General features: G+C 52.7%; 190 protein-coding genes, 1 tRNA gene, 1 rRNA gene and 1 riboswitch (1 of these 193 cut by a window edge). Of the genes, 82 read left to right on the top strand and 110 right to left on the bottom strand.

Going from position 1 to position 230,686, the window contains the following annotated elements:
• From ACYVC2_RS27820 to ACYVC2_RS27835, 4 genes are all read right to left on the bottom strand, one after another.
• Window positions 1–99, bottom strand: a 16S ribosomal RNA gene (locus ACYVC2_RS27820); the annotation flags it as partial.
• A gap of 424 nt (window positions 100–523) precedes the next feature.
• Window positions 524–1,828: a tyrosine--tRNA ligase gene (tyrS, locus tag ACYVC2_RS27825; protein ID WP_461108134.1), complete on the bottom strand. Its 1,305-nt coding sequence runs from the start codon at window positions 1,826–1,828 to the stop codon at window positions 524–526.
• Between the two features lie 84 nt (window positions 1,829–1,912).
• Complete coding sequence (gene queA / locus ACYVC2_RS27830; protein ID WP_461108136.1) at window positions 1,913–3,127, bottom strand: tRNA preQ1(34) S-adenosylmethionine ribosyltransferase-isomerase QueA; 1,215 nt, start codon at window positions 3,125–3,127, stop codon at window positions 1,913–1,915.
• Window positions 3,120–3,629: a hypothetical protein gene (locus ACYVC2_RS27835; RefSeq protein ID WP_461108138.1), complete on the bottom strand. Its 510-nt coding sequence runs from the start codon at window positions 3,627–3,629 to the stop codon at window positions 3,120–3,122. The genes queA and ACYVC2_RS27835 overlap by 8 nt, the downstream gene beginning before the upstream one ends.
• A gap of 161 nt (window positions 3,630–3,790) precedes the next feature.
• Between ACYVC2_RS27835 and ACYVC2_RS27840 the strand changes: the two genes are divergently transcribed.
• On the top strand, window positions 3,791–4,342 hold the full coding sequence (locus ACYVC2_RS27840; protein WP_461108140.1) for a cob(I)yrinic acid a,c-diamide adenosyltransferase: 552 nt from the start codon (window positions 3,791–3,793) through the stop codon (window positions 4,340–4,342).
• 104 nt (window positions 4,343–4,446) lie between these two features.
• Complete coding sequence (locus ACYVC2_RS27845) at window positions 4,447–5,517, top strand: branched-chain amino acid aminotransferase (protein WP_461108142.1); 1,071 nt, start codon at window positions 4,447–4,449, stop codon at window positions 5,515–5,517.
• Window positions 5,518–5,650: 133 nt separating this feature from the next.
• On the opposite strand, the gene ACYVC2_RS27850 is transcribed toward ACYVC2_RS27845, so the two are convergent.
• Window positions 5,651–6,235: a hypothetical protein gene (locus tag ACYVC2_RS27850; protein ID WP_461108144.1), complete on the bottom strand. Its 585-nt coding sequence runs from the start codon at window positions 6,233–6,235 to the stop codon at window positions 5,651–5,653.
• Between the two features lie 207 nt (window positions 6,236–6,442).
• On the opposite strand from ACYVC2_RS27850, the gene ACYVC2_RS27855 reads away from it, so the two are divergent.
• Window positions 6,443–7,375: a sterol desaturase family protein gene (locus tag ACYVC2_RS27855; protein WP_461108146.1), complete on the top strand. Its 933-nt coding sequence runs from the start codon at window positions 6,443–6,445 to the stop codon at window positions 7,373–7,375.
• 69 nt (window positions 7,376–7,444) lie between these two features.
• Here the strand turns inward: ACYVC2_RS27855 and ACYVC2_RS27860 are convergent, their stop codons facing one another.
• From ACYVC2_RS27860 to ACYVC2_RS27870, 3 genes are all read right to left on the bottom strand, one after another.
• Window positions 7,445–9,208 (bottom strand): ABC transporter ATP-binding protein, encoded by a 1,764-nt coding sequence (locus ACYVC2_RS27860; RefSeq protein ID WP_461108148.1) that lies wholly within the window; start codon window positions 9,206–9,208, stop codon window positions 7,445–7,447.
• Entirely contained in the window at window positions 9,192–10,946 is a 1,755-nt protein-coding gene (locus tag ACYVC2_RS27865; RefSeq protein ID WP_461108149.1) for an ABC transporter ATP-binding protein, read from the bottom strand. Before ACYVC2_RS27865 ends, ACYVC2_RS27860 begins: the two co-directional genes overlap by 17 nt.
• 105 nt (window positions 10,947–11,051) lie before the next feature.
• Window positions 11,052–13,013, bottom strand: coding sequence for an SPFH domain-containing protein (locus tag ACYVC2_RS27870; protein ID WP_461108151.1), 1,962 nt, complete (start codon window positions 13,011–13,013; stop codon window positions 11,052–11,054).
• Between the two features lie 537 nt (window positions 13,014–13,550).
• Between ACYVC2_RS27870 and ACYVC2_RS27875 the strand changes: the two genes are divergently transcribed.
• The gene (locus ACYVC2_RS27875) at window positions 13,551–13,697 is read left to right on the top strand and encodes a hypothetical protein (RefSeq protein ID WP_461108153.1); all 147 of its coding nucleotides are present in this window, start codon (window positions 13,551–13,553) and stop codon (window positions 13,695–13,697) included.
• Between the two features lie 2 nt (window positions 13,698–13,699).
• Here the strand turns inward: ACYVC2_RS27875 and ACYVC2_RS27880 are convergent, their stop codons facing one another.
• Window positions 13,700–15,136 carry a BamA/TamA family outer membrane protein gene (locus ACYVC2_RS27880; RefSeq protein ID WP_461108155.1) on the bottom strand — a complete coding sequence of 479 codons (1,437 nt, stop codon included), beginning with the start codon at window positions 15,134–15,136 and terminating at the stop codon, window positions 13,700–13,702.
• Window positions 15,137–15,258: 122 nt separating this feature from the next.
• Here ACYVC2_RS27880 and ACYVC2_RS27885 point away from each other — a divergent pair, with 122 nt between their 5' ends.
• Both ACYVC2_RS27885 and ACYVC2_RS27890 read left to right on the top strand, forming a co-directional pair.
• Entirely contained in the window at window positions 15,259–16,638 is a 1,380-nt protein-coding gene (locus ACYVC2_RS27885) for an MFS transporter (protein ID WP_461108157.1), read from the top strand.
• A 97-nt stretch (window positions 16,639–16,735) separates the two neighbouring features.
• Complete coding sequence (locus tag ACYVC2_RS27890) at window positions 16,736–17,683, top strand: carbohydrate kinase family protein (protein ID WP_461108159.1); 948 nt, start codon at window positions 16,736–16,738, stop codon at window positions 17,681–17,683.
• A 27-nt stretch (window positions 17,684–17,710) separates the two neighbouring features.
• Here ACYVC2_RS27890 and ACYVC2_RS27895 read toward each other — a convergent pair whose 3' ends face one another.
• From ACYVC2_RS27895 to lgt, 4 genes are all read right to left on the bottom strand, one after another.
• Window positions 17,711–18,337: a transposase gene (locus tag ACYVC2_RS27895; protein ID WP_461108161.1), complete on the bottom strand. Its 627-nt coding sequence runs from the start codon at window positions 18,335–18,337 to the stop codon at window positions 17,711–17,713.
• An 88-nt stretch (window positions 18,338–18,425) separates the two neighbouring features.
• Window positions 18,426–20,060, bottom strand: a complete 1,635-nt coding sequence (locus ACYVC2_RS27900) for a M1 family metallopeptidase (protein WP_461108163.1) — start codon at window positions 20,058–20,060, stop codon at window positions 18,426–18,428.
• Between the two features lie 11 nt (window positions 20,061–20,071).
• Entirely contained in the window at window positions 20,072–22,195 is a 2,124-nt protein-coding gene (locus ACYVC2_RS27905; RefSeq protein WP_461109712.1) for a S9 family peptidase, read from the bottom strand.
• Between the two features lie 251 nt (window positions 22,196–22,446).
• A complete protein-coding gene (gene lgt, locus ACYVC2_RS27910; RefSeq protein ID WP_461108165.1) occupies window positions 22,447–23,292 on the bottom strand; it encodes a prolipoprotein diacylglyceryl transferase in 846 nt (281 codons plus the stop codon).
• A gap of 99 nt (window positions 23,293–23,391) precedes the next feature.
• Here lgt and yidD point away from each other — a divergent pair, with 99 nt between their 5' ends.
• The 3 genes from yidD to ACYVC2_RS27925 all read left to right on the top strand — a co-directional run bounded on the left by yidD (window position 23,392) and on the right by ACYVC2_RS27925 (window position 24,629).
• Window positions 23,392–23,601, top strand: coding sequence for a membrane protein insertion efficiency factor YidD (gene yidD / locus ACYVC2_RS27915; protein WP_461109714.1), 210 nt, complete (start codon window positions 23,392–23,394; stop codon window positions 23,599–23,601).
• A gap of 144 nt (window positions 23,602–23,745) precedes the next feature.
• The gene (locus tag ACYVC2_RS27920; protein WP_461108167.1) at window positions 23,746–24,123 is read left to right on the top strand and encodes a co-chaperone GroES; all 378 of its coding nucleotides are present in this window, start codon (window positions 23,746–23,748) and stop codon (window positions 24,121–24,123) included.
• A gap of 68 nt (window positions 24,124–24,191) precedes the next feature.
• Window positions 24,192–24,629 carry a DUF4174 domain-containing protein gene (locus ACYVC2_RS27925; RefSeq protein WP_461108169.1) on the top strand — a complete coding sequence of 146 codons (438 nt, stop codon included), beginning with the start codon at window positions 24,192–24,194 and terminating at the stop codon, window positions 24,627–24,629.
• A gap of 108 nt (window positions 24,630–24,737) precedes the next feature.
• Here the strand turns inward: ACYVC2_RS27925 and ACYVC2_RS27930 are convergent, their stop codons facing one another.
• The 4 genes from ACYVC2_RS27930 to ACYVC2_RS27945 form a co-directional block, all read right to left on the bottom strand.
• Window positions 24,738–25,445 carry a hypothetical protein gene (locus tag ACYVC2_RS27930; protein WP_461108171.1) on the bottom strand — a complete coding sequence of 236 codons (708 nt, stop codon included), beginning with the start codon at window positions 25,443–25,445 and terminating at the stop codon, window positions 24,738–24,740.
• A 58-nt stretch (window positions 25,446–25,503) separates the two neighbouring features.
• A complete protein-coding gene (locus ACYVC2_RS27935) occupies window positions 25,504–27,456 on the bottom strand; it encodes a sialate O-acetylesterase (protein ID WP_461108173.1) in 1,953 nt (650 codons plus the stop codon).
• Between the two features lie 119 nt (window positions 27,457–27,575).
• Window positions 27,576–28,451 carry a hypothetical protein gene (locus ACYVC2_RS27940; RefSeq protein WP_461108175.1) on the bottom strand — a complete coding sequence of 292 codons (876 nt, stop codon included), beginning with the start codon at window positions 28,449–28,451 and terminating at the stop codon, window positions 27,576–27,578.
• A 281-nt stretch (window positions 28,452–28,732) separates the two neighbouring features.
• Window positions 28,733–29,263 (bottom strand): DUF2911 domain-containing protein, encoded by a 531-nt coding sequence (locus ACYVC2_RS27945; protein ID WP_461108177.1) that lies wholly within the window; start codon window positions 29,261–29,263, stop codon window positions 28,733–28,735.
• 151 nt (window positions 29,264–29,414) lie between these two features.
• Between ACYVC2_RS27945 and ACYVC2_RS27950 the strand changes: the two genes are divergently transcribed.
• Entirely contained in the window at window positions 29,415–31,232 is a 1,818-nt protein-coding gene (locus ACYVC2_RS27950) for an acyl-CoA dehydrogenase (RefSeq protein WP_461108179.1), read from the top strand.
• Window positions 31,233–31,291: 59 nt separating this feature from the next.
• On the opposite strand, the gene ACYVC2_RS27955 is transcribed toward ACYVC2_RS27950, so the two are convergent.
• Complete coding sequence (locus tag ACYVC2_RS27955) at window positions 31,292–31,504, bottom strand: hypothetical protein (protein ID WP_461108181.1); 213 nt, start codon at window positions 31,502–31,504, stop codon at window positions 31,292–31,294.
• Window positions 31,501–31,980 (bottom strand): DUF6932 family protein, encoded by a 480-nt coding sequence (locus tag ACYVC2_RS27960; RefSeq protein ID WP_461108183.1) that lies wholly within the window; start codon window positions 31,978–31,980, stop codon window positions 31,501–31,503. Before ACYVC2_RS27960 ends, ACYVC2_RS27955 begins: the two co-directional genes overlap by 4 nt.
• Before the next feature lie 99 nt (window positions 31,981–32,079).
• Here ACYVC2_RS27960 and ACYVC2_RS27965 point away from each other — a divergent pair, with 99 nt between their 5' ends.
• From ACYVC2_RS27965 to ACYVC2_RS27990, 6 genes are all read left to right on the top strand, one after another.
• Entirely contained in the window at window positions 32,080–33,087 is a 1,008-nt protein-coding gene (locus tag ACYVC2_RS27965) for a YheT family hydrolase (RefSeq protein ID WP_461109716.1), read from the top strand.
• A gap of 5 nt (window positions 33,088–33,092) precedes the next feature.
• Window positions 33,093–33,380: a nucleotidyltransferase family protein gene (locus ACYVC2_RS27970; RefSeq protein ID WP_461108185.1), complete on the top strand. Its 288-nt coding sequence runs from the start codon at window positions 33,093–33,095 to the stop codon at window positions 33,378–33,380.
• A gap of 141 nt (window positions 33,381–33,521) precedes the next feature.
• Window positions 33,522–35,426 (top strand): phosphoglycerate dehydrogenase, encoded by a 1,905-nt coding sequence (serA, locus tag ACYVC2_RS27975; RefSeq protein WP_461108187.1) that lies wholly within the window; start codon window positions 33,522–33,524, stop codon window positions 35,424–35,426.
• A gap of 86 nt (window positions 35,427–35,512) precedes the next feature.
• Window positions 35,513–37,447, top strand: coding sequence for a hypothetical protein (locus ACYVC2_RS27980; RefSeq protein ID WP_461108189.1), 1,935 nt, complete (start codon window positions 35,513–35,515; stop codon window positions 37,445–37,447).
• 12 nt (window positions 37,448–37,459) lie between these two features.
• The gene (locus ACYVC2_RS27985) at window positions 37,460–38,536 is read left to right on the top strand and encodes an aminotransferase class V-fold PLP-dependent enzyme (protein ID WP_461108191.1); all 1,077 of its coding nucleotides are present in this window, start codon (window positions 37,460–37,462) and stop codon (window positions 38,534–38,536) included.
• Between the two features lie 142 nt (window positions 38,537–38,678).
• Entirely contained in the window at window positions 38,679–39,371 is a 693-nt protein-coding gene (locus tag ACYVC2_RS27990; RefSeq protein WP_461108192.1) for a hypothetical protein, read from the top strand.
• 18 nt (window positions 39,372–39,389) lie between these two features.
• Here the strand turns inward: ACYVC2_RS27990 and ACYVC2_RS27995 are convergent, their stop codons facing one another.
• From ACYVC2_RS27995 to ACYVC2_RS28005, 3 genes are read right to left on the bottom strand one after another with little or no spacing between them, the layout of a single operon-like run.
• Window positions 39,390–39,947, bottom strand: a complete 558-nt coding sequence (locus ACYVC2_RS27995) for a DinB family protein (protein WP_461108194.1) — start codon at window positions 39,945–39,947, stop codon at window positions 39,390–39,392.
• 1 nt (window position 39,948) lies between these two features.
• Window positions 39,949–40,374, bottom strand: coding sequence for a lasso peptide biosynthesis B2 protein (locus tag ACYVC2_RS28000; RefSeq protein ID WP_461108196.1), 426 nt, complete (start codon window positions 40,372–40,374; stop codon window positions 39,949–39,951).
• Window positions 40,375–40,417: 43 nt separating this feature from the next.
• Entirely contained in the window at window positions 40,418–42,460 is a 2,043-nt protein-coding gene (locus ACYVC2_RS28005) for a M13 family metallopeptidase (RefSeq protein ID WP_461108198.1), read from the bottom strand.
• A gap of 112 nt (window positions 42,461–42,572) precedes the next feature.
• On the opposite strand from ACYVC2_RS28005, the gene ACYVC2_RS28010 reads away from it, so the two are divergent.
• The 3 genes from ACYVC2_RS28010 (at window position 42,573) to ACYVC2_RS28020 (ending at window position 44,878) form a co-directional block, all read left to right on the top strand.
• Entirely contained in the window at window positions 42,573–43,028 is a 456-nt protein-coding gene (locus ACYVC2_RS28010; RefSeq protein WP_461108200.1) for a DUF4920 domain-containing protein, read from the top strand.
• Between the two features lie 59 nt (window positions 43,029–43,087).
• Window positions 43,088–43,519, top strand: a complete 432-nt coding sequence (locus ACYVC2_RS28015) for a hypothetical protein (protein ID WP_461108202.1) — start codon at window positions 43,088–43,090, stop codon at window positions 43,517–43,519.
• 81 nt (window positions 43,520–43,600) lie between these two features.
• Window positions 43,601–44,878, top strand: coding sequence for a metal-dependent hydrolase family protein (locus ACYVC2_RS28020; RefSeq protein WP_461108204.1), 1,278 nt, complete (start codon window positions 43,601–43,603; stop codon window positions 44,876–44,878).
• Window positions 44,879–44,957: 79 nt separating this feature from the next.
• Here ACYVC2_RS28020 and ACYVC2_RS28025 read toward each other — a convergent pair whose 3' ends face one another.
• The 4 genes from ACYVC2_RS28025 to uxuA all read right to left on the bottom strand — a co-directional run bounded on the left by ACYVC2_RS28025 (window position 44,958) and on the right by uxuA (window position 49,258).
• Window positions 44,958–45,803, bottom strand: a complete 846-nt coding sequence (locus ACYVC2_RS28025) for an alpha/beta fold hydrolase (RefSeq protein ID WP_461108206.1) — start codon at window positions 45,801–45,803, stop codon at window positions 44,958–44,960.
• Window positions 45,804–45,812: 9 nt separating this feature from the next.
• Entirely contained in the window at window positions 45,813–47,240 is a 1,428-nt protein-coding gene (gene uxaC / locus ACYVC2_RS28030) for a glucuronate isomerase (protein WP_461108208.1), read from the bottom strand.
• Window positions 47,241–47,283: 43 nt separating this feature from the next.
• On the bottom strand, window positions 47,284–47,991 hold the full coding sequence (locus ACYVC2_RS28035; protein WP_461108210.1) for a hypothetical protein: 708 nt from the start codon (window positions 47,989–47,991) through the stop codon (window positions 47,284–47,286).
• Between the two features lie 67 nt (window positions 47,992–48,058).
• The gene (uxuA, locus tag ACYVC2_RS28040; protein WP_461108212.1) at window positions 48,059–49,258 is read right to left on the bottom strand and encodes a mannonate dehydratase; all 1,200 of its coding nucleotides are present in this window, start codon (window positions 49,256–49,258) and stop codon (window positions 48,059–48,061) included.
• A 145-nt stretch (window positions 49,259–49,403) separates the two neighbouring features.
• On the opposite strand from uxuA, the gene ACYVC2_RS28045 reads away from it, so the two are divergent.
• The 3 genes from ACYVC2_RS28045 (at window position 49,404) to ACYVC2_RS28055 (ending at window position 53,586) form a co-directional block, all read left to right on the top strand.
• Window positions 49,404–50,765, top strand: a complete 1,362-nt coding sequence (locus tag ACYVC2_RS28045; protein WP_461108214.1) for an MFS transporter — start codon at window positions 49,404–49,406, stop codon at window positions 50,763–50,765.
• A 78-nt stretch (window positions 50,766–50,843) separates the two neighbouring features.
• A complete protein-coding gene (locus ACYVC2_RS28050; RefSeq protein ID WP_461108216.1) occupies window positions 50,844–51,836 on the top strand; it encodes a PfkB family carbohydrate kinase in 993 nt (330 codons plus the stop codon).
• Window positions 51,837–52,077: 241 nt separating this feature from the next.
• Window positions 52,078–53,586: a tagaturonate reductase gene (locus ACYVC2_RS28055; RefSeq protein WP_461108218.1), complete on the top strand. Its 1,509-nt coding sequence runs from the start codon at window positions 52,078–52,080 to the stop codon at window positions 53,584–53,586.
• Between the two features lie 98 nt (window positions 53,587–53,684).
• Here ACYVC2_RS28055 and ACYVC2_RS28060 read toward each other — a convergent pair whose 3' ends face one another.
• Window positions 53,685–54,074, bottom strand: coding sequence for an HIT family protein (locus ACYVC2_RS28060; RefSeq protein WP_461108220.1), 390 nt, complete (start codon window positions 54,072–54,074; stop codon window positions 53,685–53,687).
• 101 nt (window positions 54,075–54,175) lie between these two features.
• Window positions 54,176–54,649, bottom strand: coding sequence for a transcription elongation factor GreA (gene greA / locus ACYVC2_RS28065; protein WP_461108222.1), 474 nt, complete (start codon window positions 54,647–54,649; stop codon window positions 54,176–54,178).
• Window positions 54,650–54,949: 300 nt separating this feature from the next.
• On the opposite strand from greA, the gene fmt reads away from it, so the two are divergent.
• The 3 genes from fmt to ACYVC2_RS28080 are packed head-to-tail and all read left to right on the top strand — an operon-like array spanning window position 54,950 to window position 57,403.
• Window positions 54,950–55,873 carry a methionyl-tRNA formyltransferase gene (gene fmt, locus ACYVC2_RS28070; protein WP_461108224.1) on the top strand — a complete coding sequence of 308 codons (924 nt, stop codon included), beginning with the start codon at window positions 54,950–54,952 and terminating at the stop codon, window positions 55,871–55,873.
• Window positions 55,874–55,904: 31 nt separating this feature from the next.
• Window positions 55,905–56,897 carry a polysaccharide deacetylase family protein gene (locus ACYVC2_RS28075; protein WP_461108226.1) on the top strand — a complete coding sequence of 331 codons (993 nt, stop codon included), beginning with the start codon at window positions 55,905–55,907 and terminating at the stop codon, window positions 56,895–56,897.
• Complete coding sequence (locus ACYVC2_RS28080; RefSeq protein ID WP_461108228.1) at window positions 56,894–57,403, top strand: dihydrofolate reductase; 510 nt, start codon at window positions 56,894–56,896, stop codon at window positions 57,401–57,403. The genes ACYVC2_RS28075 and ACYVC2_RS28080 overlap by 4 nt, the downstream gene beginning before the upstream one ends.
• A gap of 3 nt (window positions 57,404–57,406) precedes the next feature.
• On the opposite strand, the gene ACYVC2_RS28085 is transcribed toward ACYVC2_RS28080, so the two are convergent.
• The 3 genes from ACYVC2_RS28085 to ACYVC2_RS28095 all read right to left on the bottom strand — a co-directional run bounded on the left by ACYVC2_RS28085 (window position 57,407) and on the right by ACYVC2_RS28095 (window position 66,462).
• Window positions 57,407–61,672 (bottom strand): caspase family protein, encoded by a 4,266-nt coding sequence (locus ACYVC2_RS28085; protein WP_461108230.1) that lies wholly within the window; start codon window positions 61,670–61,672, stop codon window positions 57,407–57,409.
• A gap of 42 nt (window positions 61,673–61,714) precedes the next feature.
• Entirely contained in the window at window positions 61,715–65,050 is a 3,336-nt protein-coding gene (locus ACYVC2_RS28090) for a caspase family protein (protein WP_461108232.1), read from the bottom strand.
• A 347-nt stretch (window positions 65,051–65,397) separates the two neighbouring features.
• Entirely contained in the window at window positions 65,398–66,462 is a 1,065-nt protein-coding gene (locus ACYVC2_RS28095) for a DNA/RNA non-specific endonuclease (RefSeq protein WP_461108234.1), read from the bottom strand.
• A gap of 164 nt (window positions 66,463–66,626) precedes the next feature.
• Between ACYVC2_RS28095 and ACYVC2_RS28100 the strand changes: the two genes are divergently transcribed.
• Window positions 66,627–67,850 (top strand): BaiN/RdsA family NAD(P)/FAD-dependent oxidoreductase, encoded by a 1,224-nt coding sequence (locus tag ACYVC2_RS28100; protein WP_461108236.1) that lies wholly within the window; start codon window positions 66,627–66,629, stop codon window positions 67,848–67,850.
• Between the two features lie 71 nt (window positions 67,851–67,921).
• Here ACYVC2_RS28100 and ACYVC2_RS28105 read toward each other — a convergent pair whose 3' ends face one another.
• From ACYVC2_RS28105 to truA, 6 genes are all read right to left on the bottom strand, one after another.
• Window positions 67,922–68,851 carry a bifunctional riboflavin kinase/FAD synthetase gene (locus ACYVC2_RS28105; RefSeq protein WP_461108238.1) on the bottom strand — a complete coding sequence of 310 codons (930 nt, stop codon included), beginning with the start codon at window positions 68,849–68,851 and terminating at the stop codon, window positions 67,922–67,924.
• A 62-nt stretch (window positions 68,852–68,913) separates the two neighbouring features.
• Window positions 68,914–69,627, bottom strand: a complete 714-nt coding sequence (gene truB, locus ACYVC2_RS28110; protein ID WP_461108240.1) for a tRNA pseudouridine(55) synthase TruB — start codon at window positions 69,625–69,627, stop codon at window positions 68,914–68,916.
• 102 nt (window positions 69,628–69,729) lie between these two features.
• Window positions 69,730–70,575: an undecaprenyl-diphosphate phosphatase gene (locus ACYVC2_RS28115; protein ID WP_461108242.1), complete on the bottom strand. Its 846-nt coding sequence runs from the start codon at window positions 70,573–70,575 to the stop codon at window positions 69,730–69,732.
• A gap of 111 nt (window positions 70,576–70,686) precedes the next feature.
• Window positions 70,687–71,004, bottom strand: coding sequence for a DUF3098 domain-containing protein (locus tag ACYVC2_RS28120; RefSeq protein WP_461108244.1), 318 nt, complete (start codon window positions 71,002–71,004; stop codon window positions 70,687–70,689).
• Window positions 71,005–71,116: 112 nt separating this feature from the next.
• A complete protein-coding gene (locus ACYVC2_RS28125) occupies window positions 71,117–71,998 on the bottom strand; it encodes a cell division protein FtsX (RefSeq protein WP_461108246.1) in 882 nt (293 codons plus the stop codon).
• 171 nt (window positions 71,999–72,169) lie between these two features.
• Window positions 72,170–72,931, bottom strand: coding sequence for a tRNA pseudouridine(38-40) synthase TruA (truA, locus tag ACYVC2_RS28130; RefSeq protein ID WP_461108248.1), 762 nt, complete (start codon window positions 72,929–72,931; stop codon window positions 72,170–72,172).
• Window positions 72,932–73,067: 136 nt separating this feature from the next.
• On the opposite strand from truA, the gene ACYVC2_RS28135 reads away from it, so the two are divergent.
• Entirely contained in the window at window positions 73,068–73,958 is an 891-nt protein-coding gene (locus ACYVC2_RS28135) for a helix-turn-helix domain-containing protein (protein ID WP_461108250.1), read from the top strand.
• Window positions 73,959–74,039: 81 nt separating this feature from the next.
• A complete protein-coding gene (locus ACYVC2_RS28140) occupies window positions 74,040–74,879 on the top strand; it encodes an oxidoreductase (RefSeq protein WP_461108252.1) in 840 nt (279 codons plus the stop codon).
• A 104-nt stretch (window positions 74,880–74,983) separates the two neighbouring features.
• Here ACYVC2_RS28140 and ACYVC2_RS28145 read toward each other — a convergent pair whose 3' ends face one another.
• From ACYVC2_RS28145 to ACYVC2_RS28165, 5 genes are all read right to left on the bottom strand, one after another.
• Window positions 74,984–76,315: a DUF6600 domain-containing protein gene (locus ACYVC2_RS28145; protein WP_461108254.1), complete on the bottom strand. Its 1,332-nt coding sequence runs from the start codon at window positions 76,313–76,315 to the stop codon at window positions 74,984–74,986.
• A 236-nt stretch (window positions 76,316–76,551) separates the two neighbouring features.
• Window positions 76,552–77,376: a mechanosensitive ion channel family protein gene (locus ACYVC2_RS28150; protein WP_461108256.1), complete on the bottom strand. Its 825-nt coding sequence runs from the start codon at window positions 77,374–77,376 to the stop codon at window positions 76,552–76,554.
• Window positions 77,377–77,487: 111 nt separating this feature from the next.
• Window positions 77,488–78,438 (bottom strand): magnesium/cobalt transporter CorA, encoded by a 951-nt coding sequence (gene corA, locus ACYVC2_RS28155; RefSeq protein WP_461108258.1) that lies wholly within the window; start codon window positions 78,436–78,438, stop codon window positions 77,488–77,490.
• Between the two features lie 78 nt (window positions 78,439–78,516).
• The gene (locus ACYVC2_RS28160) at window positions 78,517–78,969 is read right to left on the bottom strand and encodes a hypothetical protein (RefSeq protein ID WP_461108260.1); all 453 of its coding nucleotides are present in this window, start codon (window positions 78,967–78,969) and stop codon (window positions 78,517–78,519) included.
• 55 nt (window positions 78,970–79,024) lie between these two features.
• Entirely contained in the window at window positions 79,025–80,287 is a 1,263-nt protein-coding gene (locus ACYVC2_RS28165; protein WP_461108261.1) for an asparagine synthetase B, read from the bottom strand.
• 139 nt (window positions 80,288–80,426) lie between these two features.
• Between ACYVC2_RS28165 and ACYVC2_RS28170 the strand changes: the two genes are divergently transcribed.
• The 4 genes from ACYVC2_RS28170 to ACYVC2_RS28185 all read left to right on the top strand — a co-directional run bounded on the left by ACYVC2_RS28170 (window position 80,427) and on the right by ACYVC2_RS28185 (window position 83,145).
• Complete coding sequence (locus ACYVC2_RS28170; RefSeq protein ID WP_461109718.1) at window positions 80,427–81,665, top strand: ABC transporter permease; 1,239 nt, start codon at window positions 80,427–80,429, stop codon at window positions 81,663–81,665.
• 150 nt (window positions 81,666–81,815) lie between these two features.
• Window positions 81,816–81,899: transfer RNA gene (locus ACYVC2_RS28175), tRNA-Leu, on the top strand.
• Window positions 81,900–82,131: 232 nt separating this feature from the next.
• Window positions 82,132–82,521, top strand: a complete 390-nt coding sequence (locus ACYVC2_RS28180) for a VOC family protein (protein ID WP_461108263.1) — start codon at window positions 82,132–82,134, stop codon at window positions 82,519–82,521.
• Between the two features lie 9 nt (window positions 82,522–82,530).
• The gene (locus ACYVC2_RS28185; protein WP_461108265.1) at window positions 82,531–83,145 is read left to right on the top strand and encodes an HAD family hydrolase; all 615 of its coding nucleotides are present in this window, start codon (window positions 82,531–82,533) and stop codon (window positions 83,143–83,145) included.
• A gap of 216 nt (window positions 83,146–83,361) precedes the next feature.
• Here the strand turns inward: ACYVC2_RS28185 and ACYVC2_RS28190 are convergent, their stop codons facing one another.
• The 3 genes from ACYVC2_RS28190 to ACYVC2_RS28200 form a co-directional block, all read right to left on the bottom strand.
• Window positions 83,362–83,490: a hypothetical protein gene (locus ACYVC2_RS28190; protein ID WP_461108267.1), complete on the bottom strand. Its 129-nt coding sequence runs from the start codon at window positions 83,488–83,490 to the stop codon at window positions 83,362–83,364.
• A 292-nt stretch (window positions 83,491–83,782) separates the two neighbouring features.
• Window positions 83,783–84,217 (bottom strand): DUF1810 domain-containing protein, encoded by a 435-nt coding sequence (locus tag ACYVC2_RS28195; protein ID WP_461108269.1) that lies wholly within the window; start codon window positions 84,215–84,217, stop codon window positions 83,783–83,785.
• A 57-nt stretch (window positions 84,218–84,274) separates the two neighbouring features.
• A complete protein-coding gene (locus ACYVC2_RS28200) occupies window positions 84,275–86,293 on the bottom strand; it encodes a M13 family metallopeptidase (protein ID WP_461108271.1) in 2,019 nt (672 codons plus the stop codon).
• A 378-nt stretch (window positions 86,294–86,671) separates the two neighbouring features.
• Between ACYVC2_RS28200 and ACYVC2_RS28205 the strand changes: the two genes are divergently transcribed.
• On the top strand, window positions 86,672–87,967 hold the full coding sequence (locus ACYVC2_RS28205; protein ID WP_461108273.1) for an alpha/beta hydrolase family protein: 1,296 nt from the start codon (window positions 86,672–86,674) through the stop codon (window positions 87,965–87,967).
• A 135-nt stretch (window positions 87,968–88,102) separates the two neighbouring features.
• On the opposite strand, the gene ACYVC2_RS28210 is transcribed toward ACYVC2_RS28205, so the two are convergent.
• A complete protein-coding gene (locus ACYVC2_RS28210) occupies window positions 88,103–89,362 on the bottom strand; it encodes a hypothetical protein (protein ID WP_461108275.1) in 1,260 nt (419 codons plus the stop codon).
• Window positions 89,363–89,825: 463 nt separating this feature from the next.
• On the opposite strand from ACYVC2_RS28210, the gene ACYVC2_RS28215 reads away from it, so the two are divergent.
• From ACYVC2_RS28215 to ACYVC2_RS28235, 5 genes are all read left to right on the top strand, one after another.
• Window positions 89,826–90,407 (top strand): RNA polymerase sigma-70 factor, encoded by a 582-nt coding sequence (locus ACYVC2_RS28215; RefSeq protein WP_461108277.1) that lies wholly within the window; start codon window positions 89,826–89,828, stop codon window positions 90,405–90,407.
• Between the two features lie 53 nt (window positions 90,408–90,460).
• Window positions 90,461–91,474 (top strand): FecR family protein, encoded by a 1,014-nt coding sequence (locus tag ACYVC2_RS28220; protein ID WP_461108279.1) that lies wholly within the window; start codon window positions 90,461–90,463, stop codon window positions 91,472–91,474.
• A gap of 24 nt (window positions 91,475–91,498) precedes the next feature.
• Window positions 91,499–94,954, top strand: a complete 3,456-nt coding sequence (locus tag ACYVC2_RS28225) for a SusC/RagA family TonB-linked outer membrane protein (protein WP_461108281.1) — start codon at window positions 91,499–91,501, stop codon at window positions 94,952–94,954.
• Between the two features lie 21 nt (window positions 94,955–94,975).
• Window positions 94,976–96,502, top strand: coding sequence for a RagB/SusD family nutrient uptake outer membrane protein (locus ACYVC2_RS28230; RefSeq protein WP_461108283.1), 1,527 nt, complete (start codon window positions 94,976–94,978; stop codon window positions 96,500–96,502).
• A gap of 70 nt (window positions 96,503–96,572) precedes the next feature.
• Window positions 96,573–97,769: a glucuronyl esterase domain-containing protein gene (locus ACYVC2_RS28235; protein ID WP_461108285.1), complete on the top strand. Its 1,197-nt coding sequence runs from the start codon at window positions 96,573–96,575 to the stop codon at window positions 97,767–97,769.
• A 202-nt stretch (window positions 97,770–97,971) separates the two neighbouring features.
• Here ACYVC2_RS28235 and ACYVC2_RS28240 read toward each other — a convergent pair whose 3' ends face one another.
• Entirely contained in the window at window positions 97,972–99,597 is a 1,626-nt protein-coding gene (locus tag ACYVC2_RS28240; RefSeq protein ID WP_461108287.1) for a RagB/SusD family nutrient uptake outer membrane protein, read from the bottom strand.
• A gap of 32 nt (window positions 99,598–99,629) precedes the next feature.
• A complete protein-coding gene (locus tag ACYVC2_RS28245) occupies window positions 99,630–102,800 on the bottom strand; it encodes a SusC/RagA family TonB-linked outer membrane protein (protein WP_461108289.1) in 3,171 nt (1,056 codons plus the stop codon).
• Between the two features lie 307 nt (window positions 102,801–103,107).
• Between ACYVC2_RS28245 and ACYVC2_RS28250 the strand changes: the two genes are divergently transcribed.
• A complete protein-coding gene (locus tag ACYVC2_RS28250) occupies window positions 103,108–104,994 on the top strand; it encodes a heparinase II/III domain-containing protein (RefSeq protein WP_461108291.1) in 1,887 nt (628 codons plus the stop codon).
• Window positions 104,995–105,213: 219 nt separating this feature from the next.
• On the opposite strand, the gene ACYVC2_RS28255 is transcribed toward ACYVC2_RS28250, so the two are convergent.
• The 4 genes from ACYVC2_RS28255 to ACYVC2_RS28270 form a co-directional block, all read right to left on the bottom strand.
• Complete coding sequence (locus ACYVC2_RS28255) at window positions 105,214–106,266, bottom strand: sugar phosphate isomerase/epimerase family protein (RefSeq protein ID WP_461108293.1); 1,053 nt, start codon at window positions 106,264–106,266, stop codon at window positions 105,214–105,216.
• Between the two features lie 108 nt (window positions 106,267–106,374).
• Entirely contained in the window at window positions 106,375–106,587 is a 213-nt protein-coding gene (locus tag ACYVC2_RS28260) for a four helix bundle protein (RefSeq protein WP_461108295.1), read from the bottom strand.
• 188 nt (window positions 106,588–106,775) lie between these two features.
• Window positions 106,776–107,921, bottom strand: a complete 1,146-nt coding sequence (locus tag ACYVC2_RS28265) for a Gfo/Idh/MocA family protein (protein ID WP_461108297.1) — start codon at window positions 107,919–107,921, stop codon at window positions 106,776–106,778.
• 99 nt (window positions 107,922–108,020) lie between these two features.
• The gene (locus ACYVC2_RS28270; RefSeq protein WP_461109720.1) at window positions 108,021–109,154 is read right to left on the bottom strand and encodes a Gfo/Idh/MocA family protein; all 1,134 of its coding nucleotides are present in this window, start codon (window positions 109,152–109,154) and stop codon (window positions 108,021–108,023) included.
• A gap of 325 nt (window positions 109,155–109,479) precedes the next feature.
• Between ACYVC2_RS28270 and ACYVC2_RS28275 the strand changes: the two genes are divergently transcribed.
• From ACYVC2_RS28275 to ACYVC2_RS28290, 4 genes are all read left to right on the top strand, one after another.
• Window positions 109,480–110,754 carry an MFS transporter gene (locus ACYVC2_RS28275; protein ID WP_461108299.1) on the top strand — a complete coding sequence of 425 codons (1,275 nt, stop codon included), beginning with the start codon at window positions 109,480–109,482 and terminating at the stop codon, window positions 110,752–110,754.
• Window positions 110,755–110,953: 199 nt separating this feature from the next.
• Complete coding sequence (locus ACYVC2_RS28280) at window positions 110,954–112,504, top strand: DUF1800 domain-containing protein (RefSeq protein WP_461108301.1); 1,551 nt, start codon at window positions 110,954–110,956, stop codon at window positions 112,502–112,504.
• A gap of 99 nt (window positions 112,505–112,603) precedes the next feature.
• Window positions 112,604–114,172: a DUF1501 domain-containing protein gene (locus ACYVC2_RS28285; RefSeq protein WP_461108303.1), complete on the top strand. Its 1,569-nt coding sequence runs from the start codon at window positions 112,604–112,606 to the stop codon at window positions 114,170–114,172.
• A gap of 87 nt (window positions 114,173–114,259) precedes the next feature.
• Entirely contained in the window at window positions 114,260–114,739 is a 480-nt protein-coding gene (locus ACYVC2_RS28290; RefSeq protein ID WP_461108305.1) for an ankyrin repeat domain-containing protein, read from the top strand.
• A 161-nt stretch (window positions 114,740–114,900) separates the two neighbouring features.
• Here the strand turns inward: ACYVC2_RS28290 and ACYVC2_RS28295 are convergent, their stop codons facing one another.
• Complete coding sequence (locus ACYVC2_RS28295; RefSeq protein WP_461108307.1) at window positions 114,901–115,815, bottom strand: LEA/WHy family protein; 915 nt, start codon at window positions 115,813–115,815, stop codon at window positions 114,901–114,903.
• 140 nt (window positions 115,816–115,955) lie between these two features.
• Here ACYVC2_RS28295 and ACYVC2_RS28300 point away from each other — a divergent pair, with 140 nt between their 5' ends.
• The 4 genes from ACYVC2_RS28300 (at window position 115,956) to ACYVC2_RS28315 (ending at window position 123,709) form a co-directional block, all read left to right on the top strand.
• A complete protein-coding gene (locus ACYVC2_RS28300; protein WP_461108309.1) occupies window positions 115,956–116,750 on the top strand; it encodes an META domain-containing protein in 795 nt (264 codons plus the stop codon).
• Window positions 116,751–116,910: 160 nt separating this feature from the next.
• The gene (locus ACYVC2_RS28305; RefSeq protein WP_461108311.1) at window positions 116,911–120,339 is read left to right on the top strand and encodes a ThuA domain-containing protein; all 3,429 of its coding nucleotides are present in this window, start codon (window positions 116,911–116,913) and stop codon (window positions 120,337–120,339) included.
• 337 nt (window positions 120,340–120,676) lie between these two features.
• Window positions 120,677–123,055 (top strand): TonB-dependent receptor, encoded by a 2,379-nt coding sequence (locus ACYVC2_RS28310; RefSeq protein ID WP_461108313.1) that lies wholly within the window; start codon window positions 120,677–120,679, stop codon window positions 123,053–123,055.
• Window positions 123,056–123,151: 96 nt separating this feature from the next.
• The gene (locus ACYVC2_RS28315; RefSeq protein WP_461108315.1) at window positions 123,152–123,709 is read left to right on the top strand and encodes a hypothetical protein; all 558 of its coding nucleotides are present in this window, start codon (window positions 123,152–123,154) and stop codon (window positions 123,707–123,709) included.
• A gap of 49 nt (window positions 123,710–123,758) precedes the next feature.
• Here the strand turns inward: ACYVC2_RS28315 and ACYVC2_RS28320 are convergent, their stop codons facing one another.
• Window positions 123,759–125,093 (bottom strand): sensor histidine kinase, encoded by a 1,335-nt coding sequence (locus ACYVC2_RS28320; RefSeq protein WP_461108317.1) that lies wholly within the window; start codon window positions 125,091–125,093, stop codon window positions 123,759–123,761.
• A 231-nt stretch (window positions 125,094–125,324) separates the two neighbouring features.
• Between ACYVC2_RS28320 and ACYVC2_RS28325 the strand changes: the two genes are divergently transcribed.
• The 3 genes from ACYVC2_RS28325 (at window position 125,325) to ACYVC2_RS28335 (ending at window position 128,483) form a co-directional block, all read left to right on the top strand.
• A complete protein-coding gene (locus tag ACYVC2_RS28325) occupies window positions 125,325–126,251 on the top strand; it encodes a sugar phosphate isomerase/epimerase family protein (RefSeq protein WP_461108319.1) in 927 nt (308 codons plus the stop codon).
• A gap of 80 nt (window positions 126,252–126,331) precedes the next feature.
• The gene (locus tag ACYVC2_RS28330; protein WP_461108321.1) at window positions 126,332–127,075 is read left to right on the top strand and encodes a 3-keto-disaccharide hydrolase; all 744 of its coding nucleotides are present in this window, start codon (window positions 126,332–126,334) and stop codon (window positions 127,073–127,075) included.
• A gap of 82 nt (window positions 127,076–127,157) precedes the next feature.
• Window positions 127,158–128,483 (top strand): Gfo/Idh/MocA family protein, encoded by a 1,326-nt coding sequence (locus ACYVC2_RS28335; protein ID WP_461108323.1) that lies wholly within the window; start codon window positions 127,158–127,160, stop codon window positions 128,481–128,483.
• A gap of 101 nt (window positions 128,484–128,584) precedes the next feature.
• On the opposite strand, the gene ACYVC2_RS28340 is transcribed toward ACYVC2_RS28335, so the two are convergent.
• Together ACYVC2_RS28340 and pyrF are read right to left on the bottom strand one after the other, a co-directional pair.
• On the bottom strand, window positions 128,585–129,874 hold the full coding sequence (locus ACYVC2_RS28340; protein ID WP_461108325.1) for a DUF2851 family protein: 1,290 nt from the start codon (window positions 129,872–129,874) through the stop codon (window positions 128,585–128,587).
• Between the two features lie 152 nt (window positions 129,875–130,026).
• Window positions 130,027–130,866, bottom strand: a complete 840-nt coding sequence (gene pyrF, locus ACYVC2_RS28345; RefSeq protein WP_461108327.1) for an orotidine-5'-phosphate decarboxylase — start codon at window positions 130,864–130,866, stop codon at window positions 130,027–130,029.
• A 110-nt stretch (window positions 130,867–130,976) separates the two neighbouring features.
• Here pyrF and rfbC point away from each other — a divergent pair, with 110 nt between their 5' ends.
• Window positions 130,977–131,522, top strand: a complete 546-nt coding sequence (rfbC, locus tag ACYVC2_RS28350; RefSeq protein ID WP_461108329.1) for a dTDP-4-dehydrorhamnose 3,5-epimerase — start codon at window positions 130,977–130,979, stop codon at window positions 131,520–131,522.
• A gap of 51 nt (window positions 131,523–131,573) precedes the next feature.
• Here rfbC and ACYVC2_RS28355 read toward each other — a convergent pair whose 3' ends face one another.
• The gene (locus ACYVC2_RS28355; RefSeq protein ID WP_461108331.1) at window positions 131,574–132,266 is read right to left on the bottom strand and encodes a type 1 glutamine amidotransferase domain-containing protein; all 693 of its coding nucleotides are present in this window, start codon (window positions 132,264–132,266) and stop codon (window positions 131,574–131,576) included.
• Between the two features lie 336 nt (window positions 132,267–132,602).
• Here ACYVC2_RS28355 and ACYVC2_RS28360 point away from each other — a divergent pair, with 336 nt between their 5' ends.
• A complete protein-coding gene (locus ACYVC2_RS28360) occupies window positions 132,603–133,004 on the top strand; it encodes a hypothetical protein (RefSeq protein WP_461108333.1) in 402 nt (133 codons plus the stop codon).
• A gap of 31 nt (window positions 133,005–133,035) precedes the next feature.
• On the opposite strand, the gene ACYVC2_RS28365 is transcribed toward ACYVC2_RS28360, so the two are convergent.
• From ACYVC2_RS28365 to ACYVC2_RS28390, 6 genes are all read right to left on the bottom strand, one after another.
• Window positions 133,036–134,064 (bottom strand): DUF6807 domain-containing protein, encoded by a 1,029-nt coding sequence (locus ACYVC2_RS28365; RefSeq protein ID WP_461108335.1) that lies wholly within the window; start codon window positions 134,062–134,064, stop codon window positions 133,036–133,038.
• A 128-nt stretch (window positions 134,065–134,192) separates the two neighbouring features.
• On the bottom strand, window positions 134,193–134,807 hold the full coding sequence (locus ACYVC2_RS28370) for a hypothetical protein (protein WP_461108337.1): 615 nt from the start codon (window positions 134,805–134,807) through the stop codon (window positions 134,193–134,195).
• A 53-nt stretch (window positions 134,808–134,860) separates the two neighbouring features.
• Entirely contained in the window at window positions 134,861–136,771 is a 1,911-nt protein-coding gene (locus ACYVC2_RS28375) for a DUF3857 domain-containing protein (RefSeq protein ID WP_461108339.1), read from the bottom strand.
• 12 nt (window positions 136,772–136,783) lie between these two features.
• Entirely contained in the window at window positions 136,784–138,772 is a 1,989-nt protein-coding gene (locus tag ACYVC2_RS28380; protein ID WP_461108341.1) for a DUF3857 domain-containing protein, read from the bottom strand.
• 58 nt (window positions 138,773–138,830) lie between these two features.
• A complete protein-coding gene (locus ACYVC2_RS28385) occupies window positions 138,831–140,855 on the bottom strand; it encodes a transglutaminase domain-containing protein (protein ID WP_461108343.1) in 2,025 nt (674 codons plus the stop codon).
• Between the two features lie 385 nt (window positions 140,856–141,240).
• Complete coding sequence (locus ACYVC2_RS28390; RefSeq protein WP_461108345.1) at window positions 141,241–141,771, bottom strand: hypothetical protein; 531 nt, start codon at window positions 141,769–141,771, stop codon at window positions 141,241–141,243.
• 221 nt (window positions 141,772–141,992) lie between these two features.
• Here ACYVC2_RS28390 and aat point away from each other — a divergent pair, with 221 nt between their 5' ends.
• The 5 genes from aat to ACYVC2_RS28415 all read left to right on the top strand — a co-directional run bounded on the left by aat (window position 141,993) and on the right by ACYVC2_RS28415 (window position 145,659).
• Entirely contained in the window at window positions 141,993–142,613 is a 621-nt protein-coding gene (aat, locus tag ACYVC2_RS28395) for a leucyl/phenylalanyl-tRNA--protein transferase (protein ID WP_461108347.1), read from the top strand.
• A 68-nt stretch (window positions 142,614–142,681) separates the two neighbouring features.
• Window positions 142,682–143,716, top strand: coding sequence for a glutamate 5-kinase (gene proB, locus ACYVC2_RS28400; RefSeq protein WP_461108349.1), 1,035 nt, complete (start codon window positions 142,682–142,684; stop codon window positions 143,714–143,716).
• A 128-nt stretch (window positions 143,717–143,844) separates the two neighbouring features.
• Window positions 143,845–144,027, top strand: a complete 183-nt coding sequence (locus ACYVC2_RS28405; RefSeq protein ID WP_461108351.1) for a hypothetical protein — start codon at window positions 143,845–143,847, stop codon at window positions 144,025–144,027.
• A gap of 92 nt (window positions 144,028–144,119) precedes the next feature.
• The gene (locus ACYVC2_RS28410; RefSeq protein WP_461108353.1) at window positions 144,120–144,404 is read left to right on the top strand and encodes a toxin-antitoxin system TumE family protein; all 285 of its coding nucleotides are present in this window, start codon (window positions 144,120–144,122) and stop codon (window positions 144,402–144,404) included.
• Between the two features lie 4 nt (window positions 144,405–144,408).
• Window positions 144,409–145,659, top strand: a complete 1,251-nt coding sequence (locus ACYVC2_RS28415) for a glutamate-5-semialdehyde dehydrogenase (protein ID WP_461108355.1) — start codon at window positions 144,409–144,411, stop codon at window positions 145,657–145,659.
• A 2-nt stretch (window positions 145,660–145,661) separates the two neighbouring features.
• On the opposite strand, the gene hemN is transcribed toward ACYVC2_RS28415, so the two are convergent.
• Window positions 145,662–147,029, bottom strand: a complete 1,368-nt coding sequence (hemN, locus tag ACYVC2_RS28420; RefSeq protein WP_461108357.1) for an oxygen-independent coproporphyrinogen III oxidase — start codon at window positions 147,027–147,029, stop codon at window positions 145,662–145,664.
• Between the two features lie 224 nt (window positions 147,030–147,253).
• Here hemN and ACYVC2_RS28425 point away from each other — a divergent pair, with 224 nt between their 5' ends.
• Complete coding sequence (locus ACYVC2_RS28425; RefSeq protein WP_461108359.1) at window positions 147,254–149,758, top strand: heavy metal translocating P-type ATPase; 2,505 nt, start codon at window positions 147,254–147,256, stop codon at window positions 149,756–149,758.
• Between the two features lie 74 nt (window positions 149,759–149,832).
• On the opposite strand, the gene ACYVC2_RS28430 is transcribed toward ACYVC2_RS28425, so the two are convergent.
• From ACYVC2_RS28430 to ACYVC2_RS28445, 4 genes are all read right to left on the bottom strand, one after another.
• Window positions 149,833–150,651, bottom strand: coding sequence for a universal stress protein (locus ACYVC2_RS28430; RefSeq protein WP_461108361.1), 819 nt, complete (start codon window positions 150,649–150,651; stop codon window positions 149,833–149,835).
• 51 nt (window positions 150,652–150,702) lie between these two features.
• Window positions 150,703–151,167, bottom strand: a complete 465-nt coding sequence (locus ACYVC2_RS28435; RefSeq protein ID WP_461108363.1) for a hypothetical protein — start codon at window positions 151,165–151,167, stop codon at window positions 150,703–150,705.
• Between the two features lie 95 nt (window positions 151,168–151,262).
• On the bottom strand, window positions 151,263–152,336 hold the full coding sequence (locus ACYVC2_RS28440) for a response regulator (protein WP_461108365.1): 1,074 nt from the start codon (window positions 152,334–152,336) through the stop codon (window positions 151,263–151,265).
• Entirely contained in the window at window positions 152,314–153,531 is a 1,218-nt protein-coding gene (locus ACYVC2_RS28445) for an ATP-binding protein (protein ID WP_461108367.1), read from the bottom strand. Before ACYVC2_RS28445 ends, ACYVC2_RS28440 begins: the two co-directional genes overlap by 23 nt.
• Window positions 153,532–153,669: 138 nt before the next feature.
• On the opposite strand from ACYVC2_RS28445, the gene ACYVC2_RS28450 reads away from it, so the two are divergent.
• Together ACYVC2_RS28450 and ACYVC2_RS28455 are read left to right on the top strand one after the other, a co-directional pair.
• Window positions 153,670–153,996, top strand: a complete 327-nt coding sequence (locus ACYVC2_RS28450; RefSeq protein ID WP_461108369.1) for a thioredoxin domain-containing protein — start codon at window positions 153,670–153,672, stop codon at window positions 153,994–153,996.
• Window positions 153,997–154,008: 12 nt separating this feature from the next.
• A complete protein-coding gene (locus ACYVC2_RS28455) occupies window positions 154,009–154,428 on the top strand; it encodes a hypothetical protein (RefSeq protein ID WP_461108371.1) in 420 nt (139 codons plus the stop codon).
• On the opposite strand, the gene ACYVC2_RS28460 is transcribed toward ACYVC2_RS28455, so the two are convergent.
• From ACYVC2_RS28460 to ccoS, 7 genes are all read right to left on the bottom strand, one after another.
• Window positions 154,429–155,124 (bottom strand): sulfite exporter TauE/SafE family protein, encoded by a 696-nt coding sequence (locus tag ACYVC2_RS28460; protein WP_461108373.1) that lies wholly within the window; start codon window positions 155,122–155,124, stop codon window positions 154,429–154,431.
• A gap of 3 nt (window positions 155,125–155,127) precedes the next feature.
• Window positions 155,128–155,553 carry a FixH family protein gene (locus ACYVC2_RS28465; RefSeq protein WP_461108375.1) on the bottom strand — a complete coding sequence of 142 codons (426 nt, stop codon included), beginning with the start codon at window positions 155,551–155,553 and terminating at the stop codon, window positions 155,128–155,130.
• Between the two features lie 76 nt (window positions 155,554–155,629).
• Entirely contained in the window at window positions 155,630–157,075 is a 1,446-nt protein-coding gene (gene ccoG / locus ACYVC2_RS28470; RefSeq protein ID WP_461108377.1) for a cytochrome c oxidase accessory protein CcoG, read from the bottom strand.
• Window positions 157,076–157,100: 25 nt separating this feature from the next.
• Entirely contained in the window at window positions 157,101–157,934 is an 834-nt protein-coding gene (locus tag ACYVC2_RS28475) for a cbb3-type cytochrome c oxidase N-terminal domain-containing protein (protein WP_461108379.1), read from the bottom strand.
• A 12-nt stretch (window positions 157,935–157,946) separates the two neighbouring features.
• The gene (locus ACYVC2_RS28480) at window positions 157,947–158,117 is read right to left on the bottom strand and encodes a hypothetical protein (protein WP_461108381.1); all 171 of its coding nucleotides are present in this window, start codon (window positions 158,115–158,117) and stop codon (window positions 157,947–157,949) included.
• A 122-nt stretch (window positions 158,118–158,239) separates the two neighbouring features.
• Window positions 158,240–160,441 carry a cytochrome-c oxidase, cbb3-type subunit I gene (gene ccoN / locus ACYVC2_RS28485; RefSeq protein WP_461108383.1) on the bottom strand — a complete coding sequence of 734 codons (2,202 nt, stop codon included), beginning with the start codon at window positions 160,439–160,441 and terminating at the stop codon, window positions 158,240–158,242.
• A gap of 17 nt (window positions 160,442–160,458) precedes the next feature.
• On the bottom strand, window positions 160,459–160,635 hold the full coding sequence (gene ccoS, locus ACYVC2_RS28490; RefSeq protein WP_461108385.1) for a cbb3-type cytochrome oxidase assembly protein CcoS: 177 nt from the start codon (window positions 160,633–160,635) through the stop codon (window positions 160,459–160,461).
• Window positions 160,636–160,852: 217 nt separating this feature from the next.
• On the opposite strand from ccoS, the gene ACYVC2_RS28495 reads away from it, so the two are divergent.
• Window positions 160,853–161,602 carry an acyl-CoA desaturase gene (locus ACYVC2_RS28495; RefSeq protein ID WP_461108387.1) on the top strand — a complete coding sequence of 250 codons (750 nt, stop codon included), beginning with the start codon at window positions 160,853–160,855 and terminating at the stop codon, window positions 161,600–161,602.
• A 17-nt stretch (window positions 161,603–161,619) separates the two neighbouring features.
• Here the strand turns inward: ACYVC2_RS28495 and ACYVC2_RS28500 are convergent, their stop codons facing one another.
• The 4 genes from ACYVC2_RS28500 to ACYVC2_RS28515 all read right to left on the bottom strand — a co-directional run bounded on the left by ACYVC2_RS28500 (window position 161,620) and on the right by ACYVC2_RS28515 (window position 166,751).
• Entirely contained in the window at window positions 161,620–162,891 is a 1,272-nt protein-coding gene (locus ACYVC2_RS28500) for a replication-associated recombination protein A (RefSeq protein WP_461108389.1), read from the bottom strand.
• A 96-nt stretch (window positions 162,892–162,987) separates the two neighbouring features.
• Entirely contained in the window at window positions 162,988–163,587 is a 600-nt protein-coding gene (locus tag ACYVC2_RS28505) for an RNA polymerase sigma factor (RefSeq protein ID WP_461108391.1), read from the bottom strand.
• Window positions 163,588–163,689: 102 nt separating this feature from the next.
• Window positions 163,690–165,420, bottom strand: coding sequence for an adenine deaminase (ade, locus tag ACYVC2_RS28510; RefSeq protein WP_461109722.1), 1,731 nt, complete (start codon window positions 165,418–165,420; stop codon window positions 163,690–163,692).
• Window positions 165,421–165,545: 125 nt separating this feature from the next.
• Window positions 165,546–166,751, bottom strand: a complete 1,206-nt coding sequence (locus ACYVC2_RS28515; RefSeq protein ID WP_461108394.1) for an acyltransferase family protein — start codon at window positions 166,749–166,751, stop codon at window positions 165,546–165,548.
• Window positions 166,752–166,884: 133 nt separating this feature from the next.
• Between ACYVC2_RS28515 and ACYVC2_RS28520 the strand changes: the two genes are divergently transcribed.
• Both ACYVC2_RS28520 and ACYVC2_RS28525 read left to right on the top strand, forming a co-directional pair.
• Window positions 166,885–168,561, top strand: coding sequence for a UxaA family hydrolase (locus tag ACYVC2_RS28520; protein ID WP_461108396.1), 1,677 nt, complete (start codon window positions 166,885–166,887; stop codon window positions 168,559–168,561).
• A gap of 39 nt (window positions 168,562–168,600) precedes the next feature.
• Window positions 168,601–169,374: an SDR family NAD(P)-dependent oxidoreductase gene (locus tag ACYVC2_RS28525; RefSeq protein ID WP_461108398.1), complete on the top strand. Its 774-nt coding sequence runs from the start codon at window positions 168,601–168,603 to the stop codon at window positions 169,372–169,374.
• Window positions 169,375–169,606: 232 nt separating this feature from the next.
• Here the strand turns inward: ACYVC2_RS28525 and ACYVC2_RS28530 are convergent, their stop codons facing one another.
• Window positions 169,607–170,317 (bottom strand): YciE/YciF ferroxidase family protein, encoded by a 711-nt coding sequence (locus ACYVC2_RS28530; RefSeq protein ID WP_461108400.1) that lies wholly within the window; start codon window positions 170,315–170,317, stop codon window positions 169,607–169,609.
• 427 nt (window positions 170,318–170,744) lie between these two features.
• Between ACYVC2_RS28530 and ACYVC2_RS28535 the strand changes: the two genes are divergently transcribed.
• The 5 genes from ACYVC2_RS28535 (at window position 170,745) to ACYVC2_RS28555 (ending at window position 176,523) form a co-directional block, all read left to right on the top strand.
• On the top strand, window positions 170,745–171,602 hold the full coding sequence (locus ACYVC2_RS28535; protein ID WP_461108402.1) for a fumarylacetoacetate hydrolase family protein: 858 nt from the start codon (window positions 170,745–170,747) through the stop codon (window positions 171,600–171,602).
• A gap of 93 nt (window positions 171,603–171,695) precedes the next feature.
• Window positions 171,696–172,523: an amidohydrolase family protein gene (locus ACYVC2_RS28540; RefSeq protein WP_461108404.1), complete on the top strand. Its 828-nt coding sequence runs from the start codon at window positions 171,696–171,698 to the stop codon at window positions 172,521–172,523.
• A 12-nt stretch (window positions 172,524–172,535) separates the two neighbouring features.
• Entirely contained in the window at window positions 172,536–173,249 is a 714-nt protein-coding gene (locus ACYVC2_RS28545; protein ID WP_461108406.1) for a class I SAM-dependent methyltransferase, read from the top strand.
• A 23-nt stretch (window positions 173,250–173,272) separates the two neighbouring features.
• Window positions 173,273–174,736 carry a gluconokinase gene (locus tag ACYVC2_RS28550; protein ID WP_461108408.1) on the top strand — a complete coding sequence of 488 codons (1,464 nt, stop codon included), beginning with the start codon at window positions 173,273–173,275 and terminating at the stop codon, window positions 174,734–174,736.
• A gap of 296 nt (window positions 174,737–175,032) precedes the next feature.
• Window positions 175,033–176,523 (top strand): FG-GAP-like repeat-containing protein, encoded by a 1,491-nt coding sequence (locus tag ACYVC2_RS28555; protein ID WP_461108410.1) that lies wholly within the window; start codon window positions 175,033–175,035, stop codon window positions 176,521–176,523.
• A gap of 99 nt (window positions 176,524–176,622) precedes the next feature.
• On the opposite strand, the gene ACYVC2_RS28560 is transcribed toward ACYVC2_RS28555, so the two are convergent.
• The 7 genes from ACYVC2_RS28560 to ACYVC2_RS28590 form a co-directional block, all read right to left on the bottom strand.
• Window positions 176,623–177,660, bottom strand: coding sequence for a YrzE family protein (locus ACYVC2_RS28560; protein ID WP_461108412.1), 1,038 nt, complete (start codon window positions 177,658–177,660; stop codon window positions 176,623–176,625).
• A gap of 145 nt (window positions 177,661–177,805) precedes the next feature.
• Window positions 177,806–178,156, bottom strand: a complete 351-nt coding sequence (locus ACYVC2_RS28565; RefSeq protein ID WP_461108414.1) for a YtxH domain-containing protein — start codon at window positions 178,154–178,156, stop codon at window positions 177,806–177,808.
• Between the two features lie 585 nt (window positions 178,157–178,741).
• Window positions 178,742–179,254 (bottom strand): GNAT family N-acetyltransferase, encoded by a 513-nt coding sequence (locus ACYVC2_RS28570; protein ID WP_461108416.1) that lies wholly within the window; start codon window positions 179,252–179,254, stop codon window positions 178,742–178,744.
• A 26-nt stretch (window positions 179,255–179,280) separates the two neighbouring features.
• Window positions 179,281–180,291 carry an N-acetyl-gamma-glutamyl-phosphate reductase gene (argC, locus tag ACYVC2_RS28575; protein ID WP_461108418.1) on the bottom strand — a complete coding sequence of 337 codons (1,011 nt, stop codon included), beginning with the start codon at window positions 180,289–180,291 and terminating at the stop codon, window positions 179,281–179,283.
• Window positions 180,292–181,548 carry a glycosyltransferase family 4 protein gene (locus tag ACYVC2_RS28580; RefSeq protein ID WP_461108420.1) on the bottom strand — a complete coding sequence of 419 codons (1,257 nt, stop codon included), beginning with the start codon at window positions 181,546–181,548 and terminating at the stop codon, window positions 180,292–180,294. It abuts the gene before it with no gap.
• Window positions 181,532–182,728, bottom strand: coding sequence for an argininosuccinate synthase (locus ACYVC2_RS28585; protein WP_461108422.1), 1,197 nt, complete (start codon window positions 182,726–182,728; stop codon window positions 181,532–181,534). Before ACYVC2_RS28585 ends, ACYVC2_RS28580 begins: the two co-directional genes overlap by 17 nt.
• A gap of 177 nt (window positions 182,729–182,905) precedes the next feature.
• Window positions 182,906–184,552, bottom strand: coding sequence for an amino acid permease (locus ACYVC2_RS28590; RefSeq protein WP_461108424.1), 1,647 nt, complete (start codon window positions 184,550–184,552; stop codon window positions 182,906–182,908).
• 267 nt (window positions 184,553–184,819) lie between these two features.
• On the opposite strand from ACYVC2_RS28590, the gene gldA reads away from it, so the two are divergent.
• Window positions 184,820–185,737 (top strand): gliding motility-associated ABC transporter ATP-binding subunit GldA, encoded by a 918-nt coding sequence (gene gldA / locus ACYVC2_RS28595; RefSeq protein WP_461108426.1) that lies wholly within the window; start codon window positions 184,820–184,822, stop codon window positions 185,735–185,737.
• 79 nt (window positions 185,738–185,816) lie between these two features.
• Here the strand turns inward: gldA and ACYVC2_RS28600 are convergent, their stop codons facing one another.
• Window positions 185,817–186,350: a DUF4136 domain-containing protein gene (locus ACYVC2_RS28600; protein ID WP_461108428.1), complete on the bottom strand. Its 534-nt coding sequence runs from the start codon at window positions 186,348–186,350 to the stop codon at window positions 185,817–185,819.
• Between the two features lie 124 nt (window positions 186,351–186,474).
• On the bottom strand, window positions 186,475–187,515 hold the full coding sequence (aroB, locus tag ACYVC2_RS28605; RefSeq protein ID WP_461108430.1) for a 3-dehydroquinate synthase: 1,041 nt from the start codon (window positions 187,513–187,515) through the stop codon (window positions 186,475–186,477).
• A gap of 85 nt (window positions 187,516–187,600) precedes the next feature.
• Between aroB and ACYVC2_RS28610 the strand changes: the two genes are divergently transcribed.
• A complete protein-coding gene (locus tag ACYVC2_RS28610; RefSeq protein WP_461108432.1) occupies window positions 187,601–188,842 on the top strand; it encodes an MFS transporter in 1,242 nt (413 codons plus the stop codon).
• A 38-nt stretch (window positions 188,843–188,880) separates the two neighbouring features.
• Here ACYVC2_RS28610 and ACYVC2_RS28615 read toward each other — a convergent pair whose 3' ends face one another.
• On the bottom strand, window positions 188,881–190,020 hold the full coding sequence (locus ACYVC2_RS28615) for a pyridoxal phosphate-dependent aminotransferase (protein ID WP_461108434.1): 1,140 nt from the start codon (window positions 190,018–190,020) through the stop codon (window positions 188,881–188,883).
• 413 nt (window positions 190,021–190,433) lie between these two features.
• On the opposite strand from ACYVC2_RS28615, the gene ACYVC2_RS28620 reads away from it, so the two are divergent.
• A complete protein-coding gene (locus ACYVC2_RS28620; RefSeq protein ID WP_461108436.1) occupies window positions 190,434–191,246 on the top strand; it encodes an MbnP family protein in 813 nt (270 codons plus the stop codon).
• The gene (locus tag ACYVC2_RS28625) at window positions 191,246–192,349 is read left to right on the top strand and encodes a cytochrome-c peroxidase (protein WP_461108438.1); all 1,104 of its coding nucleotides are present in this window, start codon (window positions 191,246–191,248) and stop codon (window positions 192,347–192,349) included. The genes ACYVC2_RS28620 and ACYVC2_RS28625 overlap by 1 nt, the downstream gene beginning before the upstream one ends.
• Window positions 192,350–192,370: 21 nt before the next feature.
• On the opposite strand, the gene ACYVC2_RS28630 is transcribed toward ACYVC2_RS28625, so the two are convergent.
• The 3 genes from ACYVC2_RS28630 to ACYVC2_RS28640 all read right to left on the bottom strand — a co-directional run bounded on the left by ACYVC2_RS28630 (window position 192,371) and on the right by ACYVC2_RS28640 (window position 194,601).
• On the bottom strand, window positions 192,371–192,751 hold the full coding sequence (locus ACYVC2_RS28630) for a MerC domain-containing protein (RefSeq protein WP_461108440.1): 381 nt from the start codon (window positions 192,749–192,751) through the stop codon (window positions 192,371–192,373).
• 111 nt (window positions 192,752–192,862) lie between these two features.
• Complete coding sequence (locus ACYVC2_RS28635) at window positions 192,863–193,564, bottom strand: TapB family protein (RefSeq protein ID WP_461108442.1); 702 nt, start codon at window positions 193,562–193,564, stop codon at window positions 192,863–192,865.
• Window positions 193,565–193,722: 158 nt separating this feature from the next.
• Entirely contained in the window at window positions 193,723–194,601 is an 879-nt protein-coding gene (locus ACYVC2_RS28640) for a geranylgeranylglycerol-phosphate geranylgeranyltransferase (protein ID WP_461109724.1), read from the bottom strand.
• A gap of 275 nt (window positions 194,602–194,876) precedes the next feature.
• Between ACYVC2_RS28640 and bshA the strand changes: the two genes are divergently transcribed.
• From bshA to ACYVC2_RS28655, 3 genes are all read left to right on the top strand, one after another.
• Window positions 194,877–196,013: an N-acetyl-alpha-D-glucosaminyl L-malate synthase BshA gene (gene bshA / locus ACYVC2_RS28645; protein ID WP_461108444.1), complete on the top strand. Its 1,137-nt coding sequence runs from the start codon at window positions 194,877–194,879 to the stop codon at window positions 196,011–196,013.
• 93 nt (window positions 196,014–196,106) lie between these two features.
• Window positions 196,107–197,444, top strand: coding sequence for an NAD(P)/FAD-dependent oxidoreductase (locus ACYVC2_RS28650; RefSeq protein WP_461108445.1), 1,338 nt, complete (start codon window positions 196,107–196,109; stop codon window positions 197,442–197,444).
• A gap of 182 nt (window positions 197,445–197,626) precedes the next feature.
• On the top strand, window positions 197,627–198,274 hold the full coding sequence (locus ACYVC2_RS28655; protein WP_461108447.1) for a sterol desaturase family protein: 648 nt from the start codon (window positions 197,627–197,629) through the stop codon (window positions 198,272–198,274).
• A gap of 98 nt (window positions 198,275–198,372) precedes the next feature.
• Here ACYVC2_RS28655 and ACYVC2_RS28660 read toward each other — a convergent pair whose 3' ends face one another.
• The 11 genes from ACYVC2_RS28660 to ACYVC2_RS28710 all read right to left on the bottom strand — a co-directional run bounded on the left by ACYVC2_RS28660 (window position 198,373) and on the right by ACYVC2_RS28710 (window position 212,566).
• Complete coding sequence (locus ACYVC2_RS28660; protein ID WP_461108449.1) at window positions 198,373–199,422, bottom strand: glycoside hydrolase family 43 protein; 1,050 nt, start codon at window positions 199,420–199,422, stop codon at window positions 198,373–198,375.
• Window positions 199,423–199,518: 96 nt separating this feature from the next.
• The gene (locus ACYVC2_RS28665) at window positions 199,519–201,042 is read right to left on the bottom strand and encodes a RagB/SusD family nutrient uptake outer membrane protein (protein ID WP_461108452.1); all 1,524 of its coding nucleotides are present in this window, start codon (window positions 201,040–201,042) and stop codon (window positions 199,519–199,521) included.
• Window positions 201,043–201,162: 120 nt separating this feature from the next.
• A complete protein-coding gene (locus ACYVC2_RS28670) occupies window positions 201,163–204,624 on the bottom strand; it encodes a SusC/RagA family TonB-linked outer membrane protein (protein WP_461108454.1) in 3,462 nt (1,153 codons plus the stop codon).
• Window positions 204,625–204,667: 43 nt separating this feature from the next.
• On the bottom strand, window positions 204,668–205,726 hold the full coding sequence (locus ACYVC2_RS28675; protein WP_461108456.1) for a FecR family protein: 1,059 nt from the start codon (window positions 205,724–205,726) through the stop codon (window positions 204,668–204,670).
• Between the two features lie 378 nt (window positions 205,727–206,104).
• Window positions 206,105–206,389 carry a hypothetical protein gene (locus ACYVC2_RS28680; protein WP_461108458.1) on the bottom strand — a complete coding sequence of 95 codons (285 nt, stop codon included), beginning with the start codon at window positions 206,387–206,389 and terminating at the stop codon, window positions 206,105–206,107.
• A 5-nt stretch (window positions 206,390–206,394) separates the two neighbouring features.
• Window positions 206,395–207,336, bottom strand: coding sequence for an ATP-grasp domain-containing protein (locus ACYVC2_RS28685; protein ID WP_461108460.1), 942 nt, complete (start codon window positions 207,334–207,336; stop codon window positions 206,395–206,397).
• Window positions 207,308–208,138, bottom strand: a complete 831-nt coding sequence (locus tag ACYVC2_RS28690) for a hypothetical protein (protein ID WP_461108462.1) — start codon at window positions 208,136–208,138, stop codon at window positions 207,308–207,310. Before ACYVC2_RS28690 ends, ACYVC2_RS28685 begins: the two co-directional genes overlap by 29 nt.
• Before the next feature lie 111 nt (window positions 208,139–208,249).
• Window positions 208,250–210,022, bottom strand: coding sequence for a M6 family metalloprotease domain-containing protein (locus ACYVC2_RS28695; RefSeq protein WP_461108464.1), 1,773 nt, complete (start codon window positions 210,020–210,022; stop codon window positions 208,250–208,252).
• 188 nt (window positions 210,023–210,210) lie between these two features.
• Window positions 210,211–210,813: an RNA polymerase sigma factor gene (locus tag ACYVC2_RS28700; protein ID WP_461108466.1), complete on the bottom strand. Its 603-nt coding sequence runs from the start codon at window positions 210,811–210,813 to the stop codon at window positions 210,211–210,213.
• Between the two features lie 125 nt (window positions 210,814–210,938).
• On the bottom strand, window positions 210,939–211,265 hold the full coding sequence (locus ACYVC2_RS28705) for a nucleotide pyrophosphohydrolase (RefSeq protein WP_461108468.1): 327 nt from the start codon (window positions 211,263–211,265) through the stop codon (window positions 210,939–210,941).
• Window positions 211,266–211,327: 62 nt separating this feature from the next.
• Window positions 211,328–212,566, bottom strand: coding sequence for a M16 family metallopeptidase (locus ACYVC2_RS28710; RefSeq protein ID WP_461108470.1), 1,239 nt, complete (start codon window positions 212,564–212,566; stop codon window positions 211,328–211,330).
• Between the two features lie 29 nt (window positions 212,567–212,595).
• Here ACYVC2_RS28710 and ACYVC2_RS28715 point away from each other — a divergent pair, with 29 nt between their 5' ends.
• Entirely contained in the window at window positions 212,596–213,618 is a 1,023-nt protein-coding gene (locus ACYVC2_RS28715; RefSeq protein WP_461108472.1) for a glycosyltransferase family 9 protein, read from the top strand.
• 86 nt (window positions 213,619–213,704) lie between these two features.
• Here ACYVC2_RS28715 and ACYVC2_RS28720 read toward each other — a convergent pair whose 3' ends face one another.
• Window positions 213,705–214,550: a sugar phosphate isomerase/epimerase family protein gene (locus ACYVC2_RS28720; protein ID WP_461108474.1), complete on the bottom strand. Its 846-nt coding sequence runs from the start codon at window positions 214,548–214,550 to the stop codon at window positions 213,705–213,707.
• 295 nt (window positions 214,551–214,845) lie between these two features.
• On the opposite strand from ACYVC2_RS28720, the gene ACYVC2_RS28725 reads away from it, so the two are divergent.
• A complete protein-coding gene (locus tag ACYVC2_RS28725) occupies window positions 214,846–215,871 on the top strand; it encodes a ScyD/ScyE family protein (RefSeq protein ID WP_461108476.1) in 1,026 nt (341 codons plus the stop codon).
• Window positions 215,872–215,937: 66 nt separating this feature from the next.
• On the opposite strand, the gene ACYVC2_RS28730 is transcribed toward ACYVC2_RS28725, so the two are convergent.
• Entirely contained in the window at window positions 215,938–217,068 is a 1,131-nt protein-coding gene (locus ACYVC2_RS28730) for a hypothetical protein (RefSeq protein WP_461108478.1), read from the bottom strand.
• 230 nt (window positions 217,069–217,298) lie between these two features.
• A riboswitch (TPP riboswitch) is annotated at window positions 217,299–217,400 on the top strand.
• A gap of 48 nt (window positions 217,401–217,448) precedes the next feature.
• On the opposite strand from ACYVC2_RS28730, the gene thiM reads away from it, so the two are divergent.
• Genes thiM through tenA form a run of 4 tightly spaced genes read left to right on the top strand, consistent with a single transcriptional unit; the run spans window position 217,449 to window position 220,353 of the window.
• Window positions 217,449–218,255, top strand: a complete 807-nt coding sequence (gene thiM, locus ACYVC2_RS28735) for a hydroxyethylthiazole kinase (protein ID WP_461108480.1) — start codon at window positions 217,449–217,451, stop codon at window positions 218,253–218,255.
• Window positions 218,252–218,875 carry a thiamine phosphate synthase gene (thiE, locus tag ACYVC2_RS28740; RefSeq protein WP_461108482.1) on the top strand — a complete coding sequence of 208 codons (624 nt, stop codon included), beginning with the start codon at window positions 218,252–218,254 and terminating at the stop codon, window positions 218,873–218,875. The genes thiM and thiE overlap by 4 nt, the downstream gene beginning before the upstream one ends.
• Window positions 218,876–218,890: 15 nt before the next feature.
• A complete protein-coding gene (thiD, locus tag ACYVC2_RS28745; protein ID WP_461108484.1) occupies window positions 218,891–219,697 on the top strand; it encodes a bifunctional hydroxymethylpyrimidine kinase/phosphomethylpyrimidine kinase in 807 nt (268 codons plus the stop codon).
• A complete protein-coding gene (tenA, locus tag ACYVC2_RS28750) occupies window positions 219,688–220,353 on the top strand; it encodes a thiaminase II (protein WP_461108486.1) in 666 nt (221 codons plus the stop codon). Before thiD ends, tenA begins: the two co-directional genes overlap by 10 nt.
• Window positions 220,354–220,441: 88 nt before the next feature.
• Here the strand turns inward: tenA and ACYVC2_RS28755 are convergent, their stop codons facing one another.
• A complete protein-coding gene (locus ACYVC2_RS28755) occupies window positions 220,442–221,545 on the bottom strand; it encodes a serine hydrolase domain-containing protein (RefSeq protein WP_461108488.1) in 1,104 nt (367 codons plus the stop codon).
• A gap of 220 nt (window positions 221,546–221,765) precedes the next feature.
• Between ACYVC2_RS28755 and ACYVC2_RS28760 the strand changes: the two genes are divergently transcribed.
• Entirely contained in the window at window positions 221,766–222,359 is a 594-nt protein-coding gene (locus ACYVC2_RS28760; RefSeq protein ID WP_461108490.1) for a hypothetical protein, read from the top strand.
• A gap of 113 nt (window positions 222,360–222,472) precedes the next feature.
• Here the strand turns inward: ACYVC2_RS28760 and ACYVC2_RS28765 are convergent, their stop codons facing one another.
• The 3 genes from ACYVC2_RS28765 to ACYVC2_RS28775 all read right to left on the bottom strand — a co-directional run.
• Window positions 222,473–225,877: a VCBS repeat-containing protein gene (locus tag ACYVC2_RS28765; RefSeq protein WP_461108492.1), complete on the bottom strand. Its 3,405-nt coding sequence runs from the start codon at window positions 225,875–225,877 to the stop codon at window positions 222,473–222,475.
• A 256-nt stretch (window positions 225,878–226,133) separates the two neighbouring features.
• Complete coding sequence (locus ACYVC2_RS28770) at window positions 226,134–227,687, bottom strand: SusD/RagB family nutrient-binding outer membrane lipoprotein (RefSeq protein WP_461108494.1); 1,554 nt, start codon at window positions 227,685–227,687, stop codon at window positions 226,134–226,136.
• 19 nt (window positions 227,688–227,706) lie between these two features.
• Window positions 227,707–230,686, bottom strand: partial view of a SusC/RagA family TonB-linked outer membrane protein gene (locus ACYVC2_RS28775; protein WP_461108496.1) — the 3' portion only. The gene runs 224 nt beyond the window's last position; the window shows 2,980 of its 3,204 coding nt (coding positions 225–3,204); its start codon lies beyond the right edge, outside the window — the gene reads right to left on this strand; it ends in the stop codon at window positions 227,707–227,709.

The raw sequence follows: 230,686 nt of genomic DNA on the forward strand, positions 1-230,686 counted from the left end.
CGCACCCGTTTGCCACTATCCCCGAAAGGACCGTTCGACTTGCATGTATTAGGCCTGCCGCTAGCGTTCATCCTGAGCCAGGATCAAACTCTCCATCGTAAATATTATGTGTAGTCCGAAGACTACGATGTTGTTCAACCGATACCCGAAGGTATCAGGTCGAGTGTTTTTTGTGCTGCCCGTTTGTCAAAGAACTTTCCGCGTCAGGCCCGTTGGCCGTCGGCGTGGTGAGAAGACTAAAACCTGCTTCCCGATGTTTGGGAGTGCAAAGGTAGTTGCTTTCCCAGCGTTTGTCAAGTAAAAAGTGAAATTATTTTTTCTACCTGACTGTCAACCTCTTATGCGTAATAGCCTGACGATCAGGCGGTTATTTTCAGAAGTTGCCCCATTTCGTTCGATTTGGGACTGCAAAGGTAGGCCCTTAAATCACCTTTGTCAAGACCTGGTTTGAAAATAATTAGGTGGTTATCGGCGCCCGCTCGATAACCACCCCTGGATCAGCCACTTAGCCTGAAAACTTTTTTTAAACTTTTTTCAGCAGGTGATTTTTCTTTCCTTTTGACACTAGAATGTACCGGTCCTGGAGCCATTCCAGCTCGGCTGGAGCTGCCGGATCAGCTACTTTTACTTTATTTATACTAACGGCATTCTGCGTAATAGCCCGCCGTGCTTCGCCTTTGGATGCATACACCTCGCCCCGACTGGCAACTGATAACAGATCGGTTATGTCTTTGCTACTGGCTAGTTCTTCTGCTGAAATCTCCGTTTGTGGGACCCCTTCGAAAATAACATCGAACTCGTCGACTTGAATCGAGCGCAGGGTTTCGAGCGTGGCTTTGCCAAATAACACTTCCGACGCTTTTACGGCCAAATCATATCCCGCCTGCGAGTGAACCCGAATGGTCACATCTTTGGCAATCGCTTTCTGTAGAATACGAAGATGCGGAGCCTCGGCATGCTGCTGTTCCAATCCTTCAATCTCCTCACGCGATAAGAGCGTGAACACCCGAATCAGTCGCGGACAGTCGGCGTCGGCGGTATTGAGCCAAAATTGATAGAACTGATACGGCGACGTCATACCCGGATCGAGCCAAACGTTACCGCTCTCCGATTTACCAAACTTAGCCCCGTCCGCTTTGGTCACCAGTGGGGTCGTTAGGGCAAATGCCAGATGACTGCCTTCGTGCCCTTCTGTTTCCTCTGCTTCTTTCCGGCGAATCAGTTCCGTGCCGGTCGTGATATTACCCCACTGATCGGCGCCACCCATTTGCAGGCGGACATTTCGGTTTTTGTAAAGCCAGTAAAAATCGTAGCCCTGCAATAACTGGTACGAAAATTCGGTGAACGAAATCCCGGTTTCGAGCCGCTTCTTAACCGAATCCTTCGCCATCATATAATTGACGGTAATGTGCTTACCCGCTTCACGCAGGAAACCCAGAAAGGAGATTTCCCTAAACCAGTCGTAGTTATTGACCATTTCGGCCGAGTTGTCACTGCTATCAAAATTCAGGAATTTAGCCAGTTGCTGCCGAATACCCTCCTGGTTTCTTCGCAGGGTTTCTTCGGACAGGAACTCGCGTTCAGCCGCCTTCCCCGACGGATCGCCGATCATTCCGGTAGCTCCCCCGACCAGCGCGAACGGCTTATGACCGGCCCGTTGCAAATGTACCAGCAACATGATTGTAGCCAGATTTCCTATATGCAGCGACGCGGCTGTCGGGTCGAAACCGATATAACCGGCGGTTAGTTCTTTCTGGAGTTGTTCTTCGGTGCCGGGGGTCATGTCGTTCAACATACCCCGCCAGCGGAGTTCTTCAATGAAATTCATAGGATCAAAAGAGCGAACGAGTAACGGGTGGACGCAGATCGACTTGGCGCTTCACTCGCTGGATTCGTCCGCAAAAATAGTGGTTTATGGTAAAAGCAGGGAAGAATCGCCGTAACTCAGGAAGCGATACTCATGCTGGAGCGCTTCGGTATAGACCCGTTTCCAGTCATTACCAATCAAAGCAGCAATCAGCAGAATCAGGGTCGAACCGGGCTGGTGGAAATTCGTAACGATTCCGTTGCAGAGCCGGAGCGAATACCCAGGGGTAATGTATATACCGGTATACGCTACTAAAGACTCCTGCTTTTGTTCGGTAAGATGCGTCAGCACGGCAGTCAACGCGGCTTCAGCCGACGGCTGTTCGTTTTTAGGAAGTTGATAAGCGTAGTGCTGATCGAGCTGAAACGGATCGGCCTCCTGCCGAAGCAGCTTCGTCCCTATCCAGTACAGACTTTCCAGCGCACGCATCGATGTGGTGCCGACCGCAATCACCTGGTTCAGATGCGCCAGCAGGTTCCGTAAATTTTCCTGCGTATACACAACCTGTTCCGTATGCATGTGATGCTGCCGAACATCATCCGTTTTGATGGGCTGAAAGGTTCCGGCTCCCACGTGTAGAGTTAGGTAATCATGACCGATGCCTCGTTGAGCCAAAGCCTCGAAGACGGCGGGTGTGAAATGAAGGCCGGCGGTCGGAGCGGCTACGGCTCCTTCCTGCTTCGAGTAAATAGTCTGATACGTTTCCCGATCGGCATTGGTTGTTTCCCGCTTCAGGTAGGGGGGCAGCGGTATTTCGCCGGCGTGCTGAACAAGCTGGGCAAATGTCAGCTCGGCAGGCTGCCAGCTCAGGCGTACAGCCGATTGGTCGTAAGCATACCAGGAAGCCTGGAGTATAATGTCACCCGAGGCTGTAGGCAACGTTGCTTCCAGGGTTTCGGTTGGCTTCCAGCGCTTGCGGTTGCCGATCATGCCCTGCCAGATGGCCGCCCCTGTCGCTTCCATCGCCTGGCTGATGGGTAGATGATTAGGAAATGGATTCAGCAAAAACAGTTCGATGACAGCGCCGGTTGGTTTCGTAAAATGCAACCGGGCGGGAATGACTTTCGTGTCGTTAAAAACCAGAAAGCTGTTGGGTGGCAGTTGATCAGGCAAACTGGCAAACCGCTCATGGCTGATCTGACCGCTCCGATAAACGAGCAGTTTCGACGCATCGCGTTGTGCCAGCGGAAACCGGGCGATGCGTTCGTCAGGCAGATCGTACTGAAACTGAGTCAGCAGCAGCTCGTTGGCCTCAGGCATCGGCATCGGGTTTCATCAGCAAACGGATCGGCAGACCGATCAGGACTGAAATCAGAATGAGCGTACTTACTGGCAGCAGCCAGGCATAATCGAAAGGCTGCATGCTGCGGTCGGAGCGGTTCAGTAGCGATAGCACAAACAAACCCAGCGCCACGACGGTATTAATAGAGGCTGTGAGGGCGTAGAACCAGTTTTTGAAAATCTCGTTCAGTTGAGAACGGTGCGCAACCCATATATTCTGATTCGGAATGGGAACCTGAGCGGTTGGCACACGCAGAAAAAGCTTGGCGACGACGTTGATCAGCGTATTGTTGATAATAAAAATAGCCACCGCGAGGTAAAAAATTGTTTCGCGGTTGATGGTTTGAATAGGCCGTCTGAGTTCATCGAACCGAACCGCAACCTCTTCCGGATACGAAACATAACTGCTGAACAACGCAACCAAAAAGCCGAGGATGGACAAAATACGCCAGGTTCGGATGAAAAAAGTACCTGCTTTCATGAAGAGTCAATAATCGATAGGTAACTGGCAAAAGAGCATTGTCGACGTTCGGCAATGACGACCAGCAACTATCCACTTTATTTTAGGGTGCAAAGGTACGGCCCGAACGGGGAAATCCGTCAGGTCGATTAATTGTTGCAGATTTTGGTTTTAAAAAGCATATGAAAATTTACACAAAAACGGGCGATAAAGGCCAGACCGCTTTGCTGGGCGGGCGTCGGGTAAGCAAAGCTGATTTACGCATCGATGCCTACGGTACTGTTGATGAATTGAACTCCTGGATCGGTTTGATGCGCGATCAGTTAGTCAATGTCAGTCGGAAAGAAATGCTGAACGAAATCCAGGACCGGCTCTTTACCATAGGAACCGAACTGGCCTCCGACCCCGACAAAGCGACGACCCGCACCATACCGACGATCATTCCGGATGACGTCAGCCGGCTCGAACAGGCAATAGACACCTTAGACGCCGACCTGCCTCCGCTACGGGCGTTTATCTTGCCTGGCGGTCATGATTCGGTTTCGTTTGGGCATCTGGCCCGAACCGTTTGCCGCCGGGCCGAACGGCTGGTGACTGCCCTGCACGACGAGTCGCCGGTCGACGAGCTGGTGCTGCAGTATCTCAATCGGTTATCGGATTATTTATTCGTACTGACCCGAAAAATGGCGCAGGATTTAAGCGTCGAGGAAGTCGTCTGGAAACCCCGGGTTTAACCGGTAAAAAAAAGTTGTCAAGACAACTAAATTTCCTCAATCTAATTTTTTAGCTTTGCCACAGCTTGTTATTTCACAGGCTAACTCATTAACGATAAGCTGTTATGACGACGGACGCATTGCAAATTGAACTGCGGAAAGCGGAACGCTCCCGCCTTCAAGAGGTAGATTTTAATCATCTGCCTTTCGGAAAACATTTCTCGGATCACATGTTCGTGGCCGACTTCGTCGATGGTCAGTGGCAAAATCAAGCGATTGTGCCATTCGACAACTTTACCCTAAGCCCTGCTCTGTCGTCGCTACATTATGGTCAGTCTATTTTTGAAGGCCTGAAGGCTTACAAGAATGAGGCCGGCGAGGTGCTGCTATTTCGTCCTTACGCCAATTTTGAGCGCATGAACGAATCGGCCCGGCGAATGTGCATGGCAACGCTACCCGAAGAGGTATTCATGGGCGGGTTGGAAGCGCTGCTGCGGGTCGATGCCGACTGGGTTCCCGATACTCCGGATAGCTCGCTGTATATCCGGCCGTTTATGTTTGCCACAGATACTTACCTGGGCGTCGCTCCTTCGAAAACGTATCGTTTCTGCATCTTTACGGGCCCTGTGGGCGCTTATTACTCCAATCCGCCAAAGCTGAAAGTAGAAACCGAATTTATTCGTTCAGCTCCCGGTGGCGTGGGCTACGCCAAATGTGCAGGCAACTACGCAGGCTCGATGTACCCGACGCTCCTGGCGCAACAGCAGGGCTATGATCAGCTCATCTGGACCGATGCCCGCGAACACAAATACATCGAAGAGTCTGGTACGATGAACATCATGTTCATCATCGATGGAAAACTGGTAACGCCAGCCACGTCCGATTCGATCCTGAAAGGGGTTACGCGTGATTCGATTTTGCAGATTGCCCGTAGCTGGGGCATTACCGTTGAAGAGCGGCTGGTGTCCATTGAAGAGGTTATTTCGGGTATCGAAACCGGTCGTTTGACGGAAGCGTTTGGTGCTGGAACGGCCGTCGGCTCTTCGCCTTACTCGCTGATCGGCTACAATGGGAAAGATTACATGTTACCCGAATTTGCCCCTGAGGATTCGTTCGCAGCGCGCGTGCGGAAGTACCTGGGGGATTTACGTACCGGAAAAATTGCCGATGAATTCGGCTGGATGCATTCGATTTAATTGACTTGTTTGTTAGGACCAGTACGACCCCGTCAGGGTCGTACCAGCGCCAGATCAGTTAGATCTATTTATCCTTTAAACAGAAAGAGTCCTCAGCACTGGGGACTCTTTCTGTTTAAAGGATAACGCCAGTTTACTTTGTCGAAGCGGTTATGGCGCTGCCCGATGGAGCAATCTTTATCTTCAGGCCAAAATCCTTGCCTTTTGAGACATCCTTCAGCAACACCGTTTTTCCACCCGGTCCTGTCCAGATCGTGCCGCCATTACCCGTTTTGGGAGCGCCATAACGAGCGGTAAAATAAGGCTCCAACTCTTTTGTGTACGCATCGACTGACTGACGACTGTTGAGAAACAGGTCTACATCGATAGCCGAAACTTTCTGATCAGCCTGGTAATACAGGACATCGGATGTTTCCAGATTTGGAAACTCAATTGTGTAGCCGATGTGCCTGGCATCGCTCTCGAAGGCTTCGCCTTTTTCGGTGGCTTTCACTTTCGTAAAATCATCGCCGAGATTAATACCCCGCCAGTCGCTGTCGTTCGTCAGGCCCAGATCGGCCAGATGTCCCGTGATCGCTACTTCGTCGCTCGTTCCGGAAGAAGTCGCGGCCGTTTCGAGCGAGTCGGCAGATTGATTACCGGACTGTTTGCGGGAACCGCAGCCAGTCCAGAGCAGAAGAAAAATACAGGATAGAATAACAGGGAAAGATCGAGTCATAAAGCCAATATTAAGTACACAAAGGTAATGCATTACAAGGATTTAACAGGATAAGATCGTATAGGCGGAAAAAGTACACAGAGCCTCTAATTAGTATTTTATATAGCAATTATTATATTTATCTAATCCAAATAAGCACTTTTCAACGGTAAAGTCGTAGTATAGATTAAATTTTGTATTAAACGTTCTCGCTTACCAACAACTGTTATGAATTTTTCCCTATTCGGTGCAGATCCCATTTCTCTAGATAATGTACACACCATTGAGAAAAGTATCCCTAACATAATTCTCTGGGCTGTTCCTGTTATGTTATTTTTCACCATCATCGAGATGGGAATTGCCTACTACCAGGAAAAAGAATTTTACGAGAAAAAAGAAACCATTGGTTCAATTCTGGTTGGGCTGGGTAATCTGGTCGTTACCGCAGTGCTCAAGCTGGGTCTGCTGTATGTATTCATCTGGATTTATAACCTGATCCCGTGGCGTATGGAACTGCAGTGGTGGACGCTGATTCCGTGCTACATCATTTTAGATTTTTTCAGTTACTGGGCACACCGCGTGTCACACGAGCAGCGGTTCTGGTGGGCGACACACGTGGTTCACCACTCCGGCGAGTTCTATAACCTGACCGTGTCGTACCGCCTAAGCTGGATTCAGCACCTGAAACTCGTCTTCTTTCTACCGGTTGCGTTCATGGGTTTTCACCCGATCATTTTCTTCGTAACCAACCAGATGGCGGTATTATTTCAGTTCTGGGTACACACCGAATACATCCGAAAAATGCCCGCCTGGGTCGAATATATTTTTGCCACGCCCTCGAATCACCGCGTTCACCACGGCTCGCAGGAACAGTATATCGACAAAAACTTCGGCGCTACGTTTATTTTCTGGGATCGTATGTTCGGTACGTTCGAGCCCGAAGATGAACCCGTTATTTATGGCATCACCACCAACATTCCGAACAAAGCGAATCCGTTCTTTATTAACTTCCACGAGCTTTCGGATATGGTTCAGGATGTTCGGAAAGCCAAAGGGCTGCGCAAAAAGATGTTTTACATCTTCGGGAGCCCGGTAAAAATTGCAGAGGAGAAAAAACGCATGGAAGCCCCAAAACCAGAAGAAGTCGACATGCTGGCCTGATCAAGTTCAGTTTTGCAACAGAGTCCTGCTTTTCCGGAATTCCGAAAAAGCAGGACTTTATTTTTACGATCAGCTGACCCGCTTTCCGTGCAGTAACATGTCGACGGCCGCATTGAGCGAACCTGCGCGGGTGACCTCACCCGAGTTGATAAAGAAAATTTCGTCGGCGGTTTCGATCGTATTTAGCCGGTGGGCGATGATGATGCGAGTGGTCGTCTCGGGCAGGTTTTGCAGAATCTCGTCCAGCAACTGTTCCGTCACCGTATCGATGTTGGCCGTTGCTTCGTCCAGAATGAGCAGTTCCGGGTTTCGCAGTACCGCCCGAATAAAGGCGATCAGTTGTTTCTGACCGAGGCTAATGGCCTCGCCCGTCGTCTGCACTTTTGTTTCTAGTCCGTCGTCGAACCGCTCCAGTAACCCTTCCAGATTAGCGTCCCGAATTACGTCAGCGAGTTGCTCATTCGAGTAAGTCTGATAGCGCTCATTGCCGTACAGAATATTCTCACGAACAGTGCCTGTAAACAAAAACGGTTCCTGCAAAATGAAACCGATTTTCCGGGTTCGTTCTTCGGGGGCGTACGATCGAATGTCTTTTCCATCCAGCAGCACGGTTCCGCTCGTCGGATCGTAGAGCCGGGCAATCAGCGAAGCGGTCGTCGTTTTCCCACCCCCGGTTGGGCCAACCAATGCATACGTTTTACCGCGCTCCAGCTCGAAACTGATATCGTGTAGCACTTCTTTTCCATCGGGGTAGCTGAACGATACATGCTGGAACGACAGTAACGATGAAGTCGGCAGCTTCAACGGATTATCGACGGTCGTCAGGTTGGTTTGTAGAGCCAGCATGTACGAGATGCGATCCCAGCCCGCCAGTGCTACCTGAAAATTGGTCCATAAAGCCGCCAGTTGCCGAAGCGGGTTGTAAAAATTGTTGACGTACGATAAAAAGCTGATCAATAGACCAACAGTAAAACGGTCGGTCGAAATCAGATAAATCCCAAACGTCAGTACCACCAATTGCCCTAGATTGGCTGCCACCCCGATAACGGGCGTAAAGACGTTATTGGCCAGACCCGCGCCAATGGCGGTCCGATAGCTTTGCTGGTTAGCTTCCTCCAGGCGTTTGCGGAAATAATCGCGTCGGTTAAAAGCAATGATCACTTTGAAATTGGCCAGATTTTCCTGAACCGACGCACTCAGGTTTCCCACGCTTTTCAGGTTAGCGGCATTTTTCCGCTTTACCCACCCGGAGGTTAATGTGGTGAATAACCACATCAGAATAGCCGGCGACAAAGCCGCAGCACCGAGCGGCAGATCGATGAACAACAGAAACAAACCGGCCCCGGTCATGATAAAAAGGCTACCCACAAACTGCATCAGCGACTGCGAAAAAAACTGATTCAGTTTGTCGGTGTCGTTATTGATCCGGGAAATCAGATCCCCCGCTTTATTCTGGTTGAAGAACGCGACGGGCAATTCCTGTAGTTTATTGAACACCGCATTCCGAAGCTTGAACAGGGTTCGCTGCCCGACGCCCCCCATCAGACGGGTTTGGGTGTAGTTAGTGACGAAGGCAACCGCGTAAATGCCCAGCAAAATCCCCGCGTTGCGCAGCACTCCGTCAAATTGCTTGGTCTGTATATAGCGGTCGATGGTGCGGCCGATGATCATCGGCCCGATCAGCGTCAGACTGGAATTGATGATAATGGCGATAAAGGCCAGAATCAGGGTTTGGCGCTCGTCGTCGATAAGGGTCAGCAGTTTACGGAGCGCTTTATAGGTCGCGTTTTTTTCAGCCTTCTGACCGGTAGCCTGGTTAAGATCGTAGTTCATACTGGCTGGTGCTTCGCTGCGACTGATAAATCTGAACGTACTCGGGGCTGATGCTCATCAACTCGGTATGGGTGCCCCTGGCGATGATTTCGCCTTCCATCAGCAGAATAATCTGCTCGTAATCCTCTACGGACGCAATCTTCTGCGTCACCGAAATCAGCGCCATTCCGGGATAGTTCTGCTGTACGTTCGTCAGAATTTTCTGCTCGGTATTCGGATCGACGCGAGCCGTAAAATCATCCAGCAACAACACCTTTGGGTCGAGTGCCAGCGCGCGAGCCAGCATAATCCGCTGTTTCTGCCCGCCCGACAAACTAGTTCCCCGCTCCGACACGATGGTCTGTAGTTTTTCGGGTAATGCGTTCACAAAGTCCTGCAATTCGGCCGTATCGATGGCTTTTTGTAACGATTCGTCGGTTACGGTTTCGCTGAAGGCAATGTTTTCGCGGAGGCTCAGGTTAAAAATAATACTATCCTGAAAGACGAATCCGACCTGACGGTGAAACGCATCTTCGTCGTAGGCGTCCATGCTTTTTCCATCGTATCGAATAACCCCTCCGGTTGGCTTTATCAACCCAGTCAGCAAAAACAACAATTGGGTCTTACCAGCGGCCGTTGGCCCGACAATAGCGGTTCGGGTGCCCGCTTTTACGGCAAATGAAATATCCTTCAACACCGGTTTCTCGCCGTAATTGATCGACACATTCTGAAGCTCAACTTCGCCTTTCAACCTAGCCTTGTCGGTGCCGGCCCTGACAGGTTCGGGAGCCTGCAACACCTCGTTGACGCGCTGAAACGAAGCGGATGCCTGCGCAATGACATTGCTCATAAATCCAATTACAATAATCGGAAAGATCAGCAGCGCCAGATAACTGTTGAAAGCCGCAAAATCGCCCAGCGACATCTGGTCGGTAATCACAAAATGCCCACCCAGCACCAGTATCGTCAGAGCCGCCAGGTTAGCCGTCAGGCTGATGACGGGAATTAGGCCCGCAAATAACCGCAGAATAGAAATACCCAGGTCTTTGGCATTGGTATTGGCCGCCAGAAACTTGTCGTACTCCAGTTGCTGTGAGTTAATGACACGAATCAGGGCCGATCCGAGTATGCTTTCGTTGATGACTTTATTGAGCCAGTCGATTACTTCCCGGCTTTTAATGAACAGCACCCGTACTTTTTTAAGTACCAGAAAAAACGTAATGCCAATAATCGGGACAATGGCGAGTACTGCTAAGGCCAGTTGCCAGTTGATGCTGATCAGCAGGATGCTGGCGCCTAGGATGATACAGATCGACGAAGCCAGCGACACGATGGCCTGCGACACAAACATCTTGACCGAGTCGATATCTGAGGTTAGGTTGGTCAGTAGCTTCGATGGGTTAGCCTGCTGGATATAAACAAAACTCTGATGCGAGATTTTATCGGCCAGTTGTGTCCGCAAATCCTTTGCTACCCGCTCCGACGCGTAGGTTTGCACGATGCTCTGCAGGTACGTGAACACAAAAATGAGCAGGGCCGCACCCAGAAATTCGACCACTACGGTTTTCAGGACGAAATGCCCGGCGGAGTAAGCATCGATACCCCGTGAAATTAGCAGGGGCAGAATCAGGTTGGCACCGTTGCTGACTAGCGCCAGCCCAATCATCGACAGAATCAGGCGCGAATAGGGTTTCAACAAACCCAGCAATGGCGACGGGGCTTTTGGGCGAGAACTTTGCTTCGGAGTAGCTTGATCCATAAGGGCTTATCAGTCTGGCAGTGCTGACTACGAACGGTAAATTGATCAAAGGTAGGCAAAACAAAAAAAGGCCGATGGGCATCCATCGGCCTTTTTAATTTCTTTTTAATTCGTTTCGGATTTTTCGGCCGGTTTTATAATGTCTACAATTTTGGTGGCCTTCCCCGTCTTTCGTTCTTCGATTTGCTCAAGCAATTGCAAGCCCATCAGTCCGTTCAGCGACCCATCGGAGCCGTTGCCCGCGCCATTGATAATAATATCCGGAATGACCCGAATCTGGCCCTTCCCGATTTCTTCGGTGATCTTGAAGCGGGTAAAATTTTCGTCGCCCATCGCCCGTACCTGTAGCTCGTAGGCTTCGGCCGTCGAGCGACCGATGGCCAGAATTTTTTCGGCTTCGGCCGTACCCGTTTTGGCAATCCGCTCGGCTTCGGCATCCGCCGTCAGCTTGGTAGCTTCCGCATCGGCAGCGGCCTGGCGACGGCGCGCTTCGGCGTTGGCCTCGGCCCGTATCTTGGTGGCTTCCGACTCGGCGGCTACCTGCAGCTTCAGGCTCCGAGCTTCCCCTTCCGACTTTTTCACCGAGGCATCGGCCGTACGCTGGGCAATTTCGACGCTTTGCTGGGCTTTCACCACTTCGCGCTGGATGTCGGCCAGCGCCGTTTCTCGTTCCATCCCCTGCCGCTTTTCCTGCGCCATTCGCTGGGTTTCGTAGGTTTTTTCTTCCTCCTGCGCAATTTTCCGATCAGTCAGGGTTTTCATCAGGCTGTCGGGCGGTACGATATCACCAATCAGCGTATCGACCGCATTGACGTTATACACTTCCAGCACCTGGCGGATGTGCTCACGGGCTGCTTCCTGCCGTTCTTTCCGGGTACTCAGGAAGGCAATCACGTCGGAATCCTGCGCCGAGTTCCGAAAATAGTTACCGATGGTCGGCTCCAGCACCTGCGACACCAGGTTGTTCATGCTACCGAAGCGTGCAATCACTTTCGGGGCTTCCGCCGACGGAATGTGAATGATCTGCGCGACGTCGAGGTTAAACGGGAACCCATCTTTCGACCGCACGGTGATGGTCGACAGATTCCGGTCGAGATCGTGCGATTCGGAGCGGGCGTTGGCCCAGTTAAGGACCAGGTTGGTGGTCGGTACCCCTTCCACTTTCATCGTATAGGTGTTGATGGGGTATTTACCCGGTCCCAGCGGCTCCATCCAGACGCCCCGGAACCCCCGCCGGACAATATTGCCATGTTTGAACGAATCGCCGGTGATATCTTCACCATCTTCACCGATGTACGAAATCACGACACCGACATGACCAATGGGCACGGTCGTCATGGGAATTTCCTCAATCTGTACCGCCCACGGATTGATGTAGTACGAACCGGCCAATACGACCTGCGGCTGAAGCCCCCGGTTTCCGCCGTTTTGCAGGAAGAAATCGACGTTCTGAAAGTTGTTGTGTCCCTCGACCTGTTTTCCGGCAATCTGTCCCGGTTGCAACGGCGCGCCATCGAGCGTGGTAATGATTCCGACCATATTCTCTTTGATTACGGTCATGTCGGCAATGGTGATCGTAAACGCGTAGGGATTGATCCGGTATGTTCCGGGCGTCAGTACCGCCGTCTGACGACCTTTCTGGCCACCGCTGTTCAGAAAGCGCTCGGTATCCTGAAAATTATCGGAATCGACGCGCCGGGCCAGAATGTTACCCGTCGGCAATTCGAGACCATCGTTTGACAAGACCAGGCCAATTTTACCTTCCGGTATGACCGTAAAGGGCTGCATAGTAATGCCATATTGCCAGGGCCACATCCACCAGTAAAGGCCCGGCGCCAGGCTTTGGGCCTGATAACCCGCTTCACCTTTGGTAGCGATGATGCGACCATCGGGCAGGCCCCGGTCCGTGCCAACGAGTACGTATTTTTTGGTAACCAGACCAATGCGGTCTTCGGGCACGATAACCATCCCGAATAAAAAGCGAAGTACCCATTTATAGAGTACAACAGCCACGACGAGCAGGACAACCCAGCTCCAGGCCGACATGAGCGGTAACAGTTCCATCATGAAACAGGATTAAATGGTTAAGAATGAAAGTAAATGAAGGGAAGCTAAAGGCATGTAGCTTCTTTAGAAGCAGAAAATGAAGACAGCATGTCTACATTGGTGTAGTGGCGATAAAGCCCGATTGACACGTCAAATGTATGCGGATAGACCCTGTCAACGCACCGGAATTAGGATGATTGGTTACCAACCAATCCCATTGTGCAGGGGAATTGATGAGCGGTAGGCGTCAAGTACTGTTGTTCTAAGTTATAATTTTGTCAATCTTGGCGGCCTTGATTCAAAGCCAGTTACTGGATGAATTCGTTAGATTACAGGGAATATGAGCCAACTGCCGCGTATTACGGAAATTATAAAAATCGAGCCTGTTAAATAACCTGCCGCTGGTCGACGGGAGAAGTGTGCGTTATTGACTTTGAATCAGTTTTTCAGGAATGGAAATTGGCCGAAAGCCCGTCAGAACGGCCGCTGCTGAACTATGGTGTTTTTAAGTATGCATCCATCAGTGAGCAAAAAACATTACATTGGGTTAACCTGTCCATGCTCCATACCTATTGGGACGAATCGGGCAATGCTCGTGAGCAGAACAGTCCATTGACCTATGATGCCGATGAATTATATCGTCGGAGTCAGCCACTGGAGTTTTATCGACTTGTTCCCATCTCCGATACCCAACAGGCAGCCTAGTCCTATAGCTCCTGCGCTAAGTTGAAGAAGAACCCCGTTGTGCCCTGGGCATTGATCGTTCCGCTGAACCGCATAACCAGGTTATAGAACGTTACGATATCGAGGCTCATGCCCGTACCCACGAGCAAGCGGTTAGCCAGCCGGCTCTGGTACTGTTCGGCCACGGTACTGCTGACATAACCGGCATCGGCAAAGCCCGTCAGGTAGATTGAAATAGGAACCGTATTGAACTGCCGGATGTGCAGCCAGTTTAGCTGCTTTCGGGTATTGAGGAGCTGATACCGAAGGCTATTCCGCCAGGTAACGTTGCGCTGTCCATCGATAACGTACAATTCATAACCCCGCACCATATCGACCGAACTACCCAGGCCTCTCAGGTAAAAATAGGGCTGGCGCGTGGGCCAGGTCGAGCGGCCGCGCAGACTCCCGGCCGCATAAAACTTCCCCCCCATGGGCCAGTAACGCGTGATGGATGCGCCAACGTCCAGAAACCGAAAATTATCGCTGGGCAACAGGCCCGACAGCCCGACTCCACCCGAGAAAAGCGTCCCCTGCAACGGATAAACGACATTATCGCGCCGGTCGTAGCGGTAGTTGTAGCTGAGAGACGAGAAATGCTGTTCCGTGCGCCCATCCAAAAAATAGTCCGGATTGAGCCGGGCTACTGTATCGGCAATGGTGTTGCGGGTATAACGGACGTCTAAGGAATGATAGTGGTACAAACCGCGCCGGTGGGTCAGCACAACCGCGGCATAAGCCCGTGTGCGCAGGATTTCCTCCGACTTGGTATATACCCACTTATCGAACTGCGTACGGTAGGGAATCTCTTTGTTGGTCTGGTACGACAAGTCGACGCGCAGCCCGATTTTTTGTGCGCGATCGATGTAGGGCTTCGAATAGGATAAGCCAAAACGCTGCAAAAATCCCAGCTCGATCGCCATCTGAAGCCGGTCGTTATTGCCCGTGACGTTCCGGTAGCTGAGTCGTCCGCCATAAATGACCCGGCTGAAATCGTGCCCCCGATCATACCACCACTCATTAAAATTACGATCGGCCAGGTCGAAAACCGGATAGGCGATGATGTACCACCGCTCTTTCATGATCACCGTCAGATCGAGCTGTGCCAGTTGAGTTGAATCATCGGACGGCGTCAGGCGGGTTTCGGTATCGACTGTAATAAAAAGGGTGGTGTTGTTGATGTTTCGCTGATCCCAGGCCACCCGGTCAGGAACGGCAGACAGAACAATCGAATCACCCACATGAACCGACATTTCCCGCAGGATGATCCGGTCGCGAGTTTTATAATTTCCCTTGAGGGTTACAGACCGCACCACCACCTTTTGGGTGGAATCGACGGGCGTATCGGCCAGTACGTTTTGAGAAAACAGGAATAAGGCCGTCAGCATCAGCAGAACGGCTGGCCACTTTTTGGGAAACATTCTCAAAAGTACGTCTTTTCAAAAAAATAAGACAAGATTATCTGTATATCCTGCAAATACGTATGTATAATTGTTAGCTATTCGGCAAAGCCTATGATGACTAGTTAAATATACGACAATGTATGCAAACAGGATCTATTCAGAAACCAGCGGCAAAAACTAAACCCTCGCTGAGTTTCTGGCAAATCTGGAACATGAGTTTCGGATTTTTTGGCATTCAGTACGGTTTCGGTTTACAGCAGGCTAACATGAGCCCTATTTTCCGGTATCTGAACGCCGACGAAGCGAATATTCCCATTCTATGGCTGGCGGGTCCGATCACTGGCCTGATCGTACAGCCCATCATCGGGTCCATCAGTGACCGAACCTGGTCGACTCGCTGGGGCCGCCGAAAGCCGTTTTTTCTGATCGGGGCCATCGTTACCAGTCTGGCGCTATTTCTGATGCCAAATTCCTCGGCGCTCTGGATGGCCGCCAGCCTGATGTGGATTCTGGATACCGGCCTGAACATTACGCAGGAACCGTTCCGGGCGTTTATCGGCGACAAGCTCAACGACCAGCAACGCGACCTGGGTTTTGCTGTACAAAGTTTTTTCGTGGGGTTCGGTCAGACGCTGGCCAACCTGATGCCGACTATTTTTCGGCTCCTGGGCCTGACTTCCACGGCCGTAGTAGCTGCCAACGTCATTCCCAATAGCATCAAATACCCATTTTATATCGGCGGGCTGGCGGTTATCCTGGCTGTAATCTGGACGATTTACACGACCGATGAATATCCGCCGGATAACATGGCCGAATTTAAGCGCCAGAAAGCCGAAGGAAGTGGTATCGGTGGCGCTTTCTCGGAAATTTTCCTTGCGATCAGAGAGATGCCTTCGACGATGAAGCAACTCTGGTGGGTCAAATTTTTCACCTGGTTTGCCTTGCCGCTGATGTGGCAATACCTGACGCTGGCTGTTGCCCGGCACGCTTTCAATGCACCCACGGCCGATTCACCGGGTTTTCAGGAAGGTACCGAGTGGGGGAACCTGTGCTTTGCCATGTTCAACGTCGGCTGTTTCACCATTTCTTTCTTCCTGCCCGCCATTGCCGACCGGATTGGCCGACGCGCCACCCATGCCGTTTTCCTGACCATCGGTGGCTTTGGATTTCTGTCGATGCTCCTGTCGAACGACAAGTATATTTTCTTCGTCGGCATGACCCTGGTCGGATTGGCCTGGGGTTCGATTTTGTCAATGCCATACGTGTTGTTGTCGAGTTCCGTACCGGCCGAGCGAATGGGGGTTTACATGGGTATTTTTAACGGATTCATTGTGGTGCCGCAGATCGTCAATAACCTCACGGTTCGGTTCTTTTACCCGACGCTGCTGAAAAACGATCCTCGTAATGCGCTGGCGCTGGCGGGCGTTTGCCTGATTCTGGCTGCGGGAGCCTGTTTTCTGGTGAAAGAAACCAAAGCCAGCGAAGAAGCGGCTTTCCCGGTTGAGCCGGGTGGAAATTAATCTAGAAATACGCGCTCCGTAATCGTTTTACCGCTTACTTAGCGATCGATTTGGCTGGCCTGTTTTCGTAACCAATCCGGCAACGGATTCTTCTCAGATGATACCCTCATCCCGTCCTTACGCCCTGCTCTCGGTCGGTGAATTGCTGACCGACTTCATTGGTCATCACGTAGCGAGTAGCTTGCTCGACTCGCAGGATTTCCGCCGGTATCAGGGCGGCAGTCCGGCCAACATGGCGGCCAACATGGCCCGTCTGGGCAACAAAGCCGCTCTGGTGTCGTGCGTGGGAAACGACAGTCTTGGTCGGTTTCTGGTCCGGCAAATCGACGAATCGGGGGTCGATAGCCAGTTCATCACGAGCGACCCGCTGGAGCCGACGACCATCGTCATCGTTTCACGTACGGCTGGTACGCCCGATTTTGTGGCATACCGGCATGCCGACTGCCAGCTTAAACCAGCGCAACTGCCCGATTCTTTATTGGCGCAGGCGCAGGTATTTCACACAACCTGCTTTGCCTTAAGCCACCAACCAGCTCAGGACACCATCGTCGATGCCGCCCGGCGGGCACGGGCGGCCGGTTGTCAGGTCTCCATCGACGCCAATTACGCACCCAGCATCTGGCCCGACCGTCAGCAGGCCTGGCAGGTATTGACGAATTACTGCGCCGATGGAACGATGGTCAAGATGAGCGAAGACGATGCGGAACGACTATACGGAGCCCCTCAAACCACGGAGCAGATTCTACGCGATTTCCACCAGATGGGGGCGTCGATCATTTGCCTAACACTGGGAGCCAACGGTAGCCTGGTGTCGTACGAAGGGGGAGCCAAACAGGCCCGTATCCCCGGAAAAAAAATCGATGTGGTCGACGTTACTGGAGCCGGCGATGCCTATTGGGCGGGTTTCCTGACCGCTTTTCTGGACGGCTACGCGCCGGCAAACTGCGCCCATGCCGGAGCCGCTATGGCCAAAATGAAATTAACCCGCCAGGGGCCACTGCCCGATAAAGTAGACCGTCGGCGAATCTACGAAGAGTTTGAGTAATGGTACGCCAGCCCGGCCGCGATACAGTTACTTCAAAGCCGCTAATTTATCCAGGTCAATGTCCTCTAGAGCAGCTTTGATTTTACCCATGCTGACGCCGTGACCTTTGGCCGAAACGATAAACCGCTTGTTGACCAGCACCGAAATTTCGCCCTCTTTACTGTCGTTATTGTATTTTTCGTACGACTTGTTGTCCCCGTATTGACCCGTTTTTTCGTAGCCGTGCTCGTCCTCCTTATCCACTTCGATCATCGACCAGGCCGCTAAACCAACCATCATCATGGAGCCCCCTCCGTCGATGATGGACAATTCCATGGTTTCGCTATCGTCTTGGTTTGCGTATTTACCCGTTGCGGTAGAAATAACAAAACCGGCAGCTCCGTTTTTCTCACCATTCGCTTCTTTGCGGGGTATACCTTCGGCATCGTCGGGCAGTAAGTCTTTTAGCACCCGGAAGTCGACCGTTTTAGCAGAACCCTTTTTTTGCGATTCTTCGGCCTGAGCCGCCAGCTCTTTGATGCCGCTCATAGCGCCCAGGGCCGAGATTGTTTCGTCTTCTTTTTTCTTTTCCTCTTCTTCTTTCTGGCCTCCGCAGCCAGTTAGCAACATAGCCGGAATCAGGCTAGCCCAAAGTAAATTTCGATGCACGCGCATAGGGGTTAGAAACGGTTAAGAATGGGTTCGGTTTGGCGATGTAAGCTACATTTTCTGTGGGTCGATTGGTCGATTTATTGAGCGAGCGTTATTCGCCAACGCGATTACACAAAACGTAATAATTCGGATCGACCGTCAGTTTGGTCGTTCCACCAGCGGGTACGGTTTTCCATTGCGTCGTGGGCTGCAACGATCGATAGGGTCCCGACTCGCCCAGACAAACCAGTACCGGCATGGCAAAACCCGCCACACAATTAGCCCAGCGATACTGAATGTTGTTATTGGCAATACGGTACTCAAGAATCGGAATCCGGGTGTCGCGCAGGTACTGATCAAACACGGGTTTCAGGGTCAGGCCCGTCTGCTGGCTCATGTATTGTTCAATCTGCTGCGTAGTAACGGTCTGGTGGTAAAAGGTCTTGTTCATCCCGCGCAGCAACTGTCGCCACTTATCGTCGTTATGAACGAGTTGCCGAATGGTATGGAGCATGTTTCCGCCTTTGTAATACATATCTCCCGACCCCGAATGATTGACGTTGTAGACACCGATGATCGGTTTGTCGTTCCGGATCAGGGCGCGGGTTCCGATAACGTACTGCGCACCAGCCTCTTTGCCGTAATAGTATTCGGTATACAGGTTCTCGGAGTAATTGGTGAAACTCTCATGAATCCACATATCGGCCACGTCTTTGTAGGTAATGTTGTTGGCGAACCACTCGTGCCCCGACTCATGAACGATGATAAAATCCCAGAGCAGTCCCCAGCCCGTCTGCGACAGGTCGCGGCCTAGGTACCCGTTCCGGAAGTGGTTACCGTACGTGACCGAACTCTGATGTTCCATGCCCAGATACGGCGTTTCGACCAGTTTATACCCATCTTCGTAGAACGGATACGGCCCAAACCAGTACTCGAACGCCTTCAGCATTTTAGGCACCTGCTGAAACTGCACCTTCGCCGAATCGAGGTGTTCGGGGAGTACATAATAATTCAGATCGAGCTTTCCTTTCTCGCCAGCATAAGTATCCGACCAGTGCTCATAACGGGCGATGTTCAGGTTGACTCCATAGTTATTGATGGGATTCTGTACGTACCAGTCGAAAGTGTGGGTATGGTCACTGTTGGTCGTCACCTTGCGCAAACGTCCGTTCGATACGTCGGTCAGATCTTCGGGAACGGTTACACTGATGGCCATCGAGTCGGGTTCGTCGTACATGTGGTCTTTACAGGGCCACCATGCGCTGGCTCCCAACCCCTGGCAAGCGGTGGCAATAAACCAGTTCCCTTCTTTGTCGTGCTTCCAGACCAGGCCACCGTCCCAGGGTGGGCGTTTGGCAACGCGGGGTTTTCCGGAATAATACACCGTTACCGCTTCCGACTGACCCGATTTCTGGGCTTTGGCCAGCGTCACGAAGTACGCATTCCCATCCTGCCGGAAAGCAAGTTTCTGCCCATCCTGCTCAATCCGTTCTACCTGCAAGGGTCGCTGCAAATCGACCTGCAGAGTTTGGCTAGGCTTGAGAACCCGATAGCGGATCTCGGTCGAGCCGTGCAGGGTGCTGTCCGTTGGCTGGACTCGAACCTTAAGGTGGTAAAAGGTCAGATCCCACCAGGCTCGTTCGGGTGTGATGGAACCCCGCAACGTATCGTCGTGCGTAAATTCATACCGCTGAGCCGAAGCCAGCACAGGCAACAACAGCAGGCAGAACGTCAGTAATCGGTTCATGATGGAAGCGTTTAGCGCGGACCGGGAGGACAGTTCCTAAGCAAATAATTTGTGTACAGCGTTTGCAAGTGCAGACGAGTTCCGGGACCTTCCGAAATACCATGAGATCGGTTCGGATACGGCATCATCTGAAACTGTTTGTTGTATTTCACCAGCTCGTTGATCAGCAGTTCGGCATTGTCGTACTGCACGTTATCGTCGCCTGTTCCATGAATGTACAGCAAATTCCCCCGCAGGTTTTTCGCGTACGTAATGGGTGAACCCGCCACGAAATCTTCCCGATTTTCCTGCGGCAATCCCATGTATCGCTCCTGATAGATGTTGTCATAGAACAACTGATTCCCAACGGCCGCGATGGATATGCCGGTTTTATAAACATCCGGATACTGAAAAAGCAGATGCAGGGTCGTAGAGCCGCCCCCACTCCATCCCCAGACGGCTACGCGACTGGTATCAATGTAGGCATGCTGCGAAAATAACTTCTTTGCGGCCATCGCCTGATCGCGAATGTTCATCCGCCCGATCTGCCGGTAGATCGCTTTTCGCCAGGCGGCACCTTTCAGGTTCGGCGTGCCCCGGTTATCGAGCGCTACGTAGAGATAACCTGCGTTGGCCATGTTGCCCTGAAAAAGGAAATTCTGACCGACGGAAAAGTTGTCGTTGACAGTGCTACCCGCCGGCTCACCATATACATAAAATACGATCGGGTATTTTTTGGTACTATCGAAATCGGTCGGTTTGACCATCCACCCATCCACCGCTACGCCATCGTCCGTTGTCAGGTTGAAAAAACTGACGTTCGATTTAGCGACAGGTTTCATACGCGTAGCAATGCTATTCTGCTCATTGACAGGCCTGTGGTCGGGTAGGCTTATCCATTCCTGTACGGTTGGCGTCTGGTAATTGGTAAATCTATGCTGTGCAAACCGACCATTGGGTGAAATGGTGTAGCCGTGCGTTCCGGCCAGGCCGGCGGGGGTTACGCGCTCGGCCTTACCTTTGCCATCCAGGGTAGTTCGGTACAGATACCGCTGATTGGTATTCTGGGGCGAGGCAATAAAATAAATCTGGTTATTCGCTTCGTCGATGCAGCTAATCGTTTCGATGTCGTAGGAGCCGGGTGTCAACAGGGTTTCGGTCCTGCCGTCGATGCTGACCCGGTAGAGGTGCCGCCAGCCGTCTTTTTCCGACACCCACACAAATGCTTTGCCTTTATTGAGCCATTCCCAGCCGCTCGGGTCGTCGTTGTTCCAGCGCTCTTTGGCATCGATCCAGGCCTTATCGGTTTCGGCATAAATGGGTGTAACCGATTTAGTAGCAGGCACACAGACAAACAGTTTACTTTCGTTCTGCTTACGATTCAGTTGCTGTACGATTACGCTGGCCGTATTGGGTAGCCATTCCATGCGGGTCAGGTAATGCTGCTGAGGATCGCCGGGCAGATTGAGCCAGGTGGTGGGCGGTACGGTCTTTTGCCCAGCCGCTATAGTCACAATGCCGATACGAGCAGGCGAGGGCGCTTCGCCCACTTTTGGGTACTCGACCGGAATGACGTGCGAGTAGGCCGAGTCGGTGGTATTGAGCATGTAGTAATCGCGGATTTTGGTCGCGTCTATCTGCCAGTATGCAATCTGTTTACTGTCTGGACTCCACCGAAATCCGTCCCGGCAGCCGAACTCTTCTTCATAGGCCCAGTCGAAGGTGCCGTTTATTTTCTTGCGGGTTCCGTCGGCGGTAAGCTGGGTAACCCTGCCCGTTGCGATGTCTTCCACAAACAAATTATGCTCGCTGACATAAGCGACACTACGTCCATTTGGCGACAGCTTGGCGTACATAAGTGACTGAGCCGGTCGACCTTTTCCTATCTGGCGAGCCTGTCCCGATGCGCGATCGATGAGGTAATAATCCCCCCGTGTGTGATACCGCCAGACACGGGCGGTATTCGTAAAAATCAGGGCATGTGCGCTATCCGGCGTAAATGAAAAATCAGCTACGGACAACGCCTGGTTCATACCGGGCTGACGCAATTTATCGCTTGAGAAAACCACGGTCCGGGTGCCCGTGCGAATGTCAGTTCGGGTAAGATTGCCCTGGTCAGAAGCCAGATAAGCATTACCGTCGGCGGTCCAATGCATTTGCTGACCAGGAATCTGTGCCTGGGCCACGAAGCCGACCGTAAGAAAAGCGAGCAGTTGATGAAAACCAAGAAAAGACGACTTCACAAAAAAACAGTGTATTTAAAGTAAGCACTTGTCAAAAATACATTATTTCTGCGAAGTCGGCTGAGTGCCGGATAAGTTTGTTTCTCGACAGGATGAACAGGATGGCCAGGATTTTCTAAACTAATAAATCCTGGCCATCCTGTCGAAATAAGAAATTAGATTACTTAGGGCGTTGGCTCTTTCGATGCGTCGTGGACCGGCACGACAACCGGCGTCTGGTAGCTGCGAACGACAAAATAAATTCCCATCAGCACCGCCGGAATACTCAGAATCTGGCCCATATTCAGCGCCATCGTATTCTCGAACGCTACCTGATTTTCTTTCAGGTATTCGTACAAAAAACGCAGGCTAAATACCCAGATCAGGAAAATACCGAGCATACTGCCACGCGGTGTCCGCTCTTTATAGTGATTCCAGAACCAGAGCAGAAACAGAAAAAGCACAAAACATGAGATCGATTCATAGAGCTGAGCCGGGTGCCGCGGAATCTTAGCGTACTCGTTGTTATTCATGAACACAAACGCCCAGGGCACATCGGTCGGCCGACCGACGATTTCGGAGTTCATCAGGTTTCCGAAGCGGATACAGGCGCCCGCCAGCGCTACTGTAATGACGATCCGGTCGGTCACCCACAAAAACGTCTGATTAGTGAGTCGGCTCTCTTTCCGGCGCGAATACAGCCACAGGCCGGTCAGGATACCGATGGTTGCCCCATGACTGGCTAGCCCGGCAAAGGGCGGTGTGATCACCGTTAGCGGATGATGCAGCAGCACATCGGGTTCATAAAATAGAAAATGCCCTATTCGAGCGCCCAGAATGGTAGCTACTACCATGTAAATCAATAAAGTATCCGTATCGGCGACCGGCTTGTTTTCCTTTTTGAAAATGTAGCTCATGATCTGCATGCCGATCAGAAAACCCAGCGCAAACAGCAAGCCATACCAACGCACCGAGAACCAGCCAATGTGAAAAATTTCGGGATTAACTTCCCAAATAATGTATTGCAGCATAATAGCGTAAGGTCAATATTGCCCGATTCAAGACCGACGGCGGACAAAGATACGTATTGCCGGAAAGTTTTTGGTTCTTTTAGTGTTTAAGCCTGTATGATGAAAACAATTTTGATCGGACTGGTCAAAGCGTATCAGGCCATTGTGTCACCTTACTTCCCGAATGCCTGCCGCTACACGCCGACCTGTTCGCAGTATGCTATCGAAGCGATCCGCAAACATGGTGCACTTCGGGGCGGTTGGCTCGGCCTGAAGCGGATTAGCCGCTGTCACCCCTGGGGCGGCCATGGGTACGACCCCGTCCCGTAGCGAAGTCGCTGGTGGCTGCTCAATGGCCGTCAGGAACAGACAGCATATGACATTTTGACTTACGAACGAAACTTGCCCGATTTTTGCCCCGCGTTTAACCTACTGGTGTCTTTCTCAGTTGAATACTATTTACTATCGACCACTATGCTTGGCATTACCTCCGATAATAAGCTTAAACACCTGATTGTCGTTGGCGATCGGGTATTGATCAAACCCAAAGATCCCACCGATCGTACATCCAGCGGCTTGTACCTGCCGCCAACCGTGCAGGAAAAAGAACAAGTGCAATCGGGATATGTTATTAAGGTGGGACCGGGTTATCCGATTCCGGTTCCGACCGAAGACGAACCCTGGAAGGAAACCGAAGAAAAAGTGAAATATATGCCGCTTCAGGCGCAGGAAGGCGATCTGGCCCTGTATCTGCAACGAAGCGCCATTGAATTGCAGTACGAAGGCGAACAATACGTCATTGTTCCACAGGGTTCCATTCTGATGCTGGAACGGCTGGAAGATTTGTCCTGAACAAGGCGGCTGAAAAGTCGCGGATTGTCAAACTAACAGCGGCTTACTGGCCGCATTACGTAAACACTATGCGACGTCGTTGGTTGATGAGTCTGATAGTCCTGCTAATGGGGCTTACTCCTGGTATGGAAAGCGTAGCAAATCAGCAAAAATCGCTCAAAGCGATATTGAACGAAAAAAAAGACCACCGGCGAGTGTTGCTGCTGTACGGCCGCGACGACGCGCAACACTACTTAATCGAACAGCAGGAAGCCCTCACGGAGGCTAAAGACGGCATGACCGAACGAGATCTGGACGTGATCGTGCTGGTCGCTTCGCTCGTGCCCGAGCCCGACCGTCAGTTTCTGATGCATGAGTACAAACTTAATCCGGCTGAAAACTTTGCAGGCTGGCTCATCGGCAAAGACGGTGGCGTTAAGGAAACCTATAAGAAACCGGTCAGCTCAGCCGATCTGTTCAAACTGATCGACACCATGCCCATGCGCAGGCAGGAAGCAAAGCAATAGGAACCCGGATTTATGTGATTTGACTGACCGACTTTGATTTTTGCTTTCTTCAAAAGCGACGAACAAAATCAAAGTCGGTCAGTCAAATCACATAAATCCAGGTTCTGATTAGAGTGTCTCCACATACCGCAGCGCGCTTATAAATTCTGTCCATGATCTAAGTCTGTTCTTCTGCTCACTCAGGTATCGATCGATCTGATCGATATACTGTGGAAACAGATTAGTCAGCGACTTTTTATTGGCGGCCACCTGCTTCATTTCACCTTCCGATGTATTCAGGAAATAATTTTCCAGCGGTGGCTTTTCTTTGGCGATCCATACATAATATTCCTCCCGTTTCTGGAAAGATTTCTTGCCGAAGTCGTTGTGCATTATTTCGGCATTCGTTTTGATTACAGTCGAGATTGCTTTCAACAGCTTTGTTCTACGGCCATTGTAAAGAAGCTGGTAGAAGTCGTTAGCTGATCGTGACCCGACGGCCGGAAAGCCCCGATGGAACTGAAGCGTGTCATCGCCTAAAATGGTGAATTCGGCAATTGCGTTAGCGGGCACAACCATACGGTTACCCTGTAAAAACTCTACCTCCCCCGAATAACTATTGTAGCGTAGTTTAGCCGGTATTCGCTTGGTGCCATTGACCAGCCAACCCGGTAGTACGCTATCACGGGGTACATAAGGCGATCCCTGCACATCTGTTGGCGGCTTATACGTGGGTGCATAAATACGGACATTCTGAACCGTATTGTACTCTACCTGAGCATAACTGGCAGTTGCCGTCAGTAAAAGCAGGGTTCTCAGGAAATGGTCTTTAATCATGCGATACAGTCGTTTTTCAGCAGAATACGTATGACGGACCGTATATCGAATCGGTAACTTATCTGTCTCCGAATTTTGCCGCTTCGGTTATTCCCTTCCAGGTGTCTGTGCGGAACGGTACGGCCGGAAACTGCTCCTGATTGTACAGATTTGCATCCCCATTGTCGTCCGCCCATCCGTAACGCACGGCCACTGGTTTCGCAACCGAATCGGCGTGAACCACCACCGTATTGCCCTGAATATCGGCTTTGGCGTAGTAAAACTTCTGATCATCGCCGGCTAGTTCAAAGCCTCTCAGGTATCCATACTTATCCTTGGCCCACAGGCCGTTTCCATTCCGGAAGGTCAGCACTGCCCGGCTGCCGTCGACCGTCAGTTTGTCGAATTGTGGGCCTGTACTCACTCCCTTTTTCTGATAAGCAACCCGCATGGCTTCGGCAGCCAGACGCTTACCAACGTCCTCTTTATTTTTCGGGTGAATATCGGATCGCTCGCCAATGTCGGAGGTGACGGCCATCCCCGTATTAGGCAATTGCAGCGTCATCGTCTGTGCCTCCCGGAGTTCGGCCCAGGTGCTGCCGTGGCGGCTGTCGCCATTGGCGGCATTGAAGCTGGCAAGCTGAACGAACAGAAATGGAAAATCGTAACCCCAGTGCTGACGCCAGTCTTCGATCATCAGCGGAAAGGTTTTCCGATACTGGTAGGCACGCCCCGCGTTCGATTCGCCCTGATACCAGATAGCTCCCTGAATGGCATACGGAATCAATGGATTCAGCATGGCGTTGAACAACTGTGTACCGTAGGTATTGGGACCCGGTTTATACGACGAGGCAAACACACTGGCAACCCGGTATTTCCATGCCCCCGACAGCGGTATGTCTATATTGTCGGTGGTCAGGTGAAGCTGATCAGGCCGACCCATCAATCCGCCTGACCCACCGGTATCCGTAACGCGGATGGCAATTACATTTCGACCTGGTTTCAGAAGCCCTTCCGGTACGGCATACTCGCGGGCTCCCCCACCCTTTCTGCTGCCGATGAGCTGACCGTTGACAAACGTCGAATCCCGGTCATCCACGGAGCCGATATGCAGCACCGCTTTCGACAACTTGCTGTTTTCCGGAAGGGTAATATCTTTCCGAAACCAGACCGACCCGTCGAACGTTGGCAAACCGCTCCATTCCCAGTCGCCGGGCATGTTCATGCTCCGCCACTGACTATCGTTCGCGCCTGCCGAAGCCCAGGTTTGTTCCTCAGCGGTTGCTGGCAAACCACCCTGCTGTTCCCGCAAAAGCGCGTCGATCCGTTCTTTGCCGCTCCGTATGACTTCTTCGTAAGAAGCGGGAAGCTTCCCCGCCACCGGGCGCAATTCGTCGTTCCGGTTCATGGCTTCCCGGCTGGTCCAGGTTTCGGAATGGGTGCCGCCCCAGGAGGTGTTGATTAACCCGATAGGTACGTTCAGTTCCTGCTGAAGTTGCTTAGCGAAGAAGTAGCCGACCGCGGTAAAGGCGGGGGCTGTTTCCGGGCTGCATACGCTCCAGGTTCCTTCCAGATTATCCTTGGGCGTCAGGCTTATGTCTTTTTTCACCAGCAACTGCCGTAGTTTCGGGTAGTTGGCGGTTTTGATTTCTTCCTTACCATTGGCGGCTGCACTCAATGGCCACTCCATGTTCGACTGTCCGGAACAAATCCAGACTTCACCGACAAGCACATCATCGAACGTAACTGCGTTACTTTTACCTTTCACCAGCAGTCTATACGGTCCACCCGCTTCCATCGGATCGAGATTAAGCCGCCATTTGCCATCTTTGGCGGCTTTTACGGTCCTGGTCTGGCCATTGAGCGTGATGGTCACTTTCTCGTTGGCATCGGCCCATCCCCAGACAGGTACGAGTTTTCGGCGTTGCAGTACCATGTGCATACCAAACACATTCGGTAAGCGTACTTCCGCCCAAACCGTTTGAACCGTTAGCAGGCTGAGCAATAGTAGATTTCGGGGCGAGGGTTTCATTCGTAGTCCGTGATTTTAAGAAAAGCCATCGGGCAGCCCCGGCGGGGCCACCCAACAAAAAAGGTGGCCCTTCCAGCCACCTACTATGTTTTCCTTACTTTTCTCAGTCGTTACTCGCGTTACTGGAGTCTGCCCAGTCGGGTTTTCCCCTGAACTTCCAGCACATTCGTCAGCTTACGTTTTGTGCTGAAGGTGTAGCGGAGCGTTGTGCCGAAGCTCATGCCTGTCCCCGCGCCCTGTAATTGAGCCTGCTGGAGCGTGGTCTGATTGACGGCGTAAGTCACATCGGTCGTGATTGAACTGCTCAGCCCGAAATACTTGCGTACTGAAAAGCTCAGATCGACCGTGTTGCTCAACCGGATGTTGTATTCGGCGCCCACCTCGGCGAGCGTGCTTAGTTGCGCGTTTGAGTAGGTATGCCCCGCCAGTTGAACCGGATTGCGTGCTTCCCGCATACTCAGGTACTGATAGCCCGAAACCAGAAAATTACCTTCGCGCTGGCCATTGTTCGGGACGCCCCATAAGCCGCCACTGAGCCAGAAACCCGACCGGAGCCACGGCTTGCTGGTGGACAGAATGAGTCGCTTACCCCGCAGCACAAAAGCATTCTGATTGTTTGTGTATCGGAAACTTAATGGTGAACTGGCATTGACGACCGATACCTGCGTATGCGCCGGCATGCGGGCGTACCCCGCTTCGACAGCCCACCGCTCCCGATAGGCCCAGCCTACCGTAACGCCCCAGCCTGGTTTAACTACGCGGTCGCTCTGGATGAGGCCATTGAATGAATTGTCGAGCTGAGCGCGGTCGGTTCGGACAAATCCGTCCAGCGCTACATACCAGCGATTTTGAATAGCCGGACCACCATAACGCTTTACCAGATGAGCGTATTGAGATCCCCCCTCCGGCAACCGATAATAGTCCGTGATACCCTGTCCATAGACGGGCAACACAGCCAGGCTGAACAGTATATACAGTACGTAATGTTTCATCATCGGGTATCCGGTTAAAGCGTTTAACAAATAACGCGATAAACGTTTGTTTGTTAACCACTTATGTATAATTAATTTTCAATAAAATTACTCAGGGTCTAAGCCTGCCACAGGAACGATCTGCCTTACAAACACAAAAACCTGAAATATCTACTAAATAGCGTGTAATGACCAAGCAAACAACGGTTTATAAAAACGAAACTCGACTCATAAGAAGTCGAGTTTCGTTTTTATAAACCGTTGTCAAAAAGCCATAAATGAGCAAACGGGTTGGGTAGATCAACTCAACCGTGTTTCATGATCGGCACCGAAACGGTCATGTTGTCCCAGGCAATGGCGATGCTGCTATTGGCGGGCGTGATCGTGAGTTTTTCGATGGGGGTTTTGTTCATCGAGACCGGCACTTTTACCGTTGCTACGTCCGTTCCTTTGATTTTGTCATAATCGTAAGCACCCCATTGGCCGAGTGTACTATTCAGAATAACACTCCATTCTTTTTCGCCGGGAATGGTGAAGAGCGTATACGTACCCGCTTTGACATGCTTTCCACCGAACATAACATCGTTCTTGAAGGTTATTTCCGTGGCTTCGTTAGCGCCCGTGCGCCAGACTTTACCAAATTTTTCCAGGCTGCTCGACCCTTCGGCACCGAAGATAACCCGCCCCCGTTTGGCAGGCTGGCCATACACAATTTTGATGTTCTTGTCCGGGCTTTCAGCCGTTATTTTTGGGCTGGCAGGTGCCTTCTGATCTTGAGCCTGGGTCAGCGACACTGTAGTCAACAGGAGCGCAACTACGAAAAGCAGCTTTTTCATGGGTAAATAATAGTTTGTTTTATGCGTTGGTATAAACGGCGTAAAGTAAAGGATAGTTTTTCGACTACTCAGCAACAACCGTTCGTAAAGTCGTACTTTTACTTATGGAACGGTATCAACCATCGCCAACTCCCTCATTCAATTGCTTTTTATGGCCACTCCGTATTTTAGTAAGCGTAACCTGCAGTTTCTGTTACACGAAGTTTTTAAAGCCGAAGAACTGACCCGGTACGACTATTTCAACGCGCACGATCGCGAGACGTTCAACCTCGTTATCGACTCGGCTACCTACATTGCCGATACGCTCATGCACCCTTATTTGAGAGAGATCGACCAAAACCAGCCTGAACTTAAAAACGGCCAGCTCATGGTCCATCCGAAAATAAAAGAATACCTGCGGGCCATGGGCGAAGCGGGCCTGATCGGGGCGGGTTTCCCGTTTGAGCAGGGCGGTCAGCAGTTGCCCAAATTAATCGGCTCGGCGGTCAATTTTATTCTGATGGCGGCTAACAATGGCATGATGTACACGGGCCTGTCGGCGGGTGCGGCTCACCTCATTATCTCGTTTGGCTCCTCCGAACTGAGTGAAACGTATATTCCGAAGTTGTTGGCGGGCACCTGGCAGGGCACCATGGCGCTGACCGAACCGCAGGCGGGTTCTTCCCTGTCGGATGTCACGACTACGGCCACTCCACAATCCAATGGCGAATCTGGGCCGGGCGCGTATAAAATCAAAGGCCAGAAAGTGTTTATCTCGGCGGGCGATCATGATGCGGTCGAGAATATCGTTCACCTGATGCTGGCTCGTATCGACGGTGCCCCGAAAGGCACAAAAGGGATCTCGCTATTCGTTGTCCCCAAATACCGGCCGACCGCCGACGGCTTTGTCGACAACGATGTGACTTCTACGGGCGTTTACCACAAAATGGGGCAGAAAGGCGTTCCGGCCATGCACCTGACCATGGGCTCGAACGATAACACGGTTGGTTACCTGGTGGGTGAGCCGCATCAGGGCTTGCCCTATATGTTTCAGATGATGAACGAAGCCCGGATCGGGGTAGGTATGACGGCAACGGCCATTGCTACAGCCGCCTATCATGCCGCCCTCGAATACGCCAAAGAGCGGCCGCAAAGTCGGCGGCTGAATGAAAAAAATCACCTGGATGCTCCGCAAACGCCTATTATCAATCACCCCGACGTTCGGCGGATGCTCCTGCTCCAGAAGGCCATAACCGAAGGTTCATTATCTTTATTACTGGAAGCCGCCCGGCTCTACGATATTAGCGAAGTAGCAGAAGGCGATGAGAAAGAGAACGCTTTTCTGCTGCTGGATTTGCTGATGCCGGTTGCCAAATCGTACCCATCCGAAATGGGGGTTCAGTCCGTGAGCCAGAGTATGCAGACGCTTGGCGGTTACGGCTATACCGAAGACTTTCCGGTCGAGCAGCTCTACCGCGACATTCGGATTACGCCGATCTATGAGGGAACAACCGGTATTCAGGCGCAGGATCTGCTGGGTCGCAAGATGACCATGAAAGGCGGCAAAGCCCCACAACTGTTATTCGCTGAAATCAGCAAAACCATTGCAGAAGCCAGCATATTCGATGACCTGAAACCTTACGCCGATAAACTGACGACCGAGCTCAAACGGACGCAAGACGTTCTGCAAAGTTTGATGCCGCACGCGCAGAAGGGCGATATCGAACGGTATCTTTCCGACGCAACGCTATTCCTTGACTTTTTCAGTATTGTTATCATCGCCTGGCAGTGGCTAAAACAGGCTATTGTTGCCAAGCAGGCGCTGCTGACTCAGAATCCGCAGGGCGACGAGCTGGCCTTTTACGAAGGAAAAATTCACACGATGAGATTCTTCTTCCATTACGAAGTGCCGAAAACTTTGGGGCTGGCCCAACGGCTTATGGACACCGAAGTGTTGACGATCGTCACCGAGAAGGAACTGGCGCTCTGAGGACATCCTCGTCAAAAAGCAAAAATAACCATCTATTTATCATGGTCATTTTTGCTTTTTTATTCCTGATGAACGATCACCTCGTGCTTTAAATGATCGGGCGCTAACGTCATTAAGGCGTCTAATTCCTGAAAAAGCTTTCCAATCAACTGCTGGTATTGTTTTACACCCAAATCGGTGCCATGCTCTTGCTGGTCAGCCAGACATCGCTTAAAGTCGGCGATCATATCCAGTTGCTGGCTCAATGCCTGGGCGTATTGTTGCTCGGTCATTCGACATTAACAAGTAAAAATCCTTTGGAAGCACCAGCCGGTTTATCCGTTACTTTAGTCTTCGTATAGAGTTTTTTCCAATTCTCCAGTTGCGTTCTGTACAAACTAAAATACAGACTATCGTCAGCATGCTGTTCGACCAGATATGCATCGACTCCCTCCCGCTCCCAATTATCTGTCCAATAATAATCGAGACGCTTCTCAAATTTACGAAAAAGATGAGACGGGATGAAACTAACGATATCCACGTCTTTAGGATTTAGTTTCTGCGTAACGAAGCTACCATTCACCCATTGCAGGAACCCTTCGCCAAGCTCCTGCCGCAACATTCGATTGTACTTCATCCACTCTCCAAAAAGCCGCTCCCGTGTTTCAGAGTTGTCGAAGGGCCGGACGAAAACGTCCCTAATCTCCTCCATAGAGGTCAAAATACCCTCGGCTGGCCTTAGTAGCCCATGTTCAGTAAAGTACAGCATTCCTGGCAAAACGGACGGTAAAACAATGATTTTTGGCTGCCAGTAAATTTCTAAGCGCCAGAACCCTTACCTTTGCGACTTCAATCGCCCGCGTTGGTAATGCCGCTGATTGCCCCATCGAGTTATGAGCCGCCCGCTCGTTTGTGGAACGGCCACCTGCAAACCATCATTCCCTCGCTGTTTCGCAAGGTTCAGGTTTCTTACGTCCGCGAACGCATCGAAACCCCTGATGATGATTTTCTGGACTTAGACTGGAGCAAAGGGCATGGGGCCAGGGGCATAGGGGTTAAAGATGAATCTGCCCTACGCCCTCTGCCCTTAGCCATACTTTCTCACGGTCTGGAAGGCAGCTCGACGAGTCAGTACCTGGCGGGAATGGTTCGGCATCTGACGGCCAATGGCTTCGATTGTCTGGCCTGGCATTACCGCTCGTGCAGTGGCGAACTCAACCGGCAGGAACGTTTTTATCACATCGGCGAAACCGGTGATCTACACTTCGTTATTCAACAGGCGCTTTTAAAAGGGTATTCAACCATCTACCTCATGGGTTTTAGTGCGGGCGGCAATGTGACGCTGAAATACCTGGGTGAGCAGGGACAGGCTATTAACCCGGCTATAAAAAAAGCCGTCGTGTTTTCGGTCCCAGTCGATCTGATGGGTTCGGCCCGTCGGCTTGAACAATGGGATAGCCTGGTTTATAATTACCGGTTCAATCGGACATTGAAGCGAAAAGTGATGCAGAAAGCCGCTGTAATGCCCGGCGTTTTTCCGACTACGGCGGTTAGCAGCGCCCGCAGCATTCGTGAGTTCGACAACTTATTTACGGCACCTATGAATGGATTTCGGGACGTAACGGATTACTATACACGCAGCAGTTCGCTTCAGTTTATTCCGAAAATTGCTGTCCCGACACTCCTTGTCAATGCCAAAAACGACCCGTTTCTGTCGGTCGAATGCTTCCCGGCAGAGCTGGGTCGGGAACTCCCCAACGTCTGGATGGAGTTTCCTGAGCAGGGCGGCCATTGCGGCTTTCCGCCAAAGACTGGTGGTATCCAGGGAACGTACTGGTCGGAGGAACGGGCGCTGAAATTTCTCAAAAGTGAGTAAATGATATGGACGGACAGCGAATCAAACAGCTTTTACAGACTCATAAGGAGCGTTTGTTTAACACTTATCCACTGGCGTCAATAGCTCTGTTCGGTTCGTATGCAGACGGCACTGCAACCGAAAGTAGCGACGTCGATATATTAGTGAAATTTAAGCATCCGGTTGGTTTTGAGTTCATTGACTTATCAATCGAACTGGAAAACCTCCTGCAGAAACCTGTCGATTTGGTCACACGACAAGGCATAAAGCCTAAATTGATGCCTTACATAGCCAACCAATTATACTATGTCTAAGCGTTCAGCCTATATTTTGCTAACGGATATGTTAGAAGCGGTTGACTTAACCTTGTTCAATTACCTCTCCTTCAACAAACGATAAAAGAAATTTTAGAAAATGAATTGCCGGAAGGCGCGGATGTTGAACCACTGTAAATTATGCTTACCAAACCACTTGAACAGACGTATTACATCATCGATTTCGACAGCACCTTCACGAAAGTAGAAGCGCTCGATGTGCTGGGCGAAATTTCCCTCGTTGGCCGCCCCGACCGAAACGACGTGCTGGACCAGATCAAGGCCATCACCGACCGGGGTATGTCGGGCGAGATTTCGTTTACGGAATCCCTGAATCTGCGGCTGAATCTGCTCAAGGCTCACCGCGATCAACTGCCCGCGCTGATCGAAAATCTGATGGGTAAAATCTCCGATTCCTTCCAGCGGAATAAAGAGTTTCTGACCGAAAATGCCGATCATATTTACGTCGTTTCAAATGGTTTCCGCGAGTTCATCGTGCCCATCGTTACCACGCTGGGCGTTCGGGATGAGCATGTTTTTGCCAACACGTTCGTGTTCGACGAAACCGGCGCGATTATCGGTTTCGATCCTGAAAACCCCCTGTCGGCCAACGGCGGTAAGTCGCAGGTGATTCGAAATCTGAATCTCGATGGCGAAGTTTATGTCATTGGCGATGGCTATACGGATTACGAAATTCGGGCGTCCGGGCTGGCCAATCGGTTTTATGCCTTCACCGAAAACGTCATGCGTCCGCGGGTGGTCGAAAAAGCCGATTACGTAGCGCCCTCACTCGACGAATTTTTATACCATAACAACTTGAGCCGCAGTCAATCGTATCCCAAGAGCCGCATCAAGGTGCTGCTGCTGGAAAACGTTCACCCCGTAGCCGTTCAACTCTTTGAGCAGGAAGGCTTTAACGTCGAAATCCGAAAAGGAGCGCTGGACGAAGATGAGCTGATCGAGGCCATCCGCGACGTATCGATTCTGGGTATCCGCTCGAAAACGAACGTGACGGCCCGGGTATTGGAACATGCCAACAAACTGATGACGATCGGTGCGTTCTGCATCGGCACCAACCAGATCGATCTCGATGCCTGCACCCAGAAAGGCATTGCCGTTTTCAACGCACCCTATAGCAATACCCGCTCGGTGGTGGAGCTGGCCGTCGGCGAAATTATTATGCTGATCAGGAGCATTGTACCAAAGAGTAATTCCATGCACAAAGGAAGCTGGGATAAGTCGGCGAAAAACAGCTTCGAGGTGCGCGGCAAAAAACTCGGTCTGGTGGGTTATGGCAACATCGGTACGCAACTATCGGTCGTGGCCGAAGCCCTGGGTATGGAGGTTTATTTCTATGATATTGTCGATAAACTCGCGCTGGGTAATGCCCGTAAATGCAAGTCGCTAGACGAACTGCTGGCCATTGCCGACATTATCAGCTTGCATACCGACGGGCGGAAGGAAAACAAGAATCTGATCAGCTACCGGGAGTTCAGCCTGATGAAAAACGGGGTAATTTTCCTGAATCTGTCGCGGGGACACGTGGTTGAAATTCCGGCCCTGGTCGATGCCATCGAGCGCGGCAAAGTAGCCGGGGCGGGTGTCGATGTGTTTCCGCAGGAGCCTAAGACCAATAACGAAGAGTTTGTCAGTACCCTCCGGAATCTGCCGAACGTTATTCTGACCCCCCATATTGGCGGTAGCACCGAAGAAGCCCAGGAAAACATCGGTAACTTCGTGCCGGGTAAGCTCCTCGAATATATCAACAATGGCAGCACCTACGGCAGTGTAAACTTCCCCGAACTGCAACTGCCGCTGCTGAAGGGTGCGCACCGATTGCTGCACATTCACGCCAACGTACCGGGTATTCTGGCCAAAATGAACTCTATTTTTGCCAAATACCATATCAATATCCACGGGCAGTACCTGAAAACCAACGAGCAGATCGGTTACGTAATTACCGACGTAGCCAAAGAATATGCGGATGAGGTCGTCCAGGAATTGAAAGAGATTGACAACACCATCAAGTTTCGATTACTCTACTAAAGGCGGACGAGCGAAAGGGAGAAGGCCTTCGTACGTCCGCTTCCTTTCGCTCGTTCACCATCCGGCGAACCGTTCATTCGCTCTTTATGCACTACACTTATTTTACGCCTGTTCCGAATGAAGCGCGTTACGCCCGGTGGTTTTCGTCCGGCGTTGTTTTGCTTATTTTCGGATGTCTTACTATCCTCTACGGGGCTTTTTTCCTCCGAAATTTCAGTGGGCCACTGGCCGATCTCAACGCGGGCGACATCGATCAGTGGGATTACATGGGATATTACGTAGCGAAAAACCTGTCGTTTACGCCCCTTCCCCATCTTGACCTCATCAACGATCAGACGCTCTATCCCTATGGCACCAATCACGTATTTCAGGGATGGGCATTCGAGCAGAATCTTTTTTATGCCATTGGCTACCACCTCTTCGGTAACGGCCCCTGGCTCAATGTTTATTACCTGCTTAGTTTATTCGTCCTTAGTACCGGCACGTATCTTCTGCTCCGAAAAGACTACGGAGCCTTTCGGGCGGCACTGGCGGGTCTGTTCGTCACGTTCCTGAATTTCTACGCGCTCAATAAATACCCTGGTCACTATGCCTACGCCATGATTCACTGGACGGTGCTGAGCATGCTGACCGATTTTCTGCTGACCCGGCGGGTGGTTCTCAAAGAGTCTGTCAGCCTCCGATTCCTGCTGCTGAAAGGCCTACTGCTGACCCTCTGCCTGGGCCATGATGTCGGCTATATCCTCGGTTATGCGCTCAGTTCGTTTGCCCTCAATTCCCTGTTCATCGGTGCGGTTTTAGGTTGGCGGCTGGTCCGCGGGCCGGGTAAGCCTGCTCAGCGCATCGGTCAGGTCATCAATGGCTGGTGGCAGGAAGCCCGCTTGCGGCCACTGGTTCCGGTAGTTTTACTCCTGCTCGTGGTTGCGCTGGCCTGGCTGTATGTACCACTTCTGCTGGAGGTTTTTCAGGCCGCCAATTCCTTTGTCTTCAAAGACCGCTTTGCGGGTGGACACGGCTGGGTACATCCGTTGCGCTTACTGATGCCGTACCTGCCGGGGTTCAATCCGGTCATCGATCCGCTGGGTCGTTACCTGCACGACATGCCCGAAGGCAACGGGGCGGGTAGTGCAGGCTGGTTTCTGCTTATTTTAGGCATTCTGGGTTTCTGGACAACCCGCAAATCGATTCGCTGGGCGTACGTACCCTTCGTGGTGTTTGGAGTGATGCACGCGCTGTACCATCCCATTCAGATGCCGATTCTGCAAATTTTTCCATGGGATCGCTTCAACCGCATTCCGTCCCGCGTCACGATCGCCTACCCGGTTATCCTGACCATCTTCGCCCTGCACTGGAGCGGTCGGGTTCGGCCCATCGCGCTGACGATCTTGCTGCTCGTCGGTCTGGTAGAGGTATTCAGCGTGTATGGTTTTCGGCATACGCAGGAACCGTATTATTTTCCGGCTTCGTTCGACCCGTACATGAACCGGATTCGCCAGCAACCGGGCGAAGCCATTCTGGACTGGCCTTTCTGCGTGATTGGAGGCAACGGCGTTGGGTTCGGTCAGGGCCTGTGCCCGCTGTATCAGCGAAACAACACGCTGTATGCACTTCAGCGGTTTCACGGCAAAAAAACGGTGGGGCAATATTTTGGTCGACTAAACGAAGCGCAGGTTCAGCCTTTTGTCAAAGCGGGCTGGGGAGCTTTACTGGATCATCCGGATACGCATAACCTCTGGGCGGCTAAACAGTTAACTACCTGCCTGACCGACGAGCAGTGGCGTTTTTTCGAGCAATTTTACCAATACAACGACTTCGCCGGGATCAATCTCTGTATAGATTTACTGCCCAAAGATTGCGTGGAAGAATTTTACAAACGCGTCGGTCGGCCCGTTGCGTCGACTGAAATTCCCGGTGCCGGTCGCATCGTGTTCATTCCGAAACCGGCTTCTATGCGCCAGAAGGTAAATCGTCAATTAGGTCAGTCCGTTCGGTTTCCGTGCGGCTGCTCAGCTACTCCTTAATTTCTGATCATTATGCCCCAAACGTACTTCACTCCCGGACCAGCCGAGCTTTATCCGACGTTTTACCAACACCTGCAACAGGCTCTGGATGAACAGATCGGCTCGATTTCGCACCGCAGTCAACGCTTCCGGGACATTTACAGGTTTGCCGACGAACAGTTGCGAACGTTGCTGTCTGTCCCCTCTACGCACGGAATTTTCTTTACCGGCTCGGCTTCGGAGGTGTGGGAGCGGGTGCTGTTGAACTGCGTTGAATACGAGAGTTTTCACCTCGTCAACGGGTCGTTCTCGCAGAAATTTTACGATTACGCCAATGCCCTGCACAAGCATACTCACGTGCTGGAAAAACCGTTTGGCGAAGGCTTCGACGCAGCAGAAATCGACGTGCCCGAATACGCCGAACTGGTTTGCGTGACCCACAACGAAACCTCGTCGGGCGTTCAGATGCGCACCACTGAAATCCATAAGCTGAAACGCAAATACCCGAAAAAGCTGTTTTGTGTGGACATCGTTTCGTCGGCCCCCTACCCCGATCTCGACTTTAGCCTCATCGACTCGGCGTTTTTCTCGGTGCAGAAGGCCTTTGGTATGCCGGCGGGACTGGGTGTCTGGATTGCCAGTGAAGACTGCCTGCAAAAAGCCGAGTCTTTATTACCCAACGATTCGCTCACCATCGGCGCGCACCATACCCTGCCGACGCTCTGGAAGCATTACAAAACGTTCGAAACGCCCGCTACGCCCAACGTACTGTATATCTACCTGCTCGGTAAGATTGCGGAGGATTTTAATCGCATCGGCGTCGACACGCTGCGCAGGCAAACCGAAGAAAAAGCCCGGATGCTTTATAAATTTTTAGAAACGTCGGGGGCTTACCAGCCTTTTGTCAAACAGGAGCGGCACCGCTCCCAAACAGTTATCGTGGCCGACACACAAAAACCGTCGGCGGAGGTTATTGCAGCCTGTAAAGCTGCTAACCTAGTCGTGGGTAGCGGATACGGCAAATTAAAAGAGTCTCAGCTACGCATTGCGAATTTCCCGGCTGTATCCGCCGAACAGATGGCCGCGCTGATCGAGCAGTTGAAAAAGTAGCTATTTTACCGCCTTCTGCCAGTTGATGCCCGCTTACGTATAAGCGGGCATTTCTTGTTCAGGCCCCACCAAACTCACACTGTAACCAAACCTTATTTTCTCTCTACAGTTAATAAGGCATCATACATTTACCTCAACGACGATGAAAACATTACTTACGACTATAACTTTATTGACAGGTCTGTCTGTAGCAGGCCTGGCTCAGAATCGATCTGATTCATCAGATCGGTCCAGACCGCTCATCGATGAGCAAACGAAGCAGGAGGTTCGCCAGAAGGCGGCTCAGGCCAGCGAGAAAATCGAAGACGAAATCGATCGGTCGCGCAATTACCAGCAAACGCATCAGTTGAGCTGGTTCGAACCAGGCAACATTTTTGGTGGTGGTGGCCTGGGCCTGGGGGCAACAAACGGGCAGGTATACACGGATGCCAACTTGCGCGCAGGCTATTTTTTCCAGCCCGGTTTTGCGGCTGGGCTACGCTACGACGTCGACCGGCTGGTTGGGAATAAATACCATGCCCGACAGTTCGGTGCTTTTGCCCGGTATTATCCTTTCCGCACCCGCATCAGCAGCTTCGTGGGCGCCAGCCTGAACAGCGGTCGCGAATTTTCGGACAATATTTCGGCGGATACGAAGTCTAAATACACGAGCGTCGGATTGGAAATCGGCGTCATGGCCTGGATCCTGCACCGGCTGGGTGCCGAGCTTTCTTTTGAAAGCAATTTCTACAACAAGATCGATCCGACCGTAAGCCGTGGTAAAGGAGGACGGCTGAAAATCGGCGTCAATTACTATTTTGGCCGGGTAGGCAACCGTCGACAAAACCAACGTTGAGTGGGCTAACAGCGCTTCTCAAAAAGACGACTGGTCGGAATCAGTCGTCTTTTTTATGACCGGCAATAACTGCAGGTGGTGCTGGGTATGTATGCTGGTAAAATGGAGCATTTCCAGCACGGTCAATTTGCCGAGCACCGGATGGGGCATACAGTACGCATTCAGTTCAGCCTGTGACCAGGTGTCGATGGCATCGATCAGCGCCTGATACACATCTGTGAATCGATCGACCAAAACCTGTTTTTCTACCTGCATGTCTTCCGGCCGGGGCGACATGGTAGCGGGGGCTTTGGCGCCTTTTGTCAGCACCTGCTGGTAAGCGGCTGCCAGTTCATCATACGTTTGTGAAGGCGTTTCGGCTCTCCCCCATTGAGCAAATACCGCGCGTGGGCCAGTCATCAACCGGGCGACTGGTCTTGCCGACAGATAAAGGTGCTGCATTACCTCAGCAACCGACCATTTTCCAGCTATTGACCGGAAAAACTCCTCTTCCGAGAGACTATCAGCCTGGTTAACAAAGGCCTGACAGCCAGTGGCTAATCGTTCCTGTTCTGTCGTAAGAGGGTTAGTTTTCATCTTACTGCCATTTCCAGATCGGTTGAAAATTCATCTGGGGCAAATCACCGATCAAAATCCGACCGTTTTTCTCGACCCGGGCGTGAGCATTGAAACCCTGATTTTTCTCGATACCGATTACAATTTCGGTCGCTTTGTCGTTTCGCAGAAAAAACTTCAAGGCCAGCGCCTGCGGCAAACATACAGCTGATAGCGAACCGCTTACGCGCTCAATTGCCCAGACATATCGCTCGATGAGTGCACTCGGCACATCACGAACGGATGTCGATTGCAGCAACGAAGCGTACACCTGCCGGAATCGCTGAAACGATAAGAGCTTCAGCCCCAGCCGCACCAGCAGCACAACCCAAAACGCTTCGACAACCACCGCCTGTTCGGCAACTGGATAGGAAAAGAATTTTTTAAATCGTCGCAGCCAGGCTTTCATTATTGACAAACTTAGTCCACTATTCTTGTGACTTACACAGGCTTTACCATACTTTCGCCTGATCAACCTCCGGTTTGTACATCTTCTGTCCCGGTTTAACGTCAAATGCCCGGTAAAAAGGTTCAAAGTTCGTCAGAGGTCCGTTCACACGGAATTTAGCGGGCGAATGCGGATCTGTGGAAATGCCCGCACGCTCGGTTTCGTCGCGCACTTTAATCCGCCAGACCTGCGCAAACCCCAGAAAAAACCGTTGGTCGGGCGTAAAGCCGTCGATTTTTTCCGTAGAAGCGCTTCCTTGCTTCGTTAGCCTGAAGGCCTGATAAGCCAGTGTAATTCCGCCCAGATCGGCCAGATTTTCGCCCAGCGTCAGGCGACCGTTCAGGTGCAGATTATCCAGCACGGTATAGCCATTGTACTGATTGACAACCGCCTGCGTTTTGGTTTTGAAGCGCTCAGCATCCTGCTTGGTCCACCAGTCGCGGAGATTACCGCTGGCGTCGTACTGACGGCCCTGATCGTCGAACAGGTGGGTCATTTCGTGGCCGATCACCATCCCGATACCGCCGTAATTGATGGCGTCGTCGGCATCTTTATCGAAAAACGGAAACTGGAGAATCCCGGCCGGAAATACCACCTCGTTGTTCGTCGGATTCGCGTAGGCGTTCACCGTTGGGGGCGTCATGCCCCACTCGGTCCGGTCGACGGGCTGATTGATTTTCGCAAACTCTTCCGCAAAATAGTGCTTCCGCGCCCGCTGAACATTGCCGTAATAATCGTCGCGTTTGATGGTGACGTCCGAATAATCCTTCCACTTGTCGGGGTAGCCAATTTTCTTGATAAACCGATCCAGCTTCGTCAGGGCCACTTTCTTGGTTTCGGGGGCCATCCAGTCCAGTTTCTCAATGCGATCCCGGTACACTTTCTGTAGGTTGTTGACCAGCGTCAGCATACGCTCCTTGGCTTCGGCCGGAAAGTATTTTTTTACCCATAGCTGCCCCAGCGCTTCGCCCAGCGCTCCGTCGGTTCGGTCGGCAATGCGTTTCCAGCGGTCGGGTAATTGCGGCTGACCGTACAGCGTTTTGCTGTTGAACTCGAAGCTGGCCTGCTCGAAGGGTTTGCTGAGCAGGCTGGCGTTATGATCCAGCAAATCGAACACCAGCCGGTCTTTCAGGAGATCGATGGAGGTGGTGGGCAGGAGTTTGTCCAGTGCCTGATAGTAGCCGGGCTGTGCTACCAGCACCGTATCGATGCGGGCCAGGCTCATGCTGTCGAGTAGCAGCCGCCAGTTCAGATTGGGCATTTTCCGGGTCAGCTCGGCCACGGCCAGTTTATTGTAGTTTGCTACCGGGTCGCGCAGATCGGCGGGCGCTTTGTGCGATTTGGCGAGCGTGGTTTCGAAAGCTAGAATTGCGCTGGCTTTGGTTTTGGCGGAGGTTGAATCTACCCCGATCAGCGTAAAGAGTTTGGCGACATAAGCCACAAAAGCTGCCCTTATTTTCTTTGTAGCCTCGTCGGTGCGGGTATAGTAGTCTTTTTCAGGGAGCGATAAACCGGCCTGGCTAAAATTGATCCGATTGATGGAACTCTGCCGGTCGTCGGCCCCAATATATAGTCCGATAAACTCCCCTCCCCGGTTGGTTTGGTTGGTGGCCAGGTATTGCAGCACCTGTTTGTAATCGGTCAGGGCAGCTATTTTAGCGAGCTCGGCTTTGACAGGGTCATAGCCAAGCTTATCGATGGTCGCCGTATCCATGCCACTGGCGTAGAAATCGCCAACCTGCTGCTCTACAGTACCCACTTTGGCGTCTGCCTTAGCCGCTTCCTCCAGAATAGATTTGGTCTTTTGCTGGTTTTCGTCATATAGCTGATAAAACGACCCCCACCCAGTCTGGTCACCGGGAATTTTAGTCTTCTTTACCCAGTTTCCATTGGCATACGTAAAGAAATCATTGCCCGGACTGACGGTCGTATCCATCCCCGACTTGTCGAAAAACGACGTGCGACCGGGTGCTTCTTTCTCTTTCTGGCAGGCCATCAGGGCAGATGTACTTAAACCGATCAGAAGTATTTGCGAAATTCGTGTCATGAATGCTTTTAGAATACGTCTAAATAAGTATTTTTGAGTACATAAACGGGCCGGGAGCCGTTGGTACTTAGCCTGTGTTTAAAGCAATTACACGTCATAATCTCATATTCCTATGAAATTTTTTCTGTTGGCCAGCCTGCTCGTGGCCGCTTCGTTCGGCGCATTTGCTCAGTCGGAGATTAGCTACCACGGCAAAAAAATAACTGAAACCGGTGCCATTCCGGCTACCCAGTTAGCCACGAAGATGGGCGAAAAAAGTGAAATGCCCGCTAAAGTCGAAGGTACGGTAGAATCGGTTTGCAAAGTGAAAGGCTGCTGGATGAAAGTAAAAACCGGCGAGGGCCAGACGATGCGCGTTACCTTTAAAGACTACGGTTTCTTTGTTCCGAAAGATATTGTCGGCAAAACGGTGGTGGTCGAAGGGCTGGCCGAAACCAGTACGACTCCCGTAGCCGACCTGCGCCATTACGCACAGGATGCCGGCAAATCGAAAGAAGACATCGCGAAAATTACCGAGCCCGAAAAAGCCCTGACTTTCGTGGCTGACGGCGTCATCGTAAAAAAATAGCCAGCCGTTCCAACCCTTTTTTTAACGAGCGTGTCCTTGTAGAAAAAATTACAGGAATTATGTTCGCTTCAGTAAAGTGGTTTTCTGGTTTATTCATCGTTGGAACAGTGCTCTTTTCGGCTTGTCAATCGACCGAGTCGACGCCATCGGATTCACTTTCACTAGGGCTCCATCAATCGGGACGGCTAGGTTCAGACGTAACGGTGCGGGTCGACTCCATTCAGGATAGCCGCTGTCCCATGGAAGCCAATTGTATCTGGGCAGGTCAGGCCCGGGTGAAGCTGATGGTGTCGACGGCCACCGATTCGAGCGCTGTCCGCGTAGCGTTGGGAGCCGATCCGGGCCCGAGTACAAACAAGCGTCCGGACTCAACCGGCGTGACCCTGAGCAATGCTGTTTACAAAGTGATTCTGCGTGAGGTTACTCCTTACCCCAGCACTAGTTCGACTGGCCAGCCAAAAACGGCGGTCGTTCAGGTAACAAAATTATAAGCGTTGTTCGAGGTCTTTTTGTAGATTGAGGGCTGTAACCGATCGTTACAGCCCTTTTTTGTACCCAACCAACAAACTTTTATGAAAAAAGTATACTTTCTGGCAGGGCTATCCCTGCTCGCGGCTCCTTTGTTTGCCCAACGTACCCTGATTCACTGCGGCAACCTTTTTGACGGGGTCGGAAATGGTCTCCAACCCCAGATGACCATTGTCGTGGAAGGGACTAAGATCATGGCTGTTCAGAAGGGTTATACCGCAGCTAGCGGTCAGGACCGGGTCGTGGATATGAAATCCAAAACCGTGCTACCCGGTCTGATCGACATGCATGTGCACCTGGAAAGTCAGACGCGCCGGGGCGGAGCCATCGACGGATTCACTAAAAATCCGGCTGATGTGGCCTATCAGGCAGCTCAATATGCCAAAACGACCCTGCTGGCAGGCTTTACTACCGTGCGGGACCTGGGCGGCTCGGGTGTAAACGTGTCGCTGCGCAATGCCGTCAACGCCGGGCTGGTCGATGGTCCGCGGATTCTTACCGTCGGCAAATCCATTGCAACCACCGGCGGTCATGCCGACCCGACCAACGGTTATCGCAAAGATCTGATGGGCGACCCCGGTCCGGAAGAGGGGGTTATCAACGGCCCGGAAGATGCCCGAAAAGCGGTTCGGCAACGCTATAAAGACGGCTCCGACCTGATCAAGATTACGGCCACCGGGGGTGTCCTGAGCAACGCCAAGGATGGCTCGGGCCCCCAGTTTACGGAAGAAGAAGTCAAAGCGGTTGTTGATGCGGCCAAAGATTATGGGTTTGCCGTAGCGGCCCACGCTCACGGCGCCGAAGGCATGAAGCGTGCCATTCGGGCTGGCGTACAGACCATCGAACACGGCACGCTGATGGACGACGAAGCCATCGAATTATTCAAAAAATACGGCACCTACTACGTTCCGACGATAATTGCCGGAAAAACGGCCGCAGACTCGGCCCGGCATTTCGGCTACTACCCGCCCCTGGTTGTCCCAAAAGCGCTGGCGATCGGCCCGAAGATTCAGGCAACATTCGGGAAAGCATACAAAGCTGGAGTTAAGATCGCCTTCGGTACGGACGCCGGGGTGTTTATCCACGGCTATAACGCCAAAGAGTTTGAATACATGGTCGAAGCGGGCATGCCGCCCGTCGAAGCCATCAAAGCGGCTCTGATGACCAATGCCAAACTGTTGGGTATGGAAACGCAGATTGGCTCGATCGAAGCGGGTAAGTTTGCCGACATCATCGCGGTCAGCGAAAACCCGATCCAGAATATCAAAACTTTACAGGCTGTTCAGTTCGTCATGAAAAACGGGAAGGTGTATAAGCAATAGTAAATAGTAGTTAGTGGTTAGTAGATAGGCGTCAGAAACTGGCACGACCGGCTATCTACTAACCACTAACTACTATTTACTAACCACTATTTACTATCAGCTCATTCACTCGTTTTGCTTCTTCGTGCTGCACCCAGTGGGTGGCCTTTTCGAAGAAGACAACACGGCCGTTATCGCACAACGTTAGGCTGGCCTGGGCCAGCTCCCGCTTCAAAAACTGATCCTGGACACCCCAAATTATCAGCGTTGGCACCTTTACCCGAACCTCAGCACGACGGGAAGGCGGCTTTCGTAGCGCGGCCCGGTACCAATTGATCATGGCGGTCAATGCACCGGGCTGCGACCAGGCGGCTCTATACTCCCGAAAATCAGCATCGTTAAACGTATCGGGTCGACTGCTTTTTTGTAACGTCCGGACCAGCATGGCCCAGTTACCGAACCGGCACAACGCTTCGGGCAACCACGGCATCTGAAAAAAACCGATATACCAGCTCCGCAGCAGTTGACCCGGATGGCGCAGGGTGAATCGTTGCATTATGGCCGGATGCGGTACATTGAGAGCGACCAGCCGCTCGACCCGTTCCGGATAAACCGTGGCTGTCCACCAGGCCACGGCGGCTCCCCAATCATGGCCGACGACCACGGCTTTTTGCCGACCAGCGGCCTGAATCAGTCCAACGACATCGGCCGCTAACGTATCGATCTGATAGGCGTCGACACCGGTTGGTTTGTCACTCAGGTTATACCCCCGCTGATCGGGTGCCCAGACCTGGAAGCCAGCTTCGGCCAAGGCTTCGATCTGATGACGCCAGCCATACCAGAACTCCGGAAACCCGTGCAGCAGAATCACCAGCGGTCCGTTGGCCGGGCCGGCCTGAACGACATGTAACCGTACGCCGTTGGTATCGACAAAGGTTTGCGTCATGAAACAGGGTTAAAACCCAAAATATCGCTCGGCATTCCGGTAGCAGATATCCTGCACGATCTGGCCGATCCAGTCGACATCATTGGGTAGTTCACCGCTTTCCACTTCGTTGCCAAAGATGTTGCACAAAATCCGCCGAAAATACTCGTGACGGGGGTAGGACACAAAACTCCGCGAGTCAGTCAGCATACCCACGAAGGCACTGAGCAGACCCATGTTCGACAGCGCATTGATTTGTTTCTCCATGCCGTCTTTCTGATCCAGAAACCACCAGCCCGAGCCGAACTGAATTTTTCCGCGGACGGAGCCATCATTGAAGTTACCCGTCATGGTAGCCATCACCTCGTTATCAGCCGGGTTGAGGTTGTACAGAATGGTTTTGGCCAGTTTATTCCGATCGTCCAGACCACCCAGAAAGCGCGACAGCGAAGCCGCCTGCGGAAAATCGCCGATACTATCCCAGCCCGTATCGGGGCCCAGCTCGCGGAGTCGGCGGACGTTGTTGTTGCGAAGCGCACCGAGGTGAAACTGCTGCGTCCAGCCCTTTTCGTAGTCCCATTCGGCAAACTGCACCAGCATGAAGGACTTGAACTTCCGAATGTCGGTCGGACTCAACACATTGGTTCCGTTCTGCCATTCCAGCAGCAAATTCGTGAAAATGGTCTGAATTTCACTCTCTACAAACGGCTCAGCATCGATTGTTTCCAGTCCATGATCGGACAGCCGACAGCCCATTTCGCCAAAATAATCGTGCCTTGCTTTGAGCGCATCCAGGTAATGCGTCAGCGTCCGGATTTCCCGGTTTGTCACCTCACCAACTCTCTGGACATAGGCCCGGAAAGCAGCCGGATCGTCGGCGGCCATGGCTTTATCGGGCCGAAAAGTGGGCAGCACTTTGGTAGTAAAGTTGCTTTTGGCAATCGTACGGTGGTGTTCGAGCGAATCCAGCGGATCATCGGTTGTGCATACCACGCGAACGTCGAAATGCTTCAGTAACTGCCGGGTCGACAGGTTCGGTAGTTGTTCGTTGCAGGTGTCGTAGATGGACCGAGCCGTAGCGGGACTCAGCAGATCGGTTATGCCGAACGGATTCTTCAGTTCCAGATGGGTCCAGTGGTAGAGCGGATTCCGGAGCGTGTAGGGCACCGTTTCGGCCCATTTCTCAAATTTTTCCCAGTCGGAAGCGTCGCCCGTACAGTAGCGTTCGTCGATACCGTGGGTCCGCATGGCCCGCCATTTGTAATGATCGCCGTAGAGCCAAAGCTGAGTAATGTTCTCGAACCGTTTATCGGCGGCAATCTGATCGGGTGGCAGATGGCAGTGATAGTCGATAATCGGCATGGGCCGGGCGTACTCATGATAAAGCCGACGGGCCGTCTCGGTTTGCAGCAGAAAATCGTCGGATAAAAACGTCGGGGCGGGCGCGAGTGTATGCATAGCTGACAAAAGCAGAAGCCGGGTCGTTTCTCCCGGCTTCCTTTTATTTTTTTGGTGATTTAACCAGGGTATCTGGTACAAACTGGCAGTGGGGCAGCACCTCAACCACCTGGCTCCAGTCACGAATGAGCCAGTCTTTATCGGGTTCAGCCATCATGACCTTGCGGGATTTGGTGAATAGCCAGATCACTTTTTCAACCCCGAACTGGAGCAGTTTAGTGGTTTTCTGTTCGTAATAATCGAACTCGGAATCGACATGATTCAGTGCCGCTTTCGTATCGATTTCGATGGCTATTTTGGGCGGAACCCAGGCATATTTGGTCTCATCCGCTCCCTTCAATGCCTTCTGTTCAAAAATCACGATATCACACGCCCTCCAATCTCCTTTTTTGAACTGAACACCGACTTCGTTCGTCGCTATAACATATTCATCCAGATCGATAGCATTGATTATATAGCCCACTAATCTGGCGATAATAATACCCTGTTGCAAACTCGAACTCATGACCTGCTCAACCGTTTTGATGCCTCTCAGGACGTCTTCGTAGCCAGCGTAGTAGACTGGCTTTCCGTCCCACATTTCATACACAAGCGATTTGAGTAGTCTGGCCCGTTCGGCGCGACGTTGTTTTTGTTCAGGCGTACGAGGAGGGCGTTTTGGCTTGTTGATCGTTTCCATAACCACGCTGTTTTGCCAATGCAAGATAATTTTTTTCGACAGGATTTGCCGAATAAAACAGGATTCTTTCATGGGTAGATCCGTAGAAAAATCCTGTCCATCCGAACATCGGCCCGGCTGTAAATCCTGTCGAATATTTTTATCGTTCAATCGACAAACCCAGCATCAGGCCGCGCAGTTCGGCCAGACCGCGCAATCTTCCGATAGCCGTATAGCCCGGATTGGTGCGCTTGCCCGAAGTCAGATCGTCGAGCATGCGATGACCGTGATCCGGCCGGAATGGCATCCGTACGTCCGACCGACCTTCGGTTTCCCGCCGTTTCTGTTCGTTCAGTAACGCCAGCATGACCGCCGGCATCGGCACGTCGCCTTCGAGGTGATTGGCTTCCTGAAAACTTCCCCGTTCAAAATAATCCGTTGCGTCGCGCTGTGTAGCACGTAGGTGGATAAAATGAATCTTCGGTCCCAGTCGCTGGGCCATACCGGCCAGGTCGTTATCGGCCCGAACGCCGTACGAACCGGTGCAGAAACACAGCCCATTAGCGGGCGAATCGGCTGCCGCCAGCAGCGCACGCGCGTCGGCTTCGGTACTCACCACGCGTGGCAAACCCAAAATCGGGTATGGTGGATCGTCGGGGTGAATGGCCAGCCGGACACCTACCGACTCAGCGACGGGCACAATCTCCCGGAGGAATGCATACAGGTTCTGCCGAAGTTCGCGGTCGCCCACGTCGGCGTAGGTTGCCAGCGCATCGCGAAAGCGCTCCACCGTATAGCTCTCCTCCGAACCAGGTAGTCCCGCAATGATGGTCCGGGTCAGGCGCTTGACTTCCGCGTCGGTCATGGCATCGAGCCGTATCCGTGCCCGACGCTTCTGCTCGTCGTTGTAGAGGTATTCGGCACCGGGTCGCTGAAGAATGTACAGCTCAAAAGCGGCAAATTCAGTAGCATCGAAGCGTAGCCCGGTCGAGCCGTCAGGCATGGGATAATCGAGGTCGGTACGGGTCCAGTCGAGAACCGGCATAAAATTGTAGCAAACCGTATCGATGCCTTCCTGCGCCAGATTGACGATCGATTCCTTATAATTTTCGATGTACTGCTGGAAGTCGCCGGTGCGCGTCTTAATCCGTTCGTGAACCGGAATACTCTCCACCACCGACCAGGTCAGGCGGCTGTTTTCAATCATCGATTTGCGCGTTGCTATTTCGGCACGCGACCACACCTCGCCGTTCGGAATGTGGTGCAGGGCTGTCACAATACCGGTGGCACCAGCCTGCCGGACATCATTCAGCGATACGGGGTCGTTCGGTCCGAACCACCGCCAGGTTTGTTCAAGCATAGAAAGTAAGTGTCGATACGGGTTCGTCAATAATTGTCAGTGGCCAAAAGATAAAGACACCTCAGGATTATCGACCGATAACTATCAACTTATTTTGGATATATAAGCTATCTTTCCACATTTTCTCCCTAAACGCTACCTTGTTTTGCAAACGCCAACTACTTTGGGTCGCTTTCGATGGCGCATCGTGGCCCTGCTGTTCCTGGCAACGACAATCAATTACATCGATCGGCAGGTGCTGTCCTTTACGATGACAGACGGGGCCTTTCGAAAAGAAATGCTCGACATTGCCCCTCAAGCCCCCCTCACAAACGAAGCCATCGACCGCTTCAAAGTACTGTACGGCGATGTCGATGCGGCATTCAAGTTCGCCTACGCCATCGGGTTTCTGCTGGTGGGCTGGCTGATCGACCGCATTGGCACGAAGCGGGGCTTTTCGCTGGGTATTCTGATCTGGAGCATTGCCGCCGTGCTCACTACTTTTGTGGGTAATATGACGGGCCTGCGCTGGACCCGGGCTTTTCTGGGTTTGGGCGAAGCGGCCAATTTCCCGGCTTCCGTCAAAACCATTGCCGAGTGGTTTCCTCGGCGCGAACGCTCATTTGCCAGCGGGCTGTTCAATGCCGGCACTAACGTCGGGATCATTCTCACGGCGCTGACCATCCCCTACCTCATTCTGCAGTTCGGCTGGCGCAGTTCCTTCTTCGTCACAGGCGTCCTGGGCTTTGGACTGCTGGTTTTCTGGTGGTTTACCTACAGCAAGCCCGAGCGAAACACCCAGGTGTCGTCGGATGAGCTGGCCTACATCCGGAGCGACGCCGAAACCGTTACGTCGACAAACGTATCCTGGGCGCGTTTACTGGGCTTCAAACAAACCTGGGCCTTCGCCGTGGGCAAGTTTATGGCCGATCCGATCTGGTGGTTTTACATGTCGTGGCTACCCGATTTTTTCAACTCGAATGACGCACTCGACCAGCGGCTGGACCTGAAAAGCTTCGGGGTTCCCTTTCTGATCATTTATGTCGTATCCGATGCGGGCAGTATATTCTTCGGCTGGCTCAGTACTCAGTTCATGAGCTGGGGCTGGTCGGCCAATCGGGCGCGCAAAACTACCCTGCTGATCTGCGCCCTGTGTGTTGTACCTATTTTCTTCGCTGCCCAGACCAGTAGCCTGACCATCGCCATCGCCCTGATCTGCCTGGCCACGGCGGCACACCAGGGCTGGTCGGCCAACATGTACACGTTTGCTTCCGACCTGTTCCCGAAGAATGTGGTGGCTTCCGTCACCGGTATCGGTGGTATGTTCGGGGCCGTGGGCGGTATTCTGCTGGCTCTATTATCGGGTCGGATCATCACCGCTTTTGGCTATCTGCCGATGTTTATCATTGCCAGTTGCACGTACCTGATTGCGCTGCTGATCATCCACCTGGTCCTTCCCAAATTAGAACCGGTCAAAGCCGAGGAACTGGAAGAAAGCGGGCGATGGTCGGTGATCAGCGGAGAATAGTTTTCGCCGGGAACCAAACAGCGCCCTACATTCGCAGGTTAAACGCGCATCCACCTTTTACTCGTTGACTCATCTTACATGAAAATTATCACATTTGGCGAGGTTATGCTTCGGCTGAGCCCGCCGGGCGTCGAGCGTTTTATGCAAACCGATACGCTGGCCATGCATTTTGGCGGTACGGAAGCAAACGTAGCCGTCTCCCTGGCTCAGTTCGGTTTTCAAGCCGCGCACGTTACGCGCTTTCCCGACCATGCGCTCGGCCAGGCTGCGGCAGGCTACCTCCGAAAATACAAGGTCAATACCGAGTACATTCGCTACGGCGACGGGCGGCTGGGCCTTTATTTTCTGGAAACGGGTGCCGGAAGCCGGGCCAGTCAGATCGTCTACGATCGGGTAGATTCCGCCTTTGCCCGCATCCGCTCCGACGAGATCGACTGGGAAACGGTGCTGACTGGTGCTTCCTGGTTTCACTGGACGGGTATTACCCCGGCGCTTTCGCAGGGAGCCGCCGACTGTCTGCTGGCGGGAATCCAGACGGCCAATAAGCTGGGGGTTCCCGTATCGGCCGATATCGTCTACCGAAGCAATCTCTGGCAGTACGGCCGTAGCCCGCAGGAAATTATGCCTGCACTTACGGAAGGCTGTACGCTGGTGCTGGGTAGCAAAGGGCTTTTTTCGGAAATCTACGGCGTCATTGGCAGTACGTTTCAGGAGGCAGGACTCGCCATGATGAAGCACTTTCCGAACATTCGGTATATAACCGACACCAAACGAAACTCCATCAGTGCATCGCATAACCAGCTGTCGGCTAAGCTCTTCGACGGAAAAGCGGTCTACAAATCGAGAGTGCACGATATCCGGCCCATCACCGACCGCATCGGTACGGGTGATGCCTACATAGCTGGACTAATTTATGGGTTGCTGCAATTCGAGGACCTGCAACGGGCTGTCGAGTTTGGGGTGGCCGCTTCTGCTCTCAAACACACCATTCCGGGCGATGTCAATCTGGCAACCGTAGCCGAGGTCGAAACCCTGGAGCGGGGCGACAGTTCGGGGAAGCTAAAACGCTAGTAGGCGGGTATGAATTTGATCGCCCGAAAGCATTGGATAACGATGTTGTTCGTAATATTGCCAAATTATTAACACAGTACTTATGCATCGAGCCGTGCCAGGGTTACCAATGACATGCCCTGGCTCCCTGGCACGACTCGATGCGTAAGCTCAACAGTATCCAGACACCATTTTTTTGTTTTAGCTATATTCCAAGCCTGTTCAGCCAGGAATAGCTGAGTAGACTGTATTCCGTCCAACTATGGCCAAATTAACCCGTTCCCTCCATCCCGCTTCTTCATTTCCTGAAAAAATTCTGCAATTTGGCACTGGTGTTCTCTTGCGCGGCCTCCCCGATTATTTAGTTCAGAAGGCCAATGAGCGGGGCAAATTCGAAGGCTCTATCGTTGTGGTGAAATCGACGGACAGCAAAACCGACGAGTTTACCGAACAGGATAATCTGTATACGGTAGCTGTCAGGGGAGTTCAGCAAGGGCAGGACGTAGCCGAAACTACGGTTGTCTCGGCCATCAGCCGGGTACTGGCCGCTCAGACGCAATGGAGTCAGGTGCTCATGCTGGCGCGAAATCCTAAACTACAGATTATCATTTCCAACACGACCGAAGTCGGGCTGAATTACGTCGAAGAAAGTATTTTTCAGAATCCGCCCCAGTCGTTCCCGGCAAAGCTGACTTCGTTTCTGTACGAGCGCTTCCGGAGCGTGGGTGGTTCGAAAGCCAAAGGACTGGTGGTTATTCCGACCGAGCTGGTAACCGACAATGGGCTCAAGTTGCGCGATGCAGTAGAACAACTAGCCAAATTCAACGAACTGGGTAAGCTCTTTACCAAATGGCTCAAATTTCATGTCCGGTTCTGTAACTCCCTGGTCGACCGCATTGTGACGCGCCCAACTGAGGAAGCGCAGCAGGCTATCGAACAGGAAGTGGGGTACGAGGATGACCTGCTGACCATGACGGAGCCCTACCATCTGTGGGCCATCGAAGGCGACGATCGGGTTCGGGAAATGCTCAGTTTTGTGGACGAGAGCACCCCGCAAGTCATTATCGACGAAGACATCAATTTTTATAAAGAGCGTAAACTACGGGTGCTGAACGGTACGCATACGCTTACCATGCCGCTGGGGTATCTGCTGGGGCTGGAAACCGTCGCCGACGAAATGAAACACCCCAGCATGAGCAAGTTCGTCGAATCGCTTATGCTGGACGAAATCGTTCCGACTGTACCCGACTACGGGATTCCGGGCATGGACAAAGCGGCCGTTGCTCAGTTTGCCAATGATGTGCTCGACCGCTTCCGCAACCCGCACCTCGACCATTTGCTGCTAAATATCTCCCTGCAGGAAACGGCCAAAATGCAGGCCAGAAACGTAGCCACCATCCAGCGGTATTTTGAGCAATTCAACGCCGTACCGAAACAGATGGCACTGGGTTTTGCCGCTTATTTACTGTTCATGAAAGCCTTACGGGAAAAAGACGGTCAGTTCTTTGGCGAAATTACGGTAGCGAAGGGCGGCACGATCACCTACCCAATCCGGGACGATAAAGCCGGATATTTTTACGGCGACTGGAAAACCGTTAAAGCCAACTCACCAGCCTCGGTGCAGGCCTTTGTAAAGAGTGTATTATCCGACGTATCGCTCTGGCAGACCGACCTGACTACACTTCCCGGATTTACCGACGCCATCAGTCAGAATCTGACAGCCTTGCTCACGGCTGGTGTCGAGAAAACCCTGGAAAAAGCGGTCGCATAACGGCTAAACAATTCGCTCCTACTTACAACAATCCCTGCTAAATATTCATTTAGCAGGGATTGTTATTTTTGGTATTTCAGAAATAGAGCCGCGCCGTCTTACAGAAACGACCGTATTTTTTCGGCTGTAGCGGCCAGTTCTTCTGAACTCAGCTTCAGCTTGTTATGAAAATTCATGTCGGCCATAGAGTTCAGTGGAATCAGGTGGACGTGGGCATGCGGTACTTCCAGCCCAACAACGGCGACTCCGATGCGCTTGCAGGGAACGGCTTTTTCGATCGCGGGCGCAATCTTCTTGGCAAATGCCATCAAGCCTGTGTACAGCTCATCATCCAGATCGAATAGGTAATCGACTTCCTGCTTCGGAATAACCAGCGTGTGGCCCACGGCCGTCGGCATGATATCCAGGAAAGCATAGTAGTCGTCAGTTTCCGCAACTTTATGAGAAGGAATCTCACCAGCGACGATGCGAGAGAAAATAGAAGCCATACTTTATAATGTAGAATGTAGAGTGAAGAATGTAGAATAGACAGCGAGACGCAAAGTTATCTTCTTTATTTTTCATTCTTCACTCTACATTCTTCACTGAACTACCGGGCTATTTCGATCACATCGAATTCCAGCATGCCAGCAGGCACTTTGATTTCGGCTGTATCGCCGACCCGCTTACCCAGCAGCCCTTTACCAATCGGCGAACTCACTGAAATCCGACCGGCTTTCAAATCGGCTTCTTCTTCGGAAACCAGCGTGTAGGTCATCTCGGCACCGTTTTTCTTGTTCTTAATCTTCACCTTCGACAGCACGGATACCTGCGAAGCGTCGATGGTCGATTCGTCCAGAATACGGGCATTCGACAGCACTTCTTCGAGTTTCGAGATTTTCAGTTCGTGGAGCCCCTGGGCGTCTTTGGCTGCGTCATATTCCGCATTTTCGCTCAGGTCACCTTTGTCACGAGCTTCAGCAATCTGGCGGGCAATGGCGGCCCGGCCTTTCGTTTTCAGATCATTCAGTTCCGCTTTGAGCCGATTGAGCCCTTCTTCGGTATAATATGAAATTTTTCCCATAATCGTTACTACTTACTCGTTTATTCACATTAGTTTGGGGCAGTCCATAAAAACAAAAAGAACGGTACCCCGACCGTTCTGCAACCAAATTGGTTTTCTTTGCAGCCGCGTCAGCATCGCCGTCGGATATCCGGAGCGTGCGGTTCAAGAAGGTAATAAATAGTTCGACGCATAAGCGAAGGTATTTATTGGCCGGTCAGTTAATTCAACACGACGCCTTAATGAGACAAAAGTAAAAATACTTCCCGGCTATATCAACAGCTAGCCGATTTGTTCAGTAAAAACCACATACATTGATTTATGCCTCAGCCACTTCGCCTTGTGTTTATGGGCACGCCCGATTTCGCCGTTACCAGCCTGCAGCGGCTGCTGAGCGCAGGCTGTGAGGTCGTTGCCGTCGTGACCGCCCCCGACCGGCCGTCGGGTCGCGGCTTACAGCTTACGCCCTCGCCCGTGAAGAAAGCGGCTCAGGCGGTCAATATACCCGTTCTTCAACCCGAAAAGCTACGTGACCCCATCTTCCTGGAACAACTTGCCAGCTACCGGGCTGACCTGCAGGTAGTTGTCGCATTCCGGATGCTTCCCGAGGTCGTCTGGGCCATGCCTACGATCGGTACGTTCAACCTGCACGGTTCCCTACTGCCGCAGTACCGGGGAGCGGCTCCCATCAACTGGGCCATCATCAACGGTGAGACTGAAACCGGGGTGACTACTTTTCTGATTGAAAAAGAAATTGACACGGGCCAGATGATTTTTCAGGATACCGAACCCATTTACCCCGACGACACCGCCGGAACCCTGCACGACCGGCTCATGGAACGGGGGGCCGATCTGGTGCTAAAAACCGTTCGGGCCATCGAATCGGGCAACTACCCCCGCATACCACAGCCCACCGTCGACAACCTGAAACCCGCTCCGAAACTAAGTCGGGAAACTACCGAGATCGACTGGAATCAGCCCGTGCATCAGCTCCGGAATTTTGTTCGGGGTCTGGCTCCGTACCCTTCGGCCTGGACGCTGATCAACGGGAAAGTATTCAAAATCTACGACGTCTCGGTAGCCAACGAGTCGCCGTTTGCGGCCGAACCAGGTCAGGCGTATAGCGATGGCAAAAAAACGATTCTGGTGCGGGCCGCCGACGGCTGGTTACAGATCGACGCCTTGCAGGCCGAAGGCAAGCGCCGGATGAGCGCTGAGGAGTTTTTGCGGGGGAATAAGCTTTAGGAATTAGTCACTCTTCTAAAGCCCATCGTCCATGAAATTATTTCTGCTTTTTTTGATCACCGGCGTGATAAGCACCCACAGTACCCAGGCCCAGTCCGAAACCTACGCCGAGAAGTTAGGCTTCCCCAAAGGAAAAAAAGTCGTTATCCTGCACGTTGATGATGCAGGTATGAGCTACGACTCCAACATCGGCACGATAAACGCCATTGACAAAGGCATGGCCAGTTCGACCAGCGTGATGATGCCCTGCAGCTGGGTTCCGCATTTTTTCGACTGGCTGAAAACCCGCCCCAACGCCGATGCGGGGGTTCACCTGACGCTCACATCCGAGTGGAAAAACTACCGCTGGGGGCCATTGGTGGGCAAAGACAAAGCGCCGGGTTTGTGCGATGAGCAGGGGGCACTCTGGCACACGGTCGAGCAGGTCGTTCAGCACGCGTCGGCGGATGAAGTAGAAGCTGAAATGCGGGCGCAACTGGCGCGGTACCGTTCGTTCGGGGTTCAGCCGACGCACATGGATTCGCACATGGGTACGTTGTTTCAGCCTAAATTTCTGATGCGCTACGTCAAGGTGGCGGTGGATGAAAAAATTCCGATTCTCTTTCCGGGTGGGCACGCTTCCCTGATCGTTAAAGCCAACAGCATTCCGGCCGATCAGCAGCAGCTGATCAAACAGGTGGGCAAGCAGCTTTGGGACGCTGGTCTGCCCGTGCTGGATGATCTGGACGGCACGCTGACCAGCCAGAATCTGCCAGCCGGACAGCCGGCGACGGATGAAGCGCTGCAGAAATTCAAAACCCAGAAATTCATCGAACTCATGCAGTCGATAAAGCCGGGGCTGACCTACATCATCATGCACTGCACCGATCCAACACCCGCCTTCAGTCAGATCAGCAGTTCAGGACAAAGCCGCAAGGGCGATATGCTGGCCATGATGGACCCGGCTGCCAAAGCGTTTATCGAAAAGGAAGGCATCATTATCACCACCTGGCGCGCGTTGATGGAACGCCGGAAAAAATTATGAAAATCAGTCTTATTGCCGCCGTAGCCCAGAACGGCGTGATTGGCCGCGACAACGATATGCCCTGGCACCTGCCCGACGATTTTGCCTTCTTCAAGCGCAAAACCAGCCACCATGCTATCATCATGGGCCGCAAGTCGCTGGAAGCCCTTGGCAAACCCCTGCGGAACCGCACGAGCATCGTGATTACTCGTAATCAGACTTTTACGACCGAAGGCGTAACCATTGTGCACACACTGGACGACGCCATTGCGGAATCGAAACGGGTAGATGAGCAGCTTTACCACACCGACGAAATTTTCGTGATTGGCGGAGCGGAAATCTACAAAATGGCTCTGCCCATTGCCACCACGCTCTACCTCACCGAAATTCATCAGGCCTACGAGGGCGACACGTATTTCCCGGCATTCGACAAAAGCGAGTGGCAGGAAATCAGCCGCCACCCGCACCCGGCCGACGACCGCCACGCGGTACCGTTTGATTTCGTGGAGTATGAACGGCTTAGGTAATCGCTACGGACTGTTCTTTTGCAACAAAACCGGAATCTCTCCCTGACCTTCAGCTTCCAGCGCCATCTGGGCACGGCCGATTTTGTAAGCAGTCACGATGGATTCGCCTTCGCCCAGCGCCTGGTAGAAACCCGAGGAGAAAGCCAGCGAAGCCCGGTCCTTGACCGCCCGGGTCATGCCAATGACGTACGGAACCGATTTGACAATGGCGTCGGCCTGCTCTTTCGAATAACAGGCGTTCAATACGACGCACTGAACCGTATCGGCGAAAGCGGAAAAAAGCGCTTCCAATGCCGTTGCGCCAATGAGTTTCGGGGCTCCGTCAGTGGTTTCCAGGCACAAACCATCGGCGTTCGCGTGGCCCGAAAAGTGGACGATGGTTGGCTTTTCCTTCAGAATGTAGCGCGTCATGTTCTGCGGAGTGACCGCCATGTTGGTCGTAAACAGAATCATGTCCCGCTGCGTCGACATCTGCAGTTCGGCCTTGATCTGTTCGGACTCCGCACCAAGCCGAAGTTGCTGGGTATCGTTCGGGTTGGCGGCCAGGAACAGAATACGCTTTGCCGATTTATCTGCCACCGGATCGCTGCTATCGGTGTTGATCTGGATTTCCTTCGTCAGAATATCCAGGTCTTTGCTGCGATCCTCCATGTGAATCGTCACGCGTAACAAAAGCGGATACTGGCCCGATTTGAGCGGTTTCACTTTGAAATTCCATTCCGTAGGTTCGCCGGGAAAGATGGCCTGGCGTTCGTTGTTGAAGGCCGTGATGGTAAAGCAGTCGTCGCCCGATCCATCGATCAGCCGTACGCTCATTTCGTCGCCCACACGAATGACTTCGCGGACACTGCTGTCGCTGATTTTAAGCAACTCCTGCGCCACCTGACTGTCGCCAATGCGAACCACGCAGGCTGATAGCTTTCCGACCTGCATCACGCCCGGAATGTCGTAATCGAGCTGGCCCGCCCGCGTCGGGGTTGGCGAAGGAACGGCAATCGGCTGAGCCATCGGCAGCGACTCCAGCGTATCGTTTCCCGGCAATGGAGCGGACGAACTTGGCGAACCGAAATATGAGTCATCCCAAAGGTTGCTTTTTCGCCTGAACGGAAAACCAGTTTCATAATCCCGATCCGGATTGATGATGTATTTTGTCGCGGCCGGATTCACGATAAACTCCCGGGTGGTATCCAGGTGGACCTTCGACGGAATTGAAACAGCTTTTTTCGTCGGCTTCAGTTCATCAATCCGCTTTTTGAATTTATCGGCTACACGCCCGAAACCCTCGGCATTCGGGTGAATCTCGTCATACCATTCGTCGTCGGGAACCGTACCCGGCGTTGGAATGTAGGATACGATCGCTGGGAATTCGGCCGCCACGGTTTTTACCCGGTGGTTGAACTCGTCCAGAATATAGTGCAGAATCGCTTTGCGAACGGCAGGCTGATCAATGCCCTTTTCGATCATGTAGCGTCCCAGCCAGCCTTTGTTGGTCACGCTCAGCGGAATGATGTAATCGTACCCATGCACCAGGACAGGCATATCCGGGTGACTTTTCTGCAACGTCTGAAACAGCGTTCGGTACATCGCCTGGAGGCTGTCCAGATCCGATGCCAGCAGGGTATCCAGGTAAGCTTCCGGTGGCGAGCCCGTCGGCACACCCGTCCGGATGTATCGACGAAATTGTTCACCCAAGATATCGTTTCCGCCCCCGCTGAGCACAAACAGGTCGGGCTGCTGCTCATTGATGGCCTGTATATACTCCTCCAGCGGTGGACTGACGTTGGTTTTCGCCATTGTCATGTTGCGGAGGGTATCGCCAGCAGCCGCCACGCAGTAGATGGCATAATAAGCCGACAGATGATCGATGATGTCGGTTACGAGTGGGTGCTGAAACCACGAATCACCTTCTGAAACGATTTTAAGCCGGTTCGGAAATTCCCGTAGGGTTCGGCGGTAGCGCTGATTTCGGCGGGCACGGGCAATGGTATTGGCCAGATCCAGCCCAATATCCCCCAACAGTCCTTTCTCCTGAAGCGGTACGTTGGCCGTCAGTTGCTGAAGCACTGCCCTAGGCTGGATATTGGGAAAATCAGCGCCCGGTACGTTCTCAAAATATAGTCCAAGCGCAAAATCTGTCAGTGCTTCATTCGTCAGCATGGCCCGCAGGGTGTCTGCGTCAACCTGGTTATAGAGCGGGTTCTGCCAGTGCAGCTCGACGATTTGGGTTGTCCAGCCTTTCACGGGCACTTTTTTGGTACTGATCAACCCAATACCACGCTCGGCTTCTTTATCGGTCTGTTCGGTCAATGTAGGCGGATCGGGCAGGGCGTCGAGTTGCATCGCCAGTGGATCGAATACATCCGTACTGGCGATGAATTTGATGAACTCGACGCGCTCCGGCCAGTTATACAGGGTGATGGTTTCGCTCAGACCAAACGGAATAATGGGTTGGCCTTCGTGCTGAAATGAAACGGTTTTTCCAGCCTCCAGCCGGTACACCTCGTCCGGTAAGAGCGACAGATACGCCTGGAAGTTTACCGTCAGATAAACGGCGCTGACGTACAGGTCAACGGCTGCCCGGTTGGTCACCTCGATCCGCAGCGGGCATTGCCACTCGCCTTCGATCTGCTCAGCCGTTAGCCTGACCACCGACTCATTCAGTGGCACCCGTTCTTCGGTGCCATCGGGTCGTACTCGCCTGATGGCGACTTCGAGCGGATTCCCCGCCAGCCCGTTCGGGGGATTCTGGTTTGTCAACTGCCGGATGTACTCCCAGCGGGCCAGATGTTTCAGGTCAGCAATTAACCGATCGAGCGCAGTTGTAGTGCTGGCATCAATGGGCATGGTGAGCGGTCGGTAAGCGGCTCCGTCGTCGGGATCGGTAACCCGTACGGGATAAGTCAGATAATAAGCTCCCTTGCGTCCCCGAACCACGTAATCGGCGCTGAGCCCAGCGGATTTATTGTCAGTCGTCTCCGGGTTTCGGGTGGCTTCAGGCGTTCGACCATCGGCTTCCTCCACGATAATGAGCTGGTCGGGCAGGGAGGTCATAAGCCTGTTCAGCAGAGTTGCCCGATCTTCGCGACGCGTATCTTCCAGTTGAAATCCAACCCGAATCGCCTGCACCATCAATCCGGCAATAGCCACCTGATAATCCACCGATTCATCCGGCTTATTTTCGCCAACCGGACGAAGTGTGGCGTAATCTGCAAACACCTGATCGACGCGAAATTGTACCGAATGCCCCTCTGTGTTCGGATCGATGCCGATCAGTTGATCATGGGTTTTACCAATGCCCTGAATCGCGCCTTTGTTGAGCGCCCAGCCCGAACTGTTGTGCGTAATGATTCCCATCAGACTCGCCTGTTGCGCCGACTGGTTGAGGAAGGTTCGGTAAAGCAGATCCGCCGAACCGCCCGCTACCCGAAAACGCGGTTGCTGCTCGTAGACATTGCGCAGGTACGCCCTGATTTTACCCTGCAAGTCATAGTACGTAATGCCGCCCGCCGACTGGTTCAGAATCTGGATCAGCGCTTTCGTAAACACCCCTTCGCCCGCCACTTCCACCGCCGACTGGTCCGACTCGCAGGCCGCCAGGTGTACGTGTACGCCTTCGGGAAGTGCCACTCCCGTACCCTGCTCACGGATATCGGCCTGACTGACGACTGAACCAAAAACGAAACTCGACCAGTCACGTTTCCCGAACAGAATAGGGATTCGCTTGATCACTGCCTCCTGACCCGGATAAGCCGTCTGTGCCACTTCGAGCGCGCGGGTGTTATCGCCCGAGTGACAGCAGTCAAAAATGGTGACAATGTGCGGTTTGCGCGTCTGCCAGACGTCATGGATCAGGTAGCGTAACTCTTTATCGGCGAGCCGAAACGCCTGTACGTTGCTTTCATCGTAATAGCAGGCAATGCATTCCAGTCCCCCATCGGTTTCGTCGCTCCAGACCGGATCGGCCTGCTCCTGCGTGCCGTGACCGGAGAAGTAAAACAGGGCCACGTCGTTCGGCCCCGCTTGCCCCAGATGCTCCCTGAACAGCCGAACAATCTCGGTTTTGGTAGCCTGCTGGTCCGACAGCCGCTCGATGTGCTGCTCAAATCCGGTTTGCTTTTCCAGATAAGCCTTCATCTTATCGGCATCGGCCTTGCAACCATGCAGGGCCGGGAATCGGGCTACGTCATCGACAATCAGGTCGGCCCGATATGCATCAATACCGACGACCAGTGCGTAAAGTTTGGGGCGCGAAGTGGAAGGAGGGTTCATGGGAGAAGGGAACAGGAATATAGGGTATGAAGCGAGACTCTTTTAAATTGTCAGCATGCATTGGCCCAGGATTTTCAGGCTATCGTCGTCGCAGAAATAGCTGATGTGATCGCAGGCAATCGGTACCTGCTTGACTACGCCCGGCCCTGCTACATCCTGAATACTACTGACCAGTACGGCAATGTCGTTGGCATCGTGAAACAGAAAGGTATCCAGCAGCGTGTAAGCGGCCTTGGTTTTGAAACGCACCCAGATTTTCCGCAGCAGAGTCATGTTCTTCTCGTAGACCACAGGTACCAACTGCGTATTGCCGGCAATGATGGTATATGGCACGCCCGAAACAGTACCGTCGTTGAGGCTTTGCAGGAATTCGGAATCTTTGTGCATTTGCTGCAGAGTCGTGAACGCCCGGTTCGCCTGTTTACCCAGCAGGGCCAGCGGAATCAGGTACGGCTTTACCAGCGCCGAGCCGTTGATGGCTTTGGTAATAAGCGGCACCACCATCGCTTCGACGTCGGACCAGGGCGAACCGTTGTTGGGCGTTCCCAGCATGATCAGATGATCGACGTATTGGTTGCCCTGACTCTTCTCAATCAGCCAGCGCGATACCAGTCCGCCCATCGAATGAGCCATGATATGCAGCGTCTTCCCGTCGTCGGCGCGCAAGCCAACGGCCTGGAGCCGCTCATTGAGAACCTGGGCCGTCTGCTGGATTTTCGTATCCAGATTTTCGTAGTCGAACGCCAGCACGACGTCGTAGCGCGTAAGCAGCAGTTCGCCACCGTTCGCAAACCGGACCCGGTGCACTGCTTTCACCATCTCCTCCGTATCACCTATAATCCCGTGTACAAAAACCAGGATTCGGTTGGCCGCGGCAACGGCGTCGGCAATTTTCTGTTGACCGCCGTCTTCATCGTCCCGAATGCGGCTAACCACTTCCAGTTCGTCAATGGTCACCAGGCTGAGTACACCAGTTCGGCCCTTTGGGGCAACGAGCTTCTTAAAAAACAGCCTGATCGATCCACCCAGGCTCTTAACCCCTTCTGCCGACGGGTCCGGAAGTTGCTCGATCTCAACCACGCCATCCCGCTCGAAGCCCAACGGAAAGAATTGCCCCGTTTCTTCGTCGTATCCAAACGGAAGCAGGGTTTCGTCGGCTTGCAGGTAAGCTGACGCGTCCAGTTGAAACGGGTTCTGCGGGCTTACCGTATCGGTCTGTTCGACGTCAACCAGTTCAACGACATTCAGACCAGGGGCCGAGCTCATACCCCGGGTTCCGGTCAACGTGTTTTGGGCAAATGAAAACGACCGGCTCAGGTCATCATCGAAAAATCGTCGGAACGCGTCATCTGCGTCATTCGCCAGCGAGCGGGTTGCATCCTGAACGGAGGTCAGTGTCACGCTTGCTTTAAATGTGGGATGTGGCTTAATGCGTAAGCCATGCACCTGACCCGTTTGGGTCGGTGACACGGTCGCCGTGTCGGGTGGGCAGATGATGTTGAGCGTTACGGTTCGCGCTGTCCAGTCCGGTACTTTCGGGCGGGTGGCTCCAATCAGGCCAATGCCTTTTTCGCGCGCGTCGCGAAGGTCGAAGAGCGTAATCCCGTCCTGGTTGTAGTGATCCGTCGAAAAATCTTCGGTCGAAATGAGCAGTTTGATGTACTCCGTAATCTCGTTGATGCCCAGCTTTTTGAACTCCTCTTCGTCGAGCCAGATGTAGAGCGGAAGCGTCCGCGAGCTGTCGTACGTCAGCCAGGCAGACTCACCGGGTGCCAGCTCGGCTTTCTGAAGAAATCCGTTACTAATGCCGTAGTCCTGAGACAGGTACAAACCGCTGACCCAGCGTTTTTCTGAGCCCGTATTCGTCACCTTGAGCCGAATGTACGGCTGTTTCCAGTGTCCCTGCTCAAACCGATAGTAGCAGGCTACCGGCTCCGTCGGGTTCATGATCGGTTCGTAAGGCGCGGCATCCGTCGGGCTATCGTAGTCCCTTACCCGCTGTAACTCAACCGTAATATCGCTGTCGCGCAGGCGCGTCCGAGCATTGTTCATATCCAGCAGATTGTGCCAGCGAATGACCGTCTCGATTTTAGCCGCAAAGTCTTCAACCGCAGCCGAATCGTAGCCTTTGTCGACGGGTAAGAACAACGGCGCGTCGCTGGTGGGCAGTGCCAGCCAGAGTTTCCCATTCCGGGCATGAATCAGAAACCGGGCTTCGGCCACCTGATCGGTCAGGACGATGGTTTCGGAAACCAGTCGACGCAGTTCGCCTGAAGCGGCTTCGTCGCTGCCCGGTGCGATGGCAATCTTCAGCGACTGGTCGGCGGGTGGTTGGTAATGTACCCGATACTGTCTGGTTGGATCGAGGGTCTCCATGCCGGCCTGAACGGCGGTTCGACTTACCGACACATCCCCCAGAACAAGCACCACGTCGGGGTCGATCAATCTTGCCTTTCCGCCCTGTCGGATGCCCTGGACGTTGCCCGCATTCAGCCACCACTTTTCTTTATCGTAGCTAACCAGCCACGAATCGGCCTGGGTAGCAGCGCCCATCAGAAATAAGTTGCGTCCGGCGTCGGCCTTAATGGACTCCAGTTGAGGAGTCTGGTCATCAACGAGCTGAGCGATGCGGAGGGTAGCCTGCTGAATAAGCCCAGCGTACGACAATTGGCCGCCCTGCTCTTCCAGAGCCGAAATAACCGAATAGGTAAAAACCCCGTGCCGGTCACCGGAAATGGCTTTCTCTTTGGCTGTCTGGTAGCTTCGGGCCGCAGCCAGCAGGATATGCTTTCCTTCGGGGGGAGTGATCTCTATCCGCCCATCCGGATGAACTATTTTCTGATACGATTCATACCCGACATAGTCGCTCACCGTGCGGGGCGTAAACGATGGCTCAGCCATCCGTACCTGTATATCAACGGCTTCGGCAAACCGGGTGCTGTTTCCCGAGTGACAGCAATCCATCATGACCACAAAATGCACCGGTTTCTGCTGACTGGCCTTCCAGATCAGGTAGCCCAGTTCTTTGTCCATCAGATCGCGTCCGCCCGGCAGACGACTGTCGTAGAGGACGATCGATTCATTCATGCCATCGGATTCGGTCCAGAACTCCTTCGGTGCCAGCGCCTGCGAACCATGACCGCTGTAGTACAGAAAGCAGACGTCGCCATCCTGCGCCGTGTCGAAATGCGAGAAGGCGTCGATCACCCCCTGACGGGTGGCTGCGTTGTCCTGCAGGACTCTCAGGTTCAGCTGATTTGAATAATGATTTTCCAGATACTGCTTCACCAGCAGCATATCGTTGACGCATCCACCCAGCCGATGCTGCGGAATCGGATACTCGTCAATAGCAATGAGGAGGGCGTGTATAGTCGACATGGTTTGGGAGAATAGGCTTACCCGTCTGGCGGGCTGGTAACCAGTCGAAAAATCAGGCCTTACGCAAGGTTTATTTCTGTATCGGCAAAGCTTTTTATTGAAAGGTCATTCTTTTAAATCAGCCATCTGACAACGGCAGCCTATTCTCCTCCGAGGCCCGAAGAAAAGCGTACAGACTGTCTAAAGAAGCAGCGTGTTGTCATGCTGACGAAGGAAGCATCTTAGCCAGGAGGCCCTGAGATGCTTCCTTCGTCAGCATGACAACACGGGTATCAAACGAAATTATACTGACTTAGAGACCAGGAAATCTGTACAGGAAAGAGAAAAATCGCCTTGTTCGTAGGTTTTTAATAACTAAACCATTCAGCGGTCATTTCGCTGCGGCTTTTGCTTTCCAGCTTCCGTTCGAGGTCATCTGGCAGTTTCGGAAAAAAATCGATCCCTGTTAACTGCTCGATCGTATCGACCGACACCACAAACTGCTTGAGCGATCGATCCGACGGCTCGTTGTTCAACAGGAAGCCGATCATCCGAATTTCGGGATTATTGCAGTAGAGTATTACTTTGTAAAATTTCTCGGGCACGCTAATCTCGTTGGACCGGCCAATGGTCGGCAAGCCGGGTTTCAGCACGGCTCCCGTCACGACATACAGGCCATTGTCGCGTACGGCCCACCGCCGGACCAGGTCTTCCAGATCTTTCCAGATACCCCGGTTAAACTGCGGCACCTGGGGCGTGATGTTGCTCATGTAGAATGTTTCGCGCATCATCCGCTGCGAAAACTTAAAATCGGCGGCTGGCGCCAAATGCCCCCGGTCAAAGCCCGAACGTGTGTAATCAGACGAAAGCGCCGTTCCGTTGGGTACCGACAGATCGGGCTGAAACTGCTCTAATTTGCGCTCGGCTTCGCCCGTGGTTTCGTAGTCCAGCAGCGGATAAGCCACCCAGTCGGCATCTTTGTACTCCTCCCGGTAGCGAAGCGTATAACCTTCATGCCGGATAATCTGATCGCCGGACTGCACAAGTGGCAATAGGAAATCGACCTGCTTTTCAAAATCGAAGCGTACCGTTTTGGCGGAGTTCATCGACGGCTTACCCGCCTTGTCGCTGGCTTCGCTTTCATCCGAAGCTTTCCCCGCCCGGTCATCCGTCGCTACGTCCGACGACGGTTCAGTCTCCTGCGGCTCAGGGGCTTTGTAAGGATTGCGCTCTTTATGATTTGATCGGGCTTTTCCCAGCCCGATTACCTGCCGAAGATCGTTCCAGAAAGAAACTACGGGTTTGGTTCGACCACCGTACTGCAGAAATAAACCAATCAGAAAAAAGATCAGCAGGAGAATAAGCGTATTACCGCTTAAGCGAAAGCCCCGACGATGATACTTCTGGTTCGTAGGTCGCGAATTGGTCAGCATAGAGGCAAAAGTACGAAGAAGGTGGGTGGTTTGTCAGTCTGTACTAACGTATAAAGCTCTACTACGGTTTTTTTAATGGTTTTCCGAGCGATCGGAACTGTTTTGCACCTGCTCAGTACGGCTCTTCCGACGAACTACAAAGCCCAGATTGCTGTTTCGCTTTCATGTCTTCCCTGAAAATTGTTGTCATCGGTGGCGGAGCGGCTGGCTTTTTTGGAGCCATTACAGCGGCTGAAACATTTCCGGACGCCACTGTAACGATCCTGGAAAAAGCCCGCTCAGTGCTAAACAAAGTACGCATTTCGGGCGGTGGTCGATGTAATGTGACGCATGCCTGCTTCGATAACCGCCAGTTGGTCAAACAGTACCCCCGGGGTGAAAAACCCTTGCGGCCGCTCCTGAATCAGTTCGATGCGACGGCTACGGTCCACTGGTTTACTCAGCGGGGGGTTCCGCTCAAGACGGAAGCCGACGGGCGCATGTTTCCGGCTACCAACACCTCCGAGACGATCGTAGCCTGTCTGCTCGACACCGCTCACCGGCTCGGCATCCAGATCCGAACCAGTTGCGGAGTGCGTGAACTGCAACAGGAGGACACTGGTTTTCGGATTGAATTACTGACCGACGAAACCCTTTACGCCGACCGGGTTCTGGTGGCTACCGGCGGGTACCCACAGCCAACGGCCTACGCCTGGCTACCCCAGCAAGCGGAGTCGCTGCTGGCGCCCGTTCCCTCGCTGTTTACGTTCAACGTTCCCGACAGCCCGCTGCTACCGCTGGCCGGCGTTTCGGTGCAGGATGCCAAAGTGTATGTCGGTGGAACGAAGCAGGAACAGCGTGGCCCCTTGCTCCTAACGCACTGGGGCTTTAGCGGGCCGGCCATTCTGAGGCTGTCGGCCTGGGCTGCCCGCGAATTAGCCGAACTGAACTACCGCTTTACGCTTCGCATCAACTGGACGCCTACGCTGAATGAGAACGAGTTGCGGAATGCCTTGCAGGAATTTCGCCAGCAGAACGGCCGGAAACAGGTTGTTTCGCAAAATCCGTTTGGCTTACCTGCCCGGTTGTGGCAGGCGCTGACGGCAGAAGTCGGCATTGTCGAGGTCCAACGCTGGGCCGATCTACCCGCCAAACTTCAGAACCGGCTCTCGGAACGATTGACTAACAGCCAGTTTCAGGTGGTAGGAAAAAGCACGTTTAAAGACGAGTTCGTAACCTGTGGGGGCATCGACCTCAACAGCCTGCATCCGCAAACATTGGAAAGCAAAGCCCAGAAAGGGCTGTTTTTCGCGGGCGAGGTCCTGGATGTCGACGGCATTACGGGCGGTTTCAACTTCCAGAATGCCTGGACAACCGGCTACATCGCGGGAAAGAATATAGGGGTTTAGTCCATAGCAACCCGCGGTGAGTAGCCAGTGAACGGTACCAGCCATTAGCGGCTACTATCGACTGACCGCTTTCAGCTACTAATTACTTTTCTGGCTACTTCTTCGTCCTGTTTTAGCTGGGCCACGAGCGCAGGCAGGCCGTCGAATTTTTGCTCCGGCCGCAGGAACTCCCGAAATTTCAGCGTCATGTGCTCACCGTAAATGTCTTTGTCGAAATCGAAAATGTAGGTTTCGATGGTCTGATTCGTGCCCGCTACGGTCGGGCGAAAACCGATGTTGAGCATTCCACCCAACGTCTGACCGGCGTAGAGAACCTCCACCGCATACACGCCGTTGGCCGGGACTAATTTGGACGGGTCATCGACCTGTAAATTGGCCGTCGGGAAACCGATGGTACGCCCCAGTTGGCGGCCTTTCACAATCGTCCCCGTCATAGAATAAGGGCGTCCCAGAAACTGGTTGGCCGTACGTACGTTCCCTTCGTTCAGAGCCGCCCGAATCTTGGACGAACTAACCCCGACTGCATCGATATCCTGACGGGGTATTTCCTCTACCTCGAAACCATATTCGCTCTGGTGCGTCCGAATGTAATCGAACCCGCCTTCACGGTCGCGGCCGAAGCGGTGGTCGTAGCCAATGACTAACTTCCTGGTACCGATCCTATCGATCAGAATCTGCTGGATATATTCTTCCGACGTCAGTTCGGAGAAGGAGCGGGTAAACGGAATAACCACCAGGTGATCGACGCCAGCCAGATCCAGCAGTTCGATTTTCTCATCGAGGGTCGTCAGTAATTTCAGATTCTGGCTGTCGTTCGAGACAACCGTACGCGGATGCGGCCAATACGTGATCAGCACCGACTCTCCCCCACTCTGACTGGCCACTTCGGTAAGTCGGGCTAAAATCTTCTGATGGCCCCGATGCACCCCATCAAAGGTTCCACTGGTGACAACAGCGTTCGGTAACGGCTCTATGTCACTGAGACTTCTATAGATAATCATTTGCTGATAAAGGAAGTCGCTGGTTGGCAGCCAACAGGTATCGGTAAATCAGATTCCTTCGGCTATTCACTGATAACGGCTGACTGAGTTCGGCACAGGTCAATAAAACGTTCGATGGTATAGGCGTCTTCGATTCGGAAATCGCCAATGCGCGTCCGGCGAAGGCGGCTCATGTAAGCGCCATTCGCGAGCAACAAGCCCAGGTCGCGTACCAGGCTGCGAATATACGTGCCTTTGGAACACACAATGCGAAAATCGACTTCCGGAAATCGGCCGGCATCGACCTCGAAAACAGAAACCGTCACCTCGCGTGCTTTTATACCACCCTCTACCCGGTCGGCGGTTTCGCCCCGTCGTGCTTTTTCGTAGAGCCGCTCACCATTGACCCGAACCGCCGAATAAATAGGCGGCACCTGCAGAATAAGCCCCGTCAGTTGCCCAGCCGCTTCCTGAATCCGTTCCGGCTCAATACCGGTCGTATCGAACTCGGCATCGAATGGAGTTTCCAGATCGACGGAGGGAGTCGTTTTACCCAACACCAGGGTTCCGGTGTATTCTTTTTCCTGCGCCTGGTACTGATCGATCTGCTTGGTCATCTTGCCCGTACAGAGAATCAGCAGACCGGTAGCCAGTGGGTCGAGCGTACCGGCATGGCCGATCTTCTTGAACTTGCAGGCATATTTGAGCTTGTTCGCTACGTCGAACGATGTCCAGGTCAGCGGCTTATCGATCAATATGACCTGACCCGGATCGGGAGGAGATTGCGGTTGATTCAACTTTTTGTTTGGAATGAATGGTTTGTAGGCTGTATACAAGTCGATTTCAGAGCGCCATACAATCGGTTGGCGAACAGCCGAACAGCAACCAGATTGTCGCTGCTACAACACATCCAGTTTCACCCCGGCGGCAACGAGTCCCAGCAGCAACAGCCCCAATGCGATGCGGTAATACCCAAACACCTTGAAGCCATACCGGGTCAGAAAACCAACAAAGCCACGGATGGCCAGCAGGCCCACGACAAACGCAATGGCGTTGCCGATAAGCAGCGTCTGATAATCGGCAGGTTGCAGGAGTTTATAGGTTTTAAGCAGTTTGTAGCCCGAGGCTGCGGCCATGGTCGGTACCGCCAGAAAAAACGAGAATTCGGCAGCCTGCGTGCGGGTCAATCCCTGGAACATACCGCCGATGATGGTCGCGGCAGAGCGGGATACGCCCGGAATCATGGCAATACACTGGAAAAAGCCAATCCGTAGCGCTTCGGGAACCGTTACATCACCGTCCTTTGGCTGGCGGTTGACGATGCGATCGATAAAGACCAGCACGATACCGCCCAGTAGCAACGTAATGGCGACAACCACGACGTTTTCGAGCAGAGAATCGATAAAATCGTTCAGCAGAAACCCGATGACCGCAGCCGGCAGAAACGCAATCAGAATTTTGCTGTAGAAATCCAGCATGGGTTGCAGGCGGGGCGGGAATGACTTAAGATAGCCCGGAACCCTGAACGTCCCCGACCGATTGTCGACCAGGAAACGACGGTGGTATAGCACCAGCACCGACAGGATACACCCAAACTGAATATCGACGGTATAAAGCTTGGTGAATTCATCGCTGGCAATGCCCGCCAGCGACGAGTAAATAATCATGTGCCCCGTTGAAGAAACCGGCAGAAATTCGGTTAAGCCCTCAATGATGGCCAGTGCAATCGCGTGAAATAACTCCATTAAACAGTGAGTGGTTTGTAGCCCTTAACGGCTCATCGTGTATCAATACCCGACAAACTTATGCCAAGTGTGATCAAACAACAAGCTATAGGCAACAAACCACCAACTTTTTTATGCCTTCGGGCGAGCGAGAATAGCGAAAAATTCGAGCACAAATCCGCCCATGACCACGATCGGTCCAAGCGTTAGCCCAAGAAAGCCAAATCCAAACTCTTCTTTGTCGAGGCTCATGATGAAGAAACCGGCCAGTATAACCCCGATTCCGATCAGCATCAGCGTATAGTTCTGCCGGCCGAAGGGTAAGGCGGCCGGAGCCGTCGAACGAACGGGTTCAGTTATGGATGGCCGAATCGGCGCGGCAACTGTCGTTTTTTTTGCAGGCTCTTCGCGCGTCAGCGTGGTCGAACCGTATTGTTTGTCTTTTGCCATGTCCTTTCTGTGTTATCTGTTTATTGAACAATGTAAAATGAATAATGGCTTATCGACCGCCGATTTTATTCACCTCACCATTCAGTAGGCATTATTCATCTTACATTATTCATCAATAAAGCTCATCCAGCGTCAGGCCCAGGTACCGATTGACGGCCTGAAACGTACTTAAAAAGCCGATCAAAATGCCTAATCCTAGCAGTCCCGCCATCAGAGCGGCTATTTTCTGGAGGTCCTGAAAAGCGCCCAGCTCAGGCAGGTTTTGCTTGGCAATTTCCCAGCCGATCAGCAGCAGCGCGATGGCAATCAGACCAGCCAGAAATCCCTGCCACATACCCCGCCCCAGAAAAGGGCGCGTAATGAAACTGTTCGTGGCGCCTACCAGCTGCATACTGCGAATAAGCATCCGTTGCGAATGAAGCGCAATGCGGATCGTATTGTTCATCAGCACAACGATAATGAGCAGCAGCACCAGCGCGAAGGCCGACATCACCATGTAGATCTTAGTGATGTTCCGGTTGATGTTGTCGACCAGGTTTTCCTGATACACTACCTCGAACACCCCATTGATCTGCTCCAGATCATGTTTGACTTCCTGCAACTTAGCTTCTTCGAAATACGCTTCGTTCAGCTTGATTCGGTAGCTGTCGCGCAGGGGGTTCTCCCCTAAAAACTTCGAAAAATCTTCTTTCGTTTCCGCAATAAATTCTTTGGCAGCCTCATCTTTAGTGACCAGGGTTACCTGCGGGGTTCCGTTCGATACCAATACGTAAGGTTGCTCCGCAATGGTACGGTGTAGCGCTCCTATTTTTTTGGAACTCAACCCTTTGTCCAGAAACACCCGAACTTCATAATTCTCGCGGATGGAAGTCACCAATTGTTTAGACTGGATCGCCAGCAATCCGCAGAACCCGATCAGGAATAAGGCCAGCGTCAGACTAAATAAAATAATCCCGCTGGGATACGCACCTACTGTCTTCTTCGTACGAGCCATTTAGAGGGTTCGTGTTATGCAACAAAAATAATCGTTTCGGCCAGCGAACGGCCGAATTTAACAAAATTTAGCAAATATAGTGAAGGGGGTTGGGCATTGGGGTTAGGGTAAAAGGTATTTTCCAGCAAGCTTCTGTTAAAGCCCCATTCCCGATGCCCTTTGCCCTTGCCGCTATGCCCTTGCCCCTATGCTCATTTTCTCCGGATAACCGACTTCAACCAAATATAAGCCGTTGGCGGGAGCCGCCCGGCCCGCCTGGTTCCGATCGCGGGCGAGAATAATCTGCTCGAACCGGTCCAGACACAGGCGATCCTGCCCAATCTCGATCATTGTACCGACAATGGTACGGACCATCCCCCATAGAAACCGATTGGCTTTAATATGAAACGTCAGACAGTCATCATTTGTATATGCCCAGTACGCAAACTCCAGCCGACAGTGAAAGTTGGTCACATCGGCTTTGGCTTTGGCAAAGCTCTGAAAATCGGTGTGCTGTAAGAGTACCTGGCAAGCCTCATTCATTTTTTCGATCTGAAGCACGGGCCGAAAGTGATACGTCAGGCCGTTGAAAAAAGCATTCTTCTGACGACTGATATGATACTGGTAATAGCGGGAAATTGCCGAAAAGCGCGCATGGTCGGTTGACTGAACCGGAAATACCCGATGGATGGCAATGTCCTCCGGCAGGATACAGTTGAGCGAATACAGAAACGATTCGGTCACATCAAGCGGTTCGTCGGTGTCGAAATGAGCAAATTGCTGTTGCGCATGTACTCCCGCATCGGTTCGTCCGCTCCCCACTACATACATGCGCTTACCGAGTCGTTGGGTCAGGGCCGCTTCGAGCGTCGTCTGCACACTGATGCCCGTGGCTTGTGCCTGCCAGCCGTTGTAGGCCGTTCCCCGGTATGATAATTCGATAAAATAACGCATCGTCTGCAAAAGTACTGTTTCAGGTGCAGTCGACCTACCACACAATATGTGTGTTTGCCGCGGCAAATTTGTATTGTGCTGTAATCAGGTGCTGGTACGCGTCGGCATATTTGTTTGAAATTTGTAAGTTTGCCTCATGTCACAACTACAATCGCTGGAAGATTTCTACCAAAGTAAGTTCAACTGGATGCCCGACAACTTACGGCAGGACATCGGCCATTTCAATGTATTTCGACTGGAAGACAGCATTGGGCCACACCCCTACATCCGGCGGGATTTCTATAAAATCAGCCTCATCCGCGGCCGAAACATAATTCATTACGCCGATAAGAGCATCGAAATTTCGGGGACCACCCTAATATTCTTCAGTCCGCAGGTACCGTATACCTGGGAGTCGCTTTCTACTGACAAAACCGGCTTTTTCTGCATTTTTAAGGAAGCTTTCTTCTCCGAATTCATGCGCGGAAACACCCACGACCTGCCCATGTTTCGGCCGGGCGGCAAGCCGTCGTATGTGCTAACCGACAGGCAGGATGAACAGGTTAGCGCCTTATTCCAGAAGATGATCGACGAGATCCGGTCGGATTACCGGTACAAATACGACCTGCTTCGCAACTACGTCAGCGAGTTGATTCATTATGCCCTGAAACTGCAACCTTCGGAAACCCTGTATCAGCATACAGACGCCAATTCGCGAATTACGGCCGTTTTTGTCGAATTACTGGAACGGCAGTTTCCCATCGAATCGCCTTCGCAACGCTTTCAGATGCGGTCGCCCAAAGAGTTTGCTGACCACCTGGCTGTCCATGTCAATCATCTGAACCGGGCGCTTAAGTCGACTACAGGCAAGACCACAACGGAGTATATTTCCGAACGATTGATTACCGAGGCTACAGCCCTCCTAAAACACACCAACTGGAATGTCTCCGAAATCAGTTATAGTCTCGGTTTCGACGAACCCGCTCATTTCAATAACTTTTTTAAAAGACAAACGCACCAAACGCCTTCCTCCATCCGGACTGTTTGAATCTTGTAAGCATTGGTTTGAATGCCGTAACCCATCTGCCCGAGCCGCCGTCTACTTTTGCCTTCTCAAAACGAAGCAGAAATGGACAGTAAAAAAGTATGGTTTGTTACGGGAGCCTCTAAAGGACTGGGGCTGACCCTGGTAAAACAATTGCTGGCGACCGGCGAACAGGTAGCTGCCACGTCCAGGCATCTGGATGAACTTATTCAGGCTGTTGAGGATACCTCCGGTAATTTCTTACCGATACAGGTAGACCTGACCAGTGAAACCAGTGTCACGCAGGCGGTGCAACAAGCGCAGGCTACTTTTGGCCGTATCGATGTGGTAGTAAACAACGCTGGTTACGGGATTGGCGGCAGTGTGGAGGAATTGACCGATGCGGAAACCCGCACCAGTTTCGACGTCAATGTGTTTGGCACCCTGAACGTCATTCGGGCTGTATTGCCACGTTTGCGGGCGCAGCAATCGGGGCATATCATCAATATTTCGTCCATTGCCGGCCTTTCCGCTAACGCAGGCTGGGCAATTTATGCGGCTGCGAAACATGCCGTAGTCGGGTTGTCGGAGGTGCTGGCGGATGATGTTCGCTCCCTGGGCATCCGGGTTACGGTAGTAGCACCCGGTGCTTTTCGGACTCAGTTTCTGTCGGCCGAATCGCTGGTTATGACCCAAAAGCCCATTGAGGCTTATCAGGCTGTCAGGGCTTCGCACGAAAAATACCTACATATGGACGGCAAACAGGCGGGCGATCCGGAAAAGGCAGCAGCGGCTATGATCAGCATCGCCAACCTGCCGAATCCACCTTTGTATTTGCTCCTGGGCACGGATGCCTACGCACGAGCTTTCCGTAAACTGGATCGTCTCACCGATGAATACCACACCTGGGAAACGCTGACGAAATCGACTGACTTTGCCGAATAGCTACAGTTAGGAAAAGCCAGCTGTTGAGAAGAAAATTGAATCTTCCTTTAACTGAATCGGGCCTGTCTGTAGACAGGCCCGATTCAGTTAAAGGAAGCAGTAGGTTAGCGAGGGCCACGTCCGCCCTGGCCACCCCATCCATTCGACCGTTGGGCGGGTTGCGGCTGGCTTTGCCCAGACCGGTTATCCGGTGTCCGCTGAAACCCTCCTTCCCCGCGGTTGCCCTGCATGGGCTGGCTATTCATTTGGCCCTGCCGTTCCGTGTGTCCTGCCCCAGCGCGCGGCTCCCAACCTTGTGGACTGCTGTTCGGCGTATAGTTTCCAGGTTGTGCATTTCCGGGTGAGTAACTGCCCCGGCTGGATTCGAACCGGTCCGACTGAGGTCGGTCATTGGGCGCGCTATTCGGTGCCGGTGTGTTTACTGAGTTTCCGTTTCCATTCCGGTCAGCAGGGTAATTCCCACCGTAGCTGCCCCGGTCGCGGTTCGGTGCGTCATTCGGAGCGGCATAATTCCGGCCCGGCGTATTGTTTTCATTATAGCGATTGCCAGTATACCGACCGCTGTTATTGTCGTTGTTGCGATTACCATCGTAGCGCCCGTTGTTGTTGTCGTAGTAGCGTCGGTTTGAAGCCGCATTGCCATCGTAGTTGGAGCGCGGGGCGTTGTCGAAACGATCATTACGTCCGTAAGCAGATCCATATCCATTGGATGGACCAGGCCGGTAGAACCCGACCGAACCGTTGCCAACAATCGAGCGACCCGGCCGGTCCATCCGATCGATGCGATACACGGGAACATCGCGTCGGGTGATGCGGGCGATTTCAGCCCGTGAAGGTCCGTATATGTACGCACGGTTGTTAGACCGATACACGTTGTTAATGATTGTTGTATTCTGGTAGATGGTCACGACATTCGGCCGCGGCACCCGGTAACTGTACAGGCTTGGGCTCGTGATATAAATCTGTGGCACGAAGGTCCAGTAAGGCGCCGGAATGTTGATATTTACGTTTATATCCCAGCCTGGAGCCAGCGGAGCCCAGCCGTAATACCCGCCACCGGTCCGCCAGGATACCCACGCGGGTCCCCACTCGCTGTCAGGAACCCACGCCCAGCCGTATTGCTGATCGAAATACCAGCGGCCGTAGTGAAACGGTGCCCAGCCCCACGCATAATCCGAAACCCAGGTGTTCCCAAACTCGGTAATCACCCAGTGGCCATTGGTGGCATAGGGCTGAAAATCAGGACCGACGTTCGGAACCCAGACAGATCCATAATTCGGGCTGGGCAACCACTGTCCATAGGGTGCCAATTCGTCATAGAACGTTTGCACCGGAACGGTCACCCCTGGCTGAGCCAATGCTGGGCGGGTGAAAAACGGCCCGAAAGCAAGTACTGCCATCAGGGCAACCAGCTTTATTATTTTCTGGATATTCATGACGCTACGTTATTAGGTGCTGAGTTGTACGCTCATCGATGGTTAGATGGTGCGGATAGCCAAACGTTTAATCAGCCTGCGTATAAACTTTAACCGTTTAACTTCCTGAACTTGCGTAAGTTATTTTTTCCGCGCCAATGGCCTCGGTGCCGGCTGGAGTTTGAACCTAAAAACAAAAAACCGCCCGGCTGAAGCAGCGGGCGGCCTATAGGGTGTGGGCCTGAAAAAACACTCCTTTATTCTTCGTTGGTAATAAACATTTTTGGCTTAGGAGCTTCGATTCCATCCTTGCCGAACTGCCGGGCGATGTTCTCAAGCATGTAATAATAGGTGTCCCAGTAGTTTTCGCTCTTCGTCCACACACGTACATCATAATCTCGTGAGTTTGGATTCAGTTTAGCAATCAACACGTCGTGTTCACGGTCCTTCAGGGCATAAGGGCAAGCCGCTATCACGCGCATGATCGACGCTTTGGTAGCATCCAGGTCATTCTGGCTTCCAACACCATACACCTGATCGACGCGAATTACTCCTTTTGTACTGATATTCGTAATGGCTGAAGTCGACAAGGCGCCATTGGGCAGAATGATCGTTTTATTGTCGAGAGTCAGCAGGGTCGTATCGAAAATGCGGATCGCTTCGACATTTCCCGTAAAGCCCTGTGCCGAAATCAGGTCGCCGACACGGAAGGGCTTGAAAATCAGAATTAAAACACCCCCCGCAAAATTGGACAGACTACCCTGAAGCGCCAGACCTACGGCTAAACCGGCAGCACCGATGATCGCCACAAAGGAAGTAGTCTGCACACCGAGCGTGCTGGCAATACTCAATAGCAGCAGCACGCGCAACAGCCCGTTGACCAGCGAGAGCAGAAAGGGCTGAACATCGCGGTCGACATGCCGTTTGGTCATCGCAGAGGAGAGTATCCGCGTTATCCACCCGATAACCCAAAGACCGACAATGAGGGTCAGAATGGACAGCAGTACGCGGCCTCCATAGAGCGTAACAAAGGTGATTAACTGGTTGTAGAAAAGCTGGAGTCTGGTTTGGGCCTGTTCCATAAATCTGAGATGGGATTTGTGTTTGGAACTCAGACGCCAATAAACAGAAAAGTAACTTTCTGAAAACTCCGTAACGCTATTCGGAAATTATATTTTCGAGAAGTCGTTCGATTACAGCCAGTTTTTACGCCGGAATATCCAGACCGTCAGCGCCGAAGACAGGACCATCATCGTCAGGGCAAATACATACCCATATTTCCAGTGGACCTCGGGCATTTCGTCAAAGTTCATTCCCCAGATACTGGCCAGTAATGTCGGCGGCAAAAAAACCAGCGACACCACGGTAAAGATCTTGACGACCCGGTTCTGCTCCAGATCGATCAAACCGAGGTAGGTGTTCTGCAGAAATTCGAGCCGCTCGAAAATGAAATTCGTGTGATCGATCAGCGAATTGATGTCCTTGATCAGGGTCCGTAAGCGCTGCTGTTCGAGCTCATTGAACCACCCGTCGGAGCGAATCATGGCCGATATAACCCGCTGTTTATCCACCACGTTTTCCCGAATCGACATGGTCAGTTCCTGGTAATCGTTGATATTAAGCAGCATTTCACGATCCAGCGTTGCGTCCAGATCGAGCATTTTGTTGATGGCCTTGATTTCACTCGACACCATCTCGACCAGATCGGCGTCGTAATCGATCCGCGATTCGAAAATCGAGATCATGATCTGCGCTCCGTCGCTGAATACGGCCCGGCGCGACTTGATCCGTTTAACGGTATCAGCAAACGATTTCAGATCGGCATTCCGATACGTGAACAGCGTATCATCTTTGAGCAGAAAACTTACCGGAACGTTAACGTAGCGTTGCTCCGTATCCGGAATCAGGAAGTTTGAGTTGGCAATCAGAAAATCGTCTTCTTCAATATAACGCGAACTACTCTCGATTTCCAGTTGCTCCTGCTGGCTGAGAAAATCGACGTCGAATTTCTCCTCCACGCGCTTGATTTCGGTCGGTGTGGGGTTTTGCAAATCGACCCACAGGGTTCGCTCGGTATTGGAAAACGAATCGATATCGCGGATTTTACGAACGGCGGTGGCGTCCTGCTGAAAGATGCGAATCATACTATCGAGAGGAAAATATCCAGTAGCAAAGTTCGCAGAAAACCCCCGGACTACGGTATCGCTGACTGGATTTTCGGGTCAGCTTTTCAGTTCCGGACGCGGAACCTGCTGTTGATCAAGGAAATGCTGTAACTCATCGGGGCGTTGCGTCCCGATCGTGATCCGGTGATTGTCCGTAAAGACAATACGTAATCCTTTGTTACCCGCCACATTATACACCCAACCGTCAAACCCAAGCCGAATTCCGTAGCCGATGAACCCATAGGAACATACAGAAACAGCCCGAACACGGCTCCAGGCAATGGTTCGCCAGGGCAGAATGGGGAAGACACGATAATGAATACCAGCCTCGTCCAGACGGGTATCCAGCCGCCAGACGTAAAACAGCAGGTCAATCAGCAGCGCTACGACAATACCAAACCAGGCGGTCGGGTCAACGTAAGCTCCACTAACGGTTATACCGGTAACAACAGCCAGGAAAATCCACAGCCACCATTGACGAAAGCGTTGGGATTCAGAAAATACGTTCATGAGCTACGCAGGTCATTTATGTCGCGATAGTAAGCAATCTACGACACCTGATCGCCTACGTTTTCTGCTTCTTTTTCTTAGCCGCCGGAAAGAGAATATTGTTCAGGATCAGGCGATACCCTGCCGAATTTGGGTGCAGGTTAAGGTCAGTCGGTTCCTCACCGATTTCGTGCCGGTAGTCTTCCGGATCATGCCCGCCGTAGAACGTAAAGAAGCCCCGGCCATAGGGCGAATGAATATAGCGGGCCTCGCCTGCCGCGCGGTTTTCGGCCATAATCACCACTTCGGGCTTGATCAGATTCTTTTTGAAAGCCGTTGTCTGTCCCATAAACCCTTTGATCACGTTCATGTGATTCTGGGTCAGCATGGTTGGGATGGGGTCGTACTTTGCCGAGAACTGAAACAACGTGAAGTAATCGTTATGTTCGCTCAAGCCGCGTTCTTCAGGCTGGTTATCGATGTTGGAAAACTCGATCAGGTACGGATTGGTATAGACCTGAAAGTTTCGGAAGGCAAATGTCTGGCTGTAATCCAGTTTGCTGTTTGCGTTGGGGTCGGCTGGATCGCCGTCGTAGAACGTATCGACGATGTCGGTATTATGGGCGGCCAGCGCGATGTCGTAGGTATCGGTAGCGTTGCACATAGCAAACAGATAGCCGCCCCCCAGCACGAATTCACGAATTTTCTGGGTCACGGCCAGTTTCAGCTGGGGCACTTTCGAAAAACCGAATTTACGGGCGATGGTTTCGGCTTCGTGTTTCTGCGCGATGTACCAGGGCTGATCTTTGAAATGGAAAAACTTGCCGTACTGCCCCGTAAAGTCCTCATGATGCAGATGCAGCCAGTCATATTCGGGCAGTTTTCCGTTCATGACCTCTTCGTCGAAGACCACATCGTACGGAATTTCAGCATACGTCATTACCATCGTCACGGCATCGTCCCAAGGTTGTTTGGTTTTCGGCGAATACACCGCCACTTTAGGCGGCTTCTGCAATTTCACCGCATCCATGTTGGCATCGGCGGCCGAAACTTCACTCAGGATCTGCGCCGATTGGGCATCCGAAATCACTTCGTAGCTAACTCCACGAATTACCATTTCATTGATGAAGGCCTGACTTTGCGGCATCATAAACGAACCACCCCGGTAGTTGAGCAACCAGTCGATTTCCGTATCATGGGTTTTAAGCACCCAATAGGCAATGCCGTACGCTTTCAGATGGTTCTTCTGCGAATCATCCATGGGAATCAGAATCTTTGAAGCCCATACATGACCTGTTAACGTCAGAATTAGGACAAGCGGTAGCAGCAGCCGTTTCATTGGTTTCCCCGTTATAAATACTCTTGGTAGTTTTGTAATAACGAAATATACACACATTTTGTGTGAAAAATAGCAGAGGGCGTGGGGCAGATAGCCTAGGTTTTTATACCCCATGCCCTCTGCCCCACGCCCAGCGCCCATGAATCTCATCGAAAACATACAAGAAGGCCTGCGATCCATCGCCGGTAACCGCCTGCGCACCATCCTGACGTCGCTGATCATTGCCATCGGGATTACCTCACTGGTGGGTATTCTCACGGCTATCGATGGCATTCAGAGCTCGGTAAACGATAGTTTCGCCGGACTGGGAGCCAACACGTTCAACATCGTGGCCCGACAGGATGCGTTCCGGCGTGGCGGCCGTGTGCAGAAACAGGATGCCCCCATTGATTATTTCGATGCCATTCAGTTCAAACGACGATTTCCCTATGGGGCAACGATCGCTGTATCGACGGTTGTCAATGGAGCCGCTCAGGCTAAATTTGGATCGAAGAAAACCAATCCCAACATTCAGTTGACCGGGGGCGACGACGCGTATCTGACCGTAAAGGGGTTCACCATCCAGAGCGGCCGTAACCTGACCCCAAATGACCTGACGTACGCACTGAATGTAGCCGTTATTGGAAGCGAAGTGGCCAATACGCTGTTCGAGCGAAAGCTCAATCCCCTGAATCAGGTCATTCGGGTATCGGGCAATCAATACAAAATTGTGGGTGTATTGGCCAAAAAAGGGGGTTTCTCCGGCGGGGGCGATGACCGGCTGATTTTGATTCCGCTCGACAATGCCCGCGCCCTGGCTGGTTCTCAGAAACTTTCCTTCGATATAACGGCCTCCGTACCGAGCGTAGGCGACCAGGACGAAGCTGTCGGCGAGGCCCGGGGAGTTATGCGGCTGGTTCGACGCGATCAGCTTGGCCAGCCCGATTCGTTCGAGATCGAGCGAGCCGACGATTTAGCCAAAGAAACCGAGAACATTACGGGCTATCTACGGATGGGCGGCTTTGGCATTGGCTTTATCACATTGCTGGGCGCTTCCATTGCGCTCTTAAACATCATGCTTGTGTCGGTTACCGAACGAACCCGCGAAATCGGCATTCGAAAATCGCTGGGAGCCACACCCAAACGCATCCGCGAACAATTTTTGATCGAAGCCATTGTCATCTGTCTGCTCGGCGGCCTGGGCGGGGTCTTGCTGGGCCTGGGTATCGGCAATTTAATTTCGGGGGTTGTCAGTCAGGGGAAAGGCGGATTTGTTGTTCCCTGGGCCTGGATGGGCTTAGGCCTGGTGGTTTGCGTGACGGTGGGTTTGTTTGCCGGCATATATCCCGCCGTACGTGCTTCCCGACTCGACCCTATTGATGCTTTACGGTACGAGTAGCAAAAAAAGATAATGCACAACAGATAACAAAGAATAATGGAATCGATCAGGCCATAAAATTATGCCTTACGCATTGCACATTGTTCATTAACCCTTACTTTTGCACCCACGTTTGACAAACGCATCTCTGGTTACAGAGACGATTCTGTCGCCGGGATGGCGGAATCGGTAGACGCGATGGTCTCAAACACCATTGTCTGCAAGGACATGCCGGTTCGAGTCCGGCTCCCGGTACTGAACGCTTAACTAATTAGAAATTATTAGTTAAGCGTTTTTCATTTCTGCACAATCCGGATCCTCATCCGATATTCAACAAAGGTTATCGCTTCATTGGTGGGAATGATTGACAGGCAGCGGCTTGTGGCAATCAGTGGGCTAATCTACTACCACAACTAGCTAACTGAGTAGGAAAATATGGTTGGGAAGGTGCTGAATTTTGCCGTCTGGAACATTATCATAGCCTACCATGACACTTGAACATCTGGCGATATGGGTCGATGACCTAGCACGCATGCGCTCGTTTTACATGAGTTATTTTGCGGCCTCTTCGGGCGAGAAATACGTCAATCCTACCAAGAGCTTCACCGCTTATTTTCTGCTGTTCGGCCCTCAAAAGACCCGGCTTGAGCTGATGCATCGACCCGATATCAGCGATTCGCCCCTGCCTAGAGGATTCGCCAAAGGGCTGGCTCATTTTGCCATTTCTGTCGGAGGGAAAGATAAGGTCGATCAATTGACCGAGCGCTTACGAGCCGACGGGTATAGCATTGCCAGCGAACCCCGAACAACGGGCGACGGCTATTACGAGAGCGCGATCCTGGACCCCGAAGGAAACTATGTAGAAATCTCAGCCTAACATGCGCTTATGATACCCATACAGACGATAGTGTTTGACTTCGGAGGAGTCCTGGTAGACTGGAATCCGCGCTACCTGTTTCAGCAATTGATTCCGGACACGGATCAGCTCGACTGGTTTCTGGCGACGGTCTGTACCAACGAATGGAATCTTGAGCAGGATAAAGGGCGTATGTTTGCCGATGCCATTCAGGAACGACAGGAGGCATTTCCTGCGTATAAAGAACTTATTGCCCACTATTATGGCCGCTGGGAAGAAATGCTGGGAGAGCCTATTGCGGGTTCGGTTGCTATACTGAATGAGGTAAAGAAGATGGGCTATTCATTGTATGGCCTCACTAACTGGTCAGCCGAATCGTTTCCGATCGCTCGCCGGAAATTCGACTTTTTCGGCTTGTTCGACGGTATTGTGGTGTCTGGGGAAGAAAAGCTGATCAAACCCGACTTAGCCCTGTTTGTCCGGTTGCTGGAGCGTTATAATTTAGATGCTCCGTCGTCTGTATTTATCGATGATAATTTGCTGAATGTCGAGGCTGCCCGGCGCGTGGGCTTTCAGGCCATTCATTTTGAATCCGCTCCACGTTTACGCGAACAGCTGGTCGATTGGGGCGTCTTACCCGGCTAGCTCTGTTTCTACAACCGCCTGTACTTGCCGAAGCCCACGCAAGGCAACCCATCAGTCTCTAAAGCGATAATTTTCGGCAGGAAGGTAGCGCTCGTTTCGGAGAAACGCGCGTTAGAAGTCACTGCAGTCGGGCCTAAAGGCGATATTTCCTTTTCACACCAACAATGGCAAGGAGCACAAGCGAAGGAAAAACTGGTTTTTAAATCCGTGCGGCCATTACCGGGCCATGAATTTATCCGCATATACGACGGTACGATGGCCGTGGTCAATTTTCTGGCTAATGTCTAACTCCTGGTAGACGACCATGATGTGAATCTGAAGGTACGGCGATTGGAAGTCTATCATAAGACATCTACCGGCTGGTGTCGTGAAGCCGGCCAGGGCACTGAAGTCGATGAGAAGCTGTTGCCGGTAAAATGAATTGACGGAAGTACGGTTCCTCTGCTTGACAAGGAAAAAGTAAAACGACACCCTGAAGTAGTGGCGCGTATAGGCGTCTGGATGAAGAAGGTATTCCAGCAGCTTTGTATGCTCTGATCGAGTTCATCTCTACGACCAGAATCGGAACGGCGGATAAAGCGGTTATTAATCGCTTTATCCGCCGTTCGTCAGTCGCTACGTTACCGCCCCCATTCACCTATCGCTGACCAGGCTGTACCCGATCGAGCGTTTGCGGGTCGGGTAAGCCGGTAAAGTATTTATCCAGAACCGCCTGAAATACCGGATCGGTGGGTTCGAGTAAATTAAATAAAGTCATACACGAACGCAACTTCAGATCATCTGGACTGCCCAGAATCTGCGTCGCCGTTTTGCCTTCAATACCCAGCAACGCATTGGCAATTCCGATCAGGCGCTTTCCCAGCACAGGATGATCCAGGAAGGCGCGAGCTTCATCCATATCTCGGATGGCGTAGTACTTAGCGGTCTCACTGAAGCCTAAACCCGAAATCTGGGGGAAGATGTACCACATCCAGTGGCTTTGCTTACGACCATTTCTAATTTCGGCCAGCGCCCGTTGGTAGTCCGCGGTCTGAGCGTCCAGAAACCGGCTTAAAGTATCGTCAGAATTCATAACAAAAGCGATTTACATTGATGACCTGTAGCTGGTTATGCCCCGTCTCGGGAACTCTTACCAAACGCTTATTCGATCCTTTTCGGATTTATACATTTTATCGCCGGGCTGCACATTGAACGCTTTATAAAAAGGCGTGAAATTCATCAGCGGCCCGTTTACCCGCCATTTGGCCGGCGAGTGCGGATTGGTGTTGACGTACATGCCCATATACGCATCCCTTGTCTTGACGCGCCAGATTCGGGCAATCGAGATAAAAAAGCGTTGATCGGGCGTAAAGCCGTCGAGCTTCGTGGTGTCTTTACCCTGCTGAGTTAACTTAAAGGCATCATACGCGATGGCTACCCCCGCAATGTCGGCGGTGTTTTCGCCTACGGTCAAGGCTCCTTTCACATGCACCGAGTCCAGAACCGTAAACCGATTGTACTGGTCGATCACCTGCTTTGTTTTGGCTTTGAACTTGGCATAGTCCGCCTGGGTCCACCAGTTAGTCACGTTACCGTATTTATCATATTGGGCACCCTGATCGTCGAAAGAGTGGGTGATTTCGTGCCCAATCACCATCCCGATGCCACCGTAATTCAGGGCATCATCGGCATTGACATCGAAATAAGGCGGTTGTAAGATACCCGCCGGGAACACGATTTCATTGAGCGGAGGATTGTTATAAGCCGTTACCGTGGGAGGAGTCGTATGCCATTCGGTGCGGTCGACAGGTTGCCCTACTTTAGCCAGCTCGTCCAGGTAATCATTTTGGGCAGCCGCCAACCGGTTCTCAAAGTAAGCGGCTCGTTTTACGGCTACCTTCGAGTAATCTTTCCATTTATCGGGGTAACCAATTTTCTGCGAGAAGGCGTAGAGTTTGTCTTTGGCTTTTGTCTTAGTGGAATCACTCATCCAATCCAGTCGGTTGATGCGCGCTTCAAAGGCCTTTTTGAGGTTATCGACCAGGATAGCCATGCGTTTTCTGGCCGATTCGGGAAAGTATTTTTTAACGTACAACTGGGCCAGCGCATCGCCCAGCGAACGATCGACGGCCTGGGTCATCTCTTCAGCCCGGGTTTGCTTTACGGCTTGCCCGGTCAGAACTTTGGTGTAGGCAAACGAAGCATCGACAAACGGCTGGCTCAGTAAATTCGCGTAGTTGGTCAGGGCACGAGCTTTTACGTACACTTTCCAATCGGCGATCGAAACCGAATCGATCATCCTGTTCAACTGGTCGTAGTAAGCCGGCTGACCCACATTCACCGAATCGGTCTTTATTCCCAGGTCGGCCAACAACCCTGTCCAGTTCAGGGCGGGCTGTCTTTTGGCCAAATCAGCGACCGCCAGTTTGTTGTAATTCGCCTTAACATCCCGAAGGTCAATGTTGGTTTTGTGAGCGACGGCCAACTGTTTCTCTATAGCATAAGCAGTGGCGGCCTGGTTGCCAGCCGTGGTAGGCTCGGTTCCGGTCAACGCGAATAAGCGGGTCAGATATTGTTTGTAAGCCTGTTGAATGGAGCGAGTGGACGAGTCGGTCTTGAAATAATAGGCCCGTTCGGGCAAGCCAATGCCGTTCTGCGAAAACTGAGCAATATTGACGGTACTGTGCTGGTCATCGGGTCCGACATAAAACCCAATGATAGACTCATCGCCTGCTTTTTGTTCTTCCGCCACCAGTTTCAACAACGAGGCTACATCGGTCATGGCATCGATGCGGACCAGCAGCGGCTTGATGGGTTCGTAGCCCCGTTTGTTGATGGCGACGGTATCCATGCCCGAAGCGTAAAAATCGCCTACCTTTTGTTCGAGGCTACCGGGCGGATGATGACCGGCAGCAAGGCTATCCAGAATCCCCCGCAGCCGCTTGCGCTGGGGATAATTCATAAAGGAGTAGGCACCCACCCCGGTTTGAGCGGCTGGTATGCGGGCGGTATCGTACCAAATGCCGTTGGCATACGAAAAAAAATCATCGCCAGGTTTTCTGGATGCATCGATACCGGTTATCACAACTCGTTTTATGTTGGGAGTAGCCGTCCGCTGACAAGCTCCCGCCAGCAACAGCACCAGCGCGAAAAAGAAGAATTGTTTCATGGTTTATAAGGTAATGGGCCCATAGTAGGCCGAAAAGTTGACCTGAAGGTCAAAAATGGATTAAATTCCCCTGATCTGACAGGGTTGTGTTGAAAAAAACAGGATGGTTTCGGAATGACCGTCGAGCCGGAGCACCACCACACGACGTTTATTAGTTTCCTTATTCTGTTGCATACGTTTACTACCAGAAATGCCTCTTCTCTTCGTTGATACCCCATCGTTGACCTTGTCAGCCGGCAAATCCCGTTCTTTTGACAGCCTGCCACCCCTGTTCAACGACAAACTTAGTAGCTTTACCGCTAACTTAATCGCCCGAATTCGATCAATACCTTCCAACATTGGCCCTCTGGCCGACGAACCCTCCTACCCCTACCATCCATGAACACCTGTTCGATTCGTTTTGTGTGTACCCTACTGCTGATTACAGTCCGGCTGGTAATTGCCCAACCCCCCGGCGAGGGGTTCATCAATGGAGATTTGCTGCCCAACGCACCGGAACTGGCGGCTCGGGGAAACTATGGCGTGGGCGTGCGGACGCTAAATCTGGTTCACTCCGCCCAGCTCGATGTACTCCACGAAAGTGGGGGCAAACACCCCCTCTATGATCGCCCGCTGACACTTGAGATATGGTATCCGGCGCAGGCCAGGACCCGTAAAGAGTCTACCGTTACCTATAAGTCTACCCTGGGCCGGGCCAATGACCCCAAACGACCGCTTATTCCGTTTACCTTCCTGGGCCGGGCCACGCGCGATGCGCAGCCTGACCCGAGTGGGGGCGCTTATCCCCTGGTGATTGTTTCCCACGGTTACCCTGGCTCACGACTGCTCCTGACTTACCTGACCGAAAACCTGGCTTCCAAAGGGTACGTGGTGGTGGCCATCGATCATACCGAATCGACCTACGGCGATCTGGGCGGTTTTGCCAGTACGTTGCTAAACCGCTCGCTGGACGACGGATTTGTGCTGAACGAAATGGCCCGGCTGGCCGGGAAAACAAGTGGGAGTTTTCTGTCGGGCCTGCTTAACGCAGAAAATACGGCTCTGATCGGCTATTCGATGGGAGGCTACGGCGTACTTAACCTGGCCGGAGCCGGCTACAGCCCTCAGGCGCTGAAACTGTTTGGGCAGATGACTGGGGGTAGTACGGCTCTGGAAACCCGTACGCAGGCCTCGCCCACTTACAGAGCGTCGCTCGATCCTCGCATCAAGGCCGTCGTTGCGTTTGCTCCCTGGGGTATGGAACGGGGAGTCTGGGATGCTGACGGCCTATCGGGCCTGAAACTGCCCACCCTACTGGTGGCTGGCAGTAAAGATGATGTATCAGGTTACGAAAAAGGTATCAAAGCGATTTACGAAGGCGCTATCAACGCGGAGCGGTATTTGCTGACCTACGTCAATGCCCGTCATAATGTGGCTCCTAACCCGCCCCCTATGGCCTCGCTGCAACCCGGCGTATCTGCGGATGAATACATGCATTATGCCGAACCAGCCTGGAACGAATACCGAATCAATAATATTAATCAGCACTTCGTAACGGCTTTTTTAGGGCTTCACCTCAAGGGCATGGCTTACAGAAAATATCTGGATCTGGCAGAAACCAATGCGACTGAAGGATGGCCTGGTTTCAAAGCACGCATGGTTGTAGGACTGGAAATGCGCCACGCTAAACCATAAGGGTCTGTTGCCTTTGCCGAAGCAGTCCGGTAGTATCCTGAACCGTGGTGTGGTCATGGCGAGACTTACGTTTAACGAATTTAGCGGCCTGCTCCTGGCAGAAATGCCGTAAAAGAAGTCTTCCCAGGTTACCAGTCAGTTGGTCAGGATGGTTTTCCAGCTAGTCCCGTTCCAGAACTCTTTCGCGTGCGTTGTCAGATTATAAATCTCCAGGCCTTCATACGGGACGAGCGCGTCACGTTGTGCGGTGGTTAGCCTATTTCCCTGGACACCAAAGCGTCCGTTCTGATCGACTACTACCGTTTTTACAGGCCCCGTCATATCCGCACTGGTACTGGTCATGTCCGGCGTTCGAATCGGGGTAGGGCCGTGTAAAACGCTCTTGTAATGGCTATTGGTGGAGTCGAAACTGGCTTGCCCCTGTACCAGCGTCTGCCCGTACTGAAAAAGCCCCCCTTCGATGTTCAGAGTCGCAGGAAACGTAGCGTTATCCTTACATTTCACACTGAGATTATACCCTCTATGCGTAGCCGCTATCAGCGAAAGATTCCTGAACGAGCCCATGCTGAATACCAAAGGACCATGCATGCCAACGCTAACCTGAGCCCCGTATCCACCAGAAGGCTGTAAAATACTCTGATTGTCGGCGCTAAATACATAGGTCGAATTATCCAGATACATCTGGCCCATCGCCACATAATACAGGTTTGTGCAGGAGGCCGAAGGCCGGATCGTCGAACTATGAATAACGACGTTGCCTCCGTCCAGGGCGATCAGATTGGAGCCGTTCAGCGTGATATCGAGGGTACTTAGCTGGAGCATGGTTCCGGTACTGGCGAACAGCCTCGCCCTGAAGATTATATGAGCGAGTGCAGGATGATCTGCCGAATACAGAGAAACGTACTTATTGTTGACCTCATGGACCGAACTCAGAACAACCGGATGAGCATCGGTAGCGTTACGAAGGTCTACGTAGTAGTAAAAGCCCGAACTACCGTTGATCCATTCGATGGCTTTGTCCAAGGTTTTAAACACGACCCCTCCGGTAAAGCGTGCTGTCTGAACAGTATATTCGGCCGGATCTTTTGCGTCGCTCCCGTTTACTGGATCGATACCGATATAAAGCGCATTGGCCGCATTGAGCGTGTTATACGTCATTTTGCCAACCTTATTACTACCACTTACCGCTACATTTCCTGACAGGGTCAGGCTACCGGGCTGATTGATTACCCCAGTCTTCAGCGCGTTCACATACAGGCTATCGGCGAGAGAATACAGCCTTTGGTTGGTGCCAGACTGGCGTAAAGGCAGATCGGCCGGCTGGCCGATTGTCGGCTTCTGACCAAAGGCCGGAAGCGTAGTCAGCACTAGTACGATTGACAGAATGTAGTTCATTTGAGCAGCTTAGTTGAACAGACCTGGCTTATTTCCTGATGAGTCACCCCTGGTGCCTCTACCGAAGTCGTTACCGTTTATAAGAGTGGAAAAATAACGGTTAACGGTCGTAATTTAGAGAAGAACTCGGACCGGCTCATTTCCGCTGGCCATGACCAGAGTACGTCGCCCGTTGAGTTGACGCTCCACTCGGGTTATCCGCAACAAGAGAGCCCGAAATTATCCGGGGTTCGATGGGTATTTAACCAACTACTCCCGACCCGCATTCAGGGCATCCTGCAGGAATTTAATTTTTTAGTGAAAAAAGTATTTTCACACTCAGGGTATTTACCGAAAAACTCGACTAGGACATAACCGACTATTACTCTGAGTCAGTTATTTGCCTATGCATCATTCCCTGCTTCAGACATCGGATAAGTCCGCCCGCCTTATCCACTCACTCAGACCTACTGTTTCTACAAGCATGGAGAATGATCCAGACTGGCAAGTCAACCGATTGTTGGAAACGGATCCGCGCGAAGCTTGTGAAGTTCTTTTCCGGCAATACTATGGCCCTTTATGCAGCCACGCCAGCCGGTTTGTTTACTCCAGGGAAATAGCCGAAGACATTGTCTCCGAAGTTTTTTATGTCTTTTATAAAGACCAGCTCTATAAGACCGTCAACATTTCTTACAAAGCCTATCTGATGCAGGCGGTGCGCTACCGGGCCTACGATTACATACGGTGGGAGCTCAGTAAGTCCCGGCGTGGAACGGACGTCGATTCGGTCAACATTATCGACCACGACCCTTCGCCGTCGGAGATCGTCCAGTACGATGAATTGTATCGGAGCGTCGAACTGGCCATCGACCAGTTGCCTCCGCAAACCAAACGGGTGTTTCTGCTGAGCCGGTTCGAAGGCCGGAAATACCAGGAAATCGCCAGTGAACTCGCCATCAGTGTAAAAACCGTAGAAACCCACATGAGCAAGGCCTTGTCTCTGCTTCGCCAGGCGCTTCGACCGATGTGGATCTGGATATTGCTCGCGGGTCTGTTTCGGTTCTAACCAGTACCATTTAATTATCTCACCATGCAAAAAAGACGTAAATCCTCTTAGAGATGAATCAAGTTACGAAAGCACTTTTGCTTGATTATCACGCCGGAAGGGTAACGGCTCTGCAACGTAAGCTCATCGAAGACTGGTTACAGGACACTCGTAACCGCTCCATTTACTACGAAACCCTGATGGAGTGGGAAACCACCCATCCGCAGTACGTGGCCGACGTGACGGCAGGTCTGGACCGCTTCCGACGCCGGTTGGCAGGCGCTCAGCCGGCAACGTCTGCCACCGAAGCCGACGTACCAGTCAAACCTTTGTTCCGTCAGTTTCGGGCCAGCTGGCTGGCCGCTGCCTGCCTGGCCATGCTGCTACTTGGCGGCTGGCTGTTTCGTACCTCACTTTTGTATAAAACATACGCTACCCATAACGGACAAATACAAACACTTGAGTTGCCCGATGGCAGTCGGGTTGTGTTGAATGCAAACTCGGTGTTGCGCCTGTTTCGATTTGGATGGCTAAGCGACCGCTCGCAACGGGATGTTTTTTTAACGGGTGAGGCCGAATTCAGGGTAACGCACCTGAGCGATCATCGCCGGTTTGTCGTTCATACCGACCGGCAGCTCGATATCGAAGTGCTGGGAACCGAATTTGTCGTGCTGGCCCGCAGGCGGGCAACCCGGGTGGTTCTCATACATGGTAAAGTGAAGCTGCATTATCAGCCTGGCCGGCAGACTGAAAAAACACTGATGATGGTTCCCGGACAAAAAGTAACGCTTGATGACCGTAACCAGGCGCTGAAGCTTACTACCTCGTCCCGCCCAAACGACTTTAGTGCCTGGAAAAATCGACAGTACGTTTTCAACGATACGCCATTGACCGAGATCGGGCAGATGATTCAGGATGATTTTGGTCTTAAAGTAGAAATCAAACAGGCATCGCTGGCCGAAAGGCAGGTTTCGGGTACGTACAGCGTTACACACGTCGATGAACTGCTGAATGCGCTGGAAGAGCTATTATCCATCCGCGTGACCCGCCAGCGCGACCGGGTCATTTTCTCCCAACTTCCTAAATAACTAGTCTTTCATTCCTCTACTCTTATGAAGAAATTAGTACGTCTGTTGCTATTTAGTTGTTTGCTGGCAGGCTGTCTGGGCGCTGTCTGTCAGGCCCAGACACTGGCGCGCGCCGGTCGGCTCACCCAGCCGGATGGTCCGGTCGGGCAGCTAACTTACCGATCCCTGCGAGAAGCGCTGACAGCGGTAAAAAACCAGTATAAAGTCAACATTCTTTACGAGGGCCGTTCCCTCGATCCGTTCAGCATTCCCGAAAGTCGGTTGCGGTTCGATGGTCCTGTCGAAACCGTGTTAACCGATCTACTGACGCCATTCGGTCTGGCGTTCAAGCGCATGAAAACAGGCGGGTATGTCGTGCTGGCAGGTGTTCCGGCCGTACCGTCTATAGCAGTGGCTGTAGCAGGCAGGTCAGCCGACGTACCTATGCCCTCCCTATCGGTTCCGGCCAGTTTGCCGAAAGAGAAGGTGATTCAGGGCGTCGTTCAGGATGGTACCAATGGGCAGGCACTACCGGGCGTCAGTATCACCCTGAAAGGTACTCAGCAAGGAACCACCACCGATGCCGACGGTCGCTACCGACTTCAGGTGCCCGATGCCAACGCGGTGCTGGTGTTCAGCTTTATCGGCTTCGAGACCCGCGAAATCCTGACCGGAACCCAGACCGAACTGAACGTCTCACTAACTCCTTCCAATCAGGTACTCAATGAAGTCGTCGTCGTTGGTTATGGCACGAAGCGAAAACGGGATTTGACCGGGGCTATTTCATCGGTCAGTTCCAGCGATCTTCAAAAGGTAAATACCAGCAACTTCACATCTGCTATCGAAGGAAAGGTACCCGGCGTTTACGTAACGCAGACCAGCGGAGCACCCGGCAGCGCCAGTTCGGTCCGCATCCGGGGCGTCGGTACTACGGGGGCCAATCAACCCTTATACGTAGTAGATGGGGTTCCTATGACCGGCGAAAGCACGTCTGTTCCGGGCAGTTCCAACAGCATCGACGCCATGTCGATTCTTAACCCGAACGACATCGAATCTATTGAAGTGTTGAAAGATGCGGCTTCGGCGGCTATTTACGGTTCACGCGGTGCCAATGGCGTTATTCTGGTGACGACCAAACGCGGCAAGGAAGGGGCGGCCGTTGTTTCAGTCAATGCATCATCCGGCGTCGCTCAACTGTGGCGGAAACCAGCGTTTCTAAACGCTCAGGAGTTTGCCACCATGGCTAACGAACTGGCGGCAAATTCGGGCATAAAACCAAACCCGGAATGGGCCAATCCTGCCTCGTTTGGACCAGGGACGGACATGATTGGGCTTATTTTCCGGAATGCACCGGTTCAGAATTATGACCTCAGTATTTCGGGAGGAACCAAAAATCTGAAAGCCCGCCTTTCCCTGGGGTATAACGATCAGGTAGGAACCATGATCGAAACCTATTACAAACGGTATACAGCCCGGGCTACCGCCGATCTGAAGGCTGGCGACAAATTAAATTTTGGCGGTTCGCTGGCATTTGCCAGTACCGAAACAAAAGGGCAGAATACGGACCCGTTGCAGGGTGGTATTTTTAACCTGGCCCAACAGTTTTTTCCGACTCTGGCCAAAGATGCTCCTTTCTTTGGAGATGGGGTGTATTATACCAGCAACGGAGACAATCCCTTACTGAAAGCCAACTCGATCGATAACAAATTATTTGGCTCCCGAATTTACGGCAGTACGTTTGGCGAATACGAAATCCGGACGGGCCTGAAGTTCAGAACCAGCGTAGGGATCGACGCCAACTTCAACCGATCCCGTTCCTGGGAAGGCAAAATTCAACGCGGGTTTTATGTACACCCACGGGCCACCCTGTCGGAAGGGTTCGACAACCGATTCAACTGGTTGGTTGAAAACACCCTTTCTTACGCCAAACAAGTCGGCGACCATTCGTTTTCGGCCGTATTGGGCCAGAGCGCTCAAAAGAACCGACTGAATATGATTTTATCGACGGGCAATGGTTACCTGAGTGAAGCCTTACAGGTGATCAACGCCAGCGATGTTAGTTTGCGTACTACCAGCGGCACCAACAGTAACGCCACATTAGCTTCTTACTTTGGCCGCATCGATTATAACTTCAAGGATAAATACCTGATTTCGGCAAGCCTGCGCCGGGATGGATCTTCCAACTTTGGCCCTAACAATAAGTGGGGCTATTTTCCGGCCGTATCGGGTGGGTGGCGACTCTCACAGGAGTCTTTCATGGCTCCGCTCAACAACGTAGTCAACGATTTGAAAATCCGTGCCAGCTGGGGCCGGGTTGGCAATGATGCCATTCCGGCATTCGGCTATCTGAGTACCATTCGAAACGGCAATTCGGCCGATAATTACACTCTGGGAACCGGCGACCAACCCATTGTTATCGGCTCGACCCTGGTGCGGCCGGGCAATGCCGATCTCAAATGGGAAACCACGCAGCAACTGGACATTGGCGTCGACGCTTCGTTTTTTGGCGATAAACTGTATTTAACCGCTGACTACTACAAAAAAGACAACATCGGCATGTTGATCAGCCTGCCGGTTTCGTTGGAAGCGGGTTTTCAGAATGCGCCGAGCGTCAATGGAGGACAGGTGCGAAACACGGGAATAGAGTTGTTACTTGGCTATCGGAGTAAAGTGGGAGACTTCCGTTTCAACGTCAGTGCCAATGCAACGACCTTGAAAAATGAGGTCATCAGCCTGGGCGTCGGTCAGCCTATTGTGGGCCCGACCCTGGCCGGTTCCAGCATGACGATGACTTACACAAAAGTAGGCGAACCCATCGGCTATTACCGGGGCTACATCGTGGATGGTATTTATCAGACCAGTCAGGAGATCAGCAAAACGTTTCAGCCCAATGCCATCGCCGGCGATTTTAAATACCGGGATGTAAACGGCGACGGCGCCTTAACCGATGCCGATAAAGTGAAACTAGGTAAACCCTGGCCCGACCTGACATATGGGATAAACGCGGAGTTATCCTATAAAGGCTTCGACTTCAATCTGTTGCTGCAAGGTATAGCCGGCTCGCAGCTGTATCACGCCAATAAAATCACGAACTACCAGATGAAATATTACAACGGAAACGGGATCATCAACGGCGTGAAAGACATTCTGAACCATTGGACGCCGGGCAGCGGTATCAACGATCAGCCTGGGTTGAAATACACGGATGCCAACGGAAATTATTCCAATGCTTCGTCTTTCTACGTCGAAAATGGCGATTACCTGCGGGTGCGCAATGTCGTATTGGGGTACAATATAGCGCCAGCCGTCATACGTAAAGTGACACATAACGCTATCAAAAGCTTACGGGTATACGTTACGGCCCAAAACCTGTTCACCTTCACCAAGTATACCGGTTTCGACCCGGAGGTGGGTAGCGCCAATCCGCTGAACTCGGGTATAGACACAGGAATTTACCCGATGCCAAGAACACTAACGGGAGGAGTCAATATTGTTTTTTAACCCATTGCAGCCAACATCGAAATGAAAACACTACTAAACGTCAGCGTTATCATGTTTCTGATAGCCATGACATCCTGTGGCGATAAATTCCTGAGCGTCATCCCAACGGATGTGCTGACAGACGCTAATTTTTTCCAGACAGAAGCGGATGCCCAGTCTGCCCTGATTGGGGTATATGGGCAGTTACAGTCGGAGTCGACCTTTGGCAATGTCGTCGATGCGGCCAATCTCGACTGGACGATGAGCGGTGATTTGTACGAGCAGGATCAGAACACGCCCCGTGTCGAGCTTGAGATGCTGAGTTTGCCGGCGAATAACCTGTATATTGGGCAGCTGTATTCAGCGCTGTTTCAGGGCGTCAGCCGGGCCAACTTCGTCATTGAACGAGTCACTAAAATGGAAGGCCTTACGCCCCAGGTGAAGGCGTCGATTCTGGCCCAGGCAAAATTCCTGCGGGGCATATATTACTACCGGCTGGTCAATTACTTTGGGGGCGTTTCGCTAATCACTACCGAGCTCACCGCATCGTCCAAACTGGATATCCCGCGCGCGTCGGCTGCCGACATCTGGAAGCAGGTGGAAACGGATTTAAGCGAAGCAGTCACCGATTTACCCGCGACCTGGAGTGGTGGCGACATCGGTCGGGCCACGAAAGGAGCGGCTCTGGCCTTTCTGGTAAAGGCTCAGCTATGGCAACAGAAATACCAGGAGGCCGTCACCACCAGCGAAGCGATCATTGGCCTGGGCATTTATGGTCTACTGCCTAATTTCAGAAGCGTGTTCCTGAAGAGTAATGAAAACAACAAAGAAATTGTCTTTGAAACCCAGTATTCGTCTGTTAGCGATGGCAGCGAAGGCAATGGGCTCGACGTTCGATCGGCACCCCGGGGGGCGCCGGCTGCCTACATCGGCCGGGCCGCCAACAGTAATTTTGTGCCGCAAACAAGCTGGATCAACGCCATTGAACGGGATCAAACGGGCAAGATAAAAGACCAGCGTTATTACGGGGTGATCATTGGCCCCGGCGAGGCCCATCCGGAAATGCCGGGGTTCGTTATGCCATCAACTTTCCCCAACCCGTACACAAAAACCGGCTATATCGTTACCAAATATTGGCAGGAGGCCTCCCTGGTAGCTTCTGGAATCAATGCACCGATTATTCGCTATCCTGAAGTATTATTGAACTACGCCGAAGCGCTCAACGAAATAGGTCGCTCAGCGGAGGCTATGACGCAGGTAAATCTGGTAAGAAGCCGGGCCAAATTAGATCCGAAACCCCTCGATCTGGCCAAAGACAAAGTTCTGGATGCCGTATTTTACGAACGGCGGATGGAGTTTATCTGGGAATCTCCGGGCGCTTTTTCCGACCTCAACCGGAGAGGCCGTTTCCTGGATTTCATCAAAGCTAACCGGGCCGATTACGACAAAATTCAGGTTGCAACCAAGCCCTGGGTACAGCAGAAAATAATTCTGTTACCCATACCGCAATCGGCCCGGGATGTCAATAAATCATTGACGCAGAACCCAGGTTACCCGGCTTTCCAGTAATCTTTCGTTTATCGTACAGACGCAGGAGGAACTTTGTATGTCTAACTTGTTGCGCCATTACTCTACTCTTATGCCCTATTTAAGGAGTTTTACCTTCTTTTTTTTCGCTTTGCTCATCCGGGCGCAGGCCCAGAATGGCTTTGTGGCCAATTACGACGAATCGAAAGTTCCGCCCTACACCTTACCAGACGTACTGAAAACAACGACGAACCAGGCCGTACGGGATAAAAAAACGTGGGAAACGGTCAGACGGCCGGAAATCATAAAACTTTTTGAAGAGAATGTGTACGGCCAAATGCCCAAAGCCTACGACCGGCTTACGTACTCGGTAAAAAATGAAAACACGGGTGCGATGGCGGGAAAAGCAACGCTAAAAGAGGTAGCTATCGAGGTGGTCCGAAACAATAAGACCCTGACAATAAACCTTGTGCTTTTCGTACCGAATCAGCAGAAGAAACCCGTACCCGTATTTCTGTTAATCAATAACCGGGGTAAAGATAATACGGACCCTACCCGGGCGAAAAAGAGTGACTTCTGGCCTGCCGAAATGGTCATCGACAGTGGCTATGCCGTGGCTGCTTTTCACGTAAGCGACCTGGCTCCCGATGATACGGCTAAATACGTCAACGGTGTGCTTCAGCTTTACCCGGAACAACTGACCGCCACCGATGGCATGCGGGCCATTGGGGCCTGGGCCTGGGGCGCCAGCCGTGTACTGGATTATTTTGAGAAAGATGCCGCTATAGACGCCAGGAAAGTAGTGGTCGTCGGACATTCCAGGGGTGGAAAAGCCTCGTTGTGGGCAGCTGCCGAAGATCGGCGGTTTGCGATTTGCGCTACGAATTGTTCGGGTAATTCGGGGGCGGCTCTCTCCCACAGGCGATTTGGCGAAACGATAAGCCGGATCAATACCGTTTTTCCGCACTGGTTTACCAGCAATTATAAAAAATTCAATAATAATGAAGATGCCTTACCCTTCGATCAGCATATGCTGATTGCAAGCATTGCGCCCAGACCGCTGTATGCGACCAATGCCTCCAATGATCTCTGGGCCGACCCTACAGGAACATTTTTGTCCTTGAAACATGCCGAGAAGGTATATGCCCTATACGGTATGAAATCGACACTTCCGTCTAGCCCGCCTGCTATAAACCACCCGATTGTCCGTTCTCCACTGGGCTACCATAACCGGGAAGGTGAACACAACTTGACGGCTTATGACTGGAGTAATTTTATAAAATTTGCCAGCTTTCATTTTAAAAAGTAAGCAAGCTCGTTCATCCAGTGAACGGCTGGAGAATAAAAATCGCTCTTGACCCGACAACCGATGCAGCACGAAGATTCGAATGATCTCCGGCCCTCTTACACAAGCGAAACCCACGTCAGTGATCGACTGACGTGGGTTTACGCTTTACTGACTTACAAAAATTATAATGAATGCGGCCGGCTTGTCGACCGGTTGAACGACCTCACCAGTTTGGGTTTTGCTTCAGCGTCGGATTGAGCGCAATCTCGTTGATGGGCAAGGGCCACAGATAATCCCGATTCGGATCGAACTTGCGGAAGCTGGCTTCCTGAACCAGGATGAAATTATCCGATGTCAGTCGAACGGAGGTTACAGTTCCGAATTCGGCTTTGAAGAAATAATTCCCGAGTACAGGTTTGGGTAGTTCAACCTCGGCCGTTTTCCAGCGAATCAAATCCCAGTACCGGAACCCTTCCTGAGCCAGTTCCACGCGCCGTTCCCGGCGAATCTCGTCCCGTATCGACAGGCCATTCGTGGTAGCAAAGGCGTTGGTTAGCTTCGCGACGCCACCCCGCTGACGAAGGCGGTTTACGGTTAGGTCCAGATCGGCATCACTAATCGCACCGTTCAGTTCGTACAGCGCTTCGGCATAGGTCACCAGCACTTCGGCATAGCGAAGTATCGGCCGGTCGATCGTTGAGGCCTGCGTATTCCAGTCATCGATATTGGACGTTTTACGGAACATAAACCCGGTTTTGTTGAATACCAGCGGGGCAATGTCGAAGACGGGTTTGGTCGTCATCATCGGATCGCCTTTCTTCATGATCGTCTCACTCATGCGCGTGTCGCGGTCCACAAACACATCCGTCGATACAACGGGTGCTTTGTACAGGGGCGACTTGGTAATGGGCAATCCATCCTTCATCAGATACGAATCCGCCAGACTTTTGGTTGGATTCAGATTACCCGTTTCCAACGAACTCCGGTAGTAGCTATGCGTAAGGACCCGCTCCGTCAGCGACACCCCGTACTGCTTGACAATGATGTTTTCCCGGTTCTGCCGACCTTCCCCTGCCAACTGGAACAGATCGAAGTACGAGCCTGTAAACAGGTCGTGCTGTTTGCTGTCGATGACCGCTTTGGCAGCCTCCACGGCCGCTTTGAGGTGCTTCGTAGGCTCGCCATAATTATGGTATTTAGATCGCGTTCCTTCAAACAAAGCAACCCGTGCTTTGAAAGCCAGCGCAGCGGTATTACTGATCCGACCGAAATCCGCCGTTCCCAGTACCGTCGGCGTGGGTAACTTCTGGGCGGCAAAGTCCAGGTCCTGATAAATCTGGTCGATGACAACGGCCCGCGGACTGGCGGGTGCATTTAATTCAGGCGCTGTTTCGTCCAGCGTTTTCAGAATCAGCGGCACGTCGCCATACCGTTGTACCAGGTAGAAATAGCCCCAGGCCCGAAAAAACCGCGCTTCGGCCGTGTATCGATCAATGACTGACTGAGCGGTACTGGCAGCTGTTCGGGGCGCTTTCTCGATAATATTGTTGGCCGCCCGGATCAGATTGTAGTTGTTATTGTAACTAGCAACATCGGTAGCCGGAGCTAACCGTGACCCATCACTAATGTTGTTGGAGGCCAGGCCAAATGCATCATCCGACCAAACATCTTCGGTTGACCAAGCGGGTAAAAACGTGTATAGGTAATTGGCCGCAAATTTCAGATCGCCTTCCGAGCGCCAGTACGTCTGGTCGCTGATGGCTGTTTCGGGAAGTCGCTCCACTTCGCAGGCCGGCAACCCAACCAGCAGACTCAGTGGAATAGCGACGTATTTAAGAATCGTTTTCATATTTTTTGATGCGTTCTACGACTAGCAATCGATTAAAATGAGATGTTCAGGCCCAGTGAAGCCGTTGCGAAAAACGGATAATCATTTTCGACATTATCGCGGGTTTCCGGGTCGTAATAGCCCTGGAAGGCTTTCAGACCCGAGATAGTGAACAAATCCTGACCGGAGAAGAAAAACCGGGCCTGCGTGATGCGCACTTTCTCGGTTAAGGTGCTGGGCAGCGTATAACCAAACTGTAAGTTTTTCATCCGGATGTAGCTGGCGTTGAGCGTCCATTTGTCCGAAGCCAGGTAATTGTGCGTAGCGCCTACATAGGGGCGTGGATACAGCGCGTTTGGATTTTCGGGCGTCCAGTAATCGTTATGAATGGCCAGGGCCTGTTTCCACGTAACGAGCAGTGGGGCAATGGATTCTGTTGTGGGACGGTAGCTTCGTTTTCCCACGCCCTGCATGAAAATGGTCAGGTCGAAGCCTTTCCACTGTGCACTCAACGTAACGCCGTATTGGTAACGGGGCGTGGTCGTTCCGAGCAACATCAGGTCACCGTAATCAGCCGCCGATCCTTTGCCAACGGTGATCCGCCCGTCGCCATTTTTGTCAATATATCTGACGTCGCCCGCGCCCGTCCGGTTATCCTGGAACGCCCAGTTTTTCACCTCGTCGGAGGTTTGAAAATAGCCGGCTGTCTGGTAGCCCCAGATGGTATTGATCGGATACCCTTCAACCAGGTTGTTCGTACCCGCGTTGATCACATTCCGGCCCGAATAACTCAGCAGTTTATTGTTGTTGTCCGACAGGTTAGCGGCTACCGAGTAGGTAAAATCTTTGCCAATCTGGCCGCGGTAACGCACTTCGGTTTCCCAGCCCCATGATTTCAGTTCGCCGTTGTTCTGCCGGGGCGTACCAACGCCAATCGTGGCCGGCAACTGCATAGGCGTCAGCATGTTCCGGTTGTATTTGGCATAATAATCGGCCGTAAATTGAAGCTTGTTCTGGAAGAAGCCCAGGTCGACACCGATGTCGCTGGTTTCAATCGTTTCCCACGACAAGGCAGCCGATGGAATCGAATTCTGATAAATATACGATGCTCGGGAATCGCCCAATACCAGGCCCGACCCGCGACTGAGCTGGCTCAGGTAATCATAATAGCCGAGGTTGTCGCCCAGAGCGCCCCCCAGACGGCCCCACGAACCCCGCAGTTTGAACTCGGTAAAGACGGGCAAGGCTTGTGCAAACCAACTTTCGCGCTGGAGATTCCAGCCCGCCGAAACCGACGGAAAAATCTTGGTGCGCAGACCTGGTGCCAGCTTGGAGCTTTCATCCTGCCGGATAGTCGCTTCAAACAGGTATTTTCCATCGTAGTTATAGTTGAACCGGCCGAAGACCGACTGGAAAGCCCGTGCTCGTACGTACTCGCTGTTGCTCTTGGTTTTGTCGTCGCCCAGATTCAGCGTGGGCAGGTCGTTACTGACCAGGTTAGTCGATGCGGTCGTTACGCCCTCCTCCCGATAATCTTCCCACTGATAGCCACCCAGTACGGTGAAATTGTGTTTCTCGCCGACTTTAAGGTCATACGTAGCCAGGAATTGAAGGTTCGTATTCCGCACCAGCTCATTGGCTACCTGATACGAGTTTGGATTGTTGGCATAGCTTAAAATCCGGGATTTACCCCATAGCGGCACCGTCCGGAAAAACAGCTGCTGATTGGCTGGCCGGTACTGTACGCCGGCAATGGCCCGTAGCGTAAGCCCTTTTACGAAATTAGCCGCCTGGAGGTTCGCCACGCCATCGAACTGGCGGTTGGTCCGGTTATTATAGCCGCCGGATTCAAGCAGTCCGTAGGCCGTAGCGGCCGATCCAGCTCCGTTGTAACGACCTTCGGGGGTAAAAAACGGCGTTCGCGTTCGCAGGCGGTAAACCTGATACAACAGCCCGCTTCCGTCAGCGCCTGTAGACGATTGCTGTATACGTTCCAGCGTATACGACAGGCGTGTATCGAGCGTAAGGTGTTTGGTCAGCTGAGCGCCCAGGTTCAGCCGCAGGTTATACCGTTTCGCATTATCAGGCCCTACTTTGAAAACCCCCTGCTTTTCGTAATACCCGGCCGACACCAGGAAGTTTACTTTATCCGAGCCACCCCGTGCCGTGAAGTTATGGGTTTTCATGGATGTGTATTTCCGCAACAATTGGTCGGTCAAGGACTGCTGGTTGTAATACAGATACGTACCCGTGTCGGCTGGATTGACGACGTACGGAATGCCATCGCGAATGCGCTGCAGGTCTTCGTCCGTGTATTCAGGCGCACTGCCCGAGTTTTTGCGGGCCAGGTTGGCAAACAACGCTTCATCCATCAGGCTCATCCGACCCGGTACGTTGATGGCCCAGTCGGTACCGTACTGGGCCAGGTAATCGAACGTTACCTTTCCGGATTTACCTTTTTTGGTCGTGACCAGGACAACACCCCCAGCGGCTTGCGCCCCGTAGATGGCGGCTGCTGCGGCATCTTTCAGCACACTGATGCTTTCAATGTCGTTGGGGTTGAGCGTGGTCATGGTCGCAATGGGAACGCTCACCCCATCCAGCAGTACCAGCGGGTCGACGTTGCCATTGGCCGACGTAACGCCCCGTATCTGCAAACGAATGCCCTGGCTGCCGGGCTGCCCGCTCTGGCGCGTAATCGTCAGGCCGGGAGTAACGCCCTGCAGCGCATTGGCGAGGGTGGCCGTGGGCCGGTATTGCAACGCTTTGGAATCGACGGTCGAGACGGCGCCGGTCAGGTTTACTTTTTTCTGCGTACCGTAGCCCACTACCACGACTTCTTCCAGCGCTTTATCGTCGTTCAGCAACTGCACATTGACCACCGACCGGTTGTTGACCTCGATTTCCTGCCGGACGTAGCCGACAAAACTGACGATCAGCACGGCATTTCCGCCAGGAACCGTTAGCTTGTATTGCCCGCCAGCATCAGTGGTAGTTCCCCGTGTCGTTCCTTTCAGCACCACGCTCACCCCCGGCAGGGCGTCACCTTTTTCATCAGTAATTTTCCCGGAAACCGGCTGGTCGGCCACAATATGCTGCCCAGCCGCTACACCAGACGCACCAGCCGCTACCAGCCCAGTGCCACAGACCACCAGCCCTGCCTGGAAACAGATGATTCGACAGGTGGCCTTAAGGTGAATCAAAAAACGTATTGGTTTCTTCATTGAGTAATTTGGTTTAAAGGGTTATGACCCGTTGTCGATTGCGTTTATTTTACTGCAGATACGTTGTTCGTTGTGCAGGACCGAACGAAAGAGCCATTTAGGAACTGCATTAAAAGCGGATTAAACCCTGCTTTTACTATCGATTACCCGAAAGTCTATGTAACAAATGGGCAATTAAGCCGAAGCCTGAAAGCAGCCTCCTGTCCATTCATTATTGAAAAGCTGGTTTACTTACTGCCGCATAGGTAACTTAGGTCGAACCGGGTCTTATGCCTTTGTATCGTCTTGTTTACAGTCGGCCAACGTCATGAAACTGAATTGGGTAGTGTTACACGTTCTTATCTTTTTACTGCTGTGCCATTTGCCGGCAACGGCACAACTTACGTCCGCTGGGTCGCTGACAAAGTTTCCCGACCATCCACGGATTCTGCTTTTGAAGGGCGAAGAAGAGCGTATCCAGCGAACGATAGATTCGGACAAAACCTGGGCACAACTGCACCGTAATCTACTGACCGAATGTGATGCATTGCTGGAAGCCCCGGTTCTGGAACGTATTCAGATCGGGCGCCGGCTGTTGAGTACCTCGCGGGAAGGACTACGCCGGGTGTTTTTTCTAGCTTACGCCTGGCGACTGTCGAAACAGGACAAGTACCTGAAACGAGCCGAGAAGGAATTACTGGCGCTAAGTTCGTTCCGTGACTGGAACCCCTCCCACTTTCTGGATGTGGCAGAAATGACGATGGCCGTTTCGATCGGCTATGACTGGCTTTACAATGGCTTAAACAATCAATCGCGGTCGGTTATTAAAGAGGCTATTCTTAAAAAAGGGATCGAGCCGTCGCTGGATACCCGATACAATCACTGGCTGAAAATAACCAACAACTGGAACCAGGTTTGTAACGCCGGAATGGCCTATGGCGCGATGGCCATTTATGAGGATCAGCCTGAGCTGGCTAAAGGCATCATTAGCCGTGCGGCCGAGTCCGTGACGTTACCCATGGAAGACTATAACCCGACCGGCGCTTATCCCGAAGGATACAGCTATTGGGGATACGGCACCAGCTTCAACGTACTGTTGATCAGCACCCTTGACAAACTAGCGGGTACCGATTTCGGGCTTTCTCAAAAACCGGGGTTTCTCCAGACGGCTGGTTATCTGGAGCACATGACCGGCCCGTCGGGCGACCCGTTTAACTACTCGGATTCTGGCTCCGATGCCGAGCTGCAGCCTGCTATGTTCTGGTTTGCTCAGAAACTGAACGACCCGTCGCTCCTGTGGGTCGAACGTAGCCATCTGGAACGTGGCGATGCTAAACAACATGTAAAAAACCGGCTTCTTCCGGCCGTTATGCTTTGGAGCAACGGTGTCCGGATGGATCAGATCACCAAACCTTCGGCGTCTTTATGGGTGGGCGGGGGCCGCAGTCCGGTAGCCCTCATGCGTACGTCCTGGACAGATCCAAATGCCATTTACCTGAGCCTGAAAACCGGTAGTCCATCCGTCAGTCATGCACACATGGATGTCGGCTCGTTCGTTATGGAAGCCGATGGCGTACGGTGGGCTATGGATTTTGGCATGCAGAATTATGAATCGCTGGAATCCAAAAAAGTCGATTTATGGAATTCGAAGCAGGATTCGCAGCGCTGGCAGGTATTCCGTTACAATAATTTTGTTCATAACACGCTCACGGTCAATACTGAACTGCAGCGTGTAAGCGGCAAGGCAACCATTACTCACCACAGCGCCAATCCAGCGTTTATGAACGCAACAACCGATCTGACGTCGCTTTATGAACCCGCACTGTCGAAGGTAAACCGAGGGGTTGCAATCGTCGAGCGATCTTTTGTTGCGGTTCGGGATGAAGTGGAAACCGCATCGACTGAAGCAACCGTCCGCTGGACAATGCTGACCCCCGCGACGGTGAAATTACTCGGCGACAACAAAGCCTTACTGACAAAAGAGGGAAAAACCTTGACGCTGGAGGTGGCTGAACCTGCCAAAATCGAACTGAAAACCTGGTCGACCGAACCTCCACATGACTACGATGCCCCCAACCCAGGAACGATACGGGTTGGTTTCGAAGTAAAGCTACCCGCCCATACAAAAACTCCGCTGACGGTATGGCTGATTCCTGAATCGTCTTCCGGAAAAAAAGCGCCATCCCTACCGTCTCTGCAAAGCTGGCCTCACTAGTGTCGGCGGCCTGAATTTATTGTTGGACGCGCGTACTACGAATTCGTAAATCAGAATTCCCCAGAGAAAGACATCGTCGCTCATTTATGTTACTTTTCGGGATGATGATCCCTCCTGATGAAACCAGGGAAGGGCTGTAAAGCCAGTCATTAATAGTGAATAAACAAATAGTGCCGGATCTATCAATCCGGCACTACGTGAATAAATCGGTCGATTCGCTTACAGTCCTAATACTTTTTTGTTGAATGTTTCGTCGGCACCCGTACCGGCAAAATCGTCGAAAGCACGCTCGGTGACCCGGATGATGTGACTTTCGATGAACGGGGCTCCTTCGGCAGCTCCCTGTTCGGGGTGTTTCAGCGCACATTCCCATTCCAGAACGGCCCAGCGATCATAGTCGTACTGCGCCAGCTTGCTGAAAATGCCGCTAAAATCAACCTGCCCATCCCCCAGCGAACGGAACCGACCTGCGCGCTCGACCCAGCCCTGGTAGCCGCCGTATACGCCTTGTTTACCGGTCGGGTTAAACTCGGCATCCTTCACGTGGTATGCGTAAATCCGGTCGTGGTAGAAGTCAATGAACTGCAGGTAGTCGAGCTGTTGAAGGACAAAGTGACTTGGATCGTAGTTAATGCCCGCCCGGGGGTGATTATTCACTTTTTCCAGGAACATCTCGAACGTGATACCGTCGTGCAGGTCCTCGCCGGGGTGCAGTTCATACGCCAGATCGATTCCTGCTTCATCGTATGCATTCAGGATGGGCAGCCAGCGGTTTGCCAGTTCGCCGAAGCCGGTCTCGACCAGACCCGCCGGGCGTTGTGGCCACGGGTAAATAAATGGCCACAGCAACGCCCCCGAAAACGTCGGACTGGCTTTCAGGCCAAGGTTCTTGCTGGCTTTGGCCGTCATGATCAACTGATCGACAGCCCAGGCCTGCTGCTCTTTGGGTTTGCCCGCCAGTTCAGCCGGTCCAAATCCGTCGAACATCGGGCCATAGGCCGGATGAACTGCCACCAATTGCCCTTGCAGGTGGGTGGCCAGTTCAGTAACTTCAACGCCGATATCTTTCAGCTTGCCTTTGTACTCATCGCAATAGGTCTGACTTTCAGAAGCTTGCTTTAGGTCGATCATACGCGGGTCCCAGGTCGGAATCTGAATACCTTTATAACCTAAATCGGCCATGTATCTGGCAATAGATTCCAGGTTGTTGAAGGGTTCTGCATCGCCGAGGAATTGGGCAAGAAAGATGCCCGGGCCTTTCATTGTTTTCATGAATGTTCAATTTTGAATGAGTGAATGAGTGAATGGATAGCGACTTTATGCTGCTTATGAATGCAGTCGCCACAGTCTTATTACCACTCATTCACTTCAAATTAGTTCTCACGTGTTTTTGCGTGCTGTTGACAGTACCTTGATAATTTCTATCGCTTCCTGCATTAAGTTCTCGAGCCGATTGAGTGGAATGATCTTAGATTCGCTCAAGATTTCCATCCAGAATAGCGACTCATCCGCTTCCTCGACGGTAATACTTAGTTTAGCATAACATTCAGCTTTGCTTCTTGCGCGGCACGTTGCCCGATAATTGGCGCCCACCGATGAAGCAGAGCGTAGAAACTGCTTACCAAGTATTTGAGCTTCTTCGGTAGAGCCTGAAATAAACGAATGCTCCGTAAAACGAACGCTTTCGTTCTCCGTTTGAATTCTTCTATGAACTCCTCTTTGCCCGAAGAAATTGGCTCCTCTTCCATCATTCTTTCACTCTATCAATCATTCATTTACCATTAGATTTCGACCCAGGCCTGCTTCCGATTCGATTCCAGAATTTTCTCACAGATCAGTAGTTCCCGGTACCCATCCGCGAAAGTCGGATACGTCGGGTTCTCAGGTTGCTTGCCAGCCGCTACTGCATCGTACACTTCCTTAAACAATTGCTTCGACGTATCGGGGAAGCCTTCGTTGTGCCCACCCGGAAATGACATGACCGACCGGGCTTCCGGATGCGCCAGTGACGGATCGCGCAGGAACGACTCGTTCGACCCGTCGCGGTTACCGATCCACATCTGATTGGGCGCTTCTGAATTCCAGGCAAACGTTTTTTTCGAGCCGGCAATCTCCAGTTTCATCTGGTTCTTCCGCCCCGCCGACACCTGCGACACCGTAATAACGCCTTTGTTTCCGTTATCGAACCGAAGCAGCACGTTGGCATGGTCTTCGGTGTTGATGGGTACATCGGCGTAATCTTCCGGTTTCAGCATTTTTCCCGAGTATGTTTCTACCGGCTTCAGGGGCTTTTTCCGGAACTTGTGGATGGTGTTGAAATCTGCCATCACCGCCACGGTTTTCAGGCCGGTAATGTATTCCAGGCTATCCATCAGGTGAGACCCAATGTCGGCGATAGCCCGCGAATCGCCCGATTTGTCGGGTTCGAGCCGCCAGTTGTAATCCGTTTCGTAGAAGAGCCAATCCTGCAGATACGACCCAATGACTGAATAAATGTCGCCCAGATCATTTTTCTCCCGCATGACCTTCATTTGCCGAACTAGTGGGTAATAACGCAGGTTGAAGTGAACCGCATTGACCAGTCCCGTTTTTTGGGCCAGTTGGACCAATTCTTCGGCTTCGTGCAGGTCTTTGGCCAGTGGTTTTTCGCAGACGACATGCTTACCCGCTTCCAGGGCCGCTTTCGACTGAGCGTAGTGCAGGAAGTTGGGCGTACAGATGTGTACGACCTGGATATCGTCCATCTTGAGCAGTTCCTCGAACGTGCAGGCCCGCTCGATACCCAGCTGATCGGCTTTCTGCCGCGCCAGTTCGGGGGTTACTTCACAAAGGGCGACGACATTGGTATTCGGCAGGCGACGCAGGGCTTCGATGTGGGCAGGGCCAATAAATCCGGTGCCAACGACACCAACATTGATTTTTTGCATTGATTTAGGGATTGTTAAAAAATGAACACAGAGGCACAGAGATGACAAAGGCTTTGCGCTGATTTTCTATGGTCTTCGTGCTTCTGTGTTAACCAAAATCTATTGAACGAACTTTGTCCATTTCTCATCAGACTGGCTGGAGGCAATCACCGTGTCGATAAATGCCAGGCCCCGTACGCCGTCCTTTACTGTCGGGAAGTCGTAGATCGGATCGGGGTCGCGGCCTTCCATATGTGCTTTCACGGCATAGGCAAAGTTGCGATACAGGTTGGCGAAGGCTTCAAAGAAACCTTCGGGATGGCCGGAAGGCAGGCGCCAGTGGGCTGCTGCCGACGCCGACAAGGTACCTACGTTGGGGCGGATGATGCGCTGGCCTTCCTGGGTCTTATACTTCAGCGTATTAGGCTCCATCTGGTGCCACTCCAGCCCACCCAGTTCACCATATACATAGATTTTCAGGGCATTTTCTTCGCCGTTGGCAATCTGGCTGGCGTGCAGAACACCTTTAGCCCCGCCTTCGAACCGCAACAGTACGTTTCCGTCATCGTCGAGCTGGCGACCCGGAACGAATGTACTCAGGTCGGCGCATAGCTCACTGATTTTCAATCCAGTTACGTATTCAGCCAGGTTTTCGGCATGCGTACCAATGTCGCCCATGCAACCCGCGGCTCCTGACTTGGACGGATCAGTCCGCCAGATGGCCTGCTTATAATCGGTATCCTCTTCCTTCTTCGACAGCCAGCCCTGCGGGTACTCGACCACTACCTTCCGGATTTTCCCCAGCTTGCCGTTGCGCACCATGTCGCGGGCCTCTTTGACCATCGGATAGCCGGTATAATTGTGCGTCAGCCCGAAAACCAGCCCCGATGCCTCAACGATCTTGGCCAGCTCTTTGGCCTCCTCCAGATTGAGCGTCATGGGTTTATCGCAGATGACGTGAAAGCCATTTTCCAGCGCCATTTTAGCAGGGGGAAAGTGCATGTGGTTCGGCGTCACGATCGACACAAAATCCATCCGTTCGCCTTCCGGCATGTTTTTCTCCCGCTCGATCATCTCCTCGAAGGACGTATAAACCCGGTTTTCGGGCAGGTAGTAGGCATAACCAGCCGCTTTGGATTTTTCAGGCGACGAGCTAAAGACACCACACACCAGTTCAATTTCGTTATCGAAACCGGCGGCCCGACGGTGAACGGCGCCGATAAAAGCGTCGAGACCTCCGCCAACCATACCCATTCGCAATTTTCTGTGCATTGGTAAGTGAGTTGAGTGTAAACAGGTTAGTAAAGAGGGGTACGGTAGTCGGTTTACTGTATGTAGCTGACAGTTTTCGGGTTAGGGCTGGCTGACGTAAACCGAAAGCCACGATTCGCCAATTCTAATCCGGAAACGAAGCTTCGACCTTGCGATCCCTTTATTTTTTCGCGGCCGGAAATTAGCGGTTTTCTCTTATTTTTCGGAAATTTTGCACAAAAACGACGACAAAACGGGGAGTTTATCCCAGGCGCCGTCTTTAACGTACCAGATAAGTCAATACACACTAAATCCCCTCTTACAGAAAATGAACCCAGCGATTAGCCACCCTATTAATTCAACGGTCAATCCGTCCAGGCTATTTCTTGCCAGTTGTCTGGCTATTATTACGACAGCCTTTTCGTTTAGTATCCGGGCCGGTATCCTGCCCCAGCTCGCTACCAATTTCGGTTTGTCGGGCGAGCAGTTAGGCTTTATAAACTCGATGTTCTTTTTCGGCTTTCCCATTTCGATGGTTATCGGTGGTATCGTGTATCACTCGGTAGGTCCCAAACTGATCATGCAGGTTGCTGTGGTTGCTCACACCCTGGGTATTTTACTGACCATCTACGCGGGCGGCTACACCGGGCTCCTGTTTTCAACCTTCTTTATCGGCTTCGGAAATGGCTGTACCGAAGCGGCCTGTAACCCGATGATTGCCGATATGTATTCCAGCAATAAGCTGAACAAAATGCTGGGCCGGTTTCACATGTGGTTTCCTGGCGGTATCGTGATCGGTAGCTTGATTTCCAAATTCATGACCGATGCAGGTGCTTCCTGGCAGTCTCAGATTTGGGTATTGATGCTGCCGACGGTGGTTTATGCGTTTCTGTTCTTCGGCCAGGATTTTCCGAAGCCAAAAGTGGAGGGTGTTACGTCGCTGGCAAAAAACTTCCAGGCTATGCTGACGCCTTTGTATATTGTCCTGTTCTGCTGCATGGCCCTGACCGCTATTACCGAATTCGGTCCGAACCAGTGGGTAGCCGTTGTCTTAAGCAGCAGCGGTGCTGATGCCATGCTCGTTTTAGCCCTGACGTTCGGCGTTATGACCATTGGACGCCTTTTCACCGGTCCGGTTGTGGCCCAATTTGGTCAGACAGGCGTTCTTTTGGGCGGAGCCGTTCTGGCCGCTATTGGCATTTATATGTTCAGTACCGTAACAGGTCCGGTAGCCTATTTAGCCGCTGTTATCTTCGGTCTTGGCGTTTGTTTCAACTGGCCGACCATGATTGGGTTTGTGGCTCAGCGGGTTCCTTTGAGCGGAGCATTAGGTATGTCTATTATCGGCGGAGTGGGTATGCTGTCGACGTCTATTTTCCAGCCCATCATCGGCCGATGGATCGATGCCGACCACGCTGCCGCTACTGCCAAGGGGCTGACCGGCCCAGCGCGCGAATTAGCCGCTGGTCAGGCTACGCTGTCTACCATGCTGACGTTCCCTATCATGCTGATCGTGGCGTTTACACTCCTGTGGTTCTGGCTGCGTAACCGCCCGCAAGGCCCCGTTGACGAGACGCTCGTTGCGGAACAGCCACAACTGTAAAATCAACAGAGAATTTTTAAGTATTTACCACTAATTTTTAAAGCCCTGGAACTGAGTAGTTTCAGGGCTTTTTGTATGCATTCAGACGGGCTATTTATACACGTTATGCATTAAAAATCAGTTAATTACAGAAAGTATTATTAAACCTTATGGGTATATTTATTGTCAACGGAGTACCGCTCAATCAACATCCTCTTCTGTGGCTTTACTCGATACCTATACGAAACCACTGACGGCAGATCAGGTTGCTTACCTGCTCCGACGGGCCACGTTTGGCCCAACGCCCGATCAGATTAAGAGTCTGACGGGCCAGACGGCCGCTCAGATCGTCGCGAAACTTCTGGCCGATCAGCCAACGCCCGTGCCCCCGCTCGACCTGACCACCAGCAAGCCGTTTACCGATCAGCCATTCGACATGACGAATGCGGGCAAATACAACCTGTATGTCAAGTACTGGTGGGCCAATCTGATGCTTAACCAGCCCGTATCGCTGCTCGAGAAGATGACTCTGTTCTGGTCGAATCATTTCGTGACGAACGATGCGACGGTCAACGACTACCGGTACATGTACCGCTACAACACCCTGCTCCGGCAATACGCCCTGGGTAATTTCAAAGCGTTTGCTGTTGCCATTACGCAGGCCCCGGCTATGCTCCGGTTTCTAAATGGTAATCAGAATGTGGCAGGTACACCCAATGAAAACTACGCCCGCGAACTACAGGAGCTTTTTACTATTGGCCGTAATGGCGGTTATACGGAAGATGACGTTCGGACGGCCGCCAGGGTGCTGACGGGCTGGGCCGATTCTGGCTACCGCGACGCAACTACCGCGGCTATCAGCAGTGCTTTTCGGGCGACAAAGCACGACACAACGGATAAAAAATTCTCGGCTACGTATCAGAATACGGTGATCAAAGGACGGTCGGGGGCCAATGCCGGTCTGGATGAGTTGAACGATCTGCTGGATATGATCCTGCGCAACGACGAAACGCCCCGCTACATCTGCCGCCGGCTATATGTCTGGTTCGTCAATTCCGATATTTCGGCGGATGTAGAAACAAACTTCATCCGTCCCCTCGCCGATCTGTTCCGTAAAAGTAATTTTGAAATCAAGCCAGTCATGGCCGCCCTGTTTCAGAGTCAGCATTTTTTCAGCGACAGCCTGCGGGGGGCCATCATCAAATCGCCCACCGATCTGGTCATAGGAACCATGCGATTCTGGAGTCTGCAGGCCCCCGATCCGACACAGAACATTACGGCCTTTTACCAGATTGGCAATTACATCTTCGCCCGAATTAAAGAGGAACAGCAGGAAATCCTCAATCCGCCCACGGTTTTTGGCTGGACGGCCTACTATCAGACAGGCTATTATCAGCAGTGGATCAACTCGACCACGCTCGGCCTGCGGGGTTTCTTCAGCGATGCCCTGACCACCAATGCGCTGAAGCTGAACGGCAAAGCCGTTGTCGATGTACTGGCTTATACCAAAACCCTGCCCGACCCCACCGATCCGGCAAAGCTGGTCGATGACATGACTGCTCAAATGCTGGCGATATCACTGTCGCAGGCGCAGCGGGATTTTCTGACCGACACGGTTCTGCTAAATGCGCTGCCCCGCTATGAGTGGACGGCGGAGTGGAATGATTACGTACGCAATCCCAATGACGCGGCCAAAAAGCAGGCCGTTCAGTTGAAACTGACTACGTTTTTGCAATACCTGTTTCGTACGGCTCTGTATCAGATTACTTAACTTATTGCGACTGCGTTGATCGAATGACGAACGAGCTACCAAACCAATGCATGCAGTTATTCGATCAGTTGCGCAATCTATCACTCAATCATTCCTCTCATGAAGCGTCGTAATTTTCTACAGCATGCAGCCTCTTCGCTGGTGTTGCCGGTCCTGATCGATGGGTTCGGCGCGAAGGCGTTTGCCCGGCCCTCGTCGTTCATTCATTCGCTCGTGAGTCTGGCCGAAGCCAGCGACCGGGTGCTGGTGATTATCCAATTACAGGGCGGCAACGATGGCCTGAATATGGTGATTCCCCTCGATCAGATGAGCGTTTATACGTCGCCCGGCTTTCGGGGCAACATTGCTATTCCGGAGGCCAAAGCACTTAAACTGAAAAACTATGCCGGAACGGGGCTACACCCGGCCATGACCGGCATGCAACAACTGTTTAATGACAATAAACTGAGTATTGTCCAGGGTGTCTCCTATCCGACTCCGAACTTTTCCCATTTCCGGGCCAGCGATATCTGGATGACGGCCGTCGATTCTACCCAAACTGCCACTTCGGGCTGGGCAGGCCGTTATCTGGACAAACAATATCCAGGTTTCCCGGACAATTATCCGACGGCTACCATGCCCGATCCGCCCGCCATTCAGATTGGCTACGTAACGGCGACTACCCTGCTGGGGCCTACCGATTCGATGGCGATTGTGCTCCAGGACCCCGATACGTTTGCCCGGCTGGTTGGCGACAAACCCAATGATCCGACGACGAGCGATGTTCCGGGTTATGCTGGGCAGCAGGTTGAGTACATTCGACAGCAGCAGGCCAGTTCGGTCAGTTACGCCGGACAAATCAAAACAGCGGCTGCGAAAGGGAAGAACCTGGCCACCTATCCGGTCAATAACGCGCTGGCAGCCCAGCTAAAAATCATTGCCCGGCTGATCAGTGGCGGGATGAAAACGAAGGTTTTCTACGTGACCCTGGGCGGGTTCGATAACCACGCGGCTCAGGTCGTAGCGACCGACACCACGACTGGCACCCACGCCAATCTGCTCAAAACTCTTTCCGACGCTGTACTGGCGTTTCAGACCGATCTGGGTCAACTAAACCTGGAAGATCGGGTAGTCGGTATGACTTTCTCGGAGTTCGGTCGACGGGCTATTTCCAACAGCAGTTACGGAACCGATCATGGCACGTCGGCACCGATGTTTGTGTTCGGTACCGGGATTAAAACCCAGATGGTAGGCAAGAATCCGAACCTGAGCGATCTGGACAACAATAACCTGAAGATGCAAACCGATTTCCGGCAGGTGTATGCCGCCATCCTGACCGATTGGTTCGGTATGAGCACCAGCGTCGAAACAGCAGCTTTATTTAAGGATTTTCAGGCGGCTCCCGTCTTTAAGCAGACTATAACCGCCACCGAACCGGTCGGTTCCGATGCCCGCCTGTATCCGAACCCAGCTTCGTCGACCGTCATTCTGGAATCCAGCTGGCTGAGTCAGGGGATCAAAACGCTCCAGCTTTCCGATATGCAGGGGCGGGCCTTAGCCGTTCCAGCCTCACAGCCGTCGCCGACATCGGTTCAGCTCAACGTAGCCAGTCTGCCTACAGGCAATTATGTTCTGCGAGTCGAAGTAGGTCAGGGTATATTTACGAAGCGCATGGTAGTAAGCCGTTGAAGAAAAAAGCAGGAGGCTGCATTACAAGCTGTAAACATGTAGTAATTTGTGCCACCTTCTGATTCAATCACCTAGCCTAGCGTTGCCATGACCGCATTGATGAACGCCGTCAATAAAAATAATCCTTCCCTTGTCCACGAACTCATCCAGAAGGGTGCTGACGTCGATGAATTAGATTCGAACCAGGATGCTCCTTTGGTTATGGCAGCCTACAAGGGTTATAACCAGATCGTCAGGTTACTGCTGGAAGCCGGTGCCGACGTACGTGCGGTCGATCCGGGGATGAAGGCCTCCGCCTTACACGCAGCAGCTTATGCAGGCCGGGCCGAAGCAGCCAAACTCCTGATCGACTACCACATCGACATCAACAAGCAAGGTCCTTATAACGGCTACACGGCCCTGCACGATGCGATCTGGCAGAACAACGTCGAGGTCGTTAAAGTGCTGTTGGCAGCCAACGCCGATTTAAGTCTTCTTTCGCACGATGGAAAATCGCCCCTGGATTTTGCCAGAGCCAAAAACCGAAAGGAAATCGTGGCCCTTATTCAGGACAAATTAGGGAAGTAGCTGTCTAAGGATAACTAGCTCACTATCAGCATTTAGCGTTTTTTCTGTCATCCCGACGCAGGAGGGATCTTAAAGCGTCCTGACCGGAGAGCCGGGAGAGACTAAGATCCCTCCTGCCGTCGGGATGACAGAAAATCCAATTTCCGACAAGCTACCAACACCTACTTTTTGAGCTTTTTAAAATCATCCAGCGTGCCTTTGATGGTGGCGGCAAACTTGCTGTCGCTAAAAGCAGCACTGTTGTCTTTATCGATGATTTTACACCGGAAATTAACCGCATAAGGGGTATCTTTTTTGTCGAACAGCATTTTGGGCAGCACACTGAGCGTTTTGCCGGGGCGAGCCGTCACGGGAAAAATAACGGGGGTCGTTGCCTGCGCTTTGATGAGAATTGGGTCGGGCTGATGACCATCTGCGATCTCCTTTCCATCGATACTGACGGTATAGCGGGCGTCGGTTATATTGAACGGCAGTTTGTTTTTGTTCGTTATGCTCACCTTTGCCGCCACGTCGGTTCGCTTCAGCCCCAATCGTCCGAAGTCAATATCTTCGATTTGAATCTTGGGCAGATAAATCGTCGGTAGTCGCCGTTCGGTCGTAATGGAAAACGTTTTCTCGCCTAAAATTGGGACATCGAGCGCAAAGGTGGCGTGGACTTTATAGGTCGTACTATCGATTTGCTTTCGCTCGAGCGTCTTGAGCACTTCGGTCATGGTTTTAGCCATTACCTTGATGGGTAAGACAACCAGCGTGCTGTCGCCAGCTTCAATCGAAACTGTTTTTTTGTAAGAATCTTTCACCACCGGCGTGTTGGCGATGTAAACGGTGTAGTCCATCTGCCTGGCCTTGAAACCGACCGGCAAGGGATTGTCGACCAGCAACCGGGCGGTCATGTGAATAGCATCGTCGCTGATGTCCCCAATGTTCAGTTTGGCTAACTCCAGCCGTGGTTTGAGCGTATTGTCGTGAGGCCCTTTTTCGGCCGCTGCCTCACTCCTCAGGCGACCATACCAAACGTAGGCACCGATTCCGCCCAGGAGCAACAAAACCAATGCAATAAGCCAGCCTTTTTTCATAACGTACACTTGATTTATACCAGGAGAACAACCGTTCGGCAGGCAGACTGTTTTTTTTATCGGACCAGAGCCTGTATTCTTCCGGACAACTAACCGTAAACTCATTAAACTTTCCGGATGGCAGGAAGTCTTATTGGTACATGTTTACTTCATCGATGCCTGCCATGCGTATCCTGTTGTTTAGCCTGCTCGTGCTGATTGCGGCCTGCCGGCGACCTTCGACCCAATTTGCAGCTATGCTCTCGCCAGTCGGCCAACCCGCCGACTATACCCGGTATCTGCGAGCGGGCTACGAGCTGGTGGCTGTCGGCAGCAATCCGGCCTGGTCGCTGACCATCAACCCATCCACAGGAAAACTGATTTTCAAACCGACCAGCACGGACAGTCTGGAAACGACAATTCCGGAGCGGCAGACCGATTCGGATGGCGTATTCCGCTACAACGCACCGGTCGGATCGGGAAGCTTGAACGCGGTATTCAGACCCGATAGTTGTGTCGATACCCAAACAGGCCAACGGTACGATTATCAGGTTCAGGTCGATATGGCGGGTAAAACTTATACTGGCTGCGGGGTTTCACTCCGGAAAGTGGCGCTTCTGCAGGACATCTGGGTACTGACGGATTTTGAGGGGCGCAGTGTAACCCCTGGTGGTCCACGCAATGAGGTCCCCCGACTCGAAATCTCACTGACCGAGGGCCGCGTGACCGGCACGACGGGCTGCAACCGGCTCAGCGGCAGCGTCAAGGCCGACACCCGCCAGATTCAGTTCGGGCCAATGGTCATGACGAAAATGGCCTGCGCCGACCCTGCGGGGAGTTTCGAAAATACGTTCCTCAATGCACTGGTTCAGCCTGCCGCATATCAGATTGCCGATGGTAAACTAACCTTAGTACGCAAGGGCCAACCATTCATGACGTTTAAGAAAGTAGATTAGTGTCAAATTGACCTTTATTTTAAGCGAGCGCCACCGTGTAGCGTTCGCTTTTTTCGTTATTTTTGTTTCTGGATAAAAGCCAATCAAATCACTGAATAAGTTAACCCGATTTTAACCCGTTGATGGCTTACCTAACCAACCTATTTAAATCCCAAATTTTATGAAAAACTTAGGGCTTCCCTCCCGCGCGTTGTTGCTGGCGAGTGTGCTGGCCATTACCGTACCCGGTAGGAATGGCTGGGCGCAAACGACAGCCAAACGTAATACAGTCGCGAAACCGGCTGCGGCCACTGCGGAAAAAACCGTTGCGCTGAACCGTGTGCTGGTCTTCTCCAAAACCAAAGGATTTCGGCACGCTTCGATTCCGGTGGGCAAGCAGGCCATCATGAAACTGGGGCAGGAAAATGGCTTCGCCGTCGACACGACCGAAGATGCCAGCAAATTTACCGAAGCCAATCTAAAACAGTATGGAGCCATTATCTGGCTCAGCACGACGGGCAACGTCCTCGACGATGCGCAGCAGGCGGCTTTCGAACGCTACATCCAGGCGGGCGGTGGGTTTGTGGGTATCCACGCAGCTGCCGACACCGAGTACGACTGGCCGTGGTACAATCAGTTGGTAGGCGCTTACTTCCTGAACCACCCCAAACAGCAGAACGCGGAAATCATGATCGTCGACAAGAATCACCCGTCGACGAAAATGCTACCCGATCGCTGGAAACGCTGGGATGAATGGTACAGCTACAAAAGCATTCAGCCCGAACTTAAAGTACTGGCCAAGCTGGACGAAAAAACCTACGAAGGGGGCAAAAACGGCGACAATCACCCCTTCATCTGGCACCGCGATTTCGACGGTGGAAAATCGTTCTACACCGGTGGCGGTCATACCGACGAATCGTACAGCGACCCCCTGTTTCTGCAACACATCCTGGGCGGCATCAAATCCGTTATGGCGACCAGTCTGAAATTCGGGCAGGCGAAAACCAAACCGTTTCCGGAAGAGAGCCGCTTCGAGCAGCAGGTACTGATTCAGGGAATGGATGAACCGACCGAACTGGCCGTGCTGGATAACGGTAAAGTCCTGTACGCCCAGCGCAAAGGGGAGTTGACCGTCTACGATCCGAAAAAAAAAAAGACAAAAATAGTCGCTAATTTCCCCGTCTTCACCAAGTTCGAGTATGGCCTCATGGGGCTGAACATCGACCCGAACTTCAAACAGAACAAGTGGATTTACGCCTATTATTCACCCGTTACTGGCGCGACAGTCGCTGATACCGCTCAGCATCTGTCGCGCTTTACCTATGACGAAGAGCGGGATACGGTCCTGCTGAATACCGAAAAAGTGCTGCTCACGATTCCGGTCAAGCGTGACGGTTGCTGCCACACGGGCGGTTCGATAGCCTGGGACCGGAAAGGCAACCTGTACCTGTCTACGGGGGATGATACCAACCCATTCAACTCCGATGGCTTTGCCCCCATCGACGAGCGGCCGGGTCGAAAAGGCTGGGACGCCCGCCAGACGTCGAGCAATACCAACGACCTGCGTGGTAAGATTCTGCGCATCCATCCGGAAGCCGACGGCACCTACACCATTCCGGAAGGCAACCTGTTCCCGAAAGGCAACCCCAAAGCCCGTCCGGAAATTTACGTGATGGGAAACCGGAACCCCTACCGTATTTCGGTCGACCAGCGCACGGGCTATCTGTACTGGGGCGAAGTAGGGCCCGATGCCGGTAATAACAGCGAAAAATACGGTCCGCGTGGGCACGACGAAATCAACCAGGCCCGGCAGGCCGGGTATTATGGCTGGCCGCTGTTTGTAGCCGACAACCGGCCGTATCACCAGCGGTCGTTTGCCGACAGCACTACGGGCCCGCTGTTCGATCCGCAGAAGCCCATCAACGATTCGCCGAACAACACGGGTTTACGGGAATTGCCTCCAGCCCAGAAAGCGTACATCTATTATCCGTACGCCGAATCGCCGGAGTTTGGGGATATTGTGGGTAAAGGCGGTCGGAACGCCATGGGCGGTCCGGTATACTACTACGACGACTATCCAGAAACGCCCGTCAAATTTCCCCGCCATTACGATGGCAAATTCTTCGCCTACGACTGGATTCGCGACTGGATACACCCGGTTACGATGAAGGAAAATGGCGATTTCGTGAAGATGGAGACCTTCATGCCCAGCACGAAGTTCTCGCACGTTATCGACATGCAGTTTGCCAACGACGGCTCGCTCTACACGATCGAATACGGGCAAAAATGGTTCGGAGCCAACGCCGATGCGCGTCTGTCGCACATTACCTACAACGCCGGGAACCGCAAACCGGTGGCTATCGCGAGCGCCAATAAACTAGTAGGCGCGGCTCCGCTGGCCGTAAAATTCGATTCGAAGGGGTCGATGGATTACGATGGAGACGCGCTGAAATACGAGTGGACGTTCGGTAAGGGAATGCCGAAACAAACGACGCCGAACCCAACCGTTACCTTTACCAAACCAGGCATTTACCCCGCCACGCTGACCGTAACGGATGCCGCCGGCAAATCGGCAACGAAATCCCTGGAAATTAAAGTCGGTAACGATGAGCCTAAAGTAGAAGTAGCCGTAGCCGGTAACAAAACTTTTTACTTCCCGGACAAGCCCGTTAAATACGCCGTCAATGTGTCTGACAAAGAGGACGGTACACTTCGAAAAGGTATCAATCCCGACGACGTAACCATGACGATCGATTACCTCGAAGGCTTCGATAAAACGATGTTGGCCCAGGGTCACCAGGCCAATACCGGCTTCTCGACCGGAAAGCGTCTGATGGAACTGAGCGACTGCAAAGCCTGCCACACCATCGACCAGAAATCGATTGGACCGGCGTACATCGACGTTGCGAAGAAGTACAAAGGCGCTCAGGTAGAAGGCAAACTGGCGCGGAAAATTATTTCCGGTGGTGGTGGTGTCTGGGGCGAACAGGCCATGAGTGCTCACCCGCAACTGAAAGAAAGCGAAGCAACAGATATGGTACGTTATATCCTCTCGCTGGCCGATGAGAAAGCCGCTAACCGCCAGCCTATTGCCGGCGATTACGTACCCGCTGCGCAAAAGAAAGAGGGATCGTATATCCTGAGCGCGAGCTACACCGACCGGGGCAACGGCGCTATCGGCCCGATTACCGGTTCTTCGAGCGTTGCCCTGCGGTCGCCGTCGCTGAAAGCAGTTACGGCGGATGTCAAACAGGATATTTTCCAGTACGATATTCCGAAGATGGGTCCGGCGGCCATCGGTACTAAATCAGGTAGCTATCTGGCCTTTACAGACATCGACCTGACGGGTATTCAGGGACTTTCGGTGACGGCTTTTGCCTCGACGACGCAAACTGCCGGTGGCAAACTCGAAGCGCGTCTCGATTCGCCGACCGGAACCCTGCTGGGCGAATCGGATGTAAAACAAGGTGATACAGCCCCTGTTAGCCTGCCTTTCCGACAGCCCGTTTCCGGCATGCATAAACTATATCTGGTGTTTGTGAACCCAAGCGCGGGCCAGAAACCTCTGTTTGCGGTGGACAAAGTACAGTTTACGACCCAGGGTATGTAAACCACCACTGACTGAAGTTTAGAAAGCCTCGATCCTCACCGGTCGAGGCTTTTTTATGCCTTGTAGCATCTGATTGACTAATCTGTACTCAATCATTACGGCTGCAAGCAATCTTTGGCCGGTAGCCAGGGGATCATTAACTAGCCTTATGATTGCAACATTATTGCAAATAAATTCCGTTTTCGTATGATCACATCATTCTTACGCTTATGTTTGCAACATTGTTGCACACAATTCATTCGGTGCATTGTATTTATTGGAGCAGCGAAAAAAACGGATGCAAGCAGAACCACTCAGACAGATAAAAAAACGAAGGAGCCTGCTGATTGGGTGTTTAATGATGCTGTCATTCATTTACTCAGCCAGGGGCCAGTCCAGTACTGAATGTGCAGATTCGCTGACTGGTTTTATTCGGGGACAGGACAGTCGCCAGGCAGGCCGGAAGTTAGAGCTACCCGGTGCCACAGTTTACGTACGGGAACTTGCCAAGGGAGCGGTTGCGGATGCCAACGGACATTTCAGTCTGGCGGGTTTGTGTGCGGGGAGATACACGCTTGACTATCAGTTTATCGGCTATAAAACCATAACCCGTTCTATCCGTATTCCACTGGCAGACAACACAGCGGCATCGGTGACCCTGCTGGCCGAAAACGTTACGCTGAATGAGGTGACGGTGCTTGAACACCGCTCCGAAGCACAACAACTCCTGCAAACGCAAAGCAGCTTATCGGGCGCAGCCCTCGATCAGACGCGTGGCCAGTCGCTGGGCGAAAGCCTGAAAGCGATGACCGGGCTCTATTCGATTCAGACCGGTCCCAGCATTTCCAAGCCGGTTATTCACGGCTTATACAGCAACCGCATCATCGTTCTCAACAACGGTATCCGGCAGGAAGACCAGCAGTGGGGCACGGAGCATGCTCCTCAGGTCGATCAGTTTCTGGCTTCCCGCCTGACGGTGATCAAAGGGGCGGCCAGTATCCGATACGGCTCCGACGCCATTGGCGGGGTGATTCTGGTGGAGCCGAAAGCCATGCCTACCCAACCCGGCATCGGTGGAGAAGTAAATCTGGTCGGCGCAACGAATGGGCGGCTGGGTGTGGCGTCGGGTGTGCTGGAAGGGGCCTTTGGCAAAAAACTGACGGGCCTGAGCTGGCGATTACAAGGCACGATCAAACGATCGGGCTATGTCCGAACGCCGAACTACTTTCTGGAGAATACCAGCTATCAGGAAAATAATTTTTCGGGAGATATCCATTACGATCACGGCCCCTGGGGAGCAGAAGTGTTTTATAGCCGCTTCGATACCAAAATTGGGCTGTTTACAGGGGCACAGGTAGGGAGCCTGGCGGATTTGTACGCGGCTATCAGTCGGCAGGAACCGCTCTCGCAACCGGGGTTTTCGTACGCGCTCAACCGGCCTTATCAGGACGTACAACATGATCTGATTAAATTTCGGACTTATTGGCGCACCAATAAAGGCGGCACGGTTACGGCTACCTTTGCCCGTCAGCAGAACGTTCGTCGCGAATACGATTACGTTTCGTTCAGCGGTGCGCTCAACCCGGAACTGTACCTCAAACTGGTGACGCACTCGGCCGATCTGGTGTGGGAACATAGCTCGGTAAAAAACAGCCGGGGAGGAATTTGGTCAGGAAGTGCAGGATTCAATGGTATCACGCAGGGAAATGTCCGGCAGTTTCTGTTTCTGATCCCCAATTTCCGAAATTACGGCGCAGGACTCTTCGCCATCGAGCGCTACGCGGCTGGTCGCTGGACCCTGGAAGGCGGCCTGCGCTACGACTACCGCTGGCTGCGGGCTTACTTCCTCAATGAAACAACAAAGCAGACGTATTTTACGACCCGCGACTGGGGAAATGCCAACGGCTCGCTGGGAATTGCTTATCAACTTCGTACCGATCTGACTTTGACGGCCAACCTGAGCACTGCCTGGCGGGCCCCCAACGTGGCCGATCTGTATTCGGATGGGTTACACCAGAGTGCGGTCGCGTATGAGCGGGGCAATCCAAATTTACAGCCCGAACAGGCTTATAACGGAAATCTTGTGCTGGCTTATGCAGGCAAGCGCCTGAGTGGTGAGTTGGGGGTGTATAATAACCGCATCGACAATTATATCTACCTGAAACCAGATTCCGTACCGATTATCCGTCAGCGGGGAGCGTTTCCGGCCTATACCTACAACCAGGTCCGGGCGACTTTCCGGGGCATCGACGCTACCCTGACCTACAAGTTTACCGATCAGCTTAGCCTGACCACCAAAAATTCCCTGCTGTTTGCCTACAACCACACCGACCACGATTATCTGGTGTTTATTCCGCCCAACCGTTCGGATAACAGCCTGCGCTACGACTGGGCCCGGTGGGGACGTCTAACTAACGTGTATGTGTCTGTGAGTGGGTTATACGTAGCCCGACAAAATCGGGTACCCGCTGTAACGAGTCGGCAGGAAAACGGTAATGTCGTTTTTACGGGTGATTTTGCGCCACCGCCCCCCGCTTACTTTCTGCTGGGTGCCGAGCTGGGTTTTGTTACACCGGTTGGGGGGCAGTCCATGAGTGTAATTTTGAGCGGCAGCAATCTGGCAAACGTTGCCTACCGCGATTACCTGAACCGCTTTCGCTACTTCGCCGATGAACCGGGCCGGACTATAGGCCTGAAAATACGCATGCCGTTTTCGCTGGCAAGCGCTAAAAATTAGGGGCGTTCCGTCTATTTACCACCAGTTGAGCGCCGTGTCCGCACGTCAACACCCAAAACCTGCTTACAATCAATTCACTTTTTAACAACCGAAATTATGCCATCTGTAAGAAAAGCGCTCTGGGCTTTAATCGCCGTTTCGTTGCTGGCCGGTGCCTGCAAACACGATGAAGAAAACGTCGCCCCAACCGATGACAATGAGGCCATCACCACCGCTACGCTGTCGCTAACCAACACCGCTAATGCGCAGGATGTTGTAACGGCAACGATCGAGGCCATCAATACAAGTCCGGATTTCACGAAAGCCACCCTGAACCTTAAAGCTAATGCGACCTACTCGGGAGCCATTCAGCTGTACGACAAAACCCAGACGCCAACCCTGGACGCAACGGTTGAAATTCGGGAGAAAGCCAATGAGCACCTGTTCGTTTATACGCCTTCGGCAACCAGCCTATTGACCGTAACGATTACCGACCGCGACACCAATCCCGCGCCAGGCCCCTACCCGATCGGACTGGCTTTTACGGTAAAGACCGGGGCAGCTACTACGGGTAAACTTAAGGTTCAGTTGCGGCACCAGCCCAACGCGAAAAACGGCACCAGTACGCCCGGCACCGACGATCTGAATGTCGACTTTCCCGTTGTGATCCAGTAGGTATTACGGTTCGATCGTTCAGCCTGGCCCGCGGTCGGGCTGAACGCTGTTAAGCCGCCGGATTCAGTTGCGGCATTAATAGCGGTAGGGTTACCCGAAACCAGCCGCTGTCTTCCTCAATGAGCGGTTGTGACTGGTTCAGCAATCGGTATTTCTCCGCGATATTCGACAAACCCACTCCGTTCGATTCGACGCTTATTTTCTTGGGTTGCAGGGTGTTTTCAATAACGAGCTGTCGGCTTTCCGTGGTCCGTATCCGGATGGTCAGCGGGCGGCTGGCCAGCACCACATTGTGTTTGACCGCGTTTTCGACGAGCAACTGCAGGGTTAGGGGCGGTAAAAGCGCTTCGTCGAACTGATCGTCTACGGCAATATCCAGGGCGATGCTGCCACCAAAACGGGTTTTGAGCAGATGGAAATACGAGAGAATAAACCGCAGTTCGATGCTCAGCTTGGTCAGTTCGCTGTCGTTGCTGCGTAACAGATACCGGTAAACGTTCGACAGTTCGTCGACAAATTCGCCTGCTTGCCGGGGGCTTTCGTCAATCAGCGACGACAGCGTATTCAGCCCGTTGAACAGAAAATGTGGGTTGATCTGGCTTTGCAGGGCCCGCATCTGCATGTCCATTTTCTCCTGCTGCATCCGCTGCATGGCGAGGTCTGCTTCCAGAAATTCACGGTGTCGCTGTTCGCGTTCACGATCCAGTTCTTTCTCCACAACGGCTTTGTTGACGGCTCCGCGCCAGTGGCGATACGAAATACCGAGCGAAAAGAAAATCAGATCCAGCACAACGCCCGTCTGTACATATAAATCAGGATGCTGCCAGAGCGGCAATTGTAAACTCAAACCCGGCGAGCGAATGAGCAGGAAAGTAGCAATGGCATGATTGATCAGCAACGATGCCGTACCGGCCACGAAAAACCGGGCTACCACGTCTTTCGATCGGAAGAACGTGTAGACGATGTAGGCCCCCACGGCCAGCAGTGCAAACCGAACCGGTTGCAGGAGCAGTGAATGCAGTTTGGTCTGCCAGAAATCGGTAAACAGATAGATATACGTTTTTATCGCGATATACCCCCCCAGCATGCCCTGCACGATGGTCACCCAGCGAAAAAATTTAGGCCGTTCCCGTAGATTCAGAAATATCTTGGCCAGCTCCAGATACAGAATATACCCAGAGTAGGACAGGACGAGTTTCTCGAAATTAGCGATGTTGACGGGCTGAGGAATGTAGTTGATTATAAAGTAAATAGCCCAGGTAAACGTATAGATCGAGTAGATCCCGTAGATACGTTCCCGGTACATAAACCACTGCACCGAATTGGCCAGCAGCATTGCTAACACCATGCCCAGAAAGAGTGGAGACCAGGCTTCGTACGTCATCAATGGTTCAAAGAGGAATTGCGATAAACAAATATAAGAAAAAGCAGATCGTCTTAACTGGCTTTCTTACTGAACGTTATCCGTTACTCGTATCTGAAAGCCAGGATGACAGGAAAGTAAGCGGGTCGATAAGTAGAACTACCTGACTTAGCCCTTATCCAATCGGTTTTTTCGTTTCATTATCGATCCTTATACCCTCGTATGAACGGGATCGTTTACCTTTTCACAACTATGCAGGAGACCGTAAACCGACGACAGTTTCTCACCACGGCGGGTCTTTCGGCCCTGGCGCTGACTGCCGGTGCCAGTTCGCTACTGGCTGGATTTCCTAAAAAATCCGGCCTCAAGATTGCCTATTCCTCCATTACCTGGGGCGGCAACGATGCACAGGCCATTGCCGATCTGGCGTCGCTTGGCTATCACGGTATCCAGATACGGGCAAACACTTTCGGACCCTACCGGGCGAAACCTTCTGAACTGAAAGCGCTGCTCGAACAGCATCACCTGACCCTGGCCATGTTTTCGAGCGGCAACGTCGAAATTGACCCGGCCAAGGAGCAGAGCACCATCGACCAGCACGTGGCACACGCCAGTTTTGTGAAAGCGCTCGGTGGCTCGGCCATCCAGCTGACAAATTCGGCCCGCCCTAAAGATCGGCTTCCAACCACCGACGAGTTGAAACGGCTGGCCACGGTGATGAACGAGATCGGTAAACAGACCGCCGACCTGGGCGTGCAGGCCACGTATCATAACCACATGCATCAGCTCGGGGAGACACCGGAAGAGGTCGACACGATTCTTCAGGCAGTCAACCCCAAATACATGAAGCTCGAACTCGACATTGCTCACTACAAACAAGGCGGAGGCCAGCCCGAAAAAGCGGTGAAGCAGTATAAAGACATTCTGTATGCGCTGCACCTGAAAGACACTATGTCGCCCCTGCCCGACAAACCTAACGACCCGAAAGCGTATAAATTTGTCGAACTGGGCCGGGGCAATGTCGATGTGCCCGCCGTGATCCGGGCGTTAGACGACATTAAGTTCAGCGGCTGGGGCATTGTCGAATTGGATGGCGTGCCGGAAAAAGACAAAACGGCCGCTCAGTGCGCTCAGATCAACAAAGATTACATTACGAAAACGCTGCATATTCCTCTGTAAAAGCACAAGAGAACGAGCTAATGCATAAATATGCGGATTTGCTCGTTCTTTTGTGCGTTCATTCTTTTGCTCAATAACCAATGAAACAATTCATGCTGACGGGCCTGTTGCTGACGGCCCTGGTCGCGGCACAATCCCCGCAAACTCCGAATACGCTGACCGCCCAGGAAAAGAAAGACGGCTGGAAATTACTTTTCGACGGCAAAACCACCAGCGGCTGGCGGGGCGCCTACGCCGATAAGTTTCCGGCTAAAGGCTGGAGCGTTTCGAACGGCCTGCTTACCATCCAGCAATCCGACGGATCGGAGTCGCAAAGCTTCGGCGATATCGTGACGGACGGCGAGTACAGCGATTTCGACCTGATGTTCGATTTCAAACTGACCGAGGGCGCTAACAGTGGTGTCAAGTACTTCGTGGTCGAAGAATCACCGAAACCCAAAGGATCGGCGTTTGGGCTGGAATTTCAGGTGCTCGACGATGACAAGCACCCCGATGCCAAGCTGGGTCGCAATGGCAACCGGACTGTCGGATCTTTGTATGACCTGATTCCGGCTACCAGCAAACAGGCGAAACCCATTGGCGAATGGAATACGGGCCGGGTCGTTTCGAAAGGAAAGCACGTTGAACACTGGCTCAACGGCAAGAAAGTGGTGGAGTATGAACGAGGCAGCGAACAGTTCCGGGAACTGGTAGCGATGAGTAAATACAAGGCACCGGCCTATAACGCCCACGGTCGTTTTGGCGAAGCACCGAAAGGTCATATCCTGCTCCAGGATCATGGCAATCAGGTGTCGTATCGGAACATAAAAATCAAAACCTTGTAAAAGAAGCTGGTTATCAGCCATTAGACTTTTCAGGTAAATGGCTTTATGCAGTATCGATCCTTTGTTTAACCCCTGAGTATACATGGAAAATCGTCGTGAGTTTATAAAGAAATCAGCGCTGGCCGGGCTGGGTATGAGTTTTACGGCAGGCAGCTACGCCCGTATTCTCGGGTCGAATGACCGGGTCCGGGTCGGGATCATCGGCTTTTCGGATCGCTTCCGGCAGTCGCTGGCACCGGCTTTTTCCGAACATGCCAAACAACAGAATTTCGCCTTTGTCGGCGTATCGGACATCTGGAGCCGCCGTCGCGATGAAGCGGAACAACATCTGAAAGGAAAAGGCTGGAACGACAGCTCGTTTTTCAAGGCCCGCAACAACGACGAACTGCTTGACCGGAAAGACGTCGATGCCGTTATTATCAGCACGGCCGATTTTCAGCACGCGCTTCACTGCGCAGCTGCCGTTGAATCGGGTCGGGATGTCTACTGCGAAAAACCCTTCGCCGAATCTCTGGACGACGCCCGCAAAGCCCTCAAAGCCGTCGAGAGCTCGAAGCGGATCGTGCAGGTGGGTTCGCAACGTCGGAGCGCTCCCAATTATCATTCGGCCAATGATTTTATCCGGTCCGGGAAGTTTGGCGATATCACCATGGTGGAAATGACCTGGAACGTCAACCAGCCGGGTCGCTGGCGTCGGGCGAAGCTGGTTTCTGAAATTAAGAAAGAAGATACCGATTGGGACCGGTATCAACTGAACCGGCCCAAAGTGGCCTGGGACCCGCGCAAATACCTGGAATTCCGCTTGTTCTATCCTTATTCGTCAGGCATTCCGGGCCAGTGGATGTCGCACCAGATCGATACGGTTCACTGGTTCAGCGGTCTGGATCATCCCCGTTCGGTTGTCGCTAACGGAGGTATTTATAGCTGGAAAGATGGCCGGACGAATGCGGACACCTTCACGGCAGTATTCGATTACGGTCCGGATAATGATAAAACTAAAGGCTTCCAGGTGCTGTATTCGTCGCGCATGAATAACGAAGCGGGTGGCGTTAAAGAATACTACTATTCGAACGGTGGTATGATCAACCTCGACACGAATAAGATTTCGCCAGAGGGTGGTCTGGAAGAAAAATACGCTAAAGACATGGGTATGAAAGCGAACATGCTGCCCACCATGTCGCTCGGCGAAGCGGCTAAAATGGAAACCTCGGCCAACACCGGTGGCGATCCGATGACCTCACTGCACATGCTGAACTGGATGGAGTGCGTACGGAGCCGCAAAGAACCCAATGCCCCCGCCCGCGTCGGCTTCAACCACTCCGTCGCGAACATTATGGCTACCATGGCGCTGCATTCCGGCAAGCGCGTCACCTGGGACTCAACCAAACAGGATGTGGTGGTAAGCTAAGTTTGATATAGGATGTATAGTGTAGGATGTATGAAGTATAATGTATGATGTGTGTTCAGTCAGCACAATACATCATACATCCTACACTATACATCTTACTCCTATTTCAACAGTGCTGCGCCGATCTGGCAATTCAGACACTTTTTAACGGCGCAGAACTCGTTGTGCAATTCAATAGCCGCCTGCGAATCGAAGGCTGTGCGAATACCTAATCCAAGGGTATTCCAGCCTTCGGTCAGGCGGTTTTTTTCGGCGGGTAATTGCTCCAGAAGCTGAATGGCCCGGTCGATATAAGCAGGCTGGCTTCGATGCCGGGCATAGGCGGCCAACAGCGGCACGACAGTATTGATCACAATATTTTCGGCGGCATTCTGCCCGAGCGATGGCGTCCCCTTGTTCGTTGCTTTTCCGAACCGATAGTGCGATTGCCAGTAGTCGGCGGGCGTCACCTGCAGGGTCTGAAGCAACCGTTCGGCATCGTTCATACCCACAAATAGCGAAAAGAGACTGGCATGCTGCGTTAGTAAGCGGGCAAACTGAGCCAGTCGCAACGTCGGGAAATTAGCGGGGCGCAACCGGCCCCATTTCCAGGTCGGTGCGGCTACCTGCTTATCCATCAGTTCGTATTTGGCGGCCAGAAACCGGTACTCGCGCTGCAACATGCTCACGTATTCATCCGATTCGTCCGTGTTCAGGAAACCGGCGGTCCCAAAGAGTAGGGCCTCAACCTGAAGCAGTACATCCCGGTGCTTTAAAATTGCTTTCAGCGGCACCGCCCGGCTCAGTTGCGCCATGGGTTCGGCGTTGATATTGAAGCCCATATTCGCAGCCAGTAACCGGTATGCGGTTTCCTCCCAGTCGCCATTGACTTGTTTAAGTACTTGCTGAACATGAGCGGCCTTCCGTTCCAGCCGTTGCAACATCGCCTTGTCTAGCATCGAAGTTACCCGCAGGGGAGAAACCGATCGAAACTGACTGGCACAGGGAATTGGCTCGGGAGAATCCTGCAGGCGGGCATAACGCTCCAGCAAAGCCGGATCGACAATCGGGCTCAGCTCCAGCGTAGGTAAGGTCGTTCCGTTAGACCGACTTACCCGACGGCCCCTGGCGGTTTGATCGTCCTGCCAGACAACGTGCAGAATGACATTTTCATACGCGCGGTCATGTTGGTGACGATGCGCCAGCCAGTCCGATGTGCGCGTATGCATCTCGACGGTTCCAACCCATTCCACTTCGTTGATTAGCAGGCGGGCATTCGTAAAATCCGGCCCAGCGTTATGGTTTCGGAAACCCGGATGCAGCACCTGCACCGATTCGGCGTCGGTCGTAACCAGGTTTGTGGTCAGAAAATATTGATACTGCCAGACAAAATACAAAAAAGTTTCAGGCACGGCGGAGCATTCTGATTTACCGCGCCCAATATAAACAAATTAATATAGTATTATATTTTCAATAAAATCATTCCAGCACTTGTAAGCGCTGGAATTGCCTCTCGCTATGACCCGTTGGGGGTCTTACCGAAGTTGGCAGAAAAGTAGCCAGACTACATCTGCTGGCCGGCTTGACGCTCTTGTAAGTACTGCGCCATTTCACGCTGCAGCGCGTTGGCTTCGGCCCTGGCCCGGTCGGCGAAATCCGTACCCGACGAAGCATAAAGAATACTCCGCGAGGCATTGACCAGCAGGCCTCCTTTCGAAGTCAGTCCGCGTCGGGATACGTCCTCCAGACTTCCTCCCTGTGCGCCCACGCCCGGTACCAGTAAAAAGTTATCCGGTGCCATTTCCCGAATCCGGCTTAGTTCGGCGGCCTGGGTTGCGCCGATCACAAACATGAGCTGCTCAGGACTAGCCCAGGTCTGCGCGGTGGTGATCACCGTTTCGAATAGCTCCTGATCATTGATCAACTGCCGCTGAAAATCGGCACTGCCCGGATTCGAGGTTAGGGCCAGCAGAATCACCCATTTATCTTTGTATTCCAGAAACGGTGTGACTGAGTCATGACCCATGTAAGGGGCTACCGTTACTGAATCGAACGACAAACCAGCAGCTGACGGGTCGAAAAACGTACGAGCGTACAAGCCCGATGTGTTGCCAATATCGCCCCGCTTGGCATCGGCGATGGTAAAGCAATTTTCCGGAATGTACGCCAGAGTTTTCTGAAGGCTCTCCCAGCCGCGCGGCCCCTGCGCTTCGTAAAAAGCAATGTTTGGTTTATAGGCGACTGCCAGATCGGCCGTGGCATCGATAATGGCCCGGTTGAAGGCAAATACAGGATCGGCTTCGTTGGCTAGGTGAGTGGGTAACTTGCGCGGATCAGTATCCAATCCGACGCATAGATAAGATTGCTTCTGAAAAATCTGGCTGGTTAATTCCGGGTATGTCATCTAACGTATGAAACAACAAAGTAAAATGATTGCTCCAAAAGTACGACTTACGGTGCCGGTTTCATAAATTTGTCGGTGAGACCAACCATATATACGTAACGACCTTTCTTATGCAAGTTCGGCAAACAGCCATAGAAGGCTTGGTAGAGCTTATTCCGCGAATTTTCGATGATGAACGCGGTCATTTCTTCGAATCGTACAACAAGCCGCTCTTTGCATCGCTGGGCTTACCCATGGAGTTCGTCCAGGATAACCAGTCTTTTTCAGTAAAGGGCGTTTTGCGGGGGCTACACATGCAAAACGAACCGTTTGCTCAGGGCAAATTAGTTCGCGTCATCAGCGGGCAGGTCCTGGATGTTGCCGTCGATTTGCGCCCTGATTCGCCAACGTTCGGTCAGTACGAAACCTTTCTGCTGGATGCGCGGCTGGCAAACATGGCCTACATCCCCGAGGGGTTTGCGCATGGGTTCGTGGCGCTGGAAGACAGCGTTTTTAGTTACAAATGCACAAACATCTATAACAAACAATCAGAATCGGGCATTCGCTGGAACGACCCCGACCTGAATATCGACTGGGGCGTAACAAACCCGATCATTTCCGAAAAAGACCAGGAGCTGAAATTGTTCCGGGAGATCTTTCCGGAAGCGATAGCCTAAAGTGATGAACAGAGCGTAACGCAGGTAGAAACCCACGTTACGCTCTGTTCATCACTTCTCATACATTTCCTCCATTACCTTTCGACCTACTTTGCGAGCCGACAGCGGGTTCTGCCCGGTAATCAGTCGTTCGTCCACTTCGATGTAAGGCATGAATGGAATCAGGCTTTTACGATACACCGCCTGCTTTTTACGGAGCGCATCTTCCAGCAGAAACGGCACTTCCTCATCGAGACGGATCAGTTTTTCTTCCATGTTCGAGTAGCCCGTCAGTTGCCGGTTGGCAATCAGTGATGATCCATCGGACAGGGTAACGTTCAGCAAACCGCTGACGCCATGACAGACGGCGGCAACCATGCCGTTGTTTTCGTAAATCTCCCGGGTCAGACGCTGTAAGGCGATGTTATCCGGAAAATCCCACATCGTTCCATGCCCTCCGGCCAGATACAGAATCTGATATTTTGCCGGATCTATATCATCGAGCAGCAGCGAGTTCTCCAGCTTCATGCGAAAGGTTGGATCGTTGTACCACTTTTCGTTGGTCGTGTCGCGCCGATCCAGGCTCTTCTCATCGATCGGAACAAAACCACCTTTAGGGCTGGCAATGTCGTAGGGCAGTTTCCGGTCAGCCAGTTCATCGTAGAAGTGCGTAGCCTCGCTCAACCACAATCCCGTTTTATACGATTTGGTCGGGTAATCGGTATGATTTGTACAAACGATGAGCGCACGATAGATAGGATCCATACAAAGGGCCGTCTCCGAGTGGGAAGGAGCGCGTTTTTTAGTAAGGAATGAACCGAGAAGTGGGGCGAAGATAACCGGTTTTAGCGAAACTCGCTATGATCGACACGAACCTCTGTGTCTCCATCGACCCATTTTTGATACGTCGCTCAGGCGGCTTTTGTTACTAAACGGTTTGTTTTCCGACTACGACCTTTCCGCTTAAACCTTCTCTGATATATGTTATCCAATAGTTGGTCAAATAACCGGCAAACAAATTATAATTTGCCAAACAAAGAACTTGACCAGTTAAATTGTTTGTGTTTATATTTGTTAACAAACCGTATCGTACTTACCTCCATGAACATTGTCAAGTTTGAATCACTCCAGGCCGAGCATGCCTGGATGATTGTTTCCGATCAGCTTCAGCAACGCAATAATATGCTGGCCAAAGGTATTTCACACATGGAGCGTACGCCGAAAGAGTTGCCCATGGCCAGCCGGTTGATGATGCTGCGATACCACCTTAAAATGAGTGTACGGCAGTTGACTCAGGAAGCCAACCAGTACCGCCGGTGCAATACCGACCAATCGAAAGATCAGTTAGCGGCCCAGTGGCGGCATGTTCATCAGTTGCTCTTTCTGCTCCGCCAGATCGATACCGAACTTGGGCGAGCCACCAGCGAGAACGAAACCCTGCGGGTGTGGCTCGAATCGCTGGAAGCCCGCGTATACCGGTCGGCGTTGGTACATTTGAATTAACCCCTGTTAGACAGTCGCTGTCCGCTACTGCCTACCACTTATTCAGTTTGGCCAGGTTGGCATCCGATACCTCGCCCGACTGAATCAGCAGGCGGTGGCGAAACGTGACTGCCTGTCCGGCGGGAAGCGTATAATTCATAGCCGGTGTCTTTCCATTGGTGAAAACCGAGGGAGCCAACGGATTGGCAGCAAACAGACCGTAGCCCCGGGCATGCCAATACGTTGGGTAGCCTACGTTTTTGGGATGATCCATCAGGATAATCGACACGGCTTCGTTGCCTACTTTACCGGTCAGTTTCATCCACTGCGCACGGGTACCCCAAACGGCATCTCCTTCGACACCCTCGCTGCTGTGGTATTGCCCCGTTACGCCCTCGTTATTCAGTGCAGGCACTTTTGTCGCAACGCCCTGTGCATCCGTAAACACTTCCGGTTTGGTAGAGGGTAATTCCAGCTGGCGGGCCATCCGCAGGGCTACCATACCTTCTTTGTTGTCTTTGAAAACAACGTCGTTTCCGGCGGCTTTCAGCGTCGTAATCCGGTTGATGGTACGGCTACCGGCCCCCGCCTGAAACTGGTAGGTTGTTGTCTCCTGCATCATCACCTTATTGTCTTTATCGAGCCAATCGGCGGTTACGACCAGTTCGGCTTGTCCATTACCGCTTTTCATGGATTTAACCCCCGTATGAACGATGGTTCCGAAAGGACCTTTGTGCTCCGGTCCGATTTCAGTGGAGTTGTTCCAGAAGTCGTGGCCGTTTACATCACCATAGTTGAACCACATGCCCACGTGGTGCGGATGGTCGACCCGCTCACCGGGACGCGGATCGAGCGGCCAGCCCCGTGTGATGAAGTTCCCTCCTGCCGATACAATGGGGTACAGTACCGGTTTTTTCAGAACCGCTGGTCCCGGATAGATGTACGCCGTAAACGGCTTTCCATCGACCGTAACCGTAACACGTTTCTGCGCTTCATCATGGGTAAGCTTAATCATATTCGATTGAGCCTGCGCGGAAAGCGTGGCGGCTGCAACTAGACAGGCAATAAAAAACTGGCGCATCAGATAGTCGGTTAACAAACGTAAGAATCTCGTTTTTTCAGCAGGCAATAAAAGCAATCGCCCCGACTCAAAAAAGCCGGGGCGACCGAAATGCTACTGAATACGAGTCCTAAATGTTATCGTTTCGATCAATTTCCAAGGAAAATTTTATTGGTCACGTCTTGATCGATGGTGATGTAGCCGGGATAATTTATGGCTTTATTACCGAGTGCCAGCGTGGGCTTGATCTTGATCGTCAGCTTCGACGGCTGCGTATTGGCCGCTCCTGACATGTTCTGCATCAGTTGGGTAAACGCATCCCGGGTTTTTGCGTCGGTGATCAGTTGATACGCATTCGTGTTGAGCTTGATGGGTACGCGCGTTTTTCCACCAGGCTGCACTTCGATGCGCTGGTTCAGAAATCCGTTAAACAACTCCTGACCTGCCAATAACACTTTGTATTCCAATTGATTAATCCCCGCCAGCTTACCAGTCGGGTTCGTAATATCGAGGTTTACCCGAGCATCCAGCGGCACGTTGCGTGTCAGCAGGCCCGTAGCCAGCCGGGGAAATCGCCCTAGGTTCAGGTCGTCCAGTTTACGGAATTCGCGTACATCGATACCGGCCAGGTAAATACTGTCGGCTGAGGCAAGCGTATAGCGGCAATCGCCCAGCGCCTTCGCCTGCGAAATCTGCTGATTCATACTACACCGGCTAAACAAAAGGGGTAGCGCCAGCAATGCGAAAACAAGTCTTTTTTTCATGATCATCATAAATCGTTCCTGTATAACGTTCGACAGCGGGCAAAGTGTTTGGTTTAATTACTTTTTACAAACACCATCTGCGCCCGGTCGGCCTTAGCCACTTTCTTCCGGAAATCGACCCAGTCGGTATAAGCGCCTGCCGGAAACCGTCCCCGATGCATGGTCACCTTCCGAACGTATACGGCCCGGTCGCCTTCGACGGCCAATTGAGCCGTGTATTTCCCAAACTTCGATTCGATGGTTACGGGCTCCAGGTTGTATTCGGGTCGGTAGCCGTTGGGAAGCTGATAGGTAATGGTATCGCTGTCTTCATAATCGTAACTGGCTCCCAGCTCGACGGCGGCTTTACGGGGCTGGGTCAGCGGACTCGCCAGCGATAGGGCCGACAGTAAATTGAGCGGTAAAAAGAGCCGGGTGCCGCTGGTAGTTGCCCATCGGCGAACGGCTATTTCGAGGTTTTCAGTAACCGCTGGAACAGGACCCGGCTGCTCCGTGTGCGCATACGTATTTAGTTCGAAAGCCGGAATGCGTATGCGCTTCAGGAGCCAGCTACGCATGTCGTCCCGATTCAGGCGGTGCAGCGCGTCGGCATAACTATCCTGCTGTAAACCCGTATAACGCGTTCGTACATTGGCTACAGCATCTCCCTGTTCTGTCAGCCGGATCGTGATCTGCCGTTGCTGAAGATTGTCGGCCGGGCGGTAGGCTGGAGTCTGTATCAGTCGCCCCCCCTGTGGCAGAATCAGCAGCGCATGGCGGCTACCGGTAAAATCGCCGACGTAGCCGACGGGATTGTGCCCACTCGTACATTCCAGAAAGAGCGTGTCGCGGCCGTCGGGTACACATAAAATGACGTGATTGAACTGAAAACTCGGAAAATCGGCCATCACATCTGGTTCATCATCGCCCGCGCGAACCAGCGCAGGGTAAGCCGTTACGCCAGCCGCTTTCAGCAAGGCTTTCGTATAATTGGTCAGGGCTTTGCAATCGCCGTATTTACTGACGGCGACTTTCTCGGCTTCGATAGTTTGCCAACCGCCCAGGCCGAGCTGTACCCCAACGTAGCGCGTTTGCTCCTGCAGAAAACGGTAGAGTTTCTTTACCTTCCCGGCCGTTGTGGTTTCCTTACTGGTCAACTCGATTACCTGCTGACGCAGTTCATCGGGAATACGGTCGCGACCGTCGTTCAACTGATGGTAGAAGCGACTGATGTCTTCCCAACTCGTAACTTTTCCTTTGTACTCCTGCACTTCAAAATCAGTCGGAGCTGTATATACGATGGGCAGCAGTTCCCGCGCCGGGGGCGACAGCGGCTCGAATTCCACAGCCGGGACGTTCGACAGCTTCCAGGTATAGGTTTTGCCGCCATCGGCAGCAGCCGTTACGATCGCTGGCGCTGGAAGGTTCATCTCTTTATAGCGCAGGGCAAGCGTTGCCGGCATATTCACCGTAAACGAAGCCTGTTCGACCGACAGATGCTGCTCATCCTGGGGAGCCCAGGTCGGGTAGAACATCAGATTCCGTTCGGTGGTCTCTTCGATAAACTCGACCGTATAGGGGTAGGTCGGCTGTTTGGGAAACGTAGCCGATTTAAACCGATTATCATCGAAAAAATTATAGTCGGCAAAGGTGCTGTAATCGTCGATATCGGCCTTTTTCAATTTACGAATGGGTTTCCCCAGCGCGTCATACAGGGTTCCCTCCAGATTGGTCACTTTCGAAAATTTATCGTACCACACCTTCCGGGTAGCCTGATCGTCGCCCTGTTCATCCAGCACGGTTATCACACTGCGGATGCGTTGGGTTGCCTCTCCCGCCGACTTAACAGTGAACGTCGTTTCGTGCCGACGAACGACGGCATGCGCGTTATCTTTCAGAGCGGGGGTCAGTGCCAGCGCCTGGTATTCGACCTGAGCCCAGGCTGGCTGGCTTATCAGTACGGTTAGTAAAAAAAGGTTTTTCATGGTATGTCCCGCTTATTTCTTTTCGGCGATATCGCCCCGTTTCAATACTACCTGCTCAGCCTGTATGGCCACAACCCGGCTGAACAATTCGCGCAGTGCGCTGTATTCGCTGGCGGAATAGGTCGGCCGGCGCAGAAGAAGCCGACTGGCTACCTGAAGCTGGTTAGCGGAATTAACCGATACCTGATACAGAAACCGTCCACCATCTTCAGGAATGGTCATCGATACCGCCTTGGGTAACTCTTCGACCTGAAAGCCAGTCGGAAGCGTGTACGTAGCCGTAAAAATCTCTTCGATGGGCACTCCTAAATCGACCGGATAAAGTCGCTCGGCCTCCTTGAATGGGTTATTCGCCTGAGCTTCTGTCAGCATGGGGCGCAGATAAAGCCGATCGCCTGCCTTTGTACTGGCTTCCGGAATGGTAAGGGTATACTTTACACTAAACGCCCCGGTCTTTAGCTCAGCCGAGGGAAAATCAACTTTATCGATCTGCCAGGATGGTCGCTTTTTCTGAATAGCCTCTATGAATTTTGGTTTCCCCGAACTGGCAAACTCTTTACGGGTACTCCAGGCGCTGTAGCCTCCATGCGAATGAAGAAGGGTACCGGTTACTTCGCCATCCTCATTTAGGGTAAACGTTCCTGTGTGGATTTCGACATCCCGCTCGGCCGGAAGCAGAGGTATAAAGCGCGGTTTGGTCGGATGCACAAGGCGGCCCTCTCCATTCAGACACCGTATGGGCAGCATACCCAGGGGCAGATACGGATCCGTAGCGTCCAGCAGCAGATCTTTCCCGCCAACCATCACGTGAGCTACCACGTAATTAAACTTTTTCAGCAGTGGATAAAACGTATCAAACCGTCCATGAGAGCGGGTACTGAGAATTACTGGATTGGCATCAAGTTCCATTTCCCGCAACAGGGCAATCAGCATCAGGTTCATATCACCCGCATCGCCTTTTTTATCGTCGAATACCTTTTTGATGTTGGCTGACCAGTAACCCGACTCTTCGTTCCATTTTATGGCATGGTTGACAAAATCATAAGCAGCTGCAATTTGGCCCAAGGTGTCGGGGTGCTGACTTAGGAGCGATCTAGCCGTTTCGCGCAGAAAACCAGCCCGCTTAAACTGGCCGCCGAAGCTGGCATCCTCAAGCAGGATTTTATCCATTGCCGCCCAATCGACCGTTAGAACTCGCAACATCTGACCGGGAAGTTGGTAGCTCGCCAGTTCGAAGTCGACTTTAGCCAGATAATCGTCCGCTGTCGTGATGTAAGCTTCGTTGCGAAAAGCTGGAATGTCTTTCACCGAAAACCGATACTCCACGGTCGATGCTATTTTCTTTTCGCTCCCTTTGATCGACAGATAGCCCCCCTGTAAGACTTTGTAGTAGAAATAATCCGGGATCGCAACCCGATATTCACTCCAGTTAACCGGTATATCCTGTTGAAACCGCCAGGTCTTAGGGTTATTGTTAATATTGAAGGGCGTACGAACGGTGTACTTATACTCGATGACTGCCCCTTCCCGAACGTTGGGCAATGTATATTTTTCGACCCACAGCTGATTCGTTACTTTCTCAGTGAAATGACCCGTTTTAGCCAGCCGATCGACCGACACGGTTCCGTTCGTGAGGTTATACGTATAGCCGTCGAAATCAGTGACCTGCTCGTGTTGAGCCGTTGTTCCCCGCCGAATCGGTATCTGAATCGTTGCCCGATCGTACGCTGATTTCTTGCGGATCTGCATCCGCACGTGATACGTAGCCACCAGCGCTAAACTACCATTCAGATCGAAGTTGACCTCTCCGTAGTCGTAAAGTACAACAGCTTCGGCCGTTGAATCAGCCGTGGTGTTCGCAAATTGAGCCGGTGTAATACTTCCAAACTTTACGATAGGCGCAACCATACTGGCTTGCTGAGCCATCGAGAGCGATACGCCCGTACAGAAAAATGCAACGATCATCGCCAGAAGCCGATGCGCAACAGGAGCAGAAGACATAGATGGTGGGTAGGTAAATTTTAGAGAAATTGACTAGTGACGTGTGGGGAAGAGACGATTATTTTTTGGCGGTTTCGCCCCGCTTCAGTACTATCTGTTCGGCATGTTTGGCCACAATCCGGCTGAACAACTCGCGCAAAGGTCCGTACTCACCCGCCGAATACACCGGACGGCGCAGGAAAACCCGACTGACAACCTGAATTTTGTTGTCAGCCAGTTGGGATACTTGGTACACAAACCGTCCGCCGTTTTCCGGCAGGCTCATCGATACTGGTTTTGGCATTTCTTCAACCTGATAACCAGCCGGTAATGCATAGGTCGCCGTAAAAACTTCCTCTTTCTGCATGCCGAAATCAACCGGATAAAGACGTTCGGCTTCTTTAAACGGGTTAACACCGTGGCCTTCGGTCAGCATGGGGCGCAGGTAGAGCCGGTCACCAGCCCGGCCACAGGCTTCGGGGATGGTGATGGTATAATCGGTGTTGAAAGCCTTGCTTTTCAGGTCGACGCCCGAAAAATCCGCCTGTTCGATTTGCCAGACCGGCCGTTTCTTCCGGATACCATCCAGGTATTTCGTCTTTCCGTCAACGACGAAGGATTTACGGTCGCTTAGGGCGCTGTAGCCACCGTGCGAGAGTTGGAGTGTCCCTGATATATCCCCGTCAGCACCGATTGTAAAAGCACAGGTATATACGACGGTTTCCCGTTCGGTCGGCGCCAGCGAGATGAAGCGTGATTTAGTCGCGTGGATAAGCCGCCCGTTTCCATTCAGGCAATGTACTGGTAGCATACCCAGAGGCAGGTACGGATCAGTGGCGTCTAGCAGCAGATCTTTCCCGCCAACCATGACATGGGCCACTACGTAATTAAACTTTTTCAGCAGTGGATATTCTTCGCTGATCTGGCCATGGGCTCGGGTACTGAGGATCACCGGATTGGCGTCAAGTTCCATTTCCCGCAGCAGCGCAACCAGCATGAGGTTGATATCGGCCGCGTTTCCTTTTTTGTTGTCGAATACTTTTTTAATACCGTCAGAGGATATCAACCCGTTTTCATTATTCCATTTGATCGACTGACGAATGTATTCGTAAGCGGCTGTCACACGGCTCATTGTATCGGCCTGCTGACTATTCAATAACTGGGCCGTTTCTCGTAAGAAGCCCGTTCGCTTGATCTGCCCACCAAAATCACTGTGTTCAAGCAGTGTTTTCTGCAATCCCGGCCAGGTAACCGAGAAATCCTGAGGTTTTCTACCGGGCGACTGATATGAGGCCAGTTCGAATTCGATCTTGGCCATGTAATCCTCGTCCGTGGTGATGTACGCTTCATCCCGAAACGCCGGAATGTCTTTCATGGCCAGCCGGTAGGCTGTAGCAGAGGCTCCATTCTGACCGGAGTAGAGGTCATAGGTGGTTGCTTTGTGTTCGTTGATGGCCATTTGCAGATACCCACTCTGCATGATTTTGTAATAAAAATAATCAGGAATGATAATGTTATACTCACTCCATTTCACGGGAATATTCTGCTGGAACCGCCAGGTACGCGGGTTGTAGTTTACGCTAAACGGCGTCCGAAGCGTATACTTATATTCAATGATGGCTCCCTCCCGGACGTTGGGCAGGGTGTATTTCTCAAGTGAATAATTGTCGGAAACTTTCTCTGTAAAATGGCCGGATTTCGCTAGTCGGTCGATCGTTACATCGCCCTTAACGTTATTGTAGGTATACCCGTCGAACTCCGTGATGTACTCGTGCTGACCTGCGCTCCCCCGCCAAATCGGCAATTCAATTACTGACCGTTCGTAGGCCGATTTCTTATTGATTTTCGTGCGGACATGGTGTGTAAAGTTCATCCACAAATCGCCCGCGTTCTCTTCAAAATTTACGCTGCCATAGGCATACAACACGACGGCTTCTGCGGAAGAATCTGCCTGCTGAACCGAAAACTGGTCGGGCGTGATTTTACCGAACGTAATAGCTGGAGCGGTAGGGGTTGTTTTCTGAGCAAATAAAAGCGCTGTGCCACTCAGAAAGCAGAGAACAATCAGCACCCAAAGGCGCTGACAGAATGAAGCAGGAAGCATGAACGGTGGGTACTAATTTTTACAATATAATGGTCTGGTAGAGCCTACGCTTTTCAAAAGTATACATTATTTGCGCACGCTATTCGATCAGTCGAGCTGATTTTCATATCATCATCCAGTTATTGACTAAGAGGTCATATGTTGGCTCGTATTCCCTCCCGATATACAAGTCAAGCCGCCTGTTTAGTCGCAGGCATCATCGATAATTCATTCGAAAAAAGCAGTCGTTTTTCAGGCGGATCGTAGTTTGATTTCTATCTACATCGACCGGCTGTCTTTTCGGTAGTTATTTTGATGAACCGCTCAACAAAATACGTCTGCCAAAGCATATACTTACTTTGGCAGACGTACCAATCAATCGACCGCTACTAACGATTCGGTAAGATTACTTTTTCAGGCCGAAGTTTTTGGAGATACCGAACCCGGCACCACTGCCAAAACCCAGGTGAAAGGCATTGGCCGATACGCCATCGATTTTCTGTGACGAGAAACTCAGGGAGCCAAATGAAAAGTTAAGCGCAAAGCTATTTTTCAGGTTGACGCCAATGGCGGGGAAAAATGTTCCCTGAAAACCGCTCGCATGCCCACCCAGTACGTTCGCATTGAACTGACCATAAATCGCAAAAATACCGGCCAGTGGCTGCGTATAACGGATGAATGGCCCAACCGATACCGTCGAGGTTGTCGAGCTGGAAACCGTTTTGCTACCCGCAATGTCCAGGTTGACGCCTGCCGTCCAGTTATCATTCCACTGGTACCCGACCGCGGGCGATACGTTGTAGCTGCTGACGGTACCGCCACTAACCTTTTGTGAGTCGAACCCAACACTTCCATAAACCAGTAGCGTATTGCTTTGAGCCTGTGCGCCGACCAGTCCTGCTACCGTCAATAAGAGACTAAGAATTACTTTTTTCATGACTTGTATAAATTGGTGAACTAAGTCAAATCGGATCAGGCACCGAACCTCATCCGTTTGAATTATTGCATAGACGGGAAAAGCGGTTTTCGTCACGCATCCGGTTTGGTCCGGACCAATTCTTCACCAACTATTCGACTTACAGCCAGTCGGCTACGCGCCCGACGCCGTCGATTATTGGCTGTTTTTTTTATCTTTGCTGTCACTCACTGCACAGTTCCATGGATAAGTTAACCGCCGACGACCTGATTTATGGGTACATCAACGGCATTTTTCCCATGGCCGATACCGATGGTACGCTGTACTGGTACGCGCCGGACCCACGGGCGGTGATCCCGATTCACACCTACAAACCGGCCAAATCGCTCCGGCCGGTGCTGAATAAAAATCAGTTTGAGATCCGGATCGATACGGCCTTCCGGGAAGTCATGCAGGGCTGTTCCAAACCGCGCTCGGAAGACGACAGCGTCTGGATTTCGGACGAAATCATCGAAGCTTATACCAGCCTGCATCAGATGGGGCTGGCCCACAGCGTGGAAACGTACGTAGACGACCGGTTGGTGGGCGGGTTATATGGCGTGTCGCTGGGCTCGGCTTTTTTCGGAGAATCCATGTTTCACCAGGTCAGCAATGCCTCAAAAGTGGCGTTTCATTACCTGATCGAGATTCTTCGCCAACAGCAGTACACGCTGCTGGACACGCAGTTTATCAACGACAATGTCCGGCGGTTTGGCGCGATCGAAATTCCGAAAGCCGATTACCTCCGGCAGCTCAAGGTAGCCCTTCGTCACAAAGCCCGGTTTGCAGAACCTACTCGACGCTGGTCAGTTGAACGGGATTAGCGCGCCAGCTACCCGATAAATACGGGTAACTGATTACTTTTGCCGCCTGTATCTGCCAATTCGTTCCCATGCCCAAGCCTGTTCTTGTTCTTAAGTTTGGTACCGCTTCCATTACAAAGCCAACCGGCGAACCCAACGAGCCAATTATGGTCGACATTGCCCGGCAGGTTGCAGCGTTGCACCCACATTACCGCATCGTGCTGGTTTCGTCGGGAGCGGTGGGTGCTGGCAAGGCTTTGATTCACGACTATAAAGGTGACATCACGCAGCGCAAAGCGGCCGCTGCGGTCGGTAATCTGCTGTTACTCAATCAGTACTCCCGTTTCTTCGCTATCTACGGAATTTCCATTGCCCAGAGTCTGTGCGAACGCCATCATTTTGCCAACCGGGACCAGTTTCTGCAACTAAAGCAAACCTACGAAGAACTGTGGGCCAACGACCTGATTCCCATCGCGAACGAAAACGACGTGGTGAGCAACCGGGAACTGAAATTTTCTGACAACGACGAACTGGCTACACTGATCGCGGTCGGTTTCGGGGCCGAAGCCATGATGCTCTGCACATCCGTAGGTGGCCTGCTGGATGCAACTGGTCAGATCATCCGCCAGGTGAACGACTTCGACGAACGCGTGTTCGGCGTGGTTCGGACCGACAAATCCTCGTTGGGTCTGGGTGGTATGGCGTCTAAACTGACTTTTGCCAAACTAGCGACCCGCATGGGCATTCGGGTGGTTATTTTCGGGCTGAATGAACCCGATAGCCTCGGTCGGGCGTTACGGGGCGAAACCGGTACCGAATTCGTTCCGCAATCGTCGGCCTTATCGGCCCGGAATCGCTGGCTGGCCAGTGGTAGTCTGGTAGTCGGGCGGATACAAATCGACCAGGGGGCCGTTCGGGCGTTACAGCAACGGCGGAGCTTACTGGCGGTGGGTATCCGGACAATCCTGGGCGAGTTTTCGACGGGCGAAATGATCGAAATTGTCGATGAGCTTCAGAATCCGGTGGCCGTAGCCCGCGTCCGGGTTTCGTCGGAAACCTTGGCGCAGCAGTTGAATCAACAGAACGTCGAGGTGGCCAATGCCAATGATATTGTACTTTTGTAAATCAGTTCCGATGCTCAGTTCTACTTTTGACACAATCCGGTATGGTACAGGTAACAAAACAGTCCGTGCAACAGTGGATACTATTTGATTACTTATCAAAAAAGCATCGCTTTCAGGATACGCTCACTATGTACGAGCGAAAATACGGCATGCCGCTTGAATCATTTGCCCAACGCTTCGACAATAGAGGAGATGAAGTTTATGAGGAGTGGGACGACTATATTGAATGGAAAGCAGCCCAGGAGTTTCTAATCCGAATAGACAGGAAGATTCAGGACGTTAAGAATGGCAACATCGAACTCATCGACTAACAGATGCCTTTTTTCGAGAACAGATGAATTTCTTAGATTGGCTGACGAACCATTCGCTTGTAATAAGCTACGACGTGTTGGATTATTATGAAATGGACGATGCCACATTTCTGAAATTGAAGATCGTTCTGACAGACAGTTCCGTGCTTTACACAAAGGAGTACATTGACGAATCCATTCGAAATTACGCATTTCAGTGGCAAACAGCGCACAACCTATGGCTGATGCGTTGGGACAATGCTCCGCACTTTCCCAAACTTACTTCCTTTCCACACCACAGACATGATTACCGTAGTGGATCGGAAGTGGTAACCGATAGTGTTGATATTACGCTGACAGAAGTGTTGACATACATCCAGACTCAGCTAACAACTTAATTCTATGACACCCATCACTCCGCTCCTTCAGGCTACGCAGCAGGCCGCAGCCGTCGTTCGTCGGTTGAGCCCGGCTCAGAAAACCGATCTGCTCAACCGACTCGCCGATGTGCTGACCGCGCATACAGCCGAGATTATGGCCGAAAACCAGAAAGACCTCGACCGGATGCCCACTACCGATCCGAAATACGATCGGTTGAAGCTAACGGAGAGCCGGATAACGGATTTAGCCAAAAGTCTGCGTGAGGTAGCCGTCCTGCCTGATCCGGCGGGTGAAGTGATGCTGGAGCGCACGATCGAGCAGGGGCTGAAGCTCAAAAAAATCGCCGTGCCGCTGGGGGTGGTAGGGGTTATCTACGAAGCGCGTCCAAACGTGACGGTCGATGTAGCGTCGCTGTGTCTGCGCTCGGGCAATGCCTGCGTGCTGAAAGGCGGCAAAGAAGCCGATGCCTCAAACCGGTATCTGGTCGGTCTGATTCAGGATGTGCTGAACGATTTTGGGGTTCCGAAAGCGGCTGTTACCCTGCTCCCCCCCGATCGGGCCGTCGTAAACGAATTGCTGACAGCTACCCGCTACGTCGATATCATCATCCCCCGCGGCTCGGACTCGCTGATTCAGTTTGTGCGGAAGAATTCGCTGGTACCCACCATCGAAACCGGTGCGGGAGTGTGCCACGCCTACGTAGAAACCTCGGCGGATCTGGCCAAAGCCGTGGCTATTGTGGTCAACGCCCGGGTTTCGCGCCCGTCGGTTTGTAACTCCCTCGACTGTGTGCTGGTCGATGAAGCCATTGCCGAGCGTTTTCTGCCCATGCTCACCGCCGACTTCGCTAAGTGGAACGTAGAAGTGTTTGCCGACGAACCGGCTTTTACCATCTTCGAGAAAGCGGGCTATACGAACCTGCAACCAGCACAACCCGAAGATTTCGGCCGTGAGTTTCTGGATTATAAATGTGCGGTAAAAGTGGTTGCCGGTCTGGACGAAGCCCTGTCGCATATTCAGGCTTACTCCTCACGGCACTCCGAAGCGATTCTGTCGCAGGATCAGGCATTGATCGACCAGTTTCTACGGGAAGTAGATGCGGCTGCGGTATACGCCAATGCCTCGACCCGTTTCACGGACGGTGGCGTGTTTGGGCTCGGTGCCGAAATCGGTATATCAACCCAGAAACTACACGCCCGCGGGCCCTTCGCCCTCGAAAAGTTAGTCACCGAAAAATGGATTGTGGTCGGCGATGGCCAGGTGCGCTGGTAAGTCTACACGGTCTGCGAAAATAACCGGGTCTTCGGCTGAGCGTAATTCAGGCGCTCGTCGAAGGCCATACAAATATTTCGTAGAAACGGGCGACCTTCCGGACAAACGCGTAAACCTTCGGCATCGAAATCCAGCAGCCCATCAAGCCAGAACGATTCGAGCCGGGCGCTTAGCATCTCCCACTCCCCTTTCGACCAACTACCCAGATGCCAGTGGGTTTCACCCTGGCACATGATATTCAGAATCTGTCGGCGCAGAAACTGGTCCTGATCGTCGAGCACGTGACCACGCAGCAAGGGCAATCCGCCCGATAATACCCGGTTCAGGTATTGATCGACGTCTTTTTCATTCTGCGCAAACGCTGTCCATACATCGCTGATAGAGGAGGCTCCCAGGCCGAGCAGCACCCGCGTCTGCGCTGTCGTATACCCCATAAAATTCCGGTGGAGCTGGCCGGTTAGCATGGCCTGATAAAGCGGATCGTGCGTCCGGGCAAAATGATCCATTCCGATCTCGACATACCCCGCCTGTTCCAGCACTTCACGCCCCGTCTCATACAGCACTCGCTTTTGTTCGCCAGACGGCAAATCATCATCCCGGAAGCCCCGCTGGCCGTTGCCTTTGAGCCAGGGTACGTGCGCGTACGAGTAAAACGCAATCCGGTCGGGGTACAGAGTCAGGGTTTTAAAGATCGTATCCTGGATTGACTCCGGGGTCTGAAACGGCAAGCCGAACACCAGATCGTGGCTGATGGAGGTGTAGCCCAGCTGTCGCGCCCACTCAGTAACCTGCCGCACATTGGCCAATGGCTGAAGCCGGTGAATGGCCCGCTGCACGACTGGGTCATAATCCTGAACCCCAAAACTCACCCGCCGGAAACCCCTGTTGTACAGAATCTCCAGGTGTTCGCGGGTTGTGTTGTTCGGATGTCCTTCCCAGCCGTAATCCGGTGATTCGGTCGGGATAGCCCGGTTAAAAATTCCGCCAAGTAATCGCTCAAGTTGTTGAGAGGTAAAGAAGCTGGGTGTGCCCCCGCCTAAGTGCAACTCAGCGATACGGGGCCGCTCGGGCAGCAGATCGCAGTAAAGATTCCACTCGGTCAGGAGCGCATCGATGTACGGCCCTTCGACGCCGTGGTTGCGGGTGATTCGCTTCGTACAGCCGCAGAAGGTGCAAAGGCTTTCGCAATAAGGCAGATGGATGTACAGACTGATTCCGGTCGTCGCATTACTGACTGCAAAGGCCCGACGCAGGTTATGCACCCAGGCCGCTTCGCTAAAGGTGGTTTCATCCCAGAATGGCACCGTCGGATAACTGGTATAGCGTGGTCCGGGAACGTTATATTTCTGAATGAGCGCGTTTTGTGGCATGGGGGTAAGGGCAGAGGGGTAAGGGCAGAGGGCATGGGGGTAGGGCGGAGGATTTATCGCTATAACCCCGTACCCTATACCCTATGCACTTACCCCTACGCCATTGACCCCACAAAAATGAGTCGATTAATACAGAAAAAGCCTGACCCGAATCAGGCAGGGGGCTGATGATTATCAGAAGACAAGTGACCGGCCATCGCCAATTTGCCGTCAAATTCGGTGGTATGAATACGGCGATACATTCCTCTACGGTCTGTTATCATTGCGGCAACGACTGCTCTGACCATAGGCTTTTCTTCGATGATAAACCATTCTGTTGTGACGGTTGCAAAACCGTGTACAGTATCCTGAGTGAACACCAGCTTTGCCAGTATTACGACATCGAATCGATCGAAAATCGTGCTCAGCCTTCTCTGGACAAAGCCCGCCAGACCCGACTGGAATTCCTGGACCACCCGGAGATCATAGCGCAGTTACTAACCTTTTCCAGCGAATCGGTCGCGAAGGTGACGTTTTACATCCCTACGATTCACTGCAGTTCGTGTCTATGGCTGCTCGAACACCTCTATCGCATCGATCCGGCCATTCAGCAGTCGCGGGTCGATTTTCTGAAAAAGCAGGTTCACCTGACGTACAACCCCGCCCAGCTGACGCTCCGGCAGGTGGTTGAACTACTCACCTCCGTCGGTTACGAACCGTTGATCAGCCTGAACGACGTAGTCAAACAAGAGCAAAAAGCATCCAACCGACCTTTTCTGTATCGACTGGGTGTAGCGGGCTTTTGTGCTGGCAATATCATGTTGTTCAGCTTTCCTGAATACCTCGGCCTCGACAGTCCTTCATTCAAACACCTCTTCGGCGTCATCAATCTACTGCTGGCTATTCCCGTCGTTTTTTACTCGGCATCGGGCTATTTCGGGTCGGTCTGGAACGGATTAAAAAAAGGGTTGATCAACATCGACCTGCCCGTTCTGCTGGGTATTCTGGTGGCTTTTTTCCGCGGTGCCTATGAAGTACTGGCGCTCGACGGCGCTGGCTATTTCGACTCACTGACGGGCCTGATTTTCTTTCTGTTATGCGGAAAATGGTTCCAGCAACAGACGCATGAATTTTTATCCTTCGAGCGGGACTATAAATCGTATTTCCCAATGGCCGTCACGGTGGTGGGGCGTGGGGGCAGAGGGCATGGGGCAGAGGGCGCAGGGGTGAGGGCGCAGGGTCCTATCTCCTTCCCCCCCACCCTTACCCCTCTCCCCTCTGCCCCACGCCCCGTGCCCATCACCCAACTGCGCAAAGGTGACCGCATACGCATACGCCATCAGGAACTGATTCCGGCCGACGGTATTCTTTACAAAGGTCAGGCCCGTATCGACTACAGCTTTGTCACGGGAGAATCGGAACCGGAGCCCAAAACGCTGGGATCGCTGCTGTATGCCGGTGGGAAACAGATTGGAGAAGCCATCGAACTGGAAGTCGTCCGGGAAGTATCGCAAAGCTACCTGACCCAGCTCTGGAACAACGACGTTTTTCGAAAAACGACCACTACCCGCATCCGCACCTTCGCCGACGCGGTGGGCAAGTATTTCACCCTGTCGGTCATAACGCTGGCGATGCTGGCTGGGCTATACTGGTACGTCGTTTGGCACGATCCGGCGCGGGCGGTCAATGTCTTCACGGCGGTCCTGATCATTGCCTGCCCCTGTGCACTTTCGCTCTCCTATCCGTTTGCGCTCGGCAATGGACTGCGTCTGCTTGGCAAACGGCATCTGTACCTCAAAAATGCGGAAGTCATTGAGCAGTTGGCCGCCTGCGATACCATCGTTTTCGATAAGACCGGTACGCTGACCAAAGCCCAGGCCGCGGTTACTGAATCATTTACCAATGCATTGTCTACCCGCGAACGGTCGATGGTTGCTTCGCTGGTGCATCAGTCGGCGCACCCGCTCAGCCGCAGACTGACGAATTACCTCGCGGATGTATTACCGCTGCCTGTCGAAGGGTTTACCGAAGTACCGGGTCATGGCATCCAGGCGATTGTAGATGAGCGGCTTGTTAAACTGGGCACCCGCTCGTTTGTCGAATCCGGGGGCATCGTGCCCGACAACAGCTTCGCCGAAACGACCGTTCACTTAAGTATCGATCAGCAGTACCGGGGCTATTTCCGTTTTCCGAGCCAGTACCGGCCGGGTATCGAAACCATGCTCTCCGACCTACGAAACACCCATCAGCTGTATCTGCTCTCGGGCGATCGGGCACAGGGGCAGGCTGATTTAGCCCACTGGTTCCCGGTAGACAGCCAGATGTATTTCAACTGCCGTCCGGCAGATAAACTGGCCTTCATCAAACTTTTGCAGGAGCAGGGACGGCGGGTCATTATGGTCGGTGATGGGCTGAACGATGCAGGTGCGCTAAAGCAGGCCGACGCAGGCATTGCCATTACCGACGACACGATTCAGTTTACGCCATCGAGCGACGCCATTCTGGAAGCCGATTCGCTCATTCAGTTGCCCCAGTTTCTGCGATTTAGTCAGTTTGGGATGCGGCTGATCCGGGTCAGTTTCGCCGTTTCGCTGGTGTATAACGCCATTGGGCTAAGCTATGCTTTATTTGGGAACCTGTCGCCGGTGGTGGCAGCCATCCTGATGCCGGTTAGCTCTGCTACCATGCTGGCCATAGCGACCCTGGGCATGCAGGGGTATCGCGATTGGAAAGCAGACGGTCGGTCATAGCTCTCCGTGGCTACCTGAAGAAATAAGACTAAAAGTGAAGTTATGCGATTGGCCCCATGCCCCGGCTGTATCGATCAGACAATAGCCAGCAGGGGTATATCCGTCAGGCGGGCCAGGTGCTGGGTTTCGCCCTCCCAAAAAAGCTTCCAAAACCAGCTTCGGTTCTGCGGCAACATCATGATCAGGTCGGCTTTAGTCGTGTGGGCGAAGGTCAGGATGGCATTGTACAGATCGGTGTCTGTTTCAATGGTCAACGTGTGGGGCTGACGACCGAGCAATCGGCGGATGGCTTCGGCTTCCCGGTGCGTTCCCGGATCCGTCGGCTTATCGCTGATGCACAGCACATTCAACATGCTCTCGAATGCTCGGGCAAATTGCACCACCTTGTCGAAGGCGACAGCATTGGGAGAATTGTCGAGGTCGATACACAGCACGGTATTTTTCAGCCCAGCATAGCCGACAGTTGGCGGAACCAGCAACAGCGGAACGGCTGTTTCGGCCACCATCCCCGTAGCGATGCTGCCCAACAGCTGTGTACTCGCCGGCGCCGTTCCTACAGTCGACATGACCAGCAGATCGGCTTTTTCGGCTGCTGCGACCGAACGGATGGCATTGATGGTATGGCCTTCCTGCACAATGCAACGGATCGGGAATGTTGGTCCCAGCAAATCCCTAAGTTCATCGGCCATCTTTTGCAGGCTCTTCTCGCTGCTTTCGCGCATGGCCTTCACCGATAAAGGGAAATCGCCGGTTTTCGCCGGATTGTCGGGCCAGACATGAAAGGCGTGAAACAAAATCAGCGTAGCTTTCTGATCATAAGCCAGTTGGCCGGCGAATCGGGCGGCTCGCCGGGAATTGAGCGAAAAATCGGTAGCGAGAATAATGGTTTTCATAGGGAGCACCGCATTAGGACAGGAAATGGATGGACATCTAAGCGTTGTTGCTTAAGCGGCCAGACAGTTGCTCACCGGAGCGAAGGACGGGGAAGGAGTTATGGCCCGAATGCCATCGGATGTGCCAAGCCAGCGCAATTGGGTCGAAATCTGAAACTGGCACGCGGTAAACGCATCCATGACGCCCGGCTGGTCGATATCTGTCAGGAGGTAGTCGTACTGGCCTAGCAGCAAATGAATCGTAAGCACCAGTTGGGGCTCACCCAGCAACATTTTCGTGTATAGCTGGACCGAGCCCGTTGGCGACACAAAAGTCAGCCAGTGGTTCAAAGCCTCGCCGGCGGCCTGGCGGGCGTCGTGATAGGCCGCTGCTTTTAACGGCTGATCGACGGTTGAACAAAGCTCATAGGCATACACCACCGTCAGGTCGATGCGTTCAGACTGAGTTTCGAGCCAGCGGTTCAGCACCAGCGCCAGATCGACAGACCCGTCGGTTACAAGAAGGGCTTTTTTCATGCGTACGTTCAGCGGAGATTCATGCCAAAAGTACGTGGGTTGTGATCACCGACTCCTGAGTTCGCTTAGGCCAAAAGCTGATTCTGATCAGGCCATCACCAATTCGCCCGTCGCATTTTATCAGCCTGGAGTACCCGAATACCGGCACCCGTAATTTCGATCAGGCCATCGTGTTTGAATTCGCTCAGCGTGCGAATCAGGGATTCGGTAGCCGTGCCGATGACAGCCGCCAGATCGTCGCGCGAGAGCAGAATGGGCGCAGCCGGTTCGCCACTGGGAAGGGGTTCCTGCAACCGCAGTAATGCATCGGCCACGCGCCGACGTAGCGAACTATAGGCCATGCCCAGCAACTGGTCCTCTTTTTCGGTAACACGCCCTGCCAGCAACCGCACAAACTCCCGACCCACCTCGGGCTGGCTGGTCAGTAACTGCCGAAAATCTTCTTTGGGAATGTAAATCAGTTCGGCATCGTCGAGCGTCAGAGCCGAGTCGGTATAGGTTTTCTCTTCGAGCAGAGCCAGGTCCCCAAAAAATTCGCCGGGACCGTACAGGCCGGTTACCAACTCTTTGCCGTCGGTATTCGTCCGCGTGGTTTTCACCCGACCGCTTTTTAAAAAATACAGGCGGGTGGGTTCGTCGCCTTCGGTGTAGATGAACTGCTTCTTTGGCACCGCATGTATCTTACGATCAACGGATAAACTCTGCAATCCACCCACTGAGCGCGCATCCTCCAGAAATTGACTAAGCCCCTCCTGCTTCAGGTTGTAGTCATTGGCCCGCAATTTACTAGGTCCGACGCTTCGGAAGCGGTTCAGACGGCCTTCGACGGCGCTCAGCAATTCGGTATCGTCAAAGGGTTTGGTCAGGTAATCGTCGGCTCCAAGTTCCATGCCTTTCCGAAAATCGATCCGTTCAGACTTGGCCGTCAGGAAAATAAACGGAATACCGTTGAGATCCGGGTTTTTATTGACAATGTGTAGCACACCATAGCCGTCCAGGACCGGCATCATAATGTCGCAAATAATCAGGTCAGGTCGCTCGACCAGGGCCCGTTCGACACCAAGTTTTCCGTTTTCGGCGGTCAGAACGCGATACCCGGCCAGTTCTAGGATTTCTGCCGTGTTTTCCCGGATGTCGGCATTGTCTTCAATGAGCAGAATGTTTTTCATGAGGAAATGTGATTGTTACGGTCGTGCCTTCGCCTAACTGACTGGTTAGCTCGATGGAGCCGTCGAGCAGTTCGACGTATTTGGCAACGATGTGCAGACCCAGGCCCGTACCTGCGAAATTAGTGGCATTTTTGGCCCGAAAAAACCGCTCGAACAAATGCTTCTGGTCTTCGGTCGAGATGCCGATCCCCTGATCGCGAATCTGGAGCTGGAAGGCACCGGCCAGGTTGATACGCGCCAAATCGATCACCTGATTGTCAGACGAGTACTTTATCGCATTCGATAGTAAGTTGACCAGAATTTTCCGCAACAGCGACGGATCGGAATAAACCGGCTGAGGGCCGTCGAACCGGGTTTGTATGCGCTGCCCCGGCTTCAGCATATCGCTCAGATCTGCCACAACCTCATCGATCAGTTTCGGCAAATCAACCCACGACCACGTAGCCTCTACACGCCCTTCTTCGAGCCGTCCGACCGACAGAAATTCCTCCAGAATGGCATTGAGGTGATTGACCGACGACTTGATGCGGTGAATATGTCGGAGCCGCTGGGCCTGCTGGTCGGCGCCAGGGTATTTCTCGATCAGTGAGGCCGACGTAAGCACGGCGCTCAGAGGTGTGCGAAACTCATGCGACGCCATCGACACGAACCGCGACTTCAGCTCACCCAGTTCACGTTCGGCGGCCAGGGCTTTGGCCAGTTCATCCTTCGACTGTTCGAGCTGGTGCAGCGTAGCCATGAGCGCATGCGTACGATCGGCGACTTTCTGCTCCAGTTCGGCGTTGAGTTGCTCGATGCGGCTTTTTTGCTCCAGCAGCGTCTGTTCGGCTTCTTTTTTGGCGGTAATGTCGATAATGTACCCAACCGCCAGCAGGGCGTTATCCCGGTAGAAATAGCTCAGGCTAATTTCAGCCGGAAATACCGATCCATCTTTCCGTTTGGCATACAGATCGCGTCCGTGCCCCATGGCCCGTACCTGCGGGTCGGCGTTGAACGAAGCCCGTAACTGCGCATGCCGGCCTGCCACCGAATCGGGCACCAGCGCATCGATGGATATGATTTTCATTTCCTCCTCGCTGTAGCCAAACAGGGTGCGCGCGTGGCGATTAAAAGCTACGATAAGCCCCTGCTCATCGCAGACAATGATACCGATAGTGGCGTGGGTAAAAACAGCTTCGAACGAGTCGTCGAACATACGAGTCGGGTTTCTGAGTGCAAAGAAAGCGTCTATCCAGATAACCTGGCTGATCTAAATCAGTTTTCCGGTTGATGTGTCTCACGGTTTACCCAGGATAGAATGGGCAATTTTACCGCATTAACTGGCTTATTGTTTATGGCCCCTCACGCTTCGTTACTCTCAGCGGCACTTCAACAGCCTGTCCTGCTGGTCTGTACCTCGACGGCTCCGGCTCAGCACACCGATGTCGACCAGTTTCTGGAGAAGGTTCGCTTGCTCCTGAACCCGACTGTGCACATCGTGCGTATCAGTGAAACCACGCACCCGGAGGTTGTCCGCAGTTTTGGCTTTACGGCCTTACCGGCGTTTGTGCTGCTCCAGCAGGGGCTCGAACTGTGGAGTTATTCGGGGCCCGTCGACGCACCCGAACTGGTCGCGCAATTGAGTCATCAAATGCGCCAATCTTCGTTATCAACTCGTTAATCGACAACTCATATGAATTCGAACATGGTTGCCAACCCCACCGCCCAGACCGGCTCAACGGCTCAGTGCCATCAGCAACACCAGCATTGGCAACAGATCATCCGGCAACAGGAAGAAGAAATTCGTCAGTTACGGGCCCTGCTACTGGAAATCATGAATCAGTACAATTGCCGGAGCCTGCGCCACGACGCGATCGATTACTACCGCGATCTGAACCAGCTGCAAACCAAGCTCAACCGCCTGCAGTGCGATCTGGTCTGTGAAGGAATCGACTGCAGTTCCGGTCCGGAGAAACCGTCGTGTAGCAATGTGCGCTTTGGCCTGTCGGCCACCCTCGAACGGCATACAAATCTGCTGATTGGCGAATTTTCCCGCATCAAAGACGGCTGTCTGCAGTTTCTATCGGGTATGATGAGCCTGAATCTTCTTTGATTATCGGGTCAGTAGCCCATGACAAATGGGGATGGCATCAGCCGGTGTACTGGGTAGCCGGTACTCTGCTAAGCCCCGCCCGATCAGCAGGAAAGCGATGACCAGCGTAGCCATAGACAGCACCCGGTTGAGTCGCTGACGACTGATAGCCGTCAGCCAGTTACTGACCAGATTGACACCCAGCAGGGCTGGCAATGTGCCCACGCCGAACAGCAGCATGTACAATACACCGGTCAATGGCGTATTCGAAACGAGGGTTCCGGTTAAAGCCAGATACGTAAAGCCACAGGGTAATAATCCATTCAACATCCCCAGTCCGATAAACCCAGGTAGACCTGGCTGCTGTATCTGCCGCCGAAAAAGCCGGGTTATGTAGGTATTCAGCCAGGGCCAACGCCAACGGGCCGACAATCCGTTTTGCCCGACAAAGCGGATCAACAACAAAATGCCACAGCCAATAGCCAGGGGGCGCTGCCAGCCGAGCAGTGTCAATCCGCCACTCATCGTACCTGCCAGCGCTCCTAAACTGCTATAAGTAGCTATCCGCCCGACATGGTACAGCCCGATTGCCAGCCACCGCTGCTGACGTTCTAGCCGGCCGATGGGCAGCGCAGCGACCAACGGCCCGCACATGCTCACACAATGCAGACTGCTGATAAGTCCCGTCAGAAAAGCGGTGGAGAGCCAGGGTGACATCGTTTACAGAAAAACTTGTTCTTCTTTGTAATATTCGCGCTGCCCATCCGACCAGGTGAACTGCACGCGCCAGTTTCCCCGGGCCAGCGACTGAGTCGGAATCACCTGCCGGGTGGGGTGATCGGCCGGGATGGCAACGCGAAAATCCTGCTGTCGGTCGCCGGGTCGATAGAACGTGATCTCTCCTTTCCGGAGCGTCTCCGGCAGGACAAAAACGACTTGCTGCTTGTCGGATTGATAGGTCATGGCTACAGATGCATTGGTTCGGGCGTTGGCCACCCGGTCGATATGCTGCTGAAAATCGATTTCGTTCTGGTAATAATTATCGCTGACCAGGTCGACACGCTGCCGGGTCATCAGATACACCATCGTGCCGATGAAGCCTGCGAACAGCACGAAAACAAGAATGATGGCTTTACTCCAGTTCATAGGTTTAATAAGGATTGGGTGAAGGGGTAAGGGCAGAGGGTCGTTCGTCACATGCCCTTACCCCTTCACCCCGTGCTCACTGCACCGGCCCTAAAAATGATGTTTTGATCGTATTTACCACGGCACCTCCCGACAGAACGTCGACGGTCAGTTTCGTGCTGTTTTCGCGGATCGAGCGGGCGGGCAACAGGATAAAAAACATACCCTTTGTCAGTTCGTCGGCCACTGCGTTCGGAATCGGCTGTACCATCCGCAGCGTAGCGCCGGGGTAATTCACCCGAAATGTAATTGGTTTAGCCTGATGCGTTTTGTTCACGACCTCAACCAGATACAGATTCGATACCAGCCCCCCGGCTTCCCGCTGGTAGAGTTGCCCCGGTGCCCGCAAAATGGTAGTATCGAGATCAGACCGGCCTGCCAATAGAACTACCCATACCCCCATCAGCAACACCAGCACCAGGCTATAAGCGACCATTCGGGTTGTTAGGCGCCAGGGCCGCCGGGTCTCGATACCCTCCAGCGAGTCGTACCGGATCAGGCCACGCGGCCGACTGATTTTGTCCATTACGCTGTCGCAGGCGTCCATGCAGAGCGTACAGTTCACACACTCCATCTGACTGCCGTTCCGGATGTCGATTCCCGTTGGGCAGACGTGTACGCACAATTTGCAGTCGATGCAGTCGCCTTTTGGGCGTGGGGCAGCGGGCAAAGGGCGTAGGGTCTGGGCTTCAAGAGGCACGATATCTCTTTGCCGTAGTCCCTCTGCCCGCTGCTTTTTCCCCCGCGGTTCACCCCGCACATCGTCGTAGGCGACCATTACCGACTGCCTATCCAGCAGCACACTTTGCAGGCGGCCATACGGGCAGATAGTGGTGCAGACAATTTCGCGCATGTAGGCAAATACGGCGTAAAAAATACCCGTAAAGACCAGAATCGCGGCCAGCCCGCCGAGGTGGTTGGCCGGATCGTCGGTCATGATACCCAGCAGCGCGTCTTTGCCGATGATATACGCCAGAAACGTGTTGCTGATAACAAAGGAGATCAAAAAGAACAAGCTGTGCTTGGCTGTTTTCTTCAGGATTTTCCCGGTCGTCCAGGGTCCGGCATCGAGTCGTCGACGGGCATTGGAGTCGCCCTCGATCCAGATTTCGATCCGGCGGAACACCATTTCCAGAAAAATCGTCTGCGGACACGCCCAGCCACAAAATACCCGGCCGTAGATGACCGTAAAGAGCGCAATAAAGACAATGAACGCGAGCAGCCCGATGGCAACCAGGTAAAAATCCTGCGGCCAGAACGTAACCCCGAAAAAGTTAAATTTTCGTTCGAGCACATTGAACAGAAACAGCGGCTGACCGTTCCGGGTCAGAAACGGGCCCGCCAACAGGGCCGCCAGCAGCGCCCAGGCCACAACCGTTCGCCAGCGGTAATAGCGGCCTTTTATGACCCGCGGGTAGAGCCATTGCCGGCCAGTGGCCGGTTGGTCCTTAGCGGATGACGGAACGGTTAACTCAGCATGCATACATTCATTCGTTTATGAACCCAGCTCATCGAATTGCCACGTTGGGAGCAGCGGGAGTAACTTTCTCACCTTGTGGCTCTTTCGCTCCGGCGGGTTTACTACCCTGTAGCGACAACACGTAACTGGCCACCTGCTGGATTTGCAGGGGGTTCAACTGTCGTTTCCAGGAAATCATTCCCTTTTCGGGAACACCTTCCGTAATGGTATGGAACACCGCTTTGACCGATCCACCATGCAGCCAGTATTCGTCGGTCAGGTTGGGGCCCACTTTGCCCTCGGCATTCTGTCCGTGGCAGGCGGTGCAATACTGATTGAACAGGCCTTTCCCCGCGTCGACACCCTTCTTATCTGTGAGGAGCGTCACCGTGTTTTCGTTAATTTTTCCGGCAACGAGTTTGATGTAAGCGGCCCGCTCTTTCTCCGCAATGGCGACTTCTTGCGTGTACTCCTGCTCCATAATGTTGCCTTTGCCGAAGACGTGAAAGATCAGCAGGTAGATGACGGCGAAGCCAATCGTACTGTAAAACAAACCCATGAACCAGGGCGGAGTCGGATTGTCAAGCTCGGCGATACCATCGTAAGCATGTTCCATCATCAGGTCTTTTTCCTGGCTCAGTGCGTGCAGACCGGCCCACCGCTGCCACAACGGACGGGTGTCGGCTGGCTTGTGCGTAGCATCGGATTCGGGAGGGAGGGCCTGCCGCAGAATATACCCCAGATACAGGGTTATGACCAGTAACAGAACCGTAGCGACAGCCACCAGCATCAGCACGACGAACCATATCAGGTCTTCGCCCGAGTTTAGCATCCAGACTGATTCGGGAGCCGGATCGAGGAGAGTGGTTAAAAGAAGATTCATAAATGCGGTCGATTAAAGCGCGGTCGATTCGTCCAGGGGCATGTGGCTCATCTGGCGCAGGTGACGTTTATCGGCCAGCAACAGGTAGAGGCCGACCAGGAGAAAAAAGACGAAAAACGTCAGGAACGAGCCGACCATATAGATGTCGGCACCGGGAATTTTTGAGATGAATTGCTTGAACATGATTGCCGAGGGGTAAGGGCAGAGGGCATGGGGTAAGGGCAGAGGGGCAAGGGCAGAGGATAAACATTATGAGTTACCCTACTCCCTAAACCCTTACCCCCATACCCTCTGCTCTCTGCCAGTTATTTTTCCATTTTCTTGATATCCGTCCCCAGCCGTTGCAGGTAGGCAATGAGCGCTACAATTTCGCGGTCGGGTTTCACCCGAATGCCTTCTTTGGCCAGGCGGGCACTCACGTCGGAGGCCTGTTTTTTCAAGTCGTCGTTGGCGTACATGATCGTCTGATCGTCGTAGGGAACGCCTACTTTCCGAAGCGCAGCCAGTTTATCCGAAGTGGTCGAGATGTCGAGTGGCTGGGAGATCAGCCACGGATAGGGCGGCATGATGGAACCGGGCGACATGGACGTTGGCTCGTTCATGTGGTGGTAGTGCCAGGAGTCGGGGTATTTGCCACCTTCGCGGTGCAGATCGGGGCCGGTTCGTTTACTACCCCACAGAAACGGGTGGTCGTAGACGAACTCACCGGCTTTCGAGTAGTCGCCGTAGCGCTCGGTTTCGGAGCGGAAAGGCCGCACCAGCTGACTGTGGCAGTTCACGCAACCCTCGCGGATGTACAGGTCGCGGCCCTGTACTTCGAGCGCGGTGTAGGGCTGCACCGACGGAATCGAGGGTACATTCGACTTCACCATGAACGTCGGAATAAGCTCGATCAGCGAGCCGATCAGAATAACGACCAGCGAACCGACCAGAAGCGGAAAGGGTTTGCGCTCCAGCCAGCGGTGCCAGAACGTGTCGGACCCCACGGGCTTGTACACGTTGGGCAACGCATACGCTTCTGCTTCTTCATTGACAACCAGCTTGCCAGCGGCCATGGTTTTGAAGAGATTATACCCCATCAGGATTGCCCCCAGCAGATAGAACGTTCCGCCCAGCGCCCGCATCATATGCATGGGCAGAATCTGCAGGGTCGTTTCGAGGAAGGTCGGGTATTTCAGCACGCTTTCTTTTGTGAATTCTTTCCACATCATGCCTTGCGTGAAGCCCGAGATATACATCGGTATGGCGTAGAACAGAATTCCGAGCGTACCGATCCAGAAGTGGGCGTTGAGCAACTTTTTCGAGTAGAGCGGGGTCCGGTACATGCGCGGAATCAGCCAGTAGAGCATGGCGAAGGTCAGGAATCCATTCCAGCCGAGCGCTCCCACGTGTACGTGCGCTACGATCCAGTCGGTGAAGTGGGCAATAGCATTGACGTTTTTAAGCGACAACAGAGGTCCTTCGAACGTGGCCATCCCGTAAGCGGTCAGTGCAACGACCATGAATTTCAGAATGGTATCTTCGCGCACTTTATCCCAGGCACCCCGTAGTGTCAGCAGACCGTTGATCATACCACCCCACGACGGTGCAATCAGCATGATCGAAAACACTACTCCCAGCGATTGCGCCCAGTCGGGCAACGACGTATACAGCAGGTGGTGCGGGCCAGCCCAGATATAAATGAAAATCAGCGCCCAGAAGTGCAGAATCGACAGGCGGTACGAATACACGGGCCGGTTCGCCATTTTGGGCAGAAAATAATACATCATGCCCAGGTAAGGCGTCGTCAGGAAAAACGCCACGGCGTTGTGGCCGTACCACCATTGCACCAGCGCATCCTGCACTCCGGCGTAGAGGTAATAGCTTTTGAACAGGCTGACGGGCATCTCGAACGAATTGACCACGTGCAGAACCGCAATGGTGATAAACGTGGCGATGTAGAACCAGATGGCTACGTATAGGTGCCGCTCCCGTCGTTTGACGATCGTGCCGAACATATTGATGCCGAACACCACCCAGATGAGCGTAATGGCAATGTCGATGGGCCACTCCAGCTCCGCGTATTCGTGCGAGGTGGTGAAGCCCAGCGGTAAGGTAGCCACCGCCGACAGGATAATGGCCTGCCAGCCCCAGAAATGAATCTTACTCAACACGTCGCTGAACATCCGGGCTTTGCAGAGCCGTTGCAGGGAATAATAAACTCCCATAAAAATGGCGTTTCCGACGAAGGCGAAAATCACCGCGTTGGTGTGCAGCGGACGAATCCGGCCGAAGGTGGTGTACTGATTCCCCAGATTGGCGGCCGGGGCAAACAGTTGCGTGGCAACGATGACGCCTACCAGCATGCCGATGATACCCCAGATAATGGTTGCAACGGCAAAATCACGGACAATTCGGTTATCATAGGCGAATCGCTCGACGGACGTATTGCCGCCCGGCGGCTGCTGACCGATAGCCGCCCGATCTGGCGATATGACTGTAAGAGGCTGTTTTACAGGTACATTCATAAGAAATAAGTACTGAATTACGTGGCAGTTGATTGAGTTTCGGCCGTATCAGGCGCATCATCGTCGAGCAGCATCCGAATCGAAGGCGTGTAGAGATCGTCTTGCTGGCCGGCTTTGATTGACCAGAAAAACGCGCCCAGAAACCCCAGCGCCATCGTTAGGCTGATGCCGATCATAAAGAAGATAATGCTCATGGCCCGCTTGGTTTACAGGCTCAAAAGTGAGCGAATCCGGTTGGATGACGTATGAGTTTGGTCAGGACGCCAAATGATTTTAGCCGGTTTGGCCCTAAGCTGACGAACATCAGGTGAAGGGATGATCTGGGTCAGCAGGCAAGGCGCAACCGGGCGGCACTTTTGCAAAAAGCCTACCATTCGACCGGTGCGTCGGTGTAATAAGGTCCTCTCTTTTATGATTATTCTCGCTTTCTTTCTCGCGCACTGGTACCTGTCGGTACTGATGCAGACCATTTTCCTCCACCGCTACGCTGCCCACCAGATGTTCACCATGAGCCGCGGCTGGGAAAAAGTGTTTTACGTACTGACCTTCGTTGGGCAGGGCGCGTCGTTTCTGAGTCCACGGGCTTACGGCATCATGCACCGGCTACACCACGCCCATGCCGATACCGAGCAGGATCCGCATTCGCCCGAGTTTTCTAAAAACCTGTTCGACATGATGTGGAAAACCCGGCTGTATTACAACGACATTCTTAACAACCGGGATTCGATTCCAGCCCGATTCAAGAAAGGCGTTCCGAACTGGGCGTGGATGGAGCGCTTCGGCGATCGCTGGCCGGTGCGGCTGGCCTGGGGAACGGGGTATACCCTCTTCTATATGCAGTTTGCGCCGTCGCCCTGGTTTTTTCTGTTGCTACCCGTGCATTTTCTGATGGGTCCGGTCCACGGAGCAATTATCAACTGGTATGCCCACCGCTATGGCTACACCAATTTCGTGGTGAACGATACAGCCAGAAATCTCCTGCCTTTCGACTTTCTGATGATGGGCGAATCGTACCACAACAACCACCACAGATACGGGGGCCGGGCTAACTTCGGCGGCTTTCGCTGGCACGAGTTCGACCCGGCTTATCCGCTCCTCAAACTGCTGGATAAAGTAAAGGTTATTCACCTCCGCAAGGGTCGAGATGAATTGTATATGTAAAACGGGGGGTGTCAGGATCAGTACCCATACCAGTCGCCCCACCACTTCTGCAGACTCCGCCGAATTTCGGCTTCGCGGGCATTCTGGCCGGGTTCGTATAGTTTGCGGCCTTTCAGGTCATCGGGCAGAAAGTTCTGCGCTACGAAGTTACCCTCGTGGGAATGTGCGTACTGGTAATCCTTGCCATAGCCAATCTGCTTCATGAGCTTGGTCGGGGCGTTGCGCAGGTGTAAGGGAACCGGCAGGTGCGCGGTTTGCTCGGCCAGGGCCAGTGCTTCGTCGATGGCCACGTAGCTGGCGTTGCTCTTGGGTGAGGTAGCCAGGTATACGGCCACCTGCGACAGAATGATTCGGCCTTCGGGCATACCAATGGCCCTGATAGCCTGCACCGCTTCCGAGGCCATGATCATAGCCGTCGGATTGGCATTTCCGATGTCTTCGGAGGCCAGAATCAGCATGCGTCGGGCAATGAAAACCGGATCTTCACCCGCCACGATCATACGCGCCATCCAGTAGAGCGCAGCATTAGGGTCGGACCCGCGTAAGGACTTGATGAAGGCTGAAATAATGTCGTAGTGCTGCTCGCCGGATTTATCGTACCGAGCGATATTCTGCTGGGCTACGGCCGTCACACCCTCGTCGGCAATCACCAGCGGCTCAGTCGATACGTGCGCCGACGCGACTAACTCAAGCAGGTTCAACAGCTTACGACCATCGCCCCCCGATAGCCTCAGCAGCGCATCGTACGACTCGACGGTAATGTGTTTCGATTGTAGAAAGGCATCCTGGGCAATGGCCCGGTCTACCACCTGAATCAATTCTTCGCGGCTGAGCGCTTCCAGAATATAAACCTGACAACGCGACAACAGCGCACTGTTCACTTCGAACGATGGGTTTTCGGTGGTGGCCCCAATGAGCGTGATCTGCCCTTTTTCAACAGCGCCTAGCAAGGCATCCTGCTGGCTTTTGTTGAACCGATGAATTTCATCGATAAAGACCACAGGCGGGAACATCCCGCTGGGGCGGCTCAGGACGTCCCGAATTTCCTTAACGCCCGAATTGATAGCGCTCAGAGCAATGAAAGGTCGGTTGACCGCTTCGGCCAGCAGCAGCGCCAGAGTGGTTTTGCCCACTCCCGGTGGTCCCCACAAAATCATGGATGGTAATCGGCCGGCATTGACCGCCCGGCGCAGGGCACCGGTGGGGCCGATCAGTTTACGTTGGCCGATAACATCATCCAGGGTTCGGGGCCGAACTCGTTCGGGCAGGGGCGTTGCGTCTGTATTCATGCAGCGAAGTTACCCCAGGCGCGGGGTCTGTACAAACAAAAACCCGGTAGGCTTATGCAGCTACCGGGCTTATTTCAGGGTTAGGAACAGTCAGCGTCAGAGCGACACATTTTCAAGCGTAACATAGCGCTTGAGGTTGCTCATTGCACCGAAGATCAAATTATAAACCGATTGAATATTGATTTGCATGAGGGCCGAAATCTCTTCGTTGCTCATGTTCTGAAAATACCGGAGGTGCACTGCTTCGCGCTGACGGCGGGGCAGTTTATCGAGCGCCTGATGCAGGCAATCATTCATGTACGAATCTTCCTCGTGGGCAATCAGTAAGTTCTCATGCGATGGATCGGCACCCGGAAGCATATCCCCTACCCGACGGCCGTTGGTAATTTCATCCTGACTCACCAGTTTCTGTTCAGCGGTCAGATGCCGAACCAGTTTGCGCTTGATGGAAGCCATCAGGTAAAACCGCACGGAAGTCGTGGGGCCAATGGTGGTGCGGTGCTTCCAGAGTTCAACGAACAGGTCGTGGATACAATCTTTGATCAAAGCCCGGTCGGTAGCGAAATGAGCACAATAATGGTAGAGAGTCTGAACATAGTTTTGGTACAAGCGGGCAAACGCATTTTCATCGCCACCGCGAAACTGATTCCAGAGGGTTTCGTCGTCGGGGCCGTTTTGTGTACGGGAGCGAGCCATGAGAGGGTGAGTAAAGGTTAGGAATAGCCTTGAGGTGTGTAAACTTACCGATAAAAAATAGAATTAAAAAAGGCATGCAAATAAAATTTTTTTTTGCTCCTATTAAATTATTTGAAGAGGGGTAAAAGCGAAGCGTTTTCCATCGAATAATCCCTTATCACTCAGCTTTAGGGCTGGAATGACCAACAGGGCCATAAACGAAAGTGTCATAAACGGAGCCATCAGCGTACTTCCCAGCTTCTGCTTAGCAAACTGATCCAGAGCCGTATAGCGCTCAGCTATCGCATAGCCGTCCTGATCGGTCATCAAACCCGCCACGGGAAGCGGCAAAAGGGCCGAGGGCTCGGAGCTCGGGGCATGGGGTGGAGTTGCGATCCCAGTTCCTCCTACCCCCTGCCCCGTGCCCTCTGCCCTTTTCCCTTCGCCCCTCACCGCCGATAGCCCGCCTTTGGCCTCGATAACCAGGTTAACGGCCTGGCAAATGCTTTCATCGTCGCAGCCGACGGCGGTAATGTTGTGTGAGTCATGACCGACCGACGAGGCAATGGCGCCCTGTCGGAGACCGAAATTTTTAATGAAAGCAATGGCAGGTGGAGCATCCCGGTACCGGTTCACCACCACGAGTTTTAGCACATCGCCCTCGGTGTCGGCTACGATCAGGCCGTTTTCCACTTTTGGCGCGATCGACAATTCATTTGTGATCAGTTGACCGTCGAGCGCTTCGATAACCCGGATTTTTTCTACCGATCCGCCAGTTTGCTCAGCAGACACCAGGGGAACGGCAAAATCGTCAGGCTTTTTCGGCGAACAGGTGAATTGATTGACGTGTTCACTTCGTACGTCAGAAAGGCGGGATTCGCCATTTTCGGCCATCACCTGGCCGTTGATAACCGTCTGCTGTACACGAAAATCCTGTAGATTATCGACAACGATATAATCGGCGGGGTCGCCTTCGCGCAGGAGCCCAACGGGTAATCGGTAATGTAGCACTGGGTTCAGGCAGGCCGCCCGCAGGACGTTCCAGAGCGAATGCCCTCTGGCCAGCGCCCGGACCACCAGTTGATTGATGTGCCCCTGGGCCAGCGTATCGGGGTGCTTGTCATCGGAACAGAACATGATCTGCACCGGAAACTGGCTGAGCAGCGGAATCAAAGCCTCGAAATTTCGGGCTGCGCTTCCTTCCCGAATCAGAATGTTCATGCCCCGGCGTGCTTTATCCAGGCCTTCTTCGTAGGTAAAACACTCGTGATCCGTGCTGATACCGGCATCTATATACTGTTGAGCTTCCTCGCCCATCAGGCCGGGCGCATGGCCGTCGATGGGTTTGTTGAATGCTTTTGCCAGCGCCAGCTTCGCCATCACCTGAGGGTCCTGATGCAGAACACCAGGAAAATTCATCATCTCGGCCAGGTAGCCGATTTCTTTCATGGCCAGCAGTTTCCGGACATCCTGAACGCCAATGACAGCACCGGCCGTTTCGAACGTAGTCGCCGGAACGCACGACGGGGCTCCGAACATAAATTTGAACGGTACACGCCGGGCTTCTTCGATCATGTAGCTGACACCCGCCACGCCCAGCACATTCCCGATTTCGTGCGGGTCCGATACGGTCGCTACGGTGCCGTGAACTACGGCCAGGCGCGCAAACTGGGGGGGCGTCAGCAGCGAGCTTTCGATGTGCACGTGTGCATCGATAAATCCGGGCAGCACATACGGTTCGTCAGGCCGCTCGGGGCCCAGCCGCTGAATTTGAGCAATCCGACCGCTGTCGACCGTCATTGTCCCGTAAAAGATTGTCTGATCGAACAGATTCAGGATATTCGCCGTAAGCATAGGCTGGTTGTTGGTGAGGGTCATTTGGCGGTCATTCATTGTCATTCGTGTCATTCAACGCAAATCCAGGTAAGTAACGATCAATGACAACCAATGACTATTAATGACAATGCATGACCAGGTTCTCAGATGCGGATAAATAATTTTCGGCGGTACATCCATAGGAGAATCAGATAGAAAATCCCCAGAGTGACGATGCCGATCAGGAGGGGTTCATAGGTGGGTCCAAACACCAGGAACGGACCGTGCCCCAGATGCGTGTACAATGATTTGATAATGAAACTGTCGATCAGGTGTACCAGGCAATAAATGGCGATAGAATTCATGCCCACAACTACCAGGGGAAACGCCCAGACCCTGTGGCCCTTTACGTCGATGAGGTAATAAAACAGCGCCAGCAGCCAGAAACACAAGCCTCCACTAAACAGCACCCAGGCGGGGGTCCAGATGCGTTTGACGATCGGACAAATCCCCAACAAATGCAGTAGCAGAGCCGCTACAATTCCAATGACGCCCGCGAGCAGAAACCGCCTGATGATCTCGGCCTGGGACAATTCCGAGCGGAGCCAGCGGCCCGCCTGCAAGCCCAGCAGCATGGTACCGAGCGTTGGAATGAAGCTTAGCGTCGCATAGCCTCCTCCATTGAACAAAAATGGCTTTTCGCGCGGAAACAGATTCAGGAACCACGTATCGAAGCCCCAGGCCAGGTTGCTGTTTTTGTTGAAATGCGCCATCAGGCCGGTGTAATGCTCCGGCCAGTCGGGCGGTACATCGACGGCACTGTAATCGAAATTTGGCCCCGGAGCCGGATACAGCACGAACGCCAGCCAGTACGCGACCAGGATCAGCCCAAAAGCGATCCAGGTGGTCCGGACTTGGGCACGCCCCAGCAAGAACAGAAACGGATAGCCCAGACCGATCTGAGTAAGCGTATCCTCGAACGTGAACCGGGTTTGTTCGGCGTGTGTGGAGCGCAGAAAAATGCCAAGTAAAATAAGAATCAGCGACCGACGCAGCGCCCGTAGAAACTGCTGGTTGAACGAGTGCCCCAGGGTAGCCCGACTAGCGACCGAATACGGCAGGGCGACACCTACCAGAAACGAAAACGATGGCTGAATCAGATCGTGCAGCGAACAGCCTGCCCACTCGACATGGCTTTGGTTATAGGCCAGAAACGCCCAGAAAGCGCTGTTCGGAAAAGCCTCATGGAGTTGGTGAAACCGTAGGATTTCGGCCGCCATCAACGTCATCACGAAGCCACGATAGGCATCCATCGACATCAGACGACCTGCCGGGAAACCGTTTGGGTGGGCAGGTATAGGTTGCAGCATGGTTAGGGTAGGATTCAGGATCAAAACTTGGGACTGGCGGTCATATTCGCAAGCCCGGAAGGCAAACTTTTTTAGGAAAGGCTGGTATATTTCGCCCGAAAGCGTCTCTTTAAATTAAAACTTAGTAAATCCAATGTCTGCCCGTGTCTTAAAAGTTCACCCCGCCGACAATGTAATCGTTGCCCTGCGCGACCTGTCGGCTGGCGAACAGATTGTATTCGAGAACGATACGTATGAGCTTCCGTATGCCGTTGGGGCCAAGCATAAATTTGTGACCGAGGACCGCCAGCCCGGCGATCCGATTACCATGTACGGCGTGCTGGTTGGAAAAGCGACTCAACCCATTCGTCGGGGCGAACCTATTACGACATTTAACCTGAAACACGACGCCGATCGGTACGGCCTCGATAAAAAACAGCCTTTTTCGTGGCAACCTCCGGATGTGTCGTCCTGGCAGGGGCGCACGTTCATGGGTTACCACCGGGCCGACGGCAGTGTCGGCACCCGAAACTACTGGCTCGTGGTACCGCTGGTGTTCTGCGAAAACCGCAACGTGCTGATTTTGAAAGACGCCTTCGAGCGCGAACTGGGCTATGCGCAACCCGACACCTACCGCGACCAGGTGCACGAATTGCTGAGCCTCTACAAAGCCGGCGATATGGACATCATCAAAAAAATGCAGCCGTTCGTCGATGAATCGCAGAATCAAACCCTGACGCATGGCCATGCCTACGGTCCGAATCGTCCGTTCAAAAACATCGACGGCATCAAGTTTCTGACGCACGAGATGGGTTGTGGTGGCACCCGGCAGGACTCGGCTTATCTGGGTTCGTTGCTGGCAGGTTTCATCAATAATCCGAACGTAGCCGGAGCCACCGTACTGAGTCTGGGGTGCCAGCATTTGCAGGCCGACACGATTGCGACGGAAATCAAGCGGCTCAATCCAAAATTCGATAAACCGCTGCTTATCTATGAGCAGCAGACGGGTACTGAGTATGCCCTGATGGCGCAGGCGGTGAAAGAAACTTTCCTGGGTCTGGTCGAAATCAACAAACTCGAACGGAAGCCCGCTCCGCTCAGCGCCCTGACGGTTGGTCTGAAATGTGGAGGCTCAGACGGTTTTTCAGGCATTTCAGCCAATCCGGTGCTGGGTCATCTGTCGGACACGATCGTCAGTCTGGGTGGTAAAACCGTGCTGGCCGAATTTCCGGAACTGAACGGGGTAGAGCAGGAACTCATTAACCGCACTGCCGATAGCGCGAAAGCGCAGAAATTCATCGATCTGATGGGCGCATACTCGGCGCAGGCCGAAGCTGTTGGGTCGGGCTTCGACATGAACCCCTCGCCGGGGAATATCAAAGATGGACTCATTACCGACGCCATCAAATCGGCCGGCGCTGCGAAGAAAGGCGGTACGGCGCCCGTTGCCGATGTGCTGGATTATGCCGAACCGGCAACGACGCCCGGCCTGAATCTGCTCTGTACACCCGGTAACGACGTAGAAGCCACCACCGGCATGGCAGGTTCGGGTACCAACGTTATTCTGTTTACTACGGGCCTGGGCACACCCACGGGCAACCCTGTCTGTCCGGTCGTCAAGGTTTCGACCAATACGAAGCTGAAGAACCGGATGCCCGACGTGATCGACTTCGACAGCGGCCCAATCATCGACGGTGAACAAAGTATTGCCCAAAATGCCGACGCTCTGCTCGAATACATCATCCGGCTGGCTTCCGGCGATGTCATTACCCAGGCCGAGCGGCTCGGCCAGGACGATTTTATTCCCTGGAAACGGGGTGTTTCCCTGTAGAGACGCGATCCTTCGCGTCTCTACACATGTGTAAAAATTATGTTCTCACTCACTGACAAAACGGCCCTCATTACGGGCGGAGCCAGCGGTATCGGACTGGCTATTTCGAAGACGTTCGCGCAGGCGGGGGCTTCGGTTCATATTCTTGATCTCAATAGCGATCAGGCCGAACAGGCTGCCGACGCTATTCGGCAAGAAGGCGGTCGGGCTACAAGCCACGCGGTCGACGTGTCGAATCAGCAGCAGACCATCGAGGTGATCAACCAGATTGCCGCTGCCGGACCGATTCATATTCTGGTCAACAACGCGGGCGTATCGCACATTGGCCGGGTCGAAACCACAACTGAAGCGGACTTCGACCGGATTTTTCGGATCAATATCAAAGGCGTTTATAACTGTCTGTATGCCACCATTCCGCATTTGAAAGCCAACGGGGGTGGGGTCATTCTAAATATGGCATCGGTAGCCGCAACCCTGGGTCTGTCTGATCGCTTTGCGTATTCCATGAGCAAAGGGGCCGTACTGAGTATGACGCTTTCCGTTGCGAAAGACTATCTGAAGGATAAGATTCGCTGCAACTGCATCTCGCCCGCGCGCGTACACACACCCTTCGTAGACGGGTTTCTGGCCAAAAATTATCCTGGCCAGGAAGCCGAGATGTTTGAGAAACTCTCGAAAACCCAGCCCATCGGCCGGATGGCTGAGCCCGGGGAGGTCGGTTCGCTGGCACTTTTCTTATGCTCTGATGAAGCCGGCTTCGTGACGGGCTGCGATTATCCGCTCGACGGTGGTTTCACCCGGTTGAACGCCTAGGAACTACCTAAACTTTTCGGGAGAAGACAAAAGAGCGACTTTGTGATGCTGAAGCAGGGAGCATCTTAAACCGGCCGTACTCATTAGTTGGCCGATATCAGAATACTTCCTGCGTCAGCATTACAAAACGATCGTCCAGCAAAATTCAAACGACCGGAGGCTTGCCAGCCAGTCTTACACTGGTCGACAAGCCTCCGGTCGTTTAATCGCTACGGAAAGCGACTATATTCCGTTAAATATTCCAGGCGTTACCCGTTGTCGAGTTGGCACCTGACGTCGATTGCGTAGTGGTGTTGATCGTGGTATCATCATACCGCGTTCCATCTGGATTCGTTACACCATAACGGTCAACATCATTCGTCTGACTCCGGTCGTTATAATCCGAATCGCTGCCAGACTCACCTGCTGCCCGACTATTGATAAACGACTCGGCCAGCGTGGTCAATTTCTTATCGGCATTTTTCTCTTCTTCCAGGGTCTGTTCGAGCAGCCGGGCCGCTTCGTTATAGCCAAGCACTTTGGCAAAGGTTACGACTGAACCATACGAAGCGATTTCGTGGTGTTCGATTTTCTGACCAGCAATGATCAACCCCGCATCCCGCGTCAGGGAACCAGAATCTGTGTTCGACACGACACGCTGAGCGTCATCGACCAGTCCATCGATGGCATCACAGGAACCCTCCTCGATATCGATCCCGATGCTGCTGAACACCTGTTCCAATCGAGCGACCTGATTTCGGGTTTCAGTCTGGTGTTGTAAAAATGCGCTGCGCACTTCGTCGGTCGTAGACGCATCTGCCTGTTCACCCAGTGCATCGACTGCCTGTTTTTCGGCGTAATAGATATCTTTTAACTCTGTAACGAATAAACTGCGGAGGCCTTCCTGCGTATCTGCGTCATTGCCACCAAAAAAATTTGCGATGCGTTCTCCAAACGTTGCCATAGCTTTACTATTAATTTTGAGGTTTTGTTAATTAGTTAACTCTTGCTCCCTGTAGTTGCCAATTTCGAGCCAACTTCTGATAATCTGGCACTTATGATTATGCCGTATTAGTTACCGTTGTCATTTCTCCACAGGTTCTGTAGAGTATAACTATCACTTCCCTATGCCAGCGGTTTAGGCTCAGCTGACAAGTTTAACAAATGCTTTATATACGTCGTACGGTGGCTTCAGTTTACCCACGCCCCCGACCGTTAGCCAGAATAAGATGCCTACAGCGAGCGCGCTAAGTCCGGTATACCCAAGAATGACAGGCGACGAACACTCGGCTCCGTTCCTCCTGATCGAATCCGAACCGCTTACATTTGCGGCAGAATGGTTAAACTTGCGCCGTTGTCTGCTTTTCGCTTTAACGTATAGCTAGTTCTGCATGAAACTTTTCCGCTTCGGCCAGCCCGATCACGAACATCCCGGTGTGGTTTTATCCACCGGTCAACACATTGACGTCACCCATTTCGGCGAAGATTACGACGAGTCCTTTTTTGCCAGTAATGGTCCCGAACGACTGGCGCACTGGCTGACAGCCCACGCGCATACCTGCCCGGAAGTCTCGTCCGACGTACGCTTCGGCTCCTGCGTGAAACGGCCTTCCAAGCTAATCTGCGTCGGGTTGAACTACGCCAAACACGCGGCCGAAACGGGAGCGGCCTCCCCTACCGAACCGATTTTGTTTTTCAAAGCCACCACGGCCCTCTGCGGCCCCAATGACAACGTCGTAATTCCGAAACGCTCGGAGAAAACGGACTGGGAAGTCGAACTAGCCATTGTTATTGGAAAGCGGGCCAGTTATGTCGAGTTGGATCAGGCTATGGAGTATATAGCGGGCTACGCGCTCCATAATGATTATAGCGAACGCGCCTGGCAACTCGAACGGGGTGGCCAGTGGGTAAAAGGTAAGAGCGCCGACACGTTTGCCCCCCTGGGCCCTTATCTGGTCACTAAAGAAGACATCCCGAATCCGAACGCGCTGAACCTGTGGCTGAACCTAAATGGCGAGCAATTGCAGAACTCCAACACTGACGACATGATTTTCAACGTGCCAACGCTCGTCAGCTACATCAGCCAGTTCATGACGCTGCTACCCGGCGACGTGATCTCGACCGGCACACCCGCCGGCGTAGGCATGGGTCTGAAGCCCCAACGGTTTCTGAAACCCGGAGACGTCGTCGAACTAGGCATCGAAGGCCTGGGCGAGCAGAAACAGACCGCCATTTCGTTTAGTGAATAATAGATAATGAATAATGGATAATGCAGCATAGCCCCTGCTTTTGTTCTGCATTATCCATTATTCATTGTACATTATTCATTCTACACTATTCTTATGACCATCGACGCGCATCAACATTTCTGGCATTTCGACCCTGTTCGCGATTCGTGGATTAGGGATGAGATGGCCATCATCCAGCGCGATTTTCTACCCGCCGATCTGGAGCCGGTGCTGGCAGCCAATGGCATCGACGGCTGCGTAGCCGTGCAGGCCTCTCAGTCGGAAGAAGAAACGCTGTTTCTGGTAAACATGGCCCAGAATTACGACATCGTCAAAGGCGTCGTCGGCTGGGTCGACCTGCAGTCGCCCCAATTAGCGCAGCGTCTGGAAGCGCTGTCGCAGCATCCCGAAATCAAAGGTTATCGGCATGTGGCCCAGGCGGAACCGGATGATTTTCTGGCACGTCCTGCGGTGATCGAGGGAATTCGCCAACTGGCCGCTTTTGGTCTGACATACGACATTCTTATTTATCCGAGCCAATTGAAGGCCGCCCTGCAGTTGGTACGGGCCGTGCCGGAGGTAAACTTCGTTATCGATCACCTGGCCAAACCATACATCAAAAAACAGGAAATTAGTCGCTGGTCCAACTTCATGACGCAAATAGCCCGGCACCCGAACGTGTCCTGCAAACTGTCGGGGATGGTTACCGAGGCCGACTGGCATAACTGGAGCAAACGCGACTTCTTTCCGTACCTAGACGTTGTCTTCAATCAGTTCGGTCCCGATCGGTTGCTGTTCGGCTCCGACTGGCCCGTATGTCTGGTTGCCGCAAACTATACGCAGGTTAAAACGTTGATTGAAGAATACGTAGCGGCCTGGGGAAACGACGTTCGGGCGAAGATATTCGGTGCCAACGCCGTTGCATTTTATAATCTCACCTAAGGTCGTTCCAGTATGATTGAGAAAAAAATTGTTGCGGCTTACGAAGAAATGGCCGACAGTTACGATGCTCTGATCGATCATAAACCCCATAACGCCTATTATGACCGACCCAATACTCTGGCCTTGTTGCCTGACGTTAGTGGGAAGTCTGTACTGGATGCAGCCTGTGGTCCTGGAAAGTATGCCGAGATTTTAATAGGTCAGGGAGCGCGTGTGACAGGTTTTGATATAAGCCCCCGTATGATTGCCCTGGCCCGAAAACGCAATAAGGCGGCAGGCACTTTTTTCGTACAGGATTTAAACAAACCCTTTGCCACACTAACCGACGGATCGTTCGATATAGTTATTTGTGCCTTAGCAATGCACTACCTGCGGGATTGGACGTTGACCATTCGTGAATATTGTCGGGTCTTAAAACCCGGAGGTCTTCTAATTCTGTCCATTGAACATCCCTTCTTCGAGTTCAATTATTTTAAGTCGGCCGCTTATTTTTCAATTGAGCCCGTACAATGCGTTTGGACCGCTTTTGGAAAACCGATTGAAGTCAACAGCTATCGACGATCACTTTCTGAGTGCATTACTCCACTAACGGAAAACGGCTTTTACCTCGATCGGCTAGTGGAGCCAAAACCAGTAGAAGCGTTTGAACAATACGACCCAAAGCATTTTAAAGAGCTGAACGAATTTCCAGCCTTCCTGTGCCTTAGAGCCGTAAAGAGAGATTAACTCTGTTTTCAATTCTCTAGCTTATGAATTGTATCGTTGGCGTTGATGTCGGTACGACCAACGTAAAAGCGCTGGCTATGCCGCCGGATTTGAGCCAGATTCTGGCGCACGCATCGGCCCCACTCACGACCCTCAATCCTAAGCCGGGCTATGCCGAACAGGACCCCGCCGAAATATGGGCTGCTTTCGAGCTGGTTATGGCCGAAGTGAGTAATGAACTGAAAGAGCAAGGTCATGCAATCACACATGTCGCGTTTTGCACGGCCATGCACAGCTTGTTGCCCATGAATGCCGACGGTTCACCCACTGCTCACGCGATTCTCTGGTCGGATAACCGCGCCGAAGCGGAGGCTGCCGCACTGCGCACCAGCCAGGCCGAATTGGGTAAAATGATTTACCAGGAAACCGGTACGCCCATTCACCCCATGATTCCGCTGTGTAAGCTGGCCTGGCTACGGGAACACGACCCGCGGCTTCTTCGCCGAACGGCTCGTTTTGGTTCGATCAAGGAATTCCTGTGGCACAAACTGACCGGCCAGTTCGAAATCGACTACTCGATCGCCACGGCAACGGGCTTATTTTCCGAAAACAAGCGGCAATGGAGCGAACAGGCGCTGGGCTATGCCGGTATTCGAATCGATCAGCTTTCCACACCCGTTCCCACGACTCTTCAACGCCCTTATCAGTCCCGGCCTGAAACCGCTAAAACTGGACTATCCGATGGGGTTTCGCTACTGATCGGAGCGTCTGATGGGTGTCTGGCGAACCTGGGAGCCGGGGCCATAAAACCCCGAACGGCGACCCTGACCATCGGCACGAGCGGAGCCGTACGGCAAACGGTTCGCAAACCTCTTCGTGATGCTGAGATTCGACTGTTCTGCTATTACCTAGACGAAGGCTATTATGTGGTAGGCGGCCCGACCAATAACGGTGGGAACATACTGGAGTGGATTACGGAAAAATTGACTCAGCAAGATACCCAGGCCGTACTGGACGAAGCTGCCACCATTCCGCCCGGCTCGGATGGCCTGCTTTTTCTTCCTTACCTACAGGGGGAACGGGCCCCGTTGTGGGATGCGTCGGTACGTGGCGCCTACCTGCACGTGGACTGGCAACACACCCGCGCACACTTTGTGCGGGCCGCGCTGGAAGGTGTTTTATTTAATTTACTAAACATCAATGAGCTGTTAACAACTCATACTGGCTCTGCCAGAGTCATTCACGCCAATGGCGGCTTTGCGCAATCGACATTATGGGTACAGATGCTGGCGGATATGGCCGGTATTCCGGTGCGGCTCAATGCCAGCAATGAAAGCGGCTCTATGGGCGCTATCCTACTGACACTCAAAGCAACTGGTGTGGTTAAAACGCTGGACGAAGCCGCTGAGCGAGTGGCTTTTGGCGATACGTTCGAACCCGATTTAGATCGGCATAAAGCCTACCGGATAGCCTACAAGGAATGGGAAGCTGGCTTGAAAAAGTTATAATTCTCCCGAAACCGCTAATAAATCCCTTGTTTATAAATCAGTGCTCATATTTTTATAAGATACAGGTTATCAGTCAAATTACTTTGTGCTTTATTCTTTGCTATTCAGTAAATCGTACTATATTTGATAGTATTTGCCTAGTGTTTTTTCTATATCTCCCGCTTTTCTTACAAAGAGTATACAGCAAGATTTTTTATTATACAAATAAGTACTTAATCGACGAATGTTACAATTATAAACAGTAATTAAGACAGGTCGATCAGGTCGTCTCTTTCTCTTTTTTTTCCTCTTTTGTTATGAACTTACTCTTTTACTCAATCAATCGTTCGCACAAGTGCCTGCTACTGGTTGCTCAGCTTGGATTGTTGGCCATTACCAGTCCTGCCCAGCCCCTGCCGCGCGTTGGAACTACGACGGGCAATTCACCCGTTAGTGGTGCCAGACTGCTTAGGACACAGGCAAATTCGAACACGTACTCTGCCCCAACGCTGGGCGATGTCGACTCGGATGGTGACCTGGATGCGGTCATTGGTACGGCCAGTGGTACGTTGTTATTCTACAGAAATCTGGGAACTGCAACTAATCCGCTGTATGTCTCGCGAAGTGGGGAGGACAACCCTTTCCTGTATTTTGATACAAGTGTCGATCTTAGCTACTCTAGTCCGGCTTTAGGCGATGTCGATGGGGACGGCGATCTGGATGCGATTATCGGTACGGTCGGTGGTGATCTGGTTTATTTTAAAAATCAGGGCTCAGCTACTAACCCCCTCTATGTATCGCAAAGTTCGACAGACAATCCCTTTCTGGCTATGAGCCGGGACTTGGCTGACTATAGCTACTCGGCACCAAGTTTAAAAGATGTCGACGCCGACGGCGATCTGGATGCGGTTATTGGTACGGCGGGGGGCGCTTTGCTATTTTATAAAAACCTGGGGACGGCTACCAACCCGCTATACGTTTCGCAGAGCGCCGGCGATAATCCCTTTAACCAGATCAACGAGTCATTGGATGGGCAGGGATATACGAGCCCAACGATAGGCGACCTGGACGGCGACGGCGACCAGGACGTTGTTTTAGGTACGGCTGACGGATCGCTGATGTACTACAAAAACCTGGGAAGTGCCACCAATCCGTTGTATGTTTCCCAGAGCGGGCCAAGTAACCCTTTCTTTATTTTGGGAGTGCCCAGAAGCCTGGTTGGTGAGACCTTTACCGCCCCGACGCTGGGCGACGTCGATTTAGATGGCGATCTGGACGTCATTGTAGGAACGGCAACAGGTCGAGAGTTGTACTTTGAAAATACGGGAGCGACGAACAGCCCTGCCTTTGAGGACCAAACGAATACCAACAATCCCTTCCTGCCCGATCTGATGGCTGTCATTTACGCTCAGCCCTCGGTTGTCAACGGCCCTACCTCCGTTAATGTACTGGTCAATTTAATGGAATTCAATGGTATTGGCACGACGAATCCGGTGGTTTTATACATCTCTAAAGACGCCAAGCTCCAGTTGGGCTTCGATCCGAACGCAACCTACATACCCGGTTATGACACTACGGTTGAAAATAATCAGTGGCTATTCGATGGGACTTCCAATCCGGATTATTATGTACTGACTCGGCTAACTTCAATTGGGGGTGGTCAGAGTGTGTCAGTAGGCTTGAGCGGCCAGTTGGTGCCCGGAGCGACGCAGGGTACCTTGACCGTCAGCGCGACTATCGGGAATAATAACGAGAGCGATGTGACCAACAATACAGACACGGAGCGAATCGATTATTTCGAGCGTTAGGCCCGAGAAAAGGTCAAAAGTCATAAACACACCGACGGGCTACAATTGATATATTGTAGCCCGTCGGTGTGTTTATGACGTTGGCTATGAACGGTCGGTTTAATGAGTTGACCCAATTGGCCGGTCAAAAGCGCTGATATTCTCTTTCGATTCTGTGCCCATCATGGCTCCGTAGCCAGCCGCAACGACTCCGATCAACAGCCCGAAGAAACCAAAAATAGCTGCTTTCGATGCGCCAGAAGCCGCTTTGTCAGCCGCCTGCCGAACCTGTATTTCGGCTTCTTTTTTCGTCTCCTCAAACTTGGCCGCTGCCTGTTTGTAGGTATTTATCCAGCTATCCACCGTTTGTTCCGCTTCGGCCCGGCTTTTACCCGTACGTTTCATCACGACGTTGACGGCATCGTCCCGATCCACATTGTCGACCGTAGCCTTACCCTGTCTGAAGAGCCGATCGAATAAGCTGGTAGCAATATTATCGGCGGCCTGAGGGTCGGATGCAGCCTGATTAGCCGCGTTTTTTGTCTGCTGACCTGCCTGTTCGGCCTGCTGCTCCAACCGGTTCGGATTCAGCTTGGGGTCACCCGTTTGCCGGAGAATCTGGTTGACCTCCTTCTGTAAATTCGTAAGGTCTATATCTTTCATATCGATACCGTTCTTTTTGAGCTGATCGCCAACGGCATTACCGATACCCGGTGCCGCTCCGGCCACGGCCGACGTGGCTGTGCTGACCAGACCACCCACTAACCGACTCGCTCCACCAATCAGACTACCTACCGTGGTGGTCAGGAAATAGATAGTGAGTAAAGTAGCCAGACACCAGGTCAGCACCCCATGAATGATGCCATCGAACAGGCGGGGAGCACTGGCTAATCGGCCAGCGACCCAGCCACCTATGAACAGCGAAAGCAGGCTGCTGATGATATACCAGATGGCACTGCCCGTACCCAGCCCAGCCGTAGGATTACGCTCCGTGACCGGATCGATCGTGCTCAAGCCAATACCCAGGCCGAGCAGGGTCAATAGCATCTGCGTGACTATAGCGACTAGTACACCGGCGAAAACGGCACTCCAGGATATTCGCTTTAGAAAAGTAGCCTGATTATAAGCCTGATTTGTGTAAGATACATTACGTTCCATTGGTTCGATATTAGTTTAAGTTGGTAAAAGACCACTCCTTCGGTCAGAAACCTGCGAAATGGCGCACTATGTGAATCCCCGACTTAGGTAGGTCGGGGATTCTGTTTATGGAGTTGAGTAAATCAGAAAGTTTGTGTCGAAAGACCTACAGGCGATTGAAGCCAGATTTCGCGTCGCTGACCACCTCTTTTGCCTTCGCTTCGGTTTTGCTGGCCAGGTCGTCGAGTTCGTCCTGTGCATCGTCGATACCGGAACTTACTGAGTCCTGAACGGTATCCCACGCGTCTTTGGCTTTAGACTTCGTTTTATCCCACTGGTGCTTAGCTTCTTTCGTTTGTTCGCTTAACGAGCCGACTAGCTGTTTACGGAGTTTTTTACCAGACTTGGGGGCGAACAGGATACCAATGGCCAGGCCAGTCGCCAGGCCAGTGAGCAAACCCGATAAATAAGTCTGATCAGTGAGGTAATCTGCCGGGTGTTTTTTTTTGTAAAACATGGTAGTGAGTGTGTTTAAGTTTTCGAAAAGAAAATCGTTTACAGCGTCCTCTAAAAAAACCATGCCAAACTCAAATCAACAGGGTATAGAATTTTATTGAGTATATTTACAGATATCTTCTATACCAATATCACACATATATGTAGTGAAAATTACCCAAAGCGGGGAATAAATTTCCAGTTAATATTCTCTATAATATACTAAAATAATTAAATATATTGTACTTAACAAACACCGATAACCGTTTCCTAACAGAATCAAGACAAAAGTACCAGATACAATTGTAGCTACTACATTAGTACAAATACTTACATAATCAAACCAACTATTATCAGAATGATCGAGTATAAATACTCAAATATATTTATATGTACGTATCGAAACGTTGCGCTTATTCGACATAGGATTGGCTACTGAATTCCAATAGACTACGGTCAATCTGGTCGTCATAAAACAGGTTGTCCAACATCTGCTCCGTCTGCCAGATAATGTGACTACGATGCTTACTGGCTAAGATGAAAAGGCCCGGCTGCAGCCTAAGGAAGGAATATATCTTTTGCAGGAATGCCGCTGAGAACAGTTCAATCAATCTGTTCTCAGCGGCATTCCGTACAGCAAACTTTCTTTACCGTCGTCGCGAAACCGGATTTTCTTTTCGAAGCGTAAACCCAGTTTTTCGAGCAATTGAATTGAAGGAGTATTATCTGCCGTTGTAAGGCCCGTAAGGCGCGCCAGCCCGAGTCGATTAGTGGCGTAGGTAATCACTGCTGTGGCCGATTCATAGCCGTAACCACGACCGGCGTAGGCAGGCAGAACCGCAAATCCAATGTCCACGTCGGGCAGGGTTTCCCGTTTGAACAAGCCACACAAGCCAACAGGTCGGCCGTTCTCTTTTTGTCTGACCAGATACGGACCGAACCCAAACTGCTCATAGCTTTTCAACGGGCCATTCTGAATGTAAAGTCGCGCGTCATCGAGCGTTCGAACGCCCCGATCGCCAATAAATTCGAGCCAGGTAGACGAGTTGAGCAGGTCGAGCACGAAAGCGGCATCCTCGACCGAAAAATTGACCAGTTGCAAACGTTTCGTTTCAATCATGGCAGGAACGCGGCTACGTTACCCTACTAAAATGCTACCGCTTTAAGCCGCAGACCGGCATCTTCAGGTAAGCCAAATACTAGATTCATGTTCTGAACCGCCTGGCCCGATGCGCCTTTGGTCAGGTTGTCGATGACGCTCGTGATCAGCAGCTGCCCGTCGTGAACTTCCAGGTGCAACAGGCACTTATTCGTGTTCACGACCTGCTTTACGTCTACGGGAGCATCGCTCAGATGCGTAAACGGATGCGATTCGTAGTAGCTGCGATACAGTTGTTTGGCCTCTTCCACCGTTCCTGAGTAAGGCGTGTAGACATTGGCCATAATCCCCCGCGTAAAATCGCCCCGGTAGGGCACGAAGTTGATCGCGCTATTGAAGTCTGGTTCGAGTTGAGTCAGGCTCTGGCGAATTTCGGCCAGGTGCTGGTGGGTGAATGCCTTATAAATCGAAACGTTGTTGTTCCGCCAGGTAAAACCCGTAGTGGGCACCAGCGCCTGCCCGGCTCCGGTGCTACCGGTAATCGCACTGACCTGAACCGCATCGATCAGTTTACCTGCTTTGGCCAACGGCAGCAAAGCCAGCTGAATACTCGTAGCGAAACAGCCAGGATTGGCAATCCGCGTCGATTCCTGAATCCGTTCCCGCTGCAACTCCGGTAGCCCATACACGAAGTCATCGTGTTCGTCGCGGAAGTCAGCGCTCAGATCGATCACCGTTATATCGTCGGAGACTTCGTTTTCGGCCATAAACGTCACCGATGCGCCATGCCCCGAGCAGAGAAAAATCACATCGACGCCTAGGGTTTCGCCAGACGTCCCTCCTTCGTTTGCCGAGAGCGCCGGAGTCAGATCGATATCACCCGAAAACGTCAAATCCGTATCACCCAGCAAATCGGTATGCGTCATCCAGACTGGCTTGCCCGCCTGGCTGTTGCTGTGCACAAACGCAACATTGACAAAAGGATGATTCAATAAAATGCGCAACAGCTCGCCACCCGTGTAGCCCGCTCCGCCAATGATACCCACATTCAGTTTCATTCAGGAAAGAATTCGTTTGTATAAGGCAACATGTTCGGCGGTAAATTTGTCCCACGAAAACAAAGAAGCTCGCTTTAATGACTTTTCTGCCATCATTTCTCGGGTCGATTCGGAGTTTACTACCTGAAGAATGGCCTGACAGAGCGCGTCTACATCCATCGGCGGTACCCGCAGGGCGGCATCACCCACCACTTCGGTAATGGCTGGAATATCCGACGTGACCACCGGCAAACCGCACTGCATGGCTTCGAGGGGCGGCAGGCCGAATCCTTCGTACCGGGATGGATACACAAACGCCGTTGCATCGGAATACAAAGGCGCCAGGTGCTCATCAGGTACGAAACCCGTAACGATCAGCCGCGAGCGCAGCGCTGGATTCTGCGTTAGTTCGGCCATGATCTTGTCGAACTTCCAGCCTTTCGTTCCTACCAGAACCAGCTTCATATCAGCCGGAATCGCACGGCTGTTCGCCAGTTCCACAAACGCCCGCACCAGGTGATCGATATTCTTCCGTGGCTCGAAGGTAGCTAAACTGAGCAGATAAGGCGCATCGCCGATTCGGTACTGGGTCCGTATGGCCTGTTTATGGGCCTGATCGGCTACGGAATAGAACAACTTTGGCGAAGCCGCCAGATGAATCGGGGTTACCCGACTCGGGTCGATACCAGTATACTCACAGACATCGTCTTTGGTTGCGTCGGAGATTGTTACAAGCTGCGTTTCCGGCGTCAGATGATCCAGTACCTGCCGAACGGTGGTGTCGCCACTGGGAAACCATTCCGGATGAAAAATCTGGATTAGGTCATGAATGGTCTGGACCGTATGAATCGAATGATTACGACCAACGGCGCCGGGAATCGGGTAGAACGGTGAATGATAGATACTTCCCGCAGCCCAATGGTCTGTGTTGAACCGCAGGGTTTCGGGGCCGAAGGTTTTCCGGGCGCGGTAAAACCCTTCCCGGATCACTTTTGTCGGTAAACTACTGATGGCCAGCGGGCTGAGCAGGGTATTCTCTACCGTACCCAGCACCTGGTCGGTCGACCGGTTGACAAACTCGGGGCGCGACCGACCAAATACCGTACGGACGTAACGCATGGTCTCGGACAGGTGCGACGAAGCCGCCAGCGACAGATGAACCTCGTCGTGCCACCACAGGCCCGTCATCAACTGATCAACCACCCGGTTTACGCCTGTCTGGGCCTGCCGGTGGTAAAACCCAATCCCCAGCAGGCTGGCATCAAGAATTATGTTCACGAATTTTCTCGTAAATCATGACCTGGTTGGACGCGACTTTCGAGAATCCCCGCACGTCGTCGCCGGTCCAGGCGTTATTCATTTCCCCATAGCTACCGAAAGCCGACGACATCAGATCGTGTTCCGATTCGATCCCCAGCACCTGGAACCGATACGGAGCCAGCAGGACGTGTACTTTTCCCGATACATGCGTCTGCGTATCGGCCAGAAACACTTCGATATTTCGCATGACGGGGTCCATAAACTGGCCCTCGTGGAGCATGGTTCCGTACCAGTTGGCCAGTTGTTCTTTCCAGTACAGCTGCCATTTTGCGAGCACATGCTTTTCGAGGGTATGGTGCGCTTTGATCAGGATCAGCGGAGCGGGTGCTTCAAAACCGACCCGGCCTTTGATTCCGATGATCGTATCGCCCACGTGGATATCCCGTCCGATGCCGAAGGGTCCGGCCAGCTCGGTGAGTTTACGAATGGCGTCTACCGGATTGGTAAATTTCTCGGCTCCCACGCCTTTGATCTCACCGTGTTCGAACGTAAGCGTGATGGTTTCGGGCTCGGTTTTCGTGACCTGGGTCGGCCAGGCCGATTCGGGCAGAAACTGGTCGGACGTCAGGGTTTCTTTGCCGCCAACCGACGTGCCCCACAGGCCTTTGTTGATGGAGTAAGCCGCTTTGTGCCACTCCTGGTCTACACCTTTCGCTTTGAGGTATTCGATTTCGGCCTCCCGCGACAGCCGCAAGTCGCGGATGGGCGTGATGATTTCAGCGTCCGGAGCAATGATCCGAAAGGCCATATCGAAACGAACCTGATCGTTACCGGCCCCCGTACTACCGTGCGCAATTGCCGAAGCACCGATTTCGCGGGCATACTCGGCAGCGGCAATGGCCTGAAAAATCCGTTCGGCACTGACACTGAGCGGATAGGTGTTGTTTTTCAACACATTCCCAAATACCAGGAACTTCAGGCACTGCTGGTAATACTCATCTGTTTTGGCAATCGTTTTATGCGATTTCACCCCCAGCGAATACGCCCGTTCTTCAATGGCTTTCAGCTCCGCGTCGGAGAAGCCGCCCGTATCGACCAGCACCGAGTACACTTCCATGCCCCGGTCTTCCGACAAATATTTAACACAGAAGGAGGTATCGAGACCTCCGCTAAAGGCAAGAACTACTTTTTGAGACATCAGAACAGAAGACGCCGGACCCCAGTCCGTCATCAGGATAGTTTTGGACGGGCAAATATCGGGCTTCCTGCGTTACATTTTGCAATTACTCCGCTTAATGTCGGCAGGGAATTAGCGCTAACAGGCTTCTACCCACTTTGATCACCCGAATTTCTGACCTGCCGTTTACACCGAAACTTACTCCCGGTCAGCCAGCTTACTCTTACGGAAGCCGTAGAGAAAGTAGATGGTCAGCCCGATCACTAGCCAGATACCGAAAATCTGCCAGTTGCTGGCACCGAGTTCGGTCATGAGATACAGGTTCGTCAGAATGCCGATAACGGGTAGCAACGAGAAATTATAGAGAAAGCCCTGCACGGACAAGATGGCCCACACGCCCCAGAAAACCACCAGTAGCGGGCGCTCTTCGAGCGTTTCGAGTGGGCTACCCTGGGTTAATGCGTAAACCAGAGAAATCAGGAACAGTACGCCAATAATGTATTTTCCGTTGACGTAAGGCACCTTGAATTTAGACTGCGCCGACAGCCCCCTGGCGTCCAGGAAAAGAATACCGGCACAGACGAGAATAAACGCAAAAAATGTGCCCACACTAGTCAGGTCGACGAAGGTCTTCAGGTCCAGAAATAACGAGGGAACGGCCACAATGACGCCCGTCACGATGGTTGAAAAGGAAGGGGTTTTATACCGGGGATGAATGCGCGAAAATCGCTCGCCCAGCAAACCATCCCGGCTCATGGTCATCCAGATGCGCGGTTGCCCCAGCTGATACACCAGCAACGCACTGGTAATAGCTACCACGGCACTTACGGAAATGACGCCCGCTACAAAATCGAGGTTTACTTTCTGAAACACATACGCCAGCGGATCACTTACGCCCAATTCCTTGTAGTTGACCATACCAGTTAGCACCAGCGTGATGAGCACGTAGAGAACGGTACAGATCGCCAGACAATAGAGCATCGCGCGGGGCAGATCACGCTGTGGATTTTTACACTCTTCGGCGGTGGTGGAAATGGAATCGAAGCCGATGAACGCAAAAAATACCGATGCGACCCCGCTCAGTACGCCCGACACGCCGTTTGGGGCAAAGGGCGACCAGTTGGCAGGTTTTACGTAAAACGCCCCCACGGTGATCACCAGACCGATGACCGCTAGTTTGAGTACCACCAGAATATTACTCGCCGTTCTGGATTCTTTAATGCCGATGTAAACCAAAGCGGTAATAAGTACGGTAATGGCTCCGGCGGGCAGGTTGGCAATCAGCTTCAGATTCCCCAACATCGGGGCATGGGCAAAAGCATCGGCCAGTGTTTGTTCGGGGCCTGTGAGTGTTTCCCCCGCTTGTAGTTTGGCAAAAGCCGCAGATGCCGAACCGTAATCCGTAGCGAAATATTTTGGAAACGTAATCCCAAATCCACTGAGCATGGACGTAAAATACTCCGACCACGAGATGGCGACGACCATGTTGCTGACCGCATATTCGAGAATGAGCGCCCAGCCGATCACCCACGCAAAAATTTCGCCGAAAGCGACGTAGGCATAGGTATAAGCGCTGCCGCTCACGGGTACGGTACTGGCAAACTGTGCGTAACTTAGCGCGGTAAACACGCAGGCAATGGCCGTAAAGACAAACAACAGCGATACGGCCGGGCCGCCGTTGTAACTCGCCAATCCAATCGTGCTGAAGATACCGGCTCCAATGATGGCCGCAATTCCAAACGAAGTCAGATCGCGGACACCCAGGGTTTTGACCAGTTTACTCGATTCGCCTTCGGCGGCATCGTTCAGGATTTGGGCTACGGTTTTCTTTCGGAAAAGCGACATGGTGGAAGAGGAAAAACGGCGTTTATCGATGTTAAACAGCTAAAATAGCTATTCTTTCCGGTTTTCTGTCTGTTCCAGTCTGGTCGGAGGTACGACAGGTGCCTGCTTTTCGCCCGGATTGCCCGGATAAACAGGATTCGTTCTTCAAAAAACATCCTGTTTATCCGGGTAGTCCGGGCGAAAATAAACTTGTCTTGCATTCATCAGATCAACGCTATGCCAATTGATTCGTCTTTGTCGTTTAATTGACAGTCTTATTCATAAATTATGTCCATCCGCGTTCAACAGCTGACCAAAGAATATAAGCAGCAACGGGCCGTCGACCAGATTTCCCTTACCGTTGATCCCGGCGAAATTGTCGGTTTTCTAGGCCCCAATGGTGCCGGAAAATCAACGACGATGAAGATCGCCACGGGTTATCTACCACCCACCGATGGAACCGTCGAGGTAAACGGGTTCGATGTTCGCACGCACCCGATGGAGGTACGCCGGAGTGTCGGTTACTTACCTGAACACAATCCACTCTATCTGGATCTCTACGTAAAGGAATACCTGCGCTTTGCCGGATCGTTACACGGGCTGAGCGGTTCTGGCCTGAGCCAGCGTATTGGGCAGATGATCGAGCTGGTCGGTCTGGGTCGTGAACAGCACAAACGCATCGGGCAACTTTCCAAAGGGTATCGTCAGCGGGTCGGTTTAGCGCAGGCGCTCATTCATAACCCACCGGTGCTGATCCTCGATGAACCCACGACGGGTCTCGACCCTAACCAGTTAGCGGAGATCCGGCAGGTGATCCGCGATGCCGGTCGCGACAAAACAGTGCTTTTTTCGACCCACATCATGCAGGAAGTCGAAGCCGTGTGCGATCGGGTGGTTATCATCAACCGGGGACATATCGTGGCCGACGGTTCGCTGAGTCAGCTTCGTAGCGCTTCGGCGGGCGTGGGCGTAACGGTAGTAGCCGAGTTTGAAAGCGACTTAACCGATTCCACCATACTCGGCTCAGTACCGGGCGTCGAGCGGATTGAGCCACTGGGCCAGGGGCAGTACCGCATCTCGGCGAGCCCAACGACCGATCTGCGGGCCGCCATCTTTCGCCTGGCCGCCGATCAGAACCTAACCCTGGTTGGCCTTCGGCAGCAGGAAAGCTCACTCGAAGGAATTTTCAAGGAGCTGACAAAGTAATGTAAAATGAATAATGGAGAATGTATAATGACGGGACAACTCCCATTATACATTCTCCATTATTCATTTTATAGCACCCTTACCGCGCTGTGGCCATCAGCGGATACTGGTCAAAAATGGATCGGACAATTCCTTTGAAGTAGTTATTCTTGAAGTTCTGGTTGCGCATCATTTTCGAAGCGTAGCCTTTCCAGATGACTTGATACGATTCGGCATCGATGAGCGAAATCATCAGGGTACCTTCATCCAGGTTATAATCGATCCGTTTGTAGGTAGCATCTTCGTCTTCTCGCACAACCCAGTCTTTAATGACGGGCTGCTGATACCCCCGGAAGCGAAGATCGGACCGGAAAATATTATATGAGATCAGTAAGTTTGGGTTACGGTTGCTAACGCGATAGCCCCGGGCTTCCATCTGGTGCCGGATGGCATCCTGAATGTCGGAGCAAAGCAGCGTTGAATCGACAAATTCGCACTCCAGAAAATTAAAGGATTCGTAGTTTTTGAAATGGCCCTCGTAGCTATAATCATGCTCCACAAATAACCTGCTCGATGAGCAACCGGCCAGTACCACAACGGCCAGGGCAAACAGAATTCCGATGCACTTTTTCATACCCACAGTTGTAAAAAGTTTTCAATAATAAAATTTAGGCTAATGTTTATACTGATGATACTATACTGGTCGAACCCAAATATAATCGTAAATGTTTGGCAAACAATGGTGCATTCACCAATTTTTAATGCTTTGTAAGGCCCCGGTAAAACTCCAGTCCCCGACGCATTTCGGCCGCCGTTACCGGGACGTCATACGCACAACTTCCGGGTCCATCCAGTAGAGCCATCCGCACCTGATTTCCCCGATTTTTCTTATCCTGTAACGTCAGCGCCAGAATGGGTTCGATGTCTTCATCCACCAGTCGTACATTCCCATATACGGAAAAAAGGTACTCTTCGGTTGCGGTCAGCAGTGCCTGATCGATCATTTTTTTTTGAAAGGCGATGTAGGCTTCTGCAATCATCCCTACCGCAATGGCTTCGCCGTGCAGAAGCCGCTTGCGGGGCTGGGTCAGAAAGTGGGTTTCAACGGCATGACCGAGGGTATGACCGAAGTTCAGGATCTTCCGTAGCCCTTTCTCGGTCGGGTCCTCTGCCACGACTCGCTGCTTCACGCGCACCGAATGCGTCACGAGCTTATCCCAGTCCTGCTCATCCAGATCCCGACGGCGAATGTCGTCCCACATGGCGGCATCGGCAATGAGGCAATGCTTGATCACTTCGGCAAAACCCGACCGCAGTTCACGCTCGGGCAGTGTCGTCAGAAAGCCGGTGTCGATCAATACGGCGTCGGGCTGCTGAAAAACGCCGATGTGGTTTTTATACCCCCGGAAATCGATACCGAGCTTGCCGCCTACACTGGCATCGACCTGAGCCAGGAGCGTCGTAGGAAGCTGAACAAAAGCGATTCCGCGCTTATAGGTAGCCGCGCAAAACCCACCCATGTCGCCAATCACCCCACCACCTAGGTTCAGTACCAGTCCATGCCGGTCGAAATTGGCGCGGGTGAGTGCATCCCAGATCAGTTCGCATGTAGCAATATGTTTCTGTTCTTCGCCCGATTTGATCCGGATCAGGGTATGCCTGGGTAAAATCGGCTTCAGGTCGGGGTAGCAAAAACGAGACGTGTGGTTGTCGACAATGACAGCAACATCCGAGAAATCGTGAGAATCGAGGAAAGCGGCCAGACTTTCGGTGAGGGGGGCGATGGTTACAATTGACATGGGACAAAAATACGTTGGTGGCTGATGGGTATAAAGGCAGACTCCGAAGTATTTTTGGTCTTTCCCCTGTTCCAACCTGCTGCTCATGAAAATTCGTTACCGTGTCCTCTCGGTTTTGTTCCTGCTTTCGACCATCACCTACCTCGACCGCGTTTGCATGAACGTCGTGAGTAAATATGTGAAAGCCGATCTCCACCTCGATAACGAGCAGTTTGGATGGATTCTGGGTGCTTTTTCACTCTCATATGCCTTGTTTGAAATCCCGACCGGATCGCTCGGCGATAAGATTGGTCCCCGGCGTGTGCTGACTCGCGTCGTCCTGTGGTGGTCGGGCTTTACGGCCCTCACCGGTACGGCCTTTTCTTTTCTGTATCTGCTGATCGTTCGGTTTTTGTTTGGGGCGGGCGAAGCGGGGGCTTATCCGAACGCTTCGATCGTCATAGCCCGCTGGTTTCCGGCCGTCGAAGTAGGCCGGGCGCAATCGGTGATCTGGGCCGCCGGCCGGCTGGGCGGGTCTTTGACCCCGCTGGTGGTTATTCCGCTGGTACACTGGGCTGGCTGGCGCTGGGCTTTTGCCGCACTGGGTTTACTCGGCGTGTTGTGGGCCGCTGGCTGGTACGGCTGGTTTCGCGATGACCCGGCGGAGAAAACAGGAATTAGCGCGGCTGAAGTTGAGGAGATTGAAACCAACCGGAGTAGCAAGCCCAGCGACCATCGGATTCCGTGGACGACCATCATTCGCAATCCAGACCTCTGGGCGCTGATGCTGATGTGCCACTTATTTTTTTATGGATCGTATTTTTTTACCAACTGGTCGTCGGTGTATTTCCAGGAAGGCCGGGGCTTGTCGGAAGAGGATACCAAGAATTTTATCTCGCTCTCGTACTTTCTGGGCGCCATCGGCTGCCTGGTGGGTGGTGTACTGAGCGATGCCCTAACTAAACGCTACGGGCTGAAAATTGGCCGTCGGGCCGTCGGCATGGGTGGTCTGGGCATGTCGAGCCTGTTTTTTCTGCTGGCTGGCCTGACGACCGACAACCAGATGGCCGGTTATCTGCTGGCAGGCTGTGTTCTGCTGAAAGATCTGGCCTTGCCCGTTGCCTTTGCCGTATGCGTCGACATTGGCCAGCGAAACTCCGGTACCGTAGCTGGGTCGATGAATTTTGCGGGGCAGTTGGGTGGGTTTTTCATCACCATTCTGTTTGGTATCATCGTCAAACAAACGGCTAACTTCAATTACCCGCTCTTTATGATTGCCGGTTGCCTGTTTGTCAGCGCCTTACTTTGGCTGCGGATCGATCCGACCAAAACGGTATCCATAAACTAGATTTAAAAAGCCCGGGAGAATTTCCCAGGCTTTTAAATTCAGGAGATTACTTTCAGACCGTCGGCAAAGGCCTTCATTTGATCTATAGTGCCTAAGCTTACGCGGCACCAGTATTGGCCGTCGAATTTCCACTGGCGAATGCTTACGCCCTGTTCCATCATCCGGCCCACAAAGTCCTCGCCTTTCATCCGGATCGGGAACATCACGAAGTTGGCCCCCGATGGCAGTGGTTCGTAGTTGTGCTGTTTGAGCACACCCAGCAAATAATCCTTTGATTCTTTGGCCTTCCCGAGCGAAAAGTTGATGAACTCCTTGTCCTGCAGGCTGACCGTAGCGGCCCGCAGCGTAGTCATGCTCATGCTGCTGCCACCGGTGGCAAATTTGGCAATCTCTTCCAGCAACTCCGGCTTGGCAATCATGTAGCCCGTCCGAAGACCGGCAAAGCCGTGAACTTTCGAGAAGGTTTTGGTGATGATGACATTGCTACCCTTCTTCACCATATCGACCATCGAGTAGGCTTTCGGATCGGGCGTGTAGTCAATATAAGCTTCGTCGACCAGAATAGGCGTTTTCGCCCCTACGGCTTCGCAGAAGGCCCGCAGTTTCGTGGGGTCAACGATAATAGCCGTGGGGTTATTGGGGTTGCAGAGATAAACCATCCCAGTCTGGCTACCCACCCGTTCGTTCAGCTTGTTCAGGTTGATGTCGTAGCCATCGGCGGCTACCAGCGGTACGCGGTCCATGGTAATGCCATGCTTTACGGCCGTGCGCGGCAGCGCGTCAAACGTTGGGTCAGGAGCTACGATAGTACGGCCAGCATTGGGGCGATAAGCGGCCCAGAGTGAAGCTGCCGTCAGCAGTTCGCCCGAACCAGCGCCCAGCAATACGTATTCTTCAGGTACGCCTTCAGTATCGGCTACCAACTTGCGGAATTTCCGGGCGTATTCCATCGCGTACAGGTATCCGTCGGGAGCGGCTTCCGTAATGGTTTTCAGCGCTTTTGGCGAAGGCCCGTACGGATTCTCGTTGGCCGATAGCCGGGCTTTCAGGGGCCCTTTTGGCGCTTTATAGCCGACCGGCATTTGAGGTTCCAGTTCGCAGAATGCCGCCGGAGCAGCCGCCAGAGTCAGGCCTGATAACATACTGGCCCGCAGCCAGTCACGACGATTGATGGACATAGGAGAAGGTAGATCTTAACGCGTTATTGATAAAGTAAGGAGTGTGTTCAACAATAGCCAGTTGCTCCGAAACGCAGCAACCGACGCCACAACCGGTACTCTGTCGGCCGATCAGCGATAGTCAAATATACGATTCACAAAAATAGCCTCAAATAATATTTTACCTATTCCCTTATTTACCTTCATATAATTTTATTAATTGTAAAAAACTTAAAATATTTTATAATTTTAATAGCTTTCATTTGTATCAGTCAGAACTACTACGGCATCCGGTTCAAACGGCTCTGATATTCCAGCCGCCCGCGTTTACGTTCTATCAGTAAGGATATCGTGCCCATATTTAATCGTCCTGATCTACATGATTTTGGCGTACTGTGCGTTACCTTATTGCATAGGTATACTGCGCACATGCTATGAAAACGACCATTACGGCTGGATTACTATCGGTGATTTTGTTGGTACTGATGGTGCTGGCCTGCGACACACCCGACACAAGCCCAACCCCCGTGGGCCACATGCGCCTGTCGTTCGACAATGTCGTCGGTTCGTCCGACCTGACTCTGAACACCGGCTCGTACCAGAACGCAGCTGGCGAATCGTTCACTGTGACGAAGTTCAATTATTTCGTGAGCAATATCCGGCTTCGCAACCAGGATGGCAGCGAGTACGTGGTGCCCCAGGACAGCAGCTATTTCCTGATCCAGGAAGATCGACCGGCCTCGCAGACGATTACTCTGAACAATGTGCCCGTCGGAAATTATACCGGCGTCACGTTCCTGATCGGTGTCGACAGCCTACGGAATCTGGCCGACCTATCGAAACGAACGGGCGTGCTCGACCCCGGCCTGACGACGCACGATCCGATGTACTGGGACTGGAATACGGGGTATGTGTTTCTGAAACTGGAGGGTACTTCTTCGGCTGCGCCAGCCGCACAGAATAATTTATTTTTGTACCACCTGGGTGGTTTTGGCCGGAATTATGATGGTAAGCAAACCGTTAATAACCTACGTACGGTAACGATCCCGTTCAGGAACGACCTGGCCAGTGTGCAAACCAGCGCGACCCCGACGGTTCGGCTCACGACCGATGCGCTAAAAGTGTTCAATGGTCCTACCCAACTCAGTATTGCTCAGCACTCGTCGGTAATGTTTGAAACCTACTCGACTAATATTGCGGATAATTGCGCGCAGATGATCAGCTACGATCGCCTTCAGGCAAATTAATGACTCCACACCGTACAATATTACCAAAGCATATCTGGCTAACGATCAGCCTGTTTTTATTTAGCCTGGTCATTGCCTGCCAGACTAATAAAGGCACGGATCCGACCCCCGATCCGGGAGACGGGGGTGGTGTTATTTATAAAACCACGCCGGTAACGATTCCGCAGCCCGCTAACTTCCCGGCTAAGGTTTACGATCTGAGCCAGAACTCGCCGACGGTGGAGGGCGTGGCGCTGGGCAAGGCGCTGTTCTACGACGCGCAACTCTCGCGCGACAGTACCGTCAATTGCGGATTCTGCCACCAGCAGTACGCGGGTTTTGGGCACTCCGACCATGCGCTCAGCCACGGTATTGGCGGCAAGTTTGGCACTCGTAACGTGCCAGGTTTGCAGAATCTGGCCTGGGACCGAGCCTTTTTCTGGGATGGGGGCGTAACCAGCCTGGATGAGTTACCGATGACACCCATTCAGAATCCGGTTGAAATGGACCTGAAATTCTCGGATGCCCTAAGCCGTGTGCAGAAAAGCCCTAAATACCCCGCTATGTTCAAGGCCGCATTCGGATCGGATACGGTCACAACGGCGCGTTTTCTGAAAGCGATCTCGCAGTTTATGCTCACGCTCGTGTCGGCTGATTCGCGCTACGACAAATACGTTCGGAAAGAAGCCGGGGGCGACCTGACGGCCGATGAGCTGGCTGGCCTGAATTTATTTCAGCAAAAATGCACGACCTGCCACGCAACGGATTTATTTACGGATCGAAGCTTCCGGAATAATGGCTTGCCGGTCAGCGCGATCAACGATCAGGGACGCTATACGATTACGTTAAACGAAGCTGACCGGCTGAAATTCAAAGTACCGAGTCTGCGCAACGTCGAGCGCACGTTTCCGTACATGCACGACGGTCGGTTTGCCACTTTGGAGCAGGTTATCGATCATTATCGAAGCGGAATTAAAGACAGCCCTACCCTCGACCCTGCGCTGAAAGCCAACGGGCAGCTCGGTTTCCTGATGACCGACACGGAAAAGAAACAGGTGATTGCGTTTCTGAAAACCCTCTCCGACGACGCGTTCATCAACAACCGGGCGTTCAGTCCGAATTAATCAGAACCGGGATGTTCCGGTTCAGTGGACGTGACTTAACCGGTGCTGCCGGATATTGAACAAGTGGGTGATGACCAGGCCCGCCGATGCCGCGTAAGCCAGGTATTCGAAAGCGGGGGCGACGTCTTCCAGCAGAAGCGCGATAGTGAACAAGCCCAGAAACCCCCACAAACTGCGTTTGATGGCCAGGGGAGCGTAATGCCGGGTAGCAAAATACACCGCGACAATATTGACGCCGATAAAGATATAATCCAGACTCAGGTAACCAACGCGCAGCTGTTCGTTCTGAAACAGGGCCGAGGTCATTAACAGCACGGGCGTAATGAGGCAATGGATAATGCACAGAACCGAGCCGGTAATGCCAATATAATCAGCTTTGCGGGAAAGAATATCTGTCTTCATGAGCAGGCACAAAAATACGACGCTTTTCGGCAATCGTATTCTTGTCAACCGACTTTTTTGCAACAAAGTTGCGCAAAATCGTATAAATTAATAAAACGGGCCGTTCGGGGGTCAATTGATCTTGGTCAGCAGCGTATACCCCATCAGTTTTCCATTCTTGTTATACGTTTCTGATTTGACATCGAGAATCTGGTTATCGGCCCGATAGCTGATGGTGTGCATGGAATTGCGAACAGGTATGCCCATCACGCGCGTCTCAGAATTCATGTCCGACGTGATTTTGTAGGCGTTGAAGGTTCCGGCGGGCGTCGTAATCGACTCCTTCCCTTCTACCTGCCGGTTGATCATGTTCATGGTCATGGTCGTCATCGTGTTGCCGCTCATGCTCATCTCGGCTTCCATCTGGCCGTCGCTCAGTTTCTGCCCTACGGTGAACTTACCGGGATAAGCCAGCTTGTTGGATTTCATCTTCATTTCCATATCTTTTGGCCCGTTCGACTGCATCGACTGAAACAGGCCCGACATATCGGCAATCAGTTCGTCGCCGGTGCAGGTATAATGCACGGCATAGGGCGGCCGCGGATTGCCTTTTTCGTCCTGGAACTGCGCCGAAATATCCATTACGGTCGAACTACCTTCTTTATGAACCTCTTTGACCTGATACGTAATCTTTCCCGTAGGTTTGTCCTTAGCGTTGAAGAGACTCATTTCAAAGCCCATCCCGGCCTTGAAAGTCATACCCAGACAATCCTGCGCCATACTTTTTATACCTATAAGTGTGGTCAGTACCAGTGAAAAAACTAGTGATTTCATGCGAATAAATGTCATTTGGTTAGGAAGTCAAAAGTAGCGACCAGACAGCATCGCGACCGAAAACCTTGAGGGAACGGCTGATTATGTATGATGTATAATGTATGATGTATTGTGTAGATGGGCAATAGCAGCATCATACATTATACATTATACATATTTCACGCCCAGATCATACTGACGACGCCTAAAAGCATAATCAGTTTACAGAGGTTACTGAGCGCGCCGAAATCACGCCGGGTGTCGGCCACGACGAGCTTGTAAGTAAGCCAGGCAATTGGAATCAGCAGGAGTAGCAGAATCAGCGTAAGCCGGAAGTTATTGAGCGAGTTGGCAATAAAAAACAGACTGATTATAAATGCACCGATCAGGCCGTATAGCAGGTATTTGGTTCGGCGCAAGCCCCACACGATGGGTAAGGTCCGGCAACCAAAGCGGGCGTCTCCCCGGATGTCCTGCATGTCTTTAATGATTTCGCGGATCAGGGAAATACCAAACGAAAACAGCGCGTACATCAGCAGCATGCCCACGTTGTGCCGGTAATAGATGGCCAGCACCAGCAGGGAGAGTGCCGTAAGCAGCGAAACGATGACATTGCCAATGAGCGGTTGCCGTTTGAACTGCGCTGAATAAAACCACAGCAATGAAACCGCCACGACGTCGATCAGAAAAACCCATTTACTAAGATAAAGCCCGATCAGACAACCAATTACGTTCAGGATTTGATGCACTCCCATCGCCACCCGGCGCTTGAGATACCGTCCGATAATAACCCGCTGGGGCTTATTGATCAGATCGATTTTGATATCGAAATAATCGTTGATGATGTAGCCCGCAGCCGTAATGCAAACCGTCGATAGAGAAAGCAGCCAGATGGTCGGATCGGCAAGCAGCTTCCAGCGGCCGGCCGTATCGGGCCCAACTAAAAACAGCCGCGCCAGAAATTGCGTCAGCACAACGATCAGCAGATTCTGCACCCGAATCAGTCGCAGAAAACCAAACGTAAAGGCCGTGAAAGGAATAGACTGCCGCGCAACCATCGAGTGAGGTTTGAGGGTCAAAAATACAGCTTTTCCGACAAAGAGGAAAATCCCTTTGGATAAGTAGCGAAAAAGCTAATCAATTGTGATACAATTCGTTATTATCAAAGATTTTAGCCGACAAACGTCCATAAATAATGCACCGGCAGCCTCCCCGAAGCGGCTGAAGGCGGGTCAGGACGAGCGGGTAATACAATTTTAACCTGTCCCGCCCAATTCGCCGGGATTCTTTTTGTATCCGTTTGTTGTTGAGAGACAAACTCGTTCTCTCACGCATGAAAATTGGCATTGTGTGCTACCCGACCTTTGGGGGCAGTGGGGTGGTGGCTACCGAACTCGGTAAGGCCTTGGCCAAAAATGGTCACCAGATTCACTTTATTACGTATCAGCAACCACCCCGACTCGATTTTTTCAACGAAAACGTCTTTTATCACGAAGTAAATATACCCACTTACCCGCTCTTTCAATACGCCCCTTACGAGTCTGCACTTGCCAGCGAGATGGTCAATGTCGTTATGAACGAAAACGTTGATCTACTGCACGTTCACTACGCCATTCCACACGCGTCGGCGGCTTATATGGCAAAAATGATTCTGCGTTCGCAGGGCCGTAATATCCCCGTTGTCACCACGCTCCACGGCACCGATATCACGCTGGTTGGGAAAGATGCTTCCTATGAACCCGTGGTCACGTTCAGCATCAATGAGTCCGACGGCGTTACGTCGGTCTCAGAAAACCTGCGTCAGGATACCTACGCGCACTTCAACGTGCATCGCGAAATCGAGGTCATTCCGAACTTCATCGATCTGGACCGGTTCAAGCGCCAGCAAAAAGAACACTTTAAAAAAGCCATCTGCCCTAACGGCGAAAAGCTGATCGTACACACGTCGAATTTCCGGCGCGTCAAACGCATCGACGACGCCGTCATGACTTTCTTCCATGTTCAGCAGCAGATACCGGCTAAACTCCTACTGGTTGGCGACGGCCCCGAACGCGCCCGCATCGAGCGGCTTGTGCGGGACCTGGGCATCTACGACCAGGTGCGGTTCCTGGGAAAGCTGGACGCCGTCGAAGAGGTACTGTCGGTGGCCGACCTGTTTATAATGCCATCCGAAAACGAAAGCTTCGGGCTGGCCGCTCTCGAAGCGATGGCCTGCGAAGTACCCCTCATCACCTCGAACGCCGGTGGTCTACCCGAGCTGAACATACAGGGTGTAACAGGTTTTCTGAGCCCGGTCGGTGACGTGACAGACATGGTCAAAAATGCCCTGTACGTTCTGGATGATGCGCACTTGCCTGTGTTTAAAGCAAACGCCCTGGCGCGGGCTAAAGAGTTTGAATTATCACGTATATTACCGCTCTACGAAGCCCATTATGAGCGCGTCGTACAGAGCGTCCTGAATAGTGCATAATGAACAATGGCCAAGGGTTAACGGTATACATACTGTTCGCCTGTTCGCTTCAGTTCCGTATACATTATCCATTCATCATTATTCATTGACCGGATGAATACAAACATACCCATAACCGACCGGAAGCGCGTGGTCATCGTCGGCGCGGGCTTTGGTGGGCTGAAACTGGCGCGGAAACTATCGCGCCGGAAAGAGTTCCAGATCGTGCTGATCAATAAACAGAACTACCACGAATTTCAGCCCCTATACTATCAGGTAGCCACGGCGGGTCTGGAAGCCAATTCCATTCTGTTTCCCCTGCGGGCGGTGTTTAGCAATTGCAAAGATGTTCATATCCGGGTCACGAACGTAACCGGTATTCGTCCGGCCGATAAAGCGGTCGACACCGATCTCGGCCCGGTTGCATACGATTACCTGGTAATAGCCACCGGTGCCGATACTAACTTTTTCAACCAGCAGAACATCATCGAAAAAGCCTTGCCGATGAAATCGGTGGCCGAAGCCATTGCCCTGCGGAATCGGATTCTGCAGAATTTCGAGGATGCGCTGAGCGTCGAAACGCTGGATGAAAAAGAAGGGCTGATGGATGTGGTTGTGGTGGGCGGAGGCCCAACCGGGGTTGAGCTCTGCGGCACCCTCGCCGAAATGCGTAAGACCGTGCTGCCCAAAGATTACCCCGAGCTGGATTTCAAGATGATGGACATTTACCTCATCGAATCGGGCGGGGAGCTGCTGGGCCCCATGTCCGTGCAGTCGCAGGAACATTCGCTGGCGTATTTGCAAAAGCTGGGGGTCAATGTCCGGCTGAACACCCGCGTCAAAGATTTCGACGGACGGATCGTTACCATGAACGACGGGTCGACCCTACGTACCAACAACCTGATCTGGGCCGCGGGCGTAAAAGCCAATCCGCTGGCGGGCCTGCCCCCCGAGGTGATTGGGCGGGGCGGGCGCATTCTGGTCAATCGATTTAGCCAGGTTCAGGGTTTCACCGATGTTTTCGCCATCGGCGATGTAGCGCTGATGACCGAGGAGAAATGGCCGAACGGACACCCGCAGGTAGCCCAACCCGCCATTCAGCAGGGACGCCATCTGGCTAAAAACCTGCTCCATTGGGCTCATAATGAGCAGCCCGAAGCCTTTACGTATCACGACCTGGGTACGATGGCTACCATCGGGCGTGGTCTGGCGGTAGTAGACCTTCCCTATTTAAAATTTCAGGGATTCTTTGCCTGGATAACCTGGCTGTTTGTGCACCTGATGTCGATTGTGGGGGTTAAGAACCGGCTCTTTATTTTTCTGAACTGGATGGCTAACTACCTGACTTATAGTAATTCGCTCCGGCTGATTATCCGGCCGAAGCTACCTAAAGGCGACGTACAGGCCATGCAGGAAAAAATCTCCGACCAGTTGGAAGTAAGTAAGACATAATCAAGATAGTAAACTAAATTTACTATACTAATTGACGAACAGATTTTCGTTGTACTTTTGTGCCATGAATTTGATGTTTAGCTGTATTGCTGTTTCTTTGAGCCAGCAGATCATCAGCTGACTCGACCGGCTTAACACCAATAGTATTGTATTATTTCATTTTTTAATCAACGTATTTCCCTATGGAGTCAACTACTGAAAAGCTGCAAACTATGGCTGGTCACGGTAAAACCCGGCCTAAAAATAGCGGTACTAAAAAGTTGTTCGATAATCCGATTCTGGAGGCTCTTTCGCGGACGCATATTTTGGTGCCTATTTCGATGTGGTTAGTGCTATCGGCCTTTTTATGCTGGTATGCTTTTACGTATACCGACATGAGCAACGGAACGATCGGTCTGCTGTTTGCAGCGGGGTTGTTTTCGTTTACATTATTCGAATATGTCCTGCACCGGTATCTGTACCATCTGACCCCATCTACACCCAAACGGGCTAAGATTCAGTACACTTTCCACGGTGTTCACCACGAATACCCGAAAGATAAAACTCGCCTGGCCATGCCGCCTGCGCTGGCTGTTTTTGTAGCGGCTTTCTTCTTTGGCATGTTTTTTCTGCTGATGGGCGAATCGGCTTATGCATTCTTCCCCGGCTTTCTGGTAGGCTATTCGGGCTATCTGGCTACCCACTTTATCGTGCATGCGTATGCCCCACCCAAGAATTTTTTCAAACAACTGTGGGTCAACCATAGCGTTCACCATTACAAAAATCCCGAAAGCAACTATGGCGTATCGACGCCCCTCTGGGATTACGTTTTTGGCTCCTTCCAGAAGTAAGAATTGATAAATAAAAAACGCCCGGCTGATCAATCAGCCGGGCGTTTTTTGTAACGTAACGTGGACGGTCGGCTGCGGCCGACCGTCCACGTTACGTTTTATTCACCACTCGGTCGCTTGATCCATTCCGTCAGGGGGACTACGGCGCCAAAATCCGGTGAGCCATCCGCTTTCCAGCTAAACGGCTGCATACGCACGGAACGCTGATCGCCACAGCCCTGCCCCGGGGCCGCGTTTGCATGATAAACCAGCCAGTTCTGCGTGCCATCGGGGGTGCTGAAAAAACTATTGTGCCCTACTCCATAAGCGCCGTTTCCGCCATTAGGACCAAAAACGGGCGTCGCCGATTTCATCCAGGATTTTGTGTCCAGCAGGTTCGCGCTGCTATCGGCAGAAAGCTGGCCCAGCGCATACAGGTCGGTGCCGCAAAAACTGGCCGAATACACCAGAAAGACTTTGTTGCCATGCGTCAGAAACTCCGGGCCTTCGTTTACCCCAAACCCCTGCTTCTCCCAGGCATAGTCGGGTGACGAAACCCGAATTCGGCTGGTACTCGCCACGGTATACGGATTCGAGAGTTTAACGATGTAGAGCTGTTGCGAACCGCCCAGGTCCGTCTCCCAACCCGACCAGGCAAAATACAACTGACCATTCAACTGCACTACGGTTCCGTCGATGGCCCATTTGTTCTCCGGCAGGTTCAGTTGCCCCCGGTCGACCCAGGTGCCCTGGGTTGGGTCTGCCGATTCATTTTCGAGCACAAACATCCGGTGGGTAGCATCGACCCCGTTGTTATCGGCTGCGTAGTAGATATACCATTTACCGTTCAGAAAATGGAGTTCCGGTGCCCAGATATCGCGCGAATTGGGGCCAGATACAGGCGGAGTCCAGACGGTCACGGGCCGGGCCGCACTCAACCGACTCATGGTTTTGGTTTTGTAGATGCGCAGGTTACCTCCGGTCGTGTGCATCACGTAATAAAAGCCATCCCTATAGGCCACCCACGGATCGGGTGCAGCCGTCAGCAACGGATTCTGGAACTTGCCGACCGTATCGGCCGTCGTTACAGGTGGTGGAGTCGGCGAGGAATTATCCGACGATTTACAGCCGTAGCAAACGACAAGGGCAAGAAACAAAACGTATTTCATGGTTGAGATAAAACAGATGAAACGCAACGGAGGCTGAGCCATACCAGCGTTTCTATGAGAACTTCTGGCATGGCTCGGCCTCCGTTACGCTGACCATTAATAATTCGGGTTTTGCGTCAGGTTCGGGTTCAGGTCCCGGTCCAGTTGCGGAATGGGCAGCAGCTCGCTCTTGCCTTTAACAAACGTCGAGAAGGCGGCATCGCGGCTGGCTAATTGCGGGCCCAGATCGCCCCAGCGTGCCAGGTCATTCCAGCGGTGCCCTTCGCCCGACAGTTCGGTTACACGCTCATGCTTGAGTTGAGCCAGAAACTGATCCGGCGTCAGACCGGGTTTGGCAACCGACAGTTTCGCCAGGCCAGCCCGCTGCCGAACCTGATCGACGTAGGTATAGGCCTGGGTTGTTTTGCCCGTTGCGTTCAGGGCTTCGGCGTACATCAGCAACACATCGGCATAGCGGATATATCGCCAGTTATTGGGCGATCGGTAGCCTTCCTCGTTTTTCCAGTGATCGTTCTGAAACTTCCGGAACCATACCCGCTTGTTATCCCGACCGTACCGCTGGGTGAAGGTCTGTCCGTAAATCAGGGTCGAGTCCGGGCCTTTTACGTTCGTGGAGTCGAACAAAAACGACGCAGCCAGACGGGGGTCGCGGGCGCCCGTGGTGGTGGGTTCGTTGAATTCCCGGGTTGGCCAGCGCTGCGCTTCGCCATCCGACCAGCCAATGCCACTTGGTCCGAAAAACTGCGCAATCGAAGTACCGTAGTTCTGGTTAGGCGTTTCGGTATCGTCGTCGGTATACTCCGCCGTATTGATCTGAAACTGCCACTCGAACACCGATTCCCGATTATTTTCCGTAGAAATCAGGAAATTGTCGCGGTAATTCGGCATCAGGGAATAAATGCTTTTCCCATCGCCTTCCACCAACCACTGCAGGGGAGTAAGCGCTTCGGTGTATTTGTGCTGCTGCATCTGCGCACGCGCCAGCAGGGCATAAGCCGCGCCTTTGGTAGCCCGCCCCAGATCGGCCGAACCGTAGGTGGTGGGTAAAACAGCGGCCGCTTCGGTCAGGTCTTTTTCGATCTGCGCCCACACTTGTGCCGTCGTCGCCGAACCAGGTTTATCGCCGACCACCGACGTTTTCAGGATAAGCGGTACATTACCCCAGAGCGTAACCAGGTGGTAGTAATACATGGCCCGCAGAAACTTGGCCTCTCCCAGATAGCGATTCCTCAGCGTCTCGTCCATCGGAATGTTCGGAACGTTGTCGATTACCTGATTCGCCCGATTGATACCGATGTAATTGTCGTTCCAGACGCCGTAGGCATTGCCATAGTTATAGTCCGTAATCAAAAACTGGTCCATATTATTGACAATGTCGGTAGCCGGACTTTGGCTGCGTCCTTCATCGGAGCGGATAATGTAATAAAACAGCATCCACCGCGAGATACTTCCCCGGTGCGTGGTACTGTACACCGCGTTCACGCCCGCCAGCGCATCGTCGGCAGTTTTCCAGAACGATTCGGTCGTCACCTGATTTGGATTGACGATATCTAAACGTCGGTCGCAGCCTGCCAGCGTCATGGCGGCAAGGACTGCCAATGAAATGAATCTATTTTTCATAGTAATTTCTCAGGAATGAATGTTAGGTCGTTGAAGTGATCATTCTTCGCCAGTACCATAAGTAATTTTGGGCCTAATGACCATCAATGAAAAAGAATGACTATTTCTATGACCATCCAGTTAAAAATCACAATTGACCCCTACCGACACGACGCGGGGCGACGGCCAGTGACCAAGGTCTACGCCCCGTTCCTGAATATTCGAACCCGTCACATCCGGGTCAAGACCCGTATATTTCGTAATCGTGAACAGATTCTGACCACTTACGAACACGCGCGCATTGCGCACCTTGATGCGATCGAGTACGACCCGCGGCAGCGTATACCCTACTTCGACGTTCCGCATCCGGACATACGAAGCATTTTCGAGCCAGCGATCCGTGTAAGCGAAGTTGTTTGAGATGATCCCCTGATCGCCCGACTCCAGGCCCAGACGGGGATCGCTGGTATTGGTATTGGTCGACGACCACGGGCTGATGTCACTCCGGAAATTGGTCAGCTGGTAACTATCCAGCCCACGGCGAACGTCATTGTACACGGTATAGCCAAAGACACCCGTCAGTTGCACGTTCAGCGAAAACTGTTTGTAGGATGCGTTGAACTGCGCTCCGGCCTGCAGTTTGGGCCAGGGTGAGGAAACAAACTGCCGGTCGTCGTTCTGAGTGATCTGACCATCGCCGTTCGTATCGACGTACTTGATATCGCCCGGTTTAGCATTAGGTTGAATCAACTGACCGTTGGGGCCTTTGTAGTTGTTGACATCTTCCTGGCTCTGGAAAATACCCGCCGTTTTCAGCACGTACCACTGCCCCACCGGCAAGCCAACCTGCGAGCGCGTATTGCCGCTCTGGATGTAGTTGATGTTCTGCCCCTGGTTGCCAACGTTTTCGACCCGGTTTTTGATGGTCGTGAAATTACCCGATACATCCCACTTCAACGCGTGTGCATTGCTGCGGTACGTGGCCGAAAACTCGACGCCTTTGTTACGAATCGACGCCGTATTGACGTACGGATTACCACGCAGGTTACCCAGATAGCCCGGCACAGCCAGGTTCAGGATAGCATCGTTCGACAACGAGTTGTAGACATTGATTTCGGTCGTGATCCGGTTGTTGAGGAAACTAGCCGATACACCATAATTCTGCTGAATCCGCTCTTCCCAGCGCAGGTCGGGGTTAGCCAGCTGCGCCTGATAAGCGCCTACGTTTGCCGTCTGGTCGACCCCAAAAATGGCCCGTGGATTGCTGTTGACGAAGGCCGTATACGGAAACGAACCCAGCGTAGGCACCACAATACCGAGTTTACCATACGACGCATTCAGTTTCAGATCAGAAATCCAGGTAACATGGAAAAAATCTTCCTGACTGATACGCCAGGCAGCTGCGACCGAGGGGAAAAAGCCCGTCCGGTTTTTGGGGCCAAAGCGAGAATCCTGATCCACACGACCCGTTAGCGTCAGCAGGTATTTGTCGTTATAAGCGTAGTTGACCCGGCCGATGTACCCCAGAATCCGGTAATCGTCGGGGGTGCTGCCGGCCGAATTCGAGATACCCGTGGCAGCATTGATGGTGTTGTAATATTGTCCACCGGCAAAGCCCAGATTGGTCCGCGAACCCGAGGTGATGTCGCGCCGGGTTGTCTGCTGGCTAATCCCGAGTACGCCGTTGAGGTTATGCAAGCCGAAGGTTCGGTTGAAGTTTAGGGTATGCTCGAACAGCAGGCTTAAATACCGCGACCGATCTTCGCTGACCGAACTGGCCACTGGCGACGCGCTGTATTGATACGTCCCGATCCGGCGCAGATTCTGCGTGTAGTCGAAGCTCACTTCCAGCCCCGCGTTGGCGCGGTAAGTCAGCCAGTCGGTCAGTTTCACATCGAGGTACGCATTGCCCACCAGCTTGGCAAAATTGCTGTTGTTACTGGCCAGGTTCCGAACCGCAACCGGGTTGAAGGCGTAGGTCACGGCATCGGGGTTCGTCCCGATCCCGTAGCCTCCCGGATTGCCCGCGTTGACGTAACGCGGGTCCTGCACCGGAATGACGGGCAGCATACCGGCCATGTCGTAAATCGGGTTCCCCGCCGGAAAATTCTGAATGTTCGAGTTGGTCAGCACCGCGTTCTCGCCGAACGTGAACCGACCCAGCTGGCTCCGCGTGTTGATGCGCAGGCTGGCCCGGTCGAAACTACTGCCGATCACGTAACCGGTGTTGTTGAAATAACTGCCCGAAATCAGATAGGTACCGGTTTTGCTCCCACCCGACAGCGTCAGGTTGTAGTCCTGCAGGCTACCCGTCCGGAGCACCTGGTCCTGCCAGTCGGTATTGATGTTCGGGTTGAACGTACCCGTCGCCACGCTTGCCGGGGGCGTCTGTCCGGCATTCTGATACTGAGTCCGCTGCGTGGCCGCAAAGTTTGCCGCATCCATCACATCCCAGCGTTTGTAGACCTGCTGAATACCGTATTTACCCGCAAATGAAACACGAATAGGGCCTTCTTTCCCTTGTTTCGTGGTGATGATAACCACCCCGTTGGCGGCCCGCGAGCCGTAGATAGCCGCTGCCGAAGCATCTTTCAGCACCTGGATCGACTCGATATCATCGGTATTGATGGTCGGGTTGGCATCGGCAATCATCCCGTCGATGATGTAGAGCGGGTCGGTGTTGAGGAAGCTGGCTACCCCCCGAATCTGAATCGAAGCCTGCTGACCCGGCACGCCCGTATTCCGGACCGTAACCCCGGGCGATAGTCCCTGGATCGATTCGGCCAGCGAGTTAGCCGTCACTTTGTTAGCCTGTGTGGTACTGATGACGTCGTTGGCTCCGGTCACGTCGCGTTTTCTGACGGTCTGATACCCGATCACGACCACTTCATTGAGGGTTCGGTTGTCGGGGGCCAGCTTCGCATTGACCACCGTGCTGTTGCCGATGGGTACGTCCTGACTGACGTAGCCTACGCTGGATACCGTCAGGGTAGTAGCCGCATCGCTCACGTTGAGCACAAAGCCACCGTTGGCATCCGTCGTCGTGCCGTTACTGGTTCCCTTCTCGATGACGTTGGCCCCGGGTAGGCCCTGGTTCGTTTCGTCGGTGATCTGGCCCGTAATGCGCTTGACCTGTGGAGCTTCGGCCAGCCCGGCAACGGCTTCAGTTCGGACGCTGGCCGACGGCGGAACGGTCGCTTCTGCCGGAGAGCCCGCGCCGGCGTTTTTTGGTAACGGAGCCTGGATAGCAAACAGGTTATCGCTGACCTTCCGGTACCGTAACCCCTGCGCTTCGATTAGTTGGGTTAAGGCCCGTTCGAGCGAAAGCCCCTCGACATCGATGTCGGTCTGGCGGCCGGCCAGCAACTGTTCGTCGTACGCGAAATTGACATTGAAGCGACGTTCCAGTTCAGTCAGCGCTTTTTTAAGCGAACGACTGCGGTGCGGACGCTGGCCCGTTGCTCCGTCGAGCGCAGCCTGCTGCCGCCCGACGGTATTCTCGACAATTGGCTGGGCGCGGGTCAGCAGTTGAGCAGCCGCCGGTTGGGGCATGGAATAAACCCCGACCAGCAACATAGAAAAGAACATATACTGGTTTTTCATAAGTAGAGAAACAGGAGTTTGTGTATGTACATATTGGCAAGTTTTATGGATTATACCGTAAACGGATCCGGTCACCTTCCCGTTGAACCGTCAGGTCGAAGGTGAGCGAAAGGGTCGTCAGTAAGGTTTCAATGCTTTGGTCCGAGAGATTCCCCGTAAACCGGCGGTTTGCCAGATCGCTGTCTTCGAAGACCACGTCGAGGCCATACGTATCATGAAGCTGCTGGGCAATGTCGCTCAGGGATGTGTTGTCGAAGACAAACTGGTGGGCCACCCAGGACGTGTGCAGTTGCGGTTTTTCCTCCCGAATCTCGACCTTTTCGATGCTGGGTTGCGTGGACGCAAACTGTCCCGGTTTCATTTCGATGATCCGCCCCAGTTGCTGATCGGGTTTAGACAGTTGCACCCGGCCTTCCACCAGCGTAACGGCGGTGGTGCCCCGGCGGGCGTTTACGTTGAATTGGGTGCCCAGCACAGTGATGTCCAGCCCTGGCGTGTGCGTCACGAACTTCACGCGCCCGCCCAGCCGCTGCTTTTTAGTGACCTTAAAAAAGCCTTCGCCATCGAGCCAGACTTCGCGGAGTTTGTCGGTGGTCCAGTTGTTGGTATACGTCAGGGTTGAATTTCCGTTCAGCAATACGGTCGAACCATCGGGAAGGGTGACGCTGCGGTTCTCGCCAAAAGCCGTATGAACGCGCATCTGCCGGGGTAGAAGCTGATAATAAATAACGCCCCCAATAACCAGCAATACTCCCGTCAGCGAGGCAGCAGCCTGCCAGATGAACTTAGGCCGCTGCTGGATAAATATCTGCCAACCCGAAAGCGGGCGGATGGTTGGTTCGATGGATTGTTTCTCGACAAAAGCCTGTTGCAGAACCTGTTGAATGCGCTGATAACTGGCGTCGGTCAGGTCGTCGTAGCGGGCGTTCAGGTGCAGCAGTAACGAGGCTGCTTCATCGACGGCGGCCTGTTGCTCCGGATATTTGAGCATAAACGTGTGCCAGAACGTCATGTTCTCTTCGGAGGGTTCAAACACCCACCGACGAAACGCATCGTCAAGCACAAAATCGCGAACGGTAAACTGGTGGTATGGGTGCGTCATGCGGTAGTCCGACTCTATTTACCACCAGAAGAAAGCCAACCGCCAAATTATCCCTCGGAAAGAGAAAATTTTTTAGCCGTAAAATGATAGATGATTTTTAGTATCGTTACTATGCAGAGCGGTGCAACAGTTACCGGGCGTTCGAAAGAACCGTGGCGCTGCTCCGGGAGGAATGGCACGAAAAACGAAAAAGCTGTAACAAAGCCTGAGTCATGACGAAGCTGTTTAGGATTTTGAAAAATGAATTTGTCATTCCGACGCAGGAGGAATCTTGAAGTAAAGCAATCCTCAAGATTCCTCCTGCGTCGGAATGACAAATTCATCGTCTCGGCATTGATCGAGTAGGTATCAAATTTGAAACCCTAAACAGCTCCAACTTTACAGTTCTCGCAAACTGCCGGGTCTGGCGAATAATTTCTGGTGAGGAGCCAAGCGCACGGTAACCTCAACGGTGCTTCCGACCTGAACCGGCGCAAGATCTTCCTGGCGGATATACAGCCGGTAGGTCGTTAGGTTTTGGTTACTGATAAGCTCCGGGAACGAGCCTACGGGTTGAACATCCGTTACGTTCAGCCGAAGTTTGCCGAAACCTGCCAGGTCGCTGGCAGGTTGGGTTTCCTGTACTTTTCCAGTGATCAACGACCAGTTTTCAACGATTTGCATAGCGGTTATCGGGCAGTGCCGGTTTCTAAATATCTGACAATGGCATCGGATATCGGTAAGCCGGTTTCATTCTGAAAATACGTATACCCCGGCGACGGATTCACTTCAAAACAGAAATAATCGTCGTCATGCGTATGGAATAAGTCGATGCCACACAACGGTAAGTTAAGCCATTCTGATAACCGAAAGCAAGCGTTCCGGACTGATTCAGGTAGGTCGAACGGGCGCATGGTTGTCCGGTTTCCTTCGGTCGATGCATACCGATAATCGACCGAACCGCTCTCGATCCAGGCCGCAAACAATTCGTTGCCTACGACATGAACCCGAATGTTGTTTCCGGCCAGACAGGCCTGAAACTGCGTAGGTAAGCCGCGCAGGTAACTCAGTCGGGTTCGATAGTTGTCGTCCAGTACTTTTACGATGGACCGGGTAGAACTGATCGATTTAAAAACCACGGGCCCTACCACGTCTTCAAACGCGTCGACTTCAGCGGCCTCGTTCGTAATGAGGGTTTCGGGAATGCCAAGCCCCGCTTCGCGAATCACTGCCAGTTGATAGAGTTTCGAAAAATTAGACCCCATATCGACCGGCCGGTTCAGCATCCGGCAGGGCAACATATCGGTTAAATACCCCATCAGGCTGTTAATAAAAGCGAGCCGTTGCCGAGCTTCGGCCGATAGCGAATAAGGGCGGCCGTTGATCTGATTCTCGGGAAATGTTTCGACTGGCATCAGTCGGGCGTACATACCCTGGATACGAGTCAGATCGATCCACTGACCCGCTATGCAGAGGTCGGCCCGCAGCCGGGCTCCGTCCAGATCGACCTGTAACTCATAATGACTGGCATCGCGCTGGTTGAACACCGCAAAATCGACGCCCAGCTTTTCGGCGCTCTGGATGACCTGCGCCACCGGCTCTTCAGACGCAATACCGGCTATAAGAATCATGATGGATGAGGTTAGCTTGGTTCACAAAATCAGCCAGAAATCCGGCCACCAACTCAACTTCTTCGGCCGTAGTCAGTACCGGGATCGTCTGAAAATCAACCGCTCGGTAATTGCCCTGCTGGTCTTTCGAAAAGGCGACCTGCATAACGGCGGCTTTTACATCAGCCTGTAACTGGCGCAGTTGCGTGCTATACTGGTCGGCCAGTGCGCCCTTCAGGGTATCGCCGGCGATCAGGACCGATGTGCTTGCATCGCTCAGCGGCTCCTGCAATCTCACACCCGTTCGAACTGGTTTCATCAACAACCGGGCGTCGATTGCTATCCTCGACAGACCGCGCCACCGTTGCGGAGCGGTTAAGGCAGCGATCTGTGCGACGGGCAGACCCGCCCGCGCCATCATCAATTGGCGGAGCCATGGATTTGCCGGAACGGCACAGAGCATTACTGGCGCAACAGCATTGACCACCGGTACGCCTGCACTTCGCAGCCAGCCCGATACCATCGCCTGAAATTCCATAGCCGCATACGTTGCATCCGTCTGATCGGTAAAGAAGGGTGCCAGGGTATAGTCCAGCCGACAGTAGATGGCCCCAACGGTATCAGAACTGAGGCATCGACCGTCAGCCAGGCGGATACGCCAGGCGGTTGCCTGCTGGCCGAGGTGAATCCGCCATACCGGGGCAGCCGCTAATTGGCTGGCAGTAACGAGGTCGATAGGCGCTTCGGCACGACGAGCTAGCCGTTGAGCCAGTTGCAGAGCGGTACTGTCGGCATCCGAACAAAGGATTAGGAGAGAAGGCATACAGGAAAGACAAAGGTCGTGAGAAGGAAGCGTAGCGGTAGTTGCCAAAAAAGTAGGAAACCTGGGCCGTGCCACGCTCAAAAACTGTGGCACGGCCCAGGAAACAGTCCATTAGAGCGTATCGGGTGATTTTGTATCCAGACTGCGTTTGTTGTCGAACGATAGCTCGGGATCTACGCCGGTCTGATCGTCTTCCTGCGAGAAAGCACCCGCCGATAAGTCGGGCCGCAGCGACTGCGCGATGAAAGGTTCAAGCGCACCCATGCGGTTTTCGAGATTCGCCAGTCGGTTGATCACGTCGCTCGGGTTCAGGCCAAAGCCCCCCTGTTCGCTGAATTTACCATCGCCCGGTTTTTCAAAAATCTCTTTCTCGGATTTCTCCTTCACAGGCTTGTCAATTGCGGGTTTTTCAAGCTCTTTGATCAGGGCTTTGTCTTTTATCGGTTTGTTCTCGATAACTTCCTTATCCTTGATCAGCTCTTTGCCAATGACTTTGCACTTGACCTGAAACTTGGCGGTCATGGTCGGGCCCGAGTCGCTGATATTGGTGACGGCCACGCAGGTGCCTGACCCCGCATAGGAATTGGAGTTCGGTGTCGATGACCCACTGAACGTACGCTTATTGCCTGTACCCGGAAAAACATCGCCCCCATCGCCCCGGTTGTGGTCCAGTTCCAGGTCCCGATTACCGTCGGCTTGCATAAGCGCCACTTTGTAATGCGCTTCGTTGGTGTTTTCGGCAACGGCATCGTCAATATGCCAGACCAATAATCCGCCTGCTGGCAGATGGTCGTCGAAGCCGGTTTTCTGACGATTTTCGACCAGGAAATACTCCGTACCAGCCGCGCCGTTTTTCCAAAGCCGGTGTACCTTAAAACTCGACTTTACGTCGGGGATACTGACGCTGGCGTTGGTCGTCTGATTGACAACGGTCACCCACCCCTGCTTGACCTTACACCATGCCGACGGATGGGCCGGTCGATCGCCCCCGCCGTTCCAGCTTCCTCCGCTCATCAAACACCAGTTGCCGATGCCTTCGCTGGAGTAATCGGAGTCGTATAGATCGGGGAAGCCGAACAGCAGATGCCCGAGTTCGTGTGCACAAACACCCAACCGGCAATCCTGTGGTACGGTCAGGTAGGCATAAATTGTCTTACCATCTACGGCATAGGCGCTGGGCAACACCCATTTATGCGACCAGATATCGTTGACACTCCCCGTTTGCTCGGCTCCACTTCCGGCATGAATCACGATGTAAGCATCGACGTAGCCATCGCCGTCGTTATCATAAACCCCAAAGTTGACCAGCGGATTGGCCAGTTGAGCTGCTTCGCGGGCCATGGTCCGGGCGTTGGGCGTAGCCGCCCCCGTACCGGAGTCGCCATGGGCATAATACGACATCGGATGGGAAAGGGTAACGGGTCCGACGACTTCTCCCTGAATATCGACGATGTTATGCGACACTTCCCGGTAATACTCGCGAACGCTGCCGGTGGGCACCACCCCCAGCGAGAAGAACAGGTCTTTGTAGTGACTGGCGGGCTGCGAAATGGCTTTGTCGGTAAAATTGACCAGCACGACTACCACGCGCACGACACCCGTTAGCGGAGCACGTTCGGCCGCGGCACTGCGGGCAACATCGGCTGTAGTGCCGAGCGGGAAGAGCGTTCCGGGGTAGATGAGCCCATCATCCAGACCAACCGGTTTGTTACGCTGGATCGTAATGTTCGACGAAAGTACCGATTCTCGTTTTCGTAGTTTATCGACTTCTTTATTGATTTTGTCTTTCAGCTCAGGCGAAGGCGGAACCAGTAAACAACGGTTGTCGATAAGGGAGACGTCGGATGAGCCAGTTGCCCGATGGTCACTTTTTTCATTTTTCATAGCCTGGTAAGGATATAAGGTTAAACGTTAGGATATTGACCTGAAGTCAATACAAAGCTACCTTACCGACCAAGCTTTGAAAAGAGGACAAACGCCTGATTTACTGGGTACTTATCCGCAAAAATTACGGGCGTCCAACTACGTAGAATTTCCAGTAGCGACCGGTCGATGCGAGTAGAAAATGGGGCTTAGCGGCCCGCAAGCGTATTCACCGCCAGCAGCAACGCCAGCAGATCGGCAGGCATTCGTTTTTGCAGGGCCGCAATGGCTTTATACATCACCTTGTAGGCCGAGGTGGTTTCGATGCCCATGATACCGGCAATCTCTTCGTAGCTGAGATTGTCGAAGAACTTCAGAAACAGCGCTTCTTTTTGTCGGGCGGGTAGGTGATTCAGCTCACGCAGAACGGCTTCCGACTGCTCCTGACTAATCTGCGAATCGAGCCAGGTAGGCTCGTAGTGAAATTCGATTTTAAAGTCGACTTCGCTCTCGTGCTGAAAACGCTGCTGACTATGCAACTTCCGAACCAGTTCGCGCCGGAGCGAGCGCATGAGGTAAAATTTAATGGAGTCGGTCTGGCCAAGCCGTTCGCGGGTTTCCAGAATAGCCAGGAACAAGTCCTGCAGACAATCTTCCGTCAACTGGCGGTCCTGCGCAATCTTATAGCCGTAGTTATACAGCAGTCGGGCGTACTTCTCATACATGAACGAATAGGCCATTCGGCTACCATTCAGGAAATCATTCCAGATTTGCGCGTCTGAAGCCTGATTGTAGTTGAGTCCCGTATCCACTGCCAATAAAAACGAACGAATAGCTAAATCTATGCATTTTTTGCCAGATACCTATCCCTCCGCTATTCTATTTATCTTACTATTTCTCCCCATAGTACTACTTCAATCAATAGCTAAAGCCAGCACTATTTCAGTTTATCATTCATCAGATGGCGGGTGGCATCACGAACATTTTTCTTATCCAGATTCCGTTGAAAGGCTTCCGTCAGGTCGATGCCCGTCTGGTTGGCCAGGCAGATCAGCACCCAGAGTACGTCGGCCAGTTCGTCGCCCAGGTCTTTCGCCTTATCGGATTCTTTTTCGGACTGTTCTCCGTATCGCCGGGCAATAATCCGGGCGACTTCACCAACCTCCTCGGTTAGCTGGGCCATGTTCGTCAGTTCGTTGAAGTAGCGAACTCCCACGGTTTTAATCCAGTCGTCGACAGTGGTTTGGGCGTCTTTAAGCGTCATTAGTAAGCAGTTGATGGTATATAGGATTTGGTTGCTGGTCGTGCTAAACTAATCACTATTTACTACTCTTTTTCCGGAATAAATGTCAGCGAACTGAACTGGTTTTCGTCGAAAATTTCCTGTGCCAGGGTTTGCAGTTGGTCGGCCGTTACCGATTTGATATCGTTGAATATATCGGTCAGCGCTTCGACCCGATCAATGTCGAGCAGGCTTTTTGCCATCATCAGCATAAAGCTGTTGTTGCTTTCTTCGGCCATAGCCAGCTGGCCAATCAACTGCTCTTTCGTTTGGTGGAGTTGCAGGGTGGTCAGGGGTTGTTCGCGCAGGCGCTTCAATTCTTTGATGATCAGGCTCTGCGCTTTATCGACTTTCTTCGGATCGGTACCGAAATAAATACCTACGAAACCCGTGTCCAGATAAGGCGTGTAGTTAGCATCGATCGAGTACACCAGCCCATATTTTTCGCGTAGGTTCAGATTCAGCCGAGAGTTCATACCCGGTCCGCCGAGCAGGTTGACAAGCATAAAAAAGGGCAACCGGCGCGGGTCTGTGAGCCCGTAAGCAGGTCGGCCAAGCGCACACTGGGCCTGCGTGATCGGGCGTTCGACCTTAGTCTGGCGGGGCAGGTAACCGGTGGGAGTTTTCCGCTGCCGGGTCGAGTGCTGCGTGGGCACCTCGCGGAAGTATTTTTCGGCAACTTTTACGACCTGTGCAAACGGCAGCTTACTTACCGACGCGAAGACGATCCGGCTGGTATCGTAGTTTTCGGCAATGAACTGCTGTAGGTCTTCCCGCCCAAACGAGCCCACGGTTTCGGCGGTGCCCAGAATATTACCGCCCAGCGCATGATTGGGGAAGACCAGTTCATCGAAATCATCCTGAATAGCATCTTCCGGCGAATCGTAGTACATGGCCATTTCTTCCAGAATCACCCCCCGCTCCCGCTCGATCTGCTTCTCCGGAAAAACCGAGTGAAACGTAATATCCGCCAGCAGCTCGGTGGCTTTTTCGAAGTGAGCGTCCAGCACAGATGCATGGAAACACACTTTTTCTTTCGTAGTATAGGCATTTAATTCACCACCAACCGTTTCCAGGCGGGTGATGATGTGGTAGGATTTTCGTTTCTCCGTACCTTTGAAGGCCATATGCTCCCAGAAGTGAGCAAGCCCCTGCTGATGTGGCTGTTCGTCGCGGCTACCGATATCCAGCATGATACCGCAGTGAGCAATCTGCGTGTGCGGTATTTGTTTATGCGCAATCCGAATGCCGTTGGGCAGGGTATAAACTTCGTAATCTTCCATTCGTATACTTTTACGCAGTAAGCGTACTGATGATAACCGCAACCAATACGCCCCGGTTCCTGATTATTCAAACCGCTTTTATCGGCGACGTGATCCTGGCCACCGCCCTGCTCGAACAACTTCACGCGGCTTACCCGGAAGCCAGGCTGGATGTGCTGGTACGCAAAGGCAATGAAGGGCTGCTGGCTAATCATCCGTTTCTGAACGACGTACTGATCTGGCAGAAAAAGGGGACCAAATATCGGGATTTATGGCGACTGTTAGGCATAATCCGGTCCCGAAAATACGAGGCTGTGCTGAACCTGCAACGCTACGGTTCAATGGGCTTATTGACTGCCCTGTCGGGTGCCAGACGCACTGTTGGCTTCGACAAAAATCCCTTCGCCCGCTTTTTTACCGATCAGGTCGAACACCGGTTCGAGCCCGGCACGCACGAAGTAAACCGTAACGCAGGGCTACTGAAAGCGCTGCAGCCAAATGCACAAACGGACTCCGGAGCACGTCCGAAACTTTATCCGTCCGAAGCCGACTATGCGGCTATCCGGGTGTACCAGCTTCAGCCGTATGTCTGTATGGCACCGATGTCGGTCTGGTTTACGAAGCAATATCCGGCCGAGCGCTGGATCGAGCTTATTCAGGTTTTACCCGAATCGCTGACGGTATACCTGCTGGGGGCGCCTACCGACACGATTGCCTGCGAAGCGATCCGGACGCAGAGCGGACGAGCCGAGAAGGTTGTCAATCTGGCGGGGAAATTGAGTTTGCTGCAATCGGCGGCTTTGCAGCAGGAGGCAGAGATGAATTATGTGAACGACTCGGCACCGCTGCATTTGTGTTCGGCCATGAATGCGCCGACAACGGCTATTTTTTGCTCGACGGTACCTGAGTTTGGCTTCGGGCCACTGGCCGATGTATCGCAGGTAGTGCAGACGCCCGAACCGCTTGACTGCAAACCCTGCAACCTGCATGGGCAAACGGCCTGTCCGCTGGGCCATTTTCGATGTGCCTGGGGTATTCGGGTGGAAGAACTGGCTAACAATCTGGCGTTATAAAAGCCTCTCAACAAAGGATTACCAACAAAATACTATGCCACGGTTCCGGAACCGTGGCATAGCTTGATTGGAGGACGCTAAAAATCTTATAAGCTCTTCAGATAAGCCAGACTCTGGGGTACCTGCTGTTCAGCGGCTTTACTCTCATCTTCAATGTAAAAATGATCGATGGAGGATTTGCGGGCCGCTTTCAACACCGCGGGCCAATCGATCTGACCGGTTCCCAGCACCACCGACTGTTCGTTGGCCATGCTGCCTTTATCGCTACGCGCCACGCCTTTTGCTACGTCTTTCAGGTGAATCAGGCGGAACCGTTTGGGGTATTTCGTCAGCAGGGCCGCGGGGTCCTGACCGGGCAGATACGTCCAGGTGACATCCATTTCATAGCCAACGTAGTCGGGATTGGTTTGTTTGACCAGGTAATCGAACAGCGTACCATTTTCGTAGGGTTGAAATTCGAACCCGTGGTTGTGGTAGCAGAACATAAACCCTTTTTCGTGCGCCTGTTTCCCGAAACGATTGAACACTTCGGCCGCTTTCTGCATCATTTCGAGCGTAGCCGCCGTCTTGTGCGGAATCGACCCAATCCGAATGTACTTCACCCCCAGCGCTTTAGCATTCTGCAGAATGGAATCCGGTTTCTGGTCGATCGCATCGTAGCTGACGCCATAGCTGCTGCAATGCATACCGCGCTGGTCGAGCAATGCCCGTAGTTCAGGCGCTGTTTTCCCAAATAAACCCGAAAATTCGACGTCGGTAATCCCCCAGGCTTTGATTTTATCCAGCGTGCCCGGTACGTCCTTACTGAAGCTTTCGCGCATTGTATAAGAAACGATTCCGGGTGTTTTCGAGACGAGTTTGCCAAAGGACTGAGCCTGCCCAATCGACGTTACGATCAGGCTTAGCAGCAAAAGAAAAGTTGTGCGTATCATAAAAACAGAAAGTAATGGATCTGGCTCACGCCCGATTTAGTCGGTCATAAAACCGCGGCAATATGCCATTTAGTACGATAAGGAACCAGCGCTTACGATTCTACTTTGCCGTATCCTGAACAAACGTGCGTTCGTCCATAGCTTACCCACCGCTCAATAAAGTATTTACCGTTCAGTAAGCGGTTTTAGGTCCACGCGTTAAAAACTCCCTACCTTTCCGATGTATAAACGGCGTTCTTAAATCAACAAATAGTATACACCTTTTTCATTTTTAACCCCCCAATTCCAATCAATCATGTACTACAAACTGGGTCTTTTCTTTTCATTGACCGCAGCTGTTCTGGTTACGGGCTGCCGTGATCACATGCAGCCGCCCTCCGCTCCACCGATTCCCTCCGTTACGACACTGGCTACTGGATTCGACGCTCCAATCAGCGTGGAAAGCGACGGCAAGGGCCGGGTTTTTGTGAGCGATCAGGGCACCGGGAATAACGATGGACGTATCCTGGAAGTCACTCCGAATGGGACCGTCTACCCAATCGTTACTGGCCTGTATTCGCAGACCAATACGGAAGGTGATCTGGATGCACCTGATCATTTACTGTACGCAGGTGGTACGCTTTACCTGTTGAATCCCAAAGGGTTGTACAAACTGGATGTTGCTTCCATCAAAACAGGAAGCCCAGCCATTGCAGCTTCGTCGCTCACGCCCGAAGACATTCGTCCGTTTGTGATCTCCAATACCAAAAGCTTTTCGACCTATACGGGCGAATCACACCTGTATAATATGGCTATGGGTCCCGACGGGGCTATCTACATTGCCGATGCTGCTGCCAATGCCATTGTCCGACGGGCAAAGACCGGAGAGCTGAGCATCGTCACGGAAGTACCGGCTATCAAAAATCCAAACCCTGCCGGTCCTCCTCCAGGTCCTCCGTTTATTCAGGCCGTACCGACGGGCATTACATTCGATGGGCAGAATTTCATGATCAGCACGCTACTGGGCTTTCCGTTTCCGCCGGGCCTGTCGATTCTTTACAAGATGGACCTTGCCGGAAAACTTACGGCTGTTCAGCAGAATTTCACCAGCATGACCGACGTGGAGAACGACGGCAACGGCCAGGCTTTAGTGCTCGAATACGGAACGTTTGGTGCAATGGGTTTCGCGAAAAACACAGGCCGGCTGTTGCGTGCTAACAATGGCAGCAACACGGTCATTCTCGACAAACTGAACCAGCCGACCGACTTAAAAATAATCGATGCTCATACCGCTTACATCGCCAGCATGGGCGACAAATCGATACTGAAACTAACGTACTAGCAACGCGTCGATCTTAGCGGAAAGGCCTGGATATGATCGGCATATCCAGGCCTTTTTGTATGCTGGCTACTCTTCGGCCAGTTGCGCCATCAACGCCATTAATTTATCCGCCGTATCGGGGGCCCGGCGTCCCAGTCCGCACGAACAGGCCACGTCAACGAGTTTACCCCGGCTGTCTTCAATGCTCCTCAGGATCGAACGGTTCTGATCGGGCGTGCGCTTCTCATGCACGAAACCAGCAACAAACCGGGTGTCGGAAGGCAACCGAATATCTTTCAGTGGCTTATAATAACTGGCTTCCACCGAAGGCGGCACGCCCGCTTCGGCAAACGGATAATGGATGTACGCCAGGGTGTGCTGCACGGGCCACTCGTCGACCAGCCGGTTTGAGAAAGCGACCATTTTCCCCAGCGTTTTGGGGTGTACCAGCGCTTCGTTATGAAAATCGCCGAGGCACAGGTGCATGCCAATCTGCGCGCCGGGCGTAATCTTAGCCAGTAAATCCTTGATCGGGCGCAGGGCCAGACCTAACAGCGGAGCAGGCAATTTATAGGCCGCGTATAACTCCGGCGGCACTTCAAGCTGAACGATCACATCATGGCCCGCCGTAGCCAGTGCGGCATTGACTTCGCGCGCAATAACCGTGTTGAACGCATAGGTATAGCGCAGCCAGGTGATAGGACTGGCAAAGGCGAAACCCATCGCAAAGCCCGTCGGAACACCCAGCTGAAATTTCAGTCCCGGCAACTGGCGTTTTTCTCGTAACTGCCTGAAAATGGGATAGCTTCGGTGAAAAAAGTCATCGTATCCCAGGCGAACATGGTGCGGCATGTCGGCGGGCGAATGGAGCGGTTTGAGCTTCTGGATGTTGTCGTAGTCGATAGCCATGCCATCGTCGCCCCGGCGGGGTTCTTTCACAATCTGCCAGCTCTGGGTATCCTGGGTCATTTTCTCAAGCGCATAAATCACCCAGGCAATACGGTTTCCCTTCGGGAAAGTGGGCGTTTTTTCGCCAATTTCTCCATCGGGCAACGCGAAAAGCAAAGGACCAAGCACGTCGAGGGCACGGGTCATGCAGGTTTCTTCGTCGGCGAAGGGCAAACTACCCACCAGCAGGGCCGATCGTTTGGGCAGGGTTTGATCAACAGGAGTTTTAACCGGACTCGATTCCGGTCGTAGAGTAGCCTGGGTTTGCATGGAATTAATGGTACGTTTGGTTAGAGGAAGTAAGGAATTTTAAAGCCGATCATCCGACAGCACACGCGCTCGCTCAGATCGACCGTTTAATATAGGAATTTCCGACAGTAATCTACTATAATTCCTTCAGTATAAACTTCTTAACCCACTCAACCGGCTCCTATCCGCGCGTCGATCAAAAAAACTGGTTGTTCGCTCGATTACTAAGCCCGGAATCGGCTACCTTTGCCAGGCAACTTTAGGGGTGTCGGCGCCGAATGCGTCTGACTGAGAGTATACCCTCATTACCTGATGCAGCTTGTACTGCCGTAGGGAAAAGTTACCGGATCAGGCAGTGTCCCGCTCCTAAAGTTGCTGTAAACAGTCTTCCCAACAGCAACATGGCTCCATCAGCATCTTCCGTCTGGACCAGCTTAACGCAAATCCGCGCGCAGGCTCCGTTAATTCACAACATTACCAACTTCGTGGTCATGAACAACACAGCCAATGCGTTATTGGCCGTGGGGGCTTCGCCCGCTATGGTTCATGCCCCTCAGGAGGTCGAAGAATTCGTGTCGATCGCCAATGCCCTGGTGGTCAACATCGGCACCCTGGATGCAACCTTCGTAGCAGGCATGCAACTGGCCATGCGACGGGCCAAGGAACTGGGCAAACCCATTGTATTTGACCCGGTCGGCGTTGGAGCGACCCAGTACCGGAATCAGGTCAGCGAGGAATTATTGACCCTGGCGTCGCCCGATATTATCCGGGGCAACGCGTCGGAGATCATGGCACTGGCGGGGCTAAACGCCCAAACGAAAGGTGTAGATAGCCTTTACAGTTCGTATTCGGCCATTGGAGCCGCCCGGCGATTAAGCACTGTCTGGAACTGTACGGTGGTCATCAGCGGAGCCAGTGACTACATCGTGCGGGGCAATCAACTGGCTACTATCAAAAACGGGCATCCGCTGATGACGGCGGTGACCGGCATGGGCTGTACCGCTACGGCCCTGACCGGCGCCTTTGCCGCTGTCGACACGGATTATTTTCAGGCTGCTACGCATGCCATGGCCGTGATGGGCATTGCGGGTGAACTGGCTGTTCAGACAAAGCCGGCGCCCGGTAGCCTTCAGGTCAATTTTCTGGACGCGCTCTACGGCTTGACGGAAGAAGCCATTGCTGCCCGGCTTAACCTGTCGTTATCGTGAGTGGCCTGTATTTGGTGACCGACCGGGCCATTGCCCATCAGGCGGGCCATACGCTGCCGTTTGTGGTCGAGGAAGCCTGTCGGGCGGGTGTCAAATGGGTTCAGTTACGCGAAAAGACCTTATCGACCCGCGCTTTTGTGGAGTTGGGCGCTCAGATCAGGCACATCACGCAGGCTTACGGTACCAGGCTGATCATCAATGACCGGGTCGACGTTGCGATGGCTATCGATGCCGATGGAGTCCACGTGGGTCAGGATGATATGCCCTACCCGCTGGTTCGCCGATTGCTGGGTCCGAACAAACTTATCGGTCTGTCGGTCAACAATCTGGCTGAACTGCAGGCGGCTGCGCAGGCCGACATCGACTATCTGGGTATTGCTACTGTTTTTTCGACGGACACCAAAGTGGATACGTCCAGCCTACTCGGATTGGCCGGGCTTCGGGAACTATGCCAGCGCACGTCTCTGCCTACCTTCGCTATTGGGGGTATCAAAGCCCATAATCTGGCCGAGGTGCTGCAGGCCGGAGCCAGCGGAGCAGCGGTCGTATCGGCGATTTGTGGCCACCCTTCTCCCTACGAAGCCACCCGGCACTTACTTCAACTAATCGAACAACCCTAAGCTGACGCCCTATTTATGAAAACATACGCACGCGCGCTGACCATTGCCGGTTCGGATAGTGGCGGAGGAGCTGGCATTCAGGCCGACCTGAAAACCTTTTCGGCGCTCGGCTGCTACGGCATGTCGGTGCTGACGGCATTAACGGCGCAAAATACGAAAGCCGTAACGGGCATCTTTCCTGTTTCTCCCGCCTTCATAGCCGAACAACTGAAAGCGGTTCTGAGCGACATTGGTACCGATGCCATTAAGATTGGGATGCTGCATTCGCCCGAGGTTATCGTACAGGTTGCGCAAACCCTGACAGAGTTCGGTGTAACCAACCTGGTACTCGACCCGGTGATGGTTGCTAAAAGTGGCGACAAGCTCCTGCAGGACGAAGCCATCGATGCCCTCAAAACGTACCTGTTGCCCATCGCGACCATTATTACACCCAACCTGCCCGAAGCCAGTGTGCTGCTGAACCGGTCTGTGGAGACAATTGCCGGTATGCAGCAGGCGGCCGTCGATCTGGCAAGCTTGTGTTCGGGAACGGTACTGCTCAAAGGCGGGCATTTGAGCAGTGACGAAAGTAGCGACCTGCTGTATGTTTCCGACACGGAGCAGCATTGGTTTCCCACCGCCCGGATACAAACCCAGAATTCGCACGGAACGGGCTGTACACTTTCGTCGGCCATTGCCGCCGGATTGGCCCGGCGCTTATCTCTCTTCGACGCGGTTACCGAAGCCAAAGCGTACCTGACGCAGGCGCTTCAGGCCGGGTCGGTCTACCAGCTTGGGCACGGACACGGGCCTGTACACCATTTTTTTAACGTATGGCAATAACAGCAATGGTCTTCACGGAGCAACTCTGGCAGGATATTACGCCCATCTACGAATCGATTCTGAAGCACGGCTTTATCGATGAACTGACCGGCGGTAGTCTGCCGCCAGCCACCTTCCAATATTACATTCAGCAGGATGCCCTGTATCTGGCCGACTTTAGCCGTTCACTCAATCAGTTGGCGGCCCGGTCTCTGACGACGGACGATGTGCTTCAGTTCACTCAGTTTGCGCAGAACGCAATCCTGGTGGAACGGGCGTTACACGAAACTTATTTTACACTGTACGGCATACAGCCGGAAACGACGAAAATGCCAGCCTGTTTTGCCTACACAAACTATTTGCTGGCCACCAGTTCACTTCAGTCCATCGCTGTGGGGGCCGCTGCCGTTCTGCCCTGCTTCTGGATTTACCGTCAGGTAGGCAAGGCCATTTACAAGCGGGCCATCGCCGAAAACCCGTACCGAACCTGGATCGATACCTACGCGGGTGACGCTTTCGACCAGTCGGTCAACCAGATGCTGGCCATAACGGATCGGCTGGCGGAGTCAGCGGGCGCGTCGGAGCAGGCTCTGATGCGGGAAGCGTTCCGGACTTCAAGCCAACTGGAGTGGTATTTCTGGAACGATGCTTACGCGCAAATCCGCTGGCTGGTGTAAGGTATCTCGGCCGGGCTGGCGTTCCAGCTTTAGTCCGCACTATGAAAAATGAGGCCTAAAGTCCGCGATACCAGCTCGGCCGCGCTACTTATTCAATCAATGTCTCCATCGTTTTTAGAATAAGCGGTAGTTTTTCGTGGGCGTTATTGCAGAGCAGGATGATCGTTTTATCGGCATCGATGTAGCGCATGATCTGGGTTTTGTAGCCCGGATTGTCGCCGTCGTGCCAGACAACTTTTCCTAACGCAGGGTTTTGCTTTATCTCCCAGCCAAATCCGTAATGGGTCAGCGAACCGTCGTTCAGTTTGCCGGGTGTAAACGCTTCGCTCAGGGTTTGCTGGCTAACCAGCCGGTTGGTATACAGCACCCGGTCCCATTTTAGTAAATCCGCTGCCGTCGAACTTATCCGACCCGGCCCTTTGCGGTTGCCCAGCCAGATGGCGTAGTTGAATTCCGGAAACGAATCGGCCCGGACGTATCGTTTTTTTTCGGGCACGTACATATGCCCCCAGGCCATGTTGGGCAATTTGATTTTCTCCTCACGCGTACGGATGTCCGTATGCGTCATGCCGACCGGCCGGAAGATGCGCGCCCGGCAGAACTCGATGAAATCCTGACCCGATACTTTCTCGGTGATGCTGGCTAGTAGCATGTATCCCGTGTTACTATACATGTATTTCGTACCTGGTTCGAAGAGCCTGGGCGGGTGATACTGAATCAGGTAAGCGATGTTATCGGAGTTGCCAGCCACCTTGCTTTTATCCCAGTGCTTATCCATGACATCCTGATAATCAGGCAATCCGGATGTATGGTTGAGTAGGTGCCGAATGGTTATGCCCGGATACGGGAGCCCCGGAATGTATTTCTCGATCAGATCGTCGTAGGCCAGTTTCCCTTCCTGCTTCATCATCAGAATAGTCATGGCCGTAAACTGCTTGGACACCGACGCTAATTCAAAAATAGCCGACGTAGTCATCGGGCTTTTCGTATCGAAATCGCGGTATCCGAAGGCTTTTTGATAAATGGGTTTGCCTTTATCGGCGATGAGCACCACGCCACTAAAATCGGGGATGCCCGCGAAGAGTGCAGTCAGTTCCTTATCGATGGAAGCCGATGAACGAGTCTGAGCCTGGATGTAGATGTTGACTAGCAAAAGAGCAGCGAATACGAATAGTGTTTGTTGAAGTTTCATGCATGAGCCGGTTGTATGACCCCTAAAATAGCTTTTTAACAACGAATTAATAAACAACTCACGTCCTTCTCAGCTTATTCGATCAGTTTTGCTTCGCCGATCAGGCCAACTCAATTACACTGGATGATGCATGTATACAGGAATAACGTCAGTATTCAATAACCAGAATCTGGTCTGACGCTCCGCTTTGTATGTCGTTTCACTAATTCATCCAATTACCATGAAAACCATAGTACTGGCGGCCTTCGCTGCGCTGCCCCTTTCTTCGATCGCTCAACAGACTAATTCGTTTATTCCGTTTCCCGACAATGGCGTATACCTGTCGGCCAGTGACTTCTCCAGGCATAAACTAACGGACAGCTTCGACAACGGACAGTCAGGCTATCGGATACGCCAGGAGGCTTTCAAACGAACCCTGAAAATCGACCAGCCTAACGCGCCCGAAGAAAAGATTCCCCTGGCCGACATGTGGGGCGAGCGCAAAGATGGGGTCGATTACCGCAGCTTCGACGGCGAATTGTACCGCGTTGAACATACGGACCGCCTTTATATCTACAGCAAACCGACCAATCCGGGTGCTCTCAGTGGCGGACCGACCTATCACCTGACAAACTACTATTTCAGCCGCAAAGCCAATTCGCCGATCCACCTCATTACCTCGGCCAATCTGGAAGATATTTATTACGACATGCCCGATAAACAGGATGCCTTTGAACAGCTAAGCGACCTAAGCGATCATCCCTCTAATCAGGCACGTCAACTGATCCAGCTCTTTTATAAAAACGATCAGCAAACGAGCCGCGCGGCCGACTAATCGTTTTCAGCGTTTCCAAAGAGGTACAGCAACCCCGTGCCACGGCTCGAGCCGTGGCACGGGGTTTTTAGAGATGCTGTTCGTTGAAATACCGACCGTCCTGGTTATAATGTTTACCGAAGCAGCTTAAAAGTCCGGACTGGTTGGCCGGTGGCCCCCACCAGCAGTTCAGTCTGTCCGCCCGATGCCAGGGTTACCAGGTCGCGGACGTCTCCATCCCACAGAAGTCCCGACTGCGCCATCGGCACATAGACAAAAGCCCCTTTTCCCTGATTGATAAATAGTTGTCCTCGGTTTGCGTCGTTCTTTCCCAGCCGGACGCGGTTGTAGGTACGGTTGCCGCCCAGAATCAGATCGGGCAGGCCGTCCCGGTTGACATCGATCGCAGCCATCGCATACACCGGGCTTATCTGTGCTTCCACCGGCAACGGCTGCATGACAAAGCGACCAGCACCCGCCCCGCCTTCGTTTCGGAACAAGACCGTGCGTAGCTCAGCAGCTTCGAGTTTCTGGGCTTTGTTCAGTTCGTCGGGCTCAAACAGATCGGTAATCGTGGCTGTCGAATAGCTGGTATAATCCGTAAATTTTTTCCGTAGCGCCACCACCTGGTCAAGCATTTCGTCGCGGGCATTGAACGGGTGGGGTTGAGCGCTGCTACCACCATTACGCTCGTAATCGGCCATAACCGGCAGGATGCCTCCGGATATGTTTTTGATTCCGTACAGCAGCAGTGGGTGCTGCGCCGTAGCGCTTACCTGGCTGTTGAGTCCGGTATTGGCCGCGACAATGTCCAGATCACCATCGTGGTCGAAATCCAGAACCAGCAGTCGATTCCAGCAGCCGGTGGTCGTGGGTAACGCATCGGCAAGAAGCTGAAGCTTCCCGTTCTGGAAAGTGAACACTTGTACGGGTCCAAAATCGGTCGCTACCAGCAAGTCGACATGGCCGTCGTGGGTCAGGTCGGCAAAAGCCGCGTCCGTCACCATACCCGTCTGTGCCAATATTGGCTGCTGGTTCGTGGCGTCGGTAAACTGTCCGTTACCCTTGTTGAGCAGCAAATGGCTGGTTGGCAGCTCGGGGTATCGACCGGGTACAACCCGTGCGCCAACGAATATATCCCGGTCGCCATCGCCGTCTATATCGGCCGTCCGAACGCAGGACGCGCTGACGCGCACATCCGGAAAGTTGGTGGCTCTGGTTAAGCGCCCGGTGCCGTCGTTGAGGTACAATCGGGTCTGTAATCGGGCATCATCGATCGGCAGTTCGTAACCCGCACTGGCCACTACCAGATCCAGATCGCGGTCGCCGTCGGCGTCGAACCACTCGGCTCCGGCGTCTTCAAACCCCCGGTCGGCCACCAACGCAGGCTGGGGCATGGCCACAAACCGGCCGCTTTGTTGCAGCAATACCTGCCCACCCTGGCCACGCCCTCCGCCGACGAACAGGTCGTCCTGACCATCGCCGTTTATATCACCTACCGCAAACCGGGTTCCCGTTTGTGAAAGCATGTACGGCAATAGTGGCTGAATCTTGAAATCGTTTACGGTGTCTTCACGCTCCACGACGTTCAGGTTATTCGCAGCCTGCCAGAACGGTTTTGGCCCAGCTTCTGGTGACGCTACACCAGTGGGTGCGTATGCTACGGTCAGTCGATCGACGGGGCCGGTTGGCCGCACAAGCTGCGTTTTTCCGTCGGCCCAGTTCACCCGAATCGAATCCACCTGGGCGACTTTGCCCAGACCAAAGAGCAGCGGCCCATACATAGCCGACTGAAACCCACGCACCGGCATGAACTCCTGTACCTGCCGATGCCCACCCGCCCAGACGCCGACCCGCGCGCCCATCAGCTGCGCCGGATTCGGGCTTTTCAACTGAAGGCTGAGGTGGTGGTTCTGGTCTGTTTTGTCGGCATGGTTTTCGTAAATCCCCGCTTCGGCATTGACATTATTGATCACCAGGTCCAGATCACCGTCGTTGTCGAGATCGGCGTACACCGCCCCGTTCGACTGCGTGGGTTCATCGAAACCCCAGGCTTTGGTTTCGTCCGTAAACGTCAGGTCACCCCTGTTACGAAAGATGTAGTTCGGCTGGTTAATGCTGGGCATTTTGGCAATGACCGCCATCGGATCGGACGCGGTACCGGTCTGACGGGTTTTCAGCTGCTCATCCATCGTGAACTTCAGAAACTCCATATTCGTGTAATCGCGCGCGTAGCCGTTAGTAACGAACAGGTCTTTCCAGCCATCGTTGTCAAAATCCGCGAACAAGCCCGCCCAGCTCCAGTCCGTATTCGAGATACCCGCCAGTTGGCCGATTTCGGAAAAAATCGGGGCAGTGGGCAGAGGGGGTGGGGCAGAGGGTGTTTTCAAGCCAATACCCTCTGCCCCACCCCCTCTGCCCACTGCCATTTCCCCCACGTTCAACTGGAGCATATTCCGCATGGTCTGGTGGTGAAAGCCCGCCCGGAGCAACTGATCGTATTTATCGTAATTATCGTCGCCAGAGGTAAGTTTGATCCGCTCGTTCCGTTCGGGAAGCATATCGAGCGTCAGCAGGTCAATTCGCCCATCGTTGTTGACATCGGCGGCATCCGAGCCCATCGAATAGAGCGATGTGTGGCCCATAGCATCGCGTATAACCTCGCGGAACTCCCGAACCGTCGGACCGCGACCCGTTGGACCGTCCGTTGGCTGGTTGATGTAGAGATAATCGTTTTCGTTGTAGTCGTTCGAAACGTACAGGTCGAGCCAGCCGTCGTTATTGAAATCGCTGACGGCCACGGCCAGCCCAAAACTAAGCACGTTGGAAACCATACCCGCCGACGCCGATACGTCGACGAATTTGCCGTTTTCGTTCCGGAAAAGTTTACTCGAATAATTAGGGTTCGTCTGTTGCTTGTAGCTGCTGAGCATGCGGCTAAATCCCGCAAACTCCTGGACCGAGTGGTTGAGTAAAAAGCAGTCCAGGTCGCCGTCGCGGTCGTAGTCGAAGAAAGCCGCCTGGGTTGAATACCCCGGATCATCAAGCCCGTATTCGGCAGCCTTCTCGGTGAATGTCAGATTTTTATTATTGATAAATAGCAGGTTACGACGCAGGCGAACATCGGTGGCCGCCGATCGGCAAACGTACAGATCGAGCCAGCCGTCGGCGTTGATATCGACCACCGAAACCCCGGTGTTCCAGCCCTCGGCTGCACCAACGCCAGCTTTGTCAGTAATATCGTCGAAAGTCAGTTTGCCGGAGCCGGGTTCGGTTCGGTTGAGGTAAAGTTTGTTCGCATTCAGGTTGCCGGTAAAATACAAATCCGTCAGACCGTCGTTGTTGAAATCGCCCGCAGCCACGCCCCCACCGTTGTAGAAATAGCCGTATTTCAGGACGTTGAAATCGGGCGCTTCCTCAAGCATGTTTTTGAAGGTGACGTTGGTTTGCGACGACGGTAATTTTTCAAATAAGGTGTCCTGACTGTCGCAGGACGCCGTGAAGAGCAATACCAGTAGGCTAAGGACAAGTAGCTTCATACCCTGAAAGTTAAACATGAACCTGCTTAAACTCTTATTCACTAATGGCTTTTGTCATGCTGACGAAGGAAGAATCTCAAAATCTCCTCACTCGTGCTTCAGGACAACCTGAGATTCTTCCTTCGTCAGCATGACAAAAAAGCTCATTTGGAACTATCGAACAGGTTTCATAAAAAGACGGAGAACAACACAGTGATAACAGAGAAATTTCTCCGTGTACTCTGTGTTGTCCTCCGTCACTCTTTATTTATACAAATTAGTTCTTATCCCACCACAGGGGCGTCGTTACTTTATCCGGTCCGCCAATCAGTTGAACCGCTTTGGTTGCCTCGACCGCGTTGGTTTGTTGCTCGACCAGCAGGATCGGAATCCGACGCAGTACACCGCCCGCCGGAATGTCCGGATTGTCGGAATTCACAACCGGGTACAGTTTCGGATAACGCGTCCGGCGGTATTCAGCCCAGCCTTCGAAACCGTCGGGGAAAAGCGCCAGCCATTTCTGTGTACCGATCTGCTCCCGCTGGATCGCTTCAGTGCTGCCCCAGGCCACCGGAATCGTGCTCAGCGGAGCCGACTTCAGATAATCGTTGGGTGCCACCGGCGTTTTGGTGCTGGTCTGATACGCCGTGATGGCCGCAGCACTCGTAACGCCCCATTGTGCCATAGAAGCGGCAATGCCTTTGTTATAAAAATCCTTGGCCGTTCCGCCCATGTTCCAGCCGTTGAGCGCGCCCTCGGCCATCAGGAAATACGCTTCGGCCGTCGCCATGACGTTCTGCGGAGTAGCCAGACCGGTCGAGGTCCAGCGCTGGCCTACGTGCGAGTTGTAATCAGCGGTATTAGCGGGGTCGGTCAGTTGGGTGCTGGTCAGACCATTGCGCAAGCCTTCAAAGGTATTGGTCTTCACGGCTGGCAGGAAGTACGTTGGCAGCCGTGGGTCTTCGTATCCTTTCAGGACCGACTCCATAGCCGCACTCATCCGAAACTCGTTCCAGTCCGACATGATGGACAATCCGTTGTTATCGCCCCCTTTGGTGCTCCGCTGAATCAGCGCGTCATCGTCGGGGCTCGTTGTCATCACTCCGCCGGCTACAGCGGCTTCAGCCTCTGTTTTGGCGCGGGCCGGATCGACTTTGGAGATGCGCAAAGCCAGCCGAAGCCGGAGCGTATTGGCAAACTTGATCCATTTGGTCACATCCCCACCGTAGACAAGGTCGTACGAGCCGTAGGGTTTTTCCGACGTCTTCGTTTTCAGCAGCGTTGTTGCAGCTGCCAGGCGCTTGAAGAAATCGTCGTAGATTTTATCCTGCGAATCGTAGGCGACCGCCGTTGCGGGATCACCCGCTTTGAAATACGGAATCGGACCGACGTAGTCTGTCCAGCGGTGGAACGAATACACCCACCAGATGCTGGCCAGTGCATTCTCCGCCGAGTTGGCATCGGTATTGGTAAAAATACTTTTCAGCTGCGGCACAACTTCGGTGTACTGCGCCGTCCAGGGGCCCTGCAGCCAGTCCATCCGGATGACAAACCGGTCGGAAGGAAAATATGTAGCGACGCAGGCAAAATACTGAGCATACTGATCGGAGAACAAATTCTGACCAACCTGATAGTTACCTCCGGGGAGCGTGGCGGCCGACTGTGCTTTAGAGAAAAGATACGGAATCTCACCCGCCCCAATGATAGTTACTTTGGTTTTGTTGGTGTTGATCTCATCGAAATTTTTTGTACACCCTGCCGCCCAGAACAGGGAAGCTGAAAGCCCAGCTGCCACAACCGTCTGACGGAATAGCGTTTTATAAGAAGTCATATTGACAATGGTTTTCTAGTTAGAAAGAAAGTTTCAGGTTAACCCCCAGGCTCCGGTTCGACGGCAGCGTACCGTATTCGACACCCTGAAAATTACCGTTGGTGAGGTTCATGTCAGGATCGAACCACATCGTACGCTTGCCAATGCCGGGAATGTCCAGAATGGATTTGCCACGGTAGAGCCAGAACAGGTTGCGCGCGACGAACGACAGTTGAGCCGACTTAATGAAGAAGTTCGACGGCACCGGAATCCGGTATCCCAACGACAGTTCCCGAACGCGGAAGTTGGTCGCATCATAGGCAAAAAATTCACCCCATCCGTAACGCTTACCCGATACGGTTTGCCAGAATTGCTCGGCCGTAATGGCTGTGCTGTTGGCCTGGCCAGCGCCGATCAGTGTGCCGTCGCCCCCGGTTACACCCGCCGTAACGCCGGGCAACACCCAGTTACCTTTCTGAACACCGTTTTCAACTGTACCACGATTCTGAGCTGTCACTTCCGGAATGCCGCTGAAGGCCAGATTCATTTCGGTACCCGATACCGCGATGCCACCCACCCGGCCGTCGACCAGCACACGCAGCGAGAAGCCTTTGTAGGTGAACGTATTGGTCAGGCCCAGGAGCATTTTCGGATTGAAATTGCCGAGATATTCCTGCTCTTTGGTAGCGATGGGTAGCCCCGTCGACGCTACCGAAGTCGCCCCTGTTGGGCTCGTTACCAGTTGCGAGCCAATCAGGTATTGCCCCGTGTTGGCGTCTTTCTGCCAGCGATACGCTACGATATCGCCGTAAGAACCGCCTTCCTGTACAATTGGCGAAGCCGAGCGGCCATAACCACCCGACAGGAAAGCCGTCTTGATATCGGGAGACAGGCTGATGATTTTGTTGCGGTTCAGCCCCATGTTGAAGGTCACATCCCAGGAGAAGCGATCGTTTTTAATCGCCGTTCCATTGATTACGAGTTCGAGACCCATGTTCCGGATGTCCCCGGCGTTGATGTATTGGTCTTTAAACCCGGATGCGGGAGCCAGGCCCAGTTTCAGCAGTTGGTTGACGGAGTTCGTTTTATACCCCGTAATCGTAGCGCCCAGCCGGTTATTGAGAAAGCGAACATCGATACTGGCTTCTACACTTTTCGTAATTTCAGGTTTCAGGTTACCGATGGCCTGGGTTCCATCCCGGCTGATAAAGCCCGAACCAGCCCCCTGCGTGTAGGAGTAGCTCGTATTCAGCAGATAGGGCGAAGCTGCGTTACCCACCTGTGCGAACGATCCACTGATTTTCAGGAACGACAGCGGCCCCGATAGTTTCAGCAGGTCCGACAGTACCACCGAAGCACCTACCGATGGATACTGATACGAGTAGGGTTTAGGTAAGGTAGACGACCAGTCGTTGCGGAAGCTGGCGTTTACAAAGACAGCGTCCCGCCAGGCCAGCGATGCCTGCCCAAACAGCGACTGCGTCTGCACGCGCGAGAAGTCGTCGACCAGGCTCTGGTTCGTGCCGAAAGCCAGATTAAACCGGTTCGGCACATTCAGCCCATCGGCCAGCGCGCTGGTCGACTGATAGCGGATATCCTGAAGAATCGCCCCGGCCTGATAGTCGAGTGTCAGGTCGTTGCTAAGCTTGTTTTTCCCTTCGATCAGCAGGTCGTACCAGGTCTGGGTATTGATAATGTTGTTCCGGGAGAATTTACCGCCTGCCTGATTGGCCCAAAGAATCGTCCCCTGCGAATAGCTTTCTTCGTTTTTGTCGAAGTATTTATCCAGGTTAGCCCGCCCCTGAATGCTGAGAAAATCCGTCAGCTGGTATTTGGCTAACACGAAGCCGATGACCCGATCGCGGTACTGGTTGATGGCCGTCTGGTTCGTCATCCAATACGGATTCTGATAGATCGAATTGAGCGTCGATGGCCAGGCCGTGGGCGTGGGTAATCCGAACGCGTTCGGCGCGGAAGCATTTTGTGCATCGCTCAGACGAACATTGCGGGGTATCTGGTACAGGTCGATAACCGGCGCGTTTTCTTCACCCGTCCGGGGTTTGTTCAGTACAGACTGGTAGATGTAAGTCACTTTCGCATCGGTCGACAGTTTTGAGCTGATCTGATTCGACAACCGCAGGTTGATGGTATGACGAGCGAGGTCGTTACCCGGTACGGTTCCCTGCAGCGTATTGTTGGCATACGACAGGTACGTCTGCATTTTTTCGCTGCCTCCGGTGATTCCGATAGAGTTATTGAAGCTCACGGCGGTACGGAAGAAATCGCGGATGTTGTTTGGCTGGGCGGAGTATGTGTCTTGCTTACCCAGGTAATTCGTATACGACTGACCGGTCATAGCCGCTCCCCAGCTGTCGCCTTTTTCGGCGTTCAGCACACCGCCAACCCCCTGCCCGTAGGTATTCTGGACCATCGGTAAAGCAAAGGGTTTATCGACCGAGACCCCCGAGTTGATATCGACCGAAATCCGGCCGGACTTTCCGCGTTTTGTCGTGATCAGAATTACCCCGTTTGCGGCCTGGCTACCGTACAGGGCAGCGGCCGAGGCACCCCGCAGTACCGTTACGTTCTCGATATCGTCGGGGTTGATGTTCGAAGCACCATCCGAGTTGGCAACGCTCCCGAAGTCGCTGGTGGCCTGCCCGAAGGTGCTGTTATTGATCGGGACCCCATCCACAACCATCAGCGCATTGTTCGTCCCCTGAATCGAGCGGTTGCCGCGCAGCACAATCCGTGAGCCGGTACCGGGCCCACCCGACCCCTGGGTAATGTAGGCCCCCGCAATTTTCCCCTGTAAGGTATTGAGCACGTTCCCGTCGCGCACCTCATTGATCTGCGTTGGCTTGATGGTTTGGGTTGCGTAGCTCAGCGCTTTGGCTTCCCGCTTGATCCCCAGCGCCGTAACCACTACTTCACTCAGCTGACGGTCGTCGGGCACCAGTGACACCGTCACCCGCGATTGTCCGGCTGAGACGGTTACGTCTTTCGTTATGTACCCTACC

It is taken from the genome of Spirosoma koreense, from assembly GCF_054777875.1.

Coding starts and splice junctions, on each gene's coding strand:
- ACYVC2_RS28375 (WP_461108339.1), bottom strand. CDS start 136,771: ATGAAAAACCTTTTTTTACTAACCGTACTGATAAGCCAGCCAGCCTGG.
- ACYVC2_RS28270 (WP_461109720.1), bottom strand. CDS start 109,154: ATGGGTATGGTTGGCGGAGGTCTCGACGCTTTTATCGGCGCCGTTCAC.
- ACYVC2_RS28285 (WP_461108303.1), top strand. CDS start 112,604: ATGAAGCGTCGTAATTTTCTACAGCATGCAGCCTCTTCGCTGGTGTTG.
- rfbC (WP_461108329.1), top strand. CDS start 130,977: ATGCAAGTTCGGCAAACAGCCATAGAAGGCTTGGTAGAGCTTATTCCG.
- ACYVC2_RS28590 (WP_461108424.1), bottom strand. CDS start 184,552: ATGTCGCTTTTCCGAAAGAAAACCGTAGCCCAAATCCTGAACGATGCC.
- ACYVC2_RS27860 (WP_461108148.1), bottom strand. CDS start 9,208: ATGAACTACGATCTTAACCAGGCTACCGGTCAGAAGGCTGAAAAAAAC.
- ACYVC2_RS28185 (WP_461108265.1), top strand. CDS start 82,531: ATGATACCCATACAGACGATAGTGTTTGACTTCGGAGGAGTCCTGGTA.
- ACYVC2_RS28615 (WP_461108434.1), bottom strand. CDS start 190,020: ATGTCCATCAATCGTCGTGACTGGCTGCGGGCCAGTATGTTATCAGGC.
- ACYVC2_RS28430 (WP_461108361.1), bottom strand. CDS start 150,651: ATGAAAACCATTATTCTCGCTACCGATTTTTCGCTCAATTCCCGGCGA.
- ACYVC2_RS28755 (WP_461108488.1), bottom strand. CDS start 221,545: ATGAAACTTCAACAAACACTATTCGTATTCGCTGCTCTTTTGCTAGTC.
- uxuA (WP_461108212.1), bottom strand. CDS start 49,258: ATGCTTGAACAAACCTGGCGGTGGTTCGGACCGAACGACCCCGTATCG.
- ACYVC2_RS28190 (WP_461108267.1), bottom strand. CDS start 83,490: ATGATAGACTTCCAATCGCCGTACCTTCAGATTCACATCATGGTCGTC.
- ACYVC2_RS28665 (WP_461108452.1), bottom strand. CDS start 201,042: ATGAAAAATAGATTCATTTCATTGGCAGTCCTTGCCGCCATGACGCTG.
- ACYVC2_RS28765 (WP_461108492.1), bottom strand. CDS start 225,877: ATGAAGCTACTTGTCCTTAGCCTACTGGTATTGCTCTTCACGGCGTCC.
- ACYVC2_RS28275 (WP_461108299.1), top strand. CDS start 109,480: ATGAACCCAGCGATTAGCCACCCTATTAATTCAACGGTCAATCCGTCC.
- ccoS (WP_461108385.1), bottom strand. CDS start 160,635: ATGAGCATTATCTTCTTTATGATCGGCATCAGCCTAACGATGGCGCTG.
- ACYVC2_RS28180 (WP_461108263.1), top strand. CDS start 82,132: ATGACACTTGAACATCTGGCGATATGGGTCGATGACCTAGCACGCATG.
- ACYVC2_RS28455 (WP_461108371.1), top strand. CDS start 154,009: ATGAATTCGAACATGGTTGCCAACCCCACCGCCCAGACCGGCTCAACG.
- ACYVC2_RS28330 (WP_461108321.1), top strand. CDS start 126,332: ATGAAACAATTCATGCTGACGGGCCTGTTGCTGACGGCCCTGGTCGCG.
- ACYVC2_RS27985 (WP_461108191.1), top strand. CDS start 37,460: ATGCCCCAAACGTACTTCACTCCCGGACCAGCCGAGCTTTATCCGACG.
- ACYVC2_RS28255 (WP_461108293.1), bottom strand. CDS start 106,266: ATGAAAACAATGAAAGGCCCGGGCATCTTTCTTGCCCAATTCCTCGGC.
- ACYVC2_RS27955 (WP_461108181.1), bottom strand. CDS start 31,504: ATGACCGAGCAACAATACGCCCAGGCATTGAGCCAGCAACTGGATATG.
- ade (WP_461109722.1), bottom strand. CDS start 165,420: ATGCTTACGGCGAATATCCTGAATCTGTTCGATCAGACAATCTTTTAC.
- ACYVC2_RS27930 (WP_461108171.1), bottom strand. CDS start 25,445: ATGATTAAAGACCATTTCCTGAGAACCCTGCTTTTACTGACGGCAACT.
- ACYVC2_RS28025 (WP_461108206.1), bottom strand. CDS start 45,803: ATGACGCAAACCTTTGTCGATACCAACGGCGTACGGTTACATGTCGTT.
- ACYVC2_RS28225 (WP_461108281.1), top strand. CDS start 91,499: ATGAAGAAATTAGTACGTCTGTTGCTATTTAGTTGTTTGCTGGCAGGC.
- ACYVC2_RS27960 (WP_461108183.1), bottom strand. CDS start 31,980: ATGCTGTACTTTACTGAACATGGGCTACTAAGGCCAGCCGAGGGTATT.
- ACYVC2_RS28380 (WP_461108341.1), bottom strand. CDS start 138,772: ATGTCTTCTGCTCCTGTTGCGCATCGGCTTCTGGCGATGATCGTTGCA.
- ACYVC2_RS28305 (WP_461108311.1), top strand. CDS start 116,911: ATGAAAAACTTAGGGCTTCCCTCCCGCGCGTTGTTGCTGGCGAGTGTG.
- ACYVC2_RS27845 (WP_461108142.1), top strand. CDS start 4,447: ATGACGACGGACGCATTGCAAATTGAACTGCGGAAAGCGGAACGCTCC.
- ACYVC2_RS27835 (WP_461108138.1), bottom strand. CDS start 3,629: ATGAAAGCAGGTACTTTTTTCATCCGAACCTGGCGTATTTTGTCCATC.
- ACYVC2_RS28335 (WP_461108323.1), top strand. CDS start 127,158: ATGGAAAATCGTCGTGAGTTTATAAAGAAATCAGCGCTGGCCGGGCTG.
- ACYVC2_RS28010 (WP_461108200.1), top strand. CDS start 42,573: ATGAAATTTTTTCTGTTGGCCAGCCTGCTCGTGGCCGCTTCGTTCGGC.
- ACYVC2_RS28290 (WP_461108305.1), top strand. CDS start 114,260: ATGACCGCATTGATGAACGCCGTCAATAAAAATAATCCTTCCCTTGTC.
- ACYVC2_RS28640 (WP_461109724.1), bottom strand. CDS start 194,601: ATGGTTGCGCGGCAGTCTATTCCTTTCACGGCCTTTACGTTTGGTTTT.
- ACYVC2_RS27995 (WP_461108194.1), bottom strand. CDS start 39,947: ATGAAAACTAACCCTCTTACGACAGAACAGGAACGATTAGCCACTGGC.
- ACYVC2_RS28320 (WP_461108317.1), bottom strand. CDS start 125,093: ATGACGTACGAAGCCTGGTCTCCACTCTTTCTGGGCATGGTGTTAGCA.
- ACYVC2_RS28140 (WP_461108252.1), top strand. CDS start 74,040: ATGGACAGTAAAAAAGTATGGTTTGTTACGGGAGCCTCTAAAGGACTG.
- ACYVC2_RS28540 (WP_461108404.1), top strand. CDS start 171,696: ATGACCATCGACGCGCATCAACATTTCTGGCATTTCGACCCTGTTCGC.
- ACYVC2_RS27865 (WP_461108149.1), bottom strand. CDS start 10,946: ATGGATCAAGCTACTCCGAAGCAAAGTTCTCGCCCAAAAGCCCCGTCG.
- ACYVC2_RS28245 (WP_461108289.1), bottom strand. CDS start 102,800: ATGAAGAAACCAATACGTTTTTTGATTCACCTTAAGGCCACCTGTCGA.
- ACYVC2_RS28505 (WP_461108391.1), bottom strand. CDS start 163,587: ATGGCTCGCTCCCGTACACAAAACGGCCCCGACGACGAAACCCTCTGG.
- ACYVC2_RS28585 (WP_461108422.1), bottom strand. CDS start 182,728: ATGTCTCAAAAAGTAGTTCTTGCCTTTAGCGGAGGTCTCGATACCTCC.
- ACYVC2_RS28465 (WP_461108375.1), bottom strand. CDS start 155,553: ATGAACTGGAGTAAAGCCATCATTCTTGTTTTCGTGCTGTTCGCAGGC.
- ACYVC2_RS28085 (WP_461108230.1), bottom strand. CDS start 61,672: ATGAACCCTCCTTCCACTTCGCGCCCCAAACTTTACGCACTGGTCGTC.
- ACYVC2_RS28115 (WP_461108242.1), bottom strand. CDS start 70,575: ATGGAGTTATTTCACGCGATTGCACTGGCCATCATTGAGGGCTTAACC.
- ccoN (WP_461108383.1), bottom strand. CDS start 160,441: ATGAATGTACCTGTAAAACAGCCTCTTACAGTCATATCGCCAGATCGG.
- ACYVC2_RS28495 (WP_461108387.1), top strand. CDS start 160,853: ATGATTATTCTCGCTTTCTTTCTCGCGCACTGGTACCTGTCGGTACTG.
- ACYVC2_RS28020 (WP_461108204.1), top strand. CDS start 43,601: ATGAAAAAAGTATACTTTCTGGCAGGGCTATCCCTGCTCGCGGCTCCT.
- ACYVC2_RS28075 (WP_461108226.1), top strand. CDS start 55,905: ATGAAATTATTTCTGCTTTTTTTGATCACCGGCGTGATAAGCACCCAC.
- ACYVC2_RS28685 (WP_461108460.1), bottom strand. CDS start 207,336: ATGATTCTTATAGCCGGTATTGCGTCTGAAGAGCCGGTGGCGCAGGTC.
- ACYVC2_RS27855 (WP_461108146.1), top strand. CDS start 6,443: ATGAATTTTTCCCTATTCGGTGCAGATCCCATTTCTCTAGATAATGTA.
- ACYVC2_RS28355 (WP_461108331.1), bottom strand. CDS start 132,266: ATGGATCCTATCTATCGTGCGCTCATCGTTTGTACAAATCATACCGAT.
- lgt (WP_461108165.1), bottom strand. CDS start 23,292: ATGCTGCAATACATTATTTGGGAAGTTAATCCCGAAATTTTTCACATT.
- hemN (WP_461108357.1), bottom strand. CDS start 147,029: ATGCCACAAAACGCGCTCATTCAGAAATATAACGTTCCCGGACCACGC.
- ACYVC2_RS28195 (WP_461108269.1), bottom strand. CDS start 84,217: ATGAATTCTGACGATACTTTAAGCCGGTTTCTGGACGCTCAGACCGCG.
- ACYVC2_RS28600 (WP_461108428.1), bottom strand. CDS start 186,350: ATGAAAAAGTGCATCGGAATTCTGTTTGCCCTGGCCGTTGTGGTACTG.
- ACYVC2_RS28165 (WP_461108261.1), bottom strand. CDS start 80,287: ATGAAACGGCTGCTGCTACCGCTTGTCCTAATTCTGACGTTAACAGGT.
- ACYVC2_RS28475 (WP_461108379.1), bottom strand. CDS start 157,934: ATGAATCTTCTTTTAACCACTCTCCTCGATCCGGCTCCCGAATCAGTC.
- ACYVC2_RS27940 (WP_461108175.1), bottom strand. CDS start 28,451: ATGATGAAACATTACGTACTGTATATACTGTTCAGCCTGGCTGTGTTG.
- ACYVC2_RS28390 (WP_461108345.1), bottom strand. CDS start 141,771: ATGAAAAAAGTAATTCTTAGTCTCTTATTGACGGTAGCAGGACTGGTC.
- truA (WP_461108248.1), bottom strand. CDS start 72,931: ATGCGTTATTTTATCGAATTATCATACCGGGGAACGGCCTACAACGGC.
- bshA (WP_461108444.1), top strand. CDS start 194,877: ATGAAAATTGGCATTGTGTGCTACCCGACCTTTGGGGGCAGTGGGGTG.
- ACYVC2_RS27850 (WP_461108144.1), bottom strand. CDS start 6,235: ATGACTCGATCTTTCCCTGTTATTCTATCCTGTATTTTTCTTCTGCTC.
- tyrS (WP_461108134.1), bottom strand. CDS start 1,828: ATGAATTTCATTGAAGAACTCCGCTGGCGGGGTATGTTGAACGACATG.
- ACYVC2_RS27840 (WP_461108140.1), top strand. CDS start 3,791: ATGAAAATTTACACAAAAACGGGCGATAAAGGCCAGACCGCTTTGCTG.
- ACYVC2_RS28500 (WP_461108389.1), bottom strand. CDS start 162,891: ATGAATACAGACGCAACGCCCCTGCCCGAACGAGTTCGGCCCCGAACC.
- ACYVC2_RS28560 (WP_461108412.1), bottom strand. CDS start 177,660: ATGGAACGTAATGTATCTTACACAAATCAGGCTTATAATCAGGCTACT.
- ACYVC2_RS28555 (WP_461108410.1), top strand. CDS start 175,033: ATGAACTTACTCTTTTACTCAATCAATCGTTCGCACAAGTGCCTGCTA.
- ACYVC2_RS28295 (WP_461108307.1), bottom strand. CDS start 115,815: ATGAAAAAAGGCTGGCTTATTGCATTGGTTTTGTTGCTCCTGGGCGGA.
- ACYVC2_RS28565 (WP_461108414.1), bottom strand. CDS start 178,156: ATGTTTTACAAAAAAAAACACCCGGCAGATTACCTCACTGATCAGACT.
- ACYVC2_RS28035 (WP_461108210.1), bottom strand. CDS start 47,991: ATGAAAGAATCCTGTTTTATTCGGCAAATCCTGTCGAAAAAAATTATC.
- ACYVC2_RS27925 (WP_461108169.1), top strand. CDS start 24,192: ATGCGACGTCGTTGGTTGATGAGTCTGATAGTCCTGCTAATGGGGCTT.
- ACYVC2_RS28680 (WP_461108458.1), bottom strand. CDS start 206,389: ATGCAAATCGTTGAAAACTGGTCGTTGATCACTGGAAAAGTACAGGAA.
- ACYVC2_RS27945 (WP_461108177.1), bottom strand. CDS start 29,263: ATGAAAAAGCTGCTTTTCGTAGTTGCGCTCCTGTTGACTACAGTGTCG.
- ACYVC2_RS28620 (WP_461108436.1), top strand. CDS start 190,434: ATGAAAACGACCATTACGGCTGGATTACTATCGGTGATTTTGTTGGTA.
- ACYVC2_RS27950 (WP_461108179.1), top strand. CDS start 29,415: ATGGCCACTCCGTATTTTAGTAAGCGTAACCTGCAGTTTCTGTTACAC.
- ACYVC2_RS28715 (WP_461108472.1), top strand. CDS start 212,596: ATGATAACCGCAACCAATACGCCCCGGTTCCTGATTATTCAAACCGCT.
- gldA (WP_461108426.1), top strand. CDS start 184,820: ATGTCCATCCGCGTTCAACAGCTGACCAAAGAATATAAGCAGCAACGG.
- ACYVC2_RS28370 (WP_461108337.1), bottom strand. CDS start 134,807: ATGAAAAAAAGACTTGTTTTCGCATTGCTGGCGCTACCCCTTTTGTTT.
- ACYVC2_RS28525 (WP_461108398.1), top strand. CDS start 168,601: ATGTTCTCACTCACTGACAAAACGGCCCTCATTACGGGCGGAGCCAGC.
- ACYVC2_RS28410 (WP_461108353.1), top strand. CDS start 144,120: ATGGACGATGCCACATTTCTGAAATTGAAGATCGTTCTGACAGACAGT.
- ACYVC2_RS28440 (WP_461108365.1), bottom strand. CDS start 152,336: ATGAAAAACATTCTGCTCATTGAAGACAATGCCGACATCCGGGAAAAC.
- serA (WP_461108187.1), top strand. CDS start 33,522: ATGCTTACCAAACCACTTGAACAGACGTATTACATCATCGATTTCGAC.
- ACYVC2_RS28690 (WP_461108462.1), bottom strand. CDS start 208,138: ATGCCTTCTCTCCTAATCCTTTGTTCGGATGCCGACAGTACCGCTCTG.
- ACYVC2_RS28770 (WP_461108494.1), bottom strand. CDS start 227,687: ATGACTTCTTATAAAACGCTATTCCGTCAGACGGTTGTGGCAGCTGGG.
- ACYVC2_RS28105 (WP_461108238.1), bottom strand. CDS start 68,851: ATGATTATCTATAGAAGTCTCAGTGACATAGAGCCGTTACCGAACGCT.
- ACYVC2_RS28125 (WP_461108246.1), bottom strand. CDS start 71,998: ATGGCTCGTACGAAGAAGACAGTAGGTGCGTATCCCAGCGGGATTATT.
- ACYVC2_RS28635 (WP_461108442.1), bottom strand. CDS start 193,564: ATGAAATCACTAGTTTTTTCACTGGTACTGACCACACTTATAGGTATA.
- ACYVC2_RS28080 (WP_461108228.1), top strand. CDS start 56,894: ATGAAAATCAGTCTTATTGCCGCCGTAGCCCAGAACGGCGTGATTGGC.
- ACYVC2_RS28650 (WP_461108445.1), top strand. CDS start 196,107: ATGAATACAAACATACCCATAACCGACCGGAAGCGCGTGGTCATCGTC.
- ccoG (WP_461108377.1), bottom strand. CDS start 157,075: ATGCATGCTGAGTTAACCGTTCCGTCATCCGCTAAGGACCAACCGGCC.
- ACYVC2_RS28200 (WP_461108271.1), bottom strand. CDS start 86,293: ATGAAACAATTCTTCTTTTTCGCGCTGGTGCTGTTGCTGGCGGGAGCT.
- ACYVC2_RS27870 (WP_461108151.1), bottom strand. CDS start 13,013: ATGATGGAACTGTTACCGCTCATGTCGGCCTGGAGCTGGGTTGTCCTG.
- ACYVC2_RS27935 (WP_461108173.1), bottom strand. CDS start 27,456: ATGAAACCCTCGCCCCGAAATCTACTATTGCTCAGCCTGCTAACGGTT.
- ACYVC2_RS28515 (WP_461108394.1), bottom strand. CDS start 166,751: ATGCTGCAACCTATACCTGCCCACCCAAACGGTTTCCCGGCAGGTCGT.
- ACYVC2_RS28310 (WP_461108313.1), top strand. CDS start 120,677: ATGATGCTGTCATTCATTTACTCAGCCAGGGGCCAGTCCAGTACTGAA.
- ACYVC2_RS28160 (WP_461108260.1), bottom strand. CDS start 78,969: ATGAACGTATTTTCTGAATCCCAACGCTTTCGTCAATGGTGGCTGTGG.
- ACYVC2_RS27890 (WP_461108159.1), top strand. CDS start 16,736: ATGATACCCTCATCCCGTCCTTACGCCCTGCTCTCGGTCGGTGAATTG.
- ACYVC2_RS27885 (WP_461108157.1), top strand. CDS start 15,259: ATGCAAACAGGATCTATTCAGAAACCAGCGGCAAAAACTAAACCCTCG.
- ACYVC2_RS27970 (WP_461108185.1), top strand. CDS start 33,093: ATGGACGGACAGCGAATCAAACAGCTTTTACAGACTCATAAGGAGCGT.
- ACYVC2_RS28480 (WP_461108381.1), bottom strand. CDS start 158,117: ATGTTCAAGCAATTCATCTCAAAAATTCCCGGTGCCGACATCTATATG.
- ACYVC2_RS28630 (WP_461108440.1), bottom strand. CDS start 192,751: ATGAAGACAGATATTCTTTCCCGCAAAGCTGATTATATTGGCATTACC.
- ACYVC2_RS28135 (WP_461108250.1), top strand. CDS start 73,068: ATGTCACAACTACAATCGCTGGAAGATTTCTACCAAAGTAAGTTCAAC.
- ACYVC2_RS28720 (WP_461108474.1), bottom strand. CDS start 214,550: ATGATACGCACAACTTTTCTTTTGCTGCTAAGCCTGATCGTAACGTCG.
- ACYVC2_RS28660 (WP_461108449.1), bottom strand. CDS start 199,422: ATGAAATACGTTTTGTTTCTTGCCCTTGTCGTTTGCTACGGCTGTAAA.
- greA (WP_461108222.1), bottom strand. CDS start 54,649: ATGGGAAAAATTTCATATTATACCGAAGAAGGGCTCAATCGGCTCAAA.
- ACYVC2_RS28315 (WP_461108315.1), top strand. CDS start 123,152: ATGCCATCTGTAAGAAAAGCGCTCTGGGCTTTAATCGCCGTTTCGTTG.
- yidD (WP_461109714.1), top strand. CDS start 23,392: ATGAAAACAATTTTGATCGGACTGGTCAAAGCGTATCAGGCCATTGTG.
- ACYVC2_RS28730 (WP_461108478.1), bottom strand. CDS start 217,068: ATGCAAACCCAGGCTACTCTACGACCGGAATCGAGTCCGGTTAAAACT.
- ACYVC2_RS28450 (WP_461108369.1), top strand. CDS start 153,670: ATGGCCCCTCACGCTTCGTTACTCTCAGCGGCACTTCAACAGCCTGTC.
- ACYVC2_RS28000 (WP_461108196.1), bottom strand. CDS start 40,374: ATGAAAGCCTGGCTGCGACGATTTAAAAAATTCTTTTCCTATCCAGTT.
- ACYVC2_RS28365 (WP_461108335.1), bottom strand. CDS start 134,064: ATGCGCCAGTTTTTTATTGCCTGTCTAGTTGCAGCCGCCACGCTTTCC.
- ACYVC2_RS28325 (WP_461108319.1), top strand. CDS start 125,325: ATGCAGGAGACCGTAAACCGACGACAGTTTCTCACCACGGCGGGTCTT.
- ACYVC2_RS28235 (WP_461108285.1), top strand. CDS start 96,573: ATGCCCTATTTAAGGAGTTTTACCTTCTTTTTTTTCGCTTTGCTCATC.
- ACYVC2_RS28530 (WP_461108400.1), bottom strand. CDS start 170,317: ATGGCAACGTTTGGAGAACGCATCGCAAATTTTTTTGGTGGCAATGAC.
- ACYVC2_RS28460 (WP_461108373.1), bottom strand. CDS start 155,124: ATGTCACCCTGGCTCTCCACCGCTTTTCTGACGGGACTTATCAGCAGT.
- ACYVC2_RS28120 (WP_461108244.1), bottom strand. CDS start 71,004: ATGGCAAAAGACAAACAATACGGTTCGACCACGCTGACGCGCGAAGAG.
- ACYVC2_RS28760 (WP_461108490.1), top strand. CDS start 221,766: ATGAAAACCATAGTACTGGCGGCCTTCGCTGCGCTGCCCCTTTCTTCG.
- aroB (WP_461108430.1), bottom strand. CDS start 187,515: ATGTCAATTGTAACCATCGCCCCCCTCACCGAAAGTCTGGCCGCTTTC.
- ACYVC2_RS28670 (WP_461108454.1), bottom strand. CDS start 204,624: ATGAAAAACCAGTATATGTTCTTTTCTATGTTGCTGGTCGGGGTTTAT.
- aat (WP_461108347.1), top strand. CDS start 141,993: ATGGATAAGTTAACCGCCGACGACCTGATTTATGGGTACATCAACGGC.
- ACYVC2_RS28055 (WP_461108218.1), top strand. CDS start 52,078: ATGGCCAAATTAACCCGTTCCCTCCATCCCGCTTCTTCATTTCCTGAA.
- ACYVC2_RS28710 (WP_461108470.1), bottom strand. CDS start 212,566: ATGGAAGATTACGAAGTTTATACCCTGCCCAACGGCATTCGGATTGCG.
- ACYVC2_RS27990 (WP_461108192.1), top strand. CDS start 38,679: ATGAAAACATTACTTACGACTATAACTTTATTGACAGGTCTGTCTGTA.
- ACYVC2_RS27920 (WP_461108167.1), top strand. CDS start 23,746: ATGCTTGGCATTACCTCCGATAATAAGCTTAAACACCTGATTGTCGTT.
- ACYVC2_RS28695 (WP_461108464.1), bottom strand. CDS start 210,022: ATGAAAAATGAAAAAAGTGACCATCGGGCAACTGGCTCATCCGACGTC.
- ACYVC2_RS28015 (WP_461108202.1), top strand. CDS start 43,088: ATGTTCGCTTCAGTAAAGTGGTTTTCTGGTTTATTCATCGTTGGAACA.
- ACYVC2_RS28520 (WP_461108396.1), top strand. CDS start 166,885: ATGTCTGCCCGTGTCTTAAAAGTTCACCCCGCCGACAATGTAATCGTT.
- ACYVC2_RS28090 (WP_461108232.1), bottom strand. CDS start 65,050: ATGTCGACTATACACGCCCTCCTCATTGCTATTGACGAGTATCCGATT.
- tenA (WP_461108486.1), top strand. CDS start 219,688: ATGGCAATAACAGCAATGGTCTTCACGGAGCAACTCTGGCAGGATATT.
- fmt (WP_461108224.1), top strand. CDS start 54,950: ATGCCTCAGCCACTTCGCCTTGTGTTTATGGGCACGCCCGATTTCGCC.
- ACYVC2_RS28100 (WP_461108236.1), top strand. CDS start 66,627: ATGTCTTCCCTGAAAATTGTTGTCATCGGTGGCGGAGCGGCTGGCTTT.
- ACYVC2_RS28435 (WP_461108363.1), bottom strand. CDS start 151,167: ATGAAAAAAGCCCTTCTTGTAACCGACGGGTCTGTCGATCTGGCGCTG.
- ACYVC2_RS28050 (WP_461108216.1), top strand. CDS start 50,844: ATGAAAATTATCACATTTGGCGAGGTTATGCTTCGGCTGAGCCCGCCG.
- ACYVC2_RS28005 (WP_461108198.1), bottom strand. CDS start 42,460: ATGACACGAATTTCGCAAATACTTCTGATCGGTTTAAGTACATCTGCC.
- ACYVC2_RS28145 (WP_461108254.1), bottom strand. CDS start 76,315: ATGAATATCCAGAAAATAATAAAGCTGGTTGCCCTGATGGCAGTACTT.
- ACYVC2_RS28445 (WP_461108367.1), bottom strand. CDS start 153,531: ATGTTCGACGACTCGTTCGAAGCTGTTTTTACCCACGCCACTATCGGT.
- ACYVC2_RS27905 (WP_461109712.1), bottom strand. CDS start 22,195: ATGCATTGGACCGCCGACGGTAATGCTTATCTGGCTTCTGACCAGGGC.
- ACYVC2_RS28210 (WP_461108275.1), bottom strand. CDS start 89,362: ATGAACTACATTCTGTCAATCGTACTAGTGCTGACTACGCTTCCGGCC.
- ACYVC2_RS28535 (WP_461108402.1), top strand. CDS start 170,745: ATGAAACTTTTCCGCTTCGGCCAGCCCGATCACGAACATCCCGGTGTG.
- ACYVC2_RS27900 (WP_461108163.1), bottom strand. CDS start 20,060: ATGAACCGATTACTGACGTTCTGCCTGCTGTTGTTGCCTGTGCTGGCT.
- ACYVC2_RS28250 (WP_461108291.1), top strand. CDS start 103,108: ATGAAACTGAATTGGGTAGTGTTACACGTTCTTATCTTTTTACTGCTG.
- ACYVC2_RS28415 (WP_461108355.1), top strand. CDS start 144,409: ATGACACCCATCACTCCGCTCCTTCAGGCTACGCAGCAGGCCGCAGCC.
- pyrF (WP_461108327.1), bottom strand. CDS start 130,866: ATGACATACCCGGAATTAACCAGCCAGATTTTTCAGAAGCAATCTTAT.
- ACYVC2_RS28570 (WP_461108416.1), bottom strand. CDS start 179,254: ATGATTGAAACGAAACGTTTGCAACTGGTCAATTTTTCGGTCGAGGAT.
- ACYVC2_RS28230 (WP_461108283.1), top strand. CDS start 94,976: ATGAAAACACTACTAAACGTCAGCGTTATCATGTTTCTGATAGCCATG.
- ACYVC2_RS27875 (WP_461108153.1), top strand. CDS start 13,551: ATGCTCCATACCTATTGGGACGAATCGGGCAATGCTCGTGAGCAGAAC.
- ACYVC2_RS28060 (WP_461108220.1), bottom strand. CDS start 54,074: ATGGCTTCTATTTTCTCTCGCATCGTCGCTGGTGAGATTCCTTCTCAT.
- ACYVC2_RS28220 (WP_461108279.1), top strand. CDS start 90,461: ATGAATCAAGTTACGAAAGCACTTTTGCTTGATTATCACGCCGGAAGG.
- ACYVC2_RS28550 (WP_461108408.1), top strand. CDS start 173,273: ATGAATTGTATCGTTGGCGTTGATGTCGGTACGACCAACGTAAAAGCG.
- ACYVC2_RS27895 (WP_461108161.1), bottom strand. CDS start 18,337: ATGCGCGTGCATCGAAATTTACTTTGGGCTAGCCTGATTCCGGCTATG.
- queA (WP_461108136.1), bottom strand. CDS start 3,127: ATGCCTGAGGCCAACGAGCTGCTGCTGACTCAGTTTCAGTACGATCTG.
- ACYVC2_RS27965 (WP_461109716.1), top strand. CDS start 32,080: ATGCCGCTGATTGCCCCATCGAGTTATGAGCCGCCCGCTCGTTTGTGG.
- ACYVC2_RS27880 (WP_461108155.1), bottom strand. CDS start 15,136: ATGTTTCCCAAAAAGTGGCCAGCCGTTCTGCTGATGCTGACGGCCTTA.
- ACYVC2_RS28205 (WP_461108273.1), top strand. CDS start 86,672: ATGAACACCTGTTCGATTCGTTTTGTGTGTACCCTACTGCTGATTACA.
- ACYVC2_RS28150 (WP_461108256.1), bottom strand. CDS start 77,376: ATGGAACAGGCCCAAACCAGACTCCAGCTTTTCTACAACCAGTTAATC.
- ACYVC2_RS28385 (WP_461108343.1), bottom strand. CDS start 140,855: ATGCTTCCTGCTTCATTCTGTCAGCGCCTTTGGGTGCTGATTGTTCTC.
- ACYVC2_RS28170 (WP_461109718.1), top strand. CDS start 80,427: ATGAATCTCATCGAAAACATACAAGAAGGCCTGCGATCCATCGCCGGT.
- ACYVC2_RS28625 (WP_461108438.1), top strand. CDS start 191,246: ATGACTCCACACCGTACAATATTACCAAAGCATATCTGGCTAACGATC.
- ACYVC2_RS28265 (WP_461108297.1), bottom strand. CDS start 107,921: ATGCAAAAAATCAATGTTGGTGTCGTTGGCACCGGATTTATTGGCCCT.
- ACYVC2_RS28360 (WP_461108333.1), top strand. CDS start 132,603: ATGAACATTGTCAAGTTTGAATCACTCCAGGCCGAGCATGCCTGGATG.
- ACYVC2_RS28095 (WP_461108234.1), bottom strand. CDS start 66,462: ATGCTGACCAATTCGCGACCTACGAACCAGAAGTATCATCGTCGGGGC.
- corA (WP_461108258.1), bottom strand. CDS start 78,438: ATGATTCGCATCTTTCAGCAGGACGCCACCGCCGTTCGTAAAATCCGC.
- ACYVC2_RS28240 (WP_461108287.1), bottom strand. CDS start 99,597: ATGAAAACGATTCTTAAATACGTCGCTATTCCACTGAGTCTGCTGGTT.
- ACYVC2_RS28675 (WP_461108456.1), bottom strand. CDS start 205,726: ATGACGCACCCATACCACCAGTTTACCGTTCGCGATTTTGTGCTTGAC.
- ACYVC2_RS28655 (WP_461108447.1), top strand. CDS start 197,627: ATGGAGTCAACTACTGAAAAGCTGCAAACTATGGCTGGTCACGGTAAA.
- thiM (WP_461108480.1), top strand. CDS start 217,449: ATGGCTCCATCAGCATCTTCCGTCTGGACCAGCTTAACGCAAATCCGC.
- ACYVC2_RS28705 (WP_461108468.1), bottom strand. CDS start 211,265: ATGACGCTTAAAGACGCCCAAACCACTGTCGACGACTGGATTAAAACC.
- thiD (WP_461108484.1), top strand. CDS start 218,891: ATGAAAACATACGCACGCGCGCTGACCATTGCCGGTTCGGATAGTGGC.
- ACYVC2_RS28425 (WP_461108359.1), top strand. CDS start 147,254: ATGAATACGGCGATACATTCCTCTACGGTCTGTTATCATTGCGGCAAC.
- uxaC (WP_461108208.1), bottom strand. CDS start 47,240: ATGCATACACTCGCGCCCGCCCCGACGTTTTTATCCGACGATTTTCTG.
- ACYVC2_RS28405 (WP_461108351.1), top strand. CDS start 143,845: ATGTACGAGCGAAAATACGGCATGCCGCTTGAATCATTTGCCCAACGC.
- ACYVC2_RS28300 (WP_461108309.1), top strand. CDS start 115,956: ATGTTTACTTCATCGATGCCTGCCATGCGTATCCTGTTGTTTAGCCTG.
- ACYVC2_RS28725 (WP_461108476.1), top strand. CDS start 214,846: ATGTACTACAAACTGGGTCTTTTCTTTTCATTGACCGCAGCTGTTCTG.
- argC (WP_461108418.1), bottom strand. CDS start 180,291: ATGAAACTGAATGTGGGTATCATTGGCGGAGCGGGCTACACGGGTGGC.
- ACYVC2_RS27980 (WP_461108189.1), top strand. CDS start 35,513: ATGCACTACACTTATTTTACGCCTGTTCCGAATGAAGCGCGTTACGCC.
- ACYVC2_RS28215 (WP_461108277.1), top strand. CDS start 89,826: ATGGAGAATGATCCAGACTGGCAAGTCAACCGATTGTTGGAAACGGAT.
- ACYVC2_RS28545 (WP_461108406.1), top strand. CDS start 172,536: ATGATTGAGAAAAAAATTGTTGCGGCTTACGAAGAAATGGCCGACAGT.
- proB (WP_461108349.1), top strand. CDS start 142,682: ATGCCCAAGCCTGTTCTTGTTCTTAAGTTTGGTACCGCTTCCATTACA.
- ACYVC2_RS28610 (WP_461108432.1), top strand. CDS start 187,601: ATGAAAATTCGTTACCGTGTCCTCTCGGTTTTGTTCCTGCTTTCGACC.